Annotated in this window: 201 protein-coding genes, 3 tRNA genes and 1 pseudogene (2 of these 205 only partly in view); 105 read left to right on the plus strand and 100 right to left on the minus strand. The window is 54.2% G+C overall.

Going from position 1 to position 230,686, the window contains the following annotated elements; genetic code table 11:
* A protein-coding gene (locus tag ABLO27_RS04905) for an ATP-binding protein (protein ID WP_353030897.1) crosses the window boundary here: on the minus strand, positions 1–617 show its 5' portion. The gene continues 253 nt to the left of window position 1, outside the view; 617 of the gene's 870 nt are visible here — the first part of the coding sequence; the start codon lies at positions 615–617; the stop codon falls past the left edge of the window.
* Positions 618–858: 241 nt separating this feature from the next.
* Here ABLO27_RS04905 and yajC point away from each other — a divergent pair, with 241 nt between their 5' ends.
* The 5 genes from yajC (at position 859) to ABLO27_RS04930 (ending at position 5,114) form a co-directional block, all read left to right on the plus strand.
* Positions 859–1,191: a preprotein translocase subunit YajC gene (gene yajC / locus ABLO27_RS04910; RefSeq protein ID WP_353030899.1), complete on the plus strand. Its 333-nt coding sequence runs from the start codon at positions 859–861 to the stop codon at positions 1,189–1,191.
* Between the two features lie 73 nt (positions 1,192–1,264).
* Complete coding sequence (gene secD, locus ABLO27_RS04915) at positions 1,265–2,875, plus strand: protein translocase subunit SecD (RefSeq protein WP_353030901.1); 1,611 nt, start codon at positions 1,265–1,267, stop codon at positions 2,873–2,875.
* Positions 2,876–2,891: 16 nt separating this feature from the next.
* Positions 2,892–3,842, plus strand: coding sequence for a protein translocase subunit SecF (gene secF / locus ABLO27_RS04920; RefSeq protein WP_353030903.1), 951 nt, complete (start codon positions 2,892–2,894; stop codon positions 3,840–3,842).
* Positions 3,843–3,853: 11 nt separating this feature from the next.
* Entirely contained in the window at positions 3,854–4,231 is a 378-nt protein-coding gene (locus ABLO27_RS04925) for an Mth938-like domain-containing protein (protein ID WP_353030905.1), read from the plus strand.
* Between the two features lie 28 nt (positions 4,232–4,259).
* Positions 4,260–5,114, plus strand: a complete 855-nt coding sequence (locus ABLO27_RS04930) for a phytoene/squalene synthase family protein (RefSeq protein ID WP_353030907.1) — start codon at positions 4,260–4,262, stop codon at positions 5,112–5,114.
* A gap of 52 nt (positions 5,115–5,166) precedes the next feature.
* On the opposite strand, the gene trmFO is transcribed toward ABLO27_RS04930, so the two are convergent.
* Positions 5,167–6,585 (minus strand): methylenetetrahydrofolate--tRNA-(uracil(54)-C(5))-methyltransferase (FADH(2)-oxidizing) TrmFO, encoded by a 1,419-nt coding sequence (gene trmFO, locus ABLO27_RS04935; RefSeq protein WP_353030909.1) that lies wholly within the window; start codon positions 6,583–6,585, stop codon positions 5,167–5,169.
* Positions 6,586–6,793: 208 nt separating this feature from the next.
* Positions 6,794–7,573, minus strand: a complete 780-nt coding sequence (locus ABLO27_RS04940; RefSeq protein WP_353030911.1) for a HalD/BesD family halogenase — start codon at positions 7,571–7,573, stop codon at positions 6,794–6,796.
* A gap of 105 nt (positions 7,574–7,678) precedes the next feature.
* On the opposite strand from ABLO27_RS04940, the gene ABLO27_RS04945 reads away from it, so the two are divergent.
* Complete coding sequence (locus ABLO27_RS04945; RefSeq protein ID WP_353030913.1) at positions 7,679–8,602, plus strand: LysR family transcriptional regulator; 924 nt, start codon at positions 7,679–7,681, stop codon at positions 8,600–8,602.
* A gap of 163 nt (positions 8,603–8,765) precedes the next feature.
* Here the strand turns inward: ABLO27_RS04945 and ABLO27_RS04950 are convergent, their stop codons facing one another.
* Complete coding sequence (locus ABLO27_RS04950; RefSeq protein ID WP_297591596.1) at positions 8,766–8,915, minus strand: DUF1127 domain-containing protein; 150 nt, start codon at positions 8,913–8,915, stop codon at positions 8,766–8,768.
* Positions 8,916–9,304: 389 nt separating this feature from the next.
* Between ABLO27_RS04950 and ABLO27_RS04955 the strand changes: the two genes are divergently transcribed.
* The gene (locus ABLO27_RS04955) at positions 9,305–10,021 is read left to right on the plus strand and encodes an enoyl-CoA hydratase/isomerase family protein (protein ID WP_353030915.1); all 717 of its coding nucleotides are present in this window, start codon (positions 9,305–9,307) and stop codon (positions 10,019–10,021) included.
* Positions 10,022–10,251: 230 nt separating this feature from the next.
* Here the strand turns inward: ABLO27_RS04955 and ABLO27_RS04960 are convergent, their stop codons facing one another.
* Together ABLO27_RS04960 and uvrA are read right to left on the minus strand one after the other, a co-directional pair.
* A complete protein-coding gene (locus ABLO27_RS04960; RefSeq protein WP_353030917.1) occupies positions 10,252–10,407 on the minus strand; it encodes a DUF1127 domain-containing protein in 156 nt (51 codons plus the stop codon).
* Positions 10,408–10,641: 234 nt separating this feature from the next.
* Positions 10,642–13,572, minus strand: coding sequence for an excinuclease ABC subunit UvrA (gene uvrA, locus ABLO27_RS04965; protein WP_353030919.1), 2,931 nt, complete (start codon positions 13,570–13,572; stop codon positions 10,642–10,644).
* 559 nt (positions 13,573–14,131) lie between these two features.
* Between uvrA and ABLO27_RS04970 the strand changes: the two genes are divergently transcribed.
* Positions 14,132–14,689 carry a single-stranded DNA-binding protein gene (locus ABLO27_RS04970; protein WP_353030921.1) on the plus strand — a complete coding sequence of 186 codons (558 nt, stop codon included), beginning with the start codon at positions 14,132–14,134 and terminating at the stop codon, positions 14,687–14,689.
* Between the two features lie 53 nt (positions 14,690–14,742).
* Here ABLO27_RS04970 and ABLO27_RS04975 read toward each other — a convergent pair whose 3' ends face one another.
* Positions 14,743–15,297: a hypothetical protein gene (locus ABLO27_RS04975; RefSeq protein ID WP_353030923.1), complete on the minus strand. Its 555-nt coding sequence runs from the start codon at positions 15,295–15,297 to the stop codon at positions 14,743–14,745.
* A gap of 355 nt (positions 15,298–15,652) precedes the next feature.
* Here ABLO27_RS04975 and ABLO27_RS04980 point away from each other — a divergent pair, with 355 nt between their 5' ends.
* The gene (locus tag ABLO27_RS04980; protein ID WP_353030925.1) at positions 15,653–17,650 is read left to right on the plus strand and encodes a L,D-transpeptidase family protein; all 1,998 of its coding nucleotides are present in this window, start codon (positions 15,653–15,655) and stop codon (positions 17,648–17,650) included.
* Between the two features lie 56 nt (positions 17,651–17,706).
* Here the strand turns inward: ABLO27_RS04980 and ABLO27_RS04985 are convergent, their stop codons facing one another.
* Positions 17,707–18,870 carry a zinc ABC transporter substrate-binding protein gene (locus ABLO27_RS04985; RefSeq protein WP_353030927.1) on the minus strand — a complete coding sequence of 388 codons (1,164 nt, stop codon included), beginning with the start codon at positions 18,868–18,870 and terminating at the stop codon, positions 17,707–17,709.
* 166 nt (positions 18,871–19,036) lie between these two features.
* On the opposite strand from ABLO27_RS04985, the gene ABLO27_RS04990 reads away from it, so the two are divergent.
* From ABLO27_RS04990 to paaZ, 7 genes are all read left to right on the plus strand, one after another.
* Positions 19,037–19,891, plus strand: coding sequence for a PaaX family transcriptional regulator C-terminal domain-containing protein (locus ABLO27_RS04990; protein ID WP_353030929.1), 855 nt, complete (start codon positions 19,037–19,039; stop codon positions 19,889–19,891).
* A 137-nt stretch (positions 19,892–20,028) separates the two neighbouring features.
* On the plus strand, positions 20,029–21,021 hold the full coding sequence (gene paaA / locus ABLO27_RS04995; protein WP_353030931.1) for a 1,2-phenylacetyl-CoA epoxidase subunit PaaA: 993 nt from the start codon (positions 20,029–20,031) through the stop codon (positions 21,019–21,021).
* 93 nt (positions 21,022–21,114) lie between these two features.
* On the plus strand, positions 21,115–21,399 hold the full coding sequence (gene paaB / locus ABLO27_RS05000; protein ID WP_353030933.1) for a 1,2-phenylacetyl-CoA epoxidase subunit PaaB: 285 nt from the start codon (positions 21,115–21,117) through the stop codon (positions 21,397–21,399).
* The gene (gene paaC / locus ABLO27_RS05005) at positions 21,399–22,175 is read left to right on the plus strand and encodes a 1,2-phenylacetyl-CoA epoxidase subunit PaaC (RefSeq protein WP_353030935.1); all 777 of its coding nucleotides are present in this window, start codon (positions 21,399–21,401) and stop codon (positions 22,173–22,175) included. Before paaB ends, paaC begins: the two co-directional genes overlap by 1 nt.
* Before the next feature lie 4 nt (positions 22,176–22,179).
* Positions 22,180–22,689, plus strand: coding sequence for a 1,2-phenylacetyl-CoA epoxidase subunit PaaD (gene paaD, locus ABLO27_RS05010; protein WP_353030937.1), 510 nt, complete (start codon positions 22,180–22,182; stop codon positions 22,687–22,689).
* Positions 22,690–22,720: 31 nt separating this feature from the next.
* Positions 22,721–23,794, plus strand: coding sequence for a 2Fe-2S iron-sulfur cluster-binding protein (locus tag ABLO27_RS05015; protein ID WP_353030939.1), 1,074 nt, complete (start codon positions 22,721–22,723; stop codon positions 23,792–23,794).
* Positions 23,795–23,862: 68 nt separating this feature from the next.
* Complete coding sequence (paaZ, locus tag ABLO27_RS05020; protein ID WP_353030941.1) at positions 23,863–25,911, plus strand: phenylacetic acid degradation bifunctional protein PaaZ; 2,049 nt, start codon at positions 23,863–23,865, stop codon at positions 25,909–25,911.
* 65 nt (positions 25,912–25,976) lie between these two features.
* Here paaZ and paaK read toward each other — a convergent pair whose 3' ends face one another.
* The 4 genes from paaK to ABLO27_RS05040 form a co-directional block, all read right to left on the minus strand.
* Positions 25,977–27,287, minus strand: a complete 1,311-nt coding sequence (gene paaK, locus ABLO27_RS05025; RefSeq protein WP_353030943.1) for a phenylacetate--CoA ligase PaaK — start codon at positions 27,285–27,287, stop codon at positions 25,977–25,979.
* A 37-nt stretch (positions 27,288–27,324) separates the two neighbouring features.
* Entirely contained in the window at positions 27,325–27,750 is a 426-nt protein-coding gene (gene paaI, locus ABLO27_RS05030) for a hydroxyphenylacetyl-CoA thioesterase PaaI (protein ID WP_353030945.1), read from the minus strand.
* Positions 27,751–27,769: 19 nt separating this feature from the next.
* Complete coding sequence (gene paaG / locus ABLO27_RS05035) at positions 27,770–28,564, minus strand: 2-(1,2-epoxy-1,2-dihydrophenyl)acetyl-CoA isomerase PaaG (RefSeq protein ID WP_353030947.1); 795 nt, start codon at positions 28,562–28,564, stop codon at positions 27,770–27,772.
* Between the two features lie 122 nt (positions 28,565–28,686).
* On the minus strand, positions 28,687–30,171 hold the full coding sequence (locus tag ABLO27_RS05040) for a diguanylate cyclase domain-containing protein (protein ID WP_353030949.1): 1,485 nt from the start codon (positions 30,169–30,171) through the stop codon (positions 28,687–28,689).
* A 292-nt stretch (positions 30,172–30,463) separates the two neighbouring features.
* Between ABLO27_RS05040 and ABLO27_RS05045 the strand changes: the two genes are divergently transcribed.
* A complete protein-coding gene (locus ABLO27_RS05045) occupies positions 30,464–31,783 on the plus strand; it encodes an HlyD family type I secretion periplasmic adaptor subunit (RefSeq protein ID WP_353030951.1) in 1,320 nt (439 codons plus the stop codon).
* A 95-nt stretch (positions 31,784–31,878) separates the two neighbouring features.
* On the opposite strand, the gene ABLO27_RS05050 is transcribed toward ABLO27_RS05045, so the two are convergent.
* Complete coding sequence (locus ABLO27_RS05050; protein WP_353030953.1) at positions 31,879–38,886, minus strand: cadherin domain-containing protein; 7,008 nt, start codon at positions 38,884–38,886, stop codon at positions 31,879–31,881.
* A 231-nt stretch (positions 38,887–39,117) separates the two neighbouring features.
* Between ABLO27_RS05050 and ABLO27_RS05055 the strand changes: the two genes are divergently transcribed.
* Entirely contained in the window at positions 39,118–40,806 is a 1,689-nt protein-coding gene (locus ABLO27_RS05055) for a peptidase domain-containing ABC transporter (RefSeq protein WP_353030954.1), read from the plus strand.
* Positions 40,803–43,019 (plus strand): peptidase domain-containing ABC transporter, encoded by a 2,217-nt coding sequence (locus ABLO27_RS05060; protein ID WP_353030956.1) that lies wholly within the window; start codon positions 40,803–40,805, stop codon positions 43,017–43,019. The genes ABLO27_RS05055 and ABLO27_RS05060 overlap by 4 nt, the downstream gene beginning before the upstream one ends.
* Positions 43,020–43,099: 80 nt before the next feature.
* On the opposite strand, the gene ABLO27_RS05065 is transcribed toward ABLO27_RS05060, so the two are convergent.
* From ABLO27_RS05065 to ABLO27_RS05105, 9 genes are all read right to left on the minus strand, one after another.
* Positions 43,100–43,786, minus strand: coding sequence for a phosphatase PAP2 family protein (locus tag ABLO27_RS05065; protein ID WP_353030957.1), 687 nt, complete (start codon positions 43,784–43,786; stop codon positions 43,100–43,102).
* 312 nt (positions 43,787–44,098) lie between these two features.
* Positions 44,099–45,409: a hypothetical protein gene (locus ABLO27_RS05070; protein ID WP_353030959.1), complete on the minus strand. Its 1,311-nt coding sequence runs from the start codon at positions 45,407–45,409 to the stop codon at positions 44,099–44,101.
* Positions 45,406–46,944, minus strand: a complete 1,539-nt coding sequence (locus tag ABLO27_RS05075) for a VWA domain-containing protein (protein ID WP_353030960.1) — start codon at positions 46,942–46,944, stop codon at positions 45,406–45,408. Before ABLO27_RS05075 ends, ABLO27_RS05070 begins: the two co-directional genes overlap by 4 nt.
* Positions 46,941–47,924 (minus strand): VWA domain-containing protein, encoded by a 984-nt coding sequence (locus tag ABLO27_RS05080; protein ID WP_353030961.1) that lies wholly within the window; start codon positions 47,922–47,924, stop codon positions 46,941–46,943. Before ABLO27_RS05080 ends, ABLO27_RS05075 begins: the two co-directional genes overlap by 4 nt.
* Positions 47,921–48,391, minus strand: a complete 471-nt coding sequence (locus ABLO27_RS05085; protein ID WP_353030962.1) for a DUF4381 domain-containing protein — start codon at positions 48,389–48,391, stop codon at positions 47,921–47,923. Before ABLO27_RS05085 ends, ABLO27_RS05080 begins: the two co-directional genes overlap by 4 nt.
* Positions 48,388–49,389: a DUF58 domain-containing protein gene (locus tag ABLO27_RS05090; protein ID WP_353030963.1), complete on the minus strand. Its 1,002-nt coding sequence runs from the start codon at positions 49,387–49,389 to the stop codon at positions 48,388–48,390. Before ABLO27_RS05090 ends, ABLO27_RS05085 begins: the two co-directional genes overlap by 4 nt.
* A 10-nt stretch (positions 49,390–49,399) precedes the next feature.
* Positions 49,400–50,410 carry an AAA family ATPase gene (locus ABLO27_RS05095; protein WP_353030964.1) on the minus strand — a complete coding sequence of 337 codons (1,011 nt, stop codon included), beginning with the start codon at positions 50,408–50,410 and terminating at the stop codon, positions 49,400–49,402.
* Positions 50,411–50,482: 72 nt separating this feature from the next.
* The gene (locus ABLO27_RS05100; RefSeq protein ID WP_353030965.1) at positions 50,483–51,460 is read right to left on the minus strand and encodes an HAD family hydrolase; all 978 of its coding nucleotides are present in this window, start codon (positions 51,458–51,460) and stop codon (positions 50,483–50,485) included.
* A gap of 92 nt (positions 51,461–51,552) precedes the next feature.
* Complete coding sequence (locus ABLO27_RS05105; protein ID WP_353030967.1) at positions 51,553–53,139, minus strand: arylsulfatase; 1,587 nt, start codon at positions 53,137–53,139, stop codon at positions 51,553–51,555.
* A 570-nt stretch (positions 53,140–53,709) separates the two neighbouring features.
* Between ABLO27_RS05105 and ABLO27_RS05110 the strand changes: the two genes are divergently transcribed.
* The 5 genes from ABLO27_RS05110 (at position 53,710) to ABLO27_RS05130 (ending at position 58,226) form a co-directional block, all read left to right on the plus strand.
* Positions 53,710–55,464, plus strand: coding sequence for a tetratricopeptide repeat protein (locus ABLO27_RS05110; protein ID WP_353030968.1), 1,755 nt, complete (start codon positions 53,710–53,712; stop codon positions 55,462–55,464).
* 113 nt (positions 55,465–55,577) lie between these two features.
* On the plus strand, positions 55,578–55,931 hold the full coding sequence (locus tag ABLO27_RS05115; RefSeq protein WP_353030970.1) for a hypothetical protein: 354 nt from the start codon (positions 55,578–55,580) through the stop codon (positions 55,929–55,931).
* 423 nt (positions 55,932–56,354) lie between these two features.
* Positions 56,355–56,819: a DUF411 domain-containing protein gene (locus ABLO27_RS05120; RefSeq protein ID WP_353030971.1), complete on the plus strand. Its 465-nt coding sequence runs from the start codon at positions 56,355–56,357 to the stop codon at positions 56,817–56,819.
* 71 nt (positions 56,820–56,890) lie between these two features.
* The gene (locus tag ABLO27_RS05125; RefSeq protein WP_353030972.1) at positions 56,891–57,457 is read left to right on the plus strand and encodes a c-type cytochrome; all 567 of its coding nucleotides are present in this window, start codon (positions 56,891–56,893) and stop codon (positions 57,455–57,457) included.
* A 211-nt stretch (positions 57,458–57,668) separates the two neighbouring features.
* Positions 57,669–58,226 carry a hypothetical protein gene (locus ABLO27_RS05130; RefSeq protein ID WP_353030973.1) on the plus strand — a complete coding sequence of 186 codons (558 nt, stop codon included), beginning with the start codon at positions 57,669–57,671 and terminating at the stop codon, positions 58,224–58,226.
* 152 nt (positions 58,227–58,378) lie between these two features.
* Here ABLO27_RS05130 and ABLO27_RS05135 read toward each other — a convergent pair whose 3' ends face one another.
* The 3 genes from ABLO27_RS05135 to ABLO27_RS05145 all read right to left on the minus strand — a co-directional run bounded on the left by ABLO27_RS05135 (position 58,379) and on the right by ABLO27_RS05145 (position 60,492).
* Positions 58,379–59,242 carry an SDR family oxidoreductase gene (locus tag ABLO27_RS05135; RefSeq protein ID WP_353030974.1) on the minus strand — a complete coding sequence of 288 codons (864 nt, stop codon included), beginning with the start codon at positions 59,240–59,242 and terminating at the stop codon, positions 58,379–58,381.
* A gap of 116 nt (positions 59,243–59,358) precedes the next feature.
* Complete coding sequence (locus tag ABLO27_RS05140) at positions 59,359–60,105, minus strand: cupin domain-containing protein (protein ID WP_353030975.1); 747 nt, start codon at positions 60,103–60,105, stop codon at positions 59,359–59,361.
* Positions 60,106–60,418: 313 nt separating this feature from the next.
* Positions 60,419–60,492, minus strand: a tRNA-Gln gene (locus tag ABLO27_RS05145).
* Between the two features lie 621 nt (positions 60,493–61,113).
* Here ABLO27_RS05145 and ABLO27_RS05150 point away from each other — a divergent pair.
* The 4 genes from ABLO27_RS05150 (at position 61,114) to ABLO27_RS05165 (ending at position 66,267) form a co-directional block, all read left to right on the plus strand.
* Positions 61,114–62,499 carry a Ppx/GppA phosphatase family protein gene (locus ABLO27_RS05150; RefSeq protein ID WP_353030976.1) on the plus strand — a complete coding sequence of 462 codons (1,386 nt, stop codon included), beginning with the start codon at positions 61,114–61,116 and terminating at the stop codon, positions 62,497–62,499.
* Positions 62,496–63,212 carry an RlmE family RNA methyltransferase gene (locus tag ABLO27_RS05155; RefSeq protein ID WP_353030978.1) on the plus strand — a complete coding sequence of 239 codons (717 nt, stop codon included), beginning with the start codon at positions 62,496–62,498 and terminating at the stop codon, positions 63,210–63,212. Before ABLO27_RS05150 ends, ABLO27_RS05155 begins: the two co-directional genes overlap by 4 nt.
* A 211-nt stretch (positions 63,213–63,423) precedes the next feature.
* A complete protein-coding gene (gene guaB / locus ABLO27_RS05160) occupies positions 63,424–64,926 on the plus strand; it encodes an IMP dehydrogenase (protein WP_353030980.1) in 1,503 nt (500 codons plus the stop codon).
* A gap of 48 nt (positions 64,927–64,974) precedes the next feature.
* The gene (locus ABLO27_RS05165) at positions 64,975–66,267 is read left to right on the plus strand and encodes an RsmB/NOP family class I SAM-dependent RNA methyltransferase (RefSeq protein WP_353030982.1); all 1,293 of its coding nucleotides are present in this window, start codon (positions 64,975–64,977) and stop codon (positions 66,265–66,267) included.
* Positions 66,268–66,282: 15 nt separating this feature from the next.
* Here the strand turns inward: ABLO27_RS05165 and ABLO27_RS05170 are convergent, their stop codons facing one another.
* Positions 66,283–67,500 (minus strand): tetratricopeptide repeat protein, encoded by a 1,218-nt coding sequence (locus ABLO27_RS05170; RefSeq protein WP_353030983.1) that lies wholly within the window; start codon positions 67,498–67,500, stop codon positions 66,283–66,285.
* A gap of 259 nt (positions 67,501–67,759) precedes the next feature.
* Between ABLO27_RS05170 and guaA the strand changes: the two genes are divergently transcribed.
* Both guaA and ABLO27_RS05180 read left to right on the plus strand, forming a co-directional pair.
* A complete protein-coding gene (gene guaA, locus ABLO27_RS05175) occupies positions 67,760–69,316 on the plus strand; it encodes a glutamine-hydrolyzing GMP synthase (protein WP_353030984.1) in 1,557 nt (518 codons plus the stop codon).
* Between the two features lie 45 nt (positions 69,317–69,361).
* On the plus strand, positions 69,362–69,931 hold the full coding sequence (locus tag ABLO27_RS05180; protein WP_353030985.1) for a hypothetical protein: 570 nt from the start codon (positions 69,362–69,364) through the stop codon (positions 69,929–69,931).
* On the opposite strand, the gene ABLO27_RS05185 is transcribed toward ABLO27_RS05180, so the two are convergent.
* Both ABLO27_RS05185 and ABLO27_RS05190 read right to left on the minus strand, forming a co-directional pair.
* Entirely contained in the window at positions 69,928–70,263 is a 336-nt protein-coding gene (locus tag ABLO27_RS05185) for a TraR/DksA family transcriptional regulator (protein WP_353030986.1), read from the minus strand. The genes ABLO27_RS05180 and ABLO27_RS05185 overlap by 4 nt on opposite strands.
* A 91-nt stretch (positions 70,264–70,354) precedes the next feature.
* Positions 70,355–71,317, minus strand: a complete 963-nt coding sequence (locus ABLO27_RS05190; protein WP_353030987.1) for a cation diffusion facilitator family transporter — start codon at positions 71,315–71,317, stop codon at positions 70,355–70,357.
* Between the two features lie 175 nt (positions 71,318–71,492).
* Between ABLO27_RS05190 and ABLO27_RS05195 the strand changes: the two genes are divergently transcribed.
* Entirely contained in the window at positions 71,493–71,825 is a 333-nt protein-coding gene (locus ABLO27_RS05195) for a hypothetical protein (protein WP_353030988.1), read from the plus strand.
* Here ABLO27_RS05195 and ABLO27_RS05200 read toward each other — a convergent pair.
* Positions 71,822–72,457, minus strand: a complete 636-nt coding sequence (locus ABLO27_RS05200) for a MarC family protein (protein ID WP_353030990.1) — start codon at positions 72,455–72,457, stop codon at positions 71,822–71,824. The genes ABLO27_RS05195 and ABLO27_RS05200 overlap by 4 nt on opposite strands.
* Positions 72,458–72,684: 227 nt before the next feature.
* Here ABLO27_RS05200 and gyrA point away from each other — a divergent pair, with 227 nt between their 5' ends.
* Positions 72,685–75,492 (plus strand): DNA gyrase subunit A, encoded by a 2,808-nt coding sequence (gene gyrA / locus ABLO27_RS05205; protein WP_353030992.1) that lies wholly within the window; start codon positions 72,685–72,687, stop codon positions 75,490–75,492.
* Positions 75,493–75,594: 102 nt separating this feature from the next.
* Here gyrA and ABLO27_RS05210 read toward each other — a convergent pair whose 3' ends face one another.
* The 3 genes from ABLO27_RS05210 to ABLO27_RS05220 form a co-directional block, all read right to left on the minus strand.
* The gene (locus ABLO27_RS05210; RefSeq protein WP_353030994.1) at positions 75,595–76,059 is read right to left on the minus strand and encodes a hypothetical protein; all 465 of its coding nucleotides are present in this window, start codon (positions 76,057–76,059) and stop codon (positions 75,595–75,597) included.
* 174 nt (positions 76,060–76,233) lie between these two features.
* Positions 76,234–77,478 (minus strand): cyclopropane-fatty-acyl-phospholipid synthase family protein, encoded by a 1,245-nt coding sequence (locus ABLO27_RS05215; RefSeq protein WP_353030996.1) that lies wholly within the window; start codon positions 77,476–77,478, stop codon positions 76,234–76,236.
* Between the two features lie 200 nt (positions 77,479–77,678).
* Complete coding sequence (locus tag ABLO27_RS05220; RefSeq protein ID WP_353030998.1) at positions 77,679–78,095, minus strand: phosphopantetheine adenylyltransferase; 417 nt, start codon at positions 78,093–78,095, stop codon at positions 77,679–77,681.
* A gap of 163 nt (positions 78,096–78,258) precedes the next feature.
* Between ABLO27_RS05220 and coaD the strand changes: the two genes are divergently transcribed.
* The 5 genes from coaD to tgt all read left to right on the plus strand — a co-directional run bounded on the left by coaD (position 78,259) and on the right by tgt (position 82,299).
* A complete protein-coding gene (coaD, locus tag ABLO27_RS05225; protein ID WP_353031000.1) occupies positions 78,259–78,765 on the plus strand; it encodes a pantetheine-phosphate adenylyltransferase in 507 nt (168 codons plus the stop codon).
* A gap of 39 nt (positions 78,766–78,804) precedes the next feature.
* Positions 78,805–79,344 carry a peptidylprolyl isomerase gene (locus tag ABLO27_RS05230; RefSeq protein WP_417714740.1) on the plus strand — a complete coding sequence of 180 codons (540 nt, stop codon included), beginning with the start codon at positions 78,805–78,807 and terminating at the stop codon, positions 79,342–79,344.
* A gap of 40 nt (positions 79,345–79,384) precedes the next feature.
* Entirely contained in the window at positions 79,385–79,858 is a 474-nt protein-coding gene (locus ABLO27_RS05235) for a peptidylprolyl isomerase (RefSeq protein ID WP_353031002.1), read from the plus strand.
* 206 nt (positions 79,859–80,064) lie between these two features.
* Positions 80,065–81,138 (plus strand): tRNA preQ1(34) S-adenosylmethionine ribosyltransferase-isomerase QueA, encoded by a 1,074-nt coding sequence (gene queA, locus ABLO27_RS05240; RefSeq protein WP_353031004.1) that lies wholly within the window; start codon positions 80,065–80,067, stop codon positions 81,136–81,138.
* A gap of 9 nt (positions 81,139–81,147) precedes the next feature.
* Complete coding sequence (gene tgt / locus ABLO27_RS05245) at positions 81,148–82,299, plus strand: tRNA guanosine(34) transglycosylase Tgt (protein ID WP_353031006.1); 1,152 nt, start codon at positions 81,148–81,150, stop codon at positions 82,297–82,299.
* Positions 82,300–82,326: 27 nt separating this feature from the next.
* On the opposite strand, the gene ABLO27_RS05250 is transcribed toward tgt, so the two are convergent.
* The 3 genes from ABLO27_RS05250 to galU form a co-directional block, all read right to left on the minus strand.
* Complete coding sequence (locus ABLO27_RS05250; RefSeq protein ID WP_353031008.1) at positions 82,327–82,761, minus strand: DUF4864 domain-containing protein; 435 nt, start codon at positions 82,759–82,761, stop codon at positions 82,327–82,329.
* A gap of 137 nt (positions 82,762–82,898) precedes the next feature.
* Entirely contained in the window at positions 82,899–83,690 is a 792-nt protein-coding gene (locus ABLO27_RS05255) for a methyltransferase (RefSeq protein WP_353031010.1), read from the minus strand.
* Between the two features lie 152 nt (positions 83,691–83,842).
* Entirely contained in the window at positions 83,843–84,736 is an 894-nt protein-coding gene (gene galU, locus ABLO27_RS05260; protein WP_353031012.1) for a UTP--glucose-1-phosphate uridylyltransferase GalU, read from the minus strand.
* A gap of 349 nt (positions 84,737–85,085) precedes the next feature.
* Here galU and kdsA point away from each other — a divergent pair, with 349 nt between their 5' ends.
* Both kdsA and eno read left to right on the plus strand, forming a co-directional pair.
* Positions 85,086–85,934: a 3-deoxy-8-phosphooctulonate synthase gene (gene kdsA / locus ABLO27_RS05265; protein ID WP_353031014.1), complete on the plus strand. Its 849-nt coding sequence runs from the start codon at positions 85,086–85,088 to the stop codon at positions 85,932–85,934.
* A 141-nt stretch (positions 85,935–86,075) separates the two neighbouring features.
* Positions 86,076–87,350 carry a phosphopyruvate hydratase gene (eno, locus tag ABLO27_RS05270; protein WP_353031016.1) on the plus strand — a complete coding sequence of 425 codons (1,275 nt, stop codon included), beginning with the start codon at positions 86,076–86,078 and terminating at the stop codon, positions 87,348–87,350.
* Between the two features lie 90 nt (positions 87,351–87,440).
* On the opposite strand, the gene ABLO27_RS05275 is transcribed toward eno, so the two are convergent.
* The 5 genes from ABLO27_RS05275 to ABLO27_RS05295 all read right to left on the minus strand — a co-directional run bounded on the left by ABLO27_RS05275 (position 87,441) and on the right by ABLO27_RS05295 (position 93,422).
* On the minus strand, positions 87,441–88,316 hold the full coding sequence (locus ABLO27_RS05275; protein ID WP_353031018.1) for a DsbA family oxidoreductase: 876 nt from the start codon (positions 88,314–88,316) through the stop codon (positions 87,441–87,443).
* On the minus strand, positions 88,211–89,392 hold the full coding sequence (locus ABLO27_RS05280) for a hypothetical protein (RefSeq protein ID WP_353031019.1): 1,182 nt from the start codon (positions 89,390–89,392) through the stop codon (positions 88,211–88,213). The genes ABLO27_RS05275 and ABLO27_RS05280 overlap by 106 nt, the downstream gene beginning before the upstream one ends.
* Before the next feature lie 25 nt (positions 89,393–89,417).
* Entirely contained in the window at positions 89,418–91,049 is a 1,632-nt protein-coding gene (locus tag ABLO27_RS05285) for a class I adenylate-forming enzyme family protein (protein ID WP_353031021.1), read from the minus strand.
* 24 nt (positions 91,050–91,073) lie between these two features.
* Positions 91,074–92,945 (minus strand): extracellular solute-binding protein, encoded by a 1,872-nt coding sequence (locus tag ABLO27_RS05290; RefSeq protein WP_417714741.1) that lies wholly within the window; start codon positions 92,943–92,945, stop codon positions 91,074–91,076.
* A 159-nt stretch (positions 92,946–93,104) separates the two neighbouring features.
* Positions 93,105–93,422, minus strand: a complete 318-nt coding sequence (locus ABLO27_RS05295; RefSeq protein ID WP_353031736.1) for a hypothetical protein — start codon at positions 93,420–93,422, stop codon at positions 93,105–93,107.
* On the opposite strand from ABLO27_RS05295, the gene ABLO27_RS05300 reads away from it, so the two are divergent.
* On the plus strand, positions 93,376–93,822 hold the full coding sequence (locus tag ABLO27_RS05300; protein WP_353031720.1) for an invasion associated locus B family protein: 447 nt from the start codon (positions 93,376–93,378) through the stop codon (positions 93,820–93,822). The genes ABLO27_RS05295 and ABLO27_RS05300 overlap by 47 nt on opposite strands.
* A gap of 91 nt (positions 93,823–93,913) precedes the next feature.
* On the opposite strand, the gene hspQ is transcribed toward ABLO27_RS05300, so the two are convergent.
* The 3 genes from hspQ to ABLO27_RS05315 form a co-directional block, all read right to left on the minus strand.
* On the minus strand, positions 93,914–94,237 hold the full coding sequence (hspQ, locus tag ABLO27_RS05305; RefSeq protein ID WP_353031023.1) for a heat shock protein HspQ: 324 nt from the start codon (positions 94,235–94,237) through the stop codon (positions 93,914–93,916).
* Between the two features lie 102 nt (positions 94,238–94,339).
* Entirely contained in the window at positions 94,340–95,380 is a 1,041-nt protein-coding gene (locus tag ABLO27_RS05310) for an HpcH/HpaI aldolase/citrate lyase family protein (RefSeq protein ID WP_353031025.1), read from the minus strand.
* 83 nt (positions 95,381–95,463) lie between these two features.
* Positions 95,464–96,441 (minus strand): lysophospholipid acyltransferase family protein, encoded by a 978-nt coding sequence (locus ABLO27_RS05315; protein WP_353031027.1) that lies wholly within the window; start codon positions 96,439–96,441, stop codon positions 95,464–95,466.
* 226 nt (positions 96,442–96,667) lie between these two features.
* Between ABLO27_RS05315 and ABLO27_RS05320 the strand changes: the two genes are divergently transcribed.
* On the plus strand, positions 96,668–97,618 hold the full coding sequence (locus ABLO27_RS05320; protein ID WP_353031029.1) for an AEC family transporter: 951 nt from the start codon (positions 96,668–96,670) through the stop codon (positions 97,616–97,618).
* Positions 97,619–97,683: 65 nt separating this feature from the next.
* Positions 97,684–98,097: a DUF1801 domain-containing protein gene (locus tag ABLO27_RS05325; RefSeq protein WP_353031031.1), complete on the plus strand. Its 414-nt coding sequence runs from the start codon at positions 97,684–97,686 to the stop codon at positions 98,095–98,097.
* A gap of 17 nt (positions 98,098–98,114) precedes the next feature.
* Here ABLO27_RS05325 and ABLO27_RS05330 read toward each other — a convergent pair whose 3' ends face one another.
* A complete protein-coding gene (locus ABLO27_RS05330) occupies positions 98,115–99,317 on the minus strand; it encodes a UbiH/UbiF family hydroxylase (RefSeq protein WP_353031033.1) in 1,203 nt (400 codons plus the stop codon).
* Between the two features lie 207 nt (positions 99,318–99,524).
* On the opposite strand from ABLO27_RS05330, the gene ABLO27_RS05335 reads away from it, so the two are divergent.
* The 15 genes from ABLO27_RS05335 (at position 99,525) to ABLO27_RS05405 (ending at position 117,404) form a co-directional block, all read left to right on the plus strand.
* Positions 99,525–100,460, plus strand: coding sequence for a DUF2182 domain-containing protein (locus ABLO27_RS05335; RefSeq protein ID WP_353031035.1), 936 nt, complete (start codon positions 99,525–99,527; stop codon positions 100,458–100,460).
* A 174-nt stretch (positions 100,461–100,634) separates the two neighbouring features.
* Positions 100,635–101,351 (plus strand): CDP-alcohol phosphatidyltransferase family protein, encoded by a 717-nt coding sequence (locus ABLO27_RS05340; RefSeq protein WP_353031037.1) that lies wholly within the window; start codon positions 100,635–100,637, stop codon positions 101,349–101,351.
* Positions 101,352–101,638: 287 nt separating this feature from the next.
* Positions 101,639–102,616: a quinone oxidoreductase family protein gene (locus tag ABLO27_RS05345; RefSeq protein ID WP_353031039.1), complete on the plus strand. Its 978-nt coding sequence runs from the start codon at positions 101,639–101,641 to the stop codon at positions 102,614–102,616.
* A 14-nt stretch (positions 102,617–102,630) separates the two neighbouring features.
* Positions 102,631–103,581 (plus strand): LysR family transcriptional regulator, encoded by a 951-nt coding sequence (locus tag ABLO27_RS05350; RefSeq protein ID WP_353031041.1) that lies wholly within the window; start codon positions 102,631–102,633, stop codon positions 103,579–103,581.
* A gap of 100 nt (positions 103,582–103,681) precedes the next feature.
* Positions 103,682–104,032: a hydroxyisourate hydrolase gene (gene uraH / locus ABLO27_RS05355; protein ID WP_353031043.1), complete on the plus strand. Its 351-nt coding sequence runs from the start codon at positions 103,682–103,684 to the stop codon at positions 104,030–104,032.
* A gap of 3 nt (positions 104,033–104,035) precedes the next feature.
* The gene (gene xdhA / locus ABLO27_RS05360; protein ID WP_353031045.1) at positions 104,036–105,517 is read left to right on the plus strand and encodes a xanthine dehydrogenase small subunit; all 1,482 of its coding nucleotides are present in this window, start codon (positions 104,036–104,038) and stop codon (positions 105,515–105,517) included.
* The gene (gene xdhB, locus ABLO27_RS05365) at positions 105,501–107,840 is read left to right on the plus strand and encodes a xanthine dehydrogenase molybdopterin binding subunit (protein ID WP_353031047.1); all 2,340 of its coding nucleotides are present in this window, start codon (positions 105,501–105,503) and stop codon (positions 107,838–107,840) included. Before xdhA ends, xdhB begins: the two co-directional genes overlap by 17 nt.
* Positions 107,837–108,847: a xanthine dehydrogenase accessory protein XdhC gene (xdhC, locus tag ABLO27_RS05370; protein WP_353031049.1), complete on the plus strand. Its 1,011-nt coding sequence runs from the start codon at positions 107,837–107,839 to the stop codon at positions 108,845–108,847. The genes xdhB and xdhC overlap by 4 nt, the downstream gene beginning before the upstream one ends.
* Before the next feature lie 60 nt (positions 108,848–108,907).
* A complete protein-coding gene (locus ABLO27_RS05375; protein WP_353031051.1) occupies positions 108,908–110,455 on the plus strand; it encodes an ABC transporter ATP-binding protein in 1,548 nt (515 codons plus the stop codon).
* Entirely contained in the window at positions 110,455–111,543 is a 1,089-nt protein-coding gene (locus ABLO27_RS05380) for an ABC transporter permease (protein ID WP_353031053.1), read from the plus strand. The genes ABLO27_RS05375 and ABLO27_RS05380 overlap by 1 nt, the downstream gene beginning before the upstream one ends.
* Entirely contained in the window at positions 111,536–112,450 is a 915-nt protein-coding gene (locus tag ABLO27_RS05385) for an ABC transporter permease (protein WP_353031055.1), read from the plus strand. Before ABLO27_RS05380 ends, ABLO27_RS05385 begins: the two co-directional genes overlap by 8 nt.
* A gap of 102 nt (positions 112,451–112,552) precedes the next feature.
* Positions 112,553–113,617 carry a BMP family ABC transporter substrate-binding protein gene (locus ABLO27_RS05390; RefSeq protein WP_353031057.1) on the plus strand — a complete coding sequence of 355 codons (1,065 nt, stop codon included), beginning with the start codon at positions 112,553–112,555 and terminating at the stop codon, positions 113,615–113,617.
* 291 nt (positions 113,618–113,908) lie between these two features.
* Positions 113,909–114,397, plus strand: a complete 489-nt coding sequence (locus tag ABLO27_RS05395; RefSeq protein ID WP_353031059.1) for a molybdopterin-dependent oxidoreductase — start codon at positions 113,909–113,911, stop codon at positions 114,395–114,397.
* A gap of 6 nt (positions 114,398–114,403) precedes the next feature.
* Positions 114,404–116,377, plus strand: a complete 1,974-nt coding sequence (locus tag ABLO27_RS05400; protein WP_353031061.1) for a putative bifunctional diguanylate cyclase/phosphodiesterase — start codon at positions 114,404–114,406, stop codon at positions 116,375–116,377.
* Between the two features lie 85 nt (positions 116,378–116,462).
* Positions 116,463–117,404 (plus strand): patatin-like phospholipase family protein, encoded by a 942-nt coding sequence (locus ABLO27_RS05405; protein ID WP_353031063.1) that lies wholly within the window; start codon positions 116,463–116,465, stop codon positions 117,402–117,404.
* A gap of 14 nt (positions 117,405–117,418) precedes the next feature.
* Here ABLO27_RS05405 and ABLO27_RS05410 read toward each other — a convergent pair whose 3' ends face one another.
* The 3 genes from ABLO27_RS05410 to ABLO27_RS05420 all read right to left on the minus strand — a co-directional run bounded on the left by ABLO27_RS05410 (position 117,419) and on the right by ABLO27_RS05420 (position 121,329).
* Positions 117,419–119,068 (minus strand): alpha/beta hydrolase, encoded by a 1,650-nt coding sequence (locus ABLO27_RS05410; RefSeq protein WP_353031065.1) that lies wholly within the window; start codon positions 119,066–119,068, stop codon positions 117,419–117,421.
* A gap of 163 nt (positions 119,069–119,231) precedes the next feature.
* On the minus strand, positions 119,232–119,762 hold the full coding sequence (locus ABLO27_RS05415) for an AAA family ATPase (protein ID WP_353031066.1): 531 nt from the start codon (positions 119,760–119,762) through the stop codon (positions 119,232–119,234).
* Between the two features lie 1,228 nt (positions 119,763–120,990).
* The gene (locus ABLO27_RS05420; protein ID WP_353031068.1) at positions 120,991–121,329 is read right to left on the minus strand and encodes a hypothetical protein; all 339 of its coding nucleotides are present in this window, start codon (positions 121,327–121,329) and stop codon (positions 120,991–120,993) included.
* Positions 121,330–121,580: 251 nt separating this feature from the next.
* On the opposite strand from ABLO27_RS05420, the pseudogene ABLO27_RS05425 reads away from it, so the two are divergent.
* Positions 121,581–121,684 (plus strand): annotated as a pseudogene (locus ABLO27_RS05425) (IS5/IS1182 family transposase); the annotation flags it as partial.
* 449 nt (positions 121,685–122,133) lie between these two features.
* Here ABLO27_RS05425 and ABLO27_RS05430 read toward each other — a convergent pair.
* A tRNA-Ser gene (locus ABLO27_RS05430) sits at positions 122,134–122,223 on the minus strand.
* A 741-nt stretch (positions 122,224–122,964) separates the two neighbouring features.
* On the opposite strand from ABLO27_RS05430, the gene ABLO27_RS05435 reads away from it, so the two are divergent.
* The 7 genes from ABLO27_RS05435 to ABLO27_RS05465 all read left to right on the plus strand — a co-directional run bounded on the left by ABLO27_RS05435 (position 122,965) and on the right by ABLO27_RS05465 (position 129,463).
* Positions 122,965–124,116 (plus strand): septal ring lytic transglycosylase RlpA family protein, encoded by a 1,152-nt coding sequence (locus tag ABLO27_RS05435; protein WP_353031070.1) that lies wholly within the window; start codon positions 122,965–122,967, stop codon positions 124,114–124,116.
* 72 nt (positions 124,117–124,188) lie between these two features.
* On the plus strand, positions 124,189–125,382 hold the full coding sequence (locus ABLO27_RS05440) for a D-alanyl-D-alanine carboxypeptidase family protein (RefSeq protein WP_353031072.1): 1,194 nt from the start codon (positions 124,189–124,191) through the stop codon (positions 125,380–125,382).
* A 92-nt stretch (positions 125,383–125,474) separates the two neighbouring features.
* On the plus strand, positions 125,475–126,146 hold the full coding sequence (gene tmk / locus ABLO27_RS05445) for a dTMP kinase (protein WP_353031074.1): 672 nt from the start codon (positions 125,475–125,477) through the stop codon (positions 126,144–126,146).
* Positions 126,130–127,191: a DNA polymerase III subunit delta' gene (locus ABLO27_RS05450; protein ID WP_353031076.1), complete on the plus strand. Its 1,062-nt coding sequence runs from the start codon at positions 126,130–126,132 to the stop codon at positions 127,189–127,191. The genes tmk and ABLO27_RS05450 overlap by 17 nt, the downstream gene beginning before the upstream one ends.
* 91 nt (positions 127,192–127,282) lie before the next feature.
* On the plus strand, positions 127,283–128,089 hold the full coding sequence (locus ABLO27_RS05455; RefSeq protein ID WP_353031078.1) for a TatD family hydrolase: 807 nt from the start codon (positions 127,283–127,285) through the stop codon (positions 128,087–128,089).
* Positions 128,086–128,928, plus strand: coding sequence for an MBL fold metallo-hydrolase (locus tag ABLO27_RS05460; RefSeq protein WP_353031080.1), 843 nt, complete (start codon positions 128,086–128,088; stop codon positions 128,926–128,928). The genes ABLO27_RS05455 and ABLO27_RS05460 overlap by 4 nt, the downstream gene beginning before the upstream one ends.
* Positions 128,929–129,031: 103 nt before the next feature.
* Positions 129,032–129,463, plus strand: coding sequence for a regulatory protein RecX (locus ABLO27_RS05465; protein ID WP_353031082.1), 432 nt, complete (start codon positions 129,032–129,034; stop codon positions 129,461–129,463).
* 9 nt (positions 129,464–129,472) lie between these two features.
* Here the strand turns inward: ABLO27_RS05465 and ABLO27_RS05470 are convergent, their stop codons facing one another.
* From ABLO27_RS05470 to ABLO27_RS05485, 4 genes are all read right to left on the minus strand, one after another.
* Positions 129,473–130,384: a GNAT family N-acetyltransferase gene (locus ABLO27_RS05470; RefSeq protein WP_353031084.1), complete on the minus strand. Its 912-nt coding sequence runs from the start codon at positions 130,382–130,384 to the stop codon at positions 129,473–129,475.
* A gap of 470 nt (positions 130,385–130,854) precedes the next feature.
* Positions 130,855–131,370 carry a DUF4437 domain-containing protein gene (locus ABLO27_RS05475; protein ID WP_353031086.1) on the minus strand — a complete coding sequence of 172 codons (516 nt, stop codon included), beginning with the start codon at positions 131,368–131,370 and terminating at the stop codon, positions 130,855–130,857.
* Positions 131,342–131,680, minus strand: a complete 339-nt coding sequence (locus tag ABLO27_RS05480) for a DUF1330 domain-containing protein (protein ID WP_353031088.1) — start codon at positions 131,678–131,680, stop codon at positions 131,342–131,344. The genes ABLO27_RS05475 and ABLO27_RS05480 overlap by 29 nt, the downstream gene beginning before the upstream one ends.
* A gap of 84 nt (positions 131,681–131,764) precedes the next feature.
* The gene (locus ABLO27_RS05485; protein ID WP_353031090.1) at positions 131,765–132,631 is read right to left on the minus strand and encodes an MBL fold metallo-hydrolase; all 867 of its coding nucleotides are present in this window, start codon (positions 132,629–132,631) and stop codon (positions 131,765–131,767) included.
* Positions 132,632–132,724: 93 nt separating this feature from the next.
* Here ABLO27_RS05485 and ABLO27_RS05490 point away from each other — a divergent pair, with 93 nt between their 5' ends.
* Together ABLO27_RS05490 and ABLO27_RS05495 are read left to right on the plus strand one after the other, a co-directional pair.
* Complete coding sequence (locus ABLO27_RS05490) at positions 132,725–133,348, plus strand: TetR/AcrR family transcriptional regulator (protein ID WP_353031092.1); 624 nt, start codon at positions 132,725–132,727, stop codon at positions 133,346–133,348.
* Between the two features lie 234 nt (positions 133,349–133,582).
* Entirely contained in the window at positions 133,583–133,969 is a 387-nt protein-coding gene (locus ABLO27_RS05495; RefSeq protein WP_353031094.1) for an ankyrin repeat domain-containing protein, read from the plus strand.
* 357 nt (positions 133,970–134,326) lie between these two features.
* Here the strand turns inward: ABLO27_RS05495 and ABLO27_RS05500 are convergent, their stop codons facing one another.
* Together ABLO27_RS05500 and ABLO27_RS05505 are read right to left on the minus strand one after the other, a co-directional pair.
* Positions 134,327–134,713 (minus strand): VOC family protein, encoded by a 387-nt coding sequence (locus ABLO27_RS05500; protein ID WP_353031096.1) that lies wholly within the window; start codon positions 134,711–134,713, stop codon positions 134,327–134,329.
* Positions 134,710–135,021 carry an ArsR/SmtB family transcription factor gene (locus tag ABLO27_RS05505; RefSeq protein ID WP_353031098.1) on the minus strand — a complete coding sequence of 104 codons (312 nt, stop codon included), beginning with the start codon at positions 135,019–135,021 and terminating at the stop codon, positions 134,710–134,712. The genes ABLO27_RS05500 and ABLO27_RS05505 overlap by 4 nt, the downstream gene beginning before the upstream one ends.
* Positions 135,022–135,406: 385 nt before the next feature.
* Here ABLO27_RS05505 and ABLO27_RS05510 point away from each other — a divergent pair, with 385 nt between their 5' ends.
* From ABLO27_RS05510 to ABLO27_RS05540, 7 genes are all read left to right on the plus strand, one after another.
* Positions 135,407–135,886, plus strand: coding sequence for a hypothetical protein (locus ABLO27_RS05510; protein ID WP_353031100.1), 480 nt, complete (start codon positions 135,407–135,409; stop codon positions 135,884–135,886).
* A 143-nt stretch (positions 135,887–136,029) separates the two neighbouring features.
* The gene (locus ABLO27_RS05515; RefSeq protein ID WP_353031102.1) at positions 136,030–136,719 is read left to right on the plus strand and encodes an HAD family hydrolase; all 690 of its coding nucleotides are present in this window, start codon (positions 136,030–136,032) and stop codon (positions 136,717–136,719) included.
* Positions 136,720–136,954: 235 nt separating this feature from the next.
* Complete coding sequence (locus tag ABLO27_RS05520; protein ID WP_353031104.1) at positions 136,955–137,746, plus strand: TerC family protein; 792 nt, start codon at positions 136,955–136,957, stop codon at positions 137,744–137,746.
* 165 nt (positions 137,747–137,911) lie between these two features.
* The gene (locus ABLO27_RS05525) at positions 137,912–138,223 is read left to right on the plus strand and encodes a hypothetical protein (RefSeq protein WP_353031106.1); all 312 of its coding nucleotides are present in this window, start codon (positions 137,912–137,914) and stop codon (positions 138,221–138,223) included.
* 351 nt (positions 138,224–138,574) lie between these two features.
* Positions 138,575–140,365 (plus strand): FAD-dependent oxidoreductase, encoded by a 1,791-nt coding sequence (locus tag ABLO27_RS05530; RefSeq protein WP_353031108.1) that lies wholly within the window; start codon positions 138,575–138,577, stop codon positions 140,363–140,365.
* A complete protein-coding gene (locus tag ABLO27_RS05535; RefSeq protein ID WP_353031110.1) occupies positions 140,362–142,242 on the plus strand; it encodes a 2-oxoacid:acceptor oxidoreductase subunit alpha in 1,881 nt (626 codons plus the stop codon). Before ABLO27_RS05530 ends, ABLO27_RS05535 begins: the two co-directional genes overlap by 4 nt.
* Positions 142,242–143,291 (plus strand): 2-oxoacid:ferredoxin oxidoreductase subunit beta, encoded by a 1,050-nt coding sequence (locus tag ABLO27_RS05540; protein WP_353031112.1) that lies wholly within the window; start codon positions 142,242–142,244, stop codon positions 143,289–143,291. Before ABLO27_RS05535 ends, ABLO27_RS05540 begins: the two co-directional genes overlap by 1 nt.
* A 172-nt stretch (positions 143,292–143,463) precedes the next feature.
* On the opposite strand, the gene ABLO27_RS05545 is transcribed toward ABLO27_RS05540, so the two are convergent.
* Positions 143,464–144,471 carry a Gfo/Idh/MocA family protein gene (locus ABLO27_RS05545; RefSeq protein WP_353031114.1) on the minus strand — a complete coding sequence of 336 codons (1,008 nt, stop codon included), beginning with the start codon at positions 144,469–144,471 and terminating at the stop codon, positions 143,464–143,466.
* 195 nt (positions 144,472–144,666) lie between these two features.
* Between ABLO27_RS05545 and ABLO27_RS05550 the strand changes: the two genes are divergently transcribed.
* From ABLO27_RS05550 to ABLO27_RS05575, 6 genes are all read left to right on the plus strand, one after another.
* Complete coding sequence (locus ABLO27_RS05550) at positions 144,667–145,962, plus strand: ABC transporter substrate-binding protein (protein ID WP_353031116.1); 1,296 nt, start codon at positions 144,667–144,669, stop codon at positions 145,960–145,962.
* Positions 145,963–146,064: 102 nt separating this feature from the next.
* Complete coding sequence (locus tag ABLO27_RS05555; RefSeq protein WP_353031118.1) at positions 146,065–146,955, plus strand: carbohydrate ABC transporter permease; 891 nt, start codon at positions 146,065–146,067, stop codon at positions 146,953–146,955.
* 2 nt (positions 146,956–146,957) lie between these two features.
* Entirely contained in the window at positions 146,958–147,872 is a 915-nt protein-coding gene (locus ABLO27_RS05560) for a carbohydrate ABC transporter permease (protein ID WP_353031120.1), read from the plus strand.
* Positions 147,873–147,893: 21 nt separating this feature from the next.
* On the plus strand, positions 147,894–148,973 hold the full coding sequence (locus ABLO27_RS05565) for an ABC transporter ATP-binding protein (RefSeq protein ID WP_353031122.1): 1,080 nt from the start codon (positions 147,894–147,896) through the stop codon (positions 148,971–148,973).
* 23 nt (positions 148,974–148,996) lie between these two features.
* Positions 148,997–149,725 carry a ThuA domain-containing protein gene (locus ABLO27_RS05570; RefSeq protein ID WP_353031124.1) on the plus strand — a complete coding sequence of 243 codons (729 nt, stop codon included), beginning with the start codon at positions 148,997–148,999 and terminating at the stop codon, positions 149,723–149,725.
* Between the two features lie 102 nt (positions 149,726–149,827).
* Positions 149,828–150,817: a LacI family DNA-binding transcriptional regulator gene (locus tag ABLO27_RS05575; protein WP_353031126.1), complete on the plus strand. Its 990-nt coding sequence runs from the start codon at positions 149,828–149,830 to the stop codon at positions 150,815–150,817.
* A gap of 105 nt (positions 150,818–150,922) precedes the next feature.
* Here ABLO27_RS05575 and ABLO27_RS05580 read toward each other — a convergent pair whose 3' ends face one another.
* From ABLO27_RS05580 to ABLO27_RS05605, 6 genes are all read right to left on the minus strand, one after another.
* Positions 150,923–153,946, minus strand: coding sequence for an aminotransferase class III-fold pyridoxal phosphate-dependent enzyme (locus tag ABLO27_RS05580; RefSeq protein ID WP_353031128.1), 3,024 nt, complete (start codon positions 153,944–153,946; stop codon positions 150,923–150,925).
* A gap of 15 nt (positions 153,947–153,961) precedes the next feature.
* A complete protein-coding gene (locus ABLO27_RS05585; RefSeq protein ID WP_353031130.1) occupies positions 153,962–154,672 on the minus strand; it encodes an SDR family oxidoreductase in 711 nt (236 codons plus the stop codon).
* Positions 154,673–156,073, minus strand: a complete 1,401-nt coding sequence (locus tag ABLO27_RS05590) for a GH1 family beta-glucosidase (RefSeq protein ID WP_353031132.1) — start codon at positions 156,071–156,073, stop codon at positions 154,673–154,675.
* Positions 156,054–157,703: an amino acid ABC transporter permease gene (locus ABLO27_RS05595; RefSeq protein WP_353031134.1), complete on the minus strand. Its 1,650-nt coding sequence runs from the start codon at positions 157,701–157,703 to the stop codon at positions 156,054–156,056. The genes ABLO27_RS05590 and ABLO27_RS05595 overlap by 20 nt, the downstream gene beginning before the upstream one ends.
* Positions 157,704–157,797: 94 nt before the next feature.
* The gene (locus ABLO27_RS05600; protein WP_353031136.1) at positions 157,798–158,544 is read right to left on the minus strand and encodes a transporter substrate-binding domain-containing protein; all 747 of its coding nucleotides are present in this window, start codon (positions 158,542–158,544) and stop codon (positions 157,798–157,800) included.
* A gap of 41 nt (positions 158,545–158,585) precedes the next feature.
* Positions 158,586–159,650, minus strand: coding sequence for a LacI family transcriptional regulator (locus tag ABLO27_RS05605; protein ID WP_353031138.1), 1,065 nt, complete (start codon positions 159,648–159,650; stop codon positions 158,586–158,588).
* A 351-nt stretch (positions 159,651–160,001) separates the two neighbouring features.
* Here ABLO27_RS05605 and ABLO27_RS05610 point away from each other — a divergent pair, with 351 nt between their 5' ends.
* The 4 genes from ABLO27_RS05610 to ABLO27_RS05625 all read left to right on the plus strand — a co-directional run bounded on the left by ABLO27_RS05610 (position 160,002) and on the right by ABLO27_RS05625 (position 165,796).
* The gene (locus ABLO27_RS05610; protein WP_353031140.1) at positions 160,002–160,973 is read left to right on the plus strand and encodes a LysR family transcriptional regulator; all 972 of its coding nucleotides are present in this window, start codon (positions 160,002–160,004) and stop codon (positions 160,971–160,973) included.
* Positions 160,974–161,086: 113 nt separating this feature from the next.
* Entirely contained in the window at positions 161,087–163,522 is a 2,436-nt protein-coding gene (locus ABLO27_RS05615; RefSeq protein WP_353031142.1) for a GcvT family protein, read from the plus strand.
* Between the two features lie 336 nt (positions 163,523–163,858).
* Entirely contained in the window at positions 163,859–164,542 is a 684-nt protein-coding gene (locus ABLO27_RS05620) for a polysaccharide deacetylase family protein (RefSeq protein ID WP_353031144.1), read from the plus strand.
* Between the two features lie 93 nt (positions 164,543–164,635).
* Positions 164,636–165,796, plus strand: coding sequence for a GNAT family N-acetyltransferase (locus ABLO27_RS05625; RefSeq protein ID WP_353031146.1), 1,161 nt, complete (start codon positions 164,636–164,638; stop codon positions 165,794–165,796).
* Between the two features lies 1 nt (position 165,797).
* Here ABLO27_RS05625 and arfB read toward each other — a convergent pair whose 3' ends face one another.
* Both arfB and ABLO27_RS05635 read right to left on the minus strand, forming a co-directional pair.
* Positions 165,798–166,262: an alternative ribosome rescue aminoacyl-tRNA hydrolase ArfB gene (arfB, locus tag ABLO27_RS05630; RefSeq protein WP_353031147.1), complete on the minus strand. Its 465-nt coding sequence runs from the start codon at positions 166,260–166,262 to the stop codon at positions 165,798–165,800.
* A gap of 4 nt (positions 166,263–166,266) precedes the next feature.
* The gene (locus ABLO27_RS05635) at positions 166,267–166,938 is read right to left on the minus strand and encodes a TetR family transcriptional regulator C-terminal domain-containing protein (RefSeq protein ID WP_353031149.1); all 672 of its coding nucleotides are present in this window, start codon (positions 166,936–166,938) and stop codon (positions 166,267–166,269) included.
* A 482-nt stretch (positions 166,939–167,420) separates the two neighbouring features.
* Between ABLO27_RS05635 and ABLO27_RS05640 the strand changes: the two genes are divergently transcribed.
* From ABLO27_RS05640 to ABLO27_RS05680, 9 genes are all read left to right on the plus strand, one after another.
* Positions 167,421–168,749: an aspartate aminotransferase family protein gene (locus tag ABLO27_RS05640; protein ID WP_353031150.1), complete on the plus strand. Its 1,329-nt coding sequence runs from the start codon at positions 167,421–167,423 to the stop codon at positions 168,747–168,749.
* A 64-nt stretch (positions 168,750–168,813) separates the two neighbouring features.
* A complete protein-coding gene (locus tag ABLO27_RS05645) occupies positions 168,814–169,101 on the plus strand; it encodes a cupin domain-containing protein (protein WP_353031152.1) in 288 nt (95 codons plus the stop codon).
* 12 nt (positions 169,102–169,113) lie between these two features.
* Positions 169,114–170,370 carry a Zn-dependent hydrolase gene (locus tag ABLO27_RS05650; RefSeq protein WP_353031154.1) on the plus strand — a complete coding sequence of 419 codons (1,257 nt, stop codon included), beginning with the start codon at positions 169,114–169,116 and terminating at the stop codon, positions 170,368–170,370.
* A gap of 103 nt (positions 170,371–170,473) precedes the next feature.
* Complete coding sequence (hydA, locus tag ABLO27_RS05655; RefSeq protein WP_353031156.1) at positions 170,474–171,931, plus strand: dihydropyrimidinase; 1,458 nt, start codon at positions 170,474–170,476, stop codon at positions 171,929–171,931.
* A 177-nt stretch (positions 171,932–172,108) separates the two neighbouring features.
* Positions 172,109–172,915 (plus strand): ABC transporter ATP-binding protein, encoded by an 807-nt coding sequence (locus ABLO27_RS05660; protein WP_353031722.1) that lies wholly within the window; start codon positions 172,109–172,111, stop codon positions 172,913–172,915.
* Positions 172,916–173,443: 528 nt separating this feature from the next.
* Complete coding sequence (locus ABLO27_RS05665; protein WP_417714742.1) at positions 173,444–174,367, plus strand: ABC transporter permease; 924 nt, start codon at positions 173,444–173,446, stop codon at positions 174,365–174,367.
* On the plus strand, positions 174,364–175,509 hold the full coding sequence (locus ABLO27_RS05670; protein ID WP_353031158.1) for an ABC transporter permease: 1,146 nt from the start codon (positions 174,364–174,366) through the stop codon (positions 175,507–175,509). Before ABLO27_RS05665 ends, ABLO27_RS05670 begins: the two co-directional genes overlap by 4 nt.
* Positions 175,510–175,605: 96 nt before the next feature.
* A complete protein-coding gene (gene mazG, locus ABLO27_RS05675; protein WP_353031160.1) occupies positions 175,606–176,433 on the plus strand; it encodes a nucleoside triphosphate pyrophosphohydrolase in 828 nt (275 codons plus the stop codon).
* Positions 176,434–176,544: 111 nt separating this feature from the next.
* Complete coding sequence (locus tag ABLO27_RS05680) at positions 176,545–177,300, plus strand: hypothetical protein (protein ID WP_353031162.1); 756 nt, start codon at positions 176,545–176,547, stop codon at positions 177,298–177,300.
* Here ABLO27_RS05680 and hflX read toward each other — a convergent pair.
* The 6 genes from hflX to ABLO27_RS05710 all read right to left on the minus strand — a co-directional run bounded on the left by hflX (position 177,297) and on the right by ABLO27_RS05710 (position 185,195).
* Entirely contained in the window at positions 177,297–178,613 is a 1,317-nt protein-coding gene (hflX, locus tag ABLO27_RS05685; protein WP_353031164.1) for a GTPase HflX, read from the minus strand. The two genes, ABLO27_RS05680 and hflX, sit on opposite strands and share 4 nt — an antisense overlap.
* A gap of 120 nt (positions 178,614–178,733) precedes the next feature.
* The gene (gene hfq / locus ABLO27_RS05690; protein WP_173006241.1) at positions 178,734–178,991 is read right to left on the minus strand and encodes an RNA chaperone Hfq; all 258 of its coding nucleotides are present in this window, start codon (positions 178,989–178,991) and stop codon (positions 178,734–178,736) included.
* A gap of 189 nt (positions 178,992–179,180) precedes the next feature.
* Positions 179,181–180,044, minus strand: a complete 864-nt coding sequence (locus ABLO27_RS05695; RefSeq protein WP_353031165.1) for a D-amino-acid transaminase — start codon at positions 180,042–180,044, stop codon at positions 179,181–179,183.
* 103 nt (positions 180,045–180,147) lie between these two features.
* Positions 180,148–181,524, minus strand: coding sequence for a Trk system potassium transporter TrkA (gene trkA, locus ABLO27_RS05700; RefSeq protein ID WP_353031167.1), 1,377 nt, complete (start codon positions 181,522–181,524; stop codon positions 180,148–180,150).
* A gap of 49 nt (positions 181,525–181,573) precedes the next feature.
* On the minus strand, positions 181,574–182,941 hold the full coding sequence (locus tag ABLO27_RS05705; protein WP_353031168.1) for a sigma-54-dependent transcriptional regulator: 1,368 nt from the start codon (positions 182,939–182,941) through the stop codon (positions 181,574–181,576).
* Entirely contained in the window at positions 182,931–185,195 is a 2,265-nt protein-coding gene (locus ABLO27_RS05710; RefSeq protein WP_353031170.1) for a sensor histidine kinase NtrY-like, read from the minus strand. Before ABLO27_RS05710 ends, ABLO27_RS05705 begins: the two co-directional genes overlap by 11 nt.
* 356 nt (positions 185,196–185,551) lie before the next feature.
* On the opposite strand from ABLO27_RS05710, the gene ABLO27_RS05715 reads away from it, so the two are divergent.
* Entirely contained in the window at positions 185,552–186,337 is a 786-nt protein-coding gene (locus ABLO27_RS05715; RefSeq protein WP_353031172.1) for an ATP-grasp domain-containing protein, read from the plus strand.
* Between the two features lie 45 nt (positions 186,338–186,382).
* Here the strand turns inward: ABLO27_RS05715 and ntrC are convergent, their stop codons facing one another.
* From ntrC to dusB, 3 genes are read right to left on the minus strand one after another with little or no spacing between them, the layout of a single operon-like run.
* Entirely contained in the window at positions 186,383–187,822 is a 1,440-nt protein-coding gene (gene ntrC / locus ABLO27_RS05720; protein WP_353031174.1) for a nitrogen regulation protein NR(I), read from the minus strand.
* Between the two features lie 2 nt (positions 187,823–187,824).
* On the minus strand, positions 187,825–189,009 hold the full coding sequence (locus tag ABLO27_RS05725; protein ID WP_353031176.1) for a two-component system sensor histidine kinase NtrB: 1,185 nt from the start codon (positions 189,007–189,009) through the stop codon (positions 187,825–187,827).
* Positions 188,973–189,980 carry a tRNA dihydrouridine synthase DusB gene (gene dusB, locus ABLO27_RS05730; protein ID WP_417714752.1) on the minus strand — a complete coding sequence of 336 codons (1,008 nt, stop codon included), beginning with the start codon at positions 189,978–189,980 and terminating at the stop codon, positions 188,973–188,975. The genes ABLO27_RS05725 and dusB overlap by 37 nt, the downstream gene beginning before the upstream one ends.
* Positions 189,981–190,149: 169 nt before the next feature.
* Between dusB and ABLO27_RS05735 the strand changes: the two genes are divergently transcribed.
* The 5 genes from ABLO27_RS05735 (at position 190,150) to ABLO27_RS05755 (ending at position 193,664) form a co-directional block, all read left to right on the plus strand.
* Entirely contained in the window at positions 190,150–191,403 is a 1,254-nt protein-coding gene (locus tag ABLO27_RS05735) for a bifunctional 2-C-methyl-D-erythritol 4-phosphate cytidylyltransferase/2-C-methyl-D-erythritol 2,4-cyclodiphosphate synthase (RefSeq protein ID WP_353031180.1), read from the plus strand.
* Between the two features lie 8 nt (positions 191,404–191,411).
* Positions 191,412–191,936 (plus strand): CinA family protein, encoded by a 525-nt coding sequence (locus ABLO27_RS05740; RefSeq protein WP_353031182.1) that lies wholly within the window; start codon positions 191,412–191,414, stop codon positions 191,934–191,936.
* Between the two features lie 85 nt (positions 191,937–192,021).
* Entirely contained in the window at positions 192,022–192,489 is a 468-nt protein-coding gene (locus tag ABLO27_RS05745; RefSeq protein ID WP_353031184.1) for a hypothetical protein, read from the plus strand.
* A gap of 166 nt (positions 192,490–192,655) precedes the next feature.
* On the plus strand, positions 192,656–193,132 hold the full coding sequence (locus tag ABLO27_RS05750; protein ID WP_353031186.1) for a hypothetical protein: 477 nt from the start codon (positions 192,656–192,658) through the stop codon (positions 193,130–193,132).
* 97 nt (positions 193,133–193,229) lie between these two features.
* Complete coding sequence (locus ABLO27_RS05755) at positions 193,230–193,664, plus strand: hypothetical protein (RefSeq protein ID WP_353031187.1); 435 nt, start codon at positions 193,230–193,232, stop codon at positions 193,662–193,664.
* Positions 193,665–193,679: 15 nt separating this feature from the next.
* Here the strand turns inward: ABLO27_RS05755 and ABLO27_RS05760 are convergent, their stop codons facing one another.
* The 11 genes from ABLO27_RS05760 to ABLO27_RS05810 form a co-directional block, all read right to left on the minus strand.
* The gene (locus ABLO27_RS05760; RefSeq protein ID WP_353031189.1) at positions 193,680–194,132 is read right to left on the minus strand and encodes a type II toxin-antitoxin system RatA family toxin; all 453 of its coding nucleotides are present in this window, start codon (positions 194,130–194,132) and stop codon (positions 193,680–193,682) included.
* 40 nt (positions 194,133–194,172) lie between these two features.
* Positions 194,173–195,147, minus strand: a complete 975-nt coding sequence (gene lipA, locus ABLO27_RS05765; RefSeq protein WP_353031191.1) for a lipoyl synthase — start codon at positions 195,145–195,147, stop codon at positions 194,173–194,175.
* Between the two features lie 57 nt (positions 195,148–195,204).
* The gene (locus tag ABLO27_RS05770) at positions 195,205–195,993 is read right to left on the minus strand and encodes a thioesterase family protein (protein ID WP_353031193.1); all 789 of its coding nucleotides are present in this window, start codon (positions 195,991–195,993) and stop codon (positions 195,205–195,207) included.
* Positions 195,994–196,019: 26 nt separating this feature from the next.
* Complete coding sequence (locus ABLO27_RS05775) at positions 196,020–196,259, minus strand: GlsB/YeaQ/YmgE family stress response membrane protein (protein ID WP_353031195.1); 240 nt, start codon at positions 196,257–196,259, stop codon at positions 196,020–196,022.
* Positions 196,260–196,301: 42 nt separating this feature from the next.
* Positions 196,302–196,628, minus strand: coding sequence for an A1S_2505 family phage non-structural protein (locus ABLO27_RS05780; RefSeq protein ID WP_353031197.1), 327 nt, complete (start codon positions 196,626–196,628; stop codon positions 196,302–196,304).
* A gap of 123 nt (positions 196,629–196,751) precedes the next feature.
* Positions 196,752–197,000, minus strand: a complete 249-nt coding sequence (locus ABLO27_RS05785) for a GlsB/YeaQ/YmgE family stress response membrane protein (protein ID WP_353031198.1) — start codon at positions 196,998–197,000, stop codon at positions 196,752–196,754.
* Positions 197,001–197,087: 87 nt separating this feature from the next.
* Entirely contained in the window at positions 197,088–198,530 is a 1,443-nt protein-coding gene (lpdA, locus tag ABLO27_RS05790) for a dihydrolipoyl dehydrogenase (protein ID WP_353031200.1), read from the minus strand.
* 72 nt (positions 198,531–198,602) lie between these two features.
* A complete protein-coding gene (locus ABLO27_RS05795) occupies positions 198,603–199,931 on the minus strand; it encodes a pyruvate dehydrogenase complex dihydrolipoamide acetyltransferase (protein ID WP_353031202.1) in 1,329 nt (442 codons plus the stop codon).
* 16 nt (positions 199,932–199,947) lie between these two features.
* Positions 199,948–201,333, minus strand: coding sequence for a pyruvate dehydrogenase complex E1 component subunit beta (locus ABLO27_RS05800; RefSeq protein ID WP_353031204.1), 1,386 nt, complete (start codon positions 201,331–201,333; stop codon positions 199,948–199,950).
* A gap of 14 nt (positions 201,334–201,347) precedes the next feature.
* The gene (gene pdhA / locus ABLO27_RS05805; RefSeq protein ID WP_353031206.1) at positions 201,348–202,397 is read right to left on the minus strand and encodes a pyruvate dehydrogenase (acetyl-transferring) E1 component subunit alpha; all 1,050 of its coding nucleotides are present in this window, start codon (positions 202,395–202,397) and stop codon (positions 201,348–201,350) included.
* Positions 202,398–202,571: 174 nt separating this feature from the next.
* Complete coding sequence (locus ABLO27_RS05810; RefSeq protein ID WP_353031208.1) at positions 202,572–202,913, minus strand: FtsB family cell division protein; 342 nt, start codon at positions 202,911–202,913, stop codon at positions 202,572–202,574.
* 124 nt (positions 202,914–203,037) lie between these two features.
* Between ABLO27_RS05810 and ABLO27_RS05815 the strand changes: the two genes are divergently transcribed.
* A complete protein-coding gene (locus ABLO27_RS05815) occupies positions 203,038–203,694 on the plus strand; it encodes a protein-L-isoaspartate(D-aspartate) O-methyltransferase (RefSeq protein WP_353031209.1) in 657 nt (218 codons plus the stop codon).
* A 10-nt stretch (positions 203,695–203,704) separates the two neighbouring features.
* Here the strand turns inward: ABLO27_RS05815 and mfd are convergent, their stop codons facing one another.
* Positions 203,705–207,190: a transcription-repair coupling factor gene (gene mfd, locus ABLO27_RS05820; protein ID WP_353031210.1), complete on the minus strand. Its 3,486-nt coding sequence runs from the start codon at positions 207,188–207,190 to the stop codon at positions 203,705–203,707.
* Between the two features lie 20 nt (positions 207,191–207,210).
* Positions 207,211–207,528 (minus strand): succinate dehydrogenase assembly factor 2, encoded by a 318-nt coding sequence (locus ABLO27_RS05825; RefSeq protein ID WP_353031211.1) that lies wholly within the window; start codon positions 207,526–207,528, stop codon positions 207,211–207,213.
* Positions 207,529–207,789: 261 nt separating this feature from the next.
* On the opposite strand from ABLO27_RS05825, the gene recG reads away from it, so the two are divergent.
* Positions 207,790–209,892: an ATP-dependent DNA helicase RecG gene (gene recG, locus ABLO27_RS05830; protein ID WP_353031212.1), complete on the plus strand. Its 2,103-nt coding sequence runs from the start codon at positions 207,790–207,792 to the stop codon at positions 209,890–209,892.
* Here the strand turns inward: recG and ABLO27_RS05835 are convergent, their stop codons facing one another.
* A complete protein-coding gene (locus ABLO27_RS05835; protein WP_353031213.1) occupies positions 209,893–210,630 on the minus strand; it encodes a DUF502 domain-containing protein in 738 nt (245 codons plus the stop codon).
* A gap of 143 nt (positions 210,631–210,773) precedes the next feature.
* Between ABLO27_RS05835 and ABLO27_RS05840 the strand changes: the two genes are divergently transcribed.
* Positions 210,774–211,154, plus strand: coding sequence for a YbaN family protein (locus ABLO27_RS05840; RefSeq protein WP_353031214.1), 381 nt, complete (start codon positions 210,774–210,776; stop codon positions 211,152–211,154).
* Positions 211,155–211,260: 106 nt separating this feature from the next.
* Here the strand turns inward: ABLO27_RS05840 and ABLO27_RS05845 are convergent, their stop codons facing one another.
* From ABLO27_RS05845 to glmU, 4 genes are all read right to left on the minus strand, one after another.
* Positions 211,261–211,737, minus strand: coding sequence for a GNAT family acetyltransferase (locus ABLO27_RS05845; protein WP_353031216.1), 477 nt, complete (start codon positions 211,735–211,737; stop codon positions 211,261–211,263).
* 44 nt (positions 211,738–211,781) lie between these two features.
* A complete protein-coding gene (locus ABLO27_RS05850; RefSeq protein ID WP_353031217.1) occupies positions 211,782–212,360 on the minus strand; it encodes a hypothetical protein in 579 nt (192 codons plus the stop codon).
* Between the two features lie 66 nt (positions 212,361–212,426).
* Positions 212,427–214,253, minus strand: a complete 1,827-nt coding sequence (gene glmS / locus ABLO27_RS05855; RefSeq protein ID WP_353031218.1) for a glutamine--fructose-6-phosphate transaminase (isomerizing) — start codon at positions 214,251–214,253, stop codon at positions 212,427–212,429.
* 117 nt (positions 214,254–214,370) lie between these two features.
* The gene (gene glmU, locus ABLO27_RS05860) at positions 214,371–215,726 is read right to left on the minus strand and encodes a bifunctional UDP-N-acetylglucosamine diphosphorylase/glucosamine-1-phosphate N-acetyltransferase GlmU (protein WP_353031219.1); all 1,356 of its coding nucleotides are present in this window, start codon (positions 215,724–215,726) and stop codon (positions 214,371–214,373) included.
* A 175-nt stretch (positions 215,727–215,901) separates the two neighbouring features.
* Between glmU and ABLO27_RS05865 the strand changes: the two genes are divergently transcribed.
* Positions 215,902–217,098, plus strand: a complete 1,197-nt coding sequence (locus ABLO27_RS05865) for a hypothetical protein (protein WP_353031221.1) — start codon at positions 215,902–215,904, stop codon at positions 217,096–217,098.
* A 126-nt stretch (positions 217,099–217,224) separates the two neighbouring features.
* On the opposite strand, the gene ABLO27_RS05870 is transcribed toward ABLO27_RS05865, so the two are convergent.
* The 3 genes from ABLO27_RS05870 to ABLO27_RS05880 all read right to left on the minus strand — a co-directional run bounded on the left by ABLO27_RS05870 (position 217,225) and on the right by ABLO27_RS05880 (position 219,683).
* A complete protein-coding gene (locus ABLO27_RS05870; RefSeq protein ID WP_353031222.1) occupies positions 217,225–217,965 on the minus strand; it encodes a cytochrome c biogenesis CcdA family protein in 741 nt (246 codons plus the stop codon).
* A 134-nt stretch (positions 217,966–218,099) separates the two neighbouring features.
* A complete protein-coding gene (locus ABLO27_RS05875; protein WP_353031224.1) occupies positions 218,100–219,080 on the minus strand; it encodes a TAXI family TRAP transporter solute-binding subunit in 981 nt (326 codons plus the stop codon).
* Positions 219,081–219,389: 309 nt separating this feature from the next.
* Entirely contained in the window at positions 219,390–219,683 is a 294-nt protein-coding gene (locus ABLO27_RS05880) for a hypothetical protein (protein WP_353031225.1), read from the minus strand.
* Positions 219,684–220,057: 374 nt separating this feature from the next.
* Between ABLO27_RS05880 and ABLO27_RS05885 the strand changes: the two genes are divergently transcribed.
* Positions 220,058–220,133, plus strand: a tRNA-Lys gene (locus ABLO27_RS05885).
* A gap of 451 nt (positions 220,134–220,584) precedes the next feature.
* On the opposite strand, the gene ABLO27_RS05890 is transcribed toward ABLO27_RS05885, so the two are convergent.
* From ABLO27_RS05890 to tpiA, 7 genes are all read right to left on the minus strand, one after another.
* Positions 220,585–220,881, minus strand: a complete 297-nt coding sequence (locus ABLO27_RS05890; protein WP_353031226.1) for a hypothetical protein — start codon at positions 220,879–220,881, stop codon at positions 220,585–220,587.
* A gap of 419 nt (positions 220,882–221,300) precedes the next feature.
* Positions 221,301–224,450: an efflux RND transporter permease subunit gene (locus tag ABLO27_RS05895; protein WP_353031227.1), complete on the minus strand. Its 3,150-nt coding sequence runs from the start codon at positions 224,448–224,450 to the stop codon at positions 221,301–221,303.
* Complete coding sequence (locus ABLO27_RS05900) at positions 224,451–225,614, minus strand: efflux RND transporter periplasmic adaptor subunit (RefSeq protein WP_353031228.1); 1,164 nt, start codon at positions 225,612–225,614, stop codon at positions 224,451–224,453.
* A gap of 191 nt (positions 225,615–225,805) precedes the next feature.
* Entirely contained in the window at positions 225,806–226,630 is an 825-nt protein-coding gene (locus tag ABLO27_RS05905; RefSeq protein ID WP_353031229.1) for a VOC family protein, read from the minus strand.
* 30 nt (positions 226,631–226,660) lie between these two features.
* Positions 226,661–228,289: a CTP synthase gene (locus ABLO27_RS05910; protein WP_353031230.1), complete on the minus strand. Its 1,629-nt coding sequence runs from the start codon at positions 228,287–228,289 to the stop codon at positions 226,661–226,663.
* Between the two features lie 133 nt (positions 228,290–228,422).
* On the minus strand, positions 228,423–228,803 hold the full coding sequence (gene secG, locus ABLO27_RS05915; RefSeq protein WP_353031231.1) for a preprotein translocase subunit SecG: 381 nt from the start codon (positions 228,801–228,803) through the stop codon (positions 228,423–228,425).
* 110 nt (positions 228,804–228,913) lie between these two features.
* Positions 228,914–229,672: a triose-phosphate isomerase gene (tpiA, locus tag ABLO27_RS05920; protein WP_353031233.1), complete on the minus strand. Its 759-nt coding sequence runs from the start codon at positions 229,670–229,672 to the stop codon at positions 228,914–228,916.
* A 232-nt stretch (positions 229,673–229,904) separates the two neighbouring features.
* Between tpiA and ABLO27_RS05925 the strand changes: the two genes are divergently transcribed.
* Positions 229,905–230,686 carry the start of a peptidylprolyl isomerase gene (locus ABLO27_RS05925; protein WP_353031235.1) on the plus strand. Its footprint extends 1,111 nt past the window's final position, so the window shows 782 of its 1,893 coding nt (coding positions 1–782); the start codon lies at positions 229,905–229,907; the stop codon falls past the right edge of the window.

Below are 230,686 nucleotides of genomic sequence, written 5' to 3' on the forward strand. Positions count from 1 at the left end.
TTGATCGCGGTCGAACGTTCGTTCTCGATCATGTCTCTCGGCAACAGGTGACGCCTGTTCGAGGTCGCATAGAAGATGACATTGTCCGGGCGGCCCTCGATTCCACCTTCCAGAACGGCCTTCAGAGACTTGTAGGACGTGTCGTCATTGTCAAAGCTCAGGTCATCACAAAAGACAATGAAACGATGAGGCGCGGATCCGATCTGAGACATGAGTTTAGGAAGTGACTCGATGTCTTCACGATGGATCTCGATCAACTTCAGGTCGGAAGAAGCGTTTTCCCGGTTGATTGCGGCATGAGCAGCTTTGACCAGCGACGATTTGCCCATTCCGCGCGCGCCCCAAAGCAGCGCGTTGTTCGCGGGTAGCCCCTTGGAAAAACGTCTGGTGTTGTCGAGAAGCAGGTCGCGTACGTGCGAAACAGCGCAGAGAAGTTCGATATCGACCCGGTTTACATTGGGAACCGCGTGCAGTTCTCCGGGTTCCGGTGACCAGACAAACGCATCGGCCGCAGACCAGTCCGGAGCCAGAGGGGACGCCGGAACGGCACGACTGATTAGTTCGATCAGAGAATCGAGCTTTGCATTCAATGCGGCAAGGTCGTTTTGCGGACTCATTATTCTTGCAACCCTTGTCAAAAAGGCCCATTTGAGGCCCTGAAGTAAGTTGCGGGAGGAGTAACATGGACAAACTGGCTCGAAAACGCCAGTTATTCCCATACCGGTACGCCGGAAACTGCTTGCAAAGCTTGAAATGACACGCGCCGCCGTTATAGTCCGCGCCACCAGAATTAGAGCGTTTTTTGTTCGTAAGGCGACTTGCCTTAAGGGCAACAAAAGCGCCCCTTAGGAGAGTTGAATGTTGATCACCCCAGCCTATGCGCAATCTGCCGGTGCGGCAGGCCCGGACTTCCTCATGTCCTTGCTGCCTTTTGTCGCCATTTTTGCGATCATGTACTTCCTGATCATCCGCCCGCAGCGCCAGCGCATGAAGAAGCATCAGGAACTGGTTTCCAACCTGCGTCGCGGTGACATCATTGTGACCACCGGTGGCCTTATCGGCAAGGTTGCCAAGGTGGTAGATGACGGCGAGCTTCAGGTGGAACTTTCCGAAGGCGTCAAGGTACGCCTCGTTCGTTCCATGGTACAGGAAGTCCGTTCCAAGACCGAGCCTGCAAAAGACAACGCGTAAGCATTTGTTGCGCCGTTTGGATGAATTCGCCGGGCCGGTTCTTGATCGGCCTGGCAGCTTTTAAGGCTTTACCATGCTCCATTTCGCCCGCTGGAAAATCGCACTGATCGTGCTTGTGGTTGCTGCTGGCACCCTCATGACTTTGCCGAATTTCTTTTCTGCCAAACAGCTTGAAAGCTGGCCCGACTTTTTGCCCAAAAATCAGATGGTTCTCGGCCTTGACCTGCAAGGTGGCGCCTATCTTCTCTATGAAGTCGACAAGGATGACTACATCGAGAAGCGCATGAAGGGGCTGGTCAGCGACATTCGCACCACGCTTCGTGAGGACCCCCGCATTGGTTATACCGGCCTGGGCGTCCAGGGGGAGTCAGCACAGGTTCGTATCCGTGATCTGACGCGGCTTGATGAAGCTGAGGAGCGGTTACAGCCTTTGGTGAATCCACTGGTTTCCAACCTTTTCGGTGGTCAGCCGGTCAATGAATTCGACCTCACCGTGAATGATGATGGACTTGTCCGGTTCACCTATTCCGAAGAAGGGTTGGACAACCGACTCACCTACATCGTTCAGCAGGCAATCGAAGTTATCAGAAATCGTCTCGATGAACTGGGTACCACTGAGCCCAATATCCAGCGGCAGGGCACCGACCGTATTCTGGTCGAAGCGCCAGGCGAGGGCGATCCAGAGCGCTTGAAGGACATCATCGGTGAAACGGCACAGTTGACGTTCCACATGGTCGATCAGTCCATGTCGGGTGAACAGGCACTTCAGTCTCGTCCACCAGTCGGTACGGTCGTAAAGATGTCGGTGGATGATCCACCATTCCCATATCTTCTTGAAGAAGCTCCGCTTCTGTCCGGCGAAGACCTTGTGGACGCGCAGGTCAGCTTCGACCAGCGCAACAATGAACCCGTCGTGAATTTCCGGTTCAATCAATCCGGTGCGCGCAAGTTTGCTGTGATTACCCAGCAGAACGTCAACCGCCCATTTGCGATTGTTCTCGATGATGAAGTGATTTCCGCGCCAGTGATCCGCGAGCCCATTACCGGTGGTTCCGGACAGATTTCGGGGAACTTCACTGTCGAGGGCGCCAACGATCTAGCAATCCTGCTGCGTGCGGGCGCGCTGCCTGCAAAGCTCACGGTGCTTGAAGAGCGGTCCATTGGACCAGGACTTGGAGCCGACTCGATCGAGGCAGGTAAGCTGGCTTCCATCATTGCCGGCGCAGCAGTGATCGTGTTCATGATCCTGGCCTATGGCCGGTTCGGAATCATTGCCGATCTGGCCTTGCTCTCGAATATCTTCCTGATCTTCGGCGCGCTCACGCTGCTTCAGGCGACCCTGACCCTGCCGGGCATCGCGGGTATCGTTCTGACAATCGGTATGGCGGTCGATGCGAACGTTCTTATCTTTGAACGTATCCGGGAAGAATCGCGCGCAGGCCGATCGGTCATTTCCGCGATCGATGCCGGCTACAGCCGTGCACTCGGCACCATCCTTGACGCCAACATCACCACGCTGATTGCGGCTGTCATTCTGTTCCAGCTTGGTTCCGGACCCGTTCGTGGCTTCGCCGTGACGCTGGCTATCGGTATCTTCACGACCGTTTTCTCGGCATTCACGTTCAGCCGACTGCTGGTGGCCATTTGGATCCGCCGCCGTCGTCCGTCCAAGTTGCCGATTTGATCCGGGAGAAAAACAAATGTTGCTGAGACTTGTTCCGGACAACACACACATCAAGTTCATGTGGCTGCGGAAAGTTAGCTTTCCGCTGTCCATCGTCCTCGTCATTGCCTCTCTGGTCGGTTTCTTCACGGTCGGCATGAACTACGGCATCGACTTCAAGGGCGGTACCATCATCGAAATCAAAACCGATGGACCAGCCGACATTGGCGCTATCCGTTCCGAATTGGGATCGCTCAATCTTGGAGATGTGCAGGTTCAGGAGTTTGGTGGGTCGGATGACATCCTGATCCGCGTGGAAGAGCAACCGGGTGGCGAACTCGCCCAGCAGTCCGTCGTGTCGAGGATCCGCACCATCTTTGAAGACGACAATGTCGATTTCCGGCGGGTTGAAGTTGTCGGGCCGCGAGTGTCTGGAGAGCTGGCGCAAGCCGGGGCAATCGCTGTGGGGGCATCGCTCCTGGCGATCCTGTTCTACATCTGGTTTCGCTTTGAGTGGCAGTTTGCCGTCGGAGCGATCCTGACAACAGCGAACGACGTGATCATTACAATCGGTCTTTTCGTTCTGCTGCAACTGGACTTTTCTCTGTCCAGCATCGCGGCGGTTTTGACCATCATTGGTTATTCGTTGAACGATACCGTGGTTGTTTACGATCGCATCAGGGAAAACCTGAGGAAGTACAAAAAGAAGTCGTTGACCGAGCTGCTGGACCAGTCGATCAACGAAACCCTTTCCAGAACCACCATGACATCCGTGACGACGTTGCTGGCGCTGATCGCGCTTTACGTCTTCGGTGGCGAAGTCATCCAGTCGTTCACGCTGGCCATGATCTTCGGCATTGTGATCGGCACCTATTCTTCGATCTTCCTTGCTGCACCGTTCCTGATCCTTCTCAATCTGCGTGCAGATGCGCTGTCATCCAAGGATGATGACGAAGAAAAGGGCCCGAACGCCAAGGCGACGGCCTGAGGATCTGATTGATGGAAATCCGGAACGCGCACTTTCCGGGTCGGGCGCCGCTGGATGCTTATGGCAACGGTGGCTTCCGGTTTGCTAACATGTCACATCGAGGTTCGCTGCTTTGCATTCCTAGCGGGATTTACGGTTGGAATTTGAATGATCCGTCCGAATTTTCTCAGGAAGCATTTCAGCGGGTCCTTGATGAACAGGACAGCGTAGAAGTGCTCCTTGTCGGGACTGGTCTGGATCTTCGACCGTTGCCAGAGCATTTGAAGGAAATGTTCCGCGAGGCGAACATCCTGGCTGACCCGATGTCAACCGGTGCGGCTGTGCGCACCTACAACGTTCTGCTGTCGGAAAACAGGGCAGTGGCTGCGGCATTGTTGGCCGTGGACTGAGGCCGAAAGACGGGCCATACGGGCACACATGACCTCTGACTTCGACCATGCCGCAGATATTGCGCGTCAGTTCGACAAGGACCGCTACCTGAGCGCTCTTCTTGCTCCGGAGCCGCATCGTGCTGGACTGATGGCGCTATATGCTTTCAATGCCGAAATCGCACGTATTCGCGAGATTGTCTCCGAACCGATGCCCGGTGAAGTCAGGTTGCAGTGGTGGCGGGACTTGCTGGAAGGGACCGAGCACGGTGCGGTTGCCTCCAACCCGGTCGCGAATGCGCTTATTCAGACTATCGAGCGATACAATCTGCCGAAGCAAGGCCTCGTCGCCATGACCGAAGCACGTGTATTTGACCTTTATAACGACCCGATGCCGACGTTGAATGACCTGGAAGGGTACGTTGGAGAAACTGTTTCCGGTCTCATCCAACTGGCATGTCTCGTCCTGAACGATGGCGATGATCCAGACACGGCAACAGCTGCCGGTCATGCGGGTGTCGCCTACGGCATGACGGGGCTCATGCGTGCATTGCCCTGGCATGCCTCACGCCAGCAAATGTATGTGCCCAAGGACATCCTCGACCGGCACAATGTTGATACGGCAGGGGTTTTCAGGGGAGAAACGACACCTGAATTCAGAGTGGCGCTGAAGGAAATGCACGAACATGTGCACCATCATCTCGACCGAGTTCGTCAAGCCGCAAGCGATGTGCCTGAAAAATGCCTGCCTGCGTTCCTGCCGATCTTCCTGATCAAGCCGTATCTGGAAAGGCTAGAGGACAGCGGGTTCGATCCCTTGAAACAGGTTGCCGAGATTTCCCAACTAAAGCGTCAATGGATTCTCTGGCGCGCTTCCGGCAAGAGCCTGGACAAGATCAAATAAAAACCGCGGCGCTTTCACACCGCGGCTGTCTTTTATGAGTTGGACGCGCGTTCTATTCAGCTGCCGCCTTTGGCAGCTCGAGTTTTGATTGCCATTCCTGAAAGTCTGACTTGGCGCGGTTGGTCATTGCCAGCTTCTTCGCCTTGGCCTTTTCCTTGCCCTTCAACCGTTTGCCGGTTTCATCCTTCGTAGGAGTTTCAATAGGCGGAAACAGGCCGAAGTTGACATTCATCGGCTGGAAGGAACCCGGTTTGCCGGCGCCTTCCTCCCGGAATATGTGCCCACCCGTAATGTGACCGAGAAGAGCCCCCATGGCGGTGGTTTCCGGCGGGGCAGAGAAAGTCTGACCGCGTGCTTCCATGACCGAGAACAGGCCAGCAAGGCATCCCACGCTTGCTGATTCCACGTATCCTTCGCAGCCTGTGATCTGGCCGGCAAAGCGAAGGCGCGGGTCGGACTTCAAACGCAGGGAGTTGTCCAGAACCTTCGGAGAGTTGAGGAACGTGTTGCGATGCAATCCGCCCAGACGTGCGAACTGAGCATTCTCCAGTCCGGGGATCATCCTGAAAATGTCGGCCTGAGCGCCATATTTCAGTTTGGTCTGGAACCCGACCATGTTGTAAAGCGTACCAAGCGCGTTGTCCTGTCGAAGTTGGACAACCGCGTAGGCTTTGACATCCGGATTATGTGCGTTCGTAAGACCCATCGGCTTCATTGGTCCGTGGCGCAGTGTCTCTCGTCCACGCGCTGCCATGACTTCGATAGGCAGACAGCCGTCAAAGTAGGGAGTATTGGCCTCCCACTCCTTGAAGTCGGCAGATTCGCCGGCAAGCAGCGCGTCGATAAACGCCTCATACTGCTCCTTGTCGAGTGGGCAATTGAGATAGTCCTTGCCGGTCCCTCCCGGCCCCACCTTGTCGTAGCGTGACTGGAACCATGCCTTGGAGAGATCGACAGAGTCGAAATGGACAATCGGAGCGATGGCATCGAAAAATGCCAGAGCATCTTCACCGCTTTTCTCCAGTACCGCCTGGGAAAGCGCAGGTGAGGTGAGGGGCCCCGTCGCGACGATAACACTCTGCCAGTCCTCAGGGGGAAGTCCCGCTATCTCCTCGCGTTCGATTGTGATGTTCGGATGGTTCTCCAGCACGTGAGTAACCGCTCCGGAGAAGCCCTCGCGGTCGACGGCAAGGGCGCTTCCTGCCGGAACCTGATGGGCGTCGGCAGCAGACATGATCAGTGAACCAAGCTGCCGCAGTTCATGGTGTATCAGGCCAACGGCATTGTGTTCGGAATCATCGGAACGGAACGAGTTGGAACAAACGAGTTCCGCCAGACCGTCGGTCTGGTGAGCATCGGTTTTGCGAACCGGACGCATTTCGTGCAGGACGACGTCCAGTCCCGCTTGTGCGATTTGCCATGCGGCCTCAGATCCGGCAAGACCGCCGCCGATAACGTGAATTGGGGGCATTTTGTTTCCCTGAGGTACGGGCCGGTCACTTGAGGCATCAGATTTGCCGCGAACTTCGGCCAATTTCATGTTTGCCTCGTATTACTGCCTTCACCCCACTGCTGCAATGCCTGTTGCCGATTTGCGGATTCCAGATACTCGAAAGTTGTTCTTGTTTCCTCAAAACAGAACAGAGGAGCCACTCCAACCTTGCCCCTATGTCCACGTTTCAGGCAGTCCGACCGTAAAAGGTCAGCTGTGCCTCCTTGGAAAGCGCGATACCTGGCTCGGTATTGTAGGCCAAAACTGCAAGTATCCGGGTTCGTTCACCGAGATTGGGGGCTACGCGGTGAATGGCATTTCTGCCGCGGAAGAAAACAAGAGTTCCTGCTTCAACGGAAAGTTCGCTGACTTTTGCATGTCCATCCAGAACTTCGGCAACTCCGTCATAGTTCATGTCACCGGCATCCGCGTCGCGCAGGCGCGTGACATATTCGAACTGTCCACCAGCTTCGGGAGACTGGATCATTAACGTGATCGAGAAGGAGGAGTTGTCGAAATGCCAGCCGAGTTCCTGCCCTTTCTCGGCAAAATGAAGGTTGAGCGAAGAAAGCGGGTCCGCATACTCGTACAGGGCCTCCTCGCCGAGCACGTCACACAAGAACTCCCGGAAGAGCTCTGAATCATAAAGTGCACGGAGAGCTGACGTTTCTGGCATCAGGTCGTCCGTAATGCATCCCTTTGACGAAGTTACCAAACGGTTGCGCGGATGGTTGTCATCATAATCTGGATCTTGTGCATTGAGATACACCGTGTGTTTCTCGGTTTTTGCATAGACCCTGTCCCGGTTCGCCAGGCCTTCGTCGCGAATCCCGGTGATTGTCGAAGCTGGCACAAATCCGGGCAGGACCAGCACACCGGTCTTCTCAAACTCCTGACGGCACCTGGTTCTAAAGTCGCCGTCTGCAATCGGATAGGTGCTTAGGTCTATGACCTTGTTGAGTTCCATCTTGTTCCCTCCATGACGATTGGGGGCAAGGTTACCGAGAATTCTAAAGTCGAAAAAACTGTTTTATTATTGCTATAAGAGAAGAAAAAATTATGCAGAAAATCCATGAACAGAATAACGGTCAGGCAATGTGAGTATTTTCAAGCGATCGCCAAAAATGGCGGGATAACTGCGGCTGCGAAATCCATCGGCATATCTCAGCCCGCAATTGCGCAGGCAATAACCAAGCTTGAAGAAACGACTGGCCTCATTCTCTTCGTACGGCATCATGCCCGTGGAATGGAGCTTACGCCTCAGGGAGTGGAGTTTCTGAAGTATGCCGACGAGCTTGTGGCGTGCGCAACTCGGGCAAGCGAGATCGCCGGGCAGATTGCGTCAAATCGCGCCGGCAAGATCAAGCTTGGGTGTTTCCAATCAATTGCTCCCTTTTTTCTTGCGCAGCTGGTTTGCGGCTATCGGAAAGAGGAACCGGGAGTGACGCTCGAAGTGTCTGAGCTGCTTCACAGCGAACTTGAGACTGCAATCCATAGAAAGGACGTCGATCTGGCGGTGATGTACGATCTCGGCCTGGATCCTGCGAAGATTGCCTGGCAGGAGTTGGCAGCGGTAAAGCCCTATTTGATCGTTCCGCAAAGTCATCGACTCGCTGAAAAGAAGGTAGCTTCAATTAAGGAGCTCGAGTCTGAGGACTACATTCTGTTCGACGCACCTGGAAGCCGAGACTACTTTTTCAGGATTTTCGCCCATTATGGCATCGGGCCAAAGGTGGCTTTCCGGTCGACATCGATAGAATCGGTCAGATGCAGCGTTGCCAAAGGGTTGGGTGTCTCGATCCTGGCAATGCGTCCCGCTTCCAATCAGACATATGGAGGCAATTCGGTGGTCCCAATTGAAATTTTGGAAGACTTGCCTGAGACGCCCATCATCATGGCTTATCGTCGGGATAGGGAAATGGACGACCTGAGTGAGAAGTTCATTGAGTTCTGTAAAGAGGTCTTTGCACACGGAGTCAATGGCATGCACGTTTGACCTTGATCAGGTCGAGAAATGCAGGTGTTCAGAGCCCAAAAAATAAAAACGCCTGCCGGTGGGAGGAGGTTCCGGCAAGCGTTTCTAAGATGCTCTACGCTTAGAGCGTAGAGATTTGCAGCCCGAAGTTTGGGAGGAGGAGTACTCCAGACCGCGAAATTTGTTATTTTGCAGACATACGAGCGTAACGAGCGATGTCGGAGCGGGCAATGCCCAGGTCGTTCAGCTCACGATTGCTCAGGTTGGACAGTTCGTCGTAGGTCTGACGGAAGCGTTTCCAGTTGTTGAATTTGCGAACAACAGTGTCGATCATGGTTTAGGCCTTTCGCTATCTCAGTGGCCATGGCACCGCGGATCGGCGTCTGGCCCGTTCATCTCTTACAGTTCGGAAGATAGGGAAATTGTGCGCCGCGAGGTAGTAGCAAAATCGCGAAGCTGATATGCAAAAAGTGCAAGTCACCAAAGAGTTAACGATCAGTGGTTGTCTTCATCGGTTGCTGGATTTACTTCCTGTTGTAAGGCTTCTTCGCATCTGCAAACTCAAGCTCACATCAAACAGTGAAACGACCTTCTGAGGGCTTCGGGTGGTGTAGCTTTTTCGCTGCCGGTAGAATCCCTTTGCAAATCCAAAAGGCTTCGTAGCGCTATCTTGCTTGGTTAGACTGCCGGCGAGTCAATCAGCGACACAATGGGAGAGTGAACATGCTCGTGACGGTCCAGGAACGGTTCATGGTATGGCAGCTCGACCGTCCCGCCGCAGACAATGGCGTTGATGAAACCACCATGTCTGCCATGGAAGCAGGACTTGCTCAGCTGGAGGCACAAACAGATGAATTGAGTTGTCTCGTAGTCCGAGGCGACAACAAGGTCTTCTGCACCGGACTGGATGCGTCAATGCTTGAAGTCTGTTTCAATGACAGAGCAAAGTTTTCGAGCGTTGTTCACCGCATGAGCGAAATTCTGGAACGGATGTCCGCTCTTTCTCAGATTTCGATCGCGTGTGTGGATGGGAATTGCCGACTCGGAGGGGTTGAACTTGCGCTTGCCTGCGATTTGGTCCTGGCAAGTGAAGGTGCGCAATTCACAGATGGCCATTTGGCATATGACGCTATGCCGGGTGGTGGAGCAACCAAGCGACTTCCGTCACGGCTGGGTTACGGACGAGCGTTGCTCTTTTTACTCGAGTCACCTGTGCTGTCTGCAGGTGAAGCCTTCAAGGCCGGATTGGTTGATGAAGTCGTCGCAGCCGGAAGTGCATGTGAAAGAGGTACGGATTTGGCCCGGTCAATATCAAAACGGAACATCGCTTTGGTTCAGGATCTCAAGACGAGCGTTCGAGCCGCGATGCCGGCCCCTCCTGACAAATCGTTCTTAAGAGCGTTTGAGCGTTCTGTAATAGACCGTCTTGCAGGTGATTGAGGTCATCTGAGCGAAATGCGGTGCACACAGTGAACCGGTACTTTTTTCATCAGATGCTGTCGGGAGGAATTATCGTGGTGTTGACAGGGCTCCAGACAAACGAACGCCCGCCAGTGGGAGGAGGTACTGGCGGGCGTCGTTTCGACGTGGCAGGGCTGGGAGGAGGATGCCCCGCGTGTCACACGCCCGTCGGCTGGGAGGAGGGTGCCTAGGGACGCGATTTCTATTTTTTAGTCAGCTACATGCGCGCGGCGAGCTACAAATTTGATATCGCCACGGCAAATGCCGAGATCTTGCAGTTCACGGGTGGACAGGCGGGACAGTTCGTCAACCGCACGACGGTAGTTCACCCAGTTGCTGTACTTCTGACGCACAGTGTCAAACATCTTCTTATTCCTTAGATCGGCGGACCGTCTGTGCGCTCCGCGTCGTTGTTGATCTAGGATATAATTCACCAGCTGAATTAAAAGAAGCGCGATCTGCGCATGTCAGACATGCATTTGGTGCAATGCAAAAAAGATACTGGGAAAGTGAGAGGGAGGGGTAGAAAAAGTTAACAAAAACAGATTGGTACGAATCTGTGTGCAGTGCACACAGATTCTTCGGGATTAACGAGAGCGCTATTCCGCAGCGTCAGGCGTGCGTTGAGGCCTTCGCTGCAGAAGTTCCTGCAGAAATTGCCCGGTATAGCTCTCCCGCACTTCGGCGACATCCTCGGGACGTCCGGTAGCGACAATCGTCCCTCCGCCGTCACCGCCTTCCGGTCCAAGATCTATGATCCAGTCAGCGGTCTTGATGACTTCAAGATTATGTTCGATCACCAGCACGGTGTTGCCTTGATCAACCAGTTCATGCAGCACATCGAGCAGCTTGGCGACATCGTGAAAGTGCAATCCGGTGGTTGGCTCATCCAGAATGTAGAGCGTCCGACCGGTGGAGCGTTTGGACAGTTCTTTCGCCAGCTTCACTCTTTGCGCTTCACCGCCCGATAATGTGGTCGCCTGTTGTCCGACCTTGATGTAGCCGAGGCCGACGCGTGCCAATGTGTCCATCTTGTCGCGAACAGCTGGAACGGCAGAAAAGAACTCAGCGGCCTCTTCAACGGTCATGTCGAGCACGTCGGCAATGGACTTGCCCTTGAACTCAACTTCCAGGGTTTCCCGATTGTAGCGCTTTCCCTTGCAGACGTCGCAGGTAACATAAACGTCCGGCAGAAAGTGCATTTCGATCTTGATCACACCGTCGCCTTGACAGGCTTCACACCGTCCGCCTTTGACGTTGAAGGAGAAGCGGCCTGGCTGATAGCCGCGCGCCTTTGCCTCCGGCATTCCGGCAAACCATTCGCGGATCGGTGTGAAAGCACCGGTATAGGTCGCCGGGTTTGAACGGGGCGTGCGGCCGATCGGGGACTGATCGATATCGATGACCTTATCAAGGACCTCAAGCCCCTCGATCCGGTCATGCGGTGCCGGGTTGTCGCGAGCGCCGTTTAGCCTGCGTGCCGCAGCCTTGTAAAGCGTGTCGATCAGGAAGGTGGATTTGCCGCCACCGGATACACCGGTCACACATGTGAAAGTGCTGAGCGGAACGTCAACGTCCACATCCTTCAGGTTATTGCCGCGTGCGCCGCGTACTGAAATCTGGCGTTTCTTGTTGATCTTGCGGCGTTCGTCGGCGCGCGCAATCATCTTGGCGCCAGAAAGGTACTCGCCCGTTAGAGAAGCCGGATTGGCCATGATCTCAGATGGCGTACCCTTGGCGACCACCTGGCCGCCATGCACACCGGCTCCGGGGCCGACATCGACCACATAGTCAGCCGTCAATACCGCATCTTCGTCATGCTCTACGACAATGACCGTGTTTCCGAGGTCCCGCAGGTGCTTCAGAGTTTCCAGAAGGCGGGCATTGTCCCGCTGATGAAGACCGATCGAGGGCTCATCCAGAACGTAGAGAACACCTGTCAGACCCGAACCAATTTGCGAGGCCAGTCGAATTCGCTGACTTTCGCCACCCGAAAGTGTCCCGGAGGACCGAGAGAGTGTCAGATATTCCAAGCCGACATCGTTGAGGAATTTCAGACGCTCTCGAATTTCCTTCAGGATACGGCCGGCAATTTCTGTCTGTTTGTCGTTCAGTTTCGCCGGCAGGGATTCAAACCAGTCACTTGCCTGCCTGATGGAGCATTCAGTGATCTGACCGATGTGCCTGTCAGCAATCTTGACAGCGAGCGCCTCCGGCTTCAGCCGGAAACCACTGCAGGCGGGGCAAGCATGATCCGACTGGAATCGAGCTAATTCCTCGCGAACCCAGGAAGACTCTGTCTCACGCCAGCGGCGTTCGATGTTGCCGATAACGCCTTCGAACGTCTTTTCCGTCCGATAGCTGCGCACGCCATCATCGTATACGAACTCAATGGCCGTTTTGCCGGTGCCGTGAAGAATTGCATCCTGGACTTCCGCCGGCAGATCTTTCCACGGAGTTGCCATCGATACCTTGAAATGGCCGCAAAGTGCTTCCAACGTTTGGGCATAGTAAGGAGATGTCGATCCCGTTTTTGCCCAAGGCAACACGGCCCCTTCACGCAGCGAGAGAGAGTGATCGGGCACAACCAGATCTTCTTCGAAGGCAAGGGTTGTCCCAAGGCCATCACAGGTCGGGCATGCGCCGAACGGATTGTTGAACGAAAACAGGCGTGGCTCAATTTCCGGAATGGTGAAACCGGACACCGGGCAGGCGAATTTTTCCGAGAAGATCAAACGCTTCGGATCGCCATTTTCTTCGGTTTGGTCCGCAAATTCAGCAATCGCAATGCCGTCAGCCAGTTTCAGCGCTGTTTCAAGCGAATCTGCCAGCCTGCCTGCGATATCATCGCGCACGACCAACCGATCCACGACAACATCGATATCGTGCTTGTATTTCTTGTCCAGGGCAGGGGCGTCGGCAATTTCATAGAAGGTTCCGTCTATCTTGACCCTCTGGAACCCCTTTTTCATGAGTTCCGCCAATTCCTTGCGGTATTCGCCCTTACGGCCGCGAACCATTGGAGCAAGCAGATAGAGGCGCGACCCTTCTTCGAGATCCAGGACACGGTCGACCATTTGGCTCACGGTCTGGCTTTCGATCGGCAGTCCGGTGGCTGGAGAATAGGGAATGCCGACACGGGCAAACAAAAGCCTCATGTAGTCGTAAATCTCGGTCACCGTACCGACGGTCGACCGCGGATTGCGCGAAGTGGTCTTTTGCTCGATCGAAATGGCAGGCGACAGACCATCGATCTGGTCGACATCCGGTTTCTGCATCATTTCCAGAAACTGGCGTGCATAGGCAGACAAGCTCTCAACGTACCTGCGCTGGCCTTCGGCGTAGATAGTATCGAAGGCGAGAGAGGACTTTCCCGAACCGGAAAGGCCGGTCATCACAATCAGTCGGTCACGGGGCAGGTCGAGATCGACACCCTTGAGATTGTGCTCCCTTGCCCCTTTGACACTGATGACCTTGGTCGGATCGTTTTTCCAGGATTCATCCGCCTTGAGGCTCTTGGATGTCGTCATTCTATCTCTTCCTGACCTCATGCATCACGGCATCAGACGCCCGTGCACGTGTAGATATCTAATGAAGGGGCTCGTTTCCCACTTTATCTTTGTCCCGATATAGCAGTTTGACGCGGAGCTTCCAGTGGGTCTGTCACTGCAGCGGGAGGAGAAATTCAGGATACGAAGTCCGATTGAATCATTTTTATAGAAGTGATAAGAACAAAACAAGTACATTGAAAGGAAGGACGTCAGGAAGTTTCACCTGCGCAAGTCGGCTTCGCTGGCGATCGGTTTGGAATATCTCCTGACAGGAAACGCGAACCGCTGTGGAACAAAACAGGAGGAACGGCAACGGCTGTCAGATTTGGCGACGATGGCGGTGAGGTGAGCGAAGGGCTTCAATTTTCCGCAAAAGGTGGGCTTGCCTTGTGGAAAATGCAGGCCGGTGTGCAAAAAAGAAGACAGAGCGGTTGGCGGATCGTTAGGGTTCTGGTTTCTAGCGGCGATGGTTGCGGCGCGGTCAGCTGATAGAAGCAAATAAACCAAAGCGGATCGCGGAAACAAACAGGAGTTCACAATGGCGGGCAGCGTCAACAAAGTAATTTTGGTCGGCAATCTGGGAGCCGATCCGGAAATCCGCCGGACGCAGGATGGCCGTCCCATTGCCAATCTACGGATTGCAACTTCGGAAACCTGGCGGGATCGCAATTCAGGTGAGCGTCGTGAAAAAACCGAGTGGCACCGTGTCGTGATTTTCAACGAAGGTCTTTGCAAGGTCGCAGAAAACTACCTGCGCAAGGGATCAAAGGTTTATCTGGAAGGGCAGTTGCAGACCCGCAAATGGCAGGATCAGTCGGGGCAGGATCGTTATTCCACCGAGGTTGTTCTGCAGGGCTTCAACTCCAACCTGACGATGCTTGATGGTCGCGGTGAAGGCGGCGGTCAGCCGGGTGGTCTGCCTGACTACGGCAATGACCCACAAGGCGGCGGCGGTTTTGGTGGTGGCTCTGGCGGCTCCGGCGGCAACTTCGGCGGTGGCAGTGGCGGCGGCTACGGCGGTGGTTCCAGTGGCGGTGGTTTCGGTGGGTCTTCCGGTGGCGGCGCAGGCCCGATGGATGATGAAATTCCGTTTTAAGTCATGATTTTGGCGGGGGTGATCCGGCCCGGTTGCTCCCGTACTCCTCTGGTCTACCCGCCAACATTCGGATCGTAGGGCGTTCGCGGGTCGTCCTCGCCATCAAAATACTCTTTCGCGGTTCCAAGGCCGCAATGGTATACGGCCTCTTCCGCACGTGTGTCGCCTCCTGAGATCGGAGCGCCATTGTGATGTGCAAGCTCATGAATGAGCGTGGCCAGCACCATCCACCTTCCCATGTTGAATGCGCGGTCGCCGACCGCTATTTCTCCCGTCGGAGTGTGAATTTCTCCGTGCAGCGGAGAAATTGTCGGCCCGTAATTAACCCAGATGGTGCTGTCGTTGATCATGTTGGTCAGCGTTCTCCGGCCCGGAAGGGATCTGAAATAGGCATCACAACCAGGGTTGTTCTTGACCATCCTGAAAAGCTTGTTTCGGGCCCATTTCAATTTGCTGTACTGCGAAGAATTGAAATTGGTGTATTTCGATATCGGCGACGCGTGGTCTCCTATGTTGAACTGGAATGGCATCGCTTTCATCGATCTCCGTCGGTTGGTCTTGCGGAAATGATAGTGAAAACCGACATTGATAACCGTGACGGAGGTCACGAAGCGTCGCCTTGAGATGCTGATGCGATGATTAGGAAAACCGGCGCGAGGTTCGTGCGCGATATATTCGTCACAGTGATTTGAATTCACAACCTGTGTATGGCCGTATCTCTTAACCATATCGACAGGCCTGATATAGTATCAGTCTGTTCACCATGTGTGTTTTTAGCCGGAAATGAGCGAGAATCGCCATTTTGGACCGGTAGAATTCGCGCTGAACATAATCGTTCGGGCAAGTCTGCAATCCCGGCGGTCTCTACCTAGGCAGGGGAATTAAACGTCCGGTTCGAAAAGGGCGCAGTGCCGGAAACGACACTAGTTAATAAATTTTCGGGTTTAGATGATGCGAGCAAACATGACGGAACGTGAAATGCCGAAGACCGGCGACAAGGGGGCGTTGTTTATCCGCTCCAGGGCTGTATTGGGGAAATCGATCAAGGCCGGCCTGATGGTTACGGTGCTCGCATCCGGTTTTTCCGCGATGACCTACGAACCGGTATCGGCCCAGGGTCTGTTCCAACGGCTTTTTAATCCGGAAAACCATCGCAAGCAAAGAGAGCGGGAGCGCCAGGATCAGCTTCGCGAAAAGGCTGCCAAGGTTAAGGTATCTGCTCCACGTTACCTGAATTACTCTCCGGATACGTTGAAAAGAGTGTCGCTGACACCACTGTCTGAAGTGAAGCCGCCAGAGGTCGAACCTGAAGGCGACGCGTCGGCTGAAAACGTGCAGCAGGGTACCGAAACTGTTGTCGCAGAAACTCAAACAGCGAACCTGGAGCCGGTCGTCTTGAGTGCATTCGACAAGGCGCGCCCGGCACTGAAGGGAATGTCACTGATGGCGTTGCCTGAAATCGGCGATGCACTCATTACATACTACGAGGAGCACCCAGAGTTTGTCTGGATTGCAAACGGCAAGGTAAGCTCCAGAGCGGAAAGCATTCGAAGTGCGCTTTCTCAGGCTGACAAATTTGCGCTGAACCCTGAAGACTATTTCGTTTCCTTGCCCGAAACTGATGGGCTGGATGAGGCTGCCCGCGATGAAGCGTTGATGCGCTTCGAAATGGAGCTGAGCGTCGCGGCGCTGTCCTATGTTTTGGATGCGACGCGTGGTCGTGTCGATCCGAACCGGATTTCTCAGTACCACGACTTGCCGCGCCACCAGGTCGACCTTCCTGGCGCACTGGGTGAGTTTTCCTCAGGCTCTGATATGGCCGGGATACTTGAGGCCCATCAGCCGCAGAACGAGCACTTCAAGAAGCTAACTGCAGAATTGGCGCGCTTGAAGGCAGAAGACGAGGAAGCAGATCAGATCGTCATCGCACCGGGCACCTTCCTGAAGGCAGGAAAATCCAGCCCGGAAATGAAGAACATTGTCGCCGCCGTAGAGAAGAACGGTTCCGATGAGTTGAGGACTGCTCACGCGGAAACGCTTGCTGCCTATGACGGCGCAGAGTTGTATTCGCCGGAACTCGTTGATCTGGTCAAGGCTTTTCAGAAGGAAGCCAAACTGACACCGGATGGGATTGTCGGGAAAAACACAATCAAGGCAATGGTCGGTGAAACCAATGCGGCCAAGATCGCCAAGGTTGAACTGGCGATGGAGCGGAGCCGCTGGATACCCGAAGAACTCGGCGATCGAAAGGTTTTCATCAACCAGGCAGCCTTTACCGCAACCTATACATCGCCGGATGAAGTTCCGCTGTCCATGCGGGTTGTTGTCGGCAAGAAATCCAATCAGACAAACTTCTTCTACGACAAGATCGAAATCGTTGAATACAACCCCTATTGGGGGGTACCTTATTCGATCATCGTCAACGAAATGCTGCCCAAACTGGCGCAGGATCCGAGCTATCTCGATCGCGCCGGCTATGAAGTCACCACACCCGGTGGACGTCAGGTTTCTTCTTCCGCTGTCGATTGGTACGCGGTTGCATCCAAGCAGCAGTCGATCAACGTCCGCCAGTACCCTGGCAGGTCAAATGCCCTGGGTGAGGTGAAAATCCTGTTTCCCAACAGGCATCACATTTACATGCATGACACGCCGGCCAAGAGCCTCTTCAAGAAGGACATGCGCGCTTACAGTCACGGCTGTATTCGGCTGCATGATCCAAAGGCGATGGCAGCAGCGGTGCTTGGGAAGTCCAAGGACTATGTAACTTCCAGAATTTCTGAAGGCCGGAACGAACAGGAAAAGGTCGCCGGTGACATTCCGGTGTATGTTTCCTACTTCACCGCCTGGCCGGAGCTGGACGGAAGCGTGGCCTATTATTCGGATGTATATGACCGGGATCGCTATCTTCTGAAGGCGATCGAAAAAACAGAGGCTGTAAGGGCAAAAGCCAGAGCTTCTTGAACAAAAATCCAGATACAAGAACGCCGGGAAAATTTCCCGGCGTTTTTATTTGAATATCAGGATTGCCCGGAAAGACACTCTGCGAGCGAGTCGGCGAGCCCTTCGATCAGGTTTGGATAAAGGTCAGTTCCATTGGCAAGTTCGGTGCCCAGTGGATCCAGAGTTCCCTTGCGCGCGTCGCTACCTTCAAGAACGACATCAACCAGTTTTGCCTCGAACTGCGGTTCCTGGAAAACGCAGGTAACGTTCAGTTCCTTGATCTGGCTCTGGACTTCGGCAACGCGGTCGGCGCTGGAAAGTGCTTCAGGAGACACTGTGATGGCGCCGCTGGCCTCGAAGTCGAAATGATGTTCGAAGTGATGGTAAGCGTCGTGGAATACGACAAACTTCTTGCCTGCTACAGGCGCCAATTTTGACGAGATCGTCTGCTCAAGTTCTTCGATCCGCTGTTCAAAGCTCGCGGCATTTTTCTGGTACGTTTCCGCGTTGTCCGGATCGAGCTGCGACAGGGTGTCGGCCATTACATGCGCAATCGCGATGCCATTGTCCGGATTGAGCCAGATATGGACGTCATCTGCACCCTCATGAGCATGCTCATGTGAGTGGTCGCCATCCGCGTGTTCTGCGTGATCGTCTTTTTCGTCCCCGTGAGCGTGGTCATCATGATCGTGCTCATCATGATCATCGTGCTTTTCAGCATGCTCGTCATGTTTGTAATCATGGTCGTCGTCTTTTTCGGCATGATCATCATGATCATCAGCAGAAGCGTGCTCATCATGACCTTCGTGATCGCCATGATCGTGAGCGTCAAAATTCGCACCTTCACGAATTGCAAGATGCTGAATGCCGGCCGCATCCATGAGTTCCACGGTTGTTGCGTCGCCAGCCATCGAGCTGATTGGTTTCTCGAGCGACGGCGCTAATCCAGGGCCAATCCAGAAAACAGCGTCAGCCCCCTGCAGCAGAGCCGCCTGGGACGGTTTGAGAGCAAATCCGTGCGGCGAAGAGGCCCCGTCAATCAGGATGTGTGGTGTTCCGACGCCTTCCATCACAGCAGATGCAATCGAGTGAAGCGGTTTGATCGTCGTCACCACCGAAGGTGAGGCAGCGACCGCAGGCGTCAAGCTGAGGGAAAGGGCAAAGGTGCCGGTCAGCGCAGTGGAGAAGGCCAGACCACATGCTCGACGAGTGAAGGAATTGGAACGGGAAGGGGCTGTCATTCGAGTTGTTTCCGCACTGATGTAATGTTGTAACGTGTTACTCTATAACGTTTGTCAATATGGTGCGCAAGAATGGATTGGAGAATTTGCTGGACCAAATCACCAGAGTGCTTGGTTTGCTGATATGCCGAGGCTAAGCTCAGCAAAAAGACGGATCAATTGCTTCATGTCCTTTCGCGCAGATGCGGCCGTAAGCCGGTTGCTAGAACCATATCCACCCAAGGCAGCCCAGCTGATCGTGACAATCTACGGCGATATCGTCGAGCCGCGAGGTGGTGTTCTTTGGATGGGAGACCTCATCGGACTTTGCGCCGGGTATGGCGTGAATGAGTCTTTGGTCCGCACCGCTGTTTCCCGACTTGTCTCAAAAGGGCAACTCGAAGGGCAAAGAGAAGGGCGGCGCAGCTTTTATGCCCTAACGGCTCCTGCGCGTGAGGAATATCATCTGGCGGCAGAATTGTTCTTTGGTGCTCCAGATGAGGAGTGCGACTGGATTTTTACCTATTGCCCTCATGCAGCGGATCAACTGACATTGAAGAAACAAGGCTTTGTTTCACTTGGCGGTCATATGTTTGCCGGTGCCGACCGGCCGGGACGCTCACATCCAGGTGTCGCGTTCAAGTCAAGAGCACTAAGTCCGGGTAGTGATGAATTTAGACAGCTGGTGATCAATTCCTTCGGACTTGGTCCTTTGGCTGCCGAGTATCACCGGTTTCTGAAGAACATTGAACCACTTGCAGATGAAATTCACTCTGTGAAGTCGGGGCAGTCTGCACTGCTGTTACGTGTCGCGCTGGTTCATGCGTATCGCCACATCCGGTTGCGCGATCCACGGCTGCCAAATTCCGTTCTGCCTCAGGAGTGGCCCGGATCCGCTGCGAGGCAACAGTTTGCCGAACTTTACATCGCCTTGTCGAAGTTGGCTGACGCTCACATCGGCCAGAGTTTCCTGAACCAGGCAGGCCCGTTACCTGCGCGGCCACAACCCGTTGTCGAAAGGTTGAGTTCCCTGGCCGCTTGACACCAATCGGTCGTTTTCAACTACCGGAAATTGGTGCGTAAGATCAAGCATCACATAAATGTACAAAAATATACTTTTTCTGTGATGCTTTGTGCGCTATCTTCCCGTTGAGTTCAACATGACGGGGAGGAGGCGTCATGTATGCCCAGATGGTGAAAACCGATTCCAACAAGGTACGCGACATTTCGGAGATGTCCGATGAAGAGCGCGCTTTTCAGGAACGCATTGATCGCGGCGAAAAGATCGAACCTACCGACTGGATGCCTGACGGCTATCGGAAGACCCTGATACGTCAGATCGGTCAGCATGCTCATTCAGAAATCGTTGGTCAGCTTCCTGAGGGGAATTGGATTACAAGGGCACCGACACTGGAACGCAAGGCTATCCTCCTTGCGAAGGTTCAGGACGAAGCCGGGCACGGTCTTTATCTTTACTGTGCCGCCGAAACTCTGGGCGTCAGCCGGGACGAGCTTATCGAGCTGCTACATGCCGGCAAAATGAAATACTCCTCCATCTTCAACTATCCAACTCTGACCTGGGCTGACATCGGGGCAGTTGGTTGGCTGGTTGACGGCGCAGCAATCATGAACCAGGTGCCGCTGCAAAGAACGTCTTTCGGACCCTATTCCCGCGCGATGATCCGCATCTGCAAGGAAGAGAGTTTCCATCAGCGTCAGGGTTACGACATCATGATGAAGATGGCGAGCGGTACACCTGCGCAACGCCACATGGCTCAGGATGCGCTAAATCGTTTCTGGTATCCGTCATTGATGATGTTCGGTCCATCGGACAAGGAATCTGTTCACTCCGCTCAATCGATGGCTTGGAAGATCAAGATCAATACCAACGATGAGCTTCGGCAGAAATTCGTCGACCAGACTGTTCCGCAAGCCGAGTATCTCGGGCTGAAGGTGCCGGACGAGAATCTCAAGTGGAACGATGAAAAGGGCGGTTACGATTTTTCGGAGCCTGACTGGACTGAATTTTTCGAGGTGCTGAAAGGCAACGGTCCCTGCAACCGGGAGCGCATGGAAGCGCGTGTGAAAGCATGGGACGACGGCGCCTGGGTCCGGGATGCGTTGATGGCGCATGCGGACAAGAAAGAAGCAGCCAGATCGGCGGCCGAATAGAACTTTCGGGAAGAAGATTTCCGACCAGTCGAAGTGAAGCGCATTAGAGCGCCATGCGCTTAACGACGCGACTGATTTTACGCGGAGGACGAAATGAAAAAAGAGTGGCCGTTGTGGGAGGTGTTTATCCGCGGGCAGCATGGCCTGAACCACAGGCATGTCGGATCGTTGCATGCACCAGATGCCGAAATGGCAATCAAGAACGCACGCGATGTCTATACCCGCCGCCGCGAAGGCGTTTCCATTTGGGTGGTCCCATCTGCGCAGATCACGGCATCCGACCCAGGCGCCAAGGACGCTCTGTTTGAGCCCTCTGCGGACAAGATCTATCGGCATCCCAGTTTCTACGACATTCCCGACGAAGTAGGGAAAATGTGATGACCGCAGAGAACGATATAATCGCAAGCGATATTTTGTTCGAGTGGCTTCTGAGGCGGGGAGACACCGCGCTGATCCTCGGTCATCGGGTATCGGAATGGTGCGGCCATTCTCCCGTATTGGAAGAGGATATCGCGCTCGCTAATGTCGCTCTCGATCTAATTGGGCAAGCGCGCCTCTGGCTTTCCTATGCTGGTGAAGTTGAAGGAAAAGGTCGTGGTGAGAACGAACTGGCTTTCTTGCGTGATGCCTGGGACTTCCGCAACTATCTGCTTGCTGAACAACCAAATGGAGATTTCGGCAAAACCCTGATGCGTCAATTCCTCATTGATGCCCATCAGGTTTTGCTTCTAGAGGCTCTGGAACGTTCATCAGACGAGCGCATTGCGGAAATCGCGGCAAAGGCAGGGAAGGAAGTCGCATATCATCTGGACCGCTCTGCCGATCTTGTCATCCGCCTTGGCGATGGCACGCCGGAGAGCCGGCAACGCATGCAGACCGCGCTCGATACGCTTTGGCCCTATGCCGGAGAAATGTTTATCGGGGATCGGATCGATGATGCACTCTCCTGTTCCGGTGTGGCACCTGCGCCGGAGAGCTTGCGATTGCAGTGGCAGGAAACTGTCGAGAATGTGATTGCTCAGGCTACGCTTGAGTTGCCGCAATCAGAGTTTTCGCATGCAGGTGGCACGACCGGGCGTCACAGCGAACACCTCGGACATCTGCTCGCCGAAATGCAGTTTCTGCAACGGGCTTATCCTGGCGCGACCTGGTAGGAACATGCGGGTTTCAACGGACACAGTCTGGAAATGGTTGGCTGAGGTGCCGGACCCTGAAATCCCGGTGCTGTCGCTGATGGATCTGGGTGTAATCCGGGAAGTTGAGTGGGACGGTGACACTCTGGTCGTGACGGTTACCCCGACTTACACCGGTTGTCCTGCCACAGCGATCATCAACCTGGACATAGAAACCAAACTGCGGTCCTGCGGCATTGAAAAGCTGCGTTTGGAGCAAAAGCTGAGCCCGCCCTGGACAACCGACTGGTTAAGTCAGGAAGGCCGCGAAAAGCTGCGACAATACGGAATTGCGCCGCCAGTGGAAGACGCGGAGACAGAAAGCCTGGCAGGGCGCCTGTCTCGCCTCGGCAAGCGAGGCGGTCTCGTTGTCGCTTGCCCGCGTTGTGGATCAGTAAACACAGAAAAAGTCAGTCAATTTGGCTCCACCCCCTGCAAGGCGGCTTATCGATGCAGGGCGTGTCTGGAGCCATTCGATTATTTCAAATGCCATTAACGGGTATTTGGACGGGAAAAGGGAGGAGTACATGTCAAGGTTCCATGCCCTGACTGTAACGGAGGTTACACCCGACACCAGGGACTCCGTAATTGTGACTTTGAAACCGCAGGCGGATGAAACGGAACTCTTCCGCTTCACGCAAGGCCAGTACCTTACGTTTCGTCGGGATTTCGACGGGCATGAAGTGCGGCGGTGCTACTCCATTTGTGCCGGAACTGAGGATGGAGATCTCAAGGTCGGCATCAAACGCGTCGACGGTGGCGCTTTTTCCTGTTGGGCCAACGAAAATCTGAAGGCCGGGGATACAGTCGAGGCAATGCCTCCTGTCGGCAGTTTCAATGCGCCGATTGAACCAGAAAACGCCCGGTTTTATGTCGGATTTGCAGGCGGGTCAGGAATTACGCCGATCCTGTCCATTTTGAAGACCGTCTTGGCGCGCGAGCCTCAGTCCAGATTCACGTTGGTTTATGCCAATCGGCAGGTTTCCTCGATCATGTTCCGGGAAGAACTTGAGGATCTGAAAAACCGCTTTATCGGACGGCTGCAGATCATTCACATTCTGAAGAGCGATGCTCAGGATACCGAATTGTTTTCCGGGCGTGTGGACGCCGAGAAACTCGATGAGCTTCTGGAAACGCTGATAGACCCGGAAGACATCGACCTGGCATTCCTGTGTGGTCCTCACGGAATGATGGACACAGTTCGCGACAGCCTTGCAAGGCACAATGTCGTGCAGGACAAGATCAAGCACGAGCTGTTCAAATCGGATCAGCCGGGCAGACTGCCGGCGAAAGACCGACCGAAAGTGGCCGGTGACAAGGACAAGGAAGCCGATCTCAAGCTGACGATCGACGGGACGACCTGCGACATTCATATGGAAGCCGGTGAGACGATACTGGAGGCAGCGCATCGGCACAGTATTGACGCACCATATTCCTGTTGCGCGGGGGTCTGCTCGACTTGTCGGGGCAAGCTGCTGGAAGGCGAAGTCGAAATGGCCGCGAACCACGCGCTTGAAGATGATGAAATTCGTGATGGTTACATTTTGACATGCCAATCCAGACCGATTTCCAAGCGGCTCGTGCTTACCTACGACGCCTGACACCGTCTGCCTGCATCCATTGAGGCCTGGTTGCATACAGGCCGACTTCAAAATCTGGAAACCAATCAATGACCGTAGTTCCGCAAAAGTTCCGCGTGCTGGAAAGCTATCTCGCCGGCAGTTGGCGAAAAGGGTATGGCGAAGGCGCCAACCTTCTGGACGCAGCCACCGGCACGCCGATTGCACGGATTGATGCCTCCGGTCTGGATCTTGGTGAAGCACTCGCCTATGGGCGCGCCAAGGGTGGCGCTGCGTTGCGCAAGATGACCTATCACGAGCGCGCGCTCATGCTGAAAACACTTGCGCAGTCGCTGATGGAAAAGAAAGAGATCTTCTATCAGGAGAGCTATGCAACAGGAGCCACCCGCAAGGACAGCTGGATCGATATCGAGGGCGGAATTGGAACGCTGTTCGCCTTCTCGTCAAAAGCGCGGCGGGAGATGCCCAACACCCGGGTGTTTGTCGAAGGCGCAGTCGAACCGCTTTCCAGAGACAATACATTTTCGGCTCAGCACATTCTGTCGCCACTTCAGGGCGTTGCGGTCCATATCAACGCTTTCAATTTCCCCTGTTGGGGCATGCTGGAAAAGATAGCACCAGCGTTGATCGCGGGCGTACCTTGCCTGGTCAAACCGGCCAGTCAAACGGCCTACCTGACCGAGTTGATGGTGCGGCACATTCTGGATACCGGCATCTTGCCGGAAGGCGCTCTGCAACTTCTCTGCGGGTCTGCCGGAGATCTGATCGACCACGTGGATGGGCAGGATGTGGTGACCTTCACAGGCTCGGCTGCGACCGGCCAGATGCTCCGCGGACACCCGTCGATTGTTCAGAATTCGGTTCGGTTCTCAATGGAGGCCGACAGCCTGAACGCGGCGCTCCTGGGGCCTGATGCCGCTCCGGGTGAGCCCGAATTCGATCTGTTCATCCGGGAAGTGGCGCGCGAGATGACCGCCAAGGCCGGGCAGAAATGCACCGCGATCCGCAGGGTGATTGTGCCGAAAAAACAGGTGGACGCGGTTGCGGACGCTCTCGGTAAACGACTGTCCCGTCAGGTGGTCGGCGATCCGAGGCAGGACGATGTCACCATGGGGCCATTGGCTTCGCTCGGACAACGTGACGAAGTACACGCCAGGGTCACGGAACTGAAAGAAGATGCTGAAATCATTTCAACTTCTTCGAACCAGGCTTTCGACAAAGGCGCGTTTGAAGCGCCTATCCTTCTACATTGCGCAGCGCCGTTGACCTCTGAAAAAGTGCACTCGGTCGAAGCGTTCGGCCCGGTCGCGACGATCATGCCTTATGAGGATCTGGGCGAAGCGATTGAGCTGACACACAAGGGGAAGGGATCTCTGGTCGCTTCCGTCTTCACCAACGATCCCGCAGTTGCCGAAGAGATGGTTTTGGGAATGGCGCCATTCCACGGGCGTGTCATGATTGGAAACCGGCAAAGCGCCAAGACCTCTACCGGTCATGGATCTCCGTTGCCGATGCTTGTTCATGGCGGTCCGGGACGTGCAGGTGGGGGCGAGGAGTTAGGTGGCCTGCGTTCCGTCAAGCATTACATGCAACGAACTGCTGTGCAGGGGGCTCCGCAATTGCTTGGTGCCGTTACAGGCCGCTGGGTTGCAGGTGCCGAAGGGAAAGCTGATGAACGTCATCCGTTCCGCAAGTCGTTGGCAGACCTTGAGGTCGGTGATCAACTGACGACGAATTCCAGGACGGTGTCTCTTGAAGACATTGAGCATTTTGCCGAATTCACCGGCGACACGTTCTACGCTCACATGGATGAAGCAGCCGCGAAAAGAAATCCCTTTTTCGAAGGGAGAGTGGCACATGGGTATTTGATCGTGTCATTCGCCGCAGGCCTGTTCGTCGATCCGGACGAGGGACCGGTACTTGCCAATTACGGCGTGGACAACCTTCGCTTCATGACCCCGGTCAATGCCGGTGACAGCCTGAAGGTTCAGCTTACAGCCAAGGAAATCTCGCCAAGGATCACGGCAGATTACGGAGAGGTTCGCTGGGACTGCCGGGTTACCAACCAGAATGACGAACCAGTGGCGCAGTATGATGTGCTGACGCTCGTCGCCAAGGAATGGCCTCAACGGAGCTGAAGGTTCAGTGCCTGTCCGATCCTCCCCCCACGATGCGGGTGCAGACCTGACAGGCACTTGTTTTCTTAGTCTTTCAGTCGATTGTCCACGACCCGCTTGGCCTTGCCGGCCGAACGTTCAACGTGACCTGGCTCGGTCACGTCGATTACTGCGGATATTCCGATCACGCTCTTGATGTGATGTGCAAGTTCCTTGGCGGAGGTCTTGCGTGCATCGATGGTCGATGAGCCCGGTAGTGCCTCGACGTGAACGGTCATGACATCCAGCCGGTTTGACTTTGACAGTTCGATCTGGAAGTGAGGCGATAGGCCATCACATTTCAGGATCTGTTCTTCCACCTGTGTCGGGAATACGTTGACGCCCCGCAGAATGATCATGTCGTCGGAGCGGCCGGTGATTTTTTCCATGCGGCGCATGGATCGGGCGGTTCCCGGTAGCAATCTGGTCAGGTCTCGCGTCCGGTATCGGATCATGGGCAACCCTTCCTTGGTCAAGGTCGTAAAGACCAGCTCACCGATCTCGCCATCTGGAAGGACTTCTCCTGTCTCAGGGTCGATGATCTCCGGGTAGAAGTGATCCTCCCAGATGTGCAGCCCGTCCTTTGTTTCAACGCACTCGTTTGCAACACCCGGGCCAAGTATTTCCGAGAGCCCGTAAATGTCGACGGCGTGCATGTCGAATGCTTCCTCGATTTCAAGACGCATGGAATTGGTCCACGGTTCCGCCCCGAAAATGCCGGTCGCAAGACTGCTCTCGCGCGGGTCTATGCCCTGACGGCGGAACTCATCGAGAATGGACAACAGATAAGAAGGCGTCACCATGATAATGCGCGGCTTGAAGTCCTGAATAAGTGTGACCTGGCGTTCTGTCATTCCCCCGGAAACTGGAACCACGGTGCAGCCCATCTTCTCAGCGCCGTAATGAGCGCCCAATCCACCCGTGAAAAGCCCGTAGCCGTAGGCAACGTGAATGATGTCACCCGGCCGACCGCCTGAAGCCCGTATCGAGCGGGCAACGAGATGAGCCCACATATCGATGTCTTTGGCCGTATAGCCGACCACTGTCGGCTTTCCGGTCGTGCCGGACGAAGCATGAACCCGCACAATCTTGTCGCGTGGAACCGCGAACAAACCGAAAGGATAGTGATCTCTCAGGTCATGCTTGGTCGTGAAGGGAAATTTCGATAGATCTGCCAGTGACTTGAGATCATCGGGATGTACTCCTTTTTCGTCAAACCTGGCCTTGAAAAAGGGTACGTTCTCATAGGCATGCTTGACTGACCACTTCAGTCGCTCCAGCTGCAGGGACGAAATCTCGTCTCGAGACGCGGTTTCAATCGGTTCCAGGTCACCTGGATGCGGTGCCAGATCTTCCATTGTGTCCTCCCGGGAAACGTTCCGCCGAACGTTCCTCTCACTCTGGCAGAATTGTGCCTTTGGTTGTTCTTGAATTGCCGCGAAACTCGGCAATTACTTTTCCGTCCTGATTCTTGACTGTTACGTCGTAAAGTCCGGACCGCCCTTGACGAGATCGTTCCTGAGCGGTGGCCGTCAGCTCGTCTCCCAGATGTGCTGGAGCCAGAAACGTCACAGTGCAATGCTGGGCGACGGTGACTTGATTGTATGTATTGCAGGCAAACGCGAATGCGCTGTCGGCCAGTGTAAAAATATAGCCGCCGTGACAGATGCCATGGCCGTTGGTCATGGTTTCGATTACAACCATGGTGATGGTTGAGCGACCGGTTTCAACGAGTCCCAGTCGCATCCCAAGATTCTGGGAGGCCGTATCCTGCGACCACATACGCTGCGCGCAGGCGTTGGCAAGTTCATTCGGTGTCATGAAATTCCCCGTGCAGCTGTCAGGAACCGGTAAACCGGGCAGGGCGCTTTTCCAGAAAAGCTGTAACACCTTCCCGGTAGTCATCAGTCTTTCCGGCTTGCCGCTGTGCATCACGTTCGGCGTCCAGGTGTTTATCCAGCGCCTGATCTGATGCTGTCTGAATGAGCTGTTTTGTCAGGGCCAGACCCGTTGTCGGTCCGCCAGCCATTTTTTTCGCCAGTGACAGTGCTTCATCCTGCAATTCCTCGTCCGGGACAGACTTCCAAATAAGCCCCCAGTCAGCAGCTTTCGTGGCCTCAAGCGGCTCAGCTGTCATCGCAAGGGCCTTGGCCCGTGCTTCACCGAGAAGGCGAGGTAGAAACCATGTACCTCCGGAATCGGGAACCAGTCCGATCCTGGAAAACGCCTGAATGAATTTTGCAGATCGAGCCGCAATGACAATATCGCAGGCAAGAGCAATGTTTGCACCAGCTCCGGCGGCAACGCCATTCACAGCGCAGATTACAGGCATCTGAAGCGCCCGGATTTGTCGCACCAATGGATTGTAGAGCGTTTCCAGAGTGTTGCCGAGGTCCGGCGCCTTGCCTCCGGAACGCATGTCCCTGTCCGACAAATCCTGCCCGGCGCAAAAGGCGCGGCCTGCTCCGGTAAGCAGCACCGCTCGAATGTCCAGATTGCTTTCCGCTTTTGAAAGGTGTTCACGAAGCGCATGGTGCATGTCTTCGTTAAAGGCATTCAATTTGTCCGGCCTGTTTAGTGTCAAACAAAGAACTCCGTCCGTGAGTTCCGCGCTTACCGGATTTGTATCAGCCATGCATCCTCCCAAAGCATCACGTGATTTGGCAAATCGCCCGAATATTTGTGACATTAATGCACGTCAGCTCAGACGGGTCAAAGCCAGTTTGTCAAAAAAATGTTGGGTGGAAATATGTTGTGTCAGCCCGTGTGGCCGGGACAGCTGTCTTGTGTGGGGATTGCGGAAAGAAACAATTCCCTGTGCGCGGGTTGATAAACGTCAACACCGCCTCTGCCTCGTCTTTTGACCGAGTAGAGAGCGAAATCGGCAGATTTCAGTAGGTCTTCCGGTGTGTCGGCATTCTCCGGCAGGATTGCAATCCCGATGGAACAATCGACAGGAATGGAGTTTTCGCAGGCCAGGATCGGCAAACTGAACTTGGTCTGAAAGTCTTCGGTGATGGAAACAAGTGCTGCCCGATCACCATTGAAGGACGTCAGGACAGCAAATTCATCACCCCCGAGGCGCGCGCAGAATGCATCGGATCCAAAATGCTCGGTGATACGTTCTCCGGCTGCCCGTACCACTTCATCCCCCGCGAGATGGCCATAGGTGTCATTGATGTATTTGAAGTAGTCGACATCAATCAGCAACAACGCCAGTCCGGTGCCGGAACTTAGAGATTTAGCGGTCCGGTCTTTCAGTTCAGCGTTAAAATACTTGCGGTTTGGCAAGCCTGACAGGCTGTCGTAATGCGCGGAAATCCAGAGTTCTCTTTCGATCTCGTATTGCTCGGTAATGTCCTGCGCGATCCCCAGAAGTTCCTGAGTGCCATCTGCGGCCTTCTGTGCTTCGCCCATAATTCTGAGGCGCCTGACAACACCGTCCTGCCGGGTCAGAAATACATCGAGCGATTGGCGGGTCTGTGTCTCAACAAGAAGATCCATATATTCGACTAGTTTTGCTCTTTCTTTTTCCGGATAACTGTCCAGAAGTACCGAAAGGCAAGGTTCCTCGTCGATGGGCGCTCCGTACATCCGATAAATCTGATCCGACCACTCCAGCTTCTGTGTGTGGAGATTGGACTTCCAGGCGCCGATTTGAGCGATATCCTCCATTTGCTCCAGGAGTTTTTGCCGGGTTTCAGCGGCGCGCTGCAGGTCACGAGCTTCCACCGCGGCTTCTGCGGCAAGGTGAACCGTCCTGTAGTTCTGAACGAGAGCAACAACTGCTTCCGTCAGCTTCTCAAGCTGCCTGATCTGTTCTTTGGTGAGACGACGAGGAGCGACATCAAGGACGCAAAGACTTCCGAGGGCAAGATCTCCGTCCAGTATCAACGGGCAACCGGCATAGAACCTGATCCGGGGATCGTCTGTAACCAGAGCACTTCGATTGAACCGCGGATCAGCCAGAGTGTCCTCGATGACAAGGGTCTTCCTGTCCACAATAGTCTGAGCACAAAAGGCATCCTTACGGTCAACAGTTCCCAGTTCCGAACCGGAGGAAGACTTTAGCCATTGCTCGTGCTCTTCCATGAATGTGATTGCAGCGAATGATGTGCCGCAGATGGTCCTCGCCAAATCTGCAAGAGCGTCAAACCCGGGTTCTTTTTCAGTGTCCAGAATGCGCAGGTCTCTTAGAAACTGGAGCCTTCTTTTTTCATTCTCGGGGACAGGTAGACTCATACTTGCGCATTCATGGCTGATTTGAAGCAGACCTTGAATTTTATCCGTTGCGGACTTCGGCAGGATAAAAAAATCAAGTTATGCTCAATTTGTTTGATGGCGGTTCTCCGTTGGTAACGACTCAATAGAATCGGACCATTCAGTAGGAAAATAGGCAGCACTCAAAAATCTAACCACCAACCAAAGCGCTCCACTCAAGTTTCTTCGACCTTTGGTTAGGGGCATGATTCAGCAGATGTTTACTTTAATTCCCCATAGGTAGTTGAGTAGTTTCGGCCAGCGTCAGGGCATCATGTTTTCTCGCAAGTCCACTTCCGACGACCAATCCCTCGATATGCCTCTGGAGCTGGAAGAGGGGCCGCCACCGGCAGCCTATCGCCGTGTGCTTCAGGTGCTTTCATTGGGCGCCGCTGCCTTTTTGGCCTGGGCGGCTATTGGACAGGTTCGGGAAGTTGCAAAAGCTGCGGGAGAAATTGCACCAGCCGGCAAGGTCCAGACCGTTGGCCACCTGGAAGGAGGCATTGTTGCCGAAGTTTTGGTCCAGGAAGGTCAGCTGGTTGAAAAGGGAACGCCTCTCGTCCGCCTTCAGGAAACTGCTACCTCCAGCGATCTTGAAAGAGTGCAGACACGTCTGAAATTTCTGGCACGAGAAGAACAAAGGCTTGCGGTTGATCCGACCAACGTGGATCCCAAAAGCCTCCGGCTGGGAACCGATCTGGAGTTCAGCGAAGCACAGCTCGCGGCACTGGAAGCACAGCGAAAAGCGCTCGCCCAGGAGCAGCAGGCACTGCAAGCCCGGATCAACGAAAAACAGGCAGAACTGACAAGCATTCTGGAACGGGTTGCACTCCAGGAAACGCAAGTTGAAATCGAGAAGGAAAAATTCTCGATCCAGCAGACACTGTTCGATCAGGGATACACGTCGAAAAGACGGTTTCTGGATGCCAAGTCGTCGCTGCAGATTGCGCAGAGCGGATTGAGTGAACTGGTTGGTCATAAAGGCCGCGCCGAAGCGCAGTTGACCGAAGCGAAGGCCAGTCTCGAACGGTCGATTGCAGTGGCTGAAGAAGAACTGGCCGAAGAGCGTAGCCGCGTTGTTCAGGAACGCAGCGAACTGGCCTTTGAGGCCGAGAAACAAAAGGACCGCTTTGACAGATTGTTCGTCCGCGCGCCCGCCAGTGGTCACATCAAGGCCTTGTACCTGAAAGGGCCAGGCAGCGTACTTGCCCCGGGAGATGTCGTGGCGGAAATTGTTCCCAGCGACAGCGATCTGGTCGCGGATGTTCGTATTTCGCCACGCGATATCGGTCACGTCGAAGTCGGGGATCAGGCAGAAATCGCGATCACGACGTTCGATCCGAACATTCAGGGCACACTGAAAGGCGAAGTTGCAGTTATCTCGGCATCCAGCTTCCGGGACGAATATGGAAACTACTTCTTCAAAGCGACCATACCACTGACGTCCAATCAGATTGGAAGTGGAAGCCAGGCCGAAACGATTTCTCCGGGCATGGTGGTGGATGCCAAAATCGTGACCGGGTCAAAATCTGTCCTGCAATACATGCTCAAACCAGTCACAAGAGCTATTGGCGACCCGTTGAGCGAACGCTAGCGATCGTAAGCAGAGGCCGCAGCAAGATCAGCGAAGCAAAAGCCCCGCCGTTTCCGGAGGGGCTTGTTTCAGTTTCCGCTGTCCGGTGACATCAGCTACCAGCGGATTTCTTCAATCTGAGCGAAATCAACCTTGCTGCCGTCAGCAAACTCGATGGAGCCATATGCGTCTTCCGTCAGCTCAAGGCGACCGTTTTCCATGTCAGTGTTGGTAATCGAACCTTCAGTGACCGTTACGGTCCAGTCGGTTCCGTAATCTCCGGCCGCGGTGATGCCAGGACCTCCTCCGAGGTCGATAACATCGGTCCATGCGGAACCGGTGCCTCCGGTGATGCTGTCGTTGCCGTCACCCAGACCATACATGAACAGATCCGAGCCATCGCCGCCGACAAGGTTGTCGGCATCGGCACCACCAACAATGACATCATCTCCAGCGCCACCAACGATCATGTCTTGACCACCTTCGCCGAACAGGAGATCTCGGCCACCGTTGCCGGAGATCACATCCGCTCCGGCAATCGAACCTCCTTCGATGCGGTCATTGTATTCACCGGTCGAAATGTTGTCGCTACCACCAACCCCGTCGACGGAGTAAGATTGACCAGAGGCGCTGAACGTTCCGCTACCGGTTCCACCGGTGAACTGGTAGTCGTAATTGCCGGCAACATCGATGCTGAATGTTTCGGAAGTCTCGGAGCCGTCGGCGGATTTTGCCGTTACTGTCAGGTCAATGGAACTCTCGACCTGACTGTCGAAAAAGGCATGATCCGCGACGGTGACGACGCCCTCATCATCGATAGAGAACCTGTCGTCACTCAACTGGTAGGTGACAGCATCGCCATCCGGATCGCTTGCAATGGCCGTGATACCGACCTGAGTTCCAGCTCCATCTGTTTCGTGAATGGTGTTCGCAGAAGAGTTGGTGTCGGAAACAGGACCTACCTCCGCAGTGGTGTCGATCAACTCATCAACGGCTTTGTCGCCATCGGCAAAACTGAACGTTTCTACGTTCGAAACAGTATCACTTCCATCCGGGCTGCCGGCACGTGTATCGGTTACGGTGTAACTGCCGTCAGCATTTTCGGTGATGTCGTAGTCCGACCAGTTACCGGAATAAAGCGCGGTGTCAGAGCCCGTACCTCCGTCCAGCGTATCGTTTCCGGCACCGCCGAAGAGATTGTCGTTTCCTTCGCCGCCTTCAAGAGTATCATCGCCGTCACCGGTCCAGATGACATCATTGCCGGTCCCACCATCCACCGTAACGTCAGTGGTGTAGGTGTGGCTGTCGCTGGTCATGTCAAGCAGGTCGTTTCCGGCACCCAGTTCAACGGCCTCTATGCTCTCCAGGCGAGCGCCGGAAGCATCCGAATGACGACTGGTGAAACTGTCATCCAGGAAAATCGCATCTGCCTGATCGGTGCCTACGAGCGTATCGTTTCCTTCTCCGCCTTTGAAAACGTCCGAGTTGCGCGTTTTGCCACTGATTGAAACCAGATCGCCGGTTTCAGTGTTTCGCGCCGCGTAGCCGCTCCAGGTTGTTTCACCAGACAGCTTGAGCGTGTCGTCACCAGCTCCGCCTTCCAGAAGATCAGCTCCCTCCGAACCGGCAAGTGTGTCATCTCCTGACCCGCCAATCAGACGGTCCGATCCCGCCCCACCGTCGATATTGCTGCCTTCTTCGTGAGCGGTGATGGTGTCATTGCCTGTACCACCAGTAATCGCCGTTTCCGCCGTACCTGTATCTGTGAAACTGACCCCACCGTCTGAGAGTTGAAGGTCTTCGGCAATATCGGAAACAGCAATGGAAAAGGTCTGACTTGAAGTGGAACCGTCCGTGGATGTTGCTGTTACCGTCAGATCAACCGTGTTTTCCGTTTCGAAGTCGAAACTGGCTCCTGCTGCAACGGTGACGACACCATCCGCATCTACGCTGAACCTATCGTCGGAAACGGTGTAGGAAACAGAATCGGAGGCATTGCCGTCATCTGCGAAGGCGGTGATACCAACTGTTGAACCTTCTGGTGCGTTCTCTGCGATTGCGTTGGAAGAGGCATCGGTGTCAGTAACGTCGCTTACTGCCTGAGAGAACAAGTTACTAACTGTCAGATCGCCATCCGAGAACCGGAGAGTTTCAATGTCATATACTCCGTCACTTCCATCCGGGGAGCCGGAACGGGTATCGGCAATCGTCAGCGAACCATCATCGTTTTGAGATATGTCGTAATCGGAAATGTTTCCGGAAAAGACTGCGGTGTCAGTTCCGGTTCCGCCGTAAAGAATGTCGCTTCCTGAACCGCCTTCGAGTGTATCGTTGCCGTCACCGCCGTAAAGCGTGTCATTGCCGGTGCCGCCCCGGATGGTGTCATTCTGGCTTGTGCCGGTGATGGTGTCGTTGCCGCCTTCACCATCGATTGCATCGATGTCGGTAAGCGTGGTGCCGGAAAAGTCGAGCGTATTGTTCTGCCAGTTGCCGTGCACTTCGACATTGTCGTGGCCGTTGCCGCTGATCTCTTCGACTGCGCCAGCTGTGAAGTTGCCTGCCAGGCCAATCTCGACATCGTCTTCCGTTGCGACGACACGGTCCGTTCCCGCGCCACCATCAAAGACGTCGTCGCCGTGATCCTTGCCGACTTCGAATGTATCGTCGCCGTCGCCACCGTGCAGGGTGTCGTTGCCGGTGCCACCACGGATGGTGTCGTCCTGGCCTGTGCCGGTGATGGTATCGTTGCCGCCTTCACCGTCGATTGCATCGATATCGGTGAGGGTGGTGCCGGAGAAGTCGAGTGTGTTGTTCTGCCAGTTGCCGTGCACTTCGACATTGTCGTGACCGTTGCCGCTGATCTTTTCGACGGCGCCTGCTGTGAAGTTGCCTGCGAGACCAATCTCGACATCGTCTTCCGTTGCGACGACACGGTCCGTTCCCGCGCCACCATCAAAGACGTCGTCGCCGTGATCCTTGCCGACTTCGAACGTGTCGTTGCCGTCACCGCCGCGCAGGGTATCGTTGCCGGTGCCGCCCCGGATGGTGTCGTCCTGGTTTGTGCCGGTGATGGTGTCGTTGCCGCCTTCACCATCGATTGCATCGATGTCGGTAAGCGTGGTGCCGGAAAAGTCGAGCGTATTGTTCTGCCAGTTGCCGTGCACTTCGACATTGTCGTGGCCGTTGCCGCTGATCTCTTCGACGGCGCCTGCGGTGAAGTTGCCTGCGAGACCAATCTCGACATCGTCTTCCGTTGCGACGACACGGTCCGTTCCCGCGCCGCCATCAAAGACGTCGTCGCCGTGATCCTTGCCGACTTCGAACGTGTCGTTGCCGTCACCACCGTGTAGGGTGTCGTTGCCGGTGCCACCACGGATGGTGTCGTCCTGGCTTGTGCCGGTGATGGTGTCGTTGCCGCCTTCGCCGTCGATTGCATCGATATCGGTAAGCGTGGTGCCGGAGAAGTCGAGCGTATTGTTCTGCCAGTTGCCGTGCACTTCGACATTGTCGTGACCGTTGCCGCTGATCTCTTCGACGGCGCCAGCTGTGAAGTTGCCTGCGAGACCAATCTCGACATCGTCTTCCGTTGCGACGACGCGGTCCGTTCCAGCGCCGCCATCAAAGACGTCGTCGCCGTGATCCTTGCCGACTTCGAACGTGTCGTTGCCGTCGCCACCGTGCAGGGTGTCATTGCCGGTGCCGCCCCGGATGGTGTCATCCTGGCTTGTGCCGGTGATGGTGTCGTTGCCGCCTTCGCCGTCGATTGCATCGATATCGGTAAGCGTGGTGCCGGAGAAGTCGAGCGTGTTGTTCTGCCAGTTGCCGTGCACTTCGACATTGTCGTGGCCGTTGCCGCCAATCTCTTCGACGGCGCCCGCCGTGAAGTTGCCTGCGAGACCAATCTCGACATCGTCTTCCGTTGCGACGACGCGGTCCGTTCCAGCGCCGCCATCAAAGACGTCGTCGCCGTGATCCTTGCCGACTTCGAACGTGTCGTTGCCGTCGCCACCGTGCAGGGTGTCATTGCCGGTGCCGCCCCGGATGGTGTCATCCTGGCTTGTGCCGGTGATGGTGTCGTTGCCGCCTTCGCCGTCGATTGCATCGATATCGGTAAGCGTGGTGCCGGAGAAGTCGAGCGTGTTGTTCTGCCAGTTGCCGTGCACTTCGACATTGTCGTGGCCGTTGCCGCCAATCTCTTCGACGGCGCCCGCCGTGAAGTTGCCTGCGAGACCAATCTCGACATCGTCTTCCGTTGCGATGACACGGTCCGTTCCAGCGCCGCCATCGAAGACGTCGTCGCCGTGATCCTTGCCGACTTCGAATGTATCGTCGCCGCCACCACCCTGGATGTTGTCGTTACCCGCACCTCCGGTGATCGTATCGATGCCGTCGCCACCATAGATCGTGTCGTTGCCCGAACCACCGTCGATCTTGCTGCCGTCTTCATGTGCAGCGATCGTGTCTGAAGTGTAATTGCCTGTGATAGAGGTCTCTGCCACACCTTCATCGACGAATGTCGTTGTGCCTGAGGGCAGGTGATAAGTTTCAGACACGTCGCCGACGTTTATTTCGAAGGTCTCGCTTGATTGAGACCCATCAGAAGATGTCGCTGTTACACTCAGTGAAATTGAAGGTTCACTTTCAAAGTCAAATTTTGCGCCGGAAGCTACGGTTACACTGCCGTCTGCCTCCACCTGGAAGCGTGGATCAGAAACCGAATAGATAACCGTATCCTTTGCATTTCCGTCTTCTGCATGGACCGTAATGCCGACCGATGTACCTTCGGCCGCGTCTTCAAGGATTGAATTCGTGGCAGCATTTGCATCGGAGATGTCGCCAACCGCCTTTTCTGCAAGGTCGGCAACAGAAATAACAAAGTTTTCGGAATAGCTTAGACCGGCCTCATCAGTTGTTGTGATTGTGACTTCGATGTCGCCGGCATTTTCTTCATCCAGGCTTAGCGAGTCTTTGAGCTTCAAGACTGCGTTTCCGTCTCCATCGGTCACGACTTCAAAGCGTGGATCTGAAACCGCATAGGTATGACTGTCAGTTGCATCAGCATCGGTCGTGGTTACTGTGCCAACCACAGCTCCGGGGACACCTTCGCTGATGGTGAGCGGGACTTCGATCAGAGACACGTTATCCAACAGAGCGCCGTAACTGTCGTTGTCTTCGCCGGTTTCGCGTATCTCGAGGACGTCGCTGCCGCCTGTTCCGACAACCTGGAAATCGAATGTTGACCAGTCACCGGTTTCCGGGTCGAACGCGGAGATGAGTGCGCCGTTCCAATACACTTCGACCGTGCTTGTTGCGGAAGTAGTACGCGCTTTTGCATCCAGGGAAAGGTCGTAAACTCGCCCGACAGTCGTTTCCACCGTTTGCGAGATTGAGTTCACGCCATGATCGGAATCAAGCTCGATATGCTGGTCACCTTCCGTGGCTTTCACGCCGCCGTAATTGTCCCAGATTTCGACCGGGCCCTCGGATGACCACGCGCCGGAGGGATCCGACCCTGCATGCGTCCACGAGCCATTCGAAACGTCGAAGGCTTCAAAACTTCCATTTTTGATGAGGTTGCCGGTTTGCCCGTGAAGTTGAATATCAGTCGGAGCAGTGTCACTGACATCTGACACCTGAATGGTAAAGGTTTCCTCGGACGTCGAACCATCGGTAGACGTTGCTGTGATGGTGAGATCTATACTGCTTTCCGCCTCGGCATCAAAGCTCGCACCTTCCGCAACCGTTACCGTGCCATCGTCTGCAATCTCGAAGCGATCGTCGGAGACGGAGTAGTTGACCGTGTCGGAAACGTCAGCATCCGTCGCAAACGCTGTGATACCGACTTGAGCACCCGCGACAGCATCCTCTGCAATTGAATTGACCGAACTATCCGTATCCAAAACATCAGACGCGGAAAATTCGTTCGCATCCGAGATCTTGAGATCAAATTGCTGGGTGGTTTGTGAACCATCCGATGAAGTCGCGGTTACTGTGAACGAAACATTGCTCTGCGTTTCGGCGTCAAACGTGGCGTCCTCAGCAATCGTGACAACCCCATTTGCGTCAATATCAAATCGGGGATCATCTACGGAGTAGGTGACTGTATCTGATACGTCCCGATCTTCGGCCAACACCGAAATGCCCGTTGCGGTGCCGCCTTCAACGTTTTCCGAAAACTGACCGCCGCTTGCATCGGTCGTTTTGATGAAGGAAACATCGAACTCATCAACATCACGGATCTTGATTGTGAAACTTTCGGTTTCCGTTGCTCCGTCGGATGCCGTGGCAAGCACAACGATCTCATGAACCCCGGCCGTTTCTGCGTCGAGGTCGCCAGCAACGGTCACAATTCCGGTATCGGGGTCAATTGCAAACAGTCCGTTCGCATCATCCAGCAAGCTGTATTGTACTGACGTCCCGGTCGCCACGTCAGCCGATGCCTGAATGCCGGTTGCGGCGCCGGTTTCCGCATCTTCCGAAACAGTATTATCATCTGTATCGATATCTGTGACGCTGGAGAGATTTGACGCAACGGCTTCGTCTTCAGCTTCAGGCAACGCCGCATCTGTCTCTCGATTGAATTGTGCATTGCTGTCTGTTTGTGGGATGTCGGATTTTTGCCCGGCACTTTGACTGGATTTGGAAGTGCTATCGGTATTGTCAATCGGGCTCGTAAACCCGGGGTTCAACGGGCCGACGCTGGAACCTCCACCAAAAACAGCTCCACTTGGCGAAGGTGTTCTCGATTGTTCCTCGGAAGGAAGCGGAGAGGTCGAATATCCGGCAGCCGGGTCGGCCGGCACACCTGGTTCAAGTGCGGCCATCTCTATTGCGGGATTGAGATCTGTACTGTCGGTCTCGGCTTCAAACCGCTTCGTGTCGGGTGAGCTTTCCGGCGGGTTCTCTTCATGACGCAAATGCAAATTGGCATTCACCTGCTCGGCGGAATCGCCCATGTCCTGATCAAGGTGATAATCGTGTGCCTTGTCGAGATGTCGGTCTCGAGCATCCAGTACACCTGACTGTAGATAGCTATCGGAGGTCAGCGTGGTCCTGCTCTCAGGAGTTTCGCCGCCGGGCAGGGATTTGTCTTGCTGGTCCCGATTTTCGGTATCGTTTGCCATCCGGTCACAAGTCCGCACAATTTCGGTTCATTGCAGTCAACGCATCCGGACTTAACAAAGCGGAAAAACCGACAAAGATTCTGATGCTTAGTGGCGACAATATTTTGAAAACGACACTTAAGGTAAACGGTTTTTAAACCCGAACCGCCGAGTTTGAGTGAACAAGTTCACGACTCTGGCGCAAACATGTTGAAATCGTTGCATTCATCTTTCTTTTTACCCTGCTTGAGGGTGAAGCATTCCCTTACGGGAAGTTGGATTGCATCACCTCGTCTGCCGCGGGATGTCGTTGTTGCCTCGGTCTTTGCCAACGTGCTCGGCCTGGCGATGCCACTTGCAATCCTCCAGGTGTATGATCGTGTACTTCCAAACGCTTCTACCGACACCTTGTTTGTTCTGATGGCCGGAGTGATCTGCGTTCTGATCGCAGACGCTGCAATCAAGATCGCACGCACGGCGGTGGTTGGTCGGCTGGGAGCCGGCTTCAATCACCAGGCACACAAGGAACTCTTTCGGCGTGTTCTTGATGCAAAACCCGCTCAGTTTGCGAAGACACCCGTGTCCGTACATGTTCACCAGCTCAGAGCACTCCAGTCGGTGTCAGATCACTATGGCGATCAGGGGAGGTTGCTGGCGATAGACCTGCCTGCTGGTGGGATTTACCTGGCTGTTCTGATCTTCATCGCCGGGCCTCTGGCATTCGTGCCTGTGTGTTTGCTTGCTCTGTTCTTGTTGTTTGCCGTGAACAGGAACCGTTCGCTTCAGCAAGTGGTAGCAGACCGTGCAGATCAGGATGATCGCAAGTCCGATTTCATTCTCGAAGTGTTGTCCGGAGCAAAAACCGTAAAGTCGCAGGCGATGGAAGCCCTGATCATGCGGCGCTTCGAAAGACTGCAACGAGCGACGGCCAGGCTCAGCGCCAAATACATGCGTTTGTCCGGTCAGGCGCGGGACGCCTCTTCAATGTTCGGAACCTTGACGACTGTGTTGGTTGTCTTGTTCGGCGCGCTGATGGTCATCAACGGTAACTTCAGCATTGGTGGCGTAGCCGCCAGTACGCTGCTGTCGGGGCAATTCGTGCAGCCGTTTCTTCGTGCAATCAATCAGTTGACTGACATGCAGCGGCTGAAACACGACTATAACCAGGTTCAAAACCTGTTCGAATTGCCAGAAATCGAAAAGCGCGAAGAGCTAAACCTGAACGTGGACGGTTCAATTGAACTTGTTGACGTTTCCGCGGAAGTGGCGGAAGGCAAACGACAGGTTTTCTCCCAAGTAAACTTGAAGATTGAACCTGGGCAGATTGTCAGTTTTCAGGGCGCGGACGGCAGTGGCAAATCCACTTTGATGAAACTGCTGACGGGAGAGATGGCGCCGAAGTCCGGCAGGATCCTAATCGGCGGAGAAAACCTTGATGGCCTTGCAAAGCACGCGCTGAGGCAATCGATCGCCTATGTCGACGCCCAATCAGCAACTTTCAACGGCACGATCCTGGAGAACATTACCATGTTTGGTGCTGTTTCCGATATCGCGCATGCCAGGATGGCTTCGAAGCTGATCGGTCTTGAGAAAGAGATCCACCTCTTGCCGAAGGGATATGAAACCCAACTTGGATCCGATCTTGGTGGCAAGGTTCCTGCCTCAACCCTGCAAAGGATTGGTATTGCCAGGGCGCTGGCCGGTGAACCCAGTATTCTGATTCTGGATGAGGCAAACGCGCATTTGGACCAACAGGCGGATAGGGGTCTCATGCAGGCTTTGAAGCGTCTCAAAGGATATTTGACGGTGATCATCGTAAGTCACCGCCCGTCAATGCTGGCGCTGTCCGACCGGCAGTTCGAACTGCGTGAGGGTCAAATCGTTGAGATGACGGAAAAAGGTCAAAGCAGTCAGCCTCGGAAAATGGGGATGCCGGCGTGAGTAAAGCCCTCTTTGATCTTGAAGATCTTCATTCCGAGGACAATCCTGTCCACCGGCAATGGAATGACATTTCGGAAGGGCTGAACGCCGGCACTCCGCAGGAATCGGCCTTCCAGAAACTCAAACTGGATGCTGCCCCGGCTGAGAAATGCCTTATCCCGCTTCTTCGTGAAATGCGGTGGCAAGGGAATGACCGGCTCCTGTTCGAAGCACTTCCACATTTCGATCGCATCGAAACCTTCCAGGAGCTGAGGACGGTCCTCAATCGGTTGCACGTTAAGACCACTGCTTGTCAGGGAGGTGCAGCCGAGTTGACTGAGGCGCAGTTGCCGTGCCTTCGGATGACAGCCGCCGACGTTCAGGTGTTGGTCAGCAAAACAGACACCGGAGAATTCAGAGCATATTCCGGTCTGGATGGTGAGGCCGTTATTCTGTCGGCTAAGGAAGTCGCGAAATCCGAAGTTTATCTGGTCTATGATGAAAAAGAGGACGAAAGTCAGGTTCGAAGCAACCGAAGCTGGTCATCAACTGCTTCCAAGCAGTTCCGAAGCAGCATCGTGTCAATTCTGGCGCTCGGTTTCATTCTCAACGTCTTCGCGCTCGGGCCGCCATTGTTCATCATGGCCATCTACGACAAGGCGATGGGGGCAAAGTCAATTGACGTGCTGCTCACAATGGCAGTCGGCATTGCCATCATTCTTGTATCCGAACTGGCTCTGAGAAAAGCCAAAAACCGGCTGCAATCCTATCTGGGTGGACGCATTGACGCGATTGTCGGCAACAAGACGTTCGAGAGAATTCTGCATTTGCCGTATTCGATGCTGTCGGAAGCTCCGATCGGTACCCAGGTCATGCGGCTTCGGTACTTCGACAGTGTGCGCGATATCTTTCAGAGTTCGCTGTTCAATGCAGTCATTGATATTCCGTTCTCGTTGATCTTCATTACAGCGATTTTCCTCATCGGCGGGCCGGTGGCACTGCCGCCGCTGGCACTTCTCGTTGTCTATGCCCTGATTGCCGTCTATGTGCTGCCGAAGGTTCAGCGGGAGGTGGCTGCCGTCGGTGAGCAAAAATCCAAGCTCAACAGTTTCATGATTGAGACGTTCCGAAACCAGCGTGCCTTGAGAAACCTTTCGGTTGAAGACACATGGTTGGAAAGATTTTCAGTGCTTTCGGCCAATTTCAACAAGATGAATGTACATGCGCGTCATTTGACACACGTTCTTCAGACTGTCTCGCAGGCTTTGATGACGATTTGTGGTGTGCTTGTCCTTGGCATAGGCGCCATGCAGGTCATGGGCGGTGAAATGAGCCTTGGCGCACTGATTGCCACGATGGCGCTGTCCTGGCGTGTTCTCAATCCGATGAACCAGGCCTTCCTGAGCATTACGCAACTTGCACAAAGCAGGACGGTTATCGACCAGATCAACAACCTGATGAAAGTTCCACTTGAAAGAGAGCCGGGACATTTGCCGCGCATTACCCGAGACATTCAAGGCGACTTGAAAATATCTTCGTTGGTGCTCCGTTATCCCGGTTCTACAGAAGCATCCCTGAAGGGTATCGAGCTCAACATCAAGGAAGGAGAAATTGTTGCCATAACCGGACCAAGCGGGTCTGGCAAAACAGCTCTTTTCCAGGCTCTCACAGGACTGTTTCAGCCACAAGTCGGTTCCATACTCTTTGACGGACTTGATGTTCGTCAGCTGGATGCTGGCGAATGGAGATCCAAGATCGGTTATGCACCGGATGATCTGGATTTTTTCTATGGCACCGTAAAGCAGAACCTGCTGTTATCCGATCCTGGCGCCAGCGATGAGCGACTGTTCGAGATTACAACTCAACTTGGCCTTCTGCCTTACCTTGAAGAAAACTTTGAAGGTCTGGAGACAAGGTTGAATGGCGAAGTCTTGAAGCAGATACCGGACAACATGAAGCAGCGGATCGTGCTAGCTCGGGCGTTTATCAAAAGGGTGCCTCTCTATCTCTTCGACAATCCTGGAACGCATCTGGATTTTGAAGGGGACAAGAAGTTCATGGAAATGATCCGCGCATTGCATGGCAAGGCGACCATTCTCATCAACACACAAAGACCAAGTCACATGAAGATGGCGGACCGGGTTGTCGTTCTGAATTCTGGTCAGATCGCCATGATGGGCACGCCGGACAAAGTGGTTCCTGCTCTGATGGGCCAGGCCGCCAAGGCGAGCTGAAACCGCAAATTTGCACCCAACTGAACATCTTTGGGGTTTTTGGTGCACTGATCACGAGAACAGTGCACCAGGTTCAATTATCAAGAGCGATCAATCCCTCGAATATCAGCTATCGCTTCCTGAACCGTCGGATTGGCCAATATTGCATCTGCATAGGCATGTCCAAGGACCTGACCGGATGAGACATCCATCGGATAATGGACGCCTGCGACGGCTCGGCCATGTCCGATCCGGTTCGCAAGATCCATCAACTCGTCACCTTTTTCCGGAAAGACCTCCGTCAGCAGGCGGGCATAAACGATGGCCCGAATAGCGTGCCCGCTTGGATATGAGGGCACTGCGCGCGCATCTCCAACAGCTTCCACCGCGGAGCTGATTTCAAACGGGCGGGGATAATCGTAGATGGTCTTGACGGCGTCGTAGTCGTTTCGGACTTCATCAATGGCATTTTCGAGCAGCACACTTAGCGCGGGGCCATCAACCTTGAACATCTCCTCGCTGACGATTGGAGCAAAGCGGTCGAGGTTGAGAGGTTTTTCAACGAAATGCACCTGCTCGGGTGTCCTCGTTTCCTGTAGCCAGAGAATTGTGGACATCTCTTGGTGGAACTTAGGTGTTCCCAACGCAGGCGGAGGTGATATTTTGCTTTGCGCTTCAATGCTGTCGGGTGGCAACAGTGGTGCTGATTGCGTCGTTGCCAGCGACGATGTTGTCGAAGCAGCAAAGATGATTGCCACGGCAGCAATCGTTCCCGTAACTCTTCTCATTTCAATTTCCTCCGCTTGATCTGGTTCAGGTTCAATTCGGTACAGGCGAGAAGCTCTACCTGTGCATAGAAGTGATGTTGCGGAGTTATGATTCAAATTAAGAATTGGTAACGAGTGGAATGGAGAAGCGTCAGATCAGTTGAAGTAATATTCAACAAAGGTGAAGAGTGGAATGAAAGTAATCCGAAAAATTAGAGGGGATGAAAAAATTTATTGAAGGAAATACCTATTTAGACTTCTGGAGAAAAATAATTCCTGATGAAAGTCCGGTTTATCGCAGTGAAAATCTATGGCATCGCGACATCATTTCACTCACAGTCGCGCGTTCTTTGGTGACGGATTGAGCGGTGGGAGACTGTTTTGTCGGTGCCGACGGATCCGATTTGATCGCGTCTTTCTGAGGTCTTGAATTACGGTCTCTAAGCGTCTCCAGGCGATGTTCATTCCGGAATGTTTATCGGGCGCAGTCTTTCTGTAGTGTCCTTTGCCCAATTCAATCAGCGCAGCATCATAATTGGTCCAGTCCAACCCTGCATCCAGTTCATTCAATCGACTACGCCACTCAGTACCGGTTCTATAAACTGCATGGAAATTGCGCCGGTAAACCTGATGTCTTAGCGCAAGGTATGCATAGGTCTCTGAATATTTGAAAACCGACCAACGCTCTCTAACTGCGCCCAGAATCCTGGGTGCAAGCCAACGGGACAGGAAGATCAGGCCAACGATAAAAATCAGGGAAATCCCGGCTCCAATCAACAGTGAACGCAGGTTTGCACCGGCTGTCTCCTGAGACTCTCCTTCAGCACCACCTACGACCGAAAGGTGAATGGATGGAACCTGGGCTGTTTCTATCTTTCCGGATTTGAGATTGTACCAGGATAGTGAGTACTCCGGGATTTCATATTCACCGGCGTTTTCTGCGACCAACGTGAATGTTTCCTCACGCGATCCGGAAAGAAGTCCCCGATCCTCCTTTTCTTCAATAACCGGTTCGCTCGGATAGAACGAAACACCATCAAACTCCTGGGTCCCTTCAAGGGAGGGAAGAACCATCGGCGGGGCGCCTGAAATTGAGGCTTTGGTCGTAATCTTCAACGCGTCTCCAGGTTGAAGTGAGGCTGGATCACCTTCGACCTGTCTGTCCAGGCTGATCTGGTTTGCAGCAACAAACGGAACGAGGTCCTGTGTGCCATCCGGAAGTGCTCCGATAATTTCAAATGCCTCGGTTGCAACTTCCGTTTCTATCGGTTGGCGAGTTTCCGGATCTGCATAGACCACCTTGATCGTTCCGGTTGGAATCTGAAAACGTCCAGGAACAAGCGGGTAGAGCCGGTAAGAACGTGTTACCCCGGACCATGTCTCTCCGTCGATCGTTTCGCTTGTCGGGCCCGACGCCCGTGAAGGCAGTCTGACCATCACGTTCGGAACTTCAATATTCGGGAAGAGGGGCGGGGTTGGCAGCCAGGTTGGAACGAGTAGGGTGATCCGATAAATCAGGGGCTGTCCCGGAATGGCCGTGTTCTCTTCAAGAGCCGTCTTCACTTTCGGCGCGGTGTTCGATCGGGCCACTGCCATGTGAACCGCAGCAACCGAGAAAATCAGAGCAAGCGCCAGGCGGATCATTGGGCTTGCTCCACAGCTTCCAGAGCAAACCTTGTCTTGAGAAAGTCACTGGTTCTTGTATCGACTGTTCTCATCCATTGCTCCGCTGACTCAGGCAACTTTTCGCCGGATTGCTGTTGTTGTTTGCTTTCTGCCCCCCGGCCAGCTTCATTGTCGAAAACAACATCGTCCGCACCGATACCCCGTTCTTCTCCGGTGTCGGATTGCTCCCGCGTTGTTTCAACATATTCAAGAATATAGCGGGCGAGCTCAAGATTGTTTTTGGCCGCACTGTTGTCCGGGTCTCGCTCGACTGCCTTTTCGAAGGCCGCAATCGCCTGTCGGTAGGATCGCGACTTTATCAGCGCCATGCCTTCGCCCATGGCTGCGTCCGAGCTCTCCTGATATGAGTATAGTTCCGCCGCCTCCTCGTATCTGCCAAGCCTGTAGAGAGAATAGGCCTTCCACATCTGGTCTTCAAAAAGATCAGCGGCCTGTTGGTACTCCTTGGCTTCAAATGCCAGATGCCCTTGCTGATCGGGTGTCAGAAACCAGCTTCGCCAGCCATCGGCACGCACCTCTGTCGTCGACACGAGACACGTTACAGCCAGCATCAGAACAGCCCACTTCATTGTCCAGCCTCTGCGAAACCAGAACAGCAAGAGCAAGGCTGCGGGCCAGGCAAAAATGTATCCCTGATCCCGCCATTTCAGCCGCTCATCTTGAGTGAGTGCTGACTGGTAGGCCGATAAAATGGCGCGCGTAACCTGATTGACATCGCTCGTGTCTATGGTGACAGCAACCGTTTGCACCCCAGGCAAACTGTCAATTTCAGCAAGACCGGTTTCATCTTTGCTAAATGTCCAGAGCAACAGGGACATCCCGGTGGTTTCAGTGAAGCTTTGAAACGACCGGGCATCTGCATCTGACAAACGGTCGAGCAGAAAAACGATGGAGCCCGGTTCGTTTTGTGTTTCAAGAATTTCTTGCGCCAATTGCAATGCATCACGGCCTGTTTCGCCGTCATTGGGCATCACATCCGGTTCCAGCCCTTCAAGGAAGGGTTTCAACACCTCCGGGTCTTCGCTCAACGGCACGACCTGATGCGCCGTGCCGGCATACGCGACAAGAGCGGTTTTTGCTCCTCTTCTTTCCTTCAGAAGATCAAGGACCTTGTGTTTTGCGCGCTCAAGCCGACTTGGAGGAATATCGGTCTGCAACATCGACTTGGATACTTTGAGAACCACAACAAGTGGCGACGTATCTGCAAGAAGTGGATTTGGGACGCGAGACCAGGTTGGGCCAGCTGTTCCGAGTGCCAGCAAGGCCAGCAGGATGCAAACCCAATCGATTGGATGAAGTCGGTAGGATTGATCGTTTCCAACCGTAAGTGCTTTTGCCAAATGCGGTGCGACCACATTCGGGAGGTTGATTTTTCTTGAAAAGGTCCTGCGAACAAACAGCCAGACGAGCAGGATCGCGGGAAGGGCAATCAACCACCAGGGGCGGATGAAGTGAAAGGCCGAAAAATCAGGAATTAGAGTGTCCAAATTCATGCTGGCCTCCGCGTCCTGTGAGAGACCAATAGAACCAGCAATGTCGAGAAACCAAGGACGACAGCAAGTCCCAGGAGGTAGTGACCCAGCGGATCACGTGGACGGTAGCTGGTTGTTTCAACTTCGCGCGGCTTCAATGCGTCTATGCGCCCATAGATGTCTGTCAGTGTGTCTTCATCGGCAGCAAAGAAATACTGGCCGCCAGCTGCTGCCGAAATGTCCTTGAGAGCCTGCTCGTCCAATCTCTGCTCACCGGAACCATCCGGATCGCCGACACCGATCGTTATGATCTCGATTCCCTCGCCAGCTGCGATGCCGGCGGCATTTACAGGGGACATCCGGCTCCCCGTGTCACCTCCGTCACTCAAGAGGATCAGAAGTCTTTCTTCGATCTCACTTGCCTGGAATGTCTTGATCGAAAGCCCGATTGCATCGCCGATGACCGTGTGAGGCCCGGCCATACCAACCTGTGTCTGCTCAAGGAGCGAACGAACTGAAGCAAGATCCTCGGTGAAAGGAGCCTGCACAAACGCCTTGGCTCCGAAAATTATCAGGGCAACACGGTCACCATCTCGAGCGCTGATAAAATCGCCCACGACATTCTTGACCGCATCAAGCCTTTGAATGCGCCCGCCATCAGTTGAAGTGAAGTCGATCTGATCCATCGAACCGGAAATGTCGATTGCAAGCATGACATCTCTTGCTGCCTTTTCCTGAACAATCGGATCACCGATGCGTTCTGGTTGAGCCAATGCCCCAACCAGAAGGCACCAAACCAATCCGGCCATAGTTTCTTGGAATAAGGATCGTCTGGAGATGACAGAGCCTGGTGCAGGCTCTTTTCCCGCAGCCGCCGCCAGCCTGCGAAAAAAGGGAAAGCGCAAAGCGGAAACCTGCTTCTTGTGCGCAGGAACCAGAAAATAGACCAATATGGGCAGCGGCAGCATCAGAAATGCGAGCGGTTGGCTGAATTCAATCACCGGAAGTCTCTCCTATGTGATCTGATCCAGTCCTTGACCAGCGGTTTCAGGTTTGGCGCATCAGAATTCTCCTGGTAGGGAGCAGATGCCAGTGCCTGGCCGTGACCGCTTGTGAATTCCTTGCCTCCATAACTCCTATCCAAAAACTCCAGCCAGTCACTGCCTGAAAGCGACGCCACCGAATATCTTGGATAAGCTGCCAGTGCCGTGCGTCTGATCAGGTTGGAAAGCACGGTCGGGTCGTCGGAACTTTGCGCCAGTTCGTCCAACGCCTGTTTGCGATAGGCGTTTTCTTTCCGGTGTTTAACAAGCTTTCTGCCGAACAGGCCGAAGAGAGCGGCAAGGAACAGCAAGAGCCAGAGCCAACCGACTGTCTGTGGCATCATGGAAATTGGTTCGGGTTCGGGGACCGGTTCCAACAGATCAAGCAACTCAACGAGATTGAGACCCTTCCATTCGTCCTTCATTGCAGGCCTCCACCGGTCATTCGGTGTCCCGTCAATCTGCTCAGCTGGGCAACTGTGTCTTCTCCCGCACTCAAGGGAAATATCGGTACGCCGAATTTGCGGTTCCAGGACAAGACTTCAGACAGACGACCTTTCGTGAACTCCTCAAGGCGCCGGTAGATTTCTCCTGTCGTGGTGTCGACTTCCACCTGCAATTCGCCGTCAGAAACAATGAGCCTGGTTCCTTCGGGTACTTCGTTTGAAATCGGATCTGTGACCGGGCACAGAACAAGATCATTGTGACGTGCCAGGTTCGCCACCAGCTTTTCCGTTGTATCGTCGAGCCCGTCGAAATCACTGATGACGACAACCAGGTGATCGCGCTTTGCCATTCGGGCCACGGAAGCAAGCGGACGGTTGAGAAGCATCGGAGCGTCGACGACTGGTGCATCAGCGCGCAGAAGGTTGTTTGCGCGGCTCAATGCCGCCAGAAAACATTCCAGGGCAACCTTGCTGCGTTTGGGCCGGATCTCACAGACAATTTCATCTCCGAAGACGATTCCACCAAGACGGTCACCCTGGTCCAGAACCCGAAACGCAACGAGCGCGGCCGTCTCTGCCGCCGTCACCGACTTCATGTTGTGTCGGGTGCCGAAGAACATAGACATTCGCTGATCGACGACAAGTAGCGCTGGCTTGTCCCGTTCTTCACTGTAGACCCGCACATGGGGCTCGCCGGTCCTAGCTGTCACTTTCCAGTCGATCGTTCTGGGATCGTCGCCTGCAAGATACCCCCGGAGCTCTTCAAAATTCAGTCCGCGGCCACGCAACCTGGAAGCATGACGCCCGTTCAGGACGCTGTTCGCAGGTTGCCGCGGCAATAAGGTAAGGTTTCTGGCCCGGTTTTCCAGAGATCTCAAATGGTTGAGGTCTACTCGTATGCGTACGTCCTGTTGGCTTTCAGCCTTGGCGGATTTTTGGTGAAGGCCAGACCTGAGACGTGCGTTGCGGTCGCGCATTGTTCTCTCCTCACGGCAAAGCGACCTGGGTTACGATCTCATCGACCGCCTTGTCCGGCGATATGCCGTCTCCATCGGCTTCAAAACTCAAGGTGAGACGATGGCGAAAAACATCATGCGCGATTGCTTGAACATCCATCGGGTCGACATAGTCGCGGCCGGCCAACCAGGCATGTGTGCGGCTGCATTTGTCGAGAGCAATCGACGCACGTGGGCTTGCTCCGACTTCAATCCAGCGCCTTAGATCATCGGAGTACAGTTCAGGTGTTCTTGTCGCATAAACAAGGTCTGCCATGTAGCGCTCGATCGGCTCTGATACATGAATGCTGGAGATCTCAGATCTCGCTGAAAAAACAGTGTCCTGGGTAATTCGTGACGAGACCTGGGTCATCCCGTTGTCTTGCTGATCATTGTCTTGCTTTGCCGGACGAAGCACTGAAACTTCTTCTCCACGAACAAGTCGAATAACCTGAACTTCGTCTTCCACCGGAGGGTAACTGATAAGCACATGCATCAGAAATCGATCCATCTGCGCTTCAGGAAGCGGATAGGTCCCTTCCTGCTCAACCGGGTTCTGGGTTGCCATGACCATGAACAGCGGTTCCATCTTGTGGGTTCTGCCCGAAACCGTCACCTGACGTTCTTCCATGGCCTCCAGCAATGCAGCCTGAACTTTAGCCGGGGCCCGATTGATTTCATCCGCCAGCACGATGTTGGCGAATATGGGGCCTGGTTCGAAACGGAACGTGCCACTACCACCAGACTGGTGATACACCTCCGTTCCCGTCACGTCCGAGGGCAGAAGATCAGGTGTGAATTGGATACGGCTGAAATCTGCCTGCAGGTTGTTCGCCAATGCCTTGATCGCCCGTGTCTTGGCCAATCCCGGCAATCCCTCAACCAACAGGTTGCCATTCGCAAGCAGCCCAATGATCAATCGGTCTATGACGTCTTCCTGGCCAATTATTGACTGCTGCATGCGCAGCTTGAGATCCTTTATCCTTGGAAGCGCGTCTGACATTGAAAACAATTCCTGTAAAAGCAATGGAAACAAGTTGAGGCGCGGGTAAACCGTTTGTCCGCTGTTTGATCGCTAGTTTGCCGCCCCGGACCAGACACGGTTCCAGTCCTTGGCCATATCGATGAGTATCCAGCCCCGACCCGGACCTTCTTCAAGTCCTCTTTCCAATTTGCCGACATGGCTGTCGCGGTCGTAGGCCCATTCACGTTGATCGTCGGTGTGGTGGACAAGAACTCCCAGGCGGGGACCTTCAGCGGACGTCGCCCATTCCAGCATCTGAAAGTCACCGTCCGAGTTGCCGCCAACAAAGATTGGCAAACGGCCGATTCTGCTGTCGATTGCCACCGGTTTTCCGGCCTTGTCGTCAACGAAGGCGATGCCCGGGTCCTTCAAGATTGTCGGCACACCGTCAACGACTTCATATCTGGTCTTGCCGGTACTGCCGATGACCTGTTCAGGAGGAATGCCATAGGCTTCTTCTGCGAACGCGCGCATGAAGTGAAGGCCACCGCCAGAAACGATGTATGTGGTAAAGCCATTGTCCCGAAGATGACGTAACAACTCGAGCATCGGCTGGTAGGTCATATCCGTATAGGCCATCTGTTTTGTGGGGTGTCTGGCCGTTTCCAACCACTCGGCAACGTCTTTTTGAAATTCATCAACCGTAAGTCCGGAGTGGGAAACCATGACGATTTCAAGCAGTCCGTCTTCGCCGCTCTCGGCGACTTTCTCCAGATCACCCGCTGCTGCGGCCTTGAGAGTATCGCTGGTCAGGATTGACGGGTCTGCTTCTGCTTTTTGCTTGAGACGGTCAAGAGCATACAGCAACTGGAAATAGACGGGTTTTTCAGCCCAAAGTGTCCCGTCGTTATCAAACACGGCAATTCTTTCAGCCGGTGTTACATAGTCTTCAGATTTCGGGTCTGTCACCGCATCCACAAATGCAAGGATACGCGCCTTAGCCTCATCTGCATTCCAAGAGGGCAGGGGATCGGAAAAGGCGGTACCGGTTGTCAGGACCAAAACAACAATTAAGGAGAATAAGCGCATTTGCTCCTCCAGCAGGCCACTGCGCTGAACAGTTTATCAAATGACATTTGCGGCGGACCGAAGCCCGCCGCAGTGAACTAGGATGCTGGTCCTTACTGTGCGCCGCCCGGGTCGGACAGTTTCTCCATCACCTGGTCAAGCGAGAAACTTGCAGCCTTCTGGCGTGGTGGGAATTCCTGGAAGGTCTCCAGGAAGTTTCCGACATATTGCTGTGCCGGCACCAGAAGATATGCCCTGTCCAACAGCCAGTCGTAATAGGTATTGGAGGTTCTGTACGAGCGCTCGTACGGATCACGGCGCAGGTTGAAGACCAATGGGATACGCAGCGGCGTGAAAGGTTCAATCCAGGCACGCAACGTCTGGTAGGCTTTCTGCTCCAGGAAGACCAGTTTCCAGTCGTTCCAGCGCAAAGCGGTCAGATCACCGTCGTCGGAGAAATAGAAGATTTCCGCCCGCGGGCCCTTGTCTTCATCTCCAAGCAGGAACGGCAGGAAGTTATAGCCGTCGAGGTGGACCTTGTACTCACGGCCGATTGCCTGAACGCCGCCTTCCTTCAGCTGTTCCTTGATGTCTGGAACACCGGCAGCGGCCAGGTAGGTCGGCAGCCAGTCCATGTGGTGCATGATGTCATTTGATACAGCACCAGCTTCAATCTTGCCCGGCCAGCGAACCATGGACGGCACCCGCCATCCACCTTCCCAGTTGGTGTTCTTCTCACCGAAGAACGGCGTCGAAGCGGCATCCGGCCAGGTATTGTAATGTGGTCCGTTGTCGGTCGAATAGTGCACAATTGTATTGTCGGCAATGCCGAGTTCATCAAGGGCGTCCAGCAACTGTCCGACATGCATATCGTGTTCGACCATGCCGTCCGAGTATTCATCCTGACCGGAGATACCGTCCAGTTCGTCCTTCACGTGGGTGCGGAAATGCATCCGTGTACCGTTCCACCAGACGTAAAACGGCTTGCCCTGATCATGAGCTCGTTTGATGAAGTCGATCGCTGCGGCAACAGTTTCATCGTCAACGGTTTCCATCCGTTTTTTCGTCAGCGGACCGGTGTCTTCAATGGTTCCGTCGGCTGCCGACTTAATGACACCACGTGGACCGAAGGCTTCACGGAATGTTCTGCCGTCAGCCAGCACCATGTCACCGGGATAGTCTTCGTTCTCGGGTTCTTCTTCTGCATTCAGGTGATAAAGGTTGCCGAAAAATTCATCGAAACCGTGGTTTGTCGGAAGGTGCTCGTCCTTGTCGCCTAGGTGGTTTTTTCCGAACTGCCCGGTGACATAGCCTTCAGCCTTGAGAAGGCCTGCGATCGTGGGGTCTTCTTCCTGCATGCCGAGCTCCGCACCCGGCAACCCGACCTTTGAAAGGCCTGTGCGGTACACGCTCTGTCCCATGATGTAGGAGGATCGACCTGCCGTACACGACTGCTCGCCATAATAGTCGGTGAACATCATGCCTTCGTTGGCAACCCGGTCAATATTGGGCGTCTTGTAGCCCATCAGACCAAATGTGTAGGCGGATATATTGGACTGGCCAATATCATCACCCCAGATAACCAGTATGTTCGGTTTGTCCGCGTCTTGCGCCAGAACCGGCGCTACGTCCGAAAGGGCAAAGGCCCCAACGGCGCAGATGGCCAGTTTCGTGGCCAACAAATTTATTCGAAAATGCATGGCTCAGTCCTTCCCATGTGCATTGACGAAGATTTGAAAAAATGAAATACGCCAATGCCTTGGTTGTCGGCAGATCAATCAGAGGCTGAAACTGCCGCTACGTCAATATTCAAGATCAAATTTAATCTTTTCCCATTCTCTCTATCCAAGGTTTTGCTGTGAGTTCGATACGTTTGCCGGGAGCAGATACGTCCCTCAAGGAGCCATGCTCGGCTCGCAAACCATTTGCAGGTTTCGCCAGACCCTTAGCAGACGGTATTGAAAGTGCTGAGGTCAGGGCATGAACGTCGCGTCGCTTCATGCTGAAAGGGTTCTTTTGTTTTGCGAAAGAACAAGCACCAAAGGAGGCTGACCAATCGACAAGCGGGACCGTCCTGGAATGTGAATGACGTGAAATAGACACAGAGCGTGGGTCTCCTCGACGACTCGGTGCGCGCCTGGCAACTTGGAAGCGCGGTCATCGTAGGCACCACTCTGGAAGCGTGAAGTACGAACATGTTGCTACATGGGTGGTTGAGAGTGTTACATAGGGGTGTTTTTGAAAAAATCTGATTTGTTAGGGATTTACCCGTGCCAGCTGAAACCGGACAAACAGCTTCGGAGCACTCGATACGCACCCAGTTGCAGCGTATGTTGAACCATCCGGAATTTGCTGCCACGCCGCAACGCAAGGCGTTTTTGACCTATGTCGTCGATGAAACCCTGGCTGGACGGGCCGACCAGATCAAGGGTGTGGCTATCGCCATGTCGGTCTTTGGCCGAGATGACACCTTTGACCAGCAGACTGATCCGATTGTTCGCCTTGAGGCGCGCAGACTACGCAGAGACATCGATGGTTACTATGCCGGTCCGGGGCGTGATGAACCGATCAGGATATCGATTCCGAAAGGGACTTACGTTCCCCGCTTTGAAGCGATTGCCAATGTATCTGAACCAGCACCAATACCAGAAGGCCTCGTTGAAAAACGGTCAGGATTTTTGAACTTTGGTCAGCCGTGGCTACTGCCTCTCTTCGCGGCTGTAACTTTTGTCAGTCTGGTGCTTGTAGGCGTCTACATCTTCTTGCCCATGAACAAGCAAGTCGGACCAGATGACGCCGGTTTGCCCAAAGGGCCGACAATTGCTGTATTGCCATTCACTCCCTTGGGTGACGGACCCAGTTATGTCGCTGACGGTATCACTCAGCAACTGACGACCGAGCTCGTGCGATTTCGGGACCTTTGGGTGCTACCGCTGGGAACAGTTGGGCGCTATCGGAGTGGTCAATCGGGTCAAGCCGATCTGAGATCCGAGTTCGGAGCTGATTACGTCCTTGAAGGGAGTGTTTCAGCTGCTGTTGGTACCTTGAACATAACGGCTCGTCTGGTGGACTTGGAAACCGACCGGTACATCTGGGTTCACAGTTACGACACAGTCAGCAGTCCGAAAGAAATATATGATGCCCAGAATCTCATTACCCGGGAGGTGATTGGCAATCTTGCGGGCAAATACGGCATCCTTTCCAAGCAAGCCATGAATGAAGCTTCGCGCCGTCCTCCAGAAAACCGCAGCGCCTATGACTGCGTGCTGGAATATTACAGCTATCAGATCACCATCAATCTTGAACGTCATGGCGAAGTAAAGTCCTGTATCGAACGGGCCATTGCGCTTGAACCCGACTACGCGGAAGCCTGGGCAGTGTTGTCGAACCTCTATCTGCAGCAGATCCGTTTTGCATTGGAAGGAGACAGCCAGGAACTCTTCGCACGTGCTGAAGAGGCGGCAAATCGTGCGGTGGAACTGGATCCGCATTCAGCCTCTGCACATCTCATGCAGGCAAACGTTCGGTTCGTGGCCGGTGATCTGGAAGGTTTTCGGAAGTCAGGCGAAAGGGCCACATCCTTGAACCCGAATGACAATGCAATTCTGGCTCACTTTGCCCTGAGACTTGCGCTCAGCGGGTCCTGGCAAGAAGGGCTCGCAATCATGGACAAGGCAATCGCGCTCAATCCGGTCCATCCTCACTGGTACCATTTTCCCTGGGTGTTCTATCACTACGAGCAGCAGGAGTTTCGCCAGGCACTCGCAAAACTCGACAGGATCAAGATGCCGGACTTCTTTTGGACGCATCTTTGGCGGACCGTGCTGAATGCGGAGTTGAACAACCACGCTTCCGCCCAGGAAGCACTTGAGAAACTGATTGCGCAACGACCGGATCTTGAAACCGAAATTCAAAACATACTGTCAGTTTGGCTGCTTGATGAAGCATTCAAGAAACGACTGATGTTGAGCCTGAAAAAAGCAGGTTTGGGAGGCAAGCACGGTTCTAAAGCAAAAACTCTATAACTACAGATAAGCATATGAAAAAAAAGATTATTTTGTTTCTGAGTGGATATCTTGAAACAACTGCGCCAATCTGGCCCATACCATTTCGCACCTGATCAGGCTAAATGGTCCCCATGCGTAGTTTGCTGATTGCACTGCTTGTCGTTGTATTTGCTGGGGTTCACACGGCCGCAGCATTAAGTGCTGGGCAAGCAGAAATTTCAGAGATCACTTCACAGCAAAACACCGATCATGCGGCGATCGACGCCGTCATGATGGGAATGACCCACCACGACCAATGTTGTGGTGATGCTGGCACAGTTGGTGGAGCTGGGGGCTTTGCAAGCTGCAGTATTGACTGCGGTGTTTTTTATCTCGTCGACTTTTCGTCCGAGTTTGTCTCTGAGCGCATTATTGAGACCGTTCCTCTTGCAATTTTTTCGTCTGTAATCCTGCGCCAACCGGACAATCCTCCCAAACAGCGCTGACCTGCCGAAATGGGGCAAATGCCCCTTACCAATCGCACTTCAAAACTTATAATGCGAACACCTGTTCCAATTAGCTCATCCGTGTCCGGTGAGCGGTGTTCGCCATGCTTGCAGGTAAACGCAAATGGAAATCGAAACAATTGACGCTCGTGGTCAGTCTGCGGGGGCAAACACCGCAGGGACAGCCAACCCGAAATCTGAAAGGCCCAAAATGTTGTCTGGGGCCAATCTGTTCATGGTTGCCTGTTGCGCTGCCATGTTTGTTGGAACTGGTATCTATTTAGCATACGCGCCGGCTGATCAATCATTCGTGGAAACGATGTTGGTTGCAGTTCCCTTGCTTGGTTGCCTTGCGATGCACTTTGTTCTGCATCGTCTCATGGGCAAATCCTGTCACGGTTCTTCGAATGTCGGAGGTTCAAAATGACCAAATTTACCACCGCATTTCTCGCCCTTGCCGGTTTGCTGACACTGGCAGTGCCCACGCAGGCAGATGAAGAAAAAACAATGACTGTGTACAAATCGCCCTGGTGTGGGTGTTGTGAAGTCTGGACCGAAGCTGTTGAAGCGGCAGGCTACTGGGTCGTTGTCGAAGATTTGGAAGATCTTTCATCCATCAAGCAACAGGCAGGTATTCCTGACGATATGCAGGCTTGTCATACCGCAGTGATCGGAAACGACCGGAAATACATCATTGAGGGCCATGTTCCATTGGAGGCCATAGACAAGTGGATGACCGAACGTCCGGACATTCGCGGCATTGCCGTACCTGGCATGCCTGAAGGCTCATTGGGAATGGGATATGATCCAAGCGCGGAATACACCGTTTATTCTCTTGGTGTGACCCCGTCACACGCGCCTGAAGTCTATATGACGACAGGTCGCTGAGTTCAGTCGTAACGGAGGAGGGCGGGCCCAAAGGCGCGCGCCCTCGCTCCTCCAAGGGCTATCGGAGAAAGTTGGCCTTTGAGGTCACCTATCTCATTCTCGTAAAATTCGGTTCTGATGGAACGATGAAAAAAGCGCTGATCCTATGGTCTTTCCTCGTCAGTCTTCTGATTTTCGTCGCGATGCTGACAGGTTACCTAGCGAACAAGACCGCAGAAGAAACTGGTACCGCGGCCACCACGGCCGGGTTCCTGCAACCCGAAAACTCGGTTCTCGTGTGCCAGGGTGCAGACATATACGCAAGCTACTGTGCCTCTTGTCACGGAGCTGACCTTGAAGGCGAACCGAATTGGCAATCACCCAATCCGGACGGGTCTTTGCGGGCACCTCCACATGACGAAACCGGGCACACCTGGCATCATGCCGATGAGCTGCTTTTCAAGATCACGAAGCTCGGTACTGCTCAGGCCCTTGATATTGAAGGCTTGAACTCCGCTATGCCGGGATTTTCCGACACGCTTTCGGATGACGAAATTGTCGCGGTTCTTTCGTGGATCAAATCCACATGGCCAGAAGATATCAGGGCAATGCATGACACACTGAATGAGCGCGCCCGGCAGTCTCAAACCCCAGACTAGTGAACGCGCATCAGGAACGCCACGAACGATCCGCAATTGACTGGACTTGGTACATTATCGGCGCTCCCGGCGCGCTTGTCGGAGTAGTCTTTACCGTTGCGCAATAACAAGGCACCACCAACGTCCGTGTGCAGGCAACTCAGTGCACTTTAGAGAGGCGCAGGTCTCAGGTAGACTAGAGCCGTCAGTTGGATTGACAAAGGGCCTGACCATGGACCGGAAGATTGAGCTCCACTGGAGCCGGAAGTTTGATTTCGTCGGCAATCTGACCTCTGGCCCAACCACCGCTTCGTCTACAACCTTCCAGGTCAAAGCGGCGCTGAGGAACGCCTACAGCTCGCTATTCGGGATCTATATGTTCTTTGAGGACACAAGCTTTGAACCAGCTCGTCGATCCGCGATTGAGGGGTGGCGCAAGAGCCACGGCCTCACCACCACTGGAGCGCTCAAGCCGATCTATATCGGTATTGTGAAATCCGACCAGCGCGACTTTGTGGAGCGAATGCGCGAGCATCACAAGAAATGGATCTATCAGTATCGCGACAAGGGCCAGCTCTTCGTGAAATTCGCGACAACATATTACTGGTGCAGGGAAGAGGAACTCCCGCAACTTATCGAGGACGCGGAGAGCGTGCTGGTTTTCGAGATGCAGCCCTACGAGAATACCGCCAAGATCAGTTCATACAGCCTCTCCGAGGATATCAAGGTCTCGAACACCGGCCACCACGCGCCACTGCCCAAATCGATCACATCGAAAAAGCACTTCTGAAGACAGCGTCCTCAAGGACAAATCCTGATTTGGCGGCGTGGAAGTGTCTGATGCGCGCAAACTGAAAGAGCTGAAACAGAATTGGAATCCCAAGGCCCCCTGGAGGAACACTCTTTTAGACGAAACCACAGCGCTTGTTGTCAGCCGCACTATCACTCGCTGTTCCAGGACGCCGCTGTCTCCTCGACAAAGGATGCGTAACTGCGGGGACCGTCTGGCAGAAGGATTGTTTGCGCTTCAAGGTCTTGCGCATCTACAGGACAGCCATATCGTTGAAAATAGCGGTTCATGATCAGCAAATCGAAGTTGAACCATGATGGCATCAATGTTTCCATTTCTGCTTCGAATTCTTCCGGCGTATGGTTGGGATAGACGACAGTGCGGCCTAGTGCCCTGGACCACAGCGCAGCGGTATCTTCACCGTTGGGGGCATCCAAGGTCGACAAGGTGAATGCTTCATTTTTCGCACGTGGGTTTTGGAGCAAGTTTGCTGCTGCAAGTGCGACGTCTCGAACGTCGATACGGGTCACGGGAAAATTGCCTATCGGCCAAGGGTAAGCGCCTGCAACAATAGCATCTTTCAGCCACAGATCGTTTTGAGCAAAGTTCGTAGGTCGCAATATTGTGTGCGGTATTCCCGTGTACCGTAAAGCAGTTTCGATCGCTAATTTTGAACCTGAATGTGGGACGAGCGGTGAGAGCGTCGACATATGGTTCGACAAGTAGACGATATACTTGCAGGAAGCCTCGTCTGCGATTGCGAGGGTCACCAGCCCGCGCTGGGTTTCCAGAGGATCATGAGCAACCAGCAAAAACACGGTCTCAATGCCCTCGAAAGCGCGCCGCAGACTGGCCGGATCATCCATGTCGGCAATGACCGCCTCCACACCGATGGGCAGAGTTTCAGCATACTCTTTCGACCGCGTTGCAACCCGGATTTGAACACCGCTTGCATGAAGGATCGGCACAAGTAATCGACCGATTGTCCCGGAGCCACCAAATACTAGAACCGTCATGAAAGTACCGTTGCTTCGTGATTGTATACCGGAAATTGTAGGAAAATATCTGTTCGTCTTCAAATGTTTTGAGACACGTTCGGTCCTGATCGATGCTCAACGAACGCCTTTCGAGCCTACGGCCACACCGCGAAAAAATATGCGCGGAGCTCGGCTTCCGAGCGCCAACCGACCGACGCATGCCGTGGCACGAAAAAACTCTCACCGGCAGCGAAGGTTTCCTCCTGGTCCGGACTTGTCACAGTGACAGTTCCGTGCTGCACGCAAATCAATTCGCTACGGTTGAATGACTTGATGGGGATCTCACACGGCCCGGACACCAGCGTTCCTACCTGGATCCGCTCGTCACTCGATTCATAGGCGAGGTTATGTCGTTGATGCGGTGCCCACGTAACAAGCCCATCTGTCAGCTTGCTCACATCGTCCAGTTCATCATCTGTCGGGTTTGCAATGAGACGGATGCATTTCAATTTGGCTTGGTCAGTCTCTGACGGATAATCCTCCTTATGGAGAGTCATGAAATACTTCCGATAGTATTTCGTCATATCCCAAGAGCATTTGAACCCCTGAGGCAGGAAGAAGGCCTGCCCGGCCGAAATGACATCTTTCTTACCCGCTTCATCGATGATGGTGACTTCTCCGTCGATGAGTTGCATTAACTCAAACAGCGGGTATGGATGGGTGCTCGTCGCGCTGCCGCCATGGTTTTCCCAGGTACCAACGCACAGACCGTTGTTCTCATACGCTTTCACCCCACGCTGGTCCGGAACAGGTCCTGTCAGCCAGTCGGGAGGGATAACTTCCCAGGCATCCAGGCCTTTGCCTTTCGGGTTATGGGGATCCAACCTGATGAAACCAGCCATTTTGGTGCCTCCCGGGTCCTGGGCGAATGCGTTTGAACCAGGCAGCGTCCAAAGCACAACAAATGGTTCAAGAGATTAGACGATAACTCACAAGTTGAGAGACGCAACAGGTGTCGCGTTTGCACGTTTCCTGAGTTCCGAAGGTCCGCGTGATGCGATTGTGCGTTCGAGATAAATCCTGTCGCAGGGATTTGCAGGAATACCTCGGAAATCGACGGAAACTGCAGGAGGCCCCTGCAACATGTATGCGACGAGAATTTGAAACGACATCCTAAAAGCTAGGCGCAAAGGACTTAAACTATTCAGAAGAAATTGGCTGGGGAACCTGGATTCGAACCAGGACTAACGGAGTCAGAGTCCGCGGGTCTACCGTTAACCTATTCCCCAACAATGCTCGGATTTCCGAGGCAACGACCGGGAGCTTTGCAACTCGAGAGAGGGCTGCTCAGTCGGTGAAGGGCATATACATCTATCATAATCCGGAATGCAAGAGCCGTTTTTGACTTTTTTGTGAAAACTGCGCCCATACAGACGGTGCGAAGGGCGCGTGTGTTTTGTGTGAACGAGTGCTTTCCCGTCAGCCGTCAACCTGATAGAGTTTTCGCAACGACAGATATGGCCTTGGCTGCACCGCTTGAAATGGCAGGCGCACCGGGCCTGAAAGGCAATAGCGTGACTGAATCAGGTCAGGAACCGCCCGATCACGGGCGTCGTACCGCTGATGTGTCCGGAGACAGCAGAACTCGTTCAGAGTTCAAGGGCCCTAACAGGCGGCGCAGAAAGCGTCGCTCGGGAAAAGGTCCAAAAGGCAATGTTGTAGGGCAGCAAATTGCCACTGCAACTGATGGACCTAAAGGATCAGGACAAGCTCCGATCCCTGCTGGTACCGGATCCGTCGACAAAGCGACGATTGCGCATGGTGTGAGTGCGCAAGACGAGAAAGGTGCATCTGCACCTGAGAAAAAACGAAAAAAGCGACGGCGCGGGGGCTCGAAGCAACCTTCGACGATGCAAGCCGCTTCTCTCGAATCCGGCCTGTCAGAGGCGTTGCCGAATGGACAGAAGTCCGCGGATACGGCAACCAGCCTGAAGGGCAAAAAAGCAGCGCGCAGGCGCGGGCGACGGCGTTGGCAGGCATCCAAAAAAGCGACAAACGGCCATCAGGGCCATGCTGATACCGCAGGGACACCAGCCGAGCAGGATGTTTCCGTGCGCAATCCTACTCAACTTGGCCAAACCAATCCGGATGAGCGTCAGAAGCGCGACGCCGACATACGTCTTCCGAAAGCCCGGGGCGAGGGGCAGCGGCCCCGACGACCTGGTCAACACAAGGATCGATCAAGAAGTCCAAGAAACAGTTCTCCGCTTTACGCGGCCCTGGACCTTGGGACCAACAATTGCCGTTTGCTGATTGCACGCCCGGAGGAACGAGGATTCCGGGTCGTTGACGCTTATTCAAGGATCGTCAGGCTTGGTGAGGGTGTCGGTTCCAACCGACGTTTGAGCAATGCTGCAATGGACCGGGCGATAGAGGCTCTGGCCAATTGTCACCGCAAACTCGCCGATAGAGGCGTTGCACGATCACGGCTGATTGCGACTGAAGCCTGCCGCGCAGCAGAAAACGGCAACGAGTTTATTGAACGCGTGAAAACGGAGACCGGTCTGGCTCTTGAGGTGGTGAATCGGGAAACCGAAGCCCGTCTCGCAGTCGCCGGGTGTGCCTCGCTGGTCGACCACGAAGCCGACGGCGTCATTCTGTTCGATATTGGTGGTGGATCATCCGAAATTGTCTGGCTCGACCTCAGGAACCGATGCGGGGCGAGAGGGTACGCGCTGACACGATTTATCCGGTCCTGGATTTCTCTTCCGGTTGGCGTGGTCAATCTTGCCGAGCGACACGGCGGCGTTCATGTAACGCCGGATGTCTTCGAAGCGATGGTTGAAGACGCCGCAGAGCATCTGTCCGCATTCAGCTTGTCCGACACATTGTCTGAAGCAATCGCCTCCGGGCGGGTGCACATGCTGGGTACATCCGGAACCGTGACCACCCTGGCCGGGGTTCACCTGGGATTGAAACGCTATGACCGTCGACGCGTGGACGGAACCTGGCTTGATGACCATGACGTTGCAAGAATGATTGATCAGCTGCGCGACATGCCTTATGAGGCGCGTGTGGAAAATCCGTGCATCGGCGCCGATCGCGCGGATCTGGTTCTAGCCGGCTGCGCCATTCTGGAGGCGATCAGAAGGCGCTGGACGTGTTCGCGTCTGCGGGTCGCCGACCGTGGACTTCGCGAAGGTATTTTAACTGAATTGATGGCAGCCGACGGCGTTTGGTCACGCAAGAATTCCGGCCAACGCTACGATCGCAGGCGCCAAAGGAACAGAACATGAGCCGTTCAAAAAAAGGATCGGGGGATCGTGGCCTGCATGTAAAGGTCAAGACGGCCGCAGGCCGTCGTGAATCGTCCACGCGCTGGCTTCAGCGTCAGTTGAACGACCCTTACGTACGCCGTGCGAAAATGGACGGCTACCGGTCCAGAGCCGCCTACAAACTGATCGAGATTGACGACAAGCACAAACTGCTGAAGCCTGGGTATCGCGTGGTTGATTTGGGTTGCGCTCCCGGTGGATGGTGTCAGGTCGCCGTGGAAAGGGTGCAATCGAGCATCGAAGCTCCGAAAGTTGTCGGGATCGATTACCTGGAAATGGACCACGTACGCGGAGCCACTTTCCTTCAGAAGGACTTTCTGGACGACGATGCGCCGGCAGCTCTGATGACAGCACTTGGCGGCCACAGGCCCGATGTGGTTCTGTCGGACATGGCAGCTCCCACAACGGGTCATAAGCAGACCGACCACCTTCGGACGACGCATCTGTTCGAAATCGCCATTGACTTCGCACGCCGCAACCTTGTGCCGGGAGGCTCCTTCCTTGCCAAGGTATTCCGGGGCGGTACCGAAAATTCTCTGCTGCAGGATCTCAAGCGCGAGTTCAAGTCGGTTGCCCATTTGAAACCGCCGGCCAGCCGTAAGGAAAGTCCTGAACTATATGTCATCGCGAAGGGTTTTCGAGGAAGCGATCTTGAGCCGGATCAACCTGCTTGAAGTCGGTGTTCGATGCACTTTGATTGAATCCTCGAACGACCTGTTGACTTTTCGAGTGAACGGGCAGGTGTAACCTTAAGGCTCTTTTCTTTCTGTCACCCGCGTGTTATTGACCCGCGCCAACTTCTCCGGCACAGCCGAAGCGACTCGAAAGATGCAGGCGATGGAAATCGAGCCTGCGTCTCAGCTATTCTATTAAGGGGAATTGGCCATGGCGTCTTTCTTTGTCCCATCAACCGGGCAGCAAGCTCTGACCTTTGATGATGTACTGCTAATTCCCGGTCACTCGGAAGTCATGCCGGGCGATGTGGATCTCAGCACGAAAGTAACCCGGGATCTTGAGCTCAACATTCCGATCCTTTCTTCCGCCATGGACACTGTCACGGAAGGCCGTCTTGCCATCGCGATGGCGCAGGCTGGCGGTATAGGCGTCGTTCATAGAAACCTTTCACTTGACCGGCAGGCTGAAGAAGTCCGTATGGTCAAGAAGTTCGAGTCCGGAATGGTGGTCAACCCACTTGTGATCGGCCCGGATGCGACGCTGAAAGAAGCTCTCGACCTGATGAAGCGGTTCGGCATTTCAGGAGTACCGGTTGTTCAGAACGGCGGCGCAGGTGGACAGGTTACCGGAAAACTCGTTGGTATTCTGACCAACCGAGACGTACGCTTTGCCTCCAATCCCGACCAGAAAATTCACGAACTGATGACCAGCGAAAACCTGGTGACAGTGAATGACAATGTCAGCCAGGAAGACGCAAAACGTCTGTTGCACCAGAACCGTATTGAAAAACTGCTTGTCGTTGACGAAGACCAGAACTGTATTGGTCTGATCACGGTCAAGGATATGGAGAAGGCACAGCTCAACCCGAACGCTTCGAAAGACAGCCAGGGTCGCCTGCGCGTTGCTGCTGCAACGAGCGTGGGAGAGGAAGGCTTTGCTCGCGCCGAACGGTTGATTGATGCAGGCGTCGACCTGCTTGTTGTCGATACCGCCCATGGTCACTCCCAAAAAGTGCTGGATATGGTTGGTCAGGTGAAGAAGCTTTCCAATTCGGTCCAGGTTCTTGCCGGAAACGTGGCAACTTCGGATGCGACAAAGGCCTTGATCGACTCTGGAGCCGATGCAGTGAAGGTTGGTATCGGTCCTGGTTCCATCTGCACGACCCGTATTGTCGCAGGGGTTGGTGTTCCCCAGCTCACCGCGATCATGGAATCGGTCAATGAAGCCAACAAGCAGGGCGTGCCGGTCGTTGCAGACGGTGGCATCAAATATTCAGGCGATCTTGCGAAGGCAATCGCTGCGGGCGCTGCTTCGGTCATGGTCGGCTCACTGCTGGCCGGTACTGAAGAAAGCCCGGGAGAGGTTTATCTGCACCAGGGGCGGTCGTATAAATCCTATCGTGGAATGGGTTCCGTCGGGGCCATGGCACGAGGCTCGGCCGACCGCTATTTCCAGGCAGAAGTTCGCGACAGCCTGAAGCTCGTTCCCGAAGGTATTGAGGGACAGGTTCCTTATAAAGGGCCTCTTGGCAGCGTTCTTCATCAGCTGGCCGGCGGTTTGCGGGCCGCAATGGGATATGTCGGTGGAAAAAACATCGAGGACTTCCAGGAAAAAGCGCGTTTCGTCCAGATTTCAGGCGCCGGTCTCAGGGAAAGTCACGCTCACGATGTGACGATTACCCGGGAAAGCCCGAACTACCCTTCCAACGTTTAAGTAATTTGAGGGAGCAGGTGGTTTCTCGACCTGCTCCAAAGGATTGACATGAAAGATGGCGGACGCCTCGCGGCGGCAATAGAAGTCCTGACCGATATAGAGAACCGCCATCGTCCGGTTCAGGTCGCGCTGAGAGACTGGGGAGCAGCACACAGGTTTGCTGGTTCGGGCGATCGAACCGTTATTGGCAATCTTGTCTTCGATGCGTTGAGAAACCGGGCATCGCTCGCAGCACGTATGAAAAGCACCGAACCGCGCGCGCTGGTGCTGGGAACTTACGCTCTCACTTGGGAAAAAGGCGTGGATGCACTTGCGGATGCATTGGCACTCGACAGACATGCACCCGAGCCTTTGACTGAAGGCGAAATTTCTCTCCTCAACGACGCACCGGATTCGGAAATGAAGGGGCATGAGGCGGCCGATGTTCCAGAATGGCTATGGCCCGGGTTTCAATCGATATTCGGTGAAGGCGCCATTGAAGAGGGGCGTGCCCTGTCCACGCGGGCTCCGGTCGATCTTCGAACCAACACTTTGAAGTCCGATCGAGACAAGGTGCTCAAGCGGCTTGCGCACATTGGTGCAATCCCGACACAACGCTCTCCATATGGCATGCGCATTGAAGCAAAACCGGGCCTTGGCCGGATGCCTCACGTTCAGGCTGAAGAAGGTTTTCGCAAAGGCTGGTTCGAATTGCAGGACGAGGCCAGCCAGCTGGCGGCACATCTGGCGCAAGCAAAACCTGGCGAACAGGTGCTGGACTATTGCGCTGGCGGTGGCGGCAAAACGCTCGCATTGGCAGCGTCGATGCAAAACAAGGGACAGTTGTTCGCATATGATGCGGATCGTTTACGTCTTGCTCCGATACACGAACGCCTGCAGCGGGCAGGGGTGCGCAACATTCAGGTGAGGGATCCGGCCAGTTCATCACTGGAGGACCTGCAGCAGCGGATGGATCTGGTTTTCATCGACGCCCCGTGCACAGGGACCGGAGTGTGGAGACGCAGGCCGGATTCAAAATGGCGGATTGCAGAAAAGGCCCTTAACGACCGGATCGAAGATCAGCAACACGTGCTTGATCATGCAAGCCAGTATGTGAAACCGGGGGGGCGCCTTGTGTATGCAACTTGTTCGGTGTTGCCACAGGAAAATGAGGATCAGGCCGCCCACTTCCTGAGCAGAAATTCCAACTTCAGCGCGAAGTCTGCGCTTGCAGTCTGGAAAGATACGCTGCCGGGAGTTCCTGCACCGAAGTACTCAAACGAGCGCGGTGAACTTCTGCTGACCCCTGCTTCAACGGGAACAGACGGGTTTTTCATCGCAATCTTTGAGCGAAAGTCCTAAGACAAATTGCAGGACTTAGGTCCTGTCTCGCCTCTGAAGTCCCAATACATTGGGTAAAGGCTCGTCGTCCGCGAGTTGACCGCCGAGCGGTTTCTCTTTTGGAAGACTTGGCTGCCCCACCAAGGTTTCCGTCTGATCGCTGTTCGGTTCCGAACCAACTGGATCTGAAGTGCGCGCTTGTTCCTGGACAGAAGATCCAGCCGTAACGTTCTCACCAATCGGCTGGTTAACCTGGACTGTTGGCGCCGAAGATTTATTCGGGTTTGAGGCAATCAGGTCTTCTGCGAGCTTCCGGATCTCTGGGTCTAGTTCTCGTCCGGACGAGAGGCCAGTGAGAACGGCTCGGGCCTGCGGAGAAAACTTCAACGCAGCCAATGCCGCACCAAGCGCGTTCAAAGGTTCAGACGCTGCTTGATTCAGGTCGTGAGCTCTCAACGCATAATCCAGGGCCGCGTCGTGTTTGCCGAGTTTTCGAGAAAGAATGCTCAGCCGCACTAGGTTGCTCTGTGAACGCCCGTTGAGCTTAAGCGCTGCATCGGCGGCCTCGAAGGCATCCTCCAACTGCCCCTTTCCTGACAGGGCATCTGCCAGAATCTCCAACGACCACGGATCGGTCGGCGCCAGTTGATTGGCGCGTATGGTCAATTCAATGACTTCGTCAAATCGTTTCCTGAGAAGAAGGAGGTTCGCCAGACCCAGAAGTGCCGGTGTAAATTCCGGCTGGATCTTCAAGGCTCTGCGATAAGCCGCGACTGCGGCTGAAATCTGTGTTCCGTTGGCGTGGGTATCGGCAAACAGCGTCAGCACCTCGGGAGACTCAGGCAAGAGTTCGAAAAGTCTTTTGGCTGGAACCGCCGCCTTCTTCGGTTCGCCCAACTTCATAAAAACACTCGCGAGACCATAAAGTGCATTGAGGTTGTCCGCAGAAGCAGACAGTACTTCGTCAAAATTCTGCTGAGCGTTCTCAAAGTCGTTCATCAGCAACTGACAATTGCCAAGACTGGCTCGCGCTTTCAGGTTCTCTGGTTCTGCAAATACTACTCTGCGCAGTTGTGACTGAGCTTCTTCAAGGTATCCGGCCTGGAGAAGAGCTGTCGCAGTCCGGTAGGCAATTTCAGTGTCTTGCGGCGCTAGCTCAAGGGCCTTCAAATAGCAAACGAGCGCATTGTCGAGATCTCCGGACCCTTCCAGGGAAATGGCTTCTTCATACGCTTTGCGGGCAGCAGCGGTCATTTGGTTTCCGGTATCTGCAAGACCTTCTCGTTTGTCGGCCTTCAAAATTCAAGGATAGATGTCTTTGTTAAGGTAAATGACCACAAGAGTGCCGGTCAAAACGAATTTGCTCCGATTCCGGCTTGTCCGCTGTTAATTTGACCTGTGTGGTAGCCCCTTCTTCTTTGGAGGTGATGTGGGGCAAGAAAATCCTGTGCGACAAGGCCTTTCATGCGAAAATCGGGTTCATTTTCCGGAAAAGACCGGGTAGAAGCTGGCCATGACCCAGCACGACCGCCTACTAATCATTGACTTCGGCTCTCAGGTGACCCAGCTCATTGCGCGGCGCCTGCGTGAGTTGAACGTTTACTGCGAAATTCACCCGTTTCAGAATGTTACTGACGCATTCCTGGCTGAGTTCAAGCCCAAAGCGGTGATTTTCTCAGGTGGCCCGTCTTCCGTGTTTGCGGAAGGCGCTCCGATGCCTCCAAAGACAGTTTTTGACCTCGGCGTTCCGATCCTGGGGATTTGCTACGGCCAACAGGTGATGATGCATTGCCTTGGCGGTAAGGTGGAACGTGGACACGGCACTGCAGAGTTCGGACGGGCTTACGTGACGCCTGAAGATCACAAGCTTCCACTTCTGGATGGATGGTTCGAAGATACGCGAGAGCAGGTCTGGATGAGCCACGGCGATCACGTGAGTGAAATTGCGCCAGGTTTTGAAGTGTATGGAACATCCCCGAATGCTCCGTTTGCCATCACTGCCGATACGTCCCGCCATTTCTACGCCGTTCAGTTTCACCCCGAAGTTCATCACACGCCCAACGGCAAGAAGCTGTATGAGAACTTTGTGCGCCTGGCGGGCTTCACCGGCGACTGGACCATGGGCGCTTACCGGGACGATGCAATCGCCAAGATCCGTGAGCAGGTTGGCGACAAGAAAGTTATCTGTGGCTTGTCCGGTGGTGTGGACAGCTCGGTCGCTGCTGTTTTGATTCATGAAGCGATCGGCGACCAACTGACCTGTGTCTTCGTTGAACACGGCTTGCTGCGTCTCAACGAGGCGGATGAAGTCGTTTCCATGTTCCGGGATCACTATAACATTCCGTTGATCCATGCAGATGAATCGGACTTGTTCCTCGGAGCCCTTGAAGGCGAATCCGATCCGGAAACCAAACGCAAGACAATCGGCAAGCTGTTCATTGATGTGTTCCAGAAATACGCCAACGAAATCGAAGGCGCTGAATTCCTGGCCCAGGGGACGCTTTATCCGGATGTCATCGAGAGTGTCAGCTTTTCCGGCGGACCCTCGGTGACCATCAAATCCCACCACAATGTGGGCGGATTGCCGGAGAAGATGGGCCTGAAGCTGGTCGAGCCGCTGCGTGAACTGTTCAAGGACGAGGTGAGGGCACTTGGTCGCGAACTCGGCCTGCCGGACAGCTTTATCGGTCGCCACCCGTTTCCGGGACCCGGGCTTGCAATCCGTTGTCCCGGAGAAATCACCAGGGACAAGCTGGAAATTCTACGCAAGGCCGATGCCGTTTACATCGACCAGATTAGAAAACACGGTCTCTACGATGATATCTGGCAGGCCTTTGTTGCCATTTTGCCGGTGCGCACCGTCGGCGTCATGGGTGACTATCGAACCTATGACTACGCATGTGCTCTAAGGGCAGTCACCTCGGTTGATGGCATGACCGCGGACTACTATCCGTTCAGCCACGAGTTCCTCGGTGAAACGGCGACGCGCATCATCAATGAAGTGCAGGGGATCAACCGGGTGACGTACGACATCACCTCAAAACCTCCGGGCACCATTGAATGGGAATGATGACAAACGGCCGCGGGTTGCTTGAGACAGTAATCCGCGGTCATTTTGTATGACGGGCAATGCAAACGCGTCCGACTCTATAGAGCAATGGCAAAGAACAATTCTATCGAATTGACACCAGATTGCTCCGCTTGCGCGGCGCTGTGCTGTGTCGTGTTTGCGTTTGACAAGTCCGAGTCGTTTGCCATCGACAAGGCTGCGGGTGAAGTTTGCCCAAATCTCGATGACAACATGGAATGCAAAGTCTTTCAGGACAGGGAAGAATTGGGTTTCAAAGGCTGTATCACCTACAATTGTCATGGAGCCGGCCAACGCGTGACGCAGGAAGTGTTCAAGGGGATGAGTTGGCGGCAGGACCCTTCTCTCAAGCACCGCATGGGCGAAGCGTTGTCTGTTCTGCGACGGATACATGAGCAGCTGACACTATTGTCAATGGCCAGCAGGATGAATTTGGATAAAGGTGAACGCGAGACGTTGGAAGGGTTGGAGAAAAGCCTGACGCCGGTATCTCGGTGGTCAGAGGAGGAGTTGTCCAACTATCCGATCGATCGAGTGACAAAGAACGTTTCAAAGTTCCTTCTCGGTCTCCAGAGACTGGTTAAAAAACCGAACTAACGAGCGCAATTGATGCAGAACGCGGCGGCAGGGTCGACTTCAAGTCGTTTTTCCGCAATTTCATCACCGCACTCAACGCAATACCCGTATTCGTCCTCATCAAGGCGCTGCAATGCGGCTAATATCCTTTGGATATCCGCTCGCCGTTGGCGTTCCGACGCTTGAGCCATTGCTTGACCTTGCAACGCGTCCATACGCGACAACCTGCCAACAGATTGCTGATCGAGGGTCACAGTTGCTCTGGCTTCTTCCGAAATCTCGCTGAGTTCTTCCAGTTCCTGCTTAAGGTTCAGCAGAATATCCCTGATTGCGTCGACATCTACCGGCATCATCAACCTCCGGTTATGAGAATGCCGAAGCCAGAACCTTTCCGCAAGTCACACCGAGTTTGTAGCGATGTCCCGTTGAATCAAAAGCTGTAGTTCATTCGTCTGAAGGAACGCGTGCTTCCCTTTCCTCCGCCAACATTTCCTCATGATGCCTCTTGGCCTGTACTTCAATGAACAGGCGGGTGATCTCTGGAATTTGCATCTTGATTGTACGTTCCAACGAATAGATCGTTTCTTCTACCGTTCCGGCCACAACTTCATCGATGAAATCAACAGAAAGTGCTAGCAGGACATCTTGCGGACCGCGGTGCAATGTCCTGATCTCGTTCAAATTTTCAATTGCCGGTGTCGCGTCGATGATCGCTTCGATCTTTGCCAGGACTTCTGGCGCGGCTCCTTCACCGATCAGCAGTCCCTTGGTCTCAAACGCCAACAGAGCTGCTGTGCCCGCCAGAATAATGCCGATCAGGATAGACGCGGCTCCGTCCAGCCAGGCAAGGCCCAGATATTGGACGCCGAGCAATCCGAAGAATGCCACGAACAGACCCAACATGGCTGCACTGTCTTCGAAAAGCACTGTGAACACGGTTGGGTCCTTGCTGTCGCGAACTGCAGAAAAGATCGTTTTCTTGCCGCGGACCTGATCGAATTCCTTGTAGGCAATCCACCAGGCGATGGACTCGAAAATCATGGCAAGTCCGAGAACGGCATAGGCGACATAAGGATTTGAAACCGGATGCGGGTGCAGAACTTTCTGGATACCTTCGTAAAGGGACACTCCTGCCCCAACCGCAAATATCAGGATCGCAACGACAAAGGACCAGAAGTAAAGCTCTGCACCATACCCGAACGGATGACGCTGATCGGCAGGTTGTCTGGATTTCTTCAATCCGTATAGCAGAAGGCCCTGGTTACCTGTGTCGACAAGCGAATGGATGCCTTCAGACAGCATCGCCGACGAGCCGGTGTAGATGGCTGCAGCAAACTTCGTGATTGCGATTAGAGAGTTTCCCGCAAGTGCTGCGAATATCACCCGCCTGGACCCATGTCCCGCCATGGCAGCCCCCTTTAATGTCGAAAGAATTCAATATTCTGTATCGCGTGGGAGCCTATGACGTATTCGTGACTTTTATCAACTTTCTCGCTCCTTCATCGTCGCTCAAATGATTTGAGTTGAGGTCGTTGAAATGAAGAATTTGCTAAAAACTACCTTGGTCACAGCAGTCACATGGATGATGCTTGGGACACTTCCCGGACAGGCTAACGATGTCGAAATTGTCGACGCCAAGGCGAGGAAATCCGGAGCTACATGGACCTTTTCCGTGACTTTGCGACATGAAGACACCGGATGGGACCACTACGCTGATCTTTGGCAGGTCTTTACTCCCGAAGGCGATCTTCTGGGAGAACGCGTGCTGTTACATCCGCATGTGGAGGAGCAGCCATTTACGCGGTCGCTTTCCGGGGTGGCGATCCCCGATGGTGTTTCCGAGGTGGTAATAAAGGCGCGCGACAGCGTTCACGGAGTGTCTCCGCAAGAGTTTCGGCTGTCGCTTCCACGCTAGGTATTGATAAAGGCCATAACACCATCCGCGACGAACTGGACGGACAGAGCTGCAAGCAGAACGCCCAAAAGGCGCGTAATCACCAGCTGAGCAGTATCCCCGAGCAGGCGCTCCAGTTTATCTGCAACCAGAAAGGCCCCCATACAGCTCAGAAGGATCACGGCAATGACACCGCCCAAACCGGCATAGTGGATGGTATCGGGAGCCTGGCTGGATAAAAGAATGATCGCGGATATTGTCGCTGGTCCAGAAATAAGGGGAATGGCGAGTGGAAAGATTGCCAGTTCGTTGACCGTGCCGTGATGGGCTTCCGATTCAATCGCTTTTTCAGCTGTTTCTGCTTTCCGTTCCTGCCGCTTTCCGAAAATCATCTCGATGGCAATCAAGAACAACAGGATGCCGCCGGCCACTCGGAAGGCAGAAACGGAAATACCCAGTACATTCAGCACCGTTTGTCCGGAGGCATAAAAGATCAGGAGGATTCCGGCAGCGGTGAGCGTTGCCCGGACAGCTACCCGCCGCCTGTCTGCCTGGCTCATTCCCGCCGTCACGGCGAGGAACATGGGAGCCAATCCGACGGGGTCGATCGTGACGAAAAGCGTCGCAAAAGCGTTGATAAAATAGTCTAGCATTTCTCATTCCCGAAACTGTTTTTCCGGCACGGAAGCGGACTTACTATAGGGGTTTGAGTGAAACAGCGACCCGCTTTGCTCAAATGATTTTTTTGCCCTGTGTATACTTGCTGTAGTGCATTGAAAAGAAAGCGCTATTCCTTAGGCGGAAAACAGCCTCCGATTTGGTGCAGTGACTTGAATCGGATATAAAAGAGCCAGCAATAACAATCAAATGAGTGTCTTCCTTGGCTGACCAGGACAACAGCACGCCTTCCGACGATCTTCCGTCGGATATCAAACCGGTCTCCATTGTCGATGAAATGAAGCGCAGCTACCTCGATTACGCCATGAGTGTGATCGTATCGCGCGCATTGCCCGACGTGAGAGACGGACTGAAGCCGGTGCATCGGCGCATCCTCTATTCGATGCACGAAAACGGCTACGAGTGGAACAAACCATATCGCAAATCGGCCCGCGTGGTCGGTGACGTAATGGGTAAGTACCACCCGCACGGTGACAGTGCGATTTATGACGCGCTTGTGCGCATGGCGCAGAACTTCTCTTTGCGTTTGCCGTTGATCGACGGGCAGGGGAACTTCGGTTCCATCGATGGCGATCCAGCCGCTGCCATGCGTTACACAGAGTGTCGTCTTGAGAAGGTCGCGCACAAACTTCTGGACGATATCGACAAGGACACCGTCGATTTCCAGGAAAACTACGACAACTCTGAAAGCGAACCGGTTGTCCTGCCGGCGAAGTTTCCAAATCTTCTGGTCAATGGCGCCGGCGGTATCGCGGTCGGCATGGCGACCAATATTCCGCCACACAACCTTGGCGAAGTGATCGACGCTGCCATCGCGATCATGGAAAATCCGTCCATGTCGCTGGAAGAACTGATGCAGATCGTTCCGGGACCGGATTTCCCGACAGGTGGCATGATCCTGGGTAGGGCCGGCATCCGCAACGCTTATGAAAGCGGGCGCGGCTCTGTCGTCATGCGGGCCAAGGTCGACATCGAAGAGGTTCGCAAGGATCGAAACGCGCTGATTGTTTCGGAGATCCCGTATCAGGTCAACAAATCGACAATGATCGAGAAGATCGCCGAACTCGTGCGTGACAAGCGCATCGAGGGCATCTCCGATATTCGAGATGAAAGTGACAGATCCGGTATGCGGGTAGTCATTGAGCTGAAGCGCGACGCGGTTCCAGATGTCGTTCTCAATCAGCTCTACCGTTTCAGTCAGCTGCAAACCTCCTTCGGCGCAAATATGGTTGCGCTGAATGGCGGCAAGCCGGAGCAGATGAACCTTTCGGACATGCTGAAAGCGTTTGTTACGTTCCGTGAAGAAGTCGTTCAACGGCGGACCCGGTATCTGCTCAAGAAGGCCCGTGACAGGGCACATATCTTGGTGGGCCTTGGCATTGCGGTTGCCAACATCGATGAAGTCATTCATCTGATCCGGACAGCTCCGGACCCCGCAACTGCACGAGCCCAGTTGATGGAGCGAGATTGGCCTGCACATGACGTCGAGCCGTTGATCCGTCTGATCGACGATCCGCGTCATCAGGTTCGGGAAGACGGTACCTACAAGCTGTCTGAAGAACAGGCTCGCGCAATCCTGGATCTGCGTCTGCAGCGCCTTACAGCTTTGGGCCGGGATGAAATCGATGATGAACTGAAGAAAATCGGCGCCGAAATTTCAGATTACCTCGATATTCTTCGCTCGCGCGCGCGCATCCAGGAAATCGTTCGCAACGAGATGCTGGAAATCAAGGAAGAGTTTGCAACACCAAGAAGAACCGAAATTATCGAAGGTGGTGCGGACTTTGATGAAGAAGACCTGATCCAGCGTGAAGATATGGTGGTGACCGTATCTCACAGCGGCTACATCAAACGTGTTCCGCTTGCCACGTACCGCGCACAGCGCAGGGGTGGAAAGGGACGCTCGGGCATGTCGACCAAGGACGAGGATTTCGTGACTCGCCTGTTTGTCGCCAACACCCACACTCCGGTCTTGTTCTTCTCCTCCCGCGGTATCTGTTACAAGATGAAGGTCTGGAGATTGCCACTTGGCGGCCCAACCTCCCGCGGCAAGGCATTGGTCAATATGTTGCCCCTCGAGCAGGGCGAACAGATCACTTCCATTCTGCCACTACCGGAAGATGAGGATAGCTGGGCCAATCTCGATGTGATGTTTGCGACTGTTCGCGGAACGGTTCGTCGGAACAAGCTTTCCGACTTTGTGAACATCAACCGCAACGGCAAGATCGCGATGAAGCTCGAGGACGGCGACGGCATCGTCGGTGTCGACACATGCTCTGAGCATGCTGACGTTATGCTGACCACGAATTTCGGGCAGTGCATCCGCTTCCCCGTTACCGATGTTCGTGTATTCGCAGGCCGCAACTCCGTCGGTGTGCGCGGCATCAAACTGGCCGATGGCGACCGTGTCATTTCCATGCAAATTCTTCATCACATCGACGTCGATGCTGAAGAAAGAGCTGCGTATCTCAAGCTGTCTCGCGCCATGCGCGGTGAAGCTGAAGAAAACGGCAATGGTGGAGATGAAGAGGGCGTTGTCGCTGGCGATCTGCCACAGGAACGTTACGCTCAGATGAGTGCTGCCGAACAGATCATTCTGACCATTTCCGAGAATGGCTATGGAAAGCGGACATCTTCGTTTGAATACCGTGTTACCGGCCGCGGCGGCAAAGGTATCACAGCCATGGCAGTCAACGATCGAAACGGCGGACTCATTTCTTCCTTCCCGGTCGAAGACAACCATCAGATCATGTTGGTCACGGACGGAGGCCAGCTCATTCGTTGTCCTGTTGACGGTATCCGTATTGCTGGCCGAGCAACACAAGGTGTGATTGTCTTCAAGACAGCCCAAGATGAAAAAGTCGTTGCCGTGGAGGGTATCTCCGAGGTTGATGACGAGGACGTTGACGGTGAAACCGAAGGCGATGCAGAGACCTCAGGCACTGAAGGCGAAGCACCGTCAGCGGGGGACAATCCGGGTGAACCGGAAGGTGAAGGATCGGACGAATAGCCTTTCCATTCTGTTCCCGGACCGTGATGTTCGGGTCTTGAAAGAAAACACGTTGAAGGCGACCTCATGGTCGCCTTTCCTTTTTGAGCTGAAACGTAGCAATCAGTTCTTGTTTTCGTCTGGAAGAGTATGGATCGCGACGAAGGTCAGAAGCTGAAAGCTTGCCTGGACCATATGATTTTGTTCCAGGCTGAACTTCATGACGATTTGATCAGCGATAAAGAAAGCAAGCCAAAGTCCGAGCGAAACAATGTAAGCGGTGTTGACCCGGGCAATCCAGCGTTCGCGTGGAGACATTGGAGTGAAGGCGGCGGCGGCAAAAAAGACTGTCGACAGAAAGGACCAACAGATTATGCCGGCAAACAGAAACGGGGGCAGCGCGTTTGGAGGGTGATAGATGGCAAGAGATTTTACGAGAAACGGATAGTTTGAATGGGGAAGCCAACTTCCTTCGATCAAGCCAAGCTGAACCATCGCCCCGGCAAAATCAGTCAAAAACGCAATCAGCCACCAAAGTAACCAGAAATAGATCAAGACCTTCTTGAAAGACCAAAGCGGGATCGTCATCATCAGCTCCCGAGAAATGTGTCCAATTGCAGTCCTTCCAAAAGCCTGACTTGGTTCTGGAAGGCCAACGCTGCGAAGCAATTGGTGTTCTGCAGTATGACCCGAGTAAACCGCAGCGCTATTTCCAAATTACAAGTATGTGTCTGTCTGTTTCGCGGTTCTCCGTACAGCCGTCTACTCCGCCGCATCAGACAGCAACTGATCCTCAATTGTCCGGAGCCGGTTTTCCTCGTGGACCATATAATCGCGCGTCAGCGGAAGAGTTGTCTGATCCTTGACGAACTGGATCTGGAAATTGTTCATGCCTGCGAGACGAAAAGCGCACTCGGATGCCGCCAGATAGAATTCCCACATTCGACAAAATCGTTCGTCGTAAATCGCCTTTGCTTCGTCGCGGTTAGCATCAAAGCGGGAGGCCCAGTATTTGAGCGTCTCGGCATAATGCAATCTCAGTATTTCAATATCAGTGACGTAGAGCCCCCATTGTTCAAGATGGGGAACCACCTCTGAAAGTGCCGGGATGTAACCGCCTGGGAAAATATACTTCTTGATCCAGGCATTGGTGGCTCCGGGGCCGTCAGACCGGTTGATCGAATGAAGCAGGGCAACTCCCTGATCATCGAGCAGCGAGCTGGTCTTTTGAAAAAACTCACGAAAATGCCCAACGCCGACATGCTCGAACATTCCGACCGACACGATCCTGTCGAACTTCGTGTTCAAAGTCCGATAGTCACGCAATTGCAGGGATATCTTGTTTGACAATCCGCGCGCGCCAACGCGCTGCCGAGATAAGGCCAATTGTTCTTCGGAAAGAGTGACACCAACAACATCAGCGTCGCACACCTCAGCCAAATAAATGGCCAACCCACCCCAGCCGGACCCTATATCCAGAATCCGCATCCCTGGCTCGATCATCAACTTTGACGCAATGTGCCGTTTCTTTGCCAGTTGCGCCTGTTCCAATGACCCGTCATCCCCCTCGAAATAGGCACAGGAATACTGTCTGTCAGAATCAAGGAAGAGGTCGTAGAGGCTTCTGGAGAGATCATAATGATGCGAGACGTTGACCTTTGATCGCCCGACCGGATTGTATTGATCCAGTCGCCTGATCGTCCGTCGGATGCCGTGCAGCATTTTTGATGAATAGGTCGCGTTCGTACTACTGGTGTTCTGCAGGAACACTGACAGCACGTCAAATATGGTTCCCTCGGATACCACGAGGTCTCCATTTACATAGCACTCGCCGAAATAAAGGTCCGGATCCGCAACAATCTTGACCGCAGCCGCGGTGTTTACTTTAATTCCAACAGGAGCTCCAGACCCATCTCCATAATGATGAACCATTCCTGCAGGATCGGTTACGCTAAGATCACCCCTCTTGACTATCGACGAGACCGCAGAATCGAAAATTCGATACATTTGGACTACCTAAGTAGTTTCGACACGGTTCACGAAAGATCAAATTCCATCACGCAAAGACGAAAATTTCAAGTTGCAATCAACAACAATGCACTCGCAGAGGCAATGTGACCCTTATGGACAATAACTTAGGTCAATCAAAAACGGCGACTAGGGTGAACCAAGTCGCCGTTGGAAATATGATTTTCGAAACCGTGAGATCAGTTCGAGGTAGGGTACCTTGTCAAAATTGTTTCATTGACGCTTGGGGACTGCTTTTGAACGGTTACGAATGAAACGTTACGAACCTTGCGCGCGCCAGTCAGAGCAGCAGCACAGTCATCGCTCCACGCGCCCCACGCTTGTGACTTGCAGGTTTCATTGGAAGGAATCTTGGTTGCGCGATCCGTCTTGGTCGCCATCATTCCCTGAGTTGCCAGGTTATTGAGATCCTGCGCCTGTGAAGCTTTGCTGGGGTGCATGGTCATCACGCCGGCTGCGATCATCGTCAACAGGGCCAGTATGAAAATGGCTGCCATCTTGAAATGCATTGCCGGATCGGTTGCCTTTGCCTGAAATGCAAAAGGCGTTCCCGCTTTGTTGTTAGCGGCCCGGTTGGTATCGTTGTAGCTCCTCATTTGCCTGGCTCCTGCTCACGCCATCTAAATTTGATGAAGCCACTTTGGCCCAAGCGAGGAAAGACTTATGTGATTGCCATCACAAAATGTCAGTTGATGACAAAGTCCTCTCAAATCAGCTGTTTTCCTTGTGACCTGGCAATAGTCAGAGTATTGAAGGGCCATGAAACGTATTGCACTTTATCCAGGATCATTCGATCCGGTTACCAACGGCCACATGGATATTCTGCGTCAATCTCTGGCTCTGGCCGACAGAGTCGTGGTTGCAATCGGAATTCATCCGGGCAAATCACCTTTGTTCTCTTTTGAAGAGCGAGTCGACCTCATTCATGCATCGGCGCGCGCGGAATTCAGTCCGGACGAAGCAAAACGCATTGATGTCATTGCTTTTTCCAATCTCGTTATCGACACCGCCAAAGAACAGGAAGCAGCCTATCTGGTGCGTGGATTGCGTGATGGAACAGACCTGGATTACGAAATGCAGATGGCGGGGATGAACGGCACACTGGCTCCCGAGATCAGAACTGTTTTCTTGCCAGCTTCTCCGAACGTGCGTCACATCACGGCCACCTTGGTAAGGCAAATCGCCAAAATGGGCGGGGAAATCTCGGCATTTGTACCCAAACCGGTTGCACAGCCGTTGCGCCTGCGGGCAAGACCAGACGCATGAAACACAAACATTCTTTGACCTGAACGTTAGGAGTTCCCAGTGTCAAAATTATTTGCAGTATTCGCTGTGTTGGCATATTTGTTTGTCATTCCGGCGACCGCTTTCGCACAGGACAATGATCCTGAAAACACGCTCTATCTGGATTTGAAAGACGGGCGAGTCGTCATTCAATTGCGCCCGGATCTGGCGCCTCAGCATGTGGAACGCATCAAGAAGCTGACTCGCGAAGGCTTTTACGACGGCATCGTATTTCACCGAGTGATTGACGGCTTCATGGCGCAGACCGGCGACCCGACAGGCACGGGAATGGGAGGTTCTGAAGAACCTGACCTCGCAGCAGAATTCACGGAAACTCCCTTTGCACGTGGAACCCTCGGAATGGCCCGGGCCGCGAATCCAAACAGCGCAAATTCTCAATTTTTCATCATGTTCGCAGATGGTGACTGGCTCAACGGTCAGTACACCGTATTTGGACAGGTGGTCGACGGAATGGATGTCATTGACAAAATCACGCGCGGTGAACCCCCGGCGAATCCGGACAAGATCATCAAGATGCAAGTCGCGGCGGATGCCGGTTAAGGCACGCGACCAGAGTACAGAATAACTCAAGGAGACAAAAATGGCTGAGATCAAAGACGCCGAAAATACATTGGTCATGGAAACAAGTCAGGGACCCGTCGTTATCGAATTGAAACCTGACCTGGCACCGACGCATGTCGCGCGTATCAAGGAACTGGTTCGCGAAGGCTTCTACGACGGCATCGTCTTCCATCGTGTGATTGACGGTTTCATGGCACAGACCGGTTGTCCGCAAGGAACCGGAACCGGAGGTTCTGGCCAGAAACTGAAGGCAGAATTCAGCAAAGAAAAACACGTTCGCGGAACTTGTTCCATGGCACGTGCAATGGACCCCAATTCCGGCGACAGTCAGTTCTTCATCTGCTTCACGGATGCGCCATGGCTCGATGGCCAATACACCGTGTGGGGTGAAGTCATCGATGGAATGGACAATGTCGACAAGATCAAGCGCGGCGAACCAGTTGTTGATCCGGACAACATTGTGTCCTTGAAGGTTGCTGCAGACGCGGCCTGAATAGCCCTAAACTTGAAGAATTCAGCAGCGCGGGCACGTGTCCGCGCTGTTTTTTTGAGCAGTTCAATAATTGCCGCGTGAAGAGTTGACCTGTCATTCCTCGCCCGATATGAGCCGCTGACTGCGCAACCGGTTTCAGGCACATCAGTTAGAAAGTGCGTCTTGCCGGCGGCCCCCAATTTTGAAACGGATTAGACTGCTACGCCATGCGTGTGGATCAATTTGACTTCGAGCTACCGAATGAAAGAATTGCGCTCAGACCAGCGAGGCCTCGAGACGCTGCGCGCATGCTTGTCGTCAGCCCGGATGGGGAAGACATCCTGCAAGACATGGGCGTTAGAAACCTGCCGGATCTTCTCGAACCGGGAGATGCGCTTGTCTTCAACGACACGAAGGTCATTCCTGCTCAGCTCGAGGGAAAACGAATTCGAGGTGACGCAGTCGCTGGTGTCAGCGCAACGTTGCACCTGCGTTCCGCACCGGATCAGTGGCTTTCATTCGTGAGGCCAGCCAAGAAACTCCAAGTTGACGATGTCGTCGTTTTTTCAAATGAAGTTGCGAGCCTGACTGCCAGAGTTGTCAGAAAATCCGACGGAGGCGAAGTGCTCCTTGCGTTTGATAAGTCTGGCCCTGATCTCGATGTTGCGATCGCATCTGTCGGTCACATTCCTTTGCCGCCCTACATTGCGCAGAAGCGCGGAGAGGACGAACAGGACCGCAAGGACTATCAGACAATCTTTGCCGAAAAGGACGGCGCCGTCGCCGCGCCCACTGCTGGATTGCACTTTACGGATGACCTTCTCGACAGCCTGACGGACAGAGGGATCGAACAGCACCGCGTGACGCTGCATGTCGGCGCCGGAACTTTCCTGCCGGTAAAGGCAGACGATACGGACGACCACAAGATGCATGCCGAATGGGGCGAGGTGTCCGAAGAAACAGCTGAGGCGTTATTGGCGGTCAAAGCGAGAGGCAACAAGGTTGTCAGTGTTGGCACCACGTCACTGCGGATACTTGAAAGCTCTGCGCAGAAAACTGGAGCTATTGCTCCATTCGCAGATGAAACTTCAATCTTCATTACGCCCGGCTACAGGTTCAAGGCGATTGACGCCCTCATGACCAATTTTCATCTGCCGCGTTCAACATTGTTCATGTTGGTTTCCGCGTTTTCAGGTCTGGAGACCATGAAGAGTGCATATCAACACGCCATATCGAGCGAATACCGTTTTTACAGCTATGGAGATGCATCGCTTTTGTTCCCGCAAAAAGGTGCGATCTAAGGAAAATCCATGTCGGACAACACACAAAAATTTGGTTTCAAGCTTATTGCCACCGACGGTATGGCACGGCGTGGCGAAATCACGACACCGCATGGCGTGGTGCGCACGCCGGCCTTTATGCCGGTGGGCACGCAGGCAACTGTAAAGGCGATGTATCCCGAACAGGTCCGCCAAACAGGTGCAGATGTCGTGCTCGGCAACACCTACCATCTGATGCTTCGTCCAACCGCCGAACGCGTTGATCGACTTGGCGGATTGCACAAGTTCATGAACTGGCCGCACACGATCCTGACAGACAGTGGCGGTTTCCAGGTCATGTCTCTGGCACAACTCAGAAAACTGGATGAAGAAGGTGTCCGCTTTCAAAGTCATATTGACGGGCGAAAGTACCACCTGACGCCAGAACGGTCAGTTGAAATTCAGGGACTTCTCGGTTCGGACATCCAGATGCAGCTGGATGAATGCATCAAACTGCCAAGCCCCAAAGAGGAAGTACAACGGGCGATGGAACTGTCTCTGCGATGGGCGGAACGTTCCCGGACGCAGTTCGAGCTGATGGGAGGGCCTGGAAAAGGGCAGGGGCTTTATGGGATCGTTCAGGGAGGCGATCAGCCTGACTTGCGCATCCGGTCAGCTGAAGAACTCGGCAAATTGCCCTTCGAAGGATATTCGGTTGGCGGTCTCGCAGTTGGTGAGCCACAGGAAGTGATGTTGAAGATGCTTGATATCACAACCCCGGTCATGCCAACGGATAAACCCAGATATCTCATGGGCGTCGGCACACCAGACGACCTGCTTGAAAGCGTGAAGCGCGGGATCGATCAATTCGATTGCGTCATGCCAACCCGTGCTGGCCGGCATGGTCTCGCCTATACCCGCTTCGGCAAGGTAAATCTCAAAAACGCCCGTCACCAGGACGATCCACGCCCACTGGACGAAGGAAGTGATAGTCCTGCAGCGAGCACTTACAGCCGAGCTTACCTGCACCACCTGGTGCGAGCAGGCGAAGGACTAGCCGGTATGCTGCTGACCTGGAATAACATTGCCTACTATCAGCAACTCATGCAGGGAATGCGCGACGCTATCGAAGAAAGCCGGTTTGAGGACTTCTATGCAAAAACCAAGGAGGACTGGGCACGCGGCGATATACCGGAACTTTGACCCAACTCTTCTGGATTGTTCCACTTCTCAAGCAGAAATGCCGTCGAATTTCCTCAGGTAACACCCGGAAATTCGCCAACTTCCATCCGCTTGTTGTTCGAAGCTGTAAAGGGCGAGCCAGTTTTTGCCCTTTGGACCCGTGACAAAAACTTCTTGAGTTGGCCCATAACTTGTCACCTTGGCAGTGCCAAAGGTGACCATTTTGGGACGGTAGACAGGCTGATACCCCTGGCGCACCATTTGCATGAAAATTTCCGGATTTTGAAAGCGCTGTTGAAGTGACTTCGTGGCATACGAAAACGCTCTCTCGGCATTCCCTGAAGCAAAGGCACTCATCTGGTTCTTTATGACGGACTGGAACGCATCGCTGTCCAGATTGTCACCGGCCTTTGCAAGGCCTGTACTGAGAAAACCTGCCAAACTTGCTGTAAACAGAAGTTTCCCGAAACGAGTCCACGCCATGATCGGTTCCTCCTCTTTCGATCCCGATCACTATACGCCACGCGAGCCGTCACAGATCAGTGCGCTGGTGACTTTGCAAGTGGCCTGACGGCCCAAACAAGCCGAACAGATTTTGAGAGGATGAAGGTGGTGTCTCCTCAGACGTCGCTGGTACTTGGCTTGCGGGCATGGGTGGCGAAAAAACAGAAGCTCATCAGCCAGGCGTTTGGATTATCGAGAAGCGTATCAACTTCCTCCCGGTCAGCCTTAGACAGATATCCCTGCTCGACGAGATCCGGCAGCACGATATCAAATGTCATTCGATACACGGCATGTGCGGGGTCGCCGGTGTCCCGACCGTTGAACAGAGCCGTCTCACCACGGACTGAAATTACATCCAATCCGATTTCGGCAAGTTTTTTTGGCACTCTCCTTCCAGTAAAGTAGTCGATATCTCGGCCAGCGCCCCATTGAAAAAGCGCCTGCCAGAGACGTTTCCAAACGGGGTGGTCATCGCTGAAGGCGGGATGTATGTCGGGTTCGATGTACAGAATATGTCCGCCCGGACGCACCATCTTGGCCAAATTGCGGGCAGCCGAATCATGATCGGCCATGTGTTGATGCACTGTTCTGACTACTGCGAGATCAAAACACTCGCTGTAGGTCGGTGAAAGCGTGATGTCCAGTTTCTCCGTTCGAACATTCGGGTGGTCGATCTCGTCGATGAATTTCGTCTGCAGATCTGTACACAGAACGTTGCCATCGCATTCCAGTCGATCTGCAATCCATTGCGAAACGGTCCCAATACCGGCTCCGATCTCCAGACACTGCCAATCAGGCTGAATATTGACCTGTTCAAGGGTGTGGAGGGTGTAGGGGTCAAGCAAGGCGGCCAAAGCCGTAAGACGACGGCACTCCGCCTCATCGTAATCTGTAATGACATATCGCATTGCGCCCTCCGGCAGTTTGCTGGCGATTGACCATGAAACGCGTGTTCTACAGAAACAGTGTGAAAGCCTGTTCTGCAACCGAAAAAGGCCGGACACTAAACGTGCCCGGCCAATAATGTGGTGTTGCCTACGAGATATTCGATTGTGCTGGTCTATTCCGCCGCCATCGGTTTTTGAATGATCTCCTGCATGAAGGGGATCAAGTCTTCGGCAAGTTTTGGGTCATCCATGCCAAAGGCTATGTTCGCACTCAGGAACCCGGACTTGCTTCCGCAATCGTAGCTGCGTCCCTCGAACTTGACCGACGAGAACATCTGATCCTTCATCAACGAGAGCATACTGTCGGTCAGCTGGATTTCACCTCCCGCTCCCTGGCCCTGCTTGGACAAGAGTTCAAAGATCTCTGGTTGAAGAATGTATCTACCGGTGATCATCAAATTGGAAGGTGCGGTACCAGGCGCCGGTTTTTCGACCATGTTGGAAATGCGGCTGGCATTGCTGTTTATTTCTTCGGCTAGTTCAACAATCCCGTATTGGTGCGTTTGATCTTCTGGAACTTCTTCAACGGCAATGATGTTTCCACCAGTCTGCTCATAAAGATCGACCATCTGCTTCAAGCAGCTCACGTTCGACTTGATGATCACATCAGGCAGCAAGATGGCAAAGGGTTCGTCACCAATGATGTCGCGAGCACACCAGATCGCATGACCAAGTCCCAATGGTGCTTGTTGCCGGGTAAAACTTGTCGAACCAGGTTGCGGGCGATGCTTTTCCAGCAGCTCGAGCGCAGCTGCCTTGTTCCGCGCCTTCAAGGTGTCTTCCAGCTCGTACGCCATGTCGAAGTGATCTTCGATAACGTGTTTGTTTCGACCTGTTACAAAGACAATATGTTCAATGCCCGCTGCTCTCGCTTCATCGACAACATATTGGATAATGGGCCGATCAACAATCGTCAGCATTTCTTTGGGTACGGCCTTCGTGGCCGGAAGAAAACGCGTACCCAGTCCCGCAACGGGTAACACGGCTTTCCGAATGGGTTTATTCATAAGAATACTTCCAACTAATCTCTTTTTCGAACTCTAATATCACCTGTCGTCTGTCACACAAACAACCGTTGAAGATCCAATCAGCTTATCCGCAAGACCTCTCAATTCTATTACCAAGTACGAAAGTCCTGCATCCAGCTGAACAAGGCGTTGTTTGCCGGTTGCAAGAATGTGCAATTTTGCGAGTAAAAGATTGACGTGATATTCGGCAAAATAGAGGCATAACGGAATTAAATCGATTTAATGCGGTCAAATTCTCCGGACCACTGATGTTGCGGTTAAACCAAAAGGACGCTATGGAACACGCAAATTTCTGTCGGTAATGACGCCCAACTGAAAATGGTGAGTGATGACGCAGGCCAATCGCGAAGTAACTGTTGGAAATGTAACTTTTAACAATAGTGCGGCGTTCAGCCTCATGGCTGGGCCATGTGCCCTTGAAAGCCGGCAACATGCGCTTGAGTGCGCGGCTGCGATCAAGGAAATTACAGACAAACTCGGCATTGCGACCGTGTACAAATCCTCATTTGACAAAGCCAACAGAACTTCACTGTCTGGTGGACGTGGTGTCGGCCTGAAAGAGGCCCTGCCTATTTTTGCCGAGATCAAGGAAAGGTTCGGCATGCCGGTCGTGACCGATGTTCACGCGGCGGACCAGTGCGCTCCTGTTGGGGAAGTGGTTGATATTTTGCAGATCCCGGCATTTCTCTGCCGTCAAACGGACCTGCTTGTCGCTGCTGCGCAAACAGGCAAAACGGTGAATGTAAAGAAGGGGCAATTCCTTGCACCCTGGGACATGAAAAATGTTCTCGCAAAAGTGACCGGCTCAGGTAACCCGAATGTACTTCTTACGGAAAGGGGCGCGAGCTTTGGCTACAACACGCTTGTAAGTGATATGCGTGCGTTGCCCATCATGGCGCAAACGGGTGCTCCGGTCGTGTTCGACGCAACGCACTCGGTACAGCAGCCAGGTGGACAAGGAGCTTCCACAGGTGGGGATCGGACAATGGTGCCGGTATTGGCACGCGCGGCCGTCGCTGTTGGTGTCGCAGGCCTGTTCATTGAAACGCACCCCGACCCGGACAGTGCGCCTTCCGACGGACCGAACATGGTTCCCATGAAAGATCTGGAAGCGTTGTTACGCCAGTTGAAGGCGCTCGATGAGGTCGTCAAAGCACCCGCTGGCGCAACCGTTTAATTTTAAAGCCGCATGTCATGTGCGGCTTTTTCTTGCTGAGCTTTTGCTCGCGAAATCAGGTCGCTACAGCGGCCTTTGAACGAGCCGGACCTTCCACCGGCTTAATGTAAGTTCTGGTCCATGTGACAAGGGAGTCTTTCCATGACCGCTATTATCGATGTTGTAGGCCGTCAGATCTTTGACAGTCGCGGAAATCCGACTGTTGAAGTTGACGTATTCCTGGAAGATGGCTCCTTCGGGCGTGCTGCTGTTCCGTCTGGTGCTTCTACCGGCGCACACGAGGCTGTGGAACTCCGCGATGGCGGAGACCGTTTCATGGGCAAAGGCGTGCAACAGGCAGTGGACGCAGTCAACGGCGAGATCTTTGAAACGATCGGCGGCCTCGACGCTGAAGACCAGCTGCAGATCGACCAGGCAATGATCGACCTGGATGGCACGGGTAACAAAGCGCGCTTGGGCGCCAATGCAATTCTTGGTGTTTCACTGGCCGTAGCCCGTGCTGCGGCACACGCATCAGGATTGCCGCTTTATCGCTATGTCGGCGGAACATCAGCGCGCACGTTGCCGGTCCCGATGATGAACATCATCAATGGCGGCGCGCATGCCGATAACCCAATCGATTTCCAGGAATTCATGATCATGCCGGTAGGCGCTGAGTCTCTCAGCGACGCGGTCCGCATGGGATCTGAGATCTTCCACACTTTGAAAAAGGCATTGAACGCCGCCGGCCACAATACGAATGTCGGTGACGAAGGTGGGTTCGCACCAAACCTGGAGTCTACGGACGCTGCAATCGGTTTCGTAATGAAGGCGATTGAAACTGCAGGCTACAAGCCGGGTGATGATGTCTTCCTCGCTCTGGATGCAGCATCCACTGAGTTTTTCAAGGACGGCAAGTATGTCCTGGAAGGCGAGGGCAAATCCCTTGCTCCTGAAGAAATGGCGAAATATCTGGACGACCTGGTATCCCGCTATCCGATCATCTCGATCGAAGACGGACTCGCTGAAGATGATTGGGATGGTTGGAAAGCCACGACCGATCTGATCGGCAACAAATGCCAACTCGTTGGTGATGATCTTTTTGTCACCAACTCGGAGCGCCTGCGCAAGGGCATTGATATGGGTGTGGCCAACTCCATTCTGATCAAGGTCAACCAGATCGGCACATTGTCCGAAACCCTTGATGCAGTCGAAACTGCTCACAAGGCAGCATACACAGCAGTGATGTCGCACCGTTCCGGCGAAACTGAAGATTCAACCATTGCCGACCTCGCAGTTGCAACCAATTGCGGCCAAATCAAAACTGGATCTCTTGCTCGTTCTGACCGGCTCGCAAAATACAACCAGCTGATCCGCATCGAAGAGGAACTTGGACCTCAGGCCACTTACGCCGGTCGCTCAATCCTTCGTGGTTGATTTCCCTTTCTTTGCTTTCAAGCTGTGATCCGAAAACGCAAAAAGCCCCGCCAAGTCGCGGGGCTTTTTCATAGAAAATTTGGTTATGACTTAGCCGGAAAACTCTGCTTCAGGATTGGTACGTGTTTCTTCCGCGTGCAACAAAGCCGCGGCAATGGTCTCTGCTTTTTCGGCACCGGCTAAAACAAAACGACCATCGATGATGAAGCAAGGAACACCGGAAATACCAGACTCCTGCGCTTTTGCGATTTGCGCCTCTACCTTGTCCAGGTCCGTTTCGGTTTCCAGTAATTGCTCCACCAGATCGGACTGCATTCCCGCCTCAGCGGAAATACGAACCAGTGTCTCTGATTTGGTCAGGTCTTCACCATTTAGAAAGTAGGCGCGAAACAGCAACTCGACGACTTCATCCTGCAAGTTGTCTGACCGGGACCAGAGGATCAGGCGATGACAGTCCAAGGTGTTGGGAGAAAGTTTTATGGCATCGAATGCAAAATCGATCTTTTCTTCCTGACCCGCCGCCTCAATCTGGCTGTAGAAGGCTCTCGCCCGTTCCAGGCCACCAAATTTGTCGCTCAGGTATTGTTGGCGGTCCTTACCGGACTTCGGAAGGGTTGAATCCAGCTGGAACGGATGCCACCTGACCTGAACCGGCAGCTGGGGCACGGACATAATTGCGGCTTCCAACCGTCGTTTGCCAATGAAGCACCAGGGGCACATGACATCTGAAACGACATCGACGGTAATTGGAGAAGCTTCGCTCATTGAGATTCCGTTTGCTGAAGTGTTGAATTTCGACCCTACTGAATTCTTGAAATATTCCAATCTCATATTCGGGGCGTAAATAGGGCTAATTGCCGCTAAAGCTGCGTATGGCTCAATATGGAGTTGATCCGCTTTTGCAAGCGCTGAGTTCCCGCTTCGTTTTTCAAAACTGCAACCGGCCCCAAACCACGAACCAGGCACACGAGATCTTCATCTCTGCTTGTCGCATCAGCGACGGAAAGCAGGGTGCTGTAGATTTCATCCAGATCATCGGACGCGTCGACTTCCAAGCCGAAGTTTTCAGGTTGCAGACGCATTTCCCATAGGTCCAACCCCTTCACCGCCAGCGCATCGCTGCAGGTTTCCAGATAGCTTGTGTAGTGCTCCACATCGAGCCCGCCGTGATTGATTTGCTGGCGTAGCCAAACATGACTTTCAGCAAGTATCCTGTCTGCCAAACGACGTCGCTTGCCAAAACGAATTGCCGAAACGAGACGAGCAGTGAGCGTTTCTCGCCGATTTTCACCAACCAGTACATCGGATGCACCATTGCGAAACAGCAAAACAGAGTCTTCTTCGTGCTCACAAACAGCCAAAACCGGCAGACCTGCGAATCTGGCGTCTCTACGTATTTGCTGCATGTAGTCTATGGCGTCTTCATAAGGCGCATCGATCACAACTGCATCGAACGCGCGTTGAGACATGAATTCGACAGCCATGTTGCCGTCAAATGCTCCAACGACCTCAACCTTTTGCTCGCTGGCATCCTGCCATTCAAGGTATCGGTCACTCAATCCAACAACCATCAAGCTGCTTGTTCCGGAATGATGAGGTGCTGATCCGAACCCGGGAATACGACCAAAGATCCGTCGGCGGAGTTGAGCTTCTTCTGATCGCAAAAGAGCACGCTGGTGAATGCAGATCAGCATCAGCAACACATCATCAGGAACCACCCGGTCGATTATTGCGGTAGTCTGCGTGATCTCCGGTAATTCGTCTTTGCTTCCTGTCAGAACGTAAAAGGGAACGTCGCAAGGCAAGTCCCTGACCTGAGGGCACAACCAATCAAAAAAAGCATCAAGACGGGAAACATCTATTGCTGCTACGTCAACGACTACGGCTGTCGGCAAAGCCGTTGGCAACACGCTGCCGCGTTCGAACATGTTTACCAGCGAAATGTCCAGATCTTCAGGCGCATCAGCATTGCCGCTCCGTCTGGGGCGTCTTCCTGCATACCAATATGGCCCTCGCCAAGAGAGCGATGTTTCAACATCCATGCTCTTTTCCCGTTTGGGTCACGACTTATGCCACTGCTGCCGGCATCCGCTGTGTACGCATTGTGAGGCGTTCACGGCAGATTGTCCCATCAGGGTTCCTCGGCAATGACTGCAAGATCAGGACCCGATGGGGGATTTTGGCGAGATCAACGCCCTCTGCATCGAGATAGGCAAAAAAGGAACCGGCATCCGGCACATTGCCTGCATCAGGGACTAGTGCGGCATACATTCTGGCACCAAGGATCGGGTCTTCGACTACGAAAGCAGCTGCTTCCCGGATACCGGGGTAGCTGGCGTAGATAACGTCGACAGTTTCCAGGTTACCAGTGCCGAGGGCATAAAGACCCGGAATACCAAAGCCGGAAATCCCGTCCTCTACCAGCTCAACCTTGATGTTGGTATTCAGAAAACCGGTGCCTTCCCAGCGAACACGGCGCTGATCGCCATTGATCGTGCGCCAGCCAATATCCGGCACCATTGGACCTTTCACTAGCAGGGTCGGAATCTGTTCTTCAACTTCATCCGTCACTGCGATTTCCAGAAGGGCTGGCCCGCTCTCGCACCCATTCGGCCCGCTATGCTTTCCCAGAGAAGTTGCCTTCATTTTTGCGGAAGGCCCTCTCGCTTTTGCCAGTAGCGCGAATTCATCTGCAACATGCACGTCTACCAGACGACGTCTGGCCACGAAGGTGGACGGGTGTGGTGCGGAAATGTTCCAAGCTGCAAGGATCGTGGTATCGGAGCTTTCAAGCTTTCTATCAAGCGTCTGCGCCAAAGGCCCCGGCGTGATGACAACGTCGGCACTTACTTCGTTTGCGTGAGCGGCAAGATTTGCTAGCGAAGTCGGATGATGGAGATGGAGTGTGCCCCCTGTGAGGAGACATGGAACGAGACCGGCACCCAAGCCTGTCAATCCACTCAGCGAGTAGGGGGCAACAATGGAGCTACCTTCCTTGATATGAGCTTCCTGAACAATCATCTGCGCCGCAGAGATCCAGTGATTGTGGCAGCGGCTGACAGGAACGTTTTCTTCACCGCTTCTGCTCCAGCATATCGTTGCCGTATGGTCCGCCGGGTCCGGTCTTTCCGCAGGCGTGAACTGCAAGTCGTTGCCCATCTCCGCCAGCATGGGAGCCAGTTCAATCAATCCGTCAGGAATGTCTTTGCCCAGCCCAAAAACAAAACGAAGAGAAAAGAGGTCGGCGGCGACATCTCTTGCAGCCGATCCCACATCTCTTGTTTCGACACGGTCCGCTGCAATAAAGCCTTTGGCTCCAATGGAATTCAACGCCTCTAGAACGTTCTTCTGACGCCAATGCAAGGGAAGGGGCGAAATGATCAGGCCGGCGCGCAAGGCTGCAAGCACCGCGATGACTGTATCGACGGTGTTCGGCGCCTGAATGCCGATCACGTGGTCAGAAGACAGTCCAACGGTGCTGAAGAATGCGGCAAGGCGATCAATCTCCTTGTCAGCGTCTGCATAGCTCAGCTGACGCGGAGTGCCTCCAGTCCAGTTCACACGATCAGACGCATCAACCAGTGCCAGACGATCGGGGTGTTCAGCCGCCGTCCGGCGGAACAACTCATCAAGCGGTACATCGGACCAAACTCCGCTTTCATGATATTCCTGCGTGAGGCTCTCAAGCGTGGCTTTCATGTTTTCTTTCGTCCATTGGTCCGACTACTGGGCGTCCGCCGACCACCAGGTGTCGAATTCGTGCCCATAAAGAGAATGAGTTTGAGGTGGAACCACTTGCTTCCAATGCGCGACCCAGTCTGCCGAGACGTGATAAAGGGGAACTGCATAGGCTCCGGAAATGAGAACGCGATCAAATGCACGCACTGCATCCACGAAGTTCTCGCGGCTACGAGCACCAACCAGTTCGTCGATCAGTGCATCGATTGCAGGCTCTCTCGCTCCCACGAAATTAAAGGAACCTTCGGTCTCGGCAGCTTTTGAAGACCAACGACCATATTGTTCAGCTCCGGGGGAAAGGGACGCATACCAGGTGTTAAACACCATGTCGAAATCACGTTTGGTTCTTCGGTCTTCAAATTGAGATGGGTCCACGCTGCGTACCGAAGCGTCTATTCCGAGCAGTTCGAGCGTGCGGATATAGGCAAGCGCCAGTTTTTCTTCATCTTCGTTCTTCGCAAGGATCTCGAAAGAAAGCGGATTGCCTGTTTTCTCGTTGACGAGCTTCCGATCCTTAAGGCTGTATCCCGCCTTGGCGAATTCCGCCAAAGCCGCCCGCAGAACCTTTCGATCACGCCCCGATCCATCGGCATCTGCCGGTCGCCAGGTTCCTTCCATGACTTCCGGATCAACGGCGTCCGGAAATGGTGCCAGCAGCTCACGCTCCCGGTCGCTCGCAGGCCTTCCAATCGACGAAAGCTCGGAGTTATCCCAATATCCAGCCGTTCTCTTGTAGAGACCATAATACAGGTTTCGATTTACCCACTCGAAATCGAAGAGCATTCTGAGGGCTTTGCGCACAGTACGATCGGAAAACTGTTCACGACGCGTGTTGAAGGCAATTCCCTGCATGGGGGCTGGAACACCGCGTGGAATTTCAAGCTTGACGACGTCACCGTTCTTGGCGGCTGGAAAATCAAAGCCGGTCGCCCACCGCGCAGGATCTCGAAATTGCAAAGCCTGGACCAGGCCTTTTTTGAATGCTTCCTGCAACGTTGTCTCGTCGCGGAAATACTCGATGCGAATCTCGTCGAAGTTGTCGAACCCGGCTTTGACCGGCAGGTCTTTTGCCCAGTAATCCGGATTTTTCTCGTAAACGACCAAACGACCCGGTTCGATAGTCTTGAATTTGTATGGACCGGATCCAACAGGTGGGTTCAATGACGATTTATCGAAATTCTCTGCGTCGGTGTTCTTTTTCGAAAAGATTGGAGCGAGCGCAATCAGAAGCGGAAGTTCACGGTTGTCTCCGTTTTCAAAGACCAGCTTAAGTCGGTTTGGGGCGGTGACCTGCTTCTCTTTGATCGCAGCATACCAGTTCCGGTAGGGCGGGCGTCCTTTGTCTCTTATAATCTCGAGCGAGAATAAAATGTCATCGACAGTGACCTGGCTGCCATCGGAAAACTTCGCATCGGGATTGAGTTCAAACTCGATCCATTCCCGGCTGTCTGGCATCCGAACCCGCTGAGCAACGAGACCATAAAGTGAAAAAGGCTCCGCATAGGATCGAACAAGCAGACTTTCCAGAATATTGTTGCCAAACTGACGCTCACGCATCCCACGAGCCGAGGTCCAGCCTCCTTGCACGATGAAAGAATTCAGGCTGTCGAATGTTCCTTGAACACCCAAGGTAATCGTTCCCCCTTTCGGTGCATCGGGATTGGCATAGGGGAAGGGATCATCTGGACCAAGAGCGGGCGTGCCATGCATGGAAATCGCATGCGTCCACGGAACGGACTCGTCGTCGGCATGAAGCTCGGCCGTGTTTGCGGCCACAACGAGAAATGTCAGAGCGGCAGCAATTCGCCCGACATTTTTGCATCCAAATGAAAAGTCGATATCCTTCAAGAAACGCATAACCACCGCCTGAGATTCCGTTGATTCTCAACTTTCAGAATATCACATGGTTAATTGGGGTGCGCCTCGTACAAGTCAGAAACACCAAGATATACAGATTTGAATCTTTTGAATGGTCTGCGTTGCAAATCGGCCACCCTATCGCCCAAATTAGGTGCCTTACCATGTTTTCACGGTTCGAATGTTCTGACGGGCCTTGCGGTTGTACCCGGAATGCCTCAGAACAACGCGAAAGTTTCGCACACGCACGATTGAGGACGTTTCGATGAAGAGTGTTTTGAAAAGAGGATTATTCGGATGCGCAACGGCTGCATTCGTGGCCTTGTCTTCTTTTGCAGGTGCTCCAGCAATTGCCCAAGAAGAAAAAAGCCCTTGGACGAAGGCATGTAACACCAATCCGAATACGCAGAAAGAAATCTGCTTCATTTCGATTGAACTACGCACCAACACCGGCCAGTTCTTGAGCAACATCGCCATTCAGGAAACTGAAGGCGAAGCGCGCAAGAAACTGCTTGTTGCCGTTCCGACCGGTGTTTTGATTCAGCCCGGTTTGCGTATCCAGATCGACGACAGCAAGCCGGTTCAGGCGAAATACAGCATTTGTGCTCCGAATGCCTGTTATGCCGAACTGGCAATTGATGACACCTTCATCAGTGCAATGAAGCAGGGCGGGGAAATGCGGGTCGCGCCTTACAACCAGCAAGCCAAGGAAATCGTCTTCAAGATGACGTTGATCGGCTTCACCAAGGTTTACGATGGCGAGCCGATGAACCTGGCAGAGCTCCAGAAGCGTCAGGAAGAACTGCAGAGCGAGTTGCAGAAACGCGCCGACGAAGCTCGTCAGAAGCTGATCGATGCGCAGCAGGAAAGCCAGTAAGTTTCTGTTCAGGCAAAATCAAAGGCCGGTGCGATTGCGCCGGCCTTTTTTGTGTTTGTCATTTGAAATCTGAAGACCCGTGTCTGTTGCCTTAGTGCATTTCGACACTGCGCGGAACGTAGGAACCGTCGTTCTGTTCCTCGAAAATCTCATCTACCTGCGGATGCCGAACCGGTTCACCAGTCAAGTCCGGCTCCAGGTTTTGCTCGCTGACATAGGCGACATATTCCGTCTCCTCGTTTTCAGCGAGAAGATGATAGAAAGGCTGGTCACGGCGGGGGCGAACATCTTCAGGTATCGCATTCCACCATTCTTCCGTGTTGCTAAACGTCGGGTCGACATCGAAGATCACTCCCCGAAAGGGGTAAATCCGGTGCCGAACGACCTGACCTATTCTAAATTTTGCCGTTCGCATGGTTACTCGTCCGCCTACTGCATGCAATGCCGGGATACCGTGTCGGCAACCTGCTTGCAAGCGTTGTAATATTAAACATTACGCGACGAGGCTTGCGATTTCCTAAAGACCATAAACCTCAGCCAGTTCAGAATCTTTCGTGGCAACCAGTTTTGCCAGGTCCACGATTACCTTGGCCTGCTTCCAGGTCGCGTCGTCCTGCATCTTGCCATCAATCATCACCGCACCCGTTCCATCGGGCATCGCCTCGATAATCTTGCTCGCAAACGCAACTTCACCGGGATCCGGCGAGAAGACCTTTTTGGCAATGTCGATTTGCGTCGGGTGAAGGGACCAAGCACCGAGGCAGCCCATCAGGAATGCATTCCTGAACTGGCTTTCGCAGGCCTGTGGATCGGAAAAATCCCCGAAGGGCCCGTAATACGGCTTCAGACCATATGAAAGACACGCGTCGACCATCTTGCCCACAGTGTAATGCCAGAGGTCCTGCTGATAGGCAGTTCGTTGAGCGCCGTCAGTTGCATCGGAAAGCACGGCATAGTCGGGGTGGCCTCCGCCAACACGCGTGGTTTTCATTCCCCTTGATGCAGCCAGGTCAGCCGGACCAAGACTCATGCCATGCATCCGCGGGCTGGCCGCTGCAATCTGCTCCACGTTCTTGACGCCTTCCGCGGTCTCCAGAATGGCGTGGATCATGATTGGTTTTGACAGGCCCGCCTTGGCTTCAAGTTGTGCCAGAAGTTGATCGAGATAGTGAATGTCCCACGCACCTTCAACCTTGGGCAGCATGATGACGTCGAGCTTTTCACCGACAGCCGGCACTATCTCAAGCAGGTCATCCAAAAACCACGGGCTGTTCAAACAGTTGACCCGTGTCCAGAGACCGGTCGCCCCGAAATCGTTTTCCCGTGCCATCTGGATGAAACCACGTCTGGCATCAGTTTTCGCTTCAGCAGGAATTGCATCTTCGAGATTGCCAAGCACCACATCAACTTTGCGGATCAGATCCGGGACCTTGGCCCGCATTTTTTCTATGTGCGGCGGCACAAAATGGATCATGCGCTCAAGAGAAACAGGTCGGTCGCGAAACGGGGCAGGGGCTCCAATGGCGAGCGGCTTGTAAAATGCGCTTGGGGTTTTCATGAAACAGCTATCCTCCTCCTGACGGTCATATAGCTATAGCGCTTATGTTGCGCTGCAACTATCCCCCGAAAGGAGAAGTCAGGTCAGTGGCTGTCCACTTTGGGAGCATTGACTTTGGCAGCAGCGCGTCTGGCATGTTTTTCTGCCGCATTTTTTCCCGGAGGCGCCCACTTTTTGTGGATCCACATCCATTGCTCAGGATGTTCACGGATCCATGCTTCAAATACCGAATGGATCTCGGCTGTGGCTTTTTCAATGTCGACCTGGCGATCGTCAGTCACCGGAACTGAAATGGCACGACCTTCTATATGAAAGTGAACACCTTTCTTTCTAACAACTCGACCAAGCACTATGGGCACGTTACAAGACCGGGCGAGAGACGCAGGAACAGGATTGGCATAGGCCGGTTGACCGAAAAAGGGCACCTGAATGCCACGGGTCTCGCGAAGATCGCCCATCATGGCAACAACACCACCGCTCTTGAGTCTGCTGAGGATCTTGCGCGCAGTCTGATGCCCCTTCGAAAGAAGGCCACCTTTGTAAAGTTCAAGGCGGAGCGATCTTAAGGCTTTGTCGGCTTTAGGGTTTCGAAGCGCCTGGTAAACACCGGTAATTTCCACGTCTTGCCGAACCGCCGGTTGCACACACAACTCCCAGTTAGCACTGTGAAAGGAGACAAACAAGCACCCTCGCTCTCCGTTCAGGACAGACCGAGTCGTTTCGTCGGCCTCCATCTCGAAACGGAAATCCTGCTTGAGAAGCCGGTCGATATGAAACGTTTCTGCGGCAACCCTGCCAAGATTGTCCCACATGCCTCGAACGATCCGTTCGCGTTCTCTTTCACTCATGTTCGGGAACGCCATCTTCAGGTGCCCCAGCGCCCGTTTGTGACGAGAGTTGAGGGGAGCCAATGTTCTCCAGAAAGCCCCCATCACGTAAGAGGCAACATCCACCGGAATTAACCTGAACAGCCAGATTGCCGCCTTAAGAGCTATTCCTTCCACACGGTTCTGGAAGACCGTGAGTTTTGGATGCTTACGCTGTCTTAGTTTTCGCGACATAGACGGGGTGTACTCTCAGTTTTCAACGCCTTCCCACTGGAAAAGCATTCTCCGACCGGGTCTTGGTGAAAGTGCCCTTGCGATGAGGCTTCAGAACTGCTTGGAATGCTGATCAACATGCTGACCTCAGTGTCACGCGTCCTTATCCAAGCAAGGCGCAAGATGCAAGCGCCTTGAACAAATCGCGTTGTTCACGCTTGTCGTCACTAAAGAATTTGGAACTCGAATGCAGGACGTCATTACTCTGGCACTACCTTTTTTCGGCCTGATCCTTCTTGGGTTTGGCGCCGGAAAACTAAAAAATCTGCCAGAGGCAGGCCTGAGTTGGATGAACTTCTTTGTAATCTACCTGGCATTGCCTGCTTTGTTTTTCCGACTTCTTTCCGAAACTCCCTTTGAACAACTTGCAAATGTCTCGTTTGTGGCTGCCACAACATTTACAACCTACATTGTATTTGCAATTTCGTTCTGCATCGGTGTGGTGGCAACAAAAGGCAGTATCGGCGAATCCACGATACTGGGCATCGCCGGAGCATACTCGAATGTCGGATACATGGGACCGGGGTTGACGCTTGCTGTTCTCGGAGAACAGGCAACCGTACCAACGGCTCTCATCCTGGCCTTCGACAATGCACTGATGTTCATTCTTGCTCCGTTGCTAATGGCGCTGGCGGGAACTGAGAACGACACGATTGCCGGAACCTTGAAACAGATCGGCATTCGTATCTTCACACATCCGTTCATCCTGGCGACCATTGCCGGAGTTCTCGCCGCTGCGCTTGAGTTTCGCCCGCCTCAGGCAATCGATACTCTGCTGCTCTATCTCAGCAATGCTGCTGCACCGTGTGCTCTGTTCGCCATGGGAGTGAGCATTGCATTGCGACCCATTGGGCGCTTCTCCGCCGAACTCCCGCTGGTTCTCATGGTGAAGCTCGTGTTGCACCCGTTGCTTATCTTCTCGCTTTTGACTTGGCTCGGCGGCTTCGACCCAAGCTGGGTTGCAACGGCGGTTCTCATGTCCTGTCTGCCTCCGGCGACAAACGTTTTTGTCATAGCTCAGCAATACGGAACCTATGTTCAACGGGCATCGAGTTTCGTGCTCGTCGGAACAGCGGTTTCCATTGTCACGGTGACGGCATTCATCTGGGCGCTTACCACCGGGGCGCTGCCCACCTGATATACTGAACTTTAGATGCGCTCACTGCGAAGAGAAGAGAACGACCACGTGAAGGGAAAAGTAACATGAACAGCAAGCCGGCGGTTCTTTCCCTGTTGGGCAGCTATCCTGAACCTCTGAGAAGTGCGCTGACAGCTCTACGTGAAATCATTCTCCGAACGGCAGCGGAAAACGCCGAAATTGGTGAGATTGAAGAGGAGCTGAAATGGGGGCAGCCAAGTTATCTGACAGCTCGACCCAAAACCGGAACGACCATCCGGATCGATAGAGACAAATCGGAATTGGGAGACTACGCGCTGTTTGTGAACTGCCAGTCGTCGCTGGTATCAGACTGGAGGGCTCTGTTCCCCAATCTGACTTTCGGTGGCGACAGAAGTGTCCACTTCAAGCTGGAGGATCCGTTGCCGGAAGACGCCGTTCGGCACATGGTGACTATGGCTCTGACCTATCACAGCAGGAAACGAAAATCCGGTTCGTAACGGGTCTCCCGCAGACCTTATTTGTGAAGCTGAAATCCGCTCCCAGGCGCCATGCCTTCGCGCATCAGCAATCTGCGGAATGGACCAACTTTTCCCGCTAGATACATGCCTGTGCTACGCGCCATCTGAACCGGCAGGAACCCCGTCAGCAAGGACCGGTTCAAGGCGTCAACGGCGTTTGTTCGGGTGCGAATATCCTTGAAACGCTTGGTTTCATAAGGTTCCAAAGTTGACAGGCTTCCGACATCGGCATGTCTTGCCTTTGTCTTCGTCACAACGTTTGCGAGATCGGATATGTCCCTGAGGGACAGGTTAAGACCTTGTGCCCCGATAGGCGGAAACACATGTGCTGTTTCGCCGATAAGGGCCAGGCGCGGCGCCACAAGGTTCCTGGCTGTCATACCGGAAAGCGGAAAACTCTGGACCTTTGAAGCAATCTTGAAGGGTCCCAGTATGGAATGCGCGCGGCGTTCAAGTTCGCTTTCAAGTTCCTTGGTCGCCATTGCCAGAAGACGCTGAGCTCCTTCTTTGGTTTCAACGCAGACAAGAGAAGATTGCCTTCCCGGCAAAGGGACCAGCGTGAAGGGACCAGTTGGCGTATGAAATTCCGTCGAAATGTTCTGGTGCGGTAACCGGTGTTCCAGATTCAACACCACCGCAACTTGCGGATATGTCCAGGTCTTGACGTCAATCTCCGCTGAAGCGCGGATGAGAGAATTTCGACCATCGGCGGCAACTACGAGCCGCGACTGGACTGTCTGTCCGTCTCCAGTTTCCAGCAGTGCATGTTCAGCTTCGAAACTCGCAGCAGTCACGCTTTGCTCGATAACTTCCAGATTTGACTGCGACTTGCACTTTTCATCAAGGACGACATTAAGTTCGGAGTTCAAGATATTGAATCCAAACTCCTCCAGCTCCAGTTCCGCGCTATCAAAAACAACCTCAGGGGCGCGGATCAACCGCCCCGTGTCGTCTATCATTCGCATTTTGCGCAGAGGCGCTGCGTTTTCCTTGATGTCCTTCCAAACACCAAGGCTCTCTAGCTGTGAGAGTGACTGCTGCCACAAGGCCGTGGTTCTGCCATCAACTCGCGCCGCAGCAGGGGCTAGAAGCACCGTTGACAAACCGTTTTGGGCAAAGGAAAGCGCCGCAATACGGCCAGAAGGTCCCCCACCGACAACGGCTACGTCAAATAGTTCGGTCTTTTTGGATTTAGGCATGTGACTGACCTGGATGGAATTCTCTTTGTAAAGAAATTGTTCAATCGGTCTCGGAATTCAACGGGACGAAACCACGCAGCTGTTTCCTGCTTTCCTTTCGTATATATTTGATCTCAAATGAAAACATGCGGGAAATCAAACCTTCCAACGACAATTTAACCTAAGATGCCGCTGGAAATCGCCCAGTCAGTATTAATTGTTTTGGACATGACAACGGTAACACGCACAAATACCTCTGAACGGTCCTCATTATCCGATCCGAAACGCACGAGCGGCTGGCCGCTCGTTCTGACCACAATTGCATTCCTGAGCATTGCCGGTTGGGCATATCTGGCAGCCATGGTGGCTGACATGATACCCGCGATGGACATGTCGGAAGCCGGTCCGGGAATGGGAATATTCAATCAGTTCAATATTTTCAAAGGGCTATCTGCCGAAGCAAGAGTCGCATTGGCTGCTTTGTGTCTTCCGGCTGGGTCAACTTTTGGCATGCCTGGTCCCGAGATGACTATTCAGGATCTCCAGAAGATCTTCCTGATGTGGGCAATGATGTCGCTGGCGATGATGCTGCCAAGCGCCTCACCAATGCTGCGCGCTTACACAATGCATATCAGCACGCCGGAACGCACACGCTTTGAAACGGCAATGCAGGCGGTCATGGTTGTTATCGGATATCTGCTCGTCTGGTTTGGCTACGCTCTCGTTGCAACGGCGTTTCAATGGCTGCTTTCAAGGATAGGCGGTTTGAACGACATGATGGCGCCGGTCAGTCTTGCCCTCACAACCTCCGTTCTTTTTGCCGCAGGTCTCTACCAGTTCACCCCCGCCAAACGCGCCTGTTTGAAACGCTGCTGGTATCCTCGCTGGTCTTTTTCCAACGAAATGGGCTCAAATCGCATAACGGTCGGGTTGCGCGAAGGCATCGTACAGGGATGGTCCTGCCTCGGCTGCTGTTGGGCTGTTATGACTGTCATGTTTGCTGTCGGATTGATGAACATCGTCTGGATTGCGCTACTGGGCGGTGTGATGGCTCTTGAAAAAACGTTTCCGAGCAGAATCTTCCCAGTGATCATTGGCGTGTTCCTGATTTCCTGGGCGACATTTCTGACAACAGTCATCCTGTTCAAAGGCGCTGCTTTGTGAGAAACTTACAGAATCGCGACAAGGACTGTTTTTTCGGTTCACACTGTCATACGATTGCAATAATAGTCAGCGCCATCGCCTAAGAGGTCTTTGGCGAGGGATGGGTCAATTTTCACCCATGCGATAACGCGGCATTACTATCGCGCCCCGATCTATCAGTTGTGAGGAAATCCCGTGACGGACATAACGCCAGGCAAAGAGGCGCCGGAACCCGCTCTATTCCTGATCCATGTGTTGACTGCGTTCGGAGCACCGATCGCATTGGTCGCGCTTTTGGCAGGTGCGCAGGGAAACTGGGCTGAAATGTTCGCCTGGTTGGGCTTGGCTTTCTTCGTCGACGGTATTGATGGGCCACTAGCACGTCGTTTCAATGTTGCCGAACGTCTGCCTCGATGGTCCGGGGCGTCGCTTGACTTCGTCATCGACTACGCAACTTACGTGTTCCTGCCGGCGTTTGCGCTTTCCTGGAGCCTGATGCTGTCTCAACCGTGGAATTGGATCTGCGGCGGTCTCGTTGTCTTCACTGGCGCGCTCTACTTTGCTGATAACGGCATGAAGACGCCTGACGGCTCGTTCAAGGGGTTCCCCGCCGGATGGAACATGGTTGTCTTCGGTCTGATGGTCCTGTCACCGTCTGAGCTCTTCACGATCATTACGGTGCTCTTGTGCTGCGCTCTGACCTTCGCACCAATCAGGTTCGTTCACCCGGTAAGGGTTCGCCGCTGGCGTACAATCACGCTGCCCATTACGCTTTTGTGGATGGGAATGGCCGCATATGCCATTCTGGACGGGATGTCACTGACCGGTCTGTCTGCGATCGTGTTTACCGGAGCGAGCCTCTACCTGTTCTCGGTGTCCGCCGTGCAGCAGCTTCTGGACCGGGTTGACTGACCCGGTCTGCTGTTTTTCCTGATACCTTCTCCATAGCTGACTTTCGCGCAATTGGTCAGTGACATCTGACACGCCACAAGTATCTGTTGTCGCTAAATTCAAGCGCCGATGTGTGCCGCCCTTTGTGACGGCCGAAAACAACTTCTTGAACTGAAATTAAAGTCCTCTGTCCAGATTTCTGTTTGACCGCGGCCTTTTCGGCTGGCGTTGAAATCATTACTGTTCTTGCAAGACCCAGTCGCCGCAAGGCAGATTCGACAGACAATCATGCACTCCCGGAGGAAACAATGGTTCAGGCAATTCGTGTATTCGAGACCGGTGGCCCGGAGGTGATGCGCTGGGAACATGTCGATGTCGGTGAACCCGCACCCGGAGAGGCAAGGATCCGTCACACGGCTATCGGCCTGAATTTCATCGACACCTATTTCAGATCCGGACTTTATCCGGCGCCGGATGGCCTCCCGTTTTCGCCCGGTAATGAAGGAGCGGGCATCGTCCAAACAGTCGGCGAAGGGGTGACGCATGTCGGTCCTGGAGACCGCGTTGCATATGTGGGACCACTCGGTGCATATGCGCAGGAAAGAATTGTTCCGGCAGACAAGCTGGTTGTGATCCCTGAAGGAGTTGATGACAAGACGGCCGCGGCCATGATGCTGAAGGGCATGACGGCACAATACCTTCTGCGACAGACCTACAAGGTGGGGCCGGAGACAACGCTGCTCTTTCACGCTGCCGCCGGCGGCGTTGGCCTGATTGCCGGGCAGTGGGCGGCACATTTGGGGGCAACGGTAATCGGCACAGCAGGATCAGAAGAAAAGATCGAACTCGCAAAGGCTCACGGTTATCAGCACGTAATCAATTACAGGACCGAGAACTTTGCCGAAAGGGTCAAGGAGATAACCGACGGCAAAGGCTGCGATGTTGTCTATGATTCCGTGGGGCAGGATACCTATCCCGGTTCGCTGGATTGCTTGAAACCGCTCGGCATGTGGGTGAGCTTTGGTCAATCGTCCGGACCGATAGTTGATTTCAATCTGGGTCTACTGGCTCAAAAAGGATCGCTGTTTGCCACGCGTCCGACGCTTTTTTCCTATGTCGCCACCAGGGACGCGCTGGAAAAGACTGCCGGAGAACTGTTCGATGTTGTTCGCAACGGGGTGGTCAAGATTGAAATCAATCAGGAGTATCGGTTGGCCGATGCGGTGCAGGCCCATCAGGACCTGGAAGGTAGAAAGACCACCGGCGCAACCATTCTGATCCCGTAGGGCAACGCGAGGAGATGCTATCAAGCCGGGTACAGGAACTGTCGCGAAACCTTTACAGCCCAGCCATGAGGTACTTCCTGGCTGCGGCGGAGGCTGGATCCATTCGCGCGGCATCGCGCGAACTCAATGTCGCTTCGTCAGCCGTCAATCGGCAAATCCTTTGGCTGGAAGAAGCATTGGGGCTTCAACTCTTCGACCGTGTGGGCAGGCGCATTCGGCTGTCACAAGCAGGAGAACTTCTGCTGGCCCATATTCGCCGAACCTATTCGGACTTCGAAGGCACGGTTGCCGAGTTGGACGCTCTTAAAGGCTTGCGTCGAGGAACTGTATCAATCGCATCGGTGGAGAGCGTTGCCGAAAAACTCCTACCTGCTGTCATAAGCAGTTTCCGTCGCAGCTATCCCGGCATTCACGTGAATGTTTCTATTTCATCATCCCAGGAAGCCGCCAGAAAAGTCGAAGCCGCAGAAGCTGATGTCGGCTTTACCTTCGACCCGCCGGAGACCTCCGCCCTGACGATCGCCTTTCATCATGATCTGGTGATCGGTGCCTTGATGACACCTGACCACCCTCTGGCCAGGGAAAGGAAACTCAGCCTCCAGGACTGCCTGAAATACCCGGTCGCGCTTCCCGCGGAAGGTTTGTCCCTGCGTACAAGGATTGATCTGGTCCGTGGGCATATTCCAGGCGCTTCCAGAACCTATGTCGAAGCAAATTCGTTGCGCCTTATGCGGGCCTTGGCGAGGGAGGAGAAGGTCATCGGATTTCAAACTTTGATCGGTTGCGAAGAGGATCTGGCGTCCGGTGCTCTGGTCTTCAAGCCTCTGTCGGATGCGCCGCTTCAGGCAGACAGATTATGTGTGGTAACCTCTTCCTTGCGCGCTCTTGCACTTGCTCCTGGAATGTTTTTCGACCATGCAGTGCTCGCCCTGAAGGATCATCTTCCTTCACTTGATGCCAAATAGGCATCATTGAGTTCTCAAATGAGCGCTTTGGATCCGGACTTTTTTAAGGCACATTTTTTGTAACGGTTTGCGGCACTTTGCCGCGCGAGGGAGAAAACAGATGGGGCGTTTGACAACGCACGTACTCGACACCGCTCTTGGCAAGCCTGCAAAAGGCTTGAAAATCGAACTATGGTCTCAGGGCAAAACCCTCGAGCACATTTCCTCGCATGAAACCAATGACGATGGACGGGTCGACGCACCGATCCTCGCAGGTCAGTCTTTCCGGACAGGAACCTACGAATTGAGGTTCCACGCCGGCGACTATCTGAGAGGCACGGGCCAAGAGCTTTTGGAGCCCCTGTTCCTGGACATTATTCCGATCCGTTTCGGTATTGCTGAGCAAGACGGTCACTATCATGTGCCTCTGCTTCTTTCGCCCTTTGGGTATTCTACCTATCGGGGGAGCTGAGCCATGCGTGACACAATTCGATTTCTGAAAAATGGTGAAATGGTTGAGCTGGAGAACGTCGGCCCGACCGAAACAGTTCTCGATTACCTCCGGCTACGTCGTCGCGACACCGGCACCAAGGAAGGCTGCGGCGAGGGCGACTGCGGTGCTTGCACAGTTGCGGTCGGGCGGCTGATAGACGGTAAACTTATCTATCAACCCATCAACAGCTGCATCCAACTGCTGGGCATGCTCGACGGTGCCGAACTCGTAACCGTTGAAGACCTGACAAATGACGAGAAACTTCACCCGGTGCAAAATGCTCTGGTGGAATTTCACGGCTCTCAATGCGGCTTCTGTACGCCGGGTTTCGTGATGACCTTATTCACGCTTTATCATGCGGATTCAAAAGAAGAATCGCGCAAGACGGTGATCGAGTGGCTTGCTGGAAACCTTTGCCGCTGCACCGGTTACAGACCAATCGTGGAAGCCGCCTTGGACGCCTGTTTCGAAACCGTTGACGACGTCTTTTCGTGGCGCGCGAACCAGACAAGAGAAAAGCTGCAGGAACTTGCCGACAGCCGGGACATATTCATCGGCGACAGCAGCAAGTTCTTCTCCGCACCTGTGACACTTGATGGACTGGCGGCCTTTTACGGGCAGCACCCTGATGCGACACTGGTCGCAGGAGCAACCGACGTCGGACTATGGATTACGAAGCAATTGCGGGATCTCCCCAAGATGATCTGGCTCGGCCGCATTCAGGGGCTTGATCGGGTTGAAGAAAGTCCCAGCGGTGTTTTGATTGGTGCAACGGCAACGTTCGAAGCAACGGAAGCTGCCATGACAAGGTTGTCTCCAGACCTTGGGGAGTTGTGGAAGCGGATTGGATCGAAGCAGGTGCGCGCCTCGGGCACCGTTGGAGGCAACATCGCCAATGGCTCTCCGATCGGAGATTCACCGCCGGCACTCATCGCGCTCGGTGCGACGCTCGAATTGCAGTCGGCCGAAGACTCGCGAGCGCTTCCACTGGAAGAATTCTTCATCGATTACGGCAAGCAGGACCGGGGAGCAGACGAGTTTGTAACCGGACTGTTCGTGCCCCGTCTCGCCGCCAATCAGGCATTTCGCTGCTACAAGATTTCGAAGCGATTTGATCAGGATATTTCCTCGGTTATGGGAGCGTTCCGGTTCACTATCGTGGACAACATCATAACCGACGCCCGCGTTGTTTTCGGAGGAATGGCGGGCACGCCCAAAAGGGCAGGCGGATCGGAGGCAGCCTTGAAAGGCGCCTCGTTGGATGACCCGTCAACGTGGGGAGCCGGAATGCAGTCGCTCCTGACGGATTACACACCGATGACCGACATGCGCGCAAGCGCGGAGTACCGCATGGAAACGGCACGTGCTCTTCTTGCCAAGGCACTTATGGAAATCAGCGGCACACCTGCGAAAGACCTGAGAGTACTTGCAAAGCGGGAGGCAGATCATGACCGCGCCGCTTGATCAAAAAAACATGGAAATGTCGCTGAAGCATGTCCGCAAGCCTTTGGCCCATGACAGTGCCGAAAAACACGTCCGCGGAACGGCCACATATATCGACGATATCGTCGAACCGTTGGACACCTTGCATGTTGTGCCCGGCTGGACCAGGCAGGCCGTTCGTGGCCGTATCCAGTCTGTAGATCTCGAAGAGGTTGAGAAGGCATCGGGAGTCGTTGCAGTTCTGACAGCTGAAGACATCAAGGGTATCAACGACTGTTCTTCGGCTTTTGGTGGTGATCCGGTTCTTGCGGAAGAAGAAATCCTGTTTTTCGGACAAGTCGTATTTGCGGTTGTCGCTGAAACACGGGAAGAGGCCCGTAAGGCTACGCTCAAGGCGAAAATTGACGTTAAACCGATCACGCCCATCCTGACACCGGAAGACGCGGTTGATGCTGATACCACCGTTCTGCCCGACTATCAGTTTCGCAGAGGCTCTCCCGAAACCGGTATGCAGGCTTCAGAGGAAGTGTTGTCCGGGTCGATGTTCATAGGCGGGCAGGAGCATTTTTACCTCGAAGGGCAGGTCGCTATGGCGTTGCCCCAGGAAGATGGAGGCATGCTGGTTCACACATCGACCCAGCACCCAACAGAGGTTCAACATACGGTAGCCAAGGTGCTTGGTGTTCCAGACGCGACCATAACAGCTGAAATCCGACGTATGGGCGGTGGCTTCGGTGGCAAGGAATCACAAGCAAACCAATGGGCAAGTCTCGCGGCACTTGCAGCACAGAAAACCGGCAGAACCTGCAAGCTGCGTCTGGATCGCGATGACGACATGATCATGACCGGCAAGCGGCATGATTTTAAAGTGGATTGGAAAGTTGGTTACGACACGTCCGGCAAAATCAGAGCCGTTGACATGGAGTTTCTTGCGCGATGCGGCTATTCGGCTGATCTCTCCCTTGGCGTCAATGACAGGACGCTTTTTCACTCCGATTCCAGCTATTTTTATCCGGACGCCCTGATCCGGTCGCGCAGATTGCGCACAGACACTTGCTCGAACACCGCCTTCAGGGGCTTCGGCGGTCCACAGGGTATGCTCGCTGCCGAACGTTTGATCGATGCCATCGCGATCACGCTCGGCAAGGACCCGCTCGATGTTCGCAAGCTGAATTTCTATGACGGAGAACGAAACCTGACGCCGTATGGGATGCCAGTTGAAGAGTATGAGGTCATGCACGATCTCATTTCACAAATCGAAGAAAGCTCCGACTACTGGCAAAGACGGGACGAGATTAAAGAGTTCAACGAAAACAACGCTGTTCTGAAGAAAGGACTTGCGCTGACGCCAGTCAAGTTCGGGATCTCGTTTACGCTGAAACATCTCAATCAGGCCGGCGCGCTGGTGCATCTTTACACCGACGGTTCAGTACACCTGAACCACGGTGGCACGGAGATGGGGCAGGGCCTCTATCAGAAGGTTGCACAGGTTGTTGCCGAGGAATTCGGCGTGTCCCTGGACAAGGTCGTGATCACCGCAACCAACACATCCAAAGTTCCGAACACCGGCCCAACAGCAGCTTCGTCCGGAACAGACTTGAACGCCATGGCGGCCAAAAATGCTGCACAAGTCATCAAGGGCAGGTTGATCGAATTTCTCTGTGAGCAACATCAATGTGGTCCTGAAGCCGTACACTTTGGCGACAACAAGGTGATCGTTGGCGATCAGAGCTTTGCCTTGTCCGAGATTGCAAAACTGGCCCATATGGCTCGCATCCAGATGTCACATGCAGGCTTCTATGCGACGCCCGGCATTACCTGGGATCGTGAAAGCGTGACCGGGCGGCCATTCTATTATTTTGCCTTCGGTGGTGCCTGCGCTGAAGTCACCATTGATACGATGACAGGTGAGATGACGGTCGACCGCGTGGATATTCTCCATGACGTCGGCCATTCACTGAATCCCGCAATCGATGTGGGCCAGATCGAAGGTGGCTTTGTGCAAGGAATGGGCTGGCTGACGACCGAGGAACTGGTCTGGGATGAACAGGGCCGGCTGCGGACGCACGCTCCATCAACGTACAAGATACCGACCGCGTCCGATCTGCCGGAAGATTTCCGCGTCAAACTCTACGAAAGCTCAGGTAACCCGAAGGAAACCGTCTATCGCTCGAAGGCTGTCGGAGAACCTCCCGTCATGCTGGCCAACGCGGTTTTCTGCGCAATCGTGGATGCGGTTGCTTCGCTCAATCCCGGTGAAGTACCGGACCTTCACGCACCTGCAACGCCCGAGTCCATCATGCGTGCCGTTCAGGATTTGCGCAGGAGAAAGGCTGGGTCATGAAGGTCTGGGGGCACATAGTTGACTGCCTGAAGAGCAGCGGCGCTTGTGCCCTCGTATCGGTGGCACGCGCTGAAGGATCCACTCCCAGAGAAATCGGTGCCCGTATGGTCGTCGATGGAAAGGCTTGTTTCCACGGTACGATCGGAGGCGGGACACTGGAACTTGAGGCCATACGACTGGCCGCAAGAGCTGCAGAGGCAGCTGAACCGTCATTTTTCCTTCGCTCGGTCTCTCTTGGGCCGGATCTTGGTCAATGCTGCGGCGGACGTGTGGAGTTGGCCATCGAGGTTCTGACCCTGGAAAAGTTGGACGAAGCCTGCCGGCTCCGTGAATTGGAAACGTCAGACACTTCGTTCGCAACAGTGACGGAGATGCAAGGCAGCAAGATCGGCCAACGCCAGGATTTTCAAAACCTGCCGTCTCAACGTTTTTCCATTCGAAAGGATGACGAAACCGGTGCCTCACTTGTGATCGAACAATTTGGTGCAGACCATCGGCCTCTCTATTTGTTCGGAGCCGGTCATGTTGGCAAAGCCCTCATTCTCGCGCTCGCTCCGCTGCCTTTTGCGGTGACTTGGGTAGACGGCAGAGCAAGCCAGTTCCCTGGAGCGGTACCGGGCAACGTTACAAAAATCTGTGTCGAGGATCCGACGTCCGTTCTGGCTTCCGCGCCTGAAGATGCGTTTGTTCTCGCTATGACCCACTCGCATGCCCTGGACGAAGAAATAATGGCACGAGCCTTGCTTGCTCAACGGTTCGCCTATTGCGGGGTCATCGGTTCCAAAACCAAAAGAAACAGGTTCCAGAAACGGCTGAAATCAAGGGGACTTAGCGACAGTCTGATATCAAAGATGACCTGTCCGATAGGGGTCTCGCAGATACGATCGAAGCAACCGGCTGCAATCGCAGCCGGAATTGCGGTCGATCTATTGCAGAGAGACGAGACCAATCATCAACAGACCGCTGCAGGCGAGGGGCTTGCACAAATTGTACCACATGGTCAATAAAGCGGCATACGCTCGGGGGACGGCGTGGCAGAAACAATCCATTCAGAGGTGGAAAGCAATATGGTTCAGCAAGATAGATCCGGAAAGGACACACTGCTGGACGCAAGAGGCCTGACCAAACGGTTCGGCGATATTCTTGCCAATGACAAGGTAGACCTGATCATAAACAAGGGCGAAATCCATGCGCTTTTAGGTGAGAACGGTGCCGGCAAATCCACCTTGGTCAAAATGTTCTATGGCTCGCTCGAACCGGATGGTGGAGAGATCATCTGGGACGGCGCGAAGGTTGACATAGGAAACCCTGCTGCTGCCCGCGAGCTCGGCATTGGCATGGTTTTTCAGCATTTCTCGCTGTTCGAAGCCTTGAATGTTGTTGAGAACATTGCACTTGCACTGCCAAATCCCGGAAAGATGGCGGACTTGGCGAGCCGGATTGAAACAGTGTCGCGTGATTATGGCCTGCCGCTCAATCCGACTGACATTGTCGCAGACCTTCCGGTCGGTATTCGCCAGCGTATCGAGATTGTCCGTTGTCTCCTTCAGGAGCCGCAACTGATCATCATGGACGAACCGACCTCCGTCCTGACCCCGCAGGAAGCCGATCAACTGTTTCTGACACTGCAGCGGCTCGCGGAAGAAGGCTGTGCGGTGCTGTATATCAGTCACCGTCTGGAAGAGGTGAAGCGGATCTGCCATCACGCAACGATCTTGCGACATGGCCAGGTGGTTCGCGAATGTGACCCGACGAAGGAGACACCCGCTTCGTTGGCAAGCATGATGGTGGGCGCAGATGTTGCATCTGTGAGTGCAAGTGAACAGAAGCCGCAAATCGGCGAGGTTCGGCTGGGACTACAGGACCTGTCCGCCCCTGCGTCAACGCCCTTTGCAACAGCGCTCAACAAGATCTCCCTCGACCTTCGTGCGGGCGAAGTGGTCGCCATCGCAGGCGTTGCCGGCAATGGACAGGGCGAACTGTTCGACGCGATTTCCGGCGAAATGCCGGTTGCTACTCAAATGGTTCAGATCGACGGAACGCCATGTGGTTCCAGAAACATTACCTGGCGCCGCAAGAAGAATGCGGCATTCGTTCCGGAGGAACGGCTCGGGCATGGTGCGGTGCCGGGAATGAAACTGTCTCAGAACATTGTCCTGACGCGCCATAGTACCGGTGACAAGCTCCTCACGGGCGGGTTTGTTTCAAATGCCCAGGCCGGAGCCATGGAGCAACGCATCAAGCAAACCTATGACGTGCGCATGTCGCATGACGATCCTGAAGCCCGGTCTCTTTCGGGCGGCAATCTTCAGAAGTTTGTTGTCGGCCGCGAGCTCGACAGGAAACCTGGCGTCCTGGTCGTCAATCAGCCGACCTGGGGCGTTGATGCAGGAGCTGCTGCCCTTATCCGCCAGGCCCTGATCGACCTTGCCCGCTCCGGATCTGCGGTTCTGGTCATCAGTCAGGATCTGGACGAGATATTTGAGATTGCAGACAGGATCGCGGTGATCTCCAGGGGGTATCTGTCAGCTGCGGAACCTGCAGATGACATGACCCGCGAACGGGTAGGCCTCCTGATGGCAGGCGGTGCGGAAACGCAAGAGGAGGTGGCCTGATGCGCATTGAACTGGTCAAAAGAAAAGAACACAGCCAGACCATGGCGCTGCTGTCACCACTGATCGCAGTTGGACTGACCGCGCTTGCTGCTGGAATTATTTTCTCAATAACAGGCCATAACCCTCTGATTGGACTTTATAAGTTCTTCATTGAACCGCTCACGCAGCAATGGTCTCTTGAAGCGACAATCGACAAGGCCACTCCATTGATCCTGATCGGCTGCGGGCTGGCCGTTTGTTATCTCTCCAACAACTGGAACATCGGCGCAGAAGGTCAGTTTGTGATCGGTGCACTGTTCGGGTCAATGCTGCCAGTACTGTTTCCGGAGTTTGAAAACGGGGCGACGTTGCCGCTTATGCTGATCTTCGGTGCGGTTGGCGGTGCTCTATGGGCATTGATCCCGGCACTTTTGAAGACACGGTTCAACACCAACGAAATTCTGACCAGCCTCATGCTGGTGTACGTTGCCAGCTTGATACTCGACTATCTGGTGCGCGGACCATGGAGAGACCCGGGTGGGTACAACTTTCCGGAGTCTAGAATTTTCTCCGACGCTGCGACCTTGCCGGAAATATTCGACGGCGCCATGAGCCTGTCCGCGCCAATCACTGTGGTCATCGCGATCATTCTGGCGGTCGTGCTCGCCAAGACCCTCAAGGGGTTCGAGATCCGTGTCATGGGAGAAAGCCCGCGTGCAGGAAGCTTCGCTGGCTTCTCGGCAAAACGCCTGACGCTGTTTTCCTTCGCCCTGGCGGGAGCGCTTGCCGGTCTTGCGGGAACCATGGAAGTCTCCGGTGCACTCAACCAATTGCTGCCGTCGATTTCACCTGGCTACGGCTTTACTGCCATCATCGTTGCGTTCCTGGGACGCCTGAACCCGATCGGCATCATCATCGCCGGTTTCGTTCTGGCTCTTTCCTATATCGGCGGTGAAGGCGTGCAGTCTTCAATGGGAGTTTCCAACGAAATAGCCAGCGTTATCCAGGGGATGCTTCTCTTTTTCGTCCTGGCTTGTGACACATTGATCTTGTACCGCATTCGCATGGTCTCCCGCCGTGCTCCAGCCGGGGAGGCGTCTCATGTTTGAAGCTGTTTTGCTTACGGTCATTACCGCGGCAACACCTCTGCTAATCGCCGCAATCGGTGAACTGGTGGTCGAGCGGTCCGGCGTCCTGAACCTCGGTGTCGAGGGAATGATGATCATGGGAGCGGTGATCGGATTTGCTATTGCCAATCAAACCGGTTCCGGCACGCTTGGCGTGATTGCGGCAATCATCGCAGGCATGGCAATGTCGGCGCTGTTCGGTTTCCTTGTTCTGGTGCTGGTCACCAACCAGGTTGCCACAGGTCTGGCGCTGACCATTCTTGGGATCGGGCTCTCCGGCATGATCGGCGAGGCATATATCGGCGTACCGGGCCTCGACCTTCCCGAACTCTACATCCCGGGACTGTCCGACATTCCATTTATCGGTCCTGTCTTCTTCCAGCAGGACGCCATCGTCTACATGAGTTTCATTCTTGTCGCGGTGGTCGCTTATGGTCTGTTCCGCACGAAGCTTGGTCTTGTTCTGCGCGCTGTTGGAGACAATCACGGTTCAGCTCACGCGCTCGGCTACTCGGTAATCCGCATTCGCTTTGCTGCCATATTGTTCGGTGGGGCGTGCGCCGGCTTGGCAGGCGCATACATGTCGCTGGCCTATACGCCGCAATGGGTTGAAAACATGACCGCCGGTCGTGGCTGGATCGCACTTGCGCTGGTGGTGTTTTCGTCCTGGTTGCCGCTTCGCGTGGTGGTTGGCGCGTATCTATTTGGTGCCGTCAGCGTTCTGAACCTCCACGCTCAGGCGGTTGAACTGGACATACCGTCCCAGCTGCTGTCCAGTCTGCCCTACCTTGCGACTATTTTGGTGCTTGTGCTCATCTCCGCAAACCGCAGACTGACGCTCGTCAATACGCCCGCCTGTCTGGGCAAACCTTTCGTACCCGACCGGTAACGCCTGCGCCAACCGGTCTTGCCCGCCCCCGAAAGCGATCACGGAACGGGCCTATCAATAATGATCGCAACAGAGAGATCGAACCAGAGGGGAATGGAACACATGAAATCTCTTTTGAAAGCCACGGTTGCTGCCGCTGCTTTTGTTGCTGCCGGATCCGCGGCAAACGCTGCTGATGTCAAGGCATGCTTTATCTATGTTGGTCCGGTTGGCGACTTCGGCTGGTCCTACCAGCATGACCAGGGACGCCTGGCCGTTGAAGAAAAGTTCGGCGACAAGGTTGAAACCGCCTACCTTGAAAGCGTGCCGGAAGGACCGGATGCCGAGCGCGCTATCGAGCGTTTCGCCCGAGAAGGCTGCAACGTCATCTTCACCACGTCCTTCGGCTACATGAACCCGACCATCAAGGTGGCCAAGAAGTTCCCGGACGTGAAATTCGAGCACGCAACCGGCTACAAGACTGCCGACAACGTCTCGACCTACAACTCCAAATTCCATGAAGGTCGTTACATCATCGGCCAGATTGCGGCAAAGCAATCCAAGTCTGGCGTTGCCGGTTACATCGCCTCCTTCCCGATCCCGGAAGTTGTTGCGGGTATCAACGCATTCCTGCTGGGCGCGCAATCCGTCAACCCGGATTTCAAACTGAAGGTCGTGTGGGTCAACAGCTGGTTCGACCCGGGCAAGGAAGCTGATGCCGCAAAAGCTCTGATCGACCAGGGCGCCGACATCATCACCCAGCACACCGATTCCACGGCGCCTCTGCAGGTTGCCCAAGAGCGCGGCGTGCATGGTTTTGGTCAGGCCTCCGACATGATCAACTTCGCCAAGGACGCTCAGTACACCGCCATCATCGATGAATGGGCGCCTTACTACATCGAACGCGTCCAGGCTGTCATGGATGGCAACTGGCATGCGGAAAGCACCTGGGACGGCCTCGCGGAAGGTCACGTCGTCATGGCGCCGTACACAAACCTGCCGGACGATGTTGTTGAAATGGCGAAAGCCACCGAAGCAAAGATCAAGGACGGGTGGGAGCCCTTTACCGGCCCGATCACCAAGCAGGACGGATCTGTAGGTGCAGAAGATGGCGTCCGTCTGGATGACGGAGCGATCCTCGGCATGAACTGGTACGTCCAGGGTGTCGACGACAAGCTGCCGCAATAACAAGACCAGGCTGGTTCGGAGATCTTCTCCGGACCAGTGCGCTCCCCAGACGGTTTACCGAAATTACCTCTCACCTGAACCAGCGTGACCTTGAGGCTCCGCTAACTGATTGCCCAACGTGCAGTTCCCACGACCGCTGGGGTGTTCTTCACCTTGGCAAGCGGAAGTAGAAACGTCTGATTTTGGCACAAAAACTTTTTGATAAACTACGGTTCTCCAAGTGAACCAAAATCGAATCCTTGGCCCCTACCGGAATTAGAACTAAAGCCTTCATATCAGGAGGGCAGGGCCATGATCCGCAAAATTGCCAAGTTACTCTTCGTCATACCTTTTGTTTTCTTCTGCACGACCGTCCTTGCGCAAGATGTTGAAAAAAAGGTTCTGACTGTTTCAGGCGGAACAGCCGCCGGCAAGTCTGCCCAGCTGTCTATTCACGATCTGGAAAAACTGCCTCAGGTCGAATACGAAACCGCCACTCCGTGGCATGACGGCAAGGTCTCGTTCAAAGGCGTTCTGCTCAGCGACCTGATGGATCATTTGGGGGCAAAGGGCGATACTGCCGAGGTTGTCGCGCTGAACGACTATCGGGCGGTGCTGCCGGTTTCCGATTTCGACGAACATGCTCCCATTCTGGCCTATCAGCTTAACGGCAAGTACATGAGGATCCGGGACAAGGGGCCTTTGTTTGTCATCTATCCATTTGACGACAAGCCGGAACTCAAGACCGAAGTTCACTATTCCCGGTCCGTCTGGCAGGTCCGCAGCATCGTTGTCGAATAGACCGTCATGAAGACACGCATCAACCCGTGGCACCTCAGCATACTGTGCGGCTTCCTGATCACGATTTTCCTGTTCTGGACCTATTTCTACGTCTCCTACAACCTGAAACAGGAACAGGTGATATCCCTGGAGTACGACACCGTCTGGTCCGCAACGAACGGGCGTATCGAGTTTTACAAATACTCTGCGAGCGTCTCGCGCTACCTGAACACCGGTGACCCGGCGGACCTTGAAGACGCACAGATGCGTTATGAAATTCTGCTGGGCAGAATGGAGACCTGGAGCTCGGGAAATTTCAGCAGCTTTTTGAACTCCAGCTCGAGCCTGGCGTCCGATTACAATCTGCTTTCAGAAAAGTTGGAGGCGCTTTCACCGCTGATGCAGCGACTTGAACACGGTGATGCGGAACAGTTTCAATCTGCCCTGGAACAGATTGCGCCGATCATCGAACTGATTTCGAGCAAGTCCTATCAGTCGAGCATTAAGCGCTTTTCCGGTGAGAGAGAAGAGTTTCGGCAGCGGCTGCTGACCGAAAGACGGGTTGTTATCGGTTTGCTAGTCCTGGCAACGCTTCTGATGGCTTTCGTCATGCGTCAGAACTCCACGCTGACCCAGGCGAATGCCAAGATCGCAGGCGACGCCGACAAACTGGCCTACATGGCCAAGCATGACGGGCTGACGAAGCTGCCGAACCGAACACTTCTGGATGAACACCTGACGAGGGCCAAGACCTACCTCAGAACCGGAGAAACGGTATACGCGATCGCCCTGGACCTTGACGGCTTCAAGGCTGTGAACGACACGCTTGGGCACGGCGGTGGTGATGCCTTGCTTGCGGCCGTTGCCAGACGACTGAATGGCTTTGTAGGCAAATTGCCCGGTGACGGTTTGGCAGCCCGGATCGGTGGAGACGAATTCCTCGTTTTCTTGTGGTGCCGGTCCGACCAGATAGACATCGAAGCGTCGGTTCAATCGTTGGCTGCGACCTTCAACACTCCTCTTGAAACGGCCATCGGCAGCCTGCTTGTCGGAACATCCATTGGCTACGCGGCAGCCTCTGAAAAGGACGACGTCGACTATGTCATACTGAACGCCGATCTGGCTCTCACGGAGGCGAAGGCTGCCGGAAGAGGATCGGCCATGCGTTTCGCACCGTCCATGCGCGCGCAGCTCGAACGCAGGCTTCAGATTGAACGAGAGCTGCCGAATGCCCTCAGGAAACGACTGATCACGCCGCATTATCAGCTTCAGTTCAACCTGTTCACCGGAGAGCCCGTCGGCATGGAGTCGCTCGCCCGATGGCACCATGACGACATCGGCTTCGTCTCACCTGCCGAATTCATCCCCATTGCAGAAGCCACCGGTGACATTGTCGCGCTTGGCAGAACGATGCTGAGGGCCGCTTGCGAAGATGTTCAGAAGCTGCCGGAGAAGATCAAGGTCGCCGTCAACCTTTCGATGATCCAGCTCCTCAATGACGACCTTGTCAGCCTCGTTGCCACAACACTTCAAGAAACGGGATTGAAACCATCCAGACTGAAGCTTGAAGTCACTGAAAGCGTTGTAATGCACAATGTCGATGCTGTCGCGAAACTGTTGCGTCAGTTGCAGCAAATGGGTGTGACGATTGCTCTCGATGATTTTGGCACCGGGTACTCCGCGCTCAGCTATCTCAACAATTTCAGATGGGATGAACTGAAGATCGACCGCTCATTCGTGACGGCCTGCGAAACCTCACAAAAGGCCCTGAACACGATCAATGTCATCAAGTCACTGGCCGACAAGATGAATGCCGATCTTCTGATCGAGGGTCTCGAGACCCAGGCACAGGTTGAAATCTTCCAAAGTCTCGGGTGCATGTATGGGCAGGGCTTTTTCTACAACAAACCTGCGCCCATCGAGCAGGTCCTGACGCACTTTGATGAACGTGGCTATCATCATGCTCCCGAAGCCGCGGTGAATGCCGGCGCTCACATTTAGGCTTGCGTTACTTGAGGTTGATGAACACATAATCGGTACCCAGTCACACTTGGGTCCTGTTCATGATTTCCGGCGGTAATGCAAAATGATCAAGCGGCGCGAATTCCTCATCGGTGCGGCATCAGCAAGCGCCGCAGCCTTTCCAGTTCTGCCAAATGCAACTGCCCAGGCGTCTGCCTCTGACACTGCGCCAAAAACAGGCGCCAAAGACGGGTTTGCAATCGCACTTGGTGGCGGAGCAGCCAAAGCCTTTGCTCACATTCCGATCCTGGAAGCAATGGATGAAATGGGCGTTCAACCGGCTGAAATTGCCGGAACGTCGATGGGGTCTATCCTCGGCGGGTTATATGCCAGCGGCATGTCCGGCAAGGAGATTCGCGAATATTCTGTCGAGCTTTTGACCCAGAAAACGGAGCTGTTTCAAAAACTTTTCCTGTCTGATGGCAAGACATGGTCGTCACTTCTCAATCTCGTTCGCCCAGCAATCATCGAGCCCGTGGTTCTGTTTGAAACCGTCTTTCCACCATCGCTCGCCAAGACGTTCGCGGACCTGCGCATCCCGATGAAGATCATCGCGACCGATTTTTACAATCAGTCGCAGGTCACATTGACCGATGGGCCGCTCCTGCCGGTGATCGCAGCGTCTTCGGCACTGCCGATGCTGCTGACACCAGTGGAAATTGACGGAACCGTGCTGATCGACGGTGGTTTCGTCAATCCGACGCCGTTCGATGTTTTCGAAGGCAGCAACTACACCACGGTAGGTGTCGATGTAACCGGCACCGATTACACGGATCAACAGGGGCTGCCGGGCGGGTTGGAGACCTGGATCGGGTCCTTCTCAATTACCCTTCATTCGCTTGTCTCGGCCAAGCTTGCGGTTTCGCAGCCCGATCTCTTGATCGAACCGCCCATTGGCAGCTTCAACACGATGGACTTCTTCAAGATCGAGGACATCCTGGCAGCGGCCGAACCGGCACGCGAAGAGTTCAAACGCGGTCTGTCTCTTTTGCTGGAGGCCCAATAGTCCGATTCTCCCGATCAGAGCGGAGGTCCGCGCCGCTCGAAGATCTCCTTGAGGTCATCGGCTCTTGCCTTTGACCATCCTTCGGGCGCGACAACGGCCGCCCAGCCATCGATGTAATCCGGCGCGATGTAGTAGTGACCAAAGCGGGGAACATCGAGCGCAAACATTGAATCCAGCGCAAGCTGCAACATGGTGACAACCGGAAACCAGGAGAGTTTGTCTGATACATCCGGCGCACGCGGCTCGTTCAGCCACGCCGGTGGCCGAATGCCGCTGTCAAAGGTAAAATTGACGATCGGGTCGCTGCCGTAATTCAGGAAGACGGCCCGGATCGGTCCCCAGGGCCTGAAGTCTCCTTCCAATCCTCCATACTGGTCCATCACCCTGATCAGAGATCCGTTGCCGTAATCGGGCCGCCAGGCCGGGCTTCCCGGATTGCGGTTGTCCCGAACCTCGGACCAGTACCTGGAAAAGAAGGGCGAACCGGCCCAAAGCGCTCCCTGAATGGGGTCGCCCAGCATATCCAGAAGCGGCAACGTGGATTGGGAGTTGAAAGCTCCCTGGCTTAGGCCGAAAACGTAAAGTTTCGGCCGCTCGTCCCTGGGCAAAGTTGTCCAGTAGTCGTAGACCGCATCAAACAGTTCCCGCGCCTGCTCCACGCCATAGGCCGGATTGGAGGCGAGGGAGAGAATGCTGGTCAGATAGGAATACTGCACGGCAACCGTCGCGACATCGCCGCCAAGCATGAAGTCGAGCGTGTCATGCGCCCCCGGGTCCATCCAACCGGTACCGGGCGGAACGACAACGACCAGCGCAGAACGTTCAAATCCACCAACGCGGATTAGTTCTCCTAGTGCCAGTTCGGCCCGTTCCCTGGCGGTTTCAGCAGACCTGCGGCCGACATAGACCCGGACCGGGTCCATGACGTCGCCGTCATAAAACTCTGAGATTTCGTCTTTGCCTGGAGCCGTGGCAACAAACTCGCGTCCTCTGCGGCCCATTTGCTCCCAGATGACGAGCGACTCAGGACTGCCCGTTTTCATAGGGTCCTTCGGTTGCGCGATATCCGGCTCGATCAGCAGATCGGCAGCCAGAAAGGATGCATCGGCCGTACGAAAGGCCGTGCGGATCAAAGCACCATCAACCAGCGCCCAGAACAACCAGCCGACCAGGGCGACGGAAAGAACCACACCGACGCGGCGCGGAACCACCCGGTCCAGCTGCCTGGCAACAATGCGCCTGGCAATGCCGACGATCCTCAGAACCAGCCACAGCACAAACGCAATGACAGCACCGACCAGGAAAATGAAGATCGGCGCATCGGTTTCAAGCGGAGGCAGGTCGACGGCAGCACGCGTTGCGTTTTGCCAGCTTGCCGACTTTGAAAGCGAATAGACCAGAATCCCGAGACTGACGAGGAGAGCCACCGCCATCCACAGCTTCAAAATCCGCCCTTTTAACTCGGGCAGCTCCATATACCGCCACAGCGCCCGCACGAGCAGCGTCATTTCATACCCTGCCACCGCCGCTACCCCGGAAAGGGCCGCCTGGATCAACGGGTCACGCGGCATCAGTGACGGTGTTAGCGCGGCGCCGAAAAAACTGACCGCAGTTATCAGCGCCGTCGGCGACAGACCATTTCTGAAAACACTCAAAATCCTCATGATTTCATCATGCTAAAGCAAGACTGGATTTCAAGCCGGATAACACGCGGAGATAGAAAAACTGAGAAGGGATATCGTCCTTGCAACAATCCTTGCCAAGGGCGGTACTAATGACGAATGTCGGTGAGAAGCGTTTTTTGTCTGGACTATCGGCTCTGCACCTTCAAAGCCTATCCAGCACGAATTCAACGCGATCTTCGATAGAAACCTTGGGCAAAAATTGGATGTTATAGTTCAGCGTGGTGAGCGCCGATTCAAGGCGGTCATACTCATCCATTGCAGTTTCAAGGTCGTGTCGACGGTCTTCGTCATTTTGGTAGATTTCAGGCCAAGGGGGCGCCAAGAACACCGTCTTGTTGTAAGGACGAGTTGATCCAATGGTTTCTTCAAGTGAAATATCGCAGGCGAATTGCAGAGCAACAGCAGCGTCAATCAGGCCTCGGTCAAAAAATATCGTGCCTCGCAAGTGTTCTGCCGATAACAGATCAGATCGCGACATGTTAACCGCACGCCGTGCAAATGCGGTCGGATCAACCCAAGGCAACGCGTCGCCGGTACCAGCCCTTTCCTCGTTAACAATACGTCGCCCAGGTTCTTCGACAACCTTGTAACCTTTGCCCTTCAGCCCTGAGAGCAGCGAGGATTTGCCACCGCCGGAACAGCCGGTGATCAGGACGAAACGATTTCTACTCACAATGATTTCCGCCTTTTATGAAGTTCCACCTCCAGTCAATAAATGAAGGTTCAACTTCGCATGTTACGCTAGACTCATTCGACCACCGTCGTTTGCGCAGATTTAGCGTTCAACGGCTCTGCCAACCAAATCGTTAAAGCCAGGGCCCGACAACGAACTTGCTTCCTTTGCCCCCCAAGTACACGTGTGGCAGATCCCATCTCATCGACTAGCTATTGGTCGAAACCCTTCCGGTCTCTCAAAATTGTTAGTTTGATTGATTCACCCAAAAATAGATTTTGCACTTGGAAAACACGTTGGCGTTATACGAACTGCTTGCCTCCGGCATTGACCAAGTGTCTGATAAAGTGGATTGACTGCGGTGTTTTTGCAATGAGCCTTGTGTAGGCTGTTTGCGCATCCCGCAAAGTCGAGTGATAGGCAATGACAAAAAAGAAGAACAGAACGATAATATTATGTTCGTCAATATTACTATCCATTTCTCTGGCGATTTTCTTCACATCAATCGAAATAGAATCGAAATTTCTATTTAATTTCTCCACCATTACGGGGTTTATTTCGTCTGCAATATTGCTGTTTTTGGGAATATTCCCAGCAGGAGTTAATTTCCTGCACCAATTGGACGCTAACGGACCATTTGGCTCCGATGCAGAGCGAGGTATGCTTTATTATTTTTTGTTTGATGAAAACAAATCTTGACTAATGCGCAGGCGCGAAAACTCTGATGCATTTAACAAAACCAAGTCCAACACGAGAAACGGACTCTGAGACCTAGATGGCTCTGAAGGTTATTCTCTGTGTTAGAACAGAGAATACCTAGGGTATGTACTCATAAATAATTGAGAGTGAATCACCGCTTTCGGCAAACTCTTCGAGACTGATCAATCGCCCGCGTAGGTCTGCAACGCGGACAAAGCTCAAACCCACAGTGCAACCTTTGGGCCAATTTACCACACTGCCACTAAGCAGGTGTGGTTGGGTGTTTTGGACATTTGAACTAGGGTGCCCTCAAACCTTTTTGAATTGAATGGCGCCGCGGACACTTATCACGATGACAGACCTATACGCATGGAATCCGATGCCGCATTTGGTGGCGGTTGCCTGCCCGCGATGCGGATCGGAGGCAATGTTCGAGTTCGCAGAACTTGTGAGAATAGAGCGCAAAGAAGACGTTTCGTATTTTCAGAACAGTGATGTGTTTGAATATCGCTTCGTCGAAAGCGCCGGTTCAGGCAGGTGGCATGCCGCAATCTACTACCATGGCTTGAAGAGCAGCAGCACGAGCAATATCAGGAACTTGCCGGAGGGATATCAACCTGAAGACTGGCGGCACGGCCCTAATCTCTGCCGTTCGCACGGTTCCGATATCGGAACGTTGGTCTGCGGCGCCTGTTTCCTCCGCCGAAAGCACGAATTGGATTGGCCGAAGGAGGCTTTCTTTCAGCTTGAATACAAACAACATGTGTTGTGGGCTTTCAATCGGGAGACCGTTGTAGAGCTTATTGAGTTCATCAAGTCGCAAGGCCGAAGAGAGGAGGAACAAAAGTGGTCCCGTTTTCTTCGGCATGTTCCAAGTCACTTTCTCCAATCCGGTGCAAGAGAACCCGTTTTGAAGAAGCTGAATAGACTGCTTGCAGAAGGTTGATTGCGACACTGGCAGACTTATCCGCTCGGGGCTCGGAGCGGTCGGACCGGTTAGCGGATAAAACAACCGCATTTTGAAGCAAGCAGACATTGATTTTGGACCTACGGACGGGATTCAAGCTCGAAAAAGGAGCCTTGAAGTTGCGATATGCTCTTACCGACGCCGAATGGCGAATGGTCTGCCCGATCCTACCTTACAAGCCACAAGGTGTCCCTCGTGTGGATGGCAGGCGTATCCTGAAAAGCATCTTTGGGTCTTGCGTACTGTTGCGCCGTGGCGCGGTATGAGAAACAAGCTGACAACTTCCTCGCCTTCGTCAAGCTCGCAGCAATTCGCCTATGGCTTCGGGTTTATGAGTCCACCTCCTAATCTAGGCCATCAAAGTTGCGTTGCTGAGGTCGCTAATTTTTCTAAGGCAGATGGCCAGGTTGTGCGAAGGTGAAAGTAGCCACTAGTGCGCCCTTGGCGGAGCTACGGATAAACGCAACTCAACAAGCTTCTGGCAGGATTGCTTGATGCAACCAAGCCCAACGGAAATGCACCGACCGACCAACTAGGAGAATATGATTGAAGGTTCGAAGCTCAACGACCTTTCAGGCAACTCTCCCAGCTGACAACGAGTGGGAAGCGTTCCAAGCTGATCTGATAGGTCTGATGGGCGTTGAACCGGGCTCGACAGGCAAACCGACCCAAATTCCAATGAATGTAATTTGTCATTAGAGAAAATGGCGGTGAGGGTGGGATTCGAACCCACGGTACGCTCTCACGCACGGCGGTTTTCAAGACCGCTGCCTTAAACCACTCGGCCACCTCACCAAAGCAGCGCTAAACGCTTACGCCGTGCTGCTGTTCCCTCCCTTTCCTTCGTCTGGCGCAGAAAGTCAAGAGCGGGATTTCAACTGACTGTAGAAACCTTGAAAATGGTGTGGAAGGAGGTCTGGAGGAGAACCTTTGCCATGTTCCGGTTCACTGAGCGCTAAGGGGTAGGGGCAGGACGTGCACAGCAACGCCGGAACATGGTCAAAGATAGGGGGCCGCCGGTCCGGTGTCGTGGGCAGGGTTTTGAACCGACGGCCAAAGCTGGAGGTGGGGTCCAGCATTGCTGTGACAGGGCGGTCATCAGCAATAGGTTCACTCTAGGCAGATCCGGCATGTACGGATGTGACCTACATCACAACCGGACCGTTTGACGATTTTTACCCGACTGTGCCCCACCGGCAACAGAAAGGTAAAGATCGCTGACGATCGATTTTTACTCGCCAAAACAGTCACTTACACGACCAGCCAGATGGGTTGGGATCACACGAAACAAGAAAACTGTGCACCTGTTGAAAACAGGCACCATTGCCGCCTCGACACCGGGTTTACCTTCGAGTAAGAAAATTTCGTTTAAACAGGCAGGTAAGTGTGTGGGACGCTTTGCGGGGGCGATGTGTTTTCACAACAGGTGACCGATTGGTCAGCGAAATGCCTGAAAACCGGCGGCAGTAAACAAGCGCCGGAATTGTCGCGTGAGCTGCGGGGCCGCCAAACGCGTAAGTGAGTAGGACGGCAGAAATGCAAGGGATAGGCGGGCAATCTTGCCTGATGGCAGGCAATGAGCCGGAAGCGTCTTTTGGGGAACAGGCAGGACAGGGCGAAACCGTTCTGAATTCCGGTCGCAGCGTTTGGCGCCAGGTTCGCACCGGGCTCATCACCGTTGCTGCCGTGGCGGCCGTCGCTGCCTGCAGCTCTGCACCCCAGGAAAAAGCCAAGTTCAGCCCGAAAAAATATGGCGTCAAAGGCAGCCCGCGCGTCGTCGCAGCAGGCAAGCCCGTCCCGAAAGGCGGCGGACGCTATGTCGTCGGCAAGAAATACAAGATTGCCGGCAAGTGGTACTATCCAAAGCATGAGCCCAACTACAAGAAGACGGGTCTAGCCTCCTGGTACGGCCCAACCTTCCATGGCCGCAAGACCGCCAATGGCGAGATCTTCGACCGGAATGCTCTGACCGCCGCACATACCACCATGCCGCTTCCCTCATACGCCCGTGTGACGAACGTTTCCAACGGCCGCTCCATGATCGTTCGCGTCAATGACCGTGGTCCGTTCCACGGCAACCGCGTGATCGACCTGTCGGAACGTGTTGCCGGCATGCTTGGAACCAAGTCAGCCGGTGTCGGCAAGGTGAAGGTCGAATATATCGGCCGGGCACCGCTTCACGGTCAGGATGAAACCTATCTGATGGCCTCATACCGAGGTCCGGGTGCGGTTGAGCCGGGTGCGACCCGCCCAGGCACACTCATTGCTCGCGCTGAACAGCCGGCTCCGCAGGTCGTCTTCGGCAAGGTTCCGGCTCCGGGCCCGCGTCCGTATCTGACAGCAAGCTCCACTGTTGCCGCCTACCAACCTGCAACAAGCAATGTTGCGGTTGCCTTCGATCCGGCCATTGCATTTGAAACGGGCAACCCGACGATCAAGGTCGCCTCCAACAACAGCTTCAAGACCGCACCCGCGGCCTACGCATCCGATCTTGCGCCTGCAGAAGGCACTCTCGGCGTTCTGCGCATTCCGGCACCGGGCACACCTTCCAGTCTTGAAAGCGGCAGTGCGATTTCCTCTTATTCCGCCAACAAGCGGATCTCGGACGCTCACTCTGTTCTGTCCACAGTCTCTGAAAGCGGACTTTCCATGCGACAGCTGGCTGCTAATATCCAGGCAGGCAGCTAACCGATAGACCTGAACACGGTCCGGAACAAAACTGCCTGATCAGGTGTCAACTGTTTCGGGGCGAGCAGACGCATGCGTTTTTTGAGTATCAAGGGCCGAACGACACGGTTTGGCTTCAGACAGCTGGCCGTTGCCGCCATCGGCGTTCTGGGAATTGCACTCACCAGCGCACACGCCGCCGAAACCATCGTGACAAAGGCCCCGATGGCCTTCCTGTACGAACCGTCTTCCGGAACGATTCTCTTTTCAAAGGCGCCAGACCAGACTTTTGCGCCGGGATCGCTGACCAAGGTCATGACGGCAGCAACCGTTTTCAGCTTGCTGAAAGAAGGTGAGCTCCGTCTCGATCAAACTTGCAAGGTGAGTGAACATGCCTGGCGGACGGGAGGCGCTCCTTCTCGCCGGTCAACGATGTTCGCCGCCATCAAGTCGGAAATCTCCGTAGAAGATCTGCTGAAAGGTCTTCTGGTGCACAACGCCAATGACGCAGCGATCGTGCTGGCCGAGTGCATTGATGGGTCGGAAGAAGCCTTTGCCGAACGTATGACGGCCCTTGCTAAGGAAATCGGCATGAGCAGCAGCCGCTTTTCCAATCCCACAGGGTTTGAGGAAAAGCCAAGCGTTACCACGGTCCATGATCAGGCGAAGCTGGCTGAATACATCCTTGAAAATCACCAGAACCACTATGAACTGTTTTCCTTGCCGGAATTCACCTGGAACAAGATTTTTCAGCGCAACAAGAACCCGTTGCTAGGTGAAATCCGTCACCTGGACGGCCTTGGAGGAGGCAACGATCCGAAGGATGGGTATTCGGGCCTCGGCTCCGTCAACCGGAACGGCCGCCGCGTTATCGCAGTTGTGGCAGGTCTCACGTCAGACAAGCACCGTTTGCAAACCCTCAAGGAGGTTTTCACCGGCGCCTGGGAGTTCTACTCCATTCAGACGATTTTTCCGGCCGGACACACGGTAGCCGACGGACGGGTATTCGGTGGAACCCAGAGCACGGTTCCCCTTGTTTCCAAGTCGGATGTCGATGTACTTCTGGCCCGCGGAGGCAATCTCGATTACCGCATTCGTGTCGTTTACAAGGGGCCGTTGAAGGCACCGGTCCAGAAAGGCACACCTGCCGGAGAGATCCAGGTGATCGGCAAGGAAGGAACCGTCTACCGGGCGCCGCTTGTGACCGGTGCGGAAGTCGCGCAAGGCACCATGTTCGGCCGGGCGCTCGATGGCCTTCAGGAATTGCTGTTCGGTTGGATCGGATAGGGCGATCAGGGCATCTACATTCCGTCAAAGACCTGCTAAAAGCCATTCCAACAACGTCAGGAAGAGATTCTGAAAACGGAGCCACGAACAGGTTGCCTGGACATTTTATAACCTTTGAAGGCGGGGAAGGGGCCGGCAAATCCACCCAGATCGCCCACCTGAAAACCTATCTGGAAAGCCTGGGAAAATCAGTCATCGTTACGCGAGAGCCGGGCGGTTCTCCCGGGGCTGAAAAGATACGCGCCATGCTGTTGTCCGGAGAGGCAAGAGATCTCGGACCGCGAGGCGAGGCCATGCTGTTTGCAGCAGCACGTGCCGACCATGTCGATTCCACCATCAAACCGGCACTAGAACGCGGTGACTGGGTCCTGTGCGACCGCTATGCCGATTCTACACGCGTTTATCAGGGCGAAGCCGGTGTCGACCTCGATTACCTGAAGCTGCTTGAGACCGCTGCCGTGGCAGGCGTTCGGCCGGAAATGACCATCCTGATCGATGTGCCGCCGAAGGTTGGGTTGAGCCGTGTTGCTCAGCGCTCGCAGGTCGACAACAGCGGCGGACCGGACAGGTTTGAGGGAGAAGCCCTCAACGTCCATGAGCGCCGGCGCCAGATGTTTCTCAACCTTGCTCTTGAAGAAGCCTATCGTTTCACGATCATTGACGGCAGTCTGGATCAGGAGCGTGTGACCAAAGCGGTGCTGGATGCGGTGAAACAGACCTTTGCCGATGACCTGAAGGAAAATGCAGATGGCGCGCAGGGCTGAACCGGTCGACATTCCCGAAGTGGACGCCTTGCCGGGTTTTCCCTTGCCGCACGAGCGCAACCGGCTGATCGGACACACGAAAACCGAACAAGCCCTTCTGGAGGCCTACAGGTCGGAACGGCTGCACCATGCCTGGATCCTTGGTGGCCCGAAAGGCATCGGCAAGGCGACCCTTGCTTTCCGCTTTGCCCGGTTTGTCATTGCCAATCCAGACCGGTTCGGACCCGAAGTTGCCGCAATGCGCAATCTTGACCTGCCGGACGATCATCCCGTCACCAGACAGGTGAAGGCTGGCGGTCACCCCAACATTTTGCATTTGCGGCGGCCATGGGATGAAAAGTCAAAGCGCTTCAAGGCCGATCTTCCGGTTGATGAGGTCCGCCGGACCGTCTCTTTTTTCGGAACGACCGCGTCGGCAAAAGCCTGGCGCATCTGCATTGTTGATGCCGCCGACGACATGAACATCAGTTCGGCCAACGCACTCTTGAAAATTCTCGAGGAGCCACCGGAACAATGCCTGTTTCTGGTGCTGAGCCACGCTCCCGGCAGGCTGCTTCCAACCATTCGCTCGCGGTGCCGTCGTCTGGATCTTGAGCCGCTTGGCGCTGACCTGATCAGCGAGGGCTTGAAAGAGCTTGCTCCCGACGCCGCTTCGTCAGATCAGGACTTGTTCGAAATTTCCCAGACAGCAGATGGCAGCCTTCGTTCAGCCATTACGCTGCTGTCCGGAGACGGACTTGCCATTGCCAGAGGTCTGAGACAGCTGGCAAACGCAGCTGACCGACCGGACCTTGCAGCCGTCCACGCATTGGCAGACCTCGTGTCGGCACGGGGCCAGACAGACAATTGGGAGAGTTTTCAGCACATTCTGCAGATCTGGCTGCACGAAAGTATGCGCCGGGACCTTCAGGGCGGCGTTCGCAATGCCTACTCTTATGTCGAACTGTGGGAAAAGACCAACCAGGCCACAAGAGACGCTGAATCGCTCAACCTGGACCGCAAGCAGGTCGTGCTGGACTTCTTTTTTGCGCTACGGGCCCTTTGATCTGTCTTGGGCTTTTCACCGTTTGCCTGTATCAAGGCGCGCTGAAGCGAATTCACGCTTCCAACATTGATCTTCACTCATTGGACCATTCATGCTCGTTGACAGCCACTGCCACCTCGACTTTCCCGACTTTGACGGCGAACGCACCGAACTGATAGAGCGCGCCAAGGAAGCTGGTGTGGAGTTGATGGTGACGATCTGCACCCATATTAGAAAATTCGATCAGGTCCGCGCCATCGCCGAAGAGCATCCGGAAGTCTTTTGTTCAGTCGGCACGCACCCTCACAATGCCGGTACAGAGCGCGGAATTCAGGCTGACGAAATCATTCGTCTTGCAGATCATCCCCGAGTTGTCGCCATTGGCGAAGCCGGGCTGGACTATTTCTACGACAAGGCACCTCGCGACGCGCAGGCCGAAGGGTTGCGCATCCATATTGAAGCTGCCCGGCAAACCGGTCTTCCGTTGGTGATCCATTCACGAGATGCGGACGAAGACATGGCCGCGATCCTGCGCGAAGAAATGGGGAAGGGGGCCTTCCCGGCCCTTCTGCACTGCTTTTCTTCCGGGCGCGAACTGGCTCTCACTGGCATTGAGCTGGGTCTTTATGTTTCCTTCTCGGGCATTCTCACCTTCAAACGGTCCGATGAGCTGCGTGAAATCGCACGTGAATTGCCTGCTGATCGACTTCTTGTCGAGACCGACGCACCTTACCTGGCCCCACAGGCGCGCCGAGGCAAACGCAACGAGCCTGCCTATACTGCAATGACGGCTGCAGTCCTTGCCGAAACGCGTGGCGTTTCAGAAGAGGAAATCGCACGACAGACGACTGAGAACTTCTTCCGGCTGTTTACAAAAGTTCCCCGGCCCGCAAAGGCCTTCGAGGCAAACACGCAATGACCGTTACTCTCACTCTACTTGGAACCGGCTCTTCCGGCGGTGTTCCGCGCGTTGGAAACGATTGGGGACTGTGCGACCCCAATGAACCGAGGAACAAACGGTCCCGCTGTGCGTTACTTGTGGAAAAGGCAGGGGAAAACGGGTGCACAACCGTGTTGATTGATGCCGGTCCCGACATTCGGGAACAGCTGAATTCTGCCAATGTCACCCATGTTGATGCCGTATTGTTCACACATGCGCATGCAGACCATCTTCACGGCATAGATGACCTGCGCGGTTTCTGGGTCAAAACGCATAATAAAGTGCCCGTCTTCATGGATGCACCGACATTTGAGCGCGCACAAACGGCCTTTGGATACTGCTTCAAGACACCGCCGGGGTCCAACTATCCACCGATCCTGAAGCACCATTTGATTGACCAGGGCAGCAAGATTGAAATCGATGGCGCTGGTGGAAAAATCTGTTTCGACGCATTTGAAGTTGTTCACGGCGAAATCAATGCCCTTGGTTTCAAGACCGAAGGAGCTGCGTATATTCCGGATGTTTCTGACATCCCCGACCGGAGTTTGAAATATCTGGAAAACCTGGACCTTCTGATCCTGGACTGTCTGCGCCGTAGACCGCACCCGAGCCATATCTGCCTGGACGAGGCATTGGAATGGACGAAGAGACTGTCGCCGGAAAAAGCAATTTTTACAAACCTTTTCAGTGACCTGGACTACAACACGCTACGTGCTGAGTTGCCGGACGGCATCGTGCCCGCCTATGACGGCATGCAGGTCGACCTTGTAGAAAACTCGGCGAAATCCGTTTTTTCCCCTTATGCCGAACAAGCCTAAATACAAGCTTCCATCCGAAGAGCGGCTGAAAAGGTCTGCGGTTCATTACCTCGAGCGATACGCATCCTCCTCTGCCAATCTGCGTCGGGTCCTTGAACGAAAAGTGCTGAAGGCCTGTCAAAGCCACGAACGCGATCCGGCTGATTTCGCAGACATGATAGATGCAGTTGTTGAAAAGTGTGTCGGCACGGGTCTTGTAAGCGATCAGGCCTACGCTGAAACAAAAACTGCAAGCCTGAGACGGCGAGGTGGCTCGAAACGCAAGATTGAAGCACAGCTCGCCGCAAAAGGCGTCGACCGGCAAACCATAGAAGATGTTGTCCAGGACGATCCCGAGGCCGAGTTGGAAGCAGCGTTCAGATTTGCCCGCCGCCGGCGTCTTGGTCCATATCGCAGCCGGACCGGAACAAGTCGCGACCCTCAACTTCAGCGAGACAAGGATCTCGCCGCAATGTGCCGCGCCGGATTTTCATTCGATCACGCCCGCCAAGTCATTGACACTGAAATCAACCAGGACCTCGATGACTTCAAGTAGTTGATACTTTTATGCATCTTCGGGTCGCTCAAATGTCCCTTCTGGCGGAAGCATTGCCACGACCTGGGTTTCGCAGTGCTCAAAACCACAGCGACGGTAGATCCGTCCGGCAGGACCATCGCTGAGTGCCTGCAACACGGGTACCGCATTCGGAGCCTTTGATTTCGCCCAATCGACGCCAGCGGTCACAAGGGCGGCACAGATACCTCGGCGTCTGTAACTCGGCCGTGTCTCGACCTCTTGAAAGCGTGCAACGATTTGATCGGTATAGACGCCCAGGTCGGCTGCCAGGATGTCTCCGTCAAAAGCCCCCAGCCAGATTGCCCATCCTTCGGAAATTTGACGCCGGCGGCTCGCGAAACGTGAACGCAGATAAATCTCATAAGAATTGCGCTCGTAGCCCTGTTCAACGCCTGTTTCGACCTGCAGAGCGATGACTTGCTGCCAATCCGCATCGCTTTCGACGGGACGTACAACAATTCCTTCTGGAATGGGAGAACGCTTCAGTGGTGCTGTCAGACTGAGGATATCAAGCTGTTCAAGCTCAAAACCCATGGCGGACAATTGTTCGTGTTCTGGCCCGATCTGCATGTCGAAAACATCCCAGGAAATCGCAACGTGGGCAGCTTCCGGAAAATCCGCGCGAAACTGCGCGACCTGCTTTTCTGGATCAACATGCCCACCCCGAAACGTAGTCATGTTTCCACCCCAGTAATGCGGCTCATTGGGCATGCGCAAGACTATCCGGTCCGAATATGCATCGATCTCGCTAACGCCGCGGGCTACCAAAAGGTTGCTGCGCACGCCAAGAGTTTCGGCTTCCTGACGCGGATGCAGAGTTGCTTCGTTTTTCTCAGAGCCGGCATTCTCAGCTTCACCTTTTTCCATATGACCCATGTCATATTCCTTTCCGTAATTCATCAAACCGCATTCCTGCTGCCGAAACTCCGAGAGGGCGTCGGTTCTGTCTCAGGTGGAAGGGAAACCGAGGAGAACATGGTGCGACCCGCCGGTTCTGAGCCTGACCGGAAATTTCCAAATAACCAATTTGCTCATAGGCTTGTTCGTTGGTTCTTGTAAAGAGCGTTCGGGCTGGTGTTGCCACCTGTGATTGGATGAAGCTCGTACAGAACATGTATGCCAAGGTACATTGCCCTGCGTATTTGAGCCTTATCTCTCAACGGCAGGAGCGCAAGTCACCGATAATCTGACTGTTTCAGGGAGATCCAATCTCGGTGTGATCGCAGAAGCTGAGACCGAAGCAGACCTTGTTTCGAGTTATGAATGAATTAATGAAAACACCTGTTTTGACCGATGCAAAACAGTCTACCCAAAACTGGTCTGAGCAAAAAATGAGGAGGGGCATATGCCCCTCCAGTTGAACCTTGGCCCTAGTCTTCCGGGTGAAAGTGGACGTCCATTGGGCCTTCCCATTGGATAAACAAAATGGTTGGTTCGTCAGTGGGAAACGAGTCGTTATGGTGCTCTCCCCCCGGTTGGTACCAGTAATCTCCTGGGGTTTGCAGTGGTACGTCAGCTTCGCTCTCGCCTTTGATGAAATGCTTCGATGCGCCGGTGACGACCATGCCGTGGTATCCATGCGTGTGCGAGTGCATGGCCCCTGGAAAATTTGGTGGAAACTTCATAAAGACCGCCGATGGGCCTTTCTGGGGATTGCCCCAAAGCACAGCCAGCTCAAACGGAGCGCCTTCAGGCTGGAAGAATTCCGCACTTTCCAATGCTATTCTGTAAGAACTCTCTGGCGTTTCTGCTTGGGCAGGCAGGGCTGCTGCGCTCGCAAGAAGACCAATCACAGCGACAATTCTGGTGATTGTTTTGATCATGTTATTTCCGTTCATTGGGATGCGATTGCGATCGTCATGTGGCAGCTTGACCACGCCATCCATTTGAAAACCCGATTGTGAAATTGGCCGGCAATATCGCCGTTCGAAGGTCCACGATGGACTGATACTCATCGCTCTTCCAGAAGTCTTCGAGGTTCTCGCGGGAGGGAAAGCGTATCAAGGTAAGACCCGCTCCCTTGGGCCAGTCTCCTTCAAACTTGGATATGGAAGGGTCCATTGCACCTACAACGAGAAGCTCGCCTCCATACTTTTCCAGCAGAGGATTGGCGGCTTTCACATACTTGCCGAAGTCCTTCATCTCGCCTTGCTCTGAGAAACTGAACAGCAGATAGGCCTCTTTTCCCAAGGACATATTGGGTTTTCCTTTCATATACTTCCGGAGTGATTTTCCTTGTGGCCTTGCCTGCAACTGAAGGTCCGGGCAGGGCAATGCCATTCAGCCGCCATGGAAAACCGACAGAGCCATTCGGCGAACGTATCCGGGGAAGGCCGTATCGTAGTTTTTCCAATCTGAATATTCAGGCATTTCGATTTGATCGGGGATTGTAAAGAGCAGCTCGACAGGTGCCGAAGGGTTGCCGCTTGCAAAGGCTTCCTGAAAACGGGCTTCTACTTTCGCCTGCAATTTGTTCAGAAACTCGGCGTTTTCCTTGAGAGCTTCGACACTGTTGCCGCCTGAATGCCCGTTGATCGCGTAAGTCGGGTTCCAGTCCACCAGAGTGTTCAAAACAATGCCTGAACCGACAAAATTGGTGTCTTCCTTGAATTCATGCGGTGAGAGTTCCTGTGGCATGTACATGTCCACGGAAAACACAACGTTGCTGTCTGTGACGCGTGCAACTGTTGTTGCGACACCGTCTGCGACAGCGATGTGGTGCAGCTCAACGCTTTGACCGCCAAGGTCCACGGTATGGATGTCGTCAAACGAAGTCGTGACAGTCGGCATGGGCATCAATGGCGACAACTTCAGAACGTCGAGGCCGTTCTCCTGCATAATGATCTCGGCCCCTTCGAACACCTCGGTTCCTCCAATGTGATCAAAGTGTTCGTGGCTGAGAGCAACGTGTGTCACGGGCTTCCCCGTGATCTTTTCAATTTCAGCTTTCAGCTCCTCAGCACGCGGCGAGAAGGATGGGTCGGTCACAAGGATACCGTTCTCCCCAACAACGACCATGCTGGAGTAACCCATTGAAAAGAAGTGATAAACACCATCCGCGACTTCGGTCATTTTGCTGGTCTGGGCATGTGCTATTGTTCCCAGCGCTATCAGCGCTGCAGCGGCAAACGAAGTTGGTTGTCTCATAACACCCTCAAAGCTAACGTTGTTCACTTTAGATAACAACGTTAGCTAAGAAGTCAATAGATGCACTCAAAGTGCGGGAGAACATGCGAAGTCATGGTTGGACGACCAAAAGAAATTGCCAAGGAATATCAAGGATACACGACGCGTGACGCCATACTTGCCGCAGCCGAAAAACTTGCCGGAGAACGGGGGGCTTCGGGCATAAAAATAAGAGAAATTGCTCGGCTCGTCGGGATCGAACCAGCTTCCATCTATAAGCACTTCAAAGGGCAGGGAGCTGTATTGACCGCTCTCATTGGTGAATCCCTGGTGGAAGAACATCAGCTTTTGGACTTGCCCGAGGAGTTGAACGGCGAAGCAGCAATTCGGGAACTCAACCGACGGACAACGCGTTATTTGGCTTCCAAAAGAGGAATCGTGAGCCTTTCATTGGATGACTTCGCGAAGGCGCATGATCCAACCCGGGAAGCCTTTGATGAAAACGAACCCATTATTGTTCGCGGGTTGGATATTGAAGCCGAACTGATCAGCCAGCATCTTGGATTGGGCGCGCTTGGAAGGAAGAAGCTGGGGCAACTCGCAATCGCCCGCCGCTCGATGATTTTGGTCTTTCTGAGTGTTACATGGCTGAATGGGAAGGAAGTGGACGAGGAACGGAAAGCCGAAATAGTCGAAATGGTTTCTGCATTCATGCTGGGATTGAAATCACAGTACTGACGGAATGCGCCATGTACCCGTGTAACATGATTGCCCACACTCAGGAGTGCCTCGGGCTGTCGTGTCGCCAAAAGGTTTTGGAAGAGACCACAGCGCTCACAGGCTCTGTTAAGAGTGAATTTGGGTTTCGTCAGGAACACTGTTCTTCGCCCGATCACTCAATCAGTTTGATTATCGAACGCAGTAAGACTGGATTAATCGCCTTAGCCGCCATCGCGGAACTGGAAACAAGGCATGTCTCAAAAACCTAAATCACGGGCGTCGCTTGACGATATTTTGGCATCGTGCTCCGAGACGCTTTTTCCGGATAAAATGGGAAAAGCGCCTGTAACCCTGAACAGCTGCGATGCAAATGGTGATACTCCATTGCATGTGATGCTTTGGCGAAAAGACACATATGCGGTCGAATTAATCATTCAAGCTGGTGCTGAAGTAAATGCAGTTGGCGACATGTCTGAGACGCCGTTGCACATCGCCGTTAAAAAGCAAAACATCAAAGCCATCGAAGCATTGCTGAAAGCAGGTGCTGATGTCACGCGTGTTTCTGAGTTCGGACAATCGCCTCGAGATATCGCATTGGACATCGGTGGCGACATTCGAAAGCTATTTGTTGGCAGATAGTCGGGCAGCTCTCTAAAATCTCCGCTTCTATACATTTACGCAGTTTTCGATCGCATGAACTAGGAAATGAGCCATTGCATTGGCTGGAATGGCTCAACACCACCATCTAATAAAGTTCCATAATATTGATTATGCGCATTAGATGTATGGCGGGAGCCAGGTATCCTCTTCTATTGATTGTCTATTGAAAGAACGCTCCTCGTGGGCCTGACACTGATCAACGCCGTGCCAGCCGGAAGAACTTTTCTGGTCACACCGGTGTTTCGACGGACCTGGAGTAACTTTGATCACCAGGTCGCCGACAAAACAGAACCGGCTTGAAGTCGCCCGCGCAATTCAAGAACCACGATCGAGCGGCTATCTCTTTTGCACAAGCTGAACGAGATTTCCGCACGTGTCGTTCAGGACCGCCACTTTCACAGTCCCCAAGTCCGTGACGCCTTGTGTAAACTCGACCCCGGCATTTTCCAGGCGTTTGTGTTCTGCCTCAAGATCATCCACGAGAAACGACGCCAACGGAATCCCGTCAGCCATCAATGCGTCGCGATATGGGCCCACGGCAGGATGCGCGCTCGGCTCAAGCAGAAGTTCGGTTTCGCCTTCAGCACCGGTTTGAGAAACGGTCAGCCAGCGAAATTCTCCCAAGGGAATGTCGTCTTTGACCTTGAAACCGAGGATGTCGCAATAGAACTCCTCTGCCTTCGTCTGATCGTCCACAAAGACACTGGTGATGTAGATTTTCATTGTTCTGGTTTCCCTTTGTCTTGATAGGCTGAGAGCCAAGCTGTTGCTTTCACATGACGCTGTTCGATGTTGAGGGAATGAGCTTTGGTCCGGCCTTTCCACGTGATTTTGATCAGCCCCGCCGCCTCAAGCACTTCAAGGTGTTGAGAGACAGTCTGTCTTGCGAGCGCCTTACCGTCTTCAGCCACCGCAGCGCTGCAAACCTCAAACAGCGATTGATCCTGACATTTGCTGAGATAGTGAATGATGCGCCTCCGGGTCCGATCAGAGAGTGCCTTGAAAATGAGATCGAGTTCATTGTCATCCATGCCTCGATATGCAGTAATTTTACTGCATATTCAAGTGCAGCATTTCTTGCGCGCATCGAAAACTGCACTCCCTGTCCTGCTTAACGATTGAAGCGAACAAACTGCATTTCAAAAAAACAAGATAATTCAGTTGGTTGAACAAAGGAGGTTCAAAGACTGACTTTGGCACTTTGATCGTCCAAGGTCTTTCCGCCTTTCACTCACGAAATATTCGCTCAGGTTCCCCATTGCACATCAAAGCAGGAGAATGAGAGGTCGAGGTTGATCAGAACCTCAGCGAAGCAAGAAACTCCTGATGCCAGACATGTGTTCCTTGATACAAAATTTCATGGGAAAATTGACAAAGTCACCCACCCAGAACAAAATAGGAACATTAAATTCTGAAATGAACGGAACATCCGGAACCATGACCGATCTCGACCAGTACAAGGCAAAATCCGGCACACTTAAACCGGTCTGGACGATCGAGATCCAAACCTTGCCAGACGATACCGACCGTATCCTCGATGAAGTCATGAAAGTTCACTCGCTCAGCTATGGCCGCTATCAACGCAATGCCAGCATCTCTGCGATTGGGTTGGAGACATCACGGCCTGAGCAGCGTTCCACGACATCAACTCATGTCGCAGAATTCGAACCAGGTGGGACCGAAACCTACCCCATGGTCGAGCTAAAGATCTCCATCGATCGAGATCCAGACATTCTCGAGAAGGTCATGGATGCAATTATCTACGCGCATCACTATGAGGAACCGGTTATATTCTTGCGCGAAGATTGGGTAAGCAGGGCGGCTTATAATCCTGAAAGTGACAATCCAAACCGTTGGTGGAACAATGGACGAGGACTTCCCAACCGCGTCGAATAACCAATAGTCTGCCATCACTGCGTGCAACCTCCCTACCCGTTTCCAGACAAAAATGTCAGTAGGCCCATCACCGCTTCTATTGCAGGAAACGGAGCACTGCTGAAATATGCTTCACCCTGTTTGGGAGAGGAAAGGCAATCGCATTGAACGCCAGATCAGACAAGCCGGCAGTGATCTTCGATATGGATGGTCTGTTGCTGGATACGGAAAAGATTTGCCTGGATTGCTTTGTCGATACAAGACGAGCATTCGGTCTTTCCGACAGTCCCGAAGTCTTCCTCAAGTGCATCGGATTGCGTGGTAAAAAGGCCAAGTCACTCATTTTCGAAAGCCTCGGCAATAACGTCACGATGGAAGAATTCAGCGAAGCCTGGAACACGGCTCTGACAACCCGTCTAAAGGGAAACATTCCAGTGAAGACCGGCGTTCAAACATTGATCAGGTTGTTGGACGCAAAGAACATTCCCATGGCAGTGGCAACTTCAACAGACTTCAGACATGCGCAAGACCAACTCGGGCGCACCGGTTTACTCCCCTTTTTCAAGTGCATGGTTGGTGGCGATATGGTTCATAGTCACAAGCCTGATCCCGAAATCTATTTGCGAACCGCCAAGGAGCTCAACTGCGATATTCGCGATTGTTTTGCATTCGAAGAAAGCGATGCCGGCGCGCGCGCAGCGTTTGCATCAGGAGCGACGACAGTTCAGGTTCCCGACCTGACAACGCCGTCAGACGAAGTCAGAAACCAGGGTCACATTATTGCGTCCGATGTCGTGTCCGGAGCGATAAAGGCAGGCCTGATCGATATTCGTGATCTCACTGAAACACCTTAGATCTTATCTTCTGATTTCACTTAAGCCTTTAGTACCAATATATTGTTGTTTAAGACTTTTCAAATCTCAAACACCCTCCATTTTCGACCAGTAATCTGTGCCATTCAAAAGGCCTGTGGTGCAATCGGGTATTGCAGGGCAACAAACGTCTCCCCACATACGCCCTCGTTCAAGTCCGTAGTGCCAGACATCAATCCCACCGGACGATCGATTGCGCCTGAATGCGCAGAAAGCAATGGAAGAGCTAACTTCGATATTTCAAGATCCAGTGTCCTGGGCCGCCCTCGCGACGCTGATCGCCATGGAGGTTGTCCTTGGTATAGACAACCTGGTCTTCATCGCCATTTTGACAAACAAGTTGCCGGTTGAGCTCCGCTCACGAGCGCGGCGGATCGGCATTGCCCTCGCTTTGATCTTCAGATTGGCGCTTCTGAGCATTGTCGCCGCGATCATGCGGCTAACTCAGACTGTCTTTGAAATCGGAGGCGTGGACCTTTCATGGCGAGACCTCATCATGATCTCCGGTGGCCTGTTTCTTGTCTGGAAAGCGACCCGGGAAATCCATCATCTTGTCGACCCTGCACCGGACAACGTTGCGACGACCGGATCAACAGTCGGTCTCAGCTTCGCTGTCGCGATCGTGCAGATCGTCTCGCTCGATGTCGTCTTTTCGGTCGACAGCATCATCACGGCAGTCGGAATGACACCGCATCTGCCAATTGTCATGATTGCAGTCGTCATTGCAGTGATAGCCATGTTCGTTGCCGCCGATCCATTGTCGAACTTCGTGCAGCGAAATCCCACGCTGGTCATGCTGGCGCTCGGTTTTCTCCTGCTAATCGGCACTGCGCTTATCGCAGATGGTTTCGGAGTGCACATTCCGCGCGGCTACATCTATGCCGCCATGGGTTTCTCCGCCCTTGTTGAAGCACTCAATCTGGCAGCACGAAGAGCGCGGCAAAAAAGAGCAACGGCAAGCCGACGACAAAAACTGATCCCTCCCCCCAGGTCCCCGAAACTGTCCTGATTGGAGTAAAGCCTGAGATCTGATTGAGCATTGAACAACCTGACTTACGAACCGTGGATTTGATTGACATCGCCTCCCGCTCTTCTCTTGTCAGGTTGTCCTTTGTGAGCAAGACTAGGATTGCGTGTTTTGTCCCACTACGATTTCGATCGGTTTGGAGAACTCATGAGACTCGTCATACCCGCACTCGCAGCGACCCTGACCTTTGGCATCCCGACGACCGGTTACGCTCAATCAGATCCGACGGCACAGCCGATCAATTGTTCGACAGCCGAGGGAGACATACGGGCGCTTAATTCCGAGAAGGAATATGCTCGTAGACAGCAAGTCCGCGACGTAACAGCGATTATTCCCGCCGGCGCACTGCTTGGGATCGTAACAGGAACAGAGCGCAAGAAGTTGCAGATGCTATCAGGTGAGTACGTTCGGAAAATCGACGAGCGCATTGCTGAGATCAAGCGCCAGTGCGGCGTGTAGGTCCTCTGCTCACTTCCCAACAAACACTGCTGAACCTGTCCCTGCCCTAACGTCCTTCAGGACAAATTTCTGCAAGTACTTTTTCGTGCGCAACACGTAGGTAAAGAGCAATCATCTTTTTCCAGGCTCGCTGAGCTTTGTTGCAGCGTTTCTTTTGAAAACGATGTAGGCGCGACTGCCAGCATGACGTGTCCTTGCTCTGTTTACTCGTTCAATTTCGAGTGAAGGCGCTTGCCGCAAGCATCTTGCAAAAATTAACATTTTTCCAATTCAAGGCTTTACAAGTCACCACTTATTAAAATTGAATGTATGCAGTCGTACACTGTTCTACCGGCTTGAGAGGAGGCTGGTGTGAAACCGACAAATACCAGCGACCCGGAATATTTTCACCGGGTAGTCGACTGCCAATATGCATGCCCGGCACACACGCCTGTTCCGGAGTACATCCGTCTGATTGCTCAACAGCGCTATTCGGACGCCTACATGATCAACTGGGAAAGCAACGTCTTTCCCGGTGTTTTGGGACGGACCTGCGACCGCCCCTGTGAACCTGCCTGCAGGCGCGGACGGGTTGAGGAAGAACCGGTCGCAATTTGTCGCCTCAAACGTGTCGCCGCCGACCATAAGAGCGACATCAGCGATCGATTGCCGTCGGCTGGAAAACCAAACGGAAAGAAAATCGCCCTCATTGGAGGCGGCCCTGCTTCCCTGACTGTCGCGCGAGACCTCGCCCCGCTTGGATACGAGCTGCATCTCTTTGATGCTCAGGCGAAGGGTGGCGGTTTCATGCGGTCGGAAATACCGTCCTTCCGTTTGCCTGAAACCGTTCTGGACGAGGAAGTGGGCTACGTTCTTGATCTCGGGATAAACGCGACTTTTGACACTTTTGTCGACAGTCTGCAGAGCATCCTGGACAAGAATTATGATGCCGTCTTTGTCGGAACCGGAGCTCCGAGAGGACGGGATCTACCGAACCTTCCGGGTCGCAAGGAAGCCGATGCCAACATCCATATTGGAATTGACTGGTTGGCGAATGTCGCATTCGAGCACATCAAGAAAATCGGCAACCGTGTGATCGTGTTGGGTGGCGGCAACACCGCGATGGATTGCTGCCGAACCTCCCGCCGTCTCGGTGGAAGCGACGTCAAGGTCATAGTCCGGTCCCCCTTCGCGGACATGAAGGCCTCGGATTGGGAGAAGGAAGATGCCATTCACGAAGGCATTCCGATCCTGGACAATCATGTCCCGAAGGAGTTTGTCGTCAAGGATGGCAAGCTCACCGGAATGCGCTTTGAAAAGGTCACTGCGGTCTATCATGAGGATGGTCGGCGCGAACTGGTACCAACCGGAGACGAACCGGAATTCATTCCCTGTGATGATGTTCTGATCGCCATTGGACAGGAAAACGCGTTTCCCTGGATAGAGGCCTCCACCGGTGTTCATTTCACCAGCCGCGGCTTGCCTGTGCTGGACGCTGTAACGTTCCAGTCCACACGTCCGGACGTTTTCTTTGGCGGAGATGCAGCCTTTGGACCGGAAAACATCATCACGGCAGTTGCTCACGGCCACCAGGCAGCCATCTCGATCGACCTGTTCTGCCAGGGCAAGGACCTCAAGGAGCGGCCGTCTCCACACGTGAATCTGGTCAGCCAGAAAATGGGCATTCACGAGTGGAGTTACGACAGCGAACCAGTAGATGACAAGCGGGAAGCCGTACCGCTCGTCGAACTGGACAAGGCACTGAAAAACCGTGCGCTTGAAGTCGAACTGGGTTTTGATCTGGAAACAGCGTTCCTTCAGGCCGAACGATGTCTGAACTGTGATGCACAGACGGTATTCACACCTGGCAACTGCATTGAATGCGACGCCTGCACCGATATCTGTCCAACGACCTGTATCAGTTTCGTTGAAAACGCCCCGGAACCTGAACTGCGAGACAAATTGCTCGTTCCGGCAACCAACGAAGAGCAGCCGATTTACGTGTCGGAAACGTTGCCGACCGGAAAGGTGCTCGTGAAGGACGAAGATGTTTGCCTTCATTGCGGGCTATGCGCTGAACGGTGCCCGACAGCGGCCTGGGACATGCAGATGTTCTTTTACAATACGGCCAAGGCGGCCCCAAATCTTGGAGGCGCGAGATGAAGCGGATAAAGGGCATCAACGATTTCGTCGTCAAGTTCGCCAACGTCAACGGCACTGGATCGGCTTCGGCCAACCATCTGTTTGCAAAAGCCATTTTCAGGATGGGCATACCCGTTAGCCCAAGGAATATCTTTCCGTCCAACATTCAGGGTCTGCCGACCTGGTATGAAGTCAGGGTCAGTGCGCGTGGTTATCTGGGCCGAAGAGGCGGTGTCGACCTTATGGTCTGCGTCAATCCGCAAAGCATGGAAAAAGACATTCAGAGCATCGAACTAGGCGGATATTTCGTTTACGACAACACCAAGCCGCTGGCGCCTCATCTCAAGCGCGACGACATCCATTACTTTGGTGTTCCCTTCACCGAAATGTGCCGGAAAGAGTTCTCTCCTCCCCGCCTGCAACAACTTTTGAAGAATGTCGTCTATGTTGGAACACTCTCGGCGTTGCTCGACATGGACTTTGCGGTTCTGAAAGGACTGGTGCATGACCAGTTCAAGGGCAAGGAAAAGCTGGTTTCATCGAACATCCATGCACTGGAGATGGGATATCAGTACGCAATGGACCATTTTGACTGTCCGTTGCCAATCCGGCTGAAGAAGAACGGCAACATCGCCGAACACATTCTTGCGGCCCCGCACATCCTCATGAATGGAAACACGGCCACGGCTCTTGGTGCCATTTATGGTGGTGCCACGGTGGCTGCCTGGTATCCGATTACCCCCTCGACATCCGTCGTGGACGCATTCTCCAAATACGCCAAACGAATGCGGATCGATCCTGGTAGCGGCAAGAAGAATTATGCGATCGTTCAGGCCGAAGACGAATTGGCGGCCATGGGTGTTGTTGTCGGCGCCGGCTGGAACGGTGCACGCGCCTTCACCGCTACCTCCGGTCCTGGCTTGTCGCTGATGAGTGAGTTTCTCGGCCTCGCCTATTTTGCCGAAATACCTGTCGTTCTGATCGATGTGCAACGCTCAGGTCCATCCACTGGCATGCCCACAAGAAGTCAACAATCCGATGTTCTGGCGGCCGCTTATGCAAGCCATGGCGACACGAAACAGATCCTGCTTTTTCCGGCCACTCCCCGCGAATGCTTCGACATGACTGTGGAGGCCTTTGATCTGGCCGAACGTTTCCAGACACCGGTCATCATGATGTCCGACCTGGATCTGGGAATGAACGACTGGATGTCCCCTCCATTGGAGTGGGATGACAATTACCAGATGGACAGAGGCAAGGTTCTTGACGCCGAAGCCCTCGACAAAGTCAAAGACTGGGGACGCTACAAGGATGTTGACGGCGACGGTATCTGCTACCGCACGCTGCCCGGTACCCATCCGGACAAAGGGGCATTCTTCACACGAGGCTCTTCAAAGAATGAATCTGCCGTCTATTCCGAGAGCGGCGAAGACTATGTAAGGAACGTGGACCGCCTCTTGCGGAAATTCGAAACAGCAAAGGAATGGGTTCCGCGACCGAAAACCCATCCGCCTATCGAGGTCAAGAAACCGAAGACCAAACTCAAACTGGGTGCACTTTTCTTCGGAACAAGCGCTTCGCCAAGTTATGAAGCCGTGGAGATGCTCGCTGATGAGGGCTATCTCATCAACACGATGCGAATTCGAGCATTTCCCTTTCACGAAAGTCTCGACCAGTTTATCGACGAACATGATCTTCTGTTTGTCATCGAACAGAACCGCGATGGTCAGATGCGTCAGTTGATCATGAATGAGTGTGAAGTGGTCGGGAGCAAGCTGGTTTCGGTGCTCAACTATTCCGGAACCCCGATCACGGCCCGTACCATCGCAGACCAGATCCGACAAACACTGAACACCAAGAGCGCCGATGTGGTGCAACTGCATCCGGAGACTGCCTGATGTCCTATATCAAGCCGAATTTCCGCCACCCCCGGCTTCCTGAAAATGCACTTGGCTACACCGTCGCGGACTATGAAGGCGCGATTTCGACGCTTTGTGCGGGCTGCGGCCATGACAGTATATCGGCCGCAATTCAAAACGCCTGCTTTCTGTCATCGATCCCTCCTCACCGGATTGCCAAGATATCCGGCATCGGCTGCTCCTCGAAAATGCCAACTTATTTTCTGGGCAAGTCACACGGTTTCAACTCGGTGCACGGACGCATGCCCTCCGTGGCAACGGGAGCCAGCCTGGCCAATCGCAGCCTGACTTATATCGGCGTTTCCGGAGACGGCGACACGGCATCCATAGGAATGGGGCAGTTCGTTCATCTGGTCCGGCGCAATGTCAACATGACCTATATCGTTGCGAACAACGGCTGTTACGGTCTCACCAAAGGGCAGGACAGCGCCACGGCCGATCTGGGGTCGATAAGCAAGTATGGCGAGGTCAACCCATTTGACGGCATTGACCTTGCCAGCCTGGCCCTGTTGCAAGGCGCAAGTTTCGTCGCACGCAGCTTTTCCGGTGACAAAGAGCAGCTGATCCCTCTTGTCCGAGCGGCGATGGCGCACAACGGATTTGCCTTCATCGACGTTGTTTCGCCTTGCGTAACGTTCAACAACCACACTGGATCGACGAAAAGCTACGAAGCAACGCGTGACCATCTGGAGATGATGCCGCTGGACTTCGTTCCCATGCGCGAGGAGATCCGCACTCAATACTCCGAAGGAACCAGCAAGAGCGTCACTTTGCACGACGGATCAGTTATCTACCTGCACAAGGCTGACGCCGACTTTGCCACGGACAACCGGATAGAGTCGCTGAATGCAATCCACAAGGCAAAGGATGAAGGCCGGATACTGACCGGCCTCCTGTTCCTCGATCCCGACACGAGAGATCTCAACAACAATCTGGAAATTGCATCCCGTCCCTTGAATGAACTGGGCAAAAACGAACTCTGCCCGGGAAGCAAAGTTCTCGATAGTATCAACGAGGGACTGCGCTGACGCCATAGTCCAGTCGCTTGGACAAAACGCCGGCGCAAGCTGTTGAATTGCGCCGGCGCGTTTCAGATGCCGGATTTGACTTCAATTCTCAGGTCCGGTGCGCGCGCCTGCCCTCCGTCTCATTTGCGGCCGGTCAGCCCTGCCAGAATCCAGTCCGCCTGCCAAATGACAATCATGAGGCCGAAATTGACACGGGAACACCGTCTTCTGCGGCAGATGCCTTGATTGCATCCCACAGTTTGGCCAGACGCATGCCATTTTCAACCGGCGATAGGTTCGGCATTTTACCGTCTCGTATAGCCAAAAACGTCAGAAGGGGATTGTCGACGATTTCTTCTTCTTTCCGATCGACGGATCCATCCGGCCTCACGATTTCCCGCCACTGCCCCCAGGCGTCAACGCGAATAGTCGCCTCGGTAAAGTAAAGCGTAATGTGAGATTCGCATTTGGAGGGCGTATCACCGACTGCATTCAATGTAACGAGCGCTCCGTTACTGAGCCGCGCTGCAACGGCTGTAACGATATCGACCGCCTTGCTCCGGTTGTTCATGAAAGCCGACACCCTGGCAAAGTCGTTGTTGGCCAACGTACAGACGGTATTCATCATGTGAGCGCCGGTGTCGAACATGAAGCCACCGCCTGAAATCTCGGGCACCTGCTTCCACTGTCCGCCATATTGCTTGCTCCAGTTTTCCCAGATATTCCCGGAAATACTGATGAGTTCACCAAACTCGCCCCTGGAGGCCCGGGAGCCAAGGTCAGAGACAAGGGGCGACAGCCCTCCCTGATACGCGATGACAACAGTTGCGTTGGTTTTGCTGCATGCACTGATCAGAGACTGAGCTTCTCCTTGCGTCGTCACCATGGGTTTTTCGAGCAAAAGATCCAATCCTTCATCGATGACCGCCAGAGCCCCTTCTGCGTGAAACGCATGGGGGGTGGACAGATAGACGGCGTCGATCCTGTCCTGGCAACTGGCCAAAAGCGAATGCACGTCTTCAAACAAGTCCGGTGATGTTTCCCCCGCCTCTCGGCAAAGGTCCGCGAAGCGATCCCTCGCCGCAGCACTCGTATCGGCAACTGCAACAATCGAGATGCCGGACATTCGAAGCCAGCTTTGCGCATATTCAACTGCCTTCAAGCCAGCTCCAACGATCGCCAATCGTACGCACCCTGACATGACTTCCCTTCCCTGATCACAATTGTACACGTTTACATTCCACGACACCTAAAAATTTGCCAGAAACTAGCCTATTTCGATGTATATTCTTCTTCTCGGTTTTCGAGTTTGCCAAATTTGTGTAAACGTGTACACTGCGTATCGCAAACAGATTGCAACGTCAAATTTCCGAAACGAACTCTTAGGGAGGAGATTATGTTTCAGAGACTGAATTTGGCCGGGACTTGCCTCGTAGGCCTATTGGCTTTCACGGCAATCGCATCGGCAGAAACGATTAGAATCGCCGAGCACCGGCAGGCACGAATCGACGCATTGATGGAAAGCGTCCCTGCGATTGAAGACAAATACGGCGTCACCATTGAAGTCGTCGAATATCCCGCCCCGGAAAAGGATTATCTGACGAAAATCCTGACGGAACTTCGCGCAGGCAATGCACCAGATCTCTTCACGGCACCGCGCGGTCAGGATGTCGCCGATATGGTGGCAGCCGGATACCTTGCGCCTGTCGGCGACGAGTTGAAGGCCTGGGACGGATATGACGATCTTTTCGACGTAGCCAAAGCGCTCGTAACGACGCCGGAGGGCAAAATCTATGTCCTGCCTGCGATGCTGAATGTGCAGCAGATCTACTTCCGCCGCGACGTTCTTGAAAAAGCAGGCATTTCAACGGACCAGCCGAAAAACTGGTCTGAATTGCTGGACCGCGCCAAGGAGATCAAGGAAAAGACCGGTGCCTACGGTCTCATGTTCCCTGCCGGCGTGACCTGGGGAGGTGGAGCATTCGGCGAAGGTTTCACTTATCTGATCATGGGCAGTTCGACACCGCAAATCGCTAACGACGACGGCACGCTCAACCTGACCGGTGACGGCATCAAGGATGTTTTCGGTTTCTATGCCGACTTGATCAACAACGACCTCATGCCTGTCGACCCACTTCTGGGCCCAGAACCCTGGATCATTCCGAAATACGAGATGTTCCCGGCCGGAGATCTCGCCGCGACCACTTGCGGCACCTGGTGCTACATCTACGACTGGGGACCGGAATCCCGTAATCCGATCCCGGACGTCACAAACGCGGTCGGCACCTGGGCGGTTCCTGGACAGAATGAGGGCCAATACGTGCTTGTGGATGTCGACAGCCCCTGGGCAGTCAATGCGAAAGCCGCAAACCCGGAGCTTGCCAAGAAGGTTCTGCTTGAGCTTGGTGAAGTTGATGCAACCGTCGCCTATGCGGAAAGGATCGGAAACATTCCCGGACGCAAGGGCGCTGCACAAAACGCCGACTTCCAGAAACTCAAGGCACTCGTCCCCATTCATGGCAACGTAGATAATGGTGTCTTCCTGAAAACCGCGACAGGATTTTCCGTCGTTTCTGAGGGGGTGGCCCGTGCAACTGAAGCATTGCTTCGCAAGGAAACCGACGCTGCCGGTGCGCAGGAGATTCTGGTCGAATACAGCCGCAATCTTCTTGGCGACGAAGCGATCAAGTAGGTGATTTCAGGGATGTCCTCCCCCTGATCCACCTCAACGGTGAAGCCGCATTCGTGCGGCTTCGCTCGCAGCATCGCACTCGACCATCTGCGGAAATCAAACATGACCACGCTCGCAAGTTACGAGAAACACGCAGCTTGGCGTCTCAAGCTGCTGCTGGTGCCTTCCGTGCTTCTTCTCGGTGCACTGGTAATATACCCGGCCTTTTATTCCATCTATCTCAGCCTCACCAATGAGGCTCTGTCAGGCCCAGGTGCGCTCAATCCCCGTTTCGTCGGCGCGCGCAACTACATCCGGCTGTTCTCCGACAGCGGGTTCTGGAATTCCTTGTTCGTGACGTTCTGGTTCGTTCTGGGATCAGCCATAATCGGCCAGTTCGCACTCGGCCTCATATCGGCGGTTCTGTTGCGGCGGCCGTTCAGACTTCGTACGCTGGTCAACGCAATCATCCTGATGCCAAACGCCGTTCCGGAAGTTGTTGCCGGTTTCATGTGGGTGGGAATGCTCGCCGGCGGAGAAAACGCGACTCTCAACCAGATTGTTTCCTGGTTCGGAGTGCCTCCGCAAAACTGGCTCTCGACATTCCCCCTGACGATGATCATCGTTGTGAACACCTGGCGTGGCATCGCATTTGCGATGATCCTGCTCACGTCAGGCATCAGCTCCATTTCAAGCGAGCTTTACGAAGCTGCCCGCATGGATGGCGCAACACCCCTACAGATTTTCTTCCGGCTGACGCTCCCACTGCTGATGCCGACGATCTTCCTCTACATGCTGGTATCGACGGTCACGACGATCTCGATCTTCGGCCTTGTCTATGCCTTGACGAGAGGTGGACCGGGCGGTGCCACCGAAATCATCGGAATCTACATATTCAATCAGTCCTTCACGGCCTTCCAACTCGGCTTCGGCTCCGCCGTCGCCGTTGTGATGCTGGTGATCTCCGTGATCATCGGAATTGCATATGTCCGCGTGCTGAAAGTGCAGGTGTAATCATGGCAACTGCCGAAACACAAAACACAACGCTCATCAAGCCGGCCGATGTCGCGTCTTACGGTGCCCTCACGCTCATCAGTCTTTACTGTGCAGTTCCTTTCCTCTGGGTCTTCGTGGCATCGCTCGACCCTGAACCAGGGCAGTTTCTTGCCTGGCCGAAGGAATGGACCCTCGACAACTACATCAACATCTTCAGTCAACACGACGGTTTCAGATGGATTGGCAACTCACTTGTCATTGTCGGCAGTGCGACCCTGATTGTCATCGTTCTTGGCGGTTTGGGCGGCTATGCCCTGTCCAGAAGCCGGGGTTGGTGGCGCCAGCCCTTCCTCTACACGATCATCCTCATTCGCGTTGTGCCTCCGACAGCCCTGATTGTGCCACTCTACAAGGTTCTTCTTACAGCGAACGACGCTGTCGGAACCGTTGTCCGGGCGATCATGCCATCCGACTGGGTGCGCCCGACAATGCACATCGTCGGGTTCGTCGATGGTTATCTCGGCATCACGCTTGTCCTTGCAGCAACTCAGTTGCCGCTCGCGCTGTGGATCATGAAGACCTTCTTCGACACGATCCCTCGAGATTACGAGGAAGCCGCCCTCATGGACGGCGCAACACAAATGCAGCGCATCAGGCGCGTGCTCATTCCCCTCGCCCTACCCGGTCTTGGTGCTGCTGGATTGTTCGCCTTCATCACGGCCTGGGGCGACTTCCTGATGCCGTTGATCTTTCTCTCTTCGACAGAACTGCAAACGCTGCCGCTCGGACTGTTCCGCGCCTACATGCGCGTCAATCAACTCGACTACGGCTTCATGACCGCGCTTGCCGTTATCTACACCCTGCCCGCCGTAATTGCCTTCGGTTTCGCAAGAAGGTTTCTCGTCCAGACGTTCAGTGGCGGCGTCAAGGGATAATCGACAAGAAAGGAACGTCTTGTGGCGACCATTGAACTTAAAGACATCCGCAAATCGTTTGGCCCCGTCGACGTAATCAAGGGCGTGGACATTCATATCGAAGATGGCGAGTTTGCCGTCTTTGTAGGCCCCAGCGGTTGCGGAAAATCAACCTTGCTTCGACTGATCGCCGGCCTTGAGTCAATCAATTCCGGTGAGTTTCTTCTCGACGGCAAGGTCATGAATGAAATCGCGCCCGACAAGCGAGGGATCGCGATGGTGTTTCAGTCATACGCACTTTATCCGCACATGACGGTTGCTCAGAACATCGGTTTTTCCCTGGACCTGAAAAAAGTTTCCAAGGAAAAAATTCGCCGCGAAGTGGAAGAAGTTGCGGAGAAACTTCAGCTTTCCGACCTGCTTGATCGCCGTCCCGCCGCCCTGTCGGGTGGTCAACGTCAAAGAGTTGCGATCGGTCGGGCAATCATCAAAAAGCCATCGGTCATTCTCTTCGACGAGCCGCTCAGTAATCTCGATGCCTCTCTCCGGGTCCAGATGCGGGCCGAGCTGCAGCGACTTCATCAGGAGCTGTCTGCGACTGTGATTTACGTGACACACGATCAGGTCGAGGCCATGACGATGGCCGACAGAATTGTCGTCTTGAAAGACGGAGAAGTCGCCCAGTGTGCACCTCCGATCGAGCTCTACAAGAAACCCGCAAATACCTTTGTCGGCACCTTCATCGGCTCGCCGCGCATGAATCTATTGCCTGCAACAATCGATCGTTCCGGCAGTTCTGCCGTTGAGGCAAGGGTCGACAATGGTTGGGTGTTCAAACTTCCTGAAAGCCTGGCTGCTGCCGACGGTGACAGGGTTCAGGTGGGCGTCAGACCGGAACATCTCCGGATCAGCAATCAGCCCGGAGCCATCACGACCAACGTTTCGGTTGTCGAGCGCCTTGGTGTCGAAACCTATCTGACACTGGGCAGTTCCGATGAACCGATCATCGCCCGTGTTGATGGCGACATTACAGCACGTATCGGAGACCAGGTTCATCTGAGCGTCGACGAGAAGGCCTGTCACCTCTTCGACACCACAGGCAAATCCATCAACTACAACTAACCGTCAAACACAGGAAACTGCCAATGACAATTCGCGTTTCGATATGGAACGAAGGGCGCCACGAGAAAGAACACCCAGAGGTAGCCGCCATCTATCCGGAAGGCATCGATGGAGCGATAGTTGCCGGGTTACAGGGTGAAGATTTTGAAATTCGCACTGGACGTCTGGACGATCCGGACGAGGGACTGTCCAAAGACAGGCTTGAATCCACCGACGTCCTGTTGTGGTGGGGACACATGGCTCATGAAGAAGTGAGCGATGAACTCGTCGACCGGATCCAGCAGCGCGTCCTTGCGGGAATGGGCCTGGTTGTTCTGCATTCGGGGCACCATTCCAAACTCTTCAGACGACTTATGGGGACAAATTGCAACCTGGCTTGGCGCGAACGCCCGGAAGGTGACCTGGAGCGCGTCTGGGTGGTTGCCCCCTCTCACCCGATCGCCGAAGGACTGCCCCCCTATTTCGAAGTTCCTCAATCCGAAATGTATGGTGAACCGTTTGACATTCCGGAACCTGATGAACTCCTGTTCCTGTCATGGTTCAGTGGCGGCGAAGTGTTTCGCAGTGGCTGCACCTTCCGACGCGGGAGAGGCAGGATTTTCTATTTCGGGCCAGGTCACGAAACCTTTCCGATCTACCACAACAAATTCGTCCATCGGGTCATCGCCAATGGAATTCACTGGGTGAAACAAAGACATACGGACGGTCGCATTCTTGAAAACTGGCATCGCCCGGAGCCGCTTCACACCTGAGGAAATGCTGTTTCAGGGCGCAAAAGACGATTGGAAGTCCGACGTTTAACAGGATAGTCTTCAGCCGCCCTGCAACCAGCTTCTGGACAGAACAAAAAGTCAATGAACAAAAAACGGATCACCTCCAAGGAACTCGCCAAACTCGCGGGTGTTTCTTCTGCCACCGTGTCCCGTGCCTTTTCTCCCACTGCGCGGATCAACAAGGCAACCCGGGAGATGATCCTGTCCATCGCTCGCGAACACAACTACCAGCCAAGCGCCATTGCCCGAACGCTGCATGGTCAAGGCTCAAGGCTGGTTGCCGTTGTGGTCAATACGATTGCAAACCCTTGCGAATCCGAGGAGCTGGACACGCTCGTCCATCGTCTTCAGGATTGCCAGCTCATGCCGATCATTCTGTGCTGTGCTGCAATCGAGGACAGATTGCCCCTGATGAGGCTCGCCTCCACGTACCAGGTCGATCACGTCGTCGTCTTTTCGGACATGTTTTCTGCCGATGACGCGTTGGAGATCTTCACCGGGATCAGACCAATTATGGTGACACTTGAGCCGCATCATCATCCGGATGTATCGACCATCGAAATAGATGGATCAGCAGCAGCGGAAGAGATCATCAACAAGGTGGTGGATGATGGCCGCAAACACTTTGCCTATCTCGCTGGCCGGGAATCCAGCTGGATCGACCAGAAGAGAAAGGAGTGGTTTGAGAACGCCCTCAACGCTCGGGGTCTGTCCTTTGAGGCTTTTGGTCGGGGCGACTACACATATGACGCCGGTTTCAAGGAGGCCATCATGCTGTTGCGCCGGCATAAGATAGACGCCCTTATCTGCGGCAACGACGTGATGGCAATCGGAGCATGTGACGCCGCCCGCAGAGTGCTCAATCGCAATGTGCCTGAAGATCTTGCCATCATCGGTCAAGACGGCATCGCCATGGCGGCCTGGGAGTGTCACGATCTGACCACGCTGGCACAGGACCATGTCAAATTTATCGATACTGTGATCGATCTGATTCAACAGGCTTCCAACAATGAAGAGCCTGCCCAGAGAGTGAAATTGACCTGCACGGCACGCTGGGGAACAACTGCATGATCAACTGAAAAATCAGTTGAATAAAATCATGCAGACTACTGTTTTTGCACATTATTGTGAAATCGAATAAGATCGAAAGGCGCCTATGGCAGCGCCCTTCCGTATTCAATTTGACAGAACTTCATCGAGTGCGCTGAGGAAGTAGTCGCAATCCTCGAAACTGAACTGAGCCGGAGGCTTGATCTTCAGCACATTATGGTGCGGACCTTCACTGGACAGAAGGATCCCGTGCCGGGTCTTCATGCTACGGATGATCTCATCGAGTTCTTCCGCTGCAGGTTCGAGTGTGTCCCTGTCGCGCACCAATTCTATGCCGATAAACAATCCATGGCCGCGGACGTCACCGATGATCGGGTGCTTGTTCGCCAGAGCCTTCACCCCTGTCATAAGGCGTTCACCGGTTACCTGACAATGGTGCTTCAGTCTTTCGTCCCGAATGACATCGAGAACCGCAAGACCAATCGAAGCTGATACCGGGTTGCCCCCGAACGTATTGAAATACTCCATCCCGTTGGCGAATGCTGCTGCAACTTTCTCGCTTGTGATCACAGCCGCCATCGGATGACCGTTTCCAATCGGCTTTCCAAGCGTGACAATATCGGGCACTACACCCTGGGTTTCAAATGCCCACATGTGAGAGCCCACGCGACCGAACCCGACCTGAACTTCGTCGGCAAGGCACAATCCCCCAGCCTTGCGCACGTGCTCATAAGCGTGCTGAAGGTATCCGTCCGGCAGAACAAGTTGGCCGCCAGTTCCCAAAATGCCTTCGCTGAAGAAGAGCGCCGGGCTCCTCCCTTCCTGTTTCAGATCCTCGATCTTGCGCTGGACATCTTCTGCATAGTTCCTGCCTGCCTCCTCGTCACCATACCGCCATTGCCCTCTGTACAGGTCCGGCATCTGAACGACGTGGACATGCGACGGGCACCCCTCGCCTCCTTTTCCCGCAAATTTATAGGGACTTACGTCGATCAGGCTTGAGAGATGCCCATGATAGGCATGATCCACTGTCAGCAGATCCCGGTTGCCGGTGTATGCGCGCGCCAGCCTGATCGCCAGATCATTGGCTTCGCTGCCCGAATTCACAAAGAAGCAGACATTGAGCGGATCCGGAAAGAGATCCGTCAGGCGATGGGAATACTCGACCAGAGTGTCGTGCAAATACCGTGAATTGGTGTTCAGTTGCCCCATTTGAGTTTGGGCGGCTTCGACCACACGAGGATGGCAATGCCCGACATGACAAACGTTATTGACCATGTCGAGCCAGCGCTTGCCGCTCTCCTCGATCAGATAGCAACCGTCTCCCCCGACAATCTTCAAGGGCGCATCGGAATAGGCAATGCTGAGAGATCTGCCGATCCGCAAGGACCGTTCATGTACAAGGGTCGCCTTGTCCTGAGCGACGATGGCAGAAGCTGAAACCGGCAGCCCCAGAATAACGCTCGGATCGGGACTGATCTCGCGCCAGACCGGCCATTGCTGGCGTACACCGACACCGTGCATCCTGGCTTCAAGACCAAGATGGTCAGTCACGATCTGGAAATGAAGATGCGGCGGCCACTGGCCATTTTCTTCCCTGGGACCGAACTCGGCAAAGGCTTCACCCTTTTCGATCTTCTGGCCAAGTGTCAGCTTTTCACAACCACGTCGGGAAAGATGTCCATATAGGGTCCAGAACCTGTCACCATCACCGGTCTCGTGTTCCAGCAAAATGGTAGGCCCAAATCCGTTGTAAACGGCGTCGTCATGATAGAACGCCACCGTTCCGGCCATAGGCGCATGCACGGGTTCGTAATCCGGCGCAAAGATATCGATGCCCAGATGAATCGAACGGCGAATTTCAGGACTACCCATTTCGAAGGCGTCGCTTTTGTAAACCGTTCTGTCTTCGCCATAAATTCCAATACCGTAATCGGCATCTGCTTTGTGAATCTGCTCTTCACAGAAAGCGTCAAATTCAGCTCCGCTAAACTCCGCCAGCTGCGTTGCATAGGGTGCAGCATGAGTGAAATCGAACACCACGGTCTTTGGTGCCGCGAGTTCCGGTCGAATGACAGGCGAAAATGTGTGAGCGTTCATCTCCAGCCAACGAACGACGCGCTTTGCGTGCGCTACAGGTGCAAAGCCGCAGGCAGCACGTATCCTCATGTCCGCAAGTCGCGCATTTTCAGCATTGAGCCGCTGCATCTCGCACCAGACATCTGCTTGACTGACCAGAAGATATTTGTTTTCGGGATTTTCCCTGATCTGTTTCGCCGCCATGCACATGGAGACCGCATAGCGTGTCTTGACCAGTCCAAAAATCAGATCAGCTTCCTGCTCAGTGATTGGATTCTTGAGATGATAGGCTCCGGCAATATTCGCCACGACGCCAACTGGGTCGCTCGCTCCGATCAAGGCATAGGCTGCGGCAACTGCGATCTCGACAACCCGGTAGCTCTCAACCATGTCACCGAAATCAAGCAATCCACTGACCTGGCCATTCTCGTCCAGCAGCACATTGTAGTCATTTGCATCATTGTGAATGACTTGACGGGCACAGCTCTTGAGCCGGGGCAACAGTTCATCGGCAAACTGCTGGAGCGTTTCGCCTACTGCCTGCCTCTTGGTATCGTCATCAATGAATTGCAGGTTTTCTATGTGGCTGTCCGCACGAGCAATGTCCCAATTGTAGATGCGTTTGGCCCCTTGATGTTGGAAAGACTCCAGGGATCGATCGAGATCTGCAAGCAAACCACCAAGAGACAGCGCTGCGCCTTCATCAATGCGTTCAGCATTTGCCCAGACATTTCCGTCAAGCCAGGTCAAAAGGCGGGCTTTACGCGATCCCAGATACTCGACATCCGTCAAGGTTGAACCACTTCGATCCGGAACGGCCTTGGATACCGGCAACTGAGGCGCGTGAGTGGATAGGTGCTCCAACACGGCTACCTGCATATCGAGCTCTGCATCATTGCCGGGAGCGTGCAGTTTCAACAGAAAGTCACGGGCATCGCTGGTGCGAACATGAAAGTTCAGATCATGTTCACCGGGTAGCTTTTTGACAACCCCATCAAGACCGTAAATCTCTGTCAGAAGATTTTGAACTCCAGCCAGGGAGTTTGCATCCGTTGCTGCGTTGTTCGTCATGTGTCCGAATTATCCTCACCACGCGACTGTTGCGCCGTCAAAGGCTTTGAAGCTTCCTGTCTCCGATAGCTCGATATCATCGAGTACCTTCATCAATCCGATTGCGCTCTCAAATGTCGGAACCTCGGCATGGATACCTCCCATATCGGTTTTGATCCAACCCGGATGGAGGGAAATTACCGTGATTCCGCTTGCCTTTAGATCATGCGCCAGCTTGCACGTCACCATGTTTAATGCTGCTTTTGAACATCGATAGGCATAGTCGCCGTCATCATCGTCGATTGTTCCTTCGACCATCGATCCTGAGCGGCTACTGATGTTTGCAACCACCTTCCTTTTCCCCGACCGGAGAGAAGGAAGCAGCGCTCTTGTCACCAGCAAGGCGCTCAAGGCATTGGCCCGCATCACCTCGAGAAACTCTTCATCATCGAGCGTATCCAGCCCGCCATCATCGCCGCGAATGGCCGCGTTATTGATGACAAAATCGACGGCAACTCCTTCGAAAACGTGGTCGAGACTTTCAATGGAACTGCTATCTGTGACGTCCAACTCGAAATAGTCGACACCTTCCAGTCTGTCGCTGAGATTGGTGTTCCGCACACCGGCCAGAACATGCGCACCTCTTGCAGCATACCGGGCAGCCAGCTCGCGCCCGAGACCACGAGAGGCTCCGGTAATCAGAACTCTTTCCTGTTCACTTCCGAATTGCGCTTGCTCTCCAGTCATTCAGTCATTTCCAGACTGGGTCTTTGAAAGGCGAGCCATTGATCCGTAGAGCTCACCGCTGAACTTTATCGTTCGTTTCTGTGTCTCGAAATCTACATGCGTGATGCCGAATGGGGTCGTGTACCCGTATGCCCACTCGAAGTTGTCGGTCAGCGTCCAGGCAAAATACCCTTTTACCGGCACGCCCTCAGACGCTGCTTTGACGACATAATCAAGATGATCGACGTAATACTTCGCTCTTAAATCATCCCAGACACGTCCATCTTCCGAAACGGTTTCGGGCTTTGTCGCTACCCCATTTTCCGTGATGAAAATTTCCTTTGGACCATAGTTCTCATGAACGTAACCCAGAATGTCATAGATGCATCGCGGCCAGATTTCGTATTCGACCTCTGAATAGATACCCTCAGGCTGAACCCTGGCGAAGTTCAGCGGTGCCCACTCGTCGCCTTCTTCAATGACCGAACGCCGGTAGATATTCACGCCGAGATAATCGATCGGAGCTGCGATGATCTTGTTGTCTTCCTGTTTGATTTCAGGCAGCAGATCGGCGAACAACTCGAGCATGTCTTGCGGGTATTCGCCTTTGAACACCGCATCCAGAAACCATCGGTTTTGCGCGCCCTCGAAATGGCTGGCGGCCCTTTTGTCAGCCGGAGAATCCGAAGCAGGTTCGACAACGTTCAGATCAAACACAATACCGACAGAAGCATCAGGGACCGTTTCACGGATACGGGGAACCGCCAGACCGTGAGCCAGCAGAGCATGATGGGCGGCTGTTGCGCCCCCCTTTGCACCGTCCTTGAAACCCGGGGCGTCTTCACCACTGGCATGACCTGACCAACAAAAGGTCCAGGGTTCATTGAGCGTGGTCCAGGACTTCACCCGATCACCAAACGCTGCTGCGGCAACCTCTGCATAGTCAGCAAAATGTTGTGCTGTCTCACGATTGTACCACCCGCCCCTGTCCTGGAGTGCTTGCGGCAAATCCCAATGATAAAGCGTTGCAAAGGGTGTTATTCCCGCTTCCAGCAGCCCGTCGATCAACCGGTCGTAAAAGGCAATGCCTTTCTGGTTTATCGAACCATGTCCTTCAGGCAACAGGCGGGTCCAGGCAATCGAAAACCGATAGGCATCCAGTCCCATGTCCCGCATCAGGGCGATGTCTTCCTGCCACAAATGGTAGTGGTCACAGGCAACGTCACCGGTGGTCTTGTCAATGATTGCACCTGGCTGGCGACAAAACCTGTCCCAGATGCTTTCTCCCTTGCCATCCTCGTTATGAGCGCCTTCGAACTGATAGGCTGAGGTTGCAGCACCAAATACGAAGCCTTTCGGAAAGACAATCGACTCCGCGCGGGCGCGCAATTGCGCTCTCTCTCTATCGATGCTTGATGTCATATTTTCTTTCAATCGTGTTGATGAGGCTCGCCGCTGCAAGCGTCAGGAAAATGTAGAAGATGGCCGCCGAGTTGTAGGGAGCGAAAGGCAGGAAGCTCGCTGCCTGAAACTCACGCATGCGCTGGGTGATGTCACGTATCGACAGGATGGACAGCAATGAAGTGTCCTTGAGGATCGCAATCAGTTCGTTGCCGAGCGGCGGGATGATGATCCGGAAGGCCTGAGGCAAAATGACAAGGCGCGCCGTCTGCCAGCGATTGAGACCAATGCTGTAGGCCGCCTCTATCTGGCCTTGCGGGATAGCGTTGATACCCGAGCGGAAGATCTCGGCGAGATAGGCCGAATAAGCCAGTCCCATCGCGAAAATGCCGCGCACCAGATTTGGTGGATCGAGCACGCCCTGTGTCGCGTCCTTGAGTGCGCCGCTGAGCGGCAGTCCCACATAGAGGACGATCACCAGCATCGGTATCCCTCTTATCGTGTCGACGATGAATTCCGATCCGATGGCCAATGGATGCCGTTTGTGCAAGAAGCCACCAAAAGTCAGCAGTCCAAGGACAATGCTCAGGACAACAAGTGTTACGCCGACCGACCGGTCCCGATCGTTGAGCGCCTCAGTGCTCCAGATTGTCGGCCATCCTTCCGGGACGTCGGCTTGCGGGATCATCGCCGCGCTTACGCCTGGCCCCTTTTCGATCGCGGCAAGTGCGAGATCGGCATCCCGGTAGGTGCGAAGCGAAACCTCCCTTTCGGGTGACCCGGGAAACTCGCCGTATCTGACGGCTCCAATCACGGAAGATGGAGTGCCTGCGATGACTGCGACACGACCGTCGAGCGTACCTGTTAGAACATAGGTGTCTTTGGGCTGTGTCAGAAACCATGCGGATACCGCAATCAACAGAACGGTCGCGGCTGAAAAGATCGCCGTTGTCCGTCTTGTGTAATGAAGTTGCAGAAGCCCTACCCAGACCAGCCCCAATATGGCAGCCAGCATATAGGCGATAATCGCAGCGCGGATCGTTGTCGCAACGCCCGCTGCAAATGCGATATGGGCATAAAAGAACAGAAACGAGAAACCGAACCCGTTGATCAGCAACAGGAGCCAGAAACCGCTCTTCCTAAGCCGGACGTTTTGTAAAACAAACCGGCCCGGCAACATCAGGCCTAACCCTATGACTGTTGCGACGAGATAGATGCCGTTAAGGGTCCTTTCGACATTACCAACCATCTCTTCTGCGGCTTCGGTCAATTGTCTCGGTGTAACGCCCCGCACGACAAGGTCCGAGGTGAAGGGATCGACACCGTTCGCCACCACCGAAGCTGCAAAGGGATGAACGATATCGCCGAGCAGGATCACGACCGCAGTCCCGAAATTCACGATCGCGGAAACGATCGCCAACTGAGGCCACCTGGCGGTGTCGCGGGAAAAAATCAGCACAGCCAATCCACTGACGAACGCAAGTGTGAGCAAAAGAAAGCCGGGCACAAAAGCACCCGAACCGTCTTCGATCCCCACAATGGCTCTCAAGGACCGCTGGTAATTTGCCGATGAGGCGAAAAGATAGATGATGAAAGGTAATGCGGCGAGAATGATAAGGTTGCTCGGCCGCACCCGTTTCAGGAATGACATTCATGCCTCCGGCATGTCTGGTTTCGACAGGGGCACTCATGCTTCTCCGGCGCGACAAAACCTGTCTGCAGCGCCGGAAATGCAAGTCTAACGATCAGTTGATGCCGAAATACTTGTCGACCAATTGATCCAGAGATCCGTCTTCCTTGATGGCTGCGAGCCCTTCATTGAAAGCGTCGACCGTCGGATCCCCCTTGCGGAACACCAGACCGAGCGGATCGGATTCCAGCTCCTGAATGCCAACTACCAGCTCACCGGCAAATTCTCTTTCATAGGCAGCGGAGTTGGCGCCGTTGATCACCACGCCATCAACATCCTTGTTTCTGAGTGCAATGACAGAGGCACTGAATGTATCATAGGCAATGACATTGTCTTTGCCGACGGCGTCCGCGGCGACCATTGCATCTGTCGTGTTTGCTTGCGCCGACAGCTTTTTGCCCTGTGCCTTGAAGTCGTCGATCGTCAATCCCTGATCCTCGACCCGCATCAGGACAGCCTGCCCAGTCACGATGTAGGGATTGGTGAAGTCCATCGATTTCTTGCGTTCGTCGGTGATCGACACGCCGGATGCAACCAGATCAAACTCTCCCTGTTGCAACGCTGCGAAGATACCATCCCATCCGGTGGTGACGAACTCCGCTGTGCAATTGATCTTGGCGCAAATTGCGTTCACCACATCCACATCGAAACCCACGATCTTTCCGGTTGCCGGATCGACACTTTCCATTGGCGGGCTTGTCGTGTCTGAACCGACTTTCAAATGAGCACCTCCAAGATCCGCGGCAACTGCTGCACCGGACACAAGAACAGTCACTGCGACAGCTGTGAGAAAACGCTTCATGTTATTCCTCCTCTGCAAGTTGGGTTTGCCCCAGTTGTTTTTCAGACCTGCTTCTTCCCGAGATCATCCGATTGACGTGCAATCAGTTTTGGTCTGAAAACCTGCTTCAGCGCGCCCGGCTCCTCTCCGGCCATTCGCTTCAGCAGAAATTGTCCGAGGGTGCGGCCAAGCACCTCGATCGGTTGATAAAATGTCGTTATTGGCGGTGTGAAATAGGCGCTGACGTTGATGTCGTCGTACGCGATGACATCAACGTCAGATCCAATTGACATGCCCGCATCTCGCAAACCGGACAAAACGCCGAGAGTGGTCGATTCGTTGACGCAAACAAAAGCCGTTGGCGGATCATTTCGTTCGATGAGGTCCAGGGCGCTTTCCCGACCGAACCGAGTGGACAAATCTCCCCCGACAATCAGATCGATGGAAGCGGACAGGCCTGCTTCTTCAAAGGCGCGCACGAAGCCGTCTACACGATCCGCTGCATAACAAAGCTCGGATCTTGGATTGATAAGCGCAATCCTGCGATGCCCGCCGGAGATCAGCCTTTGAGTGGCCGCATGAGAAGCCCATTCGTTATCGACGTCCACATGAGCGTAATCCAGCTCCCTTCTGCAGCGCCCGAGAGACACAAAGGGAAACCCGGCATCCACGAGAAAGTTGATCCTCGGATCGTCCTGAAGAATTCCGGAAAAAATCAGTCCGTCGGCCAACCCTAGATCAACAACTCTGCGTGCGGCTTCCAGGCCGTCTTCCGCATCCCGGATCGTTAAAACGGACATCCGGTATTCACTGCCTTCAAGCGACTGACTAAGACCACTCAGGATCTGGGTATATTCGACACCGTCCCATTCGTAGTCGGATACCGCTGTAACAGGCATCAAAACAGCGGCCTGGTAAGTCTTGCCCGTACGCAGCGCCATGCCCCTGGCATTGGCCTGGTACCCCACTTCCTCAGCGATCTTCAAAATTGCTTCCTTGGTGGCCGGAGCCACAACAGGAGATCCGCGCAAGGCCTTGGAAATGGTCCCGATGGAATAGCCACTAAGATCCGCCAGCGTCTTGATCGTTGGCGGAGAGCGGCGGCTGTTTCGTGATCGGTCAGACATAAAATCCCCCGGTTGACCCGAACTCGTTTAGATCGTTAACACCTAATAAAAACGTTTTCAAACAAAATAAAAACGTTTTTATTGACATTTTCGACTGCATCCAAACTCATGTGCGTTTATTGAATGGGTTGAGACTGGGGGAACGCAGGCCACTTCCCGGATGGCAGAAACCCCAACTGCTCCTGTTCTCGATGACACGTCTACCGATTGGCACCGGATCAAATTCCTTGGACATTCAGGAATATCCGGCTCTAACTTTCCCGGAACACAGGCAATGGTCGGGCGGCCATCTCTTCGATGACAAACGGTTTCAGTCAGACTTGCTGAAGCAGCGCAAAAAAAGGAGTTTAGATGACCAAGGCCGAGCGCAAGGATCTCAGTCTGAAGGGACTGGAACTGTTTCAAACCGTAGCGAGAAAGGGATCCTTGCTGGAGGCTGCCGAAGAAACAGGGTTATCGACCAGCACCATTTCCCACCACCTGCGTTCGCTTGAAACAAGTTTGGGCATCGAGCTCTTCAACCACAAACGCCGCCCAATGCTGTTGACGCCAAAAGGCCAGGCATTTCTCAGAAACATCGACAGTGCCCTTCATTCAATAAGAAAGGCCACTGCTGAAGCCGTGGCGGGTGAGGCCTCTGAGGCGAGCTATCTCAGGCTTGGTACGATCGAGGATCTGGACAGCGACATCATTCCGGACCTTGCTGTGCATCTGTCCACCAAAATGCCGCATTGCGACTTCCTCTACATGACGGATTTCAGCCACGCAGTGCTTGAACTGCTTCACAACCGGCAACTCGATCTGGGTATCACAACCACGCCTACCAACCGTTCGCATGACCTGGTTGACCGGCCGTTCCTGCGTGATCCTTTTGTTATGGTCATGCCTGGGGCTACCGAACGGAAAGTGTCTGATGTCTTGGCAGGCAAAGCAGACCTTCCCTTTCTTCGTTTCTCCAAGAACCTGATGGTTGCCAGACAAATTGAGTCGCAACTCAACAGGCTGGGTCTTGCGCTGCCCAACCGTTTCGAATGCGGGAACAATCAGACACTCATGGCAATGGTTGCTGCCGGTGCCGGGTGGACGATCACAACGCCACTCATGTTTTCACGGGCAAAGCGTTTTCAAAGTCAGATCAAGCTGATCAGGTTCCCGGGCAAAAGCTTTTCCCGAACCCTATCCGTTGTTACCACGCCTGATTGTGCTCAATCGGTCTTTGGCCTTATCGACAGCAAATTGCGTGAATTGGTCTCGCGGCACGCTATCTCGCCGCTTCACCGATCCGCCCCCTGGTTGAAGGACAGTTTTGAACTGATTTCCTAATTTCGAAAATTTCGCAACCGAATTCCGATTTTTTCAAACAAACATCCCTTTTGATTGCCAACACGGTATCAGTTCGAATTCATCAAGGGCATCTTGAAACAGAGGCCAAGTTCATGAAGTCGCGAACCAAAGTTGTTGTTATCGGTGGCGGGATTGCTGGCTGTTCAACGCTCTATCACCTCACCCGTGAAGGCTGGACCGATGTGGTTCTGATTGAGCGAAACGAGCTTACCAGCGGAACGACCTGGCATTCGGCGGCACAGGTTACCAACTTTGGCGTCAACCAAACCATGGTTGGCCTCAAGTCCCACTCGATCAAGCTTTACAAGGAACTCGCAGACGATCCGGACTACCCGATCAACTATCACCACGCTGACGGCGGCATGCGTCTTGCCAACACCGAAGAACAGATGAAGGGTTACCGGCATTTCGCCTCCATGGCACGTGGAATGGACGTGCATTTTGAAGTCATCGACGCCGAGGAATGCGCGCGCCGTCATCCCTTGATTTCCACCGACAACCTGATCGGCGGTTTATGGGATCCTCTGGATGGAGACATCGATCCCGCACAATTGTGCCAGGCCCTCGCACGCCGTGCCCGGAAAGCTGGTGCCGTAATTTATCGCAACACCCCGGTCGTCGGGTTGCGTCAACGCACAGACGGCACCTGGTCGGTGGAGACCGAGAATGGAACCATCGACTGTGACATCATCGTCAACGCTGGGGGTTACAGGGTCAACGAAATCGGCGCCATGATGGGTGTGCACCACCCGGTCGCATCGATGGAACATCAATACTTTCTGACTGAGGAAATCCCGCTGATCCGGCAAGCAGATTACCGAATGCCTCTGATCCGCTGCCCGATCAGCGACTATTACTGCCGTCAGGAAAAGAACGGTTTGCTTGTCGGATTTTACGAGCAGGAGTGCAAGCCATGGGGGATGGACGGCATTTCCCCACACTTCGTCAACGCCCTTTGTCCGGACGACCTCGATCGTGTCACGGATGTCCTGGAAGGTGCATTTGCCCGAATGCCTTCATTGATGGAGGTTGGAATTCATTCGATTGTGAATGGTCCGATTACCTACACGATCGACGGTGCGCCGCTCGTCGGCCCCATACCAGGAATTCGAAACGCATTTTGCATAATTGGGTTGCGGGCGGGACTCGGCGAAGGCGGCGGACTGGGTTGGCTGCTCGCACAACAGATCGTTCACGGGGAAGCCTGCTACGATACCTGGTGCATCGACCCCCGTCGCTTCACCGGCCATGCCAATGTTGAACTGACTTCGTTGAAGGCCATGGAGGACTACCAAAACGAATTCCGCTTTCACTTCCCTCATGAACACCGCCCCGCCGGTCGACCTGCAAAAACGACACCGCTTACACCCGTTCTGGCCGCCGAAGGAGCAGAATTCACTGTCGTCAACGGTTGGGAGCGCGCGGACTATTTCAAACCGACCCCGGAGTTCAATCCGAGCTTGACCTTCGATTTTGATGAAGCCTTTGAAGTGGTCGCGGGCGAGATCCGAAACATTCAGGAAAATGCCGGTCTGTGTGAGGTGAACGGTTTCAACCGCCTGGAGATCACGGGAACGGACCGCCATATGTTTCTGGATAGAATGATCTGCGGAAACGTCACAAGACGGGTCGGCCGCGTCGGACTAGGTTATCTGCTGAACCATCACGGCATGATCAAAACGGAAGCAACGATCGCAAACCTGCCGGCAAGTGACCACGGCCCGGAACGCATTTGGTATGGCTCAGCGGCTGCGAGCGAGTACCACGATATGGACTGGCTTCAGCACCACCTCCGCTCCGGAGAAGACGTTCAGATCCGCTCTCTCACCAATGATCAGACGATCCTTGTGCTCGCCGGCCCCAAGGCCCGCGAGGTTCTTGGTGCCTGCGCTCGTGGAAACTGGTCACCAGAAGTTTTTCCCTGGCTATCCGTGCGCGAAACATTCATTGGTTTCGCTCCGGCTACAGTGATGAGTGTCAGCTATTGCGGGGAACTCGCGTACGAGATCCACGTTCCCAACGCGTCGCTTTACGCTGCCTATCTGGCGTTGCGTGAGGCTGGTAAGGCACACGACCTTTCAATGTTTGGGGCACGGGCTGTGGAATCCATGCGTATGGAAAAAGGTTTCCTTCATTGGAAAGCGGACCTCATCACCGAGTTCGACCCGTATGAGACCTCGTTGGACCGATTTGTGAAACTCGATAAGGGAGATTTTGTTGGCAAAGCCGCCCTTCTAAAACGCAAAGAGAATGGGGCGCGCAGAAAACTGGTCACCCTGCTTGTCGACAGCTCAGACACACCCGCTCACAAGGGAAGCTCCCTGATGGACGGAGATCGGGTCATTGGAACAGTCACCTCCGGAGAGTGGGGACACAGGGTCGGAAAAAACCTTGCCTATGCATTTGTTGATCCGACCTTCGCGGAGAACGGAACATTGCTGCAACTGGATCTTTGCGGAAATTCGGTAAGTACCAAAGTCATTCCATTCTCACCCTACGATCCGACCTTTACGCTCGTTCGTGGCTAGATCAAAACACCGGAAGAAGAATGCGTTTGCGCTTTGCCATATGGCTGTTTTGAGCCTCCCGAAAAATCGCACTTTCGTCTGTTTCAAACTTCGATCTACTTTGGCACCCCGCCATAAAATCCGTTCGGCAAGCTTTCCTCGACAAATCGCGCTGATTTAAGTCGGCGTTTATCTGTACGTATTATTTCTGATTTAAGAATTTGGCGTTCTAATGAACGCAATAGATCTCACAGAAATGGTATTATGAGCGGACGCCCTCCACTATTAGATCGTATTGGCAATCGGCTTACACGACATTTTCCTGCGAAACGTGTCAAAATTGCCGAAAACAAAAGCGTGGTCACCTTCACATTCGATGATGTGCCTGCATCCGCGCAAACAGATGGTGCGCGCATTCTCTCCTCTCACGGTGTCAAAGGTACATTTTACATCGCCGGAGGCCTGGTCGGCACATCCGATGAAGAGCAGACTTTCATTTCGAAGGATGGACAACGCAGTCTTGTGTCAGATGGCCACGAAATCGGTTGCCATACATACACTCACACCAATGTGCGCACGCTGAACACTCGGTCACTCAGGTCTGAGATTGCACGCAATGACGGTCACCAGCTTGAAGTCCAGCCAGGACTTGAAACCGAGAACTTCGCTTATCCTTACACCAACGCGTCTCCCCGTGCCCGCCGGGAATTGCTTAAACGTTACAAGACCTGTCGGGGTGGGCAGCTTGGAATAAACAGAGGTCTCATAGATCCCGGGTATTTGCATACCGTTGAGATTAGACCCGACTATTCCGAAGAATGGTTACTGAGCTGGATCGACGATGTTCGAAAGCAGCCGGGGTGGCTTATCTTCTTCACACATGACGTTGCTGATACCCCAACCCAATACGGCTGTTACACACATGTTCTGGAAAATCTTGTCAAACACGCCCTGGAGCTGGGATTGGATGTGCTCCCGGTCAGGGATGCACTCCAAAAGCTGAACCTTTCCGAACAGATCGATAGCAGATTTACGCGCTGAATAAGCCGGATTGCGCAACCTTGGGGTTGAACGATCCTCCTGCAAGCACCACCCAGACACAGCAAGATTCTTATTAGGGAAGCACGGGAAAGAATGGCCATAGCCGAGCAAACAAGCGAGACGGGTTTTCAGGTCAAGTCGCATTCCTCATTGCCCGCAAACTGGCCGAGCGGAAACGACGAGACTGATGTTCTGTGTCATATCTTCCAGACCCGGGAGTTCGTTCAGTCCTGGGAAGAAAGTTATGGCAAAACCGGCAAACATAAGGCCATCTACGTTGAAGTGCTCGGAGACGATGGCAGCTTATGGCTTCAGATCCCGTTTTGCATTGAGACCCGCGGCAGATTGCGTGTATTGACATTTCTTGATCAGGGGCACGCTGACTATAATTGCCCGATTTTTCACCCGAACGCACCAGCCTGGACGAATGACGGCGCAGCCGAGTTGTGGCTGAAAATCATAGAAACCCTTCCTGACTTCGACATTGCTCATCTGGAAAAAGTCGCACCTGGCTACAAGGAATTCGAAAACCCGCTTTTCCTGATTTCAGATGACGACTCTGCTGAATTCTGTCACGGCAACGACCTGACAAAATCCTGGCAGGAGATCGAAGCCACTCAGTTCAATCTGAAAACGCTGAAACGATACGGACGACGCCTGCAGGAACTTGGCGAAACGCGTCTGGAAATCGCAAGGACACAGCCAGAAGCCCAGGAGATGCTCGAGCGTCTCATCGTTCAGAAGCAACGCCGGTTTGAAGAAACCCTCGTCCCGACTTTCAAGGAAAACCCGACTGCTTTGGTGTTCCTCGATCATGCCACTCGGAATTTCGGCAAGTCCGGAAATCTCTTTCTGGTGTCACTGTTTGTCGGAGACACCCAGGCTGCTTCAACCTGGTCGTTAAGCCACCGCGGCTGCCTCTACTCTCTCATTATGGGCTTTGAAGACGGCGTCTATAGGAAGTACTCGAGTGGCAGAATACTAAATCTCAAGCTTTTGCAGTGGCTTAAAGACAATGGGTATGAGTACCTTGATCACGGCTTTGGTGACGAAGACTACAAGGTCAAGAGTTGCGATACGACCGTCCGATTGAAGGAAGCGCTTATTCCGATCACGAATTCCGGAAGGCTGTTCTTGTTAAAGAAAAACGGAATGGCACGGCTCCGGTCCACCGGGATCTGGCAAAAATTCCGTCCTTACAAATGGAAGGTCATAAACAAGTTGCGCGAAATCTCCGACAGAAGCGCAAACTGACTCAATCGCCGAACCCACCCGAACGCGACCTCAATTTCTTGATTTGCCCGCGTTGTTTCTTGGCATCGAGGCGCCGACGCTTGGAACCAAGCGTCGGTTTTGTTGCCTTGCGCGGCTTCGGTTTTTCGGTCGCCTTGCGCAAAAGCCCCAACAACCGCTCCAGAGCGTCTTCTCGATTGCGCTCCCGGGTTCTGAACCTATCCGCCTGAAAGATTATGTGTCCGTGCTGCGTGAGACGACTGCCGGCCAGTTTGGCAGCTCTTGCCTTGACTTCCTGAGGAAGCGTCTCATTGCCGGTCAGGTTAAAACGCAACTGGACCGCCGTCGAAACCTTGTTGACGTTCTGGCCGCCAGGACCGGACGCTCTGATAAAATCCTCGGAAAGATCGTCCTTGAGAATAAACAGTTTCCCGATCACCTGTATCCGTGATGAAGCCGGATAGTTTTCAAGCGAATCTTCGGGCATTCGCTCACTCACCTTCCGGTGGCCAGCTCAATCCGACGCCATTCAGAATAAGCGCCGTCACTGACGTTTCAGTTTCCTGCAGGAATTCCGGATCGCTCAAGTCGCGCCCGGTCAAGGCTCTGATCTGAACCGAAAAGTCCGCGTAATGCTGCGTCGTGGCCCAGATCGTGAAGATCAAATGGACTGGATCCACCCGGCGCATTTTTCCCGCCTCTATCCAGTTTTCGATCACGAGGCTCTTCTCCGCAACAAGTCGCTTCAGGTCGGTCTGAAGAATGGGCAAGATTTGCGGCGCACCCTGCATGACTTCGTTGGCAAACAGGCGGGAGGCTTCCGGAAAATTGGCGGACATCTCCATCTTCTGACAGATATAGGCGGCCAGCTCCTGTGCAGGATCTCCATCCTGGTTCAAGGTTTTCAAAGGTGCGAGCCAGACTTCGAGAATATGTGCCAGTGTCGCGTTGTAGATCGCCTCTTTCGAAGAGAAATAATAGAGCAGGTTGGATTTGGACATGCCCGCTTCCGCTGCGATCCGTTCTACCGTTGCCCCTGAAAAACCTTTTCTTGAAAATTCACTCAATGCTGCGTCCAGGATGAGGTTGCGATTTTTTTCCTGGATTCGGCTCAACCCGCCCGGCTTTGAATTTTCTTGTGTTTGCCCAGTCAAACTCGTCATCAAATAAATCCGCTCCCGGCCGCTATGACCGGCCTTCCCTGTGCGTCGTCAACGCGCCGTATCCCTCCGATTCCGGCCAACATCGACCGATCTCAGCACATCCTCCGATTGAATGACCAGAAATTAGTCTTATCGGATAGATTTGCATCTTGACCATTTGGTCAAATCACTCCTAGGGTAAATTGACCAGATGGTCAGAAGGCTAGTCGATCAGGTTCAGCCCTGCAATGGGGATAGCTTGAAGCGTCTGCCTGATGTGACCATCATAAACAGAACCGGACAAACCGGACCCGGCCAAAAGGCCACCAGAGATATACGGCACGATTGGAAGAGGCAAAACAGTCCACCAGTCACGCCCGGAACAGCGTGGGGAGAGGACCAAAGCTGACGGCACTGCCTGAATTGGCAGAATTGTGGCCGTGCGTTCCTTTCCTCCACTAACCAGCAGTCGACTCGCTTGTTCGGAGTCGCAAGGAGGACGTATGTCAGCACCTAACCAGGCTGCCACAAACAATCTCGAAGCATTCTGGATGCCGTTCACGGCGAACCGTCAATTCAAGCAGACGCCGCGCATGTTCGTCTCGGCCAAGGACATGCATTACACCACCGCCGACGGCCGTCAGGTGCTGGACGGAACCGCAGGCCTGTGGTGTTGCAACGCAGGTCACTCCCGCCCGAAAGTCGTTGAAGCCGTTCAGAATCAGATTGCTGAACTGGATTATGCTCCGGCGTTTCAGATGGGGCATCCCAAGGCGTTTGAGCTCGCGGCGCGCCTTGCTGCAATGATGCCCTCCCCGCTGGACCATGTCTTCTTCACAAACTCCGGTTCCGAAAGCGTCGACACGGCCCTCAAGATCGCACTGGCCTATCAACGTGCGATTGGCCAGGGAACACGAACTCGCCTGATCGGCCGGGAACGTGGCTATCACGGTGTCGGTTTCGGTGGCATTTCCGTTGGCGGAATTGTCGCCAACCGCAAGACATTCGGCACGCTCCTGACGGGCGTCGACCATATGCGCCACACGCATGACCCGGAACGGAACGCTTTTTCCCGTGGCATTCCGGAAAGCGGCGCTGAATACGCTGAAGATCTGATCCGCATAATCCAACTTCACGACCCGTCCACCATTGCTGCGGTGATCGTCGAACCGGTAGCGGGCTCTACAGGTGTTCTCATTCCGCCGAAGGGGTATCTGGAGCGACTTCGCGAGATCTGCACGCAAAACGGAATTTTGCTGATTTTCGATGAAGTCATCACAGGTTTCGGTCGGTTGGGTTCTCCCTTCGCAACCGACTTCTTTGGTGTGACACCTGATCTGGTTACAACAGCAAAGGGCCTGACATCCGGCGTGATCCCGATGGGTGCGGTCTTCTGCAGCTCCGACATCTACAACACCTTCATGACCGGGCCGGAACACATGATCGAGTTGTTCCACGGCTACACCTACTCGGCGCACCCGGTCGCGTGTGCGGCAGCCCTGGCAACGCTTGACACCTATGAGGATGAAGGCCTGCTGACCCGGGCGTCGGATCTTGCCCAGCACTGGGAAGACGGCCTGCATTCGCTCAAGGATTGTCCGAATGTGATCGACATCCGAAATCTCGGCCTGATCGGGGCTATTGAACTGGAGCCGATCGCTGGAGAACCGACCAAACGTGCTTTCTCGGCGTTCTTGAAGGCCTATGATGACGGACTTCTGATCCGGACAACCGGTGACATTATCGCCCTTTCTCCGCCTCTCATCATAACGAAGGAACAGATTGATGAGTTGTTCGGAAAACTCCGGGCGGTTTTGATGACCATCGATTGATATTGCACACGGCGGTGGCCCATGGCTGCCGCCGAATTTGCATTTCCCGGGGGATTGGCAAGCGATGACAAGACAACAGGCAAGTGCCAGCCAGCTTATCGACGACGAGAAAGTCAGAGTGACGAGATTCGATTTTGCACCGGGCGCCGAGACCGGCTGGCATCGTCATGAGATGGACTACGTGATTACGACCTTGACCGATTGCCAGATGCTTCTTGAGGAGCCGAATGGCGAGACCCGTGAGGTGTTGATACCGGCCGGGACCGTCTATCGTCGTGACCAAGGCGTGGAACACAATGTGATCAACGGCGGAGACAAGCCCATGTCCTTCGTCGAAACCGAATTGAAGTAGGAGGGTTAGCGTATGGCAGCTCCGGGCGAAAATCTTAGGATCAACGCGGACCGTCTCTGGGAAAGCCTGATGGAAATGGCCAAGATCGGCCCGGGCGTTGCCGGCGGCAACAACCGTCAGACGGTAACCGACGAAGACGCGGAAGGCCGCAAACTGTTCCAGAAGTGGTGTGAAGAAGCTGGCATGACCATGGCCGTCGATACGATGGGCAACATGTTCATGATCAGGCCCGGCACCGACCCTGACGCCCTGCCCGTTTATGTCGGCTCTCACCTCGACACACAGCCGACGGGTGGCAAGTATGATGGCGTTCTCGGAGTCCTTGGAGGTCTTGAGGTCATCCGCACGATGAACGACCTTGGTATCAAGACCAAACATCCGATCGTGGTGACGAACTGGACGAACGAAGAAGGCACTCGATTTGCGCCCGCAATGCTGGCGTCAGGCGTTTTTGCCGGCATGCACACCCAGGATTGGGCATATGACCGGGAAGACGCCGAAGGCAAGAAATTCGGTGACGAACTGAAACGCATTGGCTGGGTGGGTGACGAGGAAGTCGGCGCCCGCAAGGACAAAATGCATGCCATGTTCGAGCTGCACATCGAACAGGGACCAATCCTGGAAGCTGAAGACAAGGATATCGGTGTTGTCACTCACGGCCAGGGCCTTTCCTGGACGCAGGTGACCGTCACAGGCAAGGACAGCCACACAGGCTCAACACCGATGCCCATGCGCAAGAACGCCGGTCTCGCCATGGCGCGCATTCTGGAACTGGTGGATGAAATCGCCTGGTCGCATGCCCCACACGCGGTCGGCGCCGCAGGTCATATCGACGTTTATCCGAATTCTCGCAACGTAATCCCTGGCAAAGCTGTTTTCACCGTCGATTTCCGCTCGCCCGACCTTGCCGTCATCAAGGATATGGAAGACCGCCTGAAGATCGGCGGAAAAAAGATCTGCGACGACATGGGACTTGAAGTGGAATTCGAGAAGGTTGGCGGCTTCGATCCGGTCGAATTCGACAAGACGTGCGTCGAAGCGGTCCGGAATGCCGCCGAACGCCTGGGCTACACGCACCAGAACATCATTTCCGGCGCTGGGCACGACGCCTGCTGGATCAACCGTGTTGCCCCGACTGCGATGATCATGTGCCCTTGTGTCGACGGTCTGTCGCACAACGAGGCTGAAGAAATTTCCAAGGACTGGGCAAAAGCCGGAGCGGATGTTCTTTTCCACGCGGTCGTCGAAACAGCGGAAATCGTGGAGTAACGAACGGTCTCTGTTCTCGGGATCTATCCGCAGGGAACAGACTTCGGAGTTTACGCCGACCCGGCACCTAACCGGGTTCGGTGACAAAAGAAGGGGAACAACTATGGCCAGCAAGGTGATCAAGGGAGGTACGGTCGTAACCGCCGACCTTTCCTACGACGCAGACGTGAAGATCGAAGACGGCAAGATTGTCGAAATCGGCCCGAACCTTTCCGGTGACGAAACGCTCGACGCGACCGGTTGCTACATCATGCCAGGCGGAATCGACCCGCATACGCACCTGGAAATGCCTTTCATGGGCACGTTCTCATCCGACAACTTCGACAGTGGTACACGTGCGGCCCTGGCAGGTGGAACCACAATGGTCGTCGACTTTGCCCTGCCCTCGCCTGGCCAGTCGCTGCTCGAGGCGCTGCAGATGTGGGACAACAAGTCCTCGATGGCGCATTGCGACTACTCCTTCCACATGGCGATTACCTGGTGGGGTGAACAGGTCTTCAATGACATGCAGACAGTGGTGCAGGAAAAAGGCATCAACACCTTCAAGCACTTCATGGCCTATAAAGGGGCACTGATGGTGAATGACGACGAAATGTTCGCGTCATTCCAAAGGTGTGCCGAGCTGGGCGCGCTGCCGCTGGTTCACGCGGAGAACGGTGACGTCGTCGCAACCCTGCAGCAGAAACTGCTAGCAGAAGGCAACAACGGGCCGGAAGCCCATGCCTATTCACGCCCACCGGAGGTCGAAGGCGAAGCCACCAACCGGGCCATCATGATCGCCGACATGGCCGGTGTACCGATCTATATCGTGCACACCTCGTCTGAACAGGCTCATGAAGCCATCCGCCGGGCCCGTCAGAACGGCATTCGCGCCTATGGCGAACCGTTGATCCAGCACCTGACTCTCGATGACAGCGAGTACCATCACCAGGACTGGGATCATGCGGCCCGCCGGGTGATGTCACCGCCATTCCGAGACAAGAAACACCAGGATTCTCTGTGGCACGGGCTCGCATCCGGGTCCCTGCAAGTGGTTGCAACCGATCACTGCGCATTCACTACCGAGCAGAAGCGTACAGGTATCAACGACTTCACTCAGATCCCGAACGGGACTGGCGGTCTTGAAGACCGGATGCCGATGCTCTGGACCTATGGTGTCAACACGGGCCGGCTGACGCCGAACGAGTTTGTCGCCATAACTTCAACCAACATTGCAAAGATTCTGAATATCTACCCGAAAAAAGGTGCAGTTTTAGTTGGCGCTGACGCTGATCTTGTCGTCTGGGACCCGGAAAAGGAAAAAACCATTTCCGCCTCGAACCAGCAGTCCGCAATCGACTACAACGTCTTCGAAGGCAAGAAGATAAAGGGCCTTCCGCGTTACACCCTCACCCGTGGCCGGGTCGCGGTGGAAGACGGTACAGTCAACCACAAGCAGGGTCATGGCGAGTTCGTGAAACGCGAACCTTATCACGCAGTCAACAAGGCTCTTTCCACCTGGAAGGAATTGACGGCGCCGAGAAAGGTGGAGCGGACCGGCATTCCGGCCAGCGGCGTCTAAGGCCAACGGAGTTCCCCTCCGTCTTCGGAGCGTGGAACTCCCGGCACAAAATCAATCGGCAGAGGTCTTTGCGGACAAAAGACCTCTCCCGTGACTGTTTCCGGCACTGTTTTACGGCAGCCGACTCGTGTAGCGAGGAACTTCATGACTGCTCTTGCCAGCGCAAAGGACACCGAAATGGTGGAAAACACAATTGGCGCCAGCCAGAACCGCGTGATCGATATTGAGAACCTCTCCCTGACCTTCGAAACCAACGACGGTCCGGTACATGCTCTCTCAGACATCGATCTGAAAATCGAGGAAGGCGACTTCGTTTCCTTCATCGGTCCTTCGGGCTGCGGCAAGACAACTTTGCTTCGTGTCATCGCTGATCTGGAAAAGCCAACGGCCGGCGCGATCACCGTCAATGGAGTTTCACCGGAAGAGGCAAGACTGAAGCGCGCTTATGGCTATGTGTTCCAGGCGGCAGCTCTCTACCCCTGGCGCTCCATTGCCAAGAACATTGCGCTTCCTCTTGAAATCATGGGTCTGTCGGGTGCGGAACAACAGCAACGCATCGCCAAGAACCTCGAGCTGGTGAACCTTGCCGGTTTTGAAAAGAAATATCCGTGGCAGCTTTCAGGCGGCATGCAGCAACGCGCCTCGATCGCGCGCGCCCTCGCCGTTGAACCCGACCTGCTCTTGATGGACGAACCGTTCGGCGCTTTGGACGAAATCGTGCGCGACCACTTGAACGAGCAACTTCTGCAGCTTTGGGCAAAGACCAACAAGACAGTCGTCTTCGTGACACACTCGATACCTGAAGCCGTTTTCCTCTCCACCAAGATCGTAGTCCTTTGCCCGCGTCCGGGCCGCATCTACGACGTCATCGAAAGCGATCTCCCGCGCGACAGAAATCTTGATATCCGGGAAACGCCGGAGTTCCTCAAGATCGCCCACCGGGTGCGCGACGGCCTGAGGGCGGGGCATTCCTATGAGGACTGATAAAAGAGGAGCCTACGAACGCGTTTCGCCCTGGATGAAGAGGTGCCGCGAAGGTGAAAGTGATATTTTTCTGAAACTTCCAAAGAATGAGAGCTTTCTCTACGGGGTCATTTTTGCTGCCTCGATCAGTCTAACTGCTTTGGTGTACACAGGTAATCTCGAATTCGCCGGGGGATCAAGGGCCAACATGGTCATGATCTTTTCGCCGTTAGTGGCCCTATTTGCTCTAATTAAGTTCCTGTGGAGCAAGTACGGCGAAACTGAGCTATGGCTCGGGACCAATCTCAAAAAGACACAAAGATGTTGGCCTGCGTACAAGTCCACGGAGACATGGAATTGGTTAGATATCCAGACCGTTTGGATAGACAAATTAGATGCGCATAAGGTTGACCAAACAAACAACTCAAGCAGAAAACTACTTTTTTCTTGCAATCGCAAGATCCAAAAGCTGATTGGAAATCTGAGTTTCGAAGAAGCAGAAATACTCCACGCATCAATCAACTCTCGTCTTGTCAGGGAGACGTCCACATGACTGACGCAACCCTTTCAAACAACCGCAGCCTAAGTCCCTTTGCCGGCCTCATGTCCGGAACGATTGGGCCGGTTATTGTCGTCGTCCTTGCGATCATCAGTCTCTGGTACATCGCTGCGGTTCTTCTGAATGCGCCATTTCAACAGGAGCTCTATGAGCGGGCGAACCGGACCGAAGTGCCGGTGACATTGTTCATAACTGACACGCTCGCGCAGGAACGTCCCGTCTTGCCAGCACCTCATCAGGTGATCATCGAGATCTGGAATACGACGATTGAAAAGAAGATCACGTCCAAACGGTCACTGATCTATCACACAGGCATTACGCTTTCGTCCACTCTGCTCGGCTTCCTGATCGGAACGACGCTCGGCATTCTCCTGGCTATCGGCATCGTCCATTCGCGGGTTCTCGACAAATCGCTGATGCCCTGGGTTATCTCGTCCCAGACGATCCCCATTCTGGCGATTGCACCAATGATCATCGTGGTCCTCAACGCAATCGGAGTCTCCGGGTTGTTGCCGAAGGCGATGATCTCGACCTATCTGTCGTTCTTTCCCGTAACGGTCGGCATGGTGAAGGGCCTCAGGTCACCTGAAGTCATTCATATGGATCTCATGCACACCTATTCGGCAACACGGATACAGGCCTTCTGGAAACTCCGTCTTCCATACGCGGTTCCATATCTCTTCACGTCCATGAAAATCGGCATGGCGGCGTCCCTGGTGGGAGCAATCGTCGGCGAGTTACCAACGGGCGCGGTTGCCGGACTGGGGGCCCGCCTTCTCGCAGGCTCCTATTACGGTCAGACCGTGCAGATCTGGTCCGCGCTTCTCATGGCAGCATTTCTCGCCGGTTCTCTCGTGGCCCTGATCGGCGTACTGGAAAAAATCACGCTGAAGCGCATGGGGATGGCACGATGACAACCACACCCGTTTCCAAACGTCGTCTGGACATGCCGGCCATGCTTGCCTGGTTTGTCGTCGCAATGGTCGTTGTCGGCCTGTTCAGCCCGATATTCAAACCGGATCTCGGCGTGATGGACGTTCCGCGGCTTTCGATCTGTCTTGTCATTCTAGCGATTGCAGGCGTTCGTTACGAGCTCGGCTTCATGCGCAACTGGATCGGCGACCTCATTCTGGGGCTGGTGACTGCGGTTGCCGCCTGGCTTCTGGTCAGCACCGTTTCGAACCATGTCGGTCAGGCCACGCTCGGCTTCTGGGCACTGGTCGTGGCCACCTGGGCCGCGTCCTGGCTCTTCGTGGAACGGCTGGCAATCTGGAAGAGCAAGTCCTTGCTTGCGATGCGGATCATCAACCTGGTTATTCCGGCACTCTTCGGTGTAACGGTCCTCGTTCTGTGGCAGATCGTCGTGACCGGTGCGGGCGTACCCAAGGTATTGCTGCCGGCGCCGTCGGAGATCTGGATCCGCCTTACTACGTCCGTTCCCACCCTATGGGCTGATTTCCAGCAAACGTTTCTGAAAGCGGTTCTCGCCGGTTACGTCATTGGATGCGGTTCGGCATTCCTAACTGCAATCCTGGTCGACAGGATACCCTTCCTGCGCAGGGGATTGCTGCCTATTGGCAATCTTGTCTCCGCCCTTCCAATCATCGGCGTGGCTCCGATCATGGTCATGTGGTTCGGTTTCGACTGGCCCTCCAAGGCTGCTGTCGTCATCATCATGACCTTCTTTCCTATGCTGGTGAACACGGTTTCAGGTCTTGCAGCTTCCGATACCATGCAGCGGGACCTGATGAGGACATACGCTTCCAGCTACTGGCAGACGCTTTTCAAACTGCGCTTGCCGATGGCAATGCCCTTCATTTTCAACGCCTTGAAAATCAACTCCACCCTTGCGTTGATTGGCGCCATCGTGGCGGAGTTCTTCGGCACTCCGATTGTCGGAATGGGGTTCAGGATCTCCACCGAAGTCGGCCGAATGAACGTGGACATGGTCTGGGCGGAGATTGCGGTCGCGGCCCTGGCAGGTTCCCTGTTCTACGGTGCTGTGGCATTGCTGGAACGTGCGGTCACCTTCTGGCATCCTTCTGTCAGAGGATAACCACAGGGCGCAATTACCGCCTTGTGACCGGCACATGATCATGCAATTTAGAGGCATCCCAATGGGGTGCCTCTTTCACTTTTGACAGGACGTTCCATGAAGCCCAGTCGCGAAATCTCCCGCCTCATCGAAATCATGGCCGCTTTGAGAACGCCGGTTACCGGTTGCCCCTGGGATCTGGAACAGAACTTCGAGACGATCGCCCCATACACGCTGGAGGAAGCCTACGAAGTTGCTGATGCTATAGCCCAGAACGATCTGGTCAATCTTCGCGAAGAACTTGGAGATCTCCTTCTGCAGGTCGTCTATCACGCGCGCATGGCTGAAGAAGAAGAGGCCTTCGACTTTGGTGACATCGTTGAAGGCATCACCAAAAAAATGATCCGTCGCCACCCTCATGTCTTTGGAGATGAGAACGGTGAGAAGGCGGAGCACGTCAAAGGCATCTGGGAACGGATCAAGGCAGAAGAAAAGGCGGAAAAAAAGGCCGAGAGAGATGCTCTCGGCATTTCGGAACGCCAAAAGGGCTATCTTGACGAGGTTCCATTCGCCTTCCCTGCTCTTCAGGAAGCCGACAAACTGCAACGCCGTGCATCAAAGGTCGGTTTCGACTGGAATGACGCGCGTCTTGTTCTGGCAAAGATCCGGGAAGAGACACATGAACTTGATGAAGAGCTTTCCAGGACCTCTCCAGACAAGAACCGTATCACCGATGAACTGGGCGACACACTCTTTGCCCTTGCCAATCTGGCGCGCCATCTCGACATCGATCCGGAAGAAGCCTTGCGCCGGACAAATCGCAAATTCCGTCGTCGGTTTTCAGCTATCGAGGAACATGCAGAGCGGATGGATACCACTCTGGAGGCAATGAACCTCGATGAAATGGAAAACGCATGGCAGGCCGCCAAATCTACCAAGGGTTGAATATAAGGTTGACCATGTAAAACTATGTATTCTTATACCTTTTCATTATTTGCAATAAGCTATCATTTCCATCACCATTGAAGGAGTTGCATTCCCTAGATGGGGATTTGAATGGTGCTGTTTCGAACACTCGCAAGCCTGATGACGCTGACCAGCGTCTCGCTGGATCCTGCAAAAGCCGAAACATGGAAAATTGCTGCACCGGAATGGCCGCCATACGCAAGTGCAACACTGGCAAAGAACGGCAAGGCAATTGCCGCGTTGAGGAACGCGCTTGCCAAGGCTGGCATCGACCTGAAAGTCGAGTTCATGCCGTGGACGCGAGCCCAGACCGTTGCTGGTTCACCAGACTATACCGGTTACTTTCCTGCCTGGCCGGAAGAAGTATTGGACGGCTTTACCGCATCCGATCCGGTTGCCTGGTCGATGGTTGGAATAGCGCAGCGCTCTGACACAACGATAGAATGGTCGACGCTGGAAGACCTGTTTCTCAACTACCGTGTCGGATTTGTGAAAACCTATGTATATCCATCCGACATGCAGCGACAGATCTACAGGTATTACGATCCCGATGACGGTGCCGAGAATGAGCAGGACCTTGCTCGTGTTCTTGCTGCCGGGCGTGTTGATGTGGCGCTGACAGACCCAATCGTCATGTTGCACACTGCCCAGGATCTATCTTTGGACGGTATCGATGAGACGGTGACGATCCTTCAGAGGCACCCGCTCGTTCTGGCATTCACAAAACATGGAAACTACGAAGACAAACTTCGTCTATTGAACGGCCTTCTTTCCGAAAACTCGATCACCGAAACCGCTTGTTGCAGAACCACTCAACCAACATCAGAAGTCCAACCTTCCGATTAGTCGGAGGTATCCTCACTGTTTTCATCTCCGGAAAGAATGAAGTTGGAAAACACAGTTCTGAACGGGCCACGCTGTTTATCTGAGACACGCACTTCAACGGTCACAAAGTCTTCTGCATCAACGCGTTCCAGCACTTCTGACAACTGGTACAGCTTCGCCAGCAACGCTCCCTCGTGAACCGGCACCCGAACGCTCAGGATGTCGTCGTGTTGCGCGATAAACGCGTCAATTCTTGACGATAGTTGATCAATACCTGCACCGGTCAGTGCGGACAATGCGATGGGTCCTTCCCCATCGGCTTCAGCAAGAAGCTTGTCCCTGTAGGCCGGATCAAGGCAATCGATCTTGTTCCAGACCTCAATGACCGGCGCACCTGTTTGAGCATCGACACCAAGGTCATCCAGTGTCTTTTTGACGTCTTCGGCCTGCGCATCAGAATCGGGATGCGAGATATCGCGCACATGCAGAATGAGGTCCGCCTCCAACACTTCTTCGAGTGTCGCCCGAAAAGCAGCCACAAGATGGGTCGGCAGGTCCGAAATGAATCCCACCGTGTCTGAGAGAATGACCTCCTTGCCGTGAGGCAGTGTTACCTTCCGCAACGTGGGATCCAACGTTGCGAACAAGAGGTCTTTCGCAAAGACGTCAGACTCGGTCAACCGATTGAAAAGAGTGGATTTCCCGGCATTGGTATAGCCCACCAGTGCCACCACCGGCTGCGGAATTTTCTTGCGTTTCTTCCGGTGCAGGTCTCGCGTACGTCGAACACCTTCTAATTGCTTTTGAAGAGCAATGATGCGGTCCTGAATCTGGCGTCGGTCCGCCTCGATCTGGGTTTCACCGGGTCCACCCATGAAGCCCGCACCGCCACGCTGTCTTTCAAGGTGCGTCCAGGAACGAACCAATCGGCTCTTTTGCCAGGTGAGATGCGCAAGATCGACCTGCAGTCGGCCTTCCTTGGTTCTCGCCCTGTCTCCAAAAATTTCAAGAATGAGACCGGTACGGTCAATCACCTTGGTCTTGAGACGTCGTTCGAGGTTTCGTTGCTGGACAGGGGTCAAGGGATGATCGATCACCACAAGATCGAGATCTTCACTGGCGACAATACCAGCGATTTCAGAGACTTTGCCATCTCCAAACAGGGTCGCGGGTTTGGGATTGTTGACGCGCACAATACCTGAGTGGGCAATATTCAGATTGATGGCTGCGCTGAGGCCAATGGCTTCTTCGAGGCGCGCCTCAGGACTGCGGTTGCCACGCAGTTCCTGTTGGCTACCGTCTCCACGGAACTGGAGCACGGGCTCAAGTATCATCGAACGAAAGCGCTGGGGCAGACGGTCTACCCCAGTATCTCTTGTTCGAAGCGTTTTCTGACCTAGCTCTTCAGCACCGTTTGATTTTGAAAAGTCGTCCGCGCGAGACTTCGGTTTCAATCAGCTAGCCTTTTCCGCGTTTTCCTCAGCCTGATCGAACAGTTGAACAGGTCCGTTTGGCATAATTGTGGAAATCGCATGCTTGTATACGAGCTGGGAATGACCGTCGCGCCGTAGCAGAACACAGAAATTGTCAAACCAGGTCACGACACCCTGCAACTTCACACCATTGATGAGAAAAATTGTCAGAGGAGTTTTTTGTTTGCGAACGTGATTAAGGAAAGTGTCTTGGAGATTTTGTGCGCGCTCAGCCATCAGTTTTTTTTTCCTATTTGTTCCGGATGCGGCCGAGCATCCGGCGTTTCAGCAGCTTACCGTCAAAAGCCGTTCTATTTCAAACGCTAAGCATTGACGCTCTGCTCGCTCTTTATATTGCCCACCAAAAAGAGCTGTCTGCCCCAGCTCCACATATTGTCTCATTATCCGGGCCTGACAAGGCCAATCGAATCATACCGCCCGCAAATCAGTAGCAGTATGGAACAATTCACGCAATCGGGTAGCAACCGAACCGGGATGCCCGTTGCCGATCGTCTTCCCGTCCAGGCGCGTCACCGGCATCACCAGTGTGGATGCCGCGGTGACGAACGCTTCCCTGGCTTCCCGGGCCTCATCCAGACTAAACGGCCTTTCCTCAAAGGTCAGCCCTTCCTTTTGGACCAGGTCAAGAACGACCGCACGGGTAATTCCACGCAATATACCGCTTTCAGCCGGACGCGTGACAAGGACGCCGTCCTTGGTGACGATCCAGGCATTGGTTGAACCGCCTTCGGTCACATTTCCGTCCGCATCCAGATACCATGCTTCCTTGCCGCCGTTCTCCTTGGCATTTTGCTTGGCAAGCACATTCGGCAGCAACGCGATGGTTTTGATATCCACCCGTGGCCAGCGATTTTCCGGATAGGTTACGACCGAAATACCTTTTTCGGCCTGAGCTTCAGCCGCTTTCGGGCTGGTGGAACGGGCAGTCACGACAATTGACGGCGCCACATCTTCAGGCGGAAAAAAATGATCCCGGCGTGAAACACCACGCGTTACCTGAACATAGACCAGACCATCACGAACCCTGTTGCGGCGGGTAACTTCGCGCAACACGAACTCGACCGCAGACCTTGTCATCGGCCAGTCGATGCGCAGCTCGTTGAGCGACCGGTCAAGCCGGTCCAGGTGCCGTGGCATGTCGACAATCTTGTTCTGCCAGACCTCACAGACCTCATAGACTCCGTCCGCGAACTGGTAGCCTCGGTCTTCAACGTGTACCGCAGCATCAGCATGACGTACGTACTGGCCGTTTACATAGGCAATCCGGCTCATGGCCCCTCCAGAACAAGCACAATGGAATTAAACCGATTGGTATTGCGGGCAGTTTTGACCTTTCGGTCTGGCAATTGCAAGGCCTGAAAATGCTCAGGCAGCCTCAAAAGAAGTCAAGGCTGACCCGAAACATTTGTTCTACCTGCCGCACTCTGTTTGCCACAGCAAAAATGACGATGCGGTCCTGCGCCTGAATCTGCAGATCACCGTTCGGTGTCAGCACTTCGCCATTGCGAAAGACCGCGCCAACACGGATTCCCGACGGCAGATCGATCACGCGAAGCGGTTTTCCGACCAGAGGCGAAGTATCCAGGGCTTCTGCTTCCACGATCTCGGCGGCACCGTTTTGCAGCGAATGGACACCGCGAATTCGGCCCCGGCGCACATGCTGCAGTATCCTGGAGATGGTCACGGCACGTGGATTGATAAACGCATCGATCCCCAGGGCATTTGCAAATGCCGGATAACTCGGATTGTTGAGCAGAGACAGCGAACGCTTACACCCGAGTTTCTTGGCCATGACGGAAGACAGGATGTTGACTTCGTCTTCGTTGGTCAGCGCCACCATGGTATCTGCGTCGCCGGCATCCGCTTCGTTCAGGATGATCTGATCAAGCGCACTGCCGTGTAGGATAACCGACCTCTTCAGATCGTCTGCAACGGCCATCGCCCGCTCGCGCGAAGCTTCAATCAGCTTGATCTTGGTGCCGGTCTGCCGCTTTTCCAACGCCTTGGCCACATAGAGACCAATGTTGCCGCCGCCGGCAATCACCACCTTGGCGGCCTCCGGCTCCTCGTGACCAAAGATTCCAAGCGTCCTGCGCACTTGATCGCGACGTGCAACCACATACGCCAGATCGCCCGTCAGGATCGAGTCGCTGCTTTTGGGAACAAACAAAGTGTTGTTTCGATAGAGCCCGACCACCACTGCTCCAAGGTCCGGAAACAATTCCGTCAACTGGCGCAAAGGCGTATCAACGACCGGACAGTCTTCCTCGCACATGATGCCGACAACAACCACATGATCGTCTGCAAAGCGGACCGTTTCGACGGCACCTGGCAAGGCAAGTCGCCGCAAAACCATTTCCCCGACTTCGATTTCCGGAGAAATGATCACGTCGATCGGCATGTTTTCGCGCGAGAAGAGATTGCGCCAATGCCCCTGCAGATATGACTGCGCGCGAATCCGGGCGACCTTCGTCGGAACGTTGAACAGAGAATGCGCGACCTGACACGCCACCATGTTCACTTCGTCATAAAGGGTCACGGCAACAATCATGTCCGCTTCTTCTGCCCCTGCCTGAGCAAGAACATCGGGATGAGCTCCGTGCCCGACAAACCCGCGAACGTCCAGCTGATCACCAATCGCATTGATCAGCTGTGGCGAGGAATCGATCACGGAAACATCGTTCTGTTCCGCAGCAAGGCGTTCGGCAATGCCGTATCCCACCTGACCGGCGCCACAAATGACGATTTTCATGGAAAGGCCCCTTTACCGCTTCCTTATTCAGTCCCAGACCGCACCGACCTCAGGTCATGCCCAGTGTTTTCAACTTGCGGTGCAGCGCAGACCTTTCCATACCGACAAATTCCGCTGTTCGCGAGATGTTGCCGTCAAATCTCTTGATCTGAGCCTGAAGATATTCACGTTCGAAGATTTCCCTGGCTTCACGCAGAGGTACCGACATGAGATGCTCGCCGGTGCCCGACGTCGGCAAATTCGGCAGAGTTTCTCCGATTTCCGCTGGCAAAAGGTCCGCCGTAATCGTGCTGTCCGGATCGCCCCGGCTGAGAATCAGGAGCCGTTCCACATTGTTTCTGAGCTGACGCACATTCCCCGGCCAATCGTGTGTCTGGAGAACGGCCATCGCATCATCGCCAATCGGGCGGAGCGGAATACCGGACGCTGCTGAAATCTGTTCCATGAAATGATGCACCAGAACCGGAATGTCCTCGCGGCGCTCCGCAAGCCCGGGAACCCTCAACGGCACGACGCTCAGGCGGTGGTAAAGGTCTTGCCGGAAAAGGCCTGAGGCGATGTGTTCTTCAAGGTTCTTCGATGTCGACGACAGGATGCGAATATCCACCTGGACTTTCTGCGTGCCACCAACGCGAGAGAAACTCTGCTCCACCAGAACCCGCAGGATCTTGCCTTGCGTTTCAGCGGGCATGTCAGCCACTTCATCAAGATAAAGAGTGCCGCCGTGAGCTTCCTCCAGCGCTCCGATTTTCCTCAGGTTTCCGTTCTCGTCCTCGATGCCGAAGAGTTCTTCTTCCATGCGCGAGGGCGTTATCGTTGCCGCATTCAAAACGACAAACGGGCTTTTTGCGCGCGGAGACATGTCATGGATCATTCGGGCCGCACGTTCCTTGCCCGCGCCGGAAGGGCCGACAATCAAAATCCGGCTATTCGTCCCCGCGATCTTCTGGATGGTCTGCCGCAGGTTATGAGCGGCGGAAGACCCTCCAATAATGTCGCTGGTTTCCCCGCTTCGTTGCTTGAGATCACGGATCTCCCGCTTGAGACTGGAAGCTTCCAGAGCGCGCTCGACGATCAGGATCAACCGGTCAGCCTTGAACGGCTTTTCGATGTAATCATAAGCGCCACGCTTGATGGCAGAGACAGCTGTCTCGATGTTGCCGTGACCCGAGATGATAACTACCGGCAGATCCGGGTCGGTTTCCTTGAGCACATCCAGAAGCGCGAGTCCGTCAAGGCGGCTCCCCTGAAGCCAGATATCCAGGACGACAAGGGAAGGCTTTCTCTCTTTGACGGCAGCAAGTGCGCTGTCTGAATCATGGGCTGTTCTGGTTCCGTATCCATCGTCATCCAGAATACCGGCGATCATCTCGCGAATATCGGTTTCGTCATCTACGACAAGAATGTCATGCGCCATGGCTAGTCACTGCTTGGTCTTGTTGATCGGTATCCTCTTCGGCATCGGCATGGGCAGCCAATGTCAATCGAACCAGGGTTCCCGTATCATCAGGGTTTGATTTAGGGGCGTCGAGCAATTCGATACCGCCCCCGTGGTCTTCCAGGATTTTGCGTACAATTGCGAGACCGAGGCCTGTCCCCTTCTCCCGCGTCGTCATGTAGGGCTCGAGCAATCTGCTGCGATTTTCCTCAGGCAGGCCAATGCCGTTATCAATCACGTCGATCACGACACGACCGGCCCCATCTTCACCGCCGTTGTGCAGGCGCACAGTGACCCTGCCTTTTGGCAAATCGTCTCCGCTTCTTGCGGCCACCGCTTCGGTTGCGTTCTTGACCACATTGGTCAACGCCTGACCGACCAACCGGGCGTCAAACACCGCCTTCACCGCCGTTTCGGGAACTTCTGCGGTAACGCTGATTTCAGGGTTGGCGACCGATTGCATGAAGGCGGCATCACGGACCGCCTCACGCAGATCGCCAAGAGACTTCGTCGGCTTGCGCATACGCGCGAAGGAAGAGAATTCATCGACCATCTGTCCGATGTCACCGACCTGACGGACGATTGTGTCAATACATTGATCGAAAACCTCACGGTCTTCCTGAATCCGCTTTCCGTATCTGCGGCGAATGCGCTCTGCTGAAAGCTGGATCGGCGTCAGCGGATTCTTGATTTCATGCGCGATGCGCCGTGCAACATCGGCCCAGGCGGAATTTCGCTGAGCCGACACAAGATCCGTGATGTCGTCAAGCGTTACCACGAAACCGTGTTCCCGGCGGGTGGACTGCTCGCTGGTAATTCGAACATTGATGGTGCGCAACCGGCCGCCGCGCGTGATTTCAATCTGAGTTTCCGGCAGCCGTTCATTGTCGTTCTTGAGCGCGTCGGAAATACACTCTTGAAGTTCAGGCACGACTTCGACAAGAGGCTTGTTCAGAATCTGGACTTCATCCAGTTGCAGCAACTCCAGCGCCGAAAGATTGATCAGCATGATGGATGCTTCGTCATCCACACCGATAACGCCAGTAGAAACGCCAGAGAGAACGGCCTCATTGAACCGTCTGCGTCGATCAATCTGTTCGTTGGCAGCAAGCAGGGCGTCCCGTTGGCCAAGCAACTGACCTGTCATCTTGTTGAAGGTAGTCCCCAGATTGGCGAGATCGCCGCCGGACTTTTCGGTTTTGACCTTTACAGCAAGATTTCCCTTCGCAACTTCGTCTGCTGCTGAAATGAGAGTTCTGATGGGTGACACAAGACGGTTCGCAAAGCCGAAGCCAATCCAGATGGCCGACAGCAAAAGCACCAAAGCAACACCAAGATAAACCAGCGCAAACGCCACTTGAACGCCAAAGCGGCTGTTCTCCATCTGTTGGTATTGCGAGGCCCCGGTTTCCGCCAGGCGCAGATATTCAACCACCCGCGGGTCGATGGCGCGCACGGCATAGAGATAGAAATCATCATAGGCCGACAGCTTCATGATCCCGCCGACAATATTGGAACTTCCGGGCGCAATCAGGATCGGATCCCCGGATTTTGCTTTGAAAAAACTATCCGCCGGCGGAAGCGGTATTTCGGCGTTGGGATCCAGTATGACCCGCGTAACCACATCGCCGTTGCCATTGAGGATGAACGCACCAAGAATACCGCGCAGTGAGACCTGGGTTGCAAAGAACTGGTCGAACCGGGACGGTTCGAATTCATAGACAGCCTTGGCGCGATCGATATCGTTTGTCATGGCGATAAGATCGCCGCGCAGAACTCTTGCATGCTCCTGCAGGTAGGCCTGAGCCACGGTCAATGCATTATCGATAATCTGTCTTGTGCGATCCTCAAACCACCGGTCGAGACCACGATCAAGCGTTACCGCAGCAAGAATAGCCATCAAAACGGCCGGTACGGCTGCGACAAGGCTGAACAGAGCCACAACACGGACATGAAGTCGCGCAGCTGCACGTCCTCGCCGCCTGGCCTGCCAAAGTTTGTAGATCTCAAGAGAAATGACGCCAAGAAGGACAGCTGCGAGTGCCCCATTGATCGTCATCGCGGTCATGATGACCTCACGTGTCGGATCAATGGACGTCAACCCCATGAGGATTGCAAAGGTCACTGCAATCGAGACCAGCGCGACGACCATGATCGCCAGCCCCACCCTGCGCCATAGCCGACCGGAAGAACTCGATTGCGCCACGGATTGCTGTACAGTTTCCAGTATCATTCAGCCTCAAAATGCCAGCGTCTCGTTGCTTGGGCTGGCCTATCAAAAAGTTTGAGGCAAACTTATCACACAATGTTGCGAAATTGCGACAGACTTCAGATCGACTGAAATTTTGTGGTGGACGAGCGGAAATCGCTGGCAAACACAGCACATTCCGGCGAGCAAATATCTTCGTAGAACCACTGATTGTATCGCACAATCAGCGGCGCCTCATTGGCTAAACGAGAATCGAGGCAAGACACTCCTATTGCGCGAATTAAGTTCTGAAGCTAATCCCGCTCCTTGACACAACATGCGTTAAGCGGCGCTGGCAGTCACGAGTCACAAGCCGAATTTCGAACCAGGTTCAAAAGAAAATGCAATGGATACTGCAGGAATTTGAGGACACTGCCAAACTTGCCGATGCGCTTGAACGGCTCGAGATTCCCTTCACGCTTCACAAAGTTGTTCCCTTTGTTGGAGACCTTTTGCCTGCGCCCCACATCGAAAACCCCAACTCGGTCGTAATGTTCGGCGCCTATACTCTTTGGAGGTACGCGGCAAAGAAGAAACTTCACCCAGGCGTCTTCAAAATCACCCCATTCATCAATGAAGAGCCTTGGCACCCCTACCTTCTGAACGGACCAGGAGCCCTCATTATTTTGCTGCGTGATATCCCGGAGAAACTCGAAACCAATGAAAGGGAATGGTTTCTCCGCCCGGTAGATGACAGCAAGGAAGAGCCTGGCAATGTCAAATCAGCAAGTGACATCGTCAGAATGGCAGAGCGTGTCCTTGCTCTCAAAGAGGACGACATTCCCAGAGGATCGCTTCGTCACGACACGATGTTAATGCTGACCGAACCAGTTTCAATTTTGAAAGAATGGCGGGTCTGGATCGTTAACCAGACGATCGTCACCTATTCCCTTTACAAGGAAGGCAGCCGCGTTGTGTACCGGTCTGAAATCGACGATGACGCGCTTGAGTTTGCTCGACAGATGGTTCAACTGAACCCTGACTACTCACCGGCCTACGTAATGGACATCTGCAGGACTGCCGACGGATTGAGGCTGCTGGAAACAAACTGCATCAATGCCGCCGGGTTCTATGCTGCAGATACGACAGAGCTTGTGAAGGCAATCGAAAAGCTGGAAACAAACTAGCCAGGCTTAGGAACTCTCAATTTTGTCATACGTGCGGCCAAGAACTTACCTGGCCGAACGCATCACCTGAATATCCAGATCCCGGATCTTCTTGCGCAACGTATTGCGATTTACGCCCAGAAGCTCTGCAGCTTTGATCTGGTTCCCACGTGTAGCTGCCAAGGCGGCACTGATCAACGGATATTCCACTTCCCGCAAGATTCGGTGATAAAGGCCGGGTGGCGGCAGCGCTTCTCCAAATGTGTCGAAATAGCCGGAGAGATACCGTTCCACCGATCCGCCGAGATTTATGTTCTCAGCTGCCTCTTCCTCTATCTGCGCAACAGTCGGCTGATTGAGTTCATTCTCCAGAAGCAGTTCTGTAATGACATCCTGCGGATAGAGCGCGGCGAGCCGACGAACCAGGTTTTCGAGTTCCCTGACATTGCCAGGCCACCGGTATCGCCGCAGCAGATTGAGGGCACCCTGGTCAATCTGCTTGGCAGGCAATCCCTCTTTTTCAACCATTGAGAAGAAGTGCCGAACAAGATCGGGAATGTCTTCTACGCGCTCGCGCAGCGGTGGCAATCGGATCGGCACCACATTCAGGCGGAAATACAAGTCTTCTCGGAACAGCCCCTGATTGATCAGGTGGCGCAAATCCTTGTTTGTGGCCGCAATGATGCGCACATCCGTCTTGATCGGTGTACGTCCGCCAACGGTCGTGTATTCACCCTGCTGCAGAACACGCAGCAAACGCGTTTGCGCTTCCATCGGCATGTCGCCGATTTCGTCCAGAAACAACGTTCCACCATCAGCCTGTTCAAACCGGCCAGAACTTCTGTTCTGGGCACCTGTAAAGGCACCCTTCTCGTGGCCGAACAGCTCTGCTTCGATCAAGTCACGGGGGATTGCCGCCATGTTGATGGCGACAAACGGTCCATTCCGCCTCTTTCCGTAGTCGTGAAGCGCGCGCGCAACCAGTTCCTTACCGGTTCCGGACTCGCCATTGATCATGACCGTGAGGTCAGTCTGCATCAACCTGGCAAGAACGCGATAGATCTCCTGCATGGCAGGTGAGCGTCCGACGAGCGGCATCCCCTCGCCTGCATCTTCAAGGTCGAGCGCCGGTCGCTTCTTGGGCTCCTCAAGCGCACGTTGAACAATACTCGTCAGTTCTTTCAGGTCGAAGGGTTTCGGCAGGTATTCATATGCCCCCTTCTCGGAAGCCTTGATCGCCGTCATGAAGGTGTTCTGCGCACTCATGACAAGAACGGGAAGATCCGGCCGCATCTTTTTCATTCGCGGCAGAACGTCGAATATGTTCTCGTCCGGCATCACCACGTCGGTAATCACCAGATCACCGTCTCCAGACGACACCCAACGCCACAACGTTGATGCATTCGACGTCAGGCGGACTGTGTAACCGGCCCGTGAAAGTGCCTGGTTGAGAACGGTGCGGATCGCTGCATCATCGTCCGCTACGAGAATTGTACCTGTCGGCATGGTCAAAGGATTCCCTTTCTCGTCCCGTCGATTTGCACTTCGTCACCGCCTGTAAAAGCAGGCATCAGGATGCGGAAAACAGTTTTTTGGCGCCGGCTGTCACATTCGATGACACCGCCATGATCGCCAATGATTTTTGCAACAAGCGCCAGTCCCAGTCCCGAGCCATTGGTCTTGGTGGTGATGAATGGCTCGAACAGGTGCGGCATCAGATCGTCAGGCACGCCCGGACCGTTGTCTTCAACGCAGAATTCAAGTGGGAGGCTGACCCGCTCATCCGTCCCCGGGACGGACAATCTCACGCCAGGCCTGAACGCGGTCGATATGCGGATTTCGCCATCCGGATCATCTCCGATTGCCTCGCTGGCGTTCTTCACGAGATTCAGGAATACCTGAATGAGCTGGTCCTTGTTGGCAAACACCGGCGGCAAAGACGGATCATAGATCTCGACAATACGTTTTCCGCGCGCAAAACCGCTGTCGGACAAGCGCTTTACGTGATCCAGAACAATGTGGATGTTGACGGGTTCACGTTCGATTGGCCGCTCATCGGAGAACACCTCCATCCGGTCGACCAATTTAACGATGCGGTCGGTTTCATCCATTATCAACCGGGTCAGGGCTCTGTCTTCACTCGGAACGGATTGCTCCAGCAACTGCCCCGCACCTCGAATTCCAGATAGCGGGTTTTTGATTTCGTGGGCGAGCATCGCCGCAAGTCCGGTAACGGTACGCGCGGCCCCTCTGGAAGTCAGCTGACGGTCGATTTTTTCAGCCATCGTGCGCTCCTGGAACATCAACACAACAGCACCGGGTCTGTCAGAAACAGGGGCGGCGTTGATGTCAACCACTCGCGGCGCCCCAATCCTCGGTGAGCCGATATCCACCTTGTATTCGTTTACAGGAGCGGCCCGTTCGCGCACTTGCTCAATCAGGGTGAGAAGCGGACTTCCGAAAGGCACAAAATCGCTGATCGGGTGACGGCGAAGGACCGAAACGCTTGAACGCATGAAGATCTCGGCAGCCATGTTCGCTGATTCAATCACACCGTCAGGAGCGACAAGAAGCACAGGGTGCGGAAGCGCATCCAGAATTGCAGGGCCATCGCTGGCAAGCGCGGCCGTTCGGCCTGTCGCGGAATCGTGGTCCGTCACGCAGCTGTCCGTTCGTTTGAAGAAGAAAACCATTCCGTCGCGAGCCGAAGAACCTCGGATGGGTTCCTCGAGGTCATGAGCGTCTTTTTGATCGCCTCGGAATGCTCCGGCGCAGCGTCGGCACTGGCTACATCCATGTACCAGCCGAGGTGTTTGCGCGCGATCCGTACGCCTGCCATCTCACCATAGTGCTCAAGAATGGCTTCATAGTGCTCCGCGACGAGCTCAGCCAGCTCCTGGCCATAAGGTGCACTCAACGCCTCTCCCGTCACCAGAAAGTGCCCAACATGACCAGGCAACCATGGCTTTCCGTACGCCCCTCTCCCGATCATCACGCCATCAGCACCAGAGGCCGCAAGCATACGCTGTGCATCCTCAACACCCTTGCAATCGCCGTTTGCAATCAGCGGCACGGATATGACGTCCTTGACGCGAGAAATCGCCTGCCAATCGGCTGTCCCTTTGTAAAACTGGCAACGGGTACGGCCGTGAACCGTTATCAGCTGCACGCCTGCGTCCTCAGCCCTTCTGGCAAGTTCGGGTGCGTTCAGCGATTTGTCGTCCCAACCGAGACGCATTTTCAAGGTCACCGGCACATCAACCGCGGCAACAGTTGCTTCAATCAGGGTGAGCGCGTGGTCAAGATCCCGCATCAACGCAGAACCGGAGTAGCCGGACGTAACCTTCTTTGCCGGACAGCCCATGTTGATATCAATAATGTCCGCACCGAGACCCGCAATTACCTTTGCGGCCTCCCCCATCCATCGTGCCTCGCGCCCTGCAAGCTGCACAACATGCAACCCCTTGTCCTGCGCCTCGGCACGCATCTGTGTTTCAGCATCACCTTTGACGAAAGACTCGCTGGCAACCATCTCGCTTACGACCATGCCTGCGCCGAAACGCGCCGCGAGCCGCCGAAACGGCAGATCAGTCACACCGGACATGGGCGCCAAGACTGCTGGATTGGTCAGGGCTTGCTGCCCGATTGAAATTTTATTCTTCAGCGGAGACACAAGACTCTCTTGCCTGCTCAATGGATGTGCATTTTGTAATCTGCCTATATTGTAGACATATTCCGCAATGCAACAAGTCTAAATTTGCGGACTGGACAACTTCTTCGCTAAAGACCAACAGCAACGAGAATTGGCGCAGGTATCTAGGAGTTCATTGTTCATGGCGAAAACGGCGGCAGCCCTGGTTGTTGCAGCGGGTCGCGGCACTCGACTGTCTGGTCCTGACAACAAGCAGCCCAAGCAATACCGCTTGTTGGCCGGACAACCGGTGCTGACACATACACTGAACGCTCTTGCTAAGCATCCCCGGATTTCCAGCATCGTCACCGTGATTCACCCAGATGATATGGCTCTCTATCGCGATGCTGTTGCTTCTCTTTCTGGAAGTTGTGCAAAAAAGCTGCACACAGAAGTTTTTGGCGGCGATACGCGCCAAAAATCTGTTGTAGAGGGATTGCGGGCGTTGGCTGGTACAAACTGCGACTACGTACTTATCCATGACGCAGCTCGCCCTTTCGTGACCACCGATATAGTCGACAGATTATTGTCTTCACTCGACTCTGGCGCAGACGGAGCCCTTGCTGCATCTCAGGTAGTCGACACTTTGAAAAAGTCTCAAGGCGACGGCAAACCGCTGGCAACGGTCGACCGAGCCGGCTTCTGGGCTGCGCAGACCCCTCAGGCTTTTCCGCTCGAACGCATACTCGACGCTCACGAAAGAGCCGCAAGTCAGCACAGGCATGACTTCACGGATGACACAAGTCTCGCCGAATGGGACAGCATGACCATTCAGCTGTGCGACGGGGATCCGGTAAACTTCAAAATAACAACAATGGCCGACCTGAAACGCGCCGAACAACAGGCTAAGATCCAAGGTATGTCTGATTTCACATCCGTAAAAACACCGCTATCGCAACTCCACGACATCAGAACCGGCATCGGTTACGACGTACATGCCTTTGATGAAGGAGAAACGGTTATTCTGGGCGGAGCCGAAATTCCACATTCTCGAAAACTAAAGGGACACTCGGACGCTGACGTCGTCCTGCATGCTATTACGGATGCAACGCTTGGAGCTATCGGCGACGGAGACATCGGTCAGCATTTTCCTCCCAGTGACCAGCAATGGAAAGGCGCGTCCTCTGACCGTTTCCAGCAAGACGCTATGCGCCGAGTTACTGACCTGGGCGGACGTATCGCTCACATCGACGTCACCATCGTGTGCGAGGAGCCCAAGATCGGTCCACACCGCGACCGGATTCGAAAGTCGATCGCCCAAATTTGCGATATCCTGGAATCCAGGGTCTCCGTAAAGGCAACCACATCGGAAAGACTGGGATTCACCGGCCGCAAGGAAGGGATTGCCACTCTTGCCACCGTGACTGTTCGCCTGCCACTTCCAGAAGACGAATGAACCAATCCATGAACGAAAAGTCCCCGCAAAGTTTCGACGATCTTGCCCCCTTGGCCGCACTCGTTATTGAAAAACTGAAGTCCAAGGGAATGATGGTTGCCACAGCAGAATCTTGCACAGGCGGCCTCATCTGCGGCGCGTTGACTGAAATATCCGGCTCCTCGGCAGTGGTCGATCGCGGGTTTGTCACCTATTCAAACGAAGCCAAATCTGAGCTTCTTGGCGTGTCTCCCGAACTTATTCAGGGCGTTGGTGCCGTCAGCAGAGAAGTCGCAATCGCAATGGCAGAAGGCGCTCTCGCCCGCTCCAACGCAGAAATCGCGGTTTCCGTCACCGGAATTGCCGGCCCTGGTGGAGGAAGTGCTGAAAAACCGGTGGGCACGGTTCATTTGGCTATCGCCTGTACACATCGGAAAACCGAACACAAACATTGCAGTTTCGGTGACCAAAGTCGGCAAGCCATTCGATTGGAAACCGTGCAGACCGCATTCACCTCAATTCTAAATGCTCTTTCTGAAGTAAGCGGTCATTAACGCTCCTTCGACTTCGAACTGGGTTTCGCAATCGGTCAACAGTATAGAGAGGATACATTGACCTAAACGGAATGCCAGTATCTACATGAAGACATTCTCAGCGCTTCTGATCGCCCTGATGTTGACGGGCGGATCAGCGAATGCGGGCACAATTCCTCAGCCCGGCGATTTTTATCTGATTTCCCGTGACAACGCCGGCGTCTTTGTTGGTAGCCACAAATTGTTCGTGGATCGGTCCAACGGTCTCTCGGAGGTCTCTTATTGCGATCGCAACTACTTCGTTCGCGCACAGTCAGTTGCCTGGACGCAACTTGAAAGCGAACGAGGAAACACGGTGCGCATTGAGTACAATTTCGGCAAGGGCTGGCGTCCAATCTGCCTTGAACCCGAAAGTCAGGTCACGTTGCTCGACCTTGGCATTACGATGAGCGCGGAAGACATTCTCTCGGGAGCAGATGATGAAGAAGCCCCCAAGAGTCGTTTGTCGGCAATTGGGGCGGTCTTTCAGGCCAAGGGAACAAAGAACGCCAACAGCAGTTTTCACACTCGATGACAAAAGACTGAGAGTGTACTGCCACTCCCCCTACTGGAGAAACAGAAAAACATAAGCTTTTAATAAAACACCACTGCCAGCAAAAATACATTTTACAAAAACAAGCGTTAGAACATCAGCTGGCCAGAAAAAACCGTGAAATGATTTCGCGGCCGGGAACCAGGATATGTCAGTCCAAAACTTGCTCATCGCTGCGAGTACAATTGTCTTAGCATCAACAGACGCGTTTGCGGGCAGTGAACTCCCGCAAGCCGGCGATACCTACATCATCTCGAGAGATGGCAATCGGGTGTTTCGAGGCTCACACAGGATCTACAACCGAAGAGCCGACGGCTTGGTGGAAGTTCAGTACTGCGGGCGATCCTATTGGGTCCGGTACGCCACTGTCGCCTGGACACAGCTTGAAGTCGAACAGGATTTCGCTGTGCGGGTTGAATACAATTGGGGCAAAGGCTGGCGGCCAATCTGCAACCATCCTGAGGAACAGGTTTCGTTGAAGGATCTCGGAGTTTCGGAGGATCCCAGGGTGGTTGTCCAAAACGACGGGGCTTCCGTTCAACGGGTCAATCGATTTGCAGCAATCCGTGAATCCTTTCGGCCAGGCAGCGGTGATGACGCCGCCCAATCATTCCATTCAAAGTAATAAACACCGCCAAGCCATAGTAAGGCTTGGGTAAGCAAGACAATGTAATTTCAAAAGAGGCTGGGTAGCTAGAACGCGTAGCATAAGGAATATGGTCATGAAGCGCTCTTTGGCGTGCCTGACGGCATCTGCGATCGGCGTCCTGGCTCTCACGAGCTCATCCCTTGCCCAGGGTGACTTCTATATCCGCTCCCAGTACTCAAACGGCACCTTTACAGGTTTCCACGAGATCCTGACCTCTCCCGAAGACGGCTATTATGAGGCCCGCTACTGCGATCGGACATTCTTTGTTTCTTCAAACACGGTTATCTGGACCGAAGAACAGAATGCAGCTGGTCGCACACTTATTCTGGAAGAGAACAAGGGCTCTAGCCGCAGGGTCGTGTGTGCGGACAATAATGCATTTGCCACCCTCGATGACCTGGGACTGAAACCCAAGGAAGTCGAGAAGATAAGGCAACGAAACGAACCACTCGACATGAAATCCAGCCGCATCCAGACCATTCGCGACGCGTTCAAGCAGTTCAAATAAAGAGATCGAAGACGATTAGGTCCCGTAGACCTGATCGGCCCGTGCTTCAAACGCGCTGGAAAATTTCCGGAACGCCTTGTCGAACATGACGCCCATCAGGGAGCCAAGCGTGCGGCTGCGGAACTCGTAGGAAATGTAAAAGCCGACAGAGCAGGAACTCTCGCTTACTTCCTCAAAGGTCCATTTGTTTTCAAGATGCTTGAAAGGTCCATCGAGATATTCAACCAGAATCGTCCGCTCATCGGGTCTCAGTTCCACCCTGCTGGTGAATGTTTCCTTGAAAAGCTTGTAGGCGACAGTCATGTCGGCGACCAGCACCGTTCGCCCGTCTTCCAGCTCCTTGCGACCGCGCACATGAAGATCCTGGCAAAGTGGTACGAACTTTGGATACTGCTCAACGTCGGCGACAAGGCGGAACATGTCTTCCGCATTGTGCTTGACTTCATGGACAGAGGAAAAACTGGGCATGCAGTTAATCTGATCCTGTTCCGGTTAAATATCGTTTTCGTCAGTGACCAAGTCTGGATTTTCTGGCCGCTTTCAAATCCGCAAAATCTTCGCCTGCGTGGTGCGACGAGCGCGTCAACGGGCTCGCCGATACCTTCAGGAAACCCTTGGCATATGCAATACGCTCATATCCCTTGAACTCTTCCGGAGTGACAAAAGACATGACCGGATGGTGCTTCTTGGACGGCTGCAGGTATTGACCGACCGTCAGGAAATCAACATCCGCGGCCCTCAAGTCGTCCATCAGCTGAAGCACTTCATTACGCACTTCGCCCAAGCCAACCATAATACCGGACTTGGTGAACATTTCCGGATCAAGTTCCTTCACCTTCTGTAAAAGGCGGATCGAATGGAAGTAACGAGCTCCCGGCCGCACAGTCAGATACTTGGAAGGAACCGTTTCAAGGTTGTGATTGAAAACGTCGGGTCTGGCTTCAACCACGATTTCCAATGCGCCATCCTTGCGCAGAAAATCAGGTGTCAGCACTTCGATCGTAGTGGTCGGCGATGTCGCTCTGATCGCATTGATGACATCGGCGAAGTGCCGGGCACCACCATCATCAAGATCGTCACGGTCAACCGAGGTGATCACAACATGCTCGAGCCCCATGGCAGCAACAGCATCTGCGACCCCTTGAGCCTCTTTGGGATCAATTGGACCCGGCATGCCCGTGCGTACATTGCAAAAGGCACATGCGCGCGTGCAGGTGTCACCCAGGATCATGAAACTTGCATGTTTCTTGGACCAGCACTCACCAATGTTCGGACAGCCTGCTTCCTCGCATACGGTCACCAGGTTCTTGTCGCGAACCAGCTCCTTGGTTTCACGATAAACCGGCGAGGTTGGCGCCTTGACGCGAATCCATTTCGGCTTGCGCTGGATTGGATTATCGGGACGATGAGCCTTCTCCGGATGGCGCGGGCGCGCGTCGGATTTTTGCTGCGGGCGATTTAGCTTGTCGACGATCGTAACCATGGGCCCTTAACTGTCGTTATTCCCTTTAAAGGTCAAGCCATAAAGCGCAAGGTGCAGCTATGTGTCCAGTGCAGATCTGATCAGCTCGGAAAGCCGGTTTCTTGCCTTTTCACTCAACGGTTGTGACTTTCTGGTCTCTTCGTTCATCTGAACAATGACCGTGACGGCTTTGGCGACGGCGACACCATCTTGATAAACTTTCTGGAACAGCTTGAATGAACTCCTGCCGACTTCGAGAACTGCCGTGCCGATTTCCACACTTCCAGGCCAAGACACTTCAGACAGGAAATCAAGTTCCAGCCGCGCAATAACAAATGCCGCACCCCTGTCCGCCAACTCCTCCTGATAAAGAACTTCTACGCGTCCGGATTCCAGAAACGTCGCGAATACCGCGTTGTTGACGTGCCCTTGCCTGTCCGTATCGGCATAGCGGAGCTTGTCGGAGGTCTTGAGCGGGAACGCATCGACAGCAACTTGTTTCGGAGCACCAGGTTTCCCCTGTGTCTTGTCGGACAACACATAGATCGACACTGAAAGGGTGCCGTGTTCAGTCGCGACCACTGTCTCGACCCGGGAATACCCTTCGCCTTCAAATTCGTCCAGGCGCTCCCAATGTTGCGGTAAATCGCTGGACTCAAGAATATCGACTTCGATGCTTTGTCCGTTATCGTCGAGGACCAGTCCAGGGAAGCCCAGACTTGCACCCCAGCCGGCCCGCAAGAGGTGCCCTTTGACCACACCTGAAATCCAGCGTCCCTTGAGATGCGCCACTTGATGATGATTTGGCCGACCGGGCGCAAGTGTGCCGTAGGTTGCCAACCGCATTTGTGAAGACTTTCCCGACATTCTCTCTCCCCGGTGCAACGCCCCCGTCAGCTCCGGATTTTCCGCCAGATGAACAGGAAAAGAATCGCTCCGACGGTAGCCAATACAAGTTGATCGAGAATGCCGCCCGTCACCTGAAGCCGGAACATTTCGGCGAGTTTACCGCCAATAAGGGCTCCGATCAGGCCAACGACTAGATTACCCAGAAACCCTCCCCGGCTGTTAAGCACCCGGTGGGCAACAGCGCCCGCGATAAGACCGATAATTATGGAAATGATCAAACCCATTTCTTCAATCTTTCTTCTTTCAATTTTTGATCCAAGACGCTGTCAGAAAAAATTGTTCGGTACACCGATGCGCTTCAACGTGTGCAGCAATTTTTCCTTGGAGTGCCCCGCCAGGCCTGTACCAACCGGCGTCAGGTGAAAGGTCTCACCTGGATTGTCCTTTGCATAGCATTTGAACCTTTCGATAGCCGGTTCGATTTCAGGCCAATCCAGCAGTTCCAGTTTCATACCCTTGGTCGGGATGGCATATGCTTGCCTGGTTGACCGCTCGCCGACACCCTGCTCCGCACCAAAGTTCTTTTTCGCATAGAGCGCAGCCACCTTACCGTGTCGTCCAGCCCGGTTGGACCCGAAAACGATTATGGCCATTCCGTCAAACTTTCCAATACTCTGCTGCGTTCAATGTGGGAAAGATTTGGACAAATCAAAATGCGCTCGCAACCATTTATGCGAGCGCAATTTACCTGGTGTCAAAAATCGTTTCTTTTGAGCTCAAGCCAGTAAACGGGCAATCAGGACAACAACAATTGCTCCAATTGCCGCCACGACAATCTCATTGACGTAGGCATTACCAAGATTGAGATTGATCCCGGCGACCTTGAAAATGAACCCACCGACAAACGCTCCGATCAAACCTGTGATCAGATAGCGGATCAGGCCGCCACCGCCGACAACAATACTCGCGAGCCAACCGGCAAGAATACCGATCGCGATCCAGATCAAAATTGACTTTGCATCCATGATTCCATGCTCCCCTGCGCCAAAACAAAAGGCGGCATCACGTTACCGCAAATGCCGCCCGGGTCCAGTCAATACTGACAAGAATGCCTACATGTTCAAAGCACGACCATACGCATCCAGAACCGATTCCTTCATCATTTCGGAAAGAGTCGGATGCGGGAAGACCGTATGCATCAGATCTTCTTCCGTGGTTTCCAGGTTCATGGCAACCACATAACCCTGAATGAGTTCTGTCACCTCAGCACCGACCATATGGGCTCCAAGAAGCTGACCGGTCTTGGCATCAAAGATCGTCTTGATCATGCCGTCAGGCTCGCCGAGCGCGATTGCCTTGCCGTTGCCGATGAAAGGGAACCGGCCGACCTTGACGTCATATCCGGCTTCCTTTGCCTTCGGCTCGGTGAGACCCACAGAAGCAACCTGAGGATTACAATAGGTACATCCCGGGATCATGGACTTGTCCATTGGATGGACGTCCTTGCCCGCGATTTTTTCTACGCAGATCACACCTTCATGCTCAGCCTTGTGCGCCAGCATTGGAGGACCGGCAACATCGCCAATAGCATAGACGCCCGGTACGTTGGTTCGGCCATACCCATCGATCACAACACACCCACGGTCTGTTTTCACGCCGAGCGCTTCAAGGCCCAGGTTTTCGATGTTGCCGACAACACCGACAGCTGAAATCAGTTTCTCTGCCGTCAGGTCCTGTTTCTTGCCATCCTTGGTCTCAACGGTCGCGGTAACGCCGCCAGGACCCTTCTTGACCTGTGAGACCTTGGCATCAAGCAGGAACTTCATCCCCTGCTTTTCCATCATCTTCTTGGCCATGCCGGAGATTTCCGGATCTTCGACCGGCATGATGTTCGGCATCATTTCAATGACGGTAACGTCCGCACCCATCGTCTTGTAGAAAGACGCAAACTCAATGCCGATTGCGCCCGACCCCATCACGATCAGGGACTTCGGCATGGTTGGTGGAACCATGGCTTCGAAATACGTCCAGATGTCCTTGCCATCCGGCTCGATACCCGGGATGACACGAGGACGTGCGCCGGTCGCCAGAATAATGTGTTTGGCTTTGTAGACGCCCTCACCCTTGGTTCCTTTCGGAAGCGGGTGCTGCGGCTCCATCGCCTTCTTTGCAGTCTTGGAAACGGTGACTTCCCCCACCTTGGTGACCCTGCCTTCACCCCAAATGACGTCGACCTTGTTCTTTTTCATCAGGAAGCCGATACCGGCATTCAACTGACCGGATACGCCCCGAGAACGCTTGACCACAGCAGCGGGATCGAAGGAGATCTTCTCGGCAGACAGCCCATAATCCTTGGCATGCTGCATGTAGTGGTAGATCTCGGCGGAACGCAAAAGCGCCTTTGTCGGAATACAGCCCCAGTTGAGGCAGATGCCGCCCATATGTTCGCGCTCGACAATAGCCGTTTTCAGGCCAAGCTGTGCGGCGCGGATTGCGGTAACGTAACCACCCGGCCCGGAACCGATAATGATTACGTCGTAATTGGTGTCAGCCATGGTTTTTTCCCCGGCGAAAGAAGTCATCAGTCGAAAACGGCGCGGCGTTGCCACCGCGCCGGAGAGCCTGCCTTAAACAAGCATGCTCATCGGGTTTTCGATGTAGCCCTTGAAGGCTGCGAGCAGTTCCGCGCCAAGCGCACCGTCCACGCAGCGGTGGTCGGTGGAAAGCGTTACGGTCATGACCGTAGCAACCGCAAGCTCGCCGTCCTTGACAACAGGCCGTTTTTCGCCGGCACCAACCGCCAGAATGGTCGCGTGCGGCGGGTTCACGACGGCCGAGAAACTCTTCACGCCCATCATGCCCATGTTGGAGACCGCAGTGGTTCCGCCCTGATACTCTTCAGGCTTCAGCTTGCGCTCTTTCGAGCGCTTGCCGTAGTCCTTCATTTCATTGGAAATGACTGAGAGAGGCTTTTCCTCGGCGCGGCGGATGATCGGAGTGATCAGACCGCCTGGGATCGACACGGCAACACCAACATCGGCATGTTTGTGCATAACCATGTTGTCGTCCGTCCAGGATACATTTGCATCCGGAACGTCACGCAGTGCCAAAGCCAGCGCCTTGATTGTCATGTCGTTGACCGACAGCTTGTAAGCCGGTTTGCCGTCCTTGTCGGTCGCAGCTGCACCATTCAGCTGGGCACGCAATGCCAGAAGCGCGTCGAGCTCGCAATCTACTGAAACGTAGAAGTGCGGGATGGTCTGCTTGGACTCGGTCAGGCGCTTGGCAATGGTCTTGCGCATACCGTCATGCGGCACGAGTTCGTAGCTGTCTTCGTCGAACAGCTTCAGAACCTGATCGGCGGACGGTCCGGTTGCCGGAGCAGCTGCTGCAGCAGCTTTCGGAGCTTCGGCAGCAGGAGCAGCCTTGCCGGTTCCGGCAGCCAACGCGCTTTCGATGTCACGCTTGACAATACGACCGTGAGGTCCGGTACCTGAAAGGGCTTTCAGATCAAGACCATTCAGCTGTGCCAGGCGACGCGCGAGCGGCGAAGCAAAAATACGCGATCCGTCGTTGGAAACCGGAGCCGGACCCGCAGGAGCCGGCGCTGCCGGTGCTGGTGCCGGAGCAGCAGCAGTGGCGGCTGGCGCCTCGGCCGCCGCAGGGGCTGCAGGAGCAGCACCCGCGCTGGTGTCGATCGCGCTCGCATCCTCACCGTCTTCCAGAAGAACGGCAATCAGTGCGTTGACCTTGACACCTTCGGTGCCGGCAGGAACGACAATCTTGCCGACCTTACCTTCGTCAACGGCTTCGACTTCCATCGTTGCCTTGTCGGTTTCAATCTCGGCAATCACATCGCCGGCGGAAACCTGATCGCCTTCCTTGACCAGCCATTTGGCCAGGTTGCCCTCTTCCATGGTCGGAGAAAGGGCCGGCATGGTGATATTAATTGGCATGTCCGTCTCCCTCGCCTTAGGCTGTGTAGGTCACTGCTTTGACAGCTTCGATGACCTCCGGAACGCTCGGCAGAGCGAGTTTCTCCAGATTTGCAGCATACGGCATCGGAACATCCTTGCCTGTTACCCGCAGGATCGGAGCATCGAGATAGTCAAATGCCTGTTCCTGTACCTGGAAGGCAATCTCGGAAGAGACCGAACACGTCGGGAAGGCTTCTTCAACCGTTACGACACGGCCGGTCTTGCGTACGGACGCCAGAACCGTTTCGATGTCGAGCGGACGGATTGTGCGAAGATTGATGACCTCGGCGGAAATGCCCATTTCGGCAAGCTCTTCCGCCGCCTTCATGGTGTAGGTCATGCCTATGCCCCAAGACACAAGCGTGACATCAGTGCCACCGCGTTCCACTTTCGCCTTGCCAATCGGCAGAACGAAGTCATCCATATCCGGAATATCGAAAGAGTGCCCGTAAAGGATCTCGTTTTCCAGGAAGATAACAGGGTTCGGGTCGCGGATCGCCGCCTTCAGAAGGCCCTTTGCGTCCGCAGCCGAATAAGGCTGGATCACTTTCAGGCCCGGCACATGCGCAAACCAGGAGGCGTAATCCTGCGAGTGCTGAGCTGCCACGCGAGCAGCCGCGCCGTTCGGACCGCGGAATACGATCGGTGCACCCATCTGGCCGCCCGACATGTAAAGCGTCTTTGCGGCGGAGTTGATGATGTGATCCATCGCCTGCATGGCGAAGTTGAAGGTCATGAACTCAACGATCGGCTTAAGACCGGCCATTGCAGCACCAACACCTAGACCGGCAAAACCGTGTTCGGTGATCGGCGTATCGATAACGCGCTTGGCGCTGAATTCATCCAGAAGGCCCTGCGTGATCTTGTAAGCACCCTGGTACTCGGCAACTTCCTCACCCATAACGAAGACGTCGGCGTCACGGCGCATCTCTTCAGCCATGGCGTCGCGAAGCGCTTCACGCACCGTTGAGGACTTCATGGCAGTGCCGGCAGGCACTTCCGGATCTTCAACAGGCTCAGCGACAACCGGGGCTGCCGGTGCGGTTGGCGCAGCCGGAGTACTCGGAGCTTCGGCAACCGCCGGAGCTGGCGCAGCTGCGGGAGCAGAAGCTGCAGCGTCAATTGCGCTGGCATCTTCGCCATCAGCCAGAAGAACGGCAATCTTCTCGTTGACCTTGACGTTGTCTGTGCCTTCGGGAACCAGAATCTTGCCGAGCGTACCTTCATCGACCGCTTCGACTTCCATGGTTGCCTTGTCAGTTTCAATTTCGGCGATCACATCGCCTGCGGAAACGGTATCGCCTTCGGCTTTCACCCATTTTGAAAGCTTACCTTCTTCCATTGTCGGCGAGAGCGCCGGCATCAAAATGTCGATCGGCATGATATCCCCCGGCGTTAAAGCAAAATATCGGTGTAAAGTTCAGACGCATCCGGTTCCGGATCGGTCTGAGCAAATTCCGCCGCTTCCGCGACTTTGGCGCGAACGTCCTTGTCGATGGCCTTCAGGTCATCTTCAGACGCCCAAGCATTGTCCAGGAGACGCTTGCGAACCTGCTCGATCGGGTCGTGCTCGGTACGCATTTTCTGAACTTCGTCCTTGGAGCGGTATTTTGCCGGGTCGGACATGGAGTGACCGCGATAGCGGTAGGTGATCATTTCAAGGATGTAGGGACCCTTGCCGTCCCGGCACCATTTCAGAGCCTTCTCGGAGGCGGCCTTGACGGCACGCACATCCATGCCGTCGACCTGCTCACCCGGAATGCCGAAGGAAGCACCGCGTTGGGAAAGATCGGTGGTCGCAGATGCACGGGCGATGCTGGTGCCCATACCGTATTTGTTGTTTTCGATCACATACACGACCGGGAGCTTCCAAAGCTCGGCCATGTTGAAGCTTTCATAAACCTGGCCCTGGTTGGAAGCGCCATCGCCGAAGAAGGCCATCGCGACATTTCCGTTCTCACGGTACTTGTTGGCAAATCCCAAGCCGGTACCAAGAGAAACCTGAGCGCCCACGATACCGTGGCCACCATAGAAATGTTTTTCCTTGGAGAACATGTGCATGGAGCCGCCCTTGCCTTTCGACAAGCCGCCGCGGCGCCCTGTGAGCTCCGCCATCACGCCTTTCGGGTCGAGATCCATCGCCAGCATGTGGCCGTGATCGCGGTAGCCGGTGATCATCTGATCGCCGTCCTTCTTGGCCATCTGCATACCGACGACGACAGCTTCCTGCCCGATATACAAATGACAGAACCCACCGATGAAGCCCATGCCGTACAATTGTCCGGCTTTTTCTTCAAATCGGCGGATCAGAAGCATTTCGCGGTATGCGTGAAATTCTTGGTCCTTGTTGAACTTGGCGATCGCAGGCCCGGCCTTCTTGGCGGAGCTGCGGGTCCGGCTGGTGCTCTTCGAGCTAGCGGAAGTGGTCTTTCTTGCTGCGGCCATAACCCTCTTCTCAGCGTGACGTTTCCCCTAAGACAGGTAGGAGCAACTTATCCTGTCGCCCCTGTCAATCCAATCCATGTATTTCGCATAGCAGAACTGCAGTAAGCACATAAATCTACAGGTAAATTTAGTTTTTAACTTAAATATTGTTAATTCGACTAAATGAACTGAAATTCAGTTCACGTCATAACGGTGCCCCGGGCGAAGCACTACCAGCTCATCAGAGTGAACCAGATTGAGATTGAGCCTTGCGCGCTCATCAAGCATGTCAGGATCGAGGCTTTCGGGGCGCAACAAACTGACCCGGCCAACCAGTTCCTGACGTTCAGCCACCAGTTGTTCCAGCTCTGCTTCAAGCTCGGAAACCTGCCGCTCAATCATGGCACGCCCAACCATGCCGAGCTCACCGCTCATGGCATGAAATCCGAAGTAACCGAGCGCGGCAATGGCAATTGCCGGCGTAATCAGTCGACGGAGAAAGGATTGCTTTCGCTGACGGGTAGCTGCTCGTGGCACTTTAGGACCTTAACACTGAACTCTTGGCCTCTTTGTCGCAATACTATGAGGCCTTAGGTTTAATAGAGTCTTGAGAATGCCCCTCAAATGCGCGCAAATAGTGTCCACAACCGGAGTTCCACAGATGGACCGGTATGCTGCCGAACGGGAGGAAATGGTCCAGCGGCAACTGCAAAGCCGCGGGATAAAGGATGATCGTGTGCTTGATGCAATGCGCAAGGTTCCACGGCATCTTTTCGTTTCCAGAAATCAGGAAACCCGCTCTTATTGGGACTGCCCCCTCGCGATTGGGCTGGGTCAGACAATCTCCCAACCTTACATAGTCGCCCTGATGTGCGAGGCACTGGAACTGACCGAAGACAGCGAGTGTCTTGAGATCGGTAGCGGCTCTGGTTACGCCGCGGCCGTGATGTCGGAACTCTGCCACCATGTCATCACCATAGAGCGCATACCGGAACTGGCCGATCTTGCGAACACCAACCTGAAAGGCGCTGGCTACTCGCGCGTAGACGTTCGTTGCTCAGATGGCAGTCTCGGTTATTCCAGAAAGGCACCCTATGACGCCATAGCCGTTGCAGCCGGAGCCCCGGCTACACCTAAAACTCTCCAAGCACAGCTCAAGACAGGTGGCAGGCTGATCATCCCTGTGGGTCGAAATCACCACTACCAGGACCTGATCCGGATACGGCGATTATCCGACAATGATTTCCAGTCCGAAAATCTCGGCGGGGTCGCCTTCGTTCCACTGGTTGGCAAGGAAGGTTGGGCAGACCCAACCTAGACCCATCGCCTCAAGCTGCCGCCAGACGCGCCAGCTTTGTCAGGATCGTCGCCGTTCCCTTCAGCCGCGAATCGGTTTTCTCCCAGTCACGCGTCAACACGACCCGCTGGTCCGGACGGATTTTGGCAAGAACACCTTGTTCGGCAATGTAGGAGACAAGGCCGGCCGGATTGGAAAACTCGGAGTTGCGGAAACTGACGACCATACCCTTCGGACCGGCATCCACCTTTTCAACATTGGCCTTGCGGCAAAGTCCCTTGATGTAGACGATCTTGAGAAGATGCTGGACTTCCTCAGGCAATGGTCCGAACCGGTCAATCAGTTCCGCCCCGAACGCATCGATTTCTTCTGCCTCGGTGACATCTCCCAATCGGCGATAGAGCTGCAGACGCAGTTGCAGATCGGCGACGTAGTCTTCAGGGATCAGAACTGGCGTACCGATATTGATCTGCGGCGACCACTGTTCTTCACCCAGGTCGACACCGCCATCCTTCAACTGCGCAACAGCTTCTTCCAGCATCTGCTGATAGAGCTCGAACCCGACTTCCTTGATGTGACCGGATTGCTCCTCGCCGAGCAGGTTCCCTGCCCCGCGAATATCCAGATCGTGGCTGGCCAGTTGGAAACCGGCACCAAGCGTCTCAAGTGACTGAAGCACCTTCAGGCGCCGCTCTGCCGTCTGCGTCAAAATCTTGTTGGCCGGCACTGTAAACAATGCATAAGCACGGGTCTTTGAACGGCCGACACGACCGCGGAGCTGATAGAGCTGCGCCAGGCCGAACATATCTGCCCGGTGCACAATCAGGGTATTCGCTGTCGGGATATCAAGTCCCGATTCGACTATCGTGGTTGAAAGCAGAACGTTGTATTTGCCTTCGTAGAAGGCATTCATAACATCTTCCAGCTCACCCGGGGGCATTTGCCCGTGGGCAACCGCAACCTTCAGCTCCGGCACGCTCTCTTCGAGGAACTCTTTTCGTTCTGCCAAATCAGAGAGGCGCGGACAGACGTAGAAGCTCTGGCCACCACGATAATGTTCCCGAAGCAACGCTTCGCGCACGACCAGCGGATCGAATGGCGAGACGAATGTACGCACAGCCAGGCGGTCCACCGGGGGTGTCGCAATCAACGAAAGTTCCCGCACACCGGTCAATGCCAGCTGCAGGGTCCGCGGGATTGGCGTTGCCGACAATGTGAGCACGTGAACGTCCGACTTCAGCTCTTTAAGCCGTTCCTTGTGCTTGACGCCGAAATGCTGTTCCTCGTCGATAATCAGCAGCCCGAGGTCCCTGAACTGGACAGACTTGCCGAGCAGAGCATGCGTTCCCACGACGATATCTACGGAACCGTCGGCAATACCCTTCTTTGTTTGTGTCAACTGACGCGTGGGCACAAGCCTGGAGGCATGTGCAACATTGATCGGCAACCCATGAAATCGCTCGGAAAAGGTCTTGTAGTGTTGGCGTGCCAGAAGCGTTGTCGGAACCACGACGGCCACCTGGCGGCCCGACATGGCAGCGATAAACGCCGCCCGCAGCGCCACTTCCGTTTTGCCGAATCCAACGTCCCCACACACAAGGCGATCCATCGGGCGTCCAGATGAAAGATCTTCAAAGACGGAATCAATCGCGGTCAGCTGGTCATCCGTTTCCTCATAGGGAAAACGCGTGGCGAACTCGTCATAGACGCCGTCTGGTGTATCCACCACAGGAGCGGTCTTGAGCGCCCTCTCCGCGGCGGTCTTGATCAGCCCGTCGGCAATCTCCAGGATCCGCTTCTTGAGCTTCGCCTTCCTTGCCTGCCATGCGCCACCGCCAAGTTTGTCGAGCTGAGCTTCCTGATCCTCAGAACCGTAGCGTGACAAAAGTTCGATGTTTTCCACCGGCAGATAAAGCTTGTCTCCACCGGCATATTGCAGCTCCAGACAATCATGAGGAGCCCCGACGGCCTCGATTGTCTTCAAACCGATGAAACGCCCGATACCATGTTCGACGTGAACAACGAGGTCTCCTTCGGAAAGCCCCGTTGCCTCGGTAATGACATTGGCACCTTTGGCCTTTCGCCGGGACTTGCGCACCAGGCGGTCGCCCAGAATGTCCTGTTCACCGATGAAGGCGAGATCAGCGACCTCGAACCCGTGTTCTATGCCCAGCACGCAAAGTGCGGTCGTCTTGGCCGGTAGTCCCTCGACATCCTTTAGAGTGTCGACTTCCTGAACTGCACCGAGGCCGTGATCGCTGATAATCTGGCCCAAACGGTCGCGGGATCCATCGGACCAGCAAGCAATTACAGTCCGCTTTCCGTTCTTTTGAAGTTCACGTACATGGGCTGTAAGCGCGTCAAAAATATTGACATCGCCAGCTGCTCGTTCCGCTGCAAAGCTCCGTCCTTGCCGACCTTCAAGTTCAATGACTGTCTTGCCGGTTCCCGGCGGCGGCGTAAAGGCGTCAAGAGATGCGCTGGCCCTGTCGGCAATCGCCGTGGTCCATTCGCTTTCGGAAAAATAGAGTTTTTCCGGTTCAACGGGCATGTAGGGAACAGTGCCCGCACTCGTTCCCATTTCTCGCGCATCCTGGCGAGCCTTGTAGTGCTCGTTGATTTGGTCAACCCGCTCACGCACCGCATCCGCCGCACTGGTATCCAGCACCAAAGGTGTCTCGCCGATATAGTCGAACAGTGTCTCGAGCCGCTCGTGAAACAACGGCAGCCAATGTTCCATTCCGGCATAGCGCCGACCGTCGCTGATCGACTGGTAAAGCACATCTTCGCGGCTGGCTGCTCCAAATGTCGCAAGATAAGATCTGCGGAAACGTGAAATTGCCTCTTCGGACAGAACGACCTCGCTCATCGGCACAAGATCAAGCCGTTTCAACTGTTTGGACGTTCGCTGCGTTTCGGCATTGAAGGAGCGGATTGATTCAAGAGTATCGCCGAAGAAATCCAGCCTCACCGGTTCCTCTGAACCCGGAGCGTAAAGATCGACGATACCGCCCCTTACTGCATATTCTCCGGTTTCCCGAACGGTGGGAGTTCGTGAAAAACCGTTCATTTCCAGCCAGTTGGAAATGGCGGTCATGTCCACTTGATTTCCTGGTGCCATGGAAAAGGTTTGCTCGGCCATGAATGACCGTTCCGGCAGGCGCTGAACGGCTGCATTCAAAGTGGTCAACAGGACCGTTTTACGACCGTCGGGAATGCCTCGTGCGAGCTGGCCGAGCGCCAGCAGCCGGCGCGCGCTTATCGCAGAATTCGGAGAAACTCGATCATATGGAAGACAGTCCCAGGCAGGCAGCTGCAGTATCTCGATTTCCGGATCGAAAAACGAAAGTGCTTCGCTTATCATCGCCATACGCGTCGCATCTCGGGCGACAAACACAAGCGCCAAGCCCGAAGCATCGGTTTCCTTCAGAAGCTTTGCAAGAGCATAGCTTTCGGCACCGTCAGGTACTCCGGCCAGCGTTACGTTGGCTCGGTCATTCAGCAGGCTGTCAAACACAGCTACCCGTCCTTGTAAAATTATCTGGCAAATCCGGCCGGGCCGGATGTTTCATGATAGGCGATGATTTTGCGATAGAGCGGACCGTCCCATTCTTCAGGCAACGGTTTCCGCCCCGTCATCCAGGCGTAGAGGTCCTGGTCGTGGGCTGTCAGAAGATGCTCAAGTTCCAGGAGTTCTTCTTCCGTAAGATTGTCGATTTGCGTATTGGCAAACCCACCAAGAAGAAGATCCATCTCCTTCATGCCCCGGTGCCAGCACCGGAACAGGATCTTTTTCAACCGCGGGTCCCGACGGTCTTCTGACAGGTCGGAATTTGTCTCGGAGCTTTCTGACATGGAAGGCCTATACGCATGCGTTTTAGCCGACTGTGCACAGGAGACGTTTTTGTCTCGACAGGCAAGCCGGCTCTTTGGTGATTTCGGAAATCTATATAGCGTCCCGTTGCTTTCTTGTCAGCGTTTCTTGATACAATCATCTCAATTCAAACAGAAATTTGTTCACTTATTGTTCCTCATGTTGCACATGCGCCAAAATTCGTGGCAGAACTGGTCTGTCTTCATGCCCAATTCGGCAAAAACAGGTTTCATAAAGCAGATATGCGCCCTCCGGTCCTAGATCCTCTATTTGCTCCCGTTTCCACTCTGCCCGGGATTGGACCGAAAATAGCCAAACTGGTTGCAGGACTGGTTGGAGGCCAGCCGGACCGGGAGGCAACCGTTGCAGATCTGCTGTTTCATATTCCTCACAGCCTCATTGACCGTCGCCACAGACCTGGCATCGCGTATTCGGAAAATGGCGACATCGTAACGCTGGACGTTGTAATTGGACGGCATATGGCGCCGCCCAGGCATTCAAAAGCGCCATATAAAATCTCGGCACACGACGATACCGGTCAGATTACATTCGTATTCTTTCACCCCCGCCGTGACTGGCTCGAAAAGACCTTTCCGGAAGGAGAGCGGCGCATCGTCTCGGGCAAGGTGGAGTGGTTCAACGATCGTCCGCAAATGGTGCATCCCGACTATTCGCTGAAGCCGGAAGAAGCAGCTCAAATGCCTGCGATCGAACCGGTGTACCCTTTGACTGCCGGACTGGCATCCAAAACACTGCAAAAGGCAGAAAAGGCCGCGATTGAGAAACTGCCGGTTTTGCCCGAGTGGTTGAACGAGGCCTACCTGCACAAAACCGGCTGGCCTGAATTTTCCGAGGCCCTGCGAACTTTGCACGCTCCTAAGGAAAGAGAGGATCTCGATCCTCAATCCCCATACATGCAACGCCTGGCCTATGACGAACTCCTTGCCAGCCAGCTTGCCCTCGCCATGGTGCGGGCCAACATGCGCACTCTGGGCGGCATTTCCCGCACTCCGAGCGGAGCGTTGCAACGGGCCGTTATCAAGGCCCTCCCGTTTGAACTGACCGGCAGTCAGGCAACCGCGATCAAGGAAATCAACGAGGACCTCGCAGAACCCACCCGCATGCTTCGCCTATTACAGGGCGATGTTGGCGCAGGCAAAACTGTTGTTGCCCTAGCGGCGCTTGCGCAGGTCATTGAAACGGGAGCGCAGGGAGCCCTGATGGCACCGACCGAAATCCTGGCTCGGCAGCACTACGCTTCCATGCTTCCGCTTTGCGAAAAAGCCGGCATTCGCCTGGCGCTCATGACTGGCAAAGATACGCAGAAGGAAAGGCGTGTTCGTCAAGAGCAACTGGATGCTGGTGAGATTGATCTAGTCGTCGGCACACACGCCCTTTTTCAAGGATCGGTGGCGTTCCAGAACCTCGGCATGGTCGTGGTCGACGAACAACACAGGTTCGGGGTTCACCAGCGACTGGCCTTGTCGGGCAAGGGACAGGGTGTCGACGTTCTCGTCATGACGGCAACGCCCATTCCCCGAACACTGGTGCTGACCTGCTTCGGAGACATGGACGTGTCACGCCTGACGGATAAACCTGCAGGCCGGAAACCCATCAAGACCGTTTCTGTTTCACTTGACCGATTGGACGAAATCATTGGCCGGGTCGGCTCTGCGATTGCAGATGGACAGAAAGTCTATTGGGTTTGTCCGTTGGTGGAGGAATCTGAAAAAATAGATCTGGCAGCGGTCGAGGATCGGCATCGCGTTCTCGAACACGCGCTTCGCCAGCGTGTTTCCCTGGTTCATGGACGCATGAGCGCAGAGGAAAAGGACGCAGCCATGTCGGATTTCAAGTCGGGTCTGACCAAGGTGCTTGTGGCAACCACAGTGATCGAAGTCGGCGTTGACGTACCTGATGCCACAATCATCGTGATTGAACATGCGGAACGGTTCGGTCTGGCGCAGCTCCATCAGCTCAGAGGCCGTGTCGGACGTGGTGACAAACCCTCCTCCTGCGTCCTTCTTTACAAGGGCCCCTTGGGCGAAACCGCGGGTTCACGCCTCAACATCATGCGAGAAACCAATGACGGCTTCCTGATTGCCGAGGAAGACCTGAAACTTCGCGGGGGCGGTGAAATCCTGGGGACCCGTCAATCCGGAACACCCGGTTTCCGCATAGCACGCGCGGACGAACACGCGGACCTGATGGAAGTCGCCCGAGATGATGCACGTCTCATTCTCGAGACGGACCCCGAGCTCAAATCCCAGCGTGGAGAAGCTCTTCGGTGCTTGCTCTATCTGTTCGGCAGAGACGCCGCGATCCGGTTGCTGCGTGCGGGATAATCAGGCCTGTTCCCGTTTCCGTATTCTCTCCAGCTTCTCCGGCTCGGCAATCACGTCCTCCAGAATGTCCGGCAGATCCGGACTGACAAGCCCGGCAGAAATCACGAGCTTTGCCGCTTCTTCAACTGTCATTGAGAGTTCAACAACATCTTCCTTCGGAACGAAAAGCAGGAAACCTGATGTCGGATTCGGTGTCGTTGGCAGAAAGACGGAAACGGTTTGGGCCGTGTCCTTCAACCGCTTTGCAACTTCGCCCTTGGTTTCAGTCGAAATAAAGACAATCGCCCACAATCCACGGCGGGGATATTCAACGAGAGCAGCCTTGGTGAAACTGTTGCCCCGCTCATCAAGCACAGTCTCAAAGATCTGCTTCAGGCCACTGTAAATATTGCGAACCAGCGGCATTCTGCCGACAATATTCTCACCCACCGAAATCAGACTGCGACCGAGAAAGTTCGCTGCCAGGAAACCGACGATCGTCAAAACGAATATCGCAACGATCAATCCGAAACCCGGGATCGGGAACGGCAGATAGGTGTCGGGGTTGTACACTTTGGGTACAAACGGTTTTACCCATCCATCGACCCACTTGATGAAGGTCCAGGTCAACCAGAGGGTGATACCGATCGGACCGGTAATGACCAACCCGGTCAAAAAGTAGTTTCGAAGACGCGTTGCCGCACCTGGCCTATGGCCTATGATAGGCGTGTCATCTGATTTATGTTTATGCCGGCTCATGGGCGAAATCTGCTCGAAGTCCCTATGTGTGCTTGTCTTTCACGTAACCCGTACTTAGATAGTCATCTTTATCGCAGCACGGTATCCTTCGTGTGAATTATTTTCAGCGGTATACCCGAAAAATGCCGGAACCGGAGGCAGTTTTGCGGCGAACCACATTCAAAATTCTGGGAACCGGCTGTGTTGGAGTGGGAATTGTAGGGGCTTTCCTGCCTCTTCTTCCGAGCACCATCTTCTTCATTATGGCAGCGGCTTGTTTTGCTCGGTCTTCACCAGCACTTGAGGCGAAAATTCTGAGCCATCCCGTATTCGGACCGCCGGTAATTGCCTGGCGTGAACACGGAGCGATCACGCCTCGATCCAAGATGATCGCACTTGCGGGCATGACACTCGGTTATGGCCTGTTTCTGTATTCCGCCACGCCAGACCTGTGGCTGGCGGTAGTTGTTGCCGTGGTCATGATGGGATGCGCAACCTATGTTGTTACCCGCCCATCAGGAGCATCGAAAAAACCGGCCGAATAGTCAGGTCTTGTGATCGAACCCCGCGTGAAGCAGCGGCAGCGCCGGTCGCTCAGTCAATTATGTTCGGTCTGTGGGCGCGGGCATTGCGAGAAATATCCTGCTCCCGTCAGATATCTGGGATCAGTCTCTTGCCCAATGGAACTGCCGCTTCAGGCGAAAACCCGAGTTGCTGGTAAAACTCCATCACGGCTTCATTGCCCTGTCGCACAAACAAGTTGATCTTGGGACAACCGAGTTCAAGCAGAAACTCCTCGCAATGCTTCATCAGGAGCTTGCCCAGACCTTTGCCCTGACAATCGGGATCGACGCTTAAGTAGTAGATGGAACCGCGATGTCCATCGTAGCTCACCATGACGGAACCAATGACGGTGTCTTTCACGATAACAACGAAGAAGCCACCGTTCCTATCAGTCAGTTTTCGGTCAATATCCTTGTCAGGGTCATTCCATGGCCGGATCATGTCGCATCTTTCCCAAAGAGAAATGACGCCTTCCCTGTGAGTTTCTTCAAACTTGCAGATCGTTGGACTTTGGATGCTGGTCAATTCCGATTTACCCGTTTCCAAATTCAAAATCCGTCCCATTGGTCATAGCGCAACGGATAAGGCCAATACCGTCTACCGCAGGTCTATTGGACATAACCTGTTTTCAACAATGCTTCTTGCATGGAATGGACCAGATCCGAAAAACCGGTGAGCCCATCCACAACGTCTGTAGGGTCAGTCGAGGACACAGGTTGGGTGTACCTGATCTTGTGAAAGCATCCATGTAGCAATCCCATGCTGGCGATAGTGACCGTATTTGTCGCCTCAAAGGACGTCACGAAATACACAGCGTTGCCGACGATAGCAGAACCTCCGTAATACTCCTGGGGAACCAGATATGGATCGGAGAGTTTTGTTCCAGGGATGAGTTTCTGTGTCAGGTAGTCGACTTCGTAGACCGCGCGCGACAATTGCTCGTCCGCGTCACGCGATGTTGGGTCGCTAACATTGAAATCATAAACGTAGAACGTCCCCTTGGCATGGTGAGCATGGAACGGAATGGCGAAACCATATTTGGCGTCGTCATAGTGCAGCGGGTCGCCCACACTCCAGCGAACATGCTCGAACGACCTGAAGTTCGGCACTTCGCATTCGGCATGCGCGGGCGACACAGAGATCAAAGTAATCAGGAGCAGCGCGCCCGCACTCGGTACCGTTCTCAATGCCGTTTTCTCCTCGGCTTGTTCTGCTGCCAGCAGCAGAACAAGTACTATGCGAGAAAGAGGGCCTTATTCAACTGTCACAGACTTTGCCAGATTGCGCGGCTGATCAACATCCGTCCCCATGAACACAGCCGTATGATACGCAATCATCTGCACCGGAAGTGCATAGATGATCGGTGCGACCATATCGGACATTTCCGGAAGGATAACCGTATTCTGCGCTGCCCCTCCGCTTTCAGCAGCTCCACGCTCATCGGTGATTAGAACAATCTTTCCGCCGCGTGCCGCAACTTCCTGCATATTCGAGACAGTTTTCTCGTAGATGGCATCGAAGGGAGCGATAACGAAAACCGGCATGTTTTCGTCGATCAGGGCAATCGGGCCGTGCTTCAACTCACCTGCCGCGTAACCTTCCGCATGGATGTATGAGAGTTCCTTGAGCTTCAATGCACCTTCCAGTGCGAGCGGGAAACTTGTCGACCGCCCGAGATAAAGTGCGTTGTTAGCCTTGGAAAGCGGTTGGGAAAGCTTTTCAATTTCGCTTTCAGCGGTAAGAGCCTTGAGCGCAAGGCTGGGCACTTCGGTCAGCTCGGATACTAGTTGCTGTTCGCGTTCAGCGCTCAACACGCCTCTTTCACGCCCCGCCTGAAGAGCAAGGGCCGCAAGAACAGCCAGCTGGCATGTAAAGGCCTTCGTCGATGCCACCCCGATTTCCGGACCGGCAATCGTCGGGAAGATCATGTCGGCTTCGCGTGCGATGGTGCTCTCTGGCACATTGACGATCGCGCCGATTGCTGCACCGTTTTCTTTGCAGTAGCGCAAGGATGCAAGCGTATCTGCCGTTTCGCCCGACTGGGAAATGAACAGAGCTGCATCCTGGTCGCCCACCGGAGTCTCCCGGTAACGGAACTCGCTGGCGATATCGATTTCAACCGGCAGCCGCGCATATTTTTCAAACCAGTACTTTGAAACCAGCCCTGCAAGGTAGGCGGTTCCGCACGCGGTAATAATAAGCCTCGACAGGTCCTTGAACTTCAGCTGCTCAGATCCCGCCACGTTGGCCTGATTGCTACCGTAGTCGAAGTATCTTGAAAGCGTATGGCCAAGAACTTCCGGTTGCTCATGAATTTCCTTTGCCATGAAGTGCTTGTAGTTACCTTTGTCCATCAGGCTGGAAGTAACAGAAGACTTGGCTTCAGGACGGGACACAGGTTCATTGTCAAGGTCATAAACCTGAACGCTCGAACGTGTCAGAACGGCCCAGTCACCTTCTTCAAGGTAGGTAATCCGGTCAGTGAACGGCGACAATGCAATGGCGTCCGAGCCGAAGAACATCTCCCCCTCCCCGTGGCCGATCGCCAGGGGTGAGCCTTTTCTCGCGCCGATAAGAAGGTCTTCTTCGCCCTCAAAGAGCAGCGCCAGTGCAAACGCCCCTTTCAACCGCGGAAGAACCTCGGAAACCGCGTCTTGCGGCGAAAGACCTCTGGCCATCGCCAGATTCACCAGATGCGCGACAACCTCGGTATCGGTTTCTGTATTCAGTACCGCACCCGTCGAGACGATCTCATCACGCAGCTCGAGATAGTTTTCGATGATACCGTTGTGAACAACAGCAACCGAACCCGCCAGATGGGGATGTGCATTGGCAACCGTCGGGGCTCCGTGGGTCGCCCACCTGGTGTGACCGATACCGCTCGTACCGGCCATAGGAGATTTTTCCAGCACAGCTTCGAGATTTCGAAGCTTGCCTTCCGCTCTGCGTCTCAGGAGCGCACCATCCGAAATCGTGGCAACGCCAGCGGAATCGTAACCGCGATATTCAAGCCGTTTGAGCGAATCCACGATACGCGGTGCAGCATCGACACGTCCCAAGACACCAACAATTCCGCACATAGAAAATGCCCTTTTTTAAAAAAACCAATAGACGCACTGCTTTAGACGACAGTGGCGTATCATCTGAAATCAATCCCTGTTTCAGAAAATAACAAGGGATCGACGGTTTGACCGGTCTCAGGATTTTGCATCCTTGGCTGCCTGCAGTCTTTCTCGCAACTGTTTGGCTTTGCCATCCTTGACAACTTGCCGGGTTCGCCCGAACGCCATGGAGTCACGATTCACGTCGTCGGTTATCGTGCTCCCGGCCGCCACAAAGGCGCCGTTTCCGAGTTTGACCGGAGCAACGAGCGTGGAATTGGATCCAACAAAGCTGCCCGCACCGATTTCAGTGCGGTATTTCATATAGCCATCATAGTTGCAGGTGATCGTTCCAGCACCAATATTGGACTTTGAACCTACGCTGGCATCGCCAATGTAACTCAGGTGATTTGCCTTGGCCCCTGCCCCGAAAGTCGCATTCTTTATTTCCACAAAGTTGCCGACACGGGTATCGGCGCCAAGCACGGCGCCGGGGCGAAGTCTGGCATAGGGACCAACAACGCTACCTGCACCGACGGTTGCTCCTTCCAGGTGGCTGAATGCCCGGATTTTCGCCCTTTGAGCAATCTTCACCCCAAGTCCGAAAACGACATTCTGTTCAACGACAACGTCTGCTTCGAGCTCTGTGTCGTGGGAAAAGAAAACAGTCTGGGGCGCCAATAGCGAGCACCCATTTTCCATAGCTGCAATCCGCATGCGATTTTGAAAATCGGCCTCACACGAAGCCAGCTGACCGCGGGTGTTGATGCCTTGAGTCTCGACTTCGCTTCCTGCAACTGCAATCACTTTCAAGCCACGCTCATTCGCAATCTCGACGGCATCCGTCAGGTAGAACTCACCCTTTGCATTGTCATTTCCGATTGCTTCGAACAATGACAAGGCATGTTTGCCGGAAAATCCCATAATGCCGGAGTTGCAAAGCTTTATCTTCCGCTCTTCGTCAGAGGCATCTCTTTCTTCCCGGATCGCAACCAGGCGATCATTTTCGAGCAACAGGCGACCGTATCCGAACGGCTTTTCGGTTTCAAAACCGAGCACGACCAGGTCGGCACCGTTTTGCAAGCCCTGCCGAACCTTGCCGATTGTTTGAGGTGTAACCAACGGTGTATCCCCGAACAACACCAGGACATCATCCGCTTCGAACTCAAGGGCGGGTTTGGCAGCGAGCGCCGCATGAGCGGTTCCCAAACGGTCATGTTGCACATAACAACGCGCATGTGGTGCGAGCTTGTAGACCAGCGTCTCAAGATCCGACATTTCGGGTCCGGTCACCACCGACACCCGCTCCGATCCGGCATCTTTCAGCGCCTTCAACACATGGCCGACCAGGGGCAGTCCACCAACTTCGTGCAGGACCTTTGGCAGGTCCGATTTCATTCGAGTTCCAAGTCCGGCGGCGAGAATGATGGAAAGGCAGGAACGCGTTGTCATGAAAGATCCGTTTTGTCCGGGAAATCGTGCGTGAACGCCCTCTATATGCCCCGATCCACAGAACATTGAAAGATCTGACTGCCTGATCGCTCAAGTTTCTGTTTCGTTAACCATAATTGGCAATTCATAGGCTATCGTTTTAAAGATTCGCCCACTGGATCCGGAAACCGAACTCTTGTTTGAGCCACAGGACCCAAATAGTAACCTTCGGGACACCGTCCGCGACACGTTCACACCGTCGCGCGTCGGTCTTTTGTCCTGGGCTTTTGCTGCTGTGATCATGGGCACTGTCGGGCTTGCATCTTATCAGTTTGGAACTCAACCTTTCACGCTGGCACCGGCAAAGCTGTTTCCTTCGGGCGTTTCCCTTCCGCCTGCCGGCGACGTTGAAACGACTGCTTCAATAGAACAAAGAACGCCTGTTGAGATCTATCAGGTCCACGATAACGAAATCCGGTTCCCTTCGAAGAACCTTGAGCAAAGTCAGATTGAAGTGTTGCAGAAGGAAATAGCCGGCTTGCGCCGCCGCCTGATTGCCCTCTCAGAGCAGAATGCCAACTATTCGCGCCGGATTTCGGAACTCGAAAAGCAAGCTTCCATCGGCTCGAGCGCTCAAACTGGAGACAGAACGGAAAACACCGGTCCAGCGATAGAGCCTGTTCCCGGCGTAATCAAAACAGATGTGCAGCCACCTTCCCGGCCGCACAGCGAAATTGTGATCGACCCTTCTTCGACTGTTCCACTTGGCGCAAAGAGCGAGCAGGAAGTTGCTGGTTCAATAGCCGCTACTCCGGACGAAGATCCGCAAACCAGGCAACAACCCTCTCGTGTCGTCGCACTCGATCAGAAAACCGAAGCTACAGCGTCAAAGGGCGCTCCGGTCGAGATCTCGCCTGAGCCGGTTCGAATCGTAACCCTGCCACAAGAAACAGATGAACAGGTAACCACCGGATCTATTCCAGATCCCGCGCAAGATCCTGCGTCGGACACCTTTGACCTGTCGCCTGCTCAAACTGTCCAAGCTCCCACGATCGTAACGCCTTCAGAGCCGTCAGGCCGGGTAAATGGCCAAATCAAGCGAAGTGACTTTGGAGCAGTGATAGGTCACTACAGTTCCACGGCTGCGGCTGCAAAAGCCTGGGCGGATTTCAAGAGCCAAAACGAAGAGCGCATGCGCGATCTTCGACCTCTGTTGCTGGAACGCCAGATTGCCGAAGGTGGTATTTCCTTGCTTGTCGGCCCCTTCGGCAATGCGGCTGACGCAGCGATTGCCTGCCTGCAATTGCTTGAGACAACAGAGCTTTGCCACCCTGCCGTATACGCAGGTGATTCCCTGGTGACAGCTGCCGAGTTCAGAGACACCGCATTGTAGGGGCTTCGGTTTCTCAAATCGAAAGTTGTGCTGTTGCGGAACTGGTGAGCGTAATTGAACAAAAAAAGCCCCAATGCGCATGGTGCAAAGGGGCTTTTTTGTTTCATTTCATCTGAAACTTCGACTTCAGCCGATCACCTGAAGCGCCGGAAAAGTCTCCAAAAGCCAGTATGAAAACACCGCCATCTGACCGGTCAAAAACATCACGCCCGTCAGGACGAGAACGCCGCCCATGGTTTTTTCCACTGCACCCATATGCTTGCGGAAACGCTTCATGAAGTTCAGGAACGGACCTGCAAACAACGCTGCCAGCAAGAAAGGTATGCCCAGTCCGATTGCATAGGCGCTGAGGAGCAATGCGCCCTGCCCCACAGTGTCTTCTGTCCCCGCAACGAAAAGAATAGCAGCAAGGATAGGGCCGACACATGGCGTCCAGCCAAAGCCGAATGCCAGGCCGATCAGATATGCGCCAAGCGGACCTGCAGGTTTTTTGTCTACATGAACCCTGGCTTCCCGATAGAGCAGTCCGATCCGGAACACGCCTAGAAAATGCAGCCCCATGACGATAACAACCGCACCGGCGATGTAGCCCAGATAATCCAGATACGATCTGATGAACTGACCGAGAAAACTCGCCGTTGCCCCGAGGAGCACGAAAACTGTCGAGAACCCAAGAACAAACACCAAGGCGCTGAAAAAGACGCTTCTCGTTGCCGACTGGTTGTCTTCCTGCTCACCGGTTAGCTGTTCAAGCGAAACGCCGGCAAGAAAGCCCAGATAAGGCGGCACGAGAGGAAGAACACAAGGGGATACGAAGGACAAGACCCCGGCCAAAGCGGCGCCAATAATCGTCACATCCTGAATCATCTGAATTTCCGGTCTATTGCGTGGTACCTCCGGTCGAAACCGGTCCGATTAGAGGTACACTGATTTAGTCCCTTGAAGCTTTGACACAAATACAAAAGCCACTCACCTTTTGGAGAGCAATGCGCTTTTCATGCTTAGTCCGTCTTCTCGGAGCCACTTTCCGGCAATAAGCCTTGTTCCTGGAAAAACTTCAATGCGCCACGATGTAGCGGCACTGAGTTTTCTTGCGCAGCCAGATCCACCGGGTTCAACTGCGCAAGAGCCGGATGCAATTTTCGGAAATCCTCGAAATTACTGTAGACCGTCTCGACCACGGTATGGACCACGTCATCAGGCATTTTTTCGGACGTCATCAGTGAGGCTGCACCGCCAAACGAAGGAACAGCATCATTTTGCCCGTAGAGGCCAGCCGGGATCGCCGTCGCCGAGTAATAAGGTACATCCCCGGTGAGAAGCTGTACCGCTTCCTCGTCAAACCCGATCAGGCGAATGTTGCAGAGCGACTGCGTTTCCTCAATCAACGCAGCCGGATGACCAATCAGCGCAAAGTATGCATCGATCTTTCCCGCACACAGGGCGTCAGCCAGTTCCGAAGACCCCAGATGCGTCAGGTTCTTCTTGTCAGCCACGGTCCAGCCAATCGTATCGACGAGAACGTTCCAGGATGCTTCGGAGCCCGACCCTTTGCGGCCAACATTCACGCGCGCGGTTTTCAGATCATTGAGAGCCTCGAAGCCCGTGTCCTTCCTGACGACAAGCGTCGCGACTTCCGGGTGCAGCGAAAAAACGGAGCGCAAGCTGTCAAGGGCACCCTCCTCGGCGAACCTGGACGTCCCATGGAACGCATGGTGCCGCCAGTCGGATTGTACGAACCCGAAATCGACATCAGCCGAACGAAGCTTCCGGATGTTTGAAATGGACCCCAACGTCGCTTCAGCAGAACAACGGACGCCATGGTCCTCCCTGGTCTGGTTCAGAAGTTTGCAGGTCGCCCCACCGGCCGGATAATAAACGCCGGTTACGCCGCCGGTTCCTATCGTGATGAAATTCTGTTCGAAGGCATTCGCCTGGCCAACGGCGGTCACAAACAGGATCGCAAGCACATTCATCAACATACGGGATTTGCAACTTACCCAGTTTCTGCTCCGCTGAGTTTTGCTTTCGCCGAAAATTTTGGAAATCGCCTCAAAACGCATCAGCTCACATAGCCCGTATTTGTGTCCGCCTCTGATATCTTTAAGTCTGGAACGGATAACAAACCAGTGCTGTCTGCCCAATGCGGGTTCGACGAGCCAGTGTGGTGACCAGCTCTTCGGGCGTTAACGGCTGAGCTGGCAACAAAAAAGGCGCCGATGCGCCTCACAATAAAATCGGACTGCGGAAATGTTCCGGCCCCACCCTTGGCCGGTCATTCCATTCAAGTATCAATTCGTGCGCCCACCATTTATGACTTCGAAGAGTTTTCCTTTCAGTGCTTCTTCTGTTTCGCCTTCCCGCAATCCCTGACGCCATTGATCAAGAATGAGCCTCAGCCCGAATGTTTCCCGGCTGTGCGGCAGATCGCCTAGGAAGGAAGCAAAAAATGAATCCAGGTGATTACGGTCGATCAGCCCCTGATCAATGAGACCGTGAATCAGGGTCATCGTCGCTGCGATATGACCTTTCACAAAATCAAACTCTATGGAGTTCGTATGATTGTCTAAGGGTGTTGTCTGCATGTAACCTCTCATGTGCCCGACGACGTTACCGTACAAAACTATATTGCGCTACCTGACAGTTTTCGCAAGAGAACGCTCATTATTAAACTAATTCCGAATATAGTTAACTATTAACAATTGCAGATCGTAGTTTTAATTTCTATTTTTCTACCGATCAGTTTGAATAAGTTAATTTATTACTCCGCACCGTACACTGTGAGCGCAAATCATGTCATTTTTTGCGATCAAAAGTTTTAAATCACAGAGTTTTCCGCAGGGCTGTTGAAAAAAACAAAATTGCCTCTTGCAATGTCCTCTATGTCGGCATAAACACACGCCACCAACGCGGTGGAGCAACGAACCAACGACGCACCAACCGCCCCGGAAATTGGTGAGAGCCGATAGCTCAGCTGGTAGAGCAACTGACTTTTAATCAGTAGGTCCAGGGTTCGAACCCCTGTCGGCTCACCAAATTTCCCCAAAAAATCAATCACCTACATAGCGGTAAATCACTGAAACCTGACCAATGGGTCGGATCGGATTTCTTTGTATTTTCCTAGCGGCTGCAGAACAGGTACTCGAAGACCAATGCGCTCAAGCTCAGATGTTCTTAAAGAGAATGTACCCTTATGCACTTGTTCCGTGGACCAGATCCAAGGCGCCAATCGCTCCAGTGTACACTTCGGCTAACCCTTGGCGGATACCAATCAGTAAAGTTTGAAAATCAGTGACAGCGTTTCGCGAGGACCTTGAAACAAGGAGTATCACCTATCGCGATGAAATTCCTGATTTCAGGTAGCGATAGGTGACTCAGTCGTTTCTCGAAATGCTTTGGAAGCGCACAAGAGAACGCGTTGAAACGGAACCAGGTCCGTTTCGATCTCACCCCCGGTTTTGAGATGGGAGTGAGCATGCTTTCAGGTCAATCGTCCAGGATTTCAGTCAGCATCTTGCTGATGAGATCTTTGATAGACTTTTCCTGAAGATCGTTCGGCTGCAATTCTTTCTTGCTCAGAACTTCGGCGTCTCTGGCGGTCATCTCACGCAGAAGCTTCTTGGCTGCTGCCCGATCGTCTTTCTTCTCCAGGTGGTCCTTGGCAAGGTATTTCAGCAGCGACATGGCCACGTGCTGCCTCACCAGTGCATCGGCAAGACCATTGCTGAGCGCGCCGATAGAGTTGCTCACCTGTTGCCGTTCAAGTTCACTCATTCCAGTCATGTTTTATGTCTCCAAAGGGCCGTTATCGGGAATTTGCAGCGCTCCATCGCCATCATGCGCATCCCCAATACCTGATTAGAACCTGCGATAGACGCACCATCTCAAGATGCCAGCAAAGTGCAATGCGGGTTGCTTGCGTTTCCCCAGAATCACGGTCAGAAGACAAACATATGATCGGGAGAACAAAAAGGCGGCAAGACACATCTTTGCGCCTGGCACGTTTCAAAGACCTCTAGATCACGTCACCATGCGCAATTCGCATTCTTCAGCATCCGATGCCGCGCATCATGGCTGTTCAACTGTCTTCCATTCAGAAAACAAAAAGAAAGCGGGCCTGGAGATCTCCTCCACGCCCGCAAACTCGAACCGCAAATGATTATGCAAAAACCAGATCCGCAAATCTGCTATTGCCTCTGACTTTAGGAGGCAGGGGCGCTACGGCTTGTATGCCCCTCTCCGCCAAGCATCTTCTTAACCCGCTCGCGCATGCCCTGAAGGCTGACATAGAGGATCGGGATCAACAGAACCCCAATCGACGTTGCAAAGAGCATTCCTCCAAAGACAGCGAACCCAATGGCCTTCTGGCTGGCAGCTCCAGCGCTCGAAGCCGTCATCAGCGGGACGACGCCCAAAAGGAACGACAGCGCTGTCATCATCACCGCCCTGAAGCGCAGATGTGCTGCTTCGACAGCCGCATCGCGGATCGATTTGCCGCTATCGCGCTGTTCCATTGCAAATTCGACAATCAGAATCGCGTTCTTCGCCCCCATGCCAACAAGCATGATCATACCGATCTGGGTATAGAGATTGACGTCACTGCCCGTGACGAACACCGCGGTCAATGCACCGAAGATCGCGAAGGACACAGACATGAGGATCGCCAATGGCATCGTCCAGCTTTCATACTGTGCCACCAGGAACAGATAGGTGAACAGGATGGAAAGCAGAAGAATGAACATTACGATCTGGCCGGAGCCGAGCTGTTGCAAGGCGGTGCCTGTCCACTCGTAAGTGTATCCGGGAGGCAATGCCTCTGCAGCGGCGGTCTCAACCTCATTGATGACAACACCTGTGGAAGCCCCGGGCGCAGGATCTGCCATGACAGAAGCTGCACGGAACATGTTGTAACGGGTCAGAATTTGCGGCCCGAGAACATTTTCCGTCGTCAGAATACTGCGCATCGGCACCATGGTTCCGTCAGTCGATCTGACATAGAGCCTACCGATATCATCCACCCGGTTCCTGTACTGGCCATCAGCCTGGATCATGACCTTGTAGACGCGCCCGAAAATGTTGAAGTCGTTGATATAGTAGGAGCCAAGATAGGCTTGGAGTGTCGTGAACACTTCGGCGACGTCGATGCCGAGCGTTTTGGTTTTTTCCCTATCCAGATCGACAAAGACCTGAGGAACATTTGCCCGGAAGGTTGAATACGCCCTTGCGATATCAGGGCTCTGGTTCGCGGAATAGACCATGGACCCGACAGCCGATGCCAGGTCTTGCGGAGTGCCGCCGCCGGTCTGCTGAAGCATCATCTGAACACCACCCGTCGTTCCGAGTCCGGGGATCGGAGGCGGGTTGAACGCGATGATGTTTGCTCCGGGAATGGTCGAAAACTCGGCCCAGAACTTCCCGAGAATAGCGTCAATCTTCAGATCGGGTTCCTGGCGCTCTTCCCAATTGCTCATGGTCGCAATCACAAGAGCGGCGTTGGAAGATGTTGCGCCGTTCAGAATGGAGAACCCATTCACGATCACCACATTTTCCACCCCGGCCGTGTTGCGCGCGAGCTCGACAACCCGGTCGGTCACCACTTCTGTACGTTCAAGCGCGGCTCCATCTGGAAGCTGCACATCAACCATCAGATATCCCTGGTCTTCCGACGGCAGGAAGCCCTGTGGCAAAGACCCACCAAGCGTGACGATCATGACGACAACGCCGGCAACAATCAGGACACCGATAAAGGCAACCCTCACAAGCCGTCGGACAATAGCCGTATAGCCGTCTCGAACCTTCATGATGCCGCGATCGAAAAGACCCATGATTCCGCGCGGCGGACCCGAGCGAGCTTTCAGGATCAAGCCACAAAGAGCTGGTGAAAGCGTCAGCGCGTTGATCGAGGAAATCACCACGGATACGGAAATCGTGACAGCGAACTGCGAATAGAGCCGGCCGGTAATTCCCGGCATGAATATTGTCGGGACAAACACAGCCAGCAGCACCAGCGTGGTTGCGATGACCGGGCTGGTTATCTGCTCCATCGCCTTGGCTGTCGCTTCCTTGGGTGGAAGCCCCTCATCGGCGATGATGCGCTCTACGTTTTCAACGACCACGATCGCGTCGTCAACCACGATCCCGATCGCAAGAACAAGCGCGAACAGGGAAACCGTGTTGAGCGACATGCCAAGGGCCAGCAGAACGGCAAAGGTACCGATCAGCGAAACCGGAATTGCGACCGTTGGAATGATAGTTGCACGCCAGTTGCCGAGGAAGATGAATACCACCGACACAACGAGCAGGAAGGTCAGAAACAGCGTCGCGATCACATCGTTCAGCGAAGCTTCCACGAAGTCCGTCGTATTGAACGGCACCGCATACTTCATGTCGTCCGGAAACGCCTGTGACAGGCTTTCAAGACGCGCCAGCACGCTCTCGGCTACCTGCAGGGCGTTTGCACCGGGGGCCTGATAGATCGCAAGAACTGTAGACGGTTGTCCGTTGAACTCACCGGAAGCGTTGTAGAACTGAGCCCCGAGATCGACTTTGGCCACATCGCCAATCGTCACGACGGCACCATCTTCGCCGGTTCTTAGAACGATTTCCTCGAACTCCTCAGCTGTCGCCAACCGGCCTTTGGCCTTGATCGTATATTGGAACTGCTGGCCATCCGGCACCGGAGGAGCACCGATCTGACCGGCTGCCACCTGGATGTTCTGATCACGGACCGCCGCGATAAAGTCGCTCGGCGTCATGTTGAGGCTGGTCAGCTTGTCCGGATCAAGCCATATGCGCATGCCATACGCGAAATCCGTCATCACGTCGGCGCGGCCAACGCCTTGAACACGAGCGAGCGAGTCCTTCAGATTGATGGAGGCGTAGTTGGAAAGAAACACCTCATCATACGTACCGTTCGGCGAATACAGCGTGACGACCAGCAGCATGTTGGTACTGGATTTCTGAACCGTCACGCCATTTGCAGTCACTTCACTCGGGAGCTGACTTGTCGCCTGGCTGACCCGGTTCTGCGTGTTAACCGTCGCAATGTCCGGGTCCGTCCCCACCGCAAATGTGACGTTGAGCGAATAGTTGCCGCTGTCGTTACTCGTCGACTGCATGTAGATCATGTCGTCGACGCCGTTCACCTGCGCCTCAATGGGCGCGGCCGTCGTTTCCTCAAGAACTTCGGCGTTCGCACCGGTATAGGTCGCTGAAACGTTTACCACCGGAGGCGTGATGTCCGGAAACTGCTCAACGGGAAGCGCAAGATATCCGAGGATACCGGCAATCGTAATAACAATCGAAATAACCAGCGCGAATTTCGGCCGGTAGATAAAAAAGCGAGAAAACATTTAGCTTTGCTCCGCCGGCTTGGCTTCAAGAACAGGTGTAACCTCAACTCCAGGCCGCACTTTCTGCAAACCTTCCGTAATCACCTCGGTGCCTTCGTCCAGTCCCTTCTTTACGACGAAATTTGTTTCGACCTGAGGACCGAGCTCGACATATTTCTGCTCCACTTTCTTGTCCGGCGTTATTGCCAGAGCAAAGGAGCCCTGCTGGTCGCGCTGAATCGCGGCCTGCGGCACCACCAACTCGGTTTCCGTGTTGGGAGCTTCCAGAACGACGGTGACATAGGTGCCTGCCAGGAGGCGAACATCCTTGTTCTCGAACTGACCGCGGAACGAAATTGTCCCGGTCGTCGCGTCGACCTGATTGTCGATGTATACGATCTTGCCGACCTCGCCATACTTGTCACCATTCGGCAGGATCAGGCTGATGGCAGGTGCATCTTCCGGCGCAATGTCAGCCGGGGTGATGTTGTGTGTCTGCACAGCATTGAGATACTGCGCCTCGCTCACCGAAAAATTCACGTAAACCGGCGCAAGGCGGATAAGTTTGGCCAGAGAATCCGTCGTCGGACCGACGACTTCCCCAACGCTATAGGTCGATTTGCCGATCTGTCCCGGGAACGGCGCAGAAATGTCAGTGTAGCTCAAATTGAGCTCAGCCTGCTGCAATGCGGATTGGGCAGCTTCGACCGACGCGTCTGCCTGTTGCTTCTGTGCAAGTGTCGCTTCATAGGCAGCTTCGGAGACGTGCCCTTTTTCGAAAAGGTCCTTGTCGCGTTTCTCATCAGCAGCCTTGAGCGCAGCATCCGCCTTGGCACTTGCAAGATCAGCCTTTGCCTTGGTCAGTGCAGCTTCATATTCGGCCTTTTCAATCGTGAAAAGCAGTTCGTCCTTCTTGACGAACGACCCGTCAGGAACCGCCTTTTTCTCAAGGAAGCCGCTTACCCGCGCAACCAGATCAACTTGGTCGACCGCCGCGATCTGTCCTACGAAGCGCTCGCTCTGCCGAACGTCCTGAGAGGTGACCTTCGCAACCGTTACAGAAGGCGGAGGTGGGGCCGGCGCTTCGGCCTGTTTGGAGTCGTCGGAACAGGCAGCAAGGAAGGCAGAAGCTGCCGTTGCAAGGATTAAAGGACGGGAAAAAGTGGCAAAACGCAGAAAGGTCATTCGTGAAGCTCCGCTGTCTGGCCGATCTGGCCAAGCGCATAATCGAAGTTCACTATAAAAGGACTGGTTGATTCAACAAGCGAATTTTGTCGGAAGGACGATCCCTCAACCGCAAAAGTTACGCCGCGTTTTCAATCCAGCTAGCCGCACCACCAGAGAGTTTTGCCACAACTGTGAGATGCTTTCGGCTGTCAGCTTGCCGGAGACAGGATCAACGTGAGGCCAAACAGCTCGTCTGCCGGAACTGTTTTCGTTTCAGTCAGCGAAGCGCAGGAAATTTCCAGGGCAGCGATCAAGGGAAGATTGCCAGGCACCGCGTTTGCCGCAGCCTCTCCTACCAAAGAACGGAAGGCTGTGGGATTGAGAACCGAAATCCTGCCGCGTGGCGTCTCCAGCTCCAGTCCCAGGCTGGTTGCACGCATTTCCCGCTGCCCTGTGAAGCCCCCAAGAAACTCATGGTGGTCCGAAGGATCTCCGGCGAGCATGTAGACGGATTTCACGTTTTGAGCACCGTTCTCATGTTGCTGAAACGCGGGTTTCCAGAAGTTCTCCGGATACCTGTTGTGGCACGTAAAGTACCCGATCTCTGGGCTCAAGGGATCGTGCAGCAAGGTCAAATCAAACGCGACCTTGGCAGTCGACCCATCTGCCAAGTGAGCAATCCGCTCAAATGAAAAAGGGTCGAAGACCTTCAGTCCCGCCTTGCCGAATTCCTGGCGATCGATTTCAGGATCCTTGCTCTCAAGAACCAGCATGCTGGCCCCTTCCCGCGATTTGAGCAAGTCTCGGTTGAAGGCACCAAAGGAAAAGACGTTTCCTTCGGATTCCGAAATCAACTCCGGTTCGGCAACGCTCAGAAGTTCAATGAAGAAACCATCAAGCTGAACCAGGCGGTTCGCCGTACCCCATGGGTGCCGGTTTTCCGGCGTAACGGTGAACCCGAGCTTCTCGTAAGCCTGGCCCGCAGCCTCGAGATCCTTCACCGCAACTACGAGATGATCAAGACCGCGTACCATGTCTTCTTCCCTCAATACAAACTCGAACAATCAGACCAGACGGCTTTGCTGAATCGCCGCTCCGATAAAGGAGGCAAACAGCGGATGCGGATCAAACGGGCGTGATTTCAGTTCCGGGTGGTACTGCACGCCAACGAACCACGGGTGGTCATCGATTTCGACTGTTTCGGGTAGAACGCCGTCCGGAGAAGTGCCGGCAAAATTCAATCCGCATTTTTCCAATTGATCGCGGTAGCCAATGTTTACTTCGTAGCGATGGCGATGACGCTCCGACACGCTTGTGGAACCGTAAATATCAGCGATCTTGGACCCAGGCTTCAGTGCTGCCGGATAGGCTCCGAGGCGCATGGTTCCGCCGAGGTCACCATCAACATTACGCACTTCTTTCTCGTTGCCCTTGGTCCATTCGGTCATAAGACCGACAACTGGCTCCTTGCACGGGCCGAATTCAGTGGAATTGGCTTCGGTAATCCCGGCAAGGTTTCGCGCAGCTTCGAGAACCGCCATTTGCATGCCGAAGCAGATGCCAAAATACGGAATATTTCGTGTGCGGGCAAAATGAGCCGCAGCAATCTTTCCTTCAGCGCCACGCTCACCGAAACCACCGGGAACCAGGATGCCATGGACGCCCTCGAGATAAGGGCTCGGATCTTCTTTCTCGAAGGTTTCAGATTCGATCCATTCCAGGTTGACCTTGACCCTGTTGGCAATGCCACCGTGCACGAGCGCTTCAATCAGGGATTTGTACGCGTCTTTCAGAACCGTATATTTCCCGACGATCGCGATTTTCACTTCGCCTTCCGGATTTGCAACCGCATTGGATATTCCTTTCCAGCGGTCGAGTACGGGAGCCGGGGCGCCCTTGATCCCGAAGGCTGCGAGAACTTCGTCATCAAGCCCTTCCGCATGATAAGCGATCGGCACGTCGTAGATCGATTTGACGTCGTATGCCGGGATGACCGCACTTTCTCGAACGTTACAGAACAAAGAGAGCTTGCGCTTTTCATTCTCCGGGATCAGCCGATCACAACGGATCATCAGAATGTCCGGCTGAATGCCGATGGAACGCAGCTCTTTCACAGAGTGTTGCGTCGGTTTGGTTTTCATTTCGCCAGCGCTCGGAATGTAAGGCATGAGCGTCAGGTGAACATAAACGACGTCCCCACGCGGCAGGTCATTGCCAAGCTGGCGGATGGCTTCGAAGAAAGGCAGCCCCTCAATATCGCCGACGGTGCCGCCGATTTCGACCAGAACGAAATCATAATCTTCGTTGCCGGTCAGAACGAAGTTCTTGATCGCGTCGGTAACGTGCGGAATGACCTGGACTGTACCGCCCAGATAATCACCACGCCGCTCCTTGGCGATGATGTCCTGATAGATACGACCGGTCGTAATGTTGTCCTGCTGGTTGGCAGGGCGCCCGGTAAATCTCTCGTAGTGACCCAGATCGAGGTCGGTCTCAGCCCCATCGTCAGTCACGAAGCACTCGCCGTGCTGATAGGGGCTCATGGTGCCCGGGTCCACGTTCAAGTAGGGATCAAGCTTGCGCAAGCGTACTTTGTAGCCGCGTGCCTGAAGCAACGCGCCCAGTGCTGCAGAAGCAAGACCTTTTCCAAGCGAGGAGACCACGCCGCCAGTGATGAAAATGTATCGCGCCATGGAACAATACCATATCCTTGCCGAAGGCCGCTTGGCCACTCGGGAGTTGCGTTCTTAACACATAAAAATGCCCTGCGAGTTCAGCCGCAGGGCATATGTCAGGCGAAAGGGCCGGACGGCCGCCGCGGCCGCGTTACTGCGCGGCCGGGACCTGCGGTCCGGAAGGTTCGCTTTGTTGCTTGAGCGAATCGAGGATACCGCCGGTACCACCTTCTGCTCCACCGTCCGTCGTAGCGGGCGCGCCATCGGTGGCAACTGGAGCTGCATCGAGAATGGAACCCGGTCTTTCCTGATTCTGAGCGATCAAGCTTAGCGTCAGCGATGTTGCAAAGAAGGCCACTGCCAGGATCGCCGTTGCCCGGGTCAGGATGTTGGCCGTACCCCGGCTGGACATCAGTCCGCCGCCGCCGCCTCCGCCAATGCCAAGCGCACCACCTTCGGAACGCTGCAGGAGGACAACAAGCACCAGGGCCAACACGACCATCAAGTGGATAACGATGACTACGGTTTCCATCGAATGCCATTCTGTATTGAATTCAAGATTGGCGGCCTTCTACACCAGACGACGCCAGCTTTCCACCCTTCAATTGCGCCTTGATCACAGAAGCTTCAAGAGCTTGCGGATCACGAATACGCAGAAAGGATACCTATAAAGTCGTCGGCTTTAAGGCTGGCACCCCCGACAAGGGCACCATTTACATTGGCAACGGCCATCAATTCCCCGGCATTTCCGGGTTTGACCGAACCGCCGTAAAGCAGCCGCATCGCAGATCCATTGGCACCCAATCTGTTCACCAGATTGCCCCGCATGGCTGCGTGAATTTCCTCGACATCAGCTGCTGTCGGTGTCAACCCGGTACCGATGGCCCAGACCGGCTCATAGGCAACCACAGTGTTTTCGGCGGTCGCACCATCGGGAACAGAGGCATTCAGCTGACGTTCAACAACGTCAACCGCCCTGCCGGTTTTTCTTTCTGCTTCCGTCTCGCCAACGCAAACAATTGCCACAAGGCCGGCACGCCAGGCCGCTTGTGCTTTGGCGTTTACGTCAGAATCAGTCTCACCGTGGTCCGTCCGGCGCTCTGAGTGCCCAACGATCACGGCAGTGGCGCCAGCGTCCTGCAGCATTTCGGCTGAGACATCGCCTGTATGAGCGCCGGACTTTTCCGCATGGCAATCCTGTCCCCCCACAGAAATGCCGGCGCTTTCGGCCTTGTCCGCAAGAAGGGAAACCAACGTCGCCGGCGCGCAAATCATGGAATCAACAGATTCGGACAGATCATCGGAAATTCCGGCAATCATCTTGTAGAATTCTGCCTGATTTGACTTCAGGCCATTCATTTTCCAGTTGCCGGCCACAAGCGGTTTGATTTTTGCGCTCATAATCGTGTCATCTCCCGGAGAGTGGTCGTTCATTTGCCGCCTATAGAGCAGATGCAATGTTCCGTTGCAATCTTCTTTGGCGCAGTAATTTGTTTTCCTTTCCGAAGTTTATGCCAGGCTGCCTTGCAGCGGCGGCAACAGCTCATTATGATCCGCCCGCTCCGGCCTGGACCGGTCCACCAACCGGGCAGAAAATCCGGCCGTTTGAAAAACAAGAATTACGGGAGTCGTCATGCTTGACGCGCTGCGCAAGGGCGCTGGCACCTGGGTTGCCAAACTGTTTATCGCTCTGCTTATCTTCAGTTTCGCCGTTTGGGGTGTAACGGACTTTCTGCAAGGGTTCAGCCTGAACACGGCAGCGAAAGTCGGCGACACGGAAGTCTCCCTGCTCGATTTTGATCGCACCTATCGCCAGGACCTGAACAGGCTGGGACAGCAACTGGGTCGTCCATTGACGCCATCTGAAGGCGCTGCGCTCGGTATTCCGCAACAATCTCTTGGGAAGTTGGTCGCCGAAGCTGCAATGAGCAACACCGCTCAGAACCTGAAGCTGGGCGTATCCGACGAGCGCCTTGCAGCCATTATTCAATCCGACCCCGCGTTTCGAGGGCTCAACGGAAGATATGACCGCACCCGTCTGCAACAGGTTCTGCAGGCAAATGGCTACCGCGAAGACGAATATGTCGTTCAGCGCAGAAATGTTGCAGAAAGAGGACAGTTGGCAGAAGGGATCGCCGGTGGCCTGAAGGCACCGGTCACTTACCTTCAAGCACTTGATGCCTACCAGCGCGAGACCCGGAATGCGGAGTATCTTCTGATTACAGCCGACACAATCGGCGAAATCGAGGAGCCATCAACAGAAGCTCTGAGTACTTTCTTTGAAGAAAAGAAAGCCGACTTCCGTGCGCCGGAGTATCGCGAAATCAAATATGTCGCCCTTACTCCCGACACCCTCGCCCGTCCGGAAGATGTGAATGAAGAAGATGCTCGCGCGGAATATGACCGCCGGTCTGC

Source organism: Roseibium sp. SCP15 (assembly GCF_040329435.1).
Classification (GTDB): Bacteria; Pseudomonadota; Alphaproteobacteria; order Rhizobiales; family Stappiaceae; genus Roseibium.

Bases quoted from the DNA above. Each gene is read 5' to 3' on its own strand.
- ABLO27_RS04955 (WP_353030915.1), top strand. From the start codon at position 9,305: ATGCTCGTGACGGTCCAGGAACGGTTCATGGTATGGCAGCTCGACCGT.
- ABLO27_RS05315 (WP_353031027.1), bottom strand. From the start codon at position 96,441: ATGTCGCGAAAACTAAGACAGCGTAAGCATCCAAAACTCACGGTCTTC.
- ABLO27_RS04990 (WP_353030929.1), top strand. From the start codon at position 19,037: ATGTCCTTTCGCGCAGATGCGGCCGTAAGCCGGTTGCTAGAACCATAT.
- ABLO27_RS05390 (WP_353031057.1), top strand. From the start codon at position 112,553: ATGAAATCTCTTTTGAAAGCCACGGTTGCTGCCGCTGCTTTTGTTGCT.
- ABLO27_RS05295 (WP_353031736.1), bottom strand. From the start codon at position 93,422: ATGGCGATGTTGCTCAAGAACTGGCCGGTGTTGGTGCGTAGTTCAATC.
- ABLO27_RS05670 (WP_353031158.1), top strand. From the start codon at position 174,364: ATGACAACCACACCCGTTTCCAAACGTCGTCTGGACATGCCGGCCATG.
- ABLO27_RS05590 (WP_353031132.1), bottom strand. From the start codon at position 156,073: ATGACATCAAGCATCGATAGAGAGAGAGCGCAATTGCGCGCCCGCGCG.
- ABLO27_RS05900 (WP_353031228.1), bottom strand. From the start codon at position 225,614: ATGACCTTTCTGCGTTTTGCCACTTTTTCCCGTCCTTTAATCCTTGCA.
- ABLO27_RS05385 (WP_353031055.1), top strand. From the start codon at position 111,536: ATGTTTGAAGCTGTTTTGCTTACGGTCATTACCGCGGCAACACCTCTG.
- ABLO27_RS05320 (WP_353031029.1), top strand. From the start codon at position 96,668: ATGCAGGACGTCATTACTCTGGCACTACCTTTTTTCGGCCTGATCCTT.
- eno (WP_353031016.1), top strand. From the start codon at position 86,076: ATGACCGCTATTATCGATGTTGTAGGCCGTCAGATCTTTGACAGTCGC.
- ABLO27_RS05140 (WP_353030975.1), bottom strand. From the start codon at position 60,105: ATGGCTGGTTTCATCAGGTTGGATCCCCATAACCCGAAAGGCAAAGGC.
- ABLO27_RS05105 (WP_353030967.1), bottom strand. From the start codon at position 53,139: ATGCATTTTCGAATAAATTTGTTGGCCACGAAACTGGCCATCTGCGCC.
- ABLO27_RS05750 (WP_353031186.1), top strand. From the start codon at position 192,656: ATGTCAGTCCAAAACTTGCTCATCGCTGCGAGTACAATTGTCTTAGCA.
- ABLO27_RS05330 (WP_353031033.1), bottom strand. From the start codon at position 99,317: ATGCCTAAATCCAAAAAGACCGAACTATTTGACGTAGCCGTTGTCGGT.
- ABLO27_RS05100 (WP_353030965.1), bottom strand. From the start codon at position 51,460: ATGCGCTTATTCTCCTTAATTGTTGTTTTGGTCCTGACAACCGGTACC.
- ABLO27_RS05745 (WP_353031184.1), top strand. From the start codon at position 192,022: ATGAAGACATTCTCAGCGCTTCTGATCGCCCTGATGTTGACGGGCGGA.
- tgt (WP_353031006.1), top strand. From the start codon at position 81,148: ATGTCGGACAACACACAAAAATTTGGTTTCAAGCTTATTGCCACCGAC.
- ABLO27_RS05150 (WP_353030976.1), top strand. From the start codon at position 61,114: ATGCAAGCCGCTTCTCTCGAATCCGGCCTGTCAGAGGCGTTGCCGAAT.
- paaA (WP_353030931.1), top strand. From the start codon at position 20,029: ATGTATGCCCAGATGGTGAAAACCGATTCCAACAAGGTACGCGACATT.
- paaC (WP_353030935.1), top strand. From the start codon at position 21,399: ATGACCGCAGAGAACGATATAATCGCAAGCGATATTTTGTTCGAGTGG.
- ABLO27_RS05130 (WP_353030973.1), top strand. From the start codon at position 57,669: ATGGACCGGAAGATTGAGCTCCACTGGAGCCGGAAGTTTGATTTCGTC.
- ABLO27_RS05185 (WP_353030986.1), bottom strand. From the start codon at position 70,263: ATGATGCCGGTAGATGTCGACGCAATCAGGGATATTCTGCTGAACCTT.
- ABLO27_RS05845 (WP_353031216.1), bottom strand. From the start codon at position 211,737: ATGGGACGGATTTTGAATTTGGAAACGGGTAAATCGGAATTGACCAGC.
- ABLO27_RS05725 (WP_353031176.1), bottom strand. From the start codon at position 189,009: ATGGTTTTCTTCTTCAAACGAACGGACAGCTGCGTGACGGACCACGAT.
- arfB (WP_353031147.1), bottom strand. From the start codon at position 166,262: ATGCCCGAAGATTCGCTTGAAAACTATCCGGCTTCATCACGGATACAG.
- paaG (WP_353030947.1), bottom strand. From the start codon at position 28,564: ATGGCTGATACAAATCCGGTAAGCGCGGAACTCACGGACGGAGTTCTT.
- ABLO27_RS05095 (WP_353030964.1), bottom strand. From the start codon at position 50,410: ATGTCAGACGCGCTTCCAAGGATAAAGGATCTCAAGCTGCGCATGCAG.
- ABLO27_RS05255 (WP_353031010.1), bottom strand. From the start codon at position 83,690: ATGCGATATGTCATTACAGATTACGATGAGGCGGAGTGCCGTCGTCTT.
- glmS (WP_353031218.1), bottom strand. From the start codon at position 214,253: ATGTGCGGAATTGTTGGTGTCTTGGGACGTGTCGATGCTGCACCGCGT.
- ABLO27_RS05015 (WP_353030939.1), top strand. From the start codon at position 22,721: ATGTCAAGGTTCCATGCCCTGACTGTAACGGAGGTTACACCCGACACC.
- ABLO27_RS05645 (WP_353031152.1), top strand. From the start codon at position 168,814: ATGACAAGACAACAGGCAAGTGCCAGCCAGCTTATCGACGACGAGAAA.
- hspQ (WP_353031023.1), bottom strand. From the start codon at position 94,237: ATGCGAACGGCAAAATTTAGAATAGGTCAGGTCGTTCGGCACCGGATT.
- hflX (WP_353031164.1), bottom strand. From the start codon at position 178,613: ATGATACTTGAGCCCGTGCTCCAGTTCCGTGGAGACGGTAGCCAACAG.
- ABLO27_RS05450 (WP_353031076.1), top strand. From the start codon at position 126,130: ATGGCGCGCAGGGCTGAACCGGTCGACATTCCCGAAGTGGACGCCTTG.
- ABLO27_RS05285 (WP_353031021.1), bottom strand. From the start codon at position 91,049: ATGAAAGCCACGCTTGAGAGCCTCACGCAGGAATATCATGAAAGCGGA.
- ABLO27_RS05170 (WP_353030983.1), bottom strand. From the start codon at position 67,500: ATGACCGCTGCTGCCCGCAAAGCGTATGAAGAAGCCATTTCCCTGGAA.
- ABLO27_RS05195 (WP_353030988.1), top strand. From the start codon at position 71,493: ATGATGCTTGGGACACTTCCCGGACAGGCTAACGATGTCGAAATTGTC.
- ABLO27_RS05680 (WP_353031162.1), top strand. From the start codon at position 176,545: ATGGTGCTGTTTCGAACACTCGCAAGCCTGATGACGCTGACCAGCGTC.
- uraH (WP_353031043.1), top strand. From the start codon at position 103,682: ATGGGGCGTTTGACAACGCACGTACTCGACACCGCTCTTGGCAAGCCT.
- guaB (WP_353030980.1), top strand. From the start codon at position 63,424: ATGGCGTCTTTCTTTGTCCCATCAACCGGGCAGCAAGCTCTGACCTTT.
- ABLO27_RS05755 (WP_353031187.1), top strand. From the start codon at position 193,230: ATGAAGCGCTCTTTGGCGTGCCTGACGGCATCTGCGATCGGCGTCCTG.
- ABLO27_RS05350 (WP_353031041.1), top strand. From the start codon at position 102,631: ATGCTATCAAGCCGGGTACAGGAACTGTCGCGAAACCTTTACAGCCCA.
- lipA (WP_353031191.1), bottom strand. From the start codon at position 195,147: ATGGTTACGATCGTCGACAAGCTAAATCGCCCGCAGCAAAAATCCGAC.
- ABLO27_RS05875 (WP_353031224.1), bottom strand. From the start codon at position 219,080: ATGTTGATGAATGTGCTTGCGATCCTGTTTGTGACCGCCGTTGGCCAG.
- ABLO27_RS04930 (WP_353030907.1), top strand. From the start codon at position 4,260: ATGACCTCTGACTTCGACCATGCCGCAGATATTGCGCGTCAGTTCGAC.
- ABLO27_RS05870 (WP_353031222.1), bottom strand. From the start codon at position 217,965: ATGATTCAGGATGTGACGATTATTGGCGCCGCTTTGGCCGGGGTCTTG.
- ABLO27_RS05560 (WP_353031120.1), top strand. From the start codon at position 146,958: ATGGCAACTGCCGAAACACAAAACACAACGCTCATCAAGCCGGCCGAT.
- ABLO27_RS05770 (WP_353031193.1), bottom strand. From the start codon at position 195,993: ATGTCGGGAAAGTCTTCACAAATGCGGTTGGCAACCTACGGCACACTT.
- galU (WP_353031012.1), bottom strand. From the start codon at position 84,736: ATGAATAAACCCATTCGGAAAGCCGTGTTACCCGTTGCGGGACTGGGT.
- ABLO27_RS05065 (WP_353030957.1), bottom strand. From the start codon at position 43,786: ATGAGAAGAGTTACGGGAACGATTGCTGCCGTGGCAATCATCTTTGCT.
- ABLO27_RS05485 (WP_353031090.1), bottom strand. From the start codon at position 132,631: ATGAGACAACCAACTTCGTTTGCCGCTGCAGCGCTGATAGCGCTGGGA.
- ABLO27_RS05710 (WP_353031170.1), bottom strand. From the start codon at position 185,195: ATGATACTGGAAACTGTACAGCAATCCGTGGCGCAATCGAGTTCTTCC.
- hydA (WP_353031156.1), top strand. From the start codon at position 170,474: ATGGCCAGCAAGGTGATCAAGGGAGGTACGGTCGTAACCGCCGACCTT.
- paaZ (WP_353030941.1), top strand. From the start codon at position 23,863: ATGACCGTAGTTCCGCAAAAGTTCCGCGTGCTGGAAAGCTATCTCGCC.
- ABLO27_RS05550 (WP_353031116.1), top strand. From the start codon at position 144,667: ATGTTTCAGAGACTGAATTTGGCCGGGACTTGCCTCGTAGGCCTATTG.
- ABLO27_RS05210 (WP_353030994.1), bottom strand. From the start codon at position 76,059: ATGACGATCCCGCTTTGGTCTTTCAAGAAGGTCTTGATCTATTTCTGG.
- ABLO27_RS05290 (WP_417714741.1), bottom strand. From the start codon at position 92,945: ATGCGTTTCTTGAAGGATATCGACTTTTCATTTGGATGCAAAAATGTC.
- paaK (WP_353030943.1), bottom strand. From the start codon at position 27,287: ATGGAAGATCTGGCACCGCATCCAGGTGACCTGGAACCGATTGAAACC.
- ABLO27_RS04960 (WP_353030917.1), bottom strand. From the start codon at position 10,407: ATGTTTGACACTGTGCGTCAGAAGTACAGCAACTGGGTGAACTACCGT.
- queA (WP_353031004.1), top strand. From the start codon at position 80,065: ATGCGTGTGGATCAATTTGACTTCGAGCTACCGAATGAAAGAATTGCG.
- trkA (WP_353031167.1), bottom strand. From the start codon at position 181,524: ATGAAAATCGTCATTTGTGGCGCCGGTCAGGTGGGATACGGCATTGCC.
- ABLO27_RS04970 (WP_353030921.1), top strand. From the start codon at position 14,132: ATGGCGGGCAGCGTCAACAAAGTAATTTTGGTCGGCAATCTGGGAGCC.
- ABLO27_RS05600 (WP_353031136.1), bottom strand. From the start codon at position 158,544: ATGAAGCGTTTTCTCACAGCTGTCGCAGTGACTGTTCTTGTGTCCGGT.
- ABLO27_RS05795 (WP_353031202.1), bottom strand. From the start codon at position 199,931: ATGCCAATTAATATCACCATGCCGGCCCTTTCTCCGACCATGGAAGAG.
- ABLO27_RS05880 (WP_353031225.1), bottom strand. From the start codon at position 219,683: ATGCAGACAACACCCTTAGACAATCATACGAACTCCATAGAGTTTGAT.
- ABLO27_RS05075 (WP_353030960.1), bottom strand. From the start codon at position 46,944: ATGAATTTGGACACTCTAATTCCTGATTTTTCGGCCTTTCACTTCATC.
- ABLO27_RS05420 (WP_353031068.1), bottom strand. From the start codon at position 121,329: ATGCCGAAGAAAACGGGACCACTTTTGTTCCTCCTCTCTTCGGCCTTG.
- ABLO27_RS05825 (WP_353031211.1), bottom strand. From the start codon at position 207,528: ATGTCAGAAAGCTCCGAGACAAATTCCGACCTGTCAGAAGACCGTCGG.
- ABLO27_RS04945 (WP_353030913.1), top strand. From the start codon at position 7,679: ATGAACAGAATAACGGTCAGGCAATGTGAGTATTTTCAAGCGATCGCC.
- ABLO27_RS05490 (WP_353031092.1), top strand. From the start codon at position 132,725: ATGGTTGGACGACCAAAAGAAATTGCCAAGGAATATCAAGGATACACG.
- ABLO27_RS05410 (WP_353031065.1), bottom strand. From the start codon at position 119,068: ATGAGGATTTTGAGTGTTTTCAGAAATGGTCTGTCGCCGACGGCGCTG.
- coaD (WP_353031000.1), top strand. From the start codon at position 78,259: ATGAAACGTATTGCACTTTATCCAGGATCATTCGATCCGGTTACCAAC.
- ABLO27_RS05500 (WP_353031096.1), bottom strand. From the start codon at position 134,713: ATGAAAATCTACATCACCAGTGTCTTTGTGGACGATCAGACGAAGGCA.
- ABLO27_RS05455 (WP_353031078.1), top strand. From the start codon at position 127,283: ATGCTCGTTGACAGCCACTGCCACCTCGACTTTCCCGACTTTGACGGC.
- recG (WP_353031212.1), top strand. From the start codon at position 207,790: ATGCGCCCTCCGGTCCTAGATCCTCTATTTGCTCCCGTTTCCACTCTG.
- paaB (WP_353030933.1), top strand. From the start codon at position 21,115: ATGAAAAAAGAGTGGCCGTTGTGGGAGGTGTTTATCCGCGGGCAGCAT.
- kdsA (WP_353031014.1), top strand. From the start codon at position 85,086: ATGACGCAGGCCAATCGCGAAGTAACTGTTGGAAATGTAACTTTTAAC.
- ABLO27_RS05740 (WP_353031182.1), top strand. From the start codon at position 191,412: ATGAACGAAAAGTCCCCGCAAAGTTTCGACGATCTTGCCCCCTTGGCC.
- ABLO27_RS05910 (WP_353031230.1), bottom strand. From the start codon at position 228,289: ATGGCGCGATACATTTTCATCACTGGCGGCGTGGTCTCCTCGCTTGGA.
- ABLO27_RS05395 (WP_353031059.1), top strand. From the start codon at position 113,909: ATGATCCGCAAAATTGCCAAGTTACTCTTCGTCATACCTTTTGTTTTC.
- ABLO27_RS05135 (WP_353030974.1), bottom strand. From the start codon at position 59,242: ATGACGGTTCTAGTATTTGGTGGCTCCGGGACAATCGGTCGATTACTT.
- lpdA (WP_353031200.1), bottom strand. From the start codon at position 198,530: ATGGCTGACACCAATTACGACGTAATCATTATCGGTTCCGGGCCGGGT.
- ABLO27_RS05470 (WP_353031084.1), bottom strand. From the start codon at position 130,384: ATGAATTACGGAAAGGAATATGACATGGGTCATATGGAAAAAGGTGAA.
- ABLO27_RS05400 (WP_353031061.1), top strand. From the start codon at position 114,404: ATGAAGACACGCATCAACCCGTGGCACCTCAGCATACTGTGCGGCTTC.
- ABLO27_RS05585 (WP_353031130.1), bottom strand. From the start codon at position 154,672: ATGACTGGAGAGCAAGCGCAATTCGGAAGTGAACAGGAAAGAGTTCTG.
- ABLO27_RS05040 (WP_353030949.1), bottom strand. From the start codon at position 30,171: ATGAGTCTACCTGTCCCCGAGAATGAAAAAAGAAGGCTCCAGTTTCTA.
- ABLO27_RS05460 (WP_353031080.1), top strand. From the start codon at position 128,086: ATGACCGTTACTCTCACTCTACTTGGAACCGGCTCTTCCGGCGGTGTT.
- ABLO27_RS04980 (WP_353030925.1), top strand. From the start codon at position 15,653: ATGACGGAACGTGAAATGCCGAAGACCGGCGACAAGGGGGCGTTGTTT.
- ABLO27_RS05510 (WP_353031100.1), top strand. From the start codon at position 135,407: ATGAACGGAACATCCGGAACCATGACCGATCTCGACCAGTACAAGGCA.
- ABLO27_RS05155 (WP_353030978.1), top strand. From the start codon at position 62,496: ATGAGCCGTTCAAAAAAAGGATCGGGGGATCGTGGCCTGCATGTAAAG.
- ABLO27_RS05405 (WP_353031063.1), top strand. From the start codon at position 116,463: ATGATCAAGCGGCGCGAATTCCTCATCGGTGCGGCATCAGCAAGCGCC.
- ABLO27_RS05580 (WP_353031128.1), bottom strand. From the start codon at position 153,946: ATGACGAACAACGCAGCAACGGATGCAAACTCCCTGGCTGGAGTTCAA.
- glmU (WP_353031219.1), bottom strand. From the start codon at position 215,726: ATGACAACGCGTTCCTGCCTTTCCATCATTCTCGCCGCCGGACTTGGA.
- ABLO27_RS05545 (WP_353031114.1), bottom strand. From the start codon at position 144,471: ATGTCAGGGTGCGTACGATTGGCGATCGTTGGAGCTGGCTTGAAGGCA.
- ABLO27_RS05625 (WP_353031146.1), top strand. From the start codon at position 164,636: ATGGCCATAGCCGAGCAAACAAGCGAGACGGGTTTTCAGGTCAAGTCG.
- ABLO27_RS05440 (WP_353031072.1), top strand. From the start codon at position 124,189: ATGCGTTTTTTGAGTATCAAGGGCCGAACGACACGGTTTGGCTTCAGA.
- ABLO27_RS04950 (WP_297591596.1), bottom strand. From the start codon at position 8,915: ATGATCGACACTGTTGTTCGCAAATTCAACAACTGGAAACGCTTCCGT.
- ABLO27_RS05495 (WP_353031094.1), top strand. From the start codon at position 133,583: ATGTCTCAAAAACCTAAATCACGGGCGTCGCTTGACGATATTTTGGCA.
- ABLO27_RS05200 (WP_353030990.1), bottom strand. From the start codon at position 72,457: ATGCTAGACTATTTTATCAACGCTTTTGCGACGCTTTTCGTCACGATC.
- ABLO27_RS05555 (WP_353031118.1), top strand. From the start codon at position 146,065: ATGACCACGCTCGCAAGTTACGAGAAACACGCAGCTTGGCGTCTCAAG.
- ABLO27_RS05045 (WP_353030951.1), top strand. From the start codon at position 30,464: ATGTTTTCTCGCAAGTCCACTTCCGACGACCAATCCCTCGATATGCCT.
- ABLO27_RS05325 (WP_353031031.1), top strand. From the start codon at position 97,684: ATGAACAGCAAGCCGGCGGTTCTTTCCCTGTTGGGCAGCTATCCTGAA.
- secF (WP_353030903.1), top strand. From the start codon at position 2,892: ATGTTGCTGAGACTTGTTCCGGACAACACACACATCAAGTTCATGTGG.
- ABLO27_RS05905 (WP_353031229.1), bottom strand. From the start codon at position 226,630: ATGGTACGCGGTCTTGATCATCTCGTAGTTGCGGTGAAGGATCTCGAG.
- ABLO27_RS05785 (WP_353031198.1), bottom strand. From the start codon at position 197,000: ATGGATGCAAAGTCAATTTTGATCTGGATCGCGATCGGTATTCTTGCC.
- ABLO27_RS05310 (WP_353031025.1), bottom strand. From the start codon at position 95,380: ATGAAAACCCCAAGCGCATTTTACAAGCCGCTCGCCATTGGAGCCCCT.
- ABLO27_RS05595 (WP_353031134.1), bottom strand. From the start codon at position 157,703: ATGTCATTCCTGAAACGGGTGCGGCCGAGCAACCTTATCATTCTCGCC.
- guaA (WP_353030984.1), top strand. From the start codon at position 67,760: ATGACCCAGCACGACCGCCTACTAATCATTGACTTCGGCTCTCAGGTG.
- secG (WP_353031231.1), bottom strand. From the start codon at position 228,803: ATGGAAACCGTAGTCATCGTTATCCACTTGATGGTCGTGTTGGCCCTG.
- ABLO27_RS05895 (WP_353031227.1), bottom strand. From the start codon at position 224,450: ATGTTTTCTCGCTTTTTTATCTACCGGCCGAAATTCGCGCTGGTTATT.
- ABLO27_RS05115 (WP_353030970.1), top strand. From the start codon at position 55,578: ATGCGTAGTTTGCTGATTGCACTGCTTGTCGTTGTATTTGCTGGGGTT.
- trmFO (WP_353030909.1), bottom strand. From the start codon at position 6,585: ATGCCCCCAATTCACGTTATCGGCGGCGGTCTTGCCGGATCTGAGGCC.
- paaI (WP_353030945.1), bottom strand. From the start codon at position 27,750: ATGACACCGAATGAACTTGCCAACGCCTGCGCGCAGCGTATGTGGTCG.
- ABLO27_RS05235 (WP_353031002.1), top strand. From the start codon at position 79,385: ATGGCTGAGATCAAAGACGCCGAAAATACATTGGTCATGGAAACAAGT.
- ABLO27_RS05660 (WP_353031722.1), top strand. From the start codon at position 172,109: ATGGTGGAAAACACAATTGGCGCCAGCCAGAACCGCGTGATCGATATT.
- ABLO27_RS05705 (WP_353031168.1), bottom strand. From the start codon at position 182,941: ATGGCGCATGACATTCTTGTCGTAGATGACGAAACCGATATTCGCGAG.
- ABLO27_RS05815 (WP_353031209.1), top strand. From the start codon at position 203,038: ATGGACCGGTATGCTGCCGAACGGGAGGAAATGGTCCAGCGGCAACTG.
- yajC (WP_353030899.1), top strand. From the start codon at position 859: ATGTTGATCACCCCAGCCTATGCGCAATCTGCCGGTGCGGCAGGCCCG.
- ABLO27_RS05190 (WP_353030987.1), bottom strand. From the start codon at position 71,317: ATGGCGGGACATGGGTCCAGGCGGGTGATATTCGCAGCACTTGCGGGA.
- ABLO27_RS05475 (WP_353031086.1), bottom strand. From the start codon at position 131,370: ATGGATGGCGTGGTCAAGCTGCCACATGACGATCGCAATCGCATCCCA.
- ABLO27_RS05635 (WP_353031149.1), bottom strand. From the start codon at position 166,938: ATGACGAGTTTGACTGGGCAAACACAAGAAAATTCAAAGCCGGGCGGG.
- ABLO27_RS05250 (WP_353031008.1), bottom strand. From the start codon at position 82,761: ATGGCGTGGACTCGTTTCGGGAAACTTCTGTTTACAGCAAGTTTGGCA.
- ABLO27_RS05090 (WP_353030963.1), bottom strand. From the start codon at position 49,389: ATGCGCGACCGCAACGCACGTCTCAGGTCTGGCCTTCACCAAAAATCC.
- ABLO27_RS05715 (WP_353031172.1), top strand. From the start codon at position 185,552: ATGCAATGGATACTGCAGGAATTTGAGGACACTGCCAAACTTGCCGAT.
- uvrA (WP_353030919.1), bottom strand. From the start codon at position 13,572: ATGACGACATCCAAGAGCCTCAAGGCGGATGAATCCTGGAAAAACGAT.
- ABLO27_RS05120 (WP_353030971.1), top strand. From the start codon at position 56,355: ATGACCAAATTTACCACCGCATTTCTCGCCCTTGCCGGTTTGCTGACA.
- ABLO27_RS05525 (WP_353031106.1), top strand. From the start codon at position 137,912: ATGAGACTCGTCATACCCGCACTCGCAGCGACCCTGACCTTTGGCATC.
- ABLO27_RS05085 (WP_353030962.1), bottom strand. From the start codon at position 48,391: ATGAAGGACGAATGGAAGGGTCTCAATCTCGTTGAGTTGCTTGATCTG.
- ABLO27_RS05050 (WP_353030953.1), bottom strand. From the start codon at position 38,886: ATGGCAAACGATACCGAAAATCGGGACCAGCAAGACAAATCCCTGCCC.
- ABLO27_RS05535 (WP_353031110.1), top strand. From the start codon at position 140,362: ATGAAGCGGATAAAGGGCATCAACGATTTCGTCGTCAAGTTCGCCAAC.
- ntrC (WP_353031174.1), bottom strand. From the start codon at position 187,822: ATGCCGACAGGTACAATTCTCGTAGCGGACGATGATGCAGCGATCCGC.
- ABLO27_RS05520 (WP_353031104.1), top strand. From the start codon at position 136,955: ATGGAAGAGCTAACTTCGATATTTCAAGATCCAGTGTCCTGGGCCGCC.
- ABLO27_RS05605 (WP_353031138.1), bottom strand. From the start codon at position 159,650: ATGTCTGACCGATCACGAAACAGCCGCCGCTCTCCGCCAACGATCAAG.
- ABLO27_RS05280 (WP_353031019.1), bottom strand. From the start codon at position 89,392: ATGGATGTTGAAACATCGCTCTCTTGGCGAGGGCCATATTGGTATGCA.
- ABLO27_RS05640 (WP_353031150.1), top strand. From the start codon at position 167,421: ATGTCAGCACCTAACCAGGCTGCCACAAACAATCTCGAAGCATTCTGG.
- ABLO27_RS05480 (WP_353031088.1), bottom strand. From the start codon at position 131,680: ATGTCCTTGGGAAAAGAGGCCTATCTGCTGTTCAGTTTCTCAGAGCAA.
- xdhB (WP_353031047.1), top strand. From the start codon at position 105,501: ATGACCGCGCCGCTTGATCAAAAAAACATGGAAATGTCGCTGAAGCAT.
- ABLO27_RS05695 (WP_353031165.1), bottom strand. From the start codon at position 180,044: ATGAGCCGGATTGCCTATGTAAACGGCCAGTACGTACGTCATGCTGAT.
- ABLO27_RS05220 (WP_353030998.1), bottom strand. From the start codon at position 78,095: ATGAGGAGCTACAACGATACCAACCGGGCCGCTAACAACAAAGCGGGA.
- tpiA (WP_353031233.1), bottom strand. From the start codon at position 229,672: ATGAGCGCAAAAATCAAACCGCTTGTGGCCGGCAACTGGAAAATGAAT.
- ABLO27_RS05665 (WP_417714742.1), top strand. From the start codon at position 173,444: ATGACTGACGCAACCCTTTCAAACAACCGCAGCCTAAGTCCCTTTGCC.
- ABLO27_RS05775 (WP_353031195.1), bottom strand. From the start codon at position 196,259: ATGGGTTTGATCATTTCCATAATTATCGGTCTTATCGCGGGCGCTGTT.
- ABLO27_RS05070 (WP_353030959.1), bottom strand. From the start codon at position 45,409: ATGATCCGCCTGGCGCTTGCTCTGATTTTCTCGGTTGCTGCGGTTCAC.
- ABLO27_RS05375 (WP_353031051.1), top strand. From the start codon at position 108,908: ATGGTTCAGCAAGATAGATCCGGAAAGGACACACTGCTGGACGCAAGA.
- ABLO27_RS05505 (WP_353031098.1), bottom strand. From the start codon at position 135,021: ATGGATGACAATGAACTCGATCTCATTTTCAAGGCACTCTCTGATCGG.
- ABLO27_RS04925 (WP_353030905.1), top strand. From the start codon at position 3,854: ATGGAAATCCGGAACGCGCACTTTCCGGGTCGGGCGCCGCTGGATGCT.
- mazG (WP_353031160.1), top strand. From the start codon at position 175,606: ATGAAGCCCAGTCGCGAAATCTCCCGCCTCATCGAAATCATGGCCGCT.
- ABLO27_RS05570 (WP_353031124.1), top strand. From the start codon at position 148,997: ATGACAATTCGCGTTTCGATATGGAACGAAGGGCGCCACGAGAAAGAA.
- ABLO27_RS05165 (WP_353030982.1), top strand. From the start codon at position 64,975: ATGAAAGATGGCGGACGCCTCGCGGCGGCAATAGAAGTCCTGACCGAT.
- ABLO27_RS05890 (WP_353031226.1), bottom strand. From the start codon at position 220,881: ATGACTGGAATGAGTGAACTTGAACGGCAACAGGTGAGCAACTCTATC.
- ABLO27_RS05760 (WP_353031189.1), bottom strand. From the start codon at position 194,132: ATGCCCAGTTTTTCCTCTGTCCATGAAGTCAAGCACAATGCGGAAGAC.
- ABLO27_RS05575 (WP_353031126.1), top strand. From the start codon at position 149,828: ATGAACAAAAAACGGATCACCTCCAAGGAACTCGCCAAACTCGCGGGT.
- ABLO27_RS05800 (WP_353031204.1), bottom strand. From the start codon at position 201,333: ATGCCGATCGACATTTTGATGCCGGCGCTCTCGCCGACAATGGAAGAA.
- paaD (WP_353030937.1), top strand. From the start codon at position 22,180: ATGCGGGTTTCAACGGACACAGTCTGGAAATGGTTGGCTGAGGTGCCG.
- ABLO27_RS05835 (WP_353031213.1), bottom strand. From the start codon at position 210,630: ATGAGCCGGCATAAACATAAATCAGATGACACGCCTATCATAGGCCAT.
- secD (WP_353030901.1), top strand. From the start codon at position 1,265: ATGCTCCATTTCGCCCGCTGGAAAATCGCACTGATCGTGCTTGTGGTT.
- xdhA (WP_353031045.1), top strand. From the start codon at position 104,036: ATGCGTGACACAATTCGATTTCTGAAAAATGGTGAAATGGTTGAGCTG.
- pdhA (WP_353031206.1), bottom strand. From the start codon at position 202,397: ATGGCCGCAGCAAGAAAGACCACTTCCGCTAGCTCGAAGAGCACCAGC.
- ABLO27_RS05540 (WP_353031112.1), top strand. From the start codon at position 142,242: ATGTCCTATATCAAGCCGAATTTCCGCCACCCCCGGCTTCCTGAAAAT.
- ABLO27_RS04940 (WP_353030911.1), bottom strand. From the start codon at position 7,573: ATGGAACTCAACAAGGTCATAGACCTAAGCACCTATCCGATTGCAGAC.
- ABLO27_RS05215 (WP_353030996.1), bottom strand. From the start codon at position 77,478: ATGTATCGAATTTTCGATTCTGCGGTCTCGTCGATAGTCAAGAGGGGT.
- ABLO27_RS05610 (WP_353031140.1), top strand. From the start codon at position 160,002: ATGACCAAGGCCGAGCGCAAGGATCTCAGTCTGAAGGGACTGGAACTG.
- ABLO27_RS05615 (WP_353031142.1), top strand. From the start codon at position 161,087: ATGAAGTCGCGAACCAAAGTTGTTGTTATCGGTGGCGGGATTGCTGGC.
- ABLO27_RS05380 (WP_353031053.1), top strand. From the start codon at position 110,455: ATGCGCATTGAACTGGTCAAAAGAAAAGAACACAGCCAGACCATGGCG.
- ABLO27_RS05335 (WP_353031035.1), top strand. From the start codon at position 99,525: ATGACAACGGTAACACGCACAAATACCTCTGAACGGTCCTCATTATCC.
- ABLO27_RS04985 (WP_353030927.1), bottom strand. From the start codon at position 18,870: ATGACAGCCCCTTCCCGTTCCAATTCCTTCACTCGTCGAGCATGTGGT.
- ABLO27_RS05345 (WP_353031039.1), top strand. From the start codon at position 101,639: ATGGTTCAGGCAATTCGTGTATTCGAGACCGGTGGCCCGGAGGTGATG.
- xdhC (WP_353031049.1), top strand. From the start codon at position 107,837: ATGAAGGTCTGGGGGCACATAGTTGACTGCCTGAAGAGCAGCGGCGCT.
- ABLO27_RS05650 (WP_353031154.1), top strand. From the start codon at position 169,114: ATGGCAGCTCCGGGCGAAAATCTTAGGATCAACGCGGACCGTCTCTGG.
- ABLO27_RS05780 (WP_353031197.1), bottom strand. From the start codon at position 196,628: ATGGCCATAATCGTTTTCGGGTCCAACCGGGCTGGACGACACGGTAAG.
- ABLO27_RS05735 (WP_353031180.1), top strand. From the start codon at position 190,150: ATGGCGAAAACGGCGGCAGCCCTGGTTGTTGCAGCGGGTCGCGGCACT.
- ABLO27_RS05435 (WP_353031070.1), top strand. From the start codon at position 122,965: ATGCAAGGGATAGGCGGGCAATCTTGCCTGATGGCAGGCAATGAGCCG.